Origin of the sequence: Paenibacillus naphthalenovorans (assembly GCF_001465255.1) — a bacterium.
In the GTDB taxonomy this organism is placed as follows: Bacteria; Bacillota; Bacilli; order Paenibacillales; family NBRC-103111; genus Paenibacillus_G; species Paenibacillus_G naphthalenovorans.
In genome coordinates, this window is sequence record NZ_CP013652.1 from 1,035,798 (window position 1) to 1,265,210 (window position 229,413).

Consider the following 229,413-nt stretch of genomic DNA (forward strand, 5'->3'; position numbering starts at 1 on the left):
AGCGGTACAGCCGAGTTGCGGCGGTCGTTCTCGACCACATAATCCTCGATTTTGGAGGAGTTCGCATCAAGCACGCTTTGAATCTCCGCCCAGTCTCCGAAGATGACGCCGGTTTTGCCTGTAATAAACGTTTGAACGTTTTCGCCAAAGGAAATCGACTCGAGGTCGCCTTTCAAGTATACTTTAACCGGGGTCTTTTTCTTGCTCGTTTTAATAAGATTAATAACTTCTTCTGTATTCATTTCAATCGACATAGCTACATTTCCAACTCCTCTATGTATAGTACCGTGAACGATGGGCGATATCCGTCACCAAAGTTCGGGTTGATAGTGAACTACATCTTTTATAGCATAAAATGACCGCTTCCCGCAATCTTTAGGGAATGCTTCGGAACGAAGATTCGCGGTCTATTGACAAGCGATGTCGAACGTGGGATAATTCTTTTTAACTGAATAGCACCTTTAATTTCAGTCCCGTGAGGCTGGCAAGGTGAACGATGAATATGAACGGTCTATCCGGAGCGCGCTGCGGCAGATAAATTCGGGTGAAGTATACCCGCATCCGGAGGCTGAGTTCTGTTCTTGTGCATATACCTTGCCTTATCGGCAAGGTTTTTTTCGTCTCACGACGGATTTCAAAAAGCTCAGGTGGAGGAGGTTGCCCTGCAGATGCAGCAGACCGAGCATGTGCTAATGGATGAGACCGCCATTCGGCGGGCGTTGACGCGGATCGCTCACGAGATTTTGGAAAGAAACAAAGGCTTCGAGAACTGTATGCTCATCGGGATTCGAACGCGCGGAATACACTTGGCTGCCAGAGTGGCTGAGCGAATTCGGGAAATCGAGGGCGTTCCCGTTCCCGTTGGCGAGGTCGACGTGACCAGGTACCGGGATGACCGGAGCAAAGCGGCGGGCGGCGGTGAGGATGCCGCGGCGGCGGAGTCGGTTCCGGATCAACTGGAGATTCGTAATAAAAAGCTGATTTTGTTTGATGATGTACTATATACGGGCCGGACCGTCAGAGCGGCGATGGATGCGCTGATGGATCTGGGCCGGCCGCAAATGATTCAGCTTGCGGTGCTGGTGGACCGCGGACACAGGGAGCTTCCGATTCGGCCGGACTATGTCGGCAAGAACATCCCCACCTCCCGGCTGGAGAACATCGATGTGGAGCTGAAGGAAGTGGATGGAATCGATCAAGTCGTAATTACGGGGCAGAGGGGGCCAAAAGAATGACACTGCAGGTACACACGCATAAGCATCTTCTCGGCACTAAGGGGCTAAGCGCTACGGAGCTCACGTCCATTTTGGACCGGGCGTCCTACTGGGAGGAGTACCCGGTGAAGGTATCGAACCATCTGCAGGGACGCTTTGTAGCCAATATGTTTTTTGAGAACAGCACGAGAACGCGCTTCTCCTTTGAAGTAGCAGAAAAACGGCTTGGAGCCGAAGTGCTGAATTTCACGGCCGCCGTCTCCAGCGTGCAAAAAGGCGAGTCGATATACGATACGGTGCGGACCCTGGAGTCGATGGGGATCGACGCGGGCGTGATCCGGATGAAGCCGAACGGCCTTCTTGCCGAGCTGGCACAGAAAATTAAAGTGCCTCTGATCAATGCCGGCGACGGCAATAACGAGCATCCGACGCAGGCTCTGCTCGACCTGTACACGATGCGCAAACATTTTGGCCACATCAGCGGGCTTCATGTAGCGATTATCGGAGATATTCGGCACAGCCGGGTGGCGCGCTCGAACCTGTGGGCGCTCCGGACGCTCGGGGCCAGAGTAAGCTTCTGCGCTCCTGCAGAAATGCAGGCCGCCGAATTGGCGGAATATGCGCCTTACACCACGATCGACGAAGCGCTGAAGGCCGATGTGGTCATGATGCTCAGAGTACAGCTGGAGCGACATGAAGGCTCTCTGTTCCGATCGGCTGAAGAATACCGCGCCGCTTACGGGCTGACTGTGGAGCGGGCGGCCAAGCTGGCGCCGCATGCGATCATCATGCACCCCGCTCCGGTGAATCGGAACGTAGAAATCGACGACGAACTGGTCGAATGCGATAAATCGAAAATCTTCACGCAAATGAGCCACGGCGTACCGATTCGGATGGCTGTGATCGAGCGGGCTTTAAGTTGAAAATACACGATGCGGAGGTACCGATGGGAATCTGGATTCTGAACGCTGCAGTACTGAATGGCGGCAATGAACTGGCGGCAAAGCATGTTCTTGTGGAAGGAAATCAAATTGAGCGCATCATAGAAGCAGGTACGGCGCCTGACACCTCAGGGCATACGGTCATCGACGCGCAAGGCAAGTTTCTCGCGCCCGGGCTGATCGACATGCACGTGCATTTGCGTGAACCGGGCTTTGAGTATAAAGAAACGATTGCGACAGGAACGCGTTCGGCGGCGCGGGGCGGTTTTACGACCATTGCCTGCATGCCGAATACGCGGCCGGTGACCGACACGGTGGAAACGCTGAAATACGTGCTGAACAAGGCTGAAACCGAAGGGGTTGTGCGCGTACTGCCTTATGCCTGCATCACGAAAAATGAGCTGGGCCGTGAGCTGACGGATTTCGAAGCGCTGAAAGCGGCTGGCGCGATCGGCTTCACCGACGACGGGGTCGGGGTACAAAGCGCTCAGATGATGAAGGACGCCATGGCCAAAGCGGCTTCGATCGGAATGCCGATCATCGCGCATTGCGAGGACAACACCCTGGTGGAGGGAGCGGCCGTAAGCGAGGGAGCGTTCGCTCGCAAGCACGGGCTGAAGGGCATTCCGAACGAATCGGAAGCCATTCATGTGGGCCGCGATATTCTTCTGGCCGAAGCGACAGGGGTTCATTACCACGTATGCCATGTGAGCACGGAGCAATCCGTTCGCTTGATCCGTCAAGCCAAGCAGATCGGCATCAAAGTAACGGCGGAGGTTTGTCCGCACCATCTGCTGCTCTCCGACGAAGACATTCCGGACAGCATGGACGCCAATTGGAAGATGAATCCTCCGCTGCGTACGCCTCGTGACGTGCGGGCTTGTATCGAGGGCCTCGTGGACGGTACGATCGATATCGTGGTAACCGACCACGCTCCGCACAGCGAAGAAGAAAAGGCGCGCGGGCTGCAGCTGGCGCCGTTCGGTATCGTCGGCTTTGAAACAGCCTTTCCGCTTCTTTATACGAAGTTCGTAGCGACAGGCGAATGGACGCTGCAGTTCCTGGTGGACAAGATGACCAGGCTTCCGGCGGAAGTGTTCGGACTGCCTTGGGGCATATTGGAGGCCGGCCGGACGGCGGACCTGACGCTGATCGATTTGGAGACGGAGAAGGAAGTGAACCCTGCGGAATTTGAATCCAAGGGCCGCAACACCCCGTTTACCGGCTGGAAGCTTAAGGGCTGGCCGGCGATGACCATGGTGGAAGGCAAAGTGGTTTGGTCGGAGTAAGGTTTATGGGTTTACAAGTACTTACGAACACAGCAGAATGAAGGAGTTGACCAGACATGCAGGCTAGATTGTTGTTGGAAGACGGTACGCTGTTTACCGGTAAAGCATTCGGAAGCACCGGCGACTCGGTAGGCGAGGTCGTTTTTAATACAGGGATTACAGGATATCAAGAGGTTCTTTCCGATCCGTCCTATTGCGGACAGATCGTGACGATGACCTATCCGCTGATCGGCAACTACGGCATTACGCGGGACGATTTCGAATCGATTCGCCCGTATGTTCATGGATTTGTCGTCCGTGAGCATGAAGCAGTGCCGAGCAACTGGAGAGCGGAATATACGATCGACAGCCTGCTTAAGGAATACGGCATTCCCGGAATCAGCGGCATCGATACGCGGATGCTGACCCGCCGTATCCGTCATCATGGCGCAATGAAGGGCATTTTGACGACATCCAACAAGCGTGTGGAAGAGCTGCTGGAGCAGTTGAAAGTCGCACCGTTGATGACCGATCAGGTATCCCGCGTATCCACCAAAAGCGTGTACAGCGCACCGGGGACGAAAGAACGTATCGTGCTTGTAGACTTCGGTTCGAAGAGCGGCATTCTGCGCGACCTGACCAAGCGCGGCTGCGATGTGGTCGTGGTGCCGCAGGACACGACAGCCGATCAAATCCGCCGCCTCGCGCCGGACGGCATTATGCTGTCCAACGGCCCCGGAAATCCGAAGGATGTACCGCATGCCGTCCAGATGATTTCCGAGCTGATCGGACAGTTTCCGATTTTCGGCATCTGTCTGGGTCATCAGCTCATCGCGCTGGCCAGCGGAGCCGACACCGAAAAGCTCAAGTTCGGGCATCGCGGCGGGAACCATCCGGTTAAGGATTTGAAGTCCGGCCGGTGCTACATTACTTCACAAAACCATGGATATACGGTAAAGGAAGATTCCATCAGCGGTACGGACCTGGAAGTGACGCATATCAACAACAACGACCGTACGATCGAAGGCCTGCGTCATAAAAAGCATCCGGTCTTCTCCGTGCAGTATCATCCGGAGGCGGCTCCCGGACCGTTTGACTCCAGCTATCTGTTCGACGATTTTCTGGACATGATCCGTGAACATAAGAAGAACCATCCGCCGGTACCGCGCCAGGCGCAAATTGCAGCGGCTTATCAGGCGGGCGGCGCCAAATCCGCTTCCGCATCGAAAGGAGAACTGCACTATGCCGAGAAATAATGACCTCAAGAAAATACTTGTGATCGGCTCCGGGCCGATCGTGATCGGACAAGCGGCCGAGTTCGACTATGCCGGTACGCAGGCTTGTCAGGCGCTGAAAGAAGAGGGTTATGAAGTTGTCCTTATCAACAGTAACCCGGCCACCATCATGACCGACACCAACATGGCCGACAAAGTATATATCGAACCCATTACGCTTGATTTTGTCACTCAAATCATTCGTCAGGAGCGGCCGGACGGCCTGCTGCCGACGCTGGGCGGCCAAACGGGCCTCAACATGGCTGTGGAGCTGGCGCGCGCAGGCGTGCTGGAGCGCGAGAACGTAAAGCTGCTCGGAACGCAGCTGACGGCCATCGAGAAGGCCGAGGACCGCGACTTGTTCCGTGATCTGATGCGCGAGCTGGAACAGCCGGTGCCGGACAGCACGATTGTTACGACCGTGGAGGAAGCCGTTGATTTCGCGAACGATATCGGCTATCCGATCATCGTACGTCCGGCCTACACGCTAGGCGGTACGGGCGGCGGAATTTGCGCGAACGAGGAGGAACTCGTCGAGACGGTATCCTCCGGCATTCGCTACAGCCCGATCGGCCAATGTCTGATTGAGAAAAGCATCGCGGGCATGAAAGAAGTGGAGTATGAAGTCATGCGTGATGCGAACGACAACTGTATTGTCGTCTGCAACATGGAGAACTTCGACCCGGTAGGCGTACATACCGGCGACAGCATCGTCGTGGCGCCGAGCCAAACGCTCTCCGACCGCGAGTACCAAATGCTCCGCTCGGCATCGCTCAAAATCATCCGCGCCCTGAATATCGAAGGCGGATGCAACGTACAGTTTGCGCTTGACCCGCACAGCTATCAATACTATGTGATCGAAGTCAATCCCCGGGTTAGCCGCTCGTCCGCGCTTGCGTCCAAAGCGACCGGCTATCCGATTGCCAAAATGGCGGCCAAAATTGCCGTGGGCTACACGCTGGACGAAATCGTGAACCCGGTAACGGGACAAACCTATGCTTGCTTTGAGCCGACGCTCGACTATATCGTATCCAAAATCCCCCGCTGGCCGTTCGATAAGTTCACGTCGGCCAACCGGAAGCTCGGTACGCAGATGAAAGCTACGGGTGAGGTTATGGCGATTGGCCGGACGTTCGAAGAATCGATTCATAAAGCGATCCGTTCCCTGGAAATCGGCGTACACCGCCTTTATTTGAAGGACACCGACAAGCTGGATAAAGAGGTGCTGGATCAGCGCCTGGCGAAGCCCGACGATGAGCGTATCTTCCTGATCGCGGAGGCGCTGCGCCGCGGCTACACCGTACAGCAGCTGCATGATCTTACGAAGGTGGACTGGTGGTTCCTGCACAAGCTGGAAGGCTTGATCCAATTCGAAGCCGAGCTGCTGCAGCCTGAGCTTTCGGAAGAGCTGCTGCGCGAAGCGAAGCGCAAAGGCTTTACGGACCGCGCGATCGCGGAGATCAGAAGCCAGGCGGACCAAGGACTGAATCTGACGAAGGAAGCGGACGTTCGCGCTTACCGTCTCGGCCTGAATATCAAGCCGGTATACAAAATGGTGGATACGTGCGCGGCCGAGTTCGAAGCGACGACACCTTACTACTACTCGACCTACGAAACGGAAGACGAAGTGAAAGAGACGACGAAGCAAAAGGTCGTCGTTCTGGGCTCCGGTCCGATCCGGATCGGCCAAGGCATCGAGTTCGACTACTCGACCGTGCATGCCGTATGGGCGATCCAGAAAGCAGGCTATGAAGCGGTCATCATTAACAACAATCCCGAAACCGTATCGACGGACTTTAATACCTCCGACCGTCTGTATTTCGAGCCGTTGTTCTTTGAAGACGTGATGAACGTGATCGAGCGCGAGCAGCCGATCGGCGTGATCGTTCAGTTCGGCGGTCAAACCGCGATTAACCTGGCGGCTCCGCTGGCCAAAGCCGGCGTGCGCATTCTGGGTACCGATCTGGAAAGCATCGATGCGGCGGAAGACCGCAAAAAGTTCGAGGCGCTTCTGCGCTCGCTGGAGATCGCGCAGCCTCCCGGCGGTACGGTAACCTCCGTCGACCAGGCGGTGGGCATGGCATCGAAATTCGGTTATCCGGTGCTCGTGCGCCCGTCCTATGTGCTTGGCGGCCGTGCGATGGAAATCGTGTACTCCGACGAAGAGCTGCTGAGCTATATGGAATATGCGGTTAAAATCAATCCGGAGCATCCGGTTCTGATCGACCGGTACATGCTCGGCAAAGAAGTGGAAGTCGACGCGATCTGCGACAAAGAAACCGTACTGATTCCAGGCATCATGGAGCATGTCGAAAGAGCGGGCGTTCACTCGGGCGACTCGATTGCGGTATATCCTCCGCAGACGGTTTCCGAAGAGCTGAAGCAAAAAATTATCGAGATCACCACCAAGATTGCCAGAGGCTTAAACGTTGTCGGGCTTGTCAATATTCAGTTCGTCATCTATCAAGGCGAAGTCTATGTGATCGAGGTTAACCCGCGTTCCTCGAGGACGGTGCCGTTCTTGAGCAAAGTAACGAATATTCCGATGGCCAACGTGGCGACTCGCGTCATCATGGGCGAGAAGCTGGCCGATATGGGCTATCAAACCGGATTGTGGCCGGAGGATGATTATGTATCGGTGAAGGTACCGGTGTTCTCCTTTGCCAAACTGCGCCGCGTAGACACGACGCTAGGACCGGAGATGAAATCGACCGGTGAAGTGATGGGCCGTGACAAAACGTTCGCCAAAGCCCTGTATAAAGGCTTGATCGGCTCCGGCATGAAGGTTCCGCCGACCGGCGCGATTATTGCGACGATCGCCGATAAGGATAAAGAAGAAGCAACGGCCATCCTCCGCTCCTTCGAACGGCTCGGCTATCGGATTGTGGCTACGGGCGGAACCGCGAAGGCGCTTGAGGCCGCCGGGCTGAAGGTGACCCGTGTGAACAAGCTGAGCGAAGGCTCGCCGAACATTCTGGATCTGATTCGTAACGGGGAAGCGCACTTTGTGGTCAACACGCTGACCAAAGGCAAAACGCCGGAGCGCGACGGATTCCGTATCCGCCGCGAGGCGGTAGAGAACGGCGTGGTGTGTATGACGTCGCTTGATACGGTAAGCGCGCTGCTGCATGTGCTGGAGTCCATCTACTTCCAATCCACGGCTATGCCGGTGTCTCAAGCCTGACACCATCCGGAATTAGCACAGTGTCCCGCTGACTGCGGGGATGCTGTGCTAATCCCTTGATTGGGCTAAAAAACAGCTTCATTCTTGAACAGGAGGCGGGGAACATGGCGTTTGACAAGAATAAGGCAGAGCGAATCATGGTTGCGCTCGATTATGCCCATGCCCAACAGGCGGAAGCGCTGGTGAGCTCGCTTGCCGGCATTCCTTGCTATATGAAGGTGGGCATGCAGCTATTTTACAGCGCAGGCCCTTCCTTTGTCCAAAAGCTCAAGGATCAAGGCTACCATGTGTTTTTGGACCTCAAGATGCACGATATTCCAAATACGGTCAAGGGCGGCGCGGAAAGCATTACGAGGCTCGGTGTGGACATGTTCAACGTGCATGCGGCAGGCGGCAGGACCATGATGGAAGCGGCGTTGGAAGGGGTAGACAAAGGGCTTCAAGCGGGCAACAGACCCGCAGTAATCGCGGTGACTCAATTGACGAGCACAAGCCTTGCGGTGATGAATGAGGAGATCGGTATCGCAGGTACGGTGGAGGATGCCGTCCTGCGTTATGCCAAGCTGGCCCGGACGGCCGGCTTGAACGGAGTCGTGGCTTCCCCGTTGGAAGTGGTTCGGATCAAAGAGACATGCGGACCCGATTTTATGACCGTTACGCCCGGAATCCGTCCTGCAGGCGCGGATATCGGAGATCAGTCTCGTGTGATGACGCCTGCAGAGGCCTTTGCACAAGGAACGGATTTCATCGTTATCGGTCGCCCGATCACAGCGTCGCCGGACCCCAGAGGAGCGCTGGAAGCGATTCTGGCCTCCGTATAGGGAGAAGTCCGACCATATAAAGAACAAATGGAGAGGAATGATCTAAGCGTGCAACCCATTCGTACAAACCATGAGCTGGCAGAACGTATTGCTTCGGACCTGCTTGCGATCGGAGCCGTAGCGCTCCGTCCGAATCAGCCGTTCACCTGGACATCGGGACTGAAATCTCCGATCTATTGCGACAACCGCCTGACGATTTCTTACCCTGAAATTCGTGAGCGGATTGCAGAAGGATTCGTTTCGCTGATCCGCGACAACTTCCCGGATGTGGAAGTCATTGCAGGAGCGGCGACCGGAGGAATTCCTCACGCCGCTTGGGTGGCCCAGAAGCTGAATCTGCCGATGGTTTATGTCCGCGATAAGGCCAAGGGGCATGGCAAGGAAAATCTGATCGAAGGCTCCATTAAGCCGGGTCAAAAAACAGTCGTCATTGAGGATTTGATTTCCACGGGCGGCAGCTCGCTGAAAGTGGCGCTGGCCATGAACGACGCCGGGGCACAGGCGCTTGGCGTGCTTGGCATTTTCTCCTACCAATTCGACAAGGCAAAAGAAGCCTTCGAAGGTGCCGGCATTCCTTTTGAAACACTGACGAATTATACGACGCTGCTGGACGTTGCGCTGAAGGCGGGCAGCATCCGGGAGCAGGACCTGCAGGCGCTTAAAGCATGGCGGAGCAATCCTGCGGAATACGGGAAATAAGCATAAAACTCCAGGTGACCCAGCTGTTTTAAGCCCTTATTAGTGTAGTGGACATTGAAAAATACCTGGGCAGCGAGCTGACGTCGGTATATAACCGGCGTCAGCTTGTTTAGTATGTGCGCAGCATGGGCGTCATCTTTACGGTGTCAGGTATGGGGGGTTACCTCCAGGACAACAATCGATTTCTCACCCATGCCATGCAGAACAGCAGCCAGGGAACGATCACGAACATAGTCAAAACAGAAAGGGTTACGGACGTGGCTATCGCATGCGTCAATTCCTGAAAATTGGGTGCTACCCACATGCTCAACAAAACTAACAGAAAGCCTAACGGGAACACAAGCGGTCGATAATCGGACAGGTTCATCCATTGGGAGGTGACAAGAACGGCCACATAAAAAAATACACAGATTTTCACAAACGCGCCCAACACCCAAATGGCCATGTACAGCGATTCCAAATGGGTGAGAAACTCGGCCAGGTCAATGTACCTCGCAAGGATCAGAAAGGGATAAGTAAAACTGCCTGTTAAATCCCCCAGAAGGAGCAGGGTCGACAGATTGGACACAACCAGTGTCAGTATGATTATTAAAAAGGTAATCGAGATGCTTGTTTTCGCCTTTCTTTGATCAGCTACATAAGGAAGAAAAAACGATACAGTGATCAATTCGGCAAACCAGGTTTGCAGGACGAAAGCCCCCTCGATCGAAGGCCTGATCCCTTCTCCCATGATCGGAAGCATGTTTGAAAAACGCAGATCAGGAATGATCGGAACAATGATGAGTAAAAAAAAGGCGATAAAAACGGGAAGCAAGAGCTCGGAAAACCTTCCCACAATTTCCACGCCTCCGCGTACGGTTATGGCACATACCAGAACCATGCTGCCCGACACCACGATGAGCGGGGTGTTGAGCAGAAATGCGCCGACCACGAATTCGCCGTATTCCCGTACGATAATTCCGTTGAGATACAAATAAAAGAACGAGAACATGATCCCTATGATTTTTCCGAGCAACCGGGTGACGATGCGTTCGCTTGCTTGGCTAATATTTAGGCCGGGATACATGTTATGGAGCCGCAGCGCGACATAAACGGCAATCAACCCGCTAAAAGCCCATATCGGGGAAATCCACAGATCCTGTTTCGCAAATATGTACGTAATCGTGGGGGCGGTGAGAATCGCGGTAGGGGTGGTGGCCAAATACATCATCATTCCCAATTGTAAGGGGGAAATTCTCGTTTTTTCGGGCATCCTTCTCATTCGCTCCTTTCCATAGTCCATTTCTCTACAACGTTTACCAGCGGTTTGTACATGGCGTCAATGCATTGTGTGGGCCCTGGCGTTTCCGGATAGAAAACGAGCAAACAAGCCAGAATTCCTCCCAAAACGGTTAGTGCGGCAAAGGCGGTTTTTTCTTTTTTCATTTGCCTTTTCATCCTTGGCCATTCATACAGGGTCATACAAACCAAAACCGCTGCGATTCCCAAGACCTTCACCCATTCCATTTTTTCTCACTCCTGTTTCGACTTGAAAATGTTTTTGCCTGTCATTCCCGGTCTGTATATTTTAGGCTCCGTCTCCAGCATGACTTTCAGATTTGGGTAGATGTCGTCCCAGCGATTCTTGTTTCGATTCCATTCTTTTGGATAATTGCGGTAAAAAGCATCGGCAAAACCGAATATGTCGGCTTTCATTTCTTTCTGCGCTTGTGTCAGGGCCATGTGCACACGATGCTCAATACCGGTCGCCAATTCGGTTTCCAGCTCTTTGATATACTTTGGATCGGCAAGATCCAGGCCCGTTGTATTTTCAATGATGTCGTCCTGGGTGTCAATTCGGACGGTGATGCTCCAGTCGTCCCCATGAATATGCGGAATCAATTCCGTATGGCTCCTCAGCAGTTGGAAGGAAACATAGCCTTTGGCGTTTTTCGGGGAAATGGTCGTGGTAGCCCTTTTTATTTCGTTTCTCAGCCACAAGATCCCCCGGGTTGTGCTGTCGTTCATACGCCCGACCATTTTCCCGTTTTTTAATATGCCCGTTCCATTCAGAAACGGGAACGCCTCCTGCATTCCTTGTTTCGGTTTGATTTCCACCAATGGAATGACGGCCGCCCTGGCTCTGCCGGCCATCATTTGCATCAGATCTTTCATCGTGATATTCAGTCCGATTCGCGACTCGGCCATTGACCGCAGCCCTTTGGCAATTGAGCGTTCAATAGGGGGGTCAAGCTGCAGCACATCTTTCGCCGACCCTTTGCTGATGAATACTTGTATGCGTTCCCTCGGAGAGGGGTGACGCGTAAAAAATTCCATCGGTTCGGCAAGTCCTTCTTTCGCCAATCTTTCCCCAATAATGAGCACCTCGGCCTGCCCCCAAAACACTTTGCGGGTGAGCACTTGCTGCAATTGGGCAACCGAAGCCGCCATGGTCAGTCCTTTCACCGATCGTACGATCGACAGTCCGGTCCCCCCGCTATCGGCGGAGAACCCTCCCATCTGTTGAGAAGATGAAGGTGACGTAAGATATATTTTGACAGACAGCTCCAATTGGCGATCTTCCGTCCAATCCAAACCGACAGCTGTAATGATCGCCAAATTGTTCACTTCCGTACGGTCCCAACAGCCGGAAAGCCATAGTGCATGAATAGAAAGGAAAAAGAGGACAAAAACGCTTTTTCGTTTTGTTGTACGCATGAAAATCCCCTTCCGATTATCCCTCTTCATCCCCTTTGGCTGGATTTGGCCGTTGCCCGGGGGGCTGCCGATATTCGTTCCATTCTCCGGTCAAGTGCTGGCGCGTGTTCATCATCCAACGCGGAGCCCGCCAAAGGACATCTTTTAAATCGCGACCTTTCAACGGAGCCAGAGGCGACAAATAAGGCACCCCAAAAGAACGAAGAGTGAGAAGATGATTCAAAATGACAATCACCCCCAGGATCACACCAAGGACTCCCAGGAACCCTGCAAGGAACATCATGGGGAAACGAAGCAGCCTGACGGCAATTCCAACGGTGAACCGGGGAGCCATAAATGAAGCGATCCCCGTGATGGCCACAACCATCACCATCGGAGCGGAGACGATTCCGGCTGCAATAGCCGCTTGACCGATGACAAGCGCCCCGACAATGCTGACGGCTGTACCGATCTGCTTGGGGAGTCTGGCGCCGGCCTCCCGCAGCGCTTCAAACATGGATTCCATCAGCAAGGCCTCCGCAATAGCGGGAAACGGTACTTGTTCACGCGATTTCACCATGGTTAACAGAAGGGAGGGCGGAATCATTTCCTGGTGAAACGTAATGACGGCGACGTAAATGGATGGCCCCAGCAAAGAGATGGAAAAAAACAAATAACGCAGCCAACGGATCGCCGTACCCACAACGTATCGCTCATAATAATCTTCAGGTGATTGCAGCATGGATAAAAACGTCACCGGAGCGACCAGCACACTGGGGGTTCCGTCGACCAAGACGGCGACATGCCCTTCCAGCAAGTAGGCGCTTGCCACATCAGGCCGTTCCGTCGAAAGAAGCTGAGGGAAAGGGGAATAAGGATTGTCTTCAATAAATTCCTCGATATACACGCTTGCCAACATGCCGTCGATCTCAATCCGCCGTAACCGGCTCATCATTTCCTCGACTAATGCGGGAGCTGCAATTCCCTCGATATAGGCAATGGCGATCGGCGTTACGGAATAGGTTCCGATGTTCATCGCTTTGATTTTCAAATTCGGACTTCTTACTTTCCGCCGCAGCAAAGTCGTATTGGTCCTTAGCGATTCGATGAATCCTTCTCTTGGTCCCCGTAAAACCGACTCGGCCGTAGGCTCTTCAATTGAACGTTTATCCCACTTGGACAATCCGACCGACAATCCTTGGCCTTCCCGATCCATGAGCAGGACGGGATTCCCGCCGGATATTTCTTCAATGGCATCAGCGACGGTTTTCACAGGTTTGATGGATGAGACGGCAATTTTCTTTCGAATGTTCGAAAGGGTATGCTCCAGAGGGAATTCCTGCTGGAGCGGCGCGAGTACATGCTGATCGACCTCTTCGACATGAGTAAGACCTTCGATGTAAATAAGCACGGCTTTGGTTTGATCGCCAATGAAAAAGTCGTGAAAAATGACGTCGGAACAATTCGCATAAATGCTCTGAAGCAGTTGAAGGTTTTCGTCCAGATGTTCGGAAAATCCGGTTTGGGTTTTCGGATCTTTGTCTTGCAATCCGGCATTTGCAGACTGTTGCCGATCAGAACGCAGCAGACGATTCAAGAACGTTTTTTTTTACCCATAACAATCCCCTCTCGTGGAAAATTCAGTCTGGTGGTCAGTGGATAAAACCGCCAAGAGCGAAATACCACTGTTCTCATTCTTGTTTTTCCTAGTATGGTTCGTTCATGATCCAAATATGCAAATACTTGGAATTAACGCACATTTTTTTACCCGCGTTTATTATCGCTGTAGAGATTTTGGATTCCGGATCAAGCTTAAACTTATGACCTTTGATCGTCATAAAAATACACCCCTAGAAAGAATCGGAATAACCCGAAGGGGGGGTTCCAATGTCTATTCTAAGGGGTGCATTTCAGTGTTGATTAATTGGAGTTTTTTGCGGTATCCGTTATTTTTTGAGCAGAGCAAGGCGGTAAGCATATTCGAACAGGAATTCGAATGCTTCGAGATGCCGCTTCGCTTCGAAGGCGTTCGCTCCCCAGGCATAAATTCCGTGCTTACGCAGCAGGATACCGGGAATACGGGGGACAATCGCTCCTTTTACAAGCTTGGCAATGCTCGGAATGTCGGCGTAGTTGGGCAGAATCGGAATTTCGATTTGCGCTTCCTCTTCCCAAATGTTGAACGCCTTGATCAGTTCTACGCCGTCTACAGGTACGCTGCCGTGCTCTCCGTACAGCTCGGACACCAGGTTATTGAATACCGTATGTACATGAAAAATGGCGCCGCACCCGGTCGCACGGTAAATTTCACAGTGGATCAGCGTCTCCGCAGACGGCTTCAACCCGGTCGCTTCCATCGGCTTGCCGTTCTGGTCCACCAGCAAGTAATCGGAGGGGGTATGGACGGACTTGTCTTTTCCGCTGGAGGTGATTGCAAAAGCGAACTGATCCGGGGAGAACTCACCCGTGCGAATGGACAAATTGCCGCTTGTGCCCGGAAACCATCCCCGCTCGGCAAAAATCGTTTTGACTTCGCGAAGCTCGGCAAACGCCTGCTGCTTTTCTTCTAAACGAATGGCGTCGAAACTCAACGTGTTCTCATCTCCTCAAGCTGCTTAATGACATCGAAAAAATTTTCAAAGGGGTAATAATTCAAGTTCAGCTCCTTGCAGAGCTGCACCAAATGCGCGCGGGCAAAGACGATGTCCGCGAGCTTGGCCCCTTCAAAATCGGTGACGCTGTCTCCGATCAAAATGCGCTCGTATGACTCGGCAGGATATTGACGGATGATGGTCGTCTTGCACATGCCGCAGTCGTTTGCGCAATGCTCGTCGCAGGCATGCGGCCATTCGATCCGAATATGCGATCCGCTGAAGTCGCTGCCGTTGCAGTAAATGTTCTCCTGCGGGATCGGGAACTGCGACAGAACGGGGTAGACAAAAAAGTCGATTCCGCCGCTGGTCACCAGAAAATGCACGTCCTCGCGGCTGCAGTATTCAAGCAGCTCCCGAAATCCGGCGCGGATCGTTACGTTGCCTATGGCATAATCTACAACTTCCTGATGCATCGAAGTGGGGAGCAGGGCGAACATGCGCCCGACGCCTTCGCGAATCGATATCTTTTTGTGAATCACCTGATCCACGAGCGCGTCCCAGCCCGGAGGCTGAAAATGCTTCATGATCGCTACAATGTTGTCGTTCACCGTGATGGTTCCGTCGAAATCGCAAAAAATAATCCGATTTTTGCTCATTCCTTGATCCCCCAGGCGTCGATCGCCGCTTGCAGCTCCGCGTGCCCGTCAGCCGCATATTCGCGAAGCGGTCTGCCAGCCAGGCAGCCGGCGATGGCTTGACGGAAGGCGCGGCCTCCCGCCGCGGCGCCCATCGGATGCCCATGGACTCCGCCTCCGGCATTGACGACGACTTGATCGCCGAAATCCTTGAGGATCAGAGGCACGAGTCCGGGGTGAATGCCCGCAGACGGAACAGGAAAGCTCTGCGCCAGCGGGGCTTGTCCGTTTGCGGACAAGGCATATGCCGATGCGTCTGTGGTCAGCAGCGCTTCTTTGATCGCCATATTCTCTTCCCGCGGCATCACGACCGAGCCGTAAGGGGAGGGGAACAAGACGAGATCCGCTCCTGCCAGCCGCATCAGCTTGCCGAGCAGAACGCTGGCTGCGATCCCGTGATATGGAGACGGGTAGAACGCTCCTGCCATAGCCGGGTGGGCCATAATCGGCACGCGGATATCCGGATGCCGGCTTAACTCGGCCAAGGCATCGAAGCCGTAAGCCAGTACGTTGAAGAGCAGCGCATTCGCCCCGGCATCGATGGCTTTACGGGCCTGCTCAATCAAACCGAAGGTCGGGCCTGTCAGATTGACGGCATACAGCAGCTTTTGCCCGGTTGCTTTCTGTGCTTCCGCCGCGGCCTGCATGCAGGCCTCCACACGCCGCTCGATCGGGGTTAGCGGGTTCTCGAACAGGATTTCGTCGTCCTTAATCAAATCGACGCCGCCTAAGGCCTGCTGCAGGAACTGCTCGCGCAGGGCCGGAAGATCGTGGCCGATGACCGATTTGAAAATGCTCATTAACAGCGGCCGGTCGTGAATACCGAGCAGGTCGCGGACGCCCTGAATACCGTATCTCGGCCCGGGAAAGGCGGATAAGAAAGCTTCGGAGAACGAGAGATCGATCAGCTTGATGCGGCCGTCCATCGACAGCTTGCCGAATACCGTGACGAGCAGGGCAGGGATGTCGCGGCTGAAATTGATATCGGGATAAGCGATTTGAATATCGGCGTATCTTTCGGATGCGGACTCTCCGGCCGCAGGCTCATGAACCTCCACGCGAACTACGCGGCCCAAATGCTTTTCCATTTCGGCCTTGCGCGCTTGCGGCAGGTCTGTCCAGCTTCCGACGGTTAATCCGACGGCGATGCCAGCCGCTTTCTTATGAAAATCGGCTTTTTCGTCGTAGCAGCGATAGGTCGCTACGCAATATGCGCCATGGGTTTCCACATTCATTGCATGACACCTACTTTACTTGGTTTGGGAAGTGACGGAGGCGCTGATCGCCGCACCCAGCTCACCGGCGCGTTCGGCGGCGCGGAGCACGGCCTTCGCGACCGCTTCCGGGAATCCGTGACGATCAAGCGTCTCCAGCGCGGCCTGAGTCGTCCCGTTAGGCGAAGTGACCTTCCGGCGCAAATCGGCAGGATCTTCCCCGGTGGCCTGTACCATACTGGCAGCGCCAAGGACCGTTTGAACGACAAGCCGCCGCGCTTCTTCAGGTTCAAGCCCTCCCTGAACGCCGCCCTGGATCATGGCTTCCATCATATAATAAATGTAAGCCGGTCCGCTCCCGGAAACACCGGTAATTGTGTCAAGCAGCGGCTCTTCCACAGTGGATACGATGCCGGCCGATTCAAACATTTGGACGGCAAGCTGACGGCCTGCCGGCGTGACATTCGGGGAAAAGCTCATTCCGGTCACCCCGAGGCCGATGGTGCTCGACGTATTCGGCATGGTTCTGACGATAGAGTAATCCGCTGCGTCGAGCAGTGTTTGCATGGTATCGATCGTCAGGCCGGCGATGACGGATACAAGCAGCTGCTCGGGCCTTATCAGATGCTTGATCTTGGACAGACCCTCAAGGGCATCTTTCGGTTTAAAGGCCAGAACGACGATATGCCCCGTTCGGATGGCGTCGTCTTTTTCCAATTCGTTGACGGAACTGCGGATGCCGTAACGCTCGCGGAGCTCTTCGAGCCGGGCGCGGTTAGAGCGGTTGATGACAAAAATATTTTCACCGTGCACGCCGCCTTTGGTGATCAGTCCGCGAATGATCGCTTCGGCCATCGAGCCGGCGCCGATAAACGTGAATTTCATATGAGACAAGGATGAGGTCATCTGGGTTACTCCTTTACTGCGTGGAAAAAAGAGAGGCCAAAGGCATGCTCTTATCCACGGATTTGTCCGTTTCCGACAATGCGGAATTTGCTTGAGGTCAAGGCCGGCAAGCCCATTGGACCACGGGCATGCAGCTTCTGCGTGCTGATGCCGATCTCTGCGCCGAAGCCGAATTCAAAGCCATCGGTGAATCGGGTGGAGGCATTATGATAGACGGCGGCCGCATCCACTTCCGTGAGGAAGCGTTCCGCGTTGGCGGCATTCTCGGTGACGATACACTCCGAGTGCATCGTGCCGTGGCGGCGGATATGCTCCAGCGCTTCGTCAAGGCTGTCGACAACCCTCACATTGAGGATGTAATCATTATATTCGGTATCCCAGTCTTTATCGGAAGCGGCCGCGATGGACGGCACAAGCTTCCGTGCGGCCTCGTTGCCGCGCAGTTCCACCCGATGCTGTGTAAACTGTTCTCCAATGATTCCAAGATGACGCTCGGCGAATTTGCGGTGCACCAGCAGCGTCTCCATCGCGTTGCAAACCGAAGGACGCTGAACCTTGGCATTAATGGCGATCTGAAGAGCCATATCCGGCTGCGCGCTTTCGTCAATGAAGGTGTGACAGATGCCGGCTCCGGTTTCGATGACCGGTACAGTGGCGTTTTTCACTACATTTTGAATCAGCGAGGCCCCGCCCCGTGGAATCAGCACATCGAGCAGACCGTTGAGCTTCAGCATTTCGTCGACGGAAGAACGGCTTGGATCCATGATCAGCTGCAGCGCATCCGTAGGGACATCCGTTTGGGCCAGCGCGGCGTGAAGAACCTCCACTATACGTTTGTTAGAGTAAAGGGCGGATGAGCCGCCGCGCAGCACAACCGCGTTACCGGTTTTCAGGCACAAGCCCGCGGCGTCGACCGTAACGTTAGGACGGGCTTCATAGATCATCCCGATGACGCCGATCGGCACCCGCACCTTGCGGATCTTCAAGCCGTTCGGACGTTCGAACTCCTCCAGCGTATCGCCAATCGGGTCGGGCAGCGCCACGACCTGCCGCAAGCCTTCGGCCATGGCTTCGATGCGCTGGACGTTCAGCGCCAGCCTGTCGAGAAGGGACGTGGTGATACCGCTCTCCCTTCCGCGATGCAAATCTTCCGCATTGGCGGCAATGATCGAATCGGCTTCCTGCACCAGGGCATCCGCCATGCGCAGCAAGGCGTTGTTTTTTTGCTCCGTTGTCAACAGATTCAGCTTCGGCGCGGCTTGCTTTGCAAGCCTGGCCTTCTCGACCACTTCGCTGGGAGCTAAAGTTTGATCCATGTTCGTCACGATGACCATCTCCTTTAGGATACGATTGATGAATGAACGGCACCGTTCATTTGACCGCTGTAGAGAGCGTAATCCATTCGTCCCGGTGAATGACTTCGATCCGGGAAACGTCAATTCTTTTTTGGACTTCTTCGGTGCTGAGACCCCGGACGGCTTGAAGCTGCCATGCGGCATAGTTCACGACACCGCGGCCGATCGTCCGGAGCGTAGGTCCGGCCACTTCAATGACGTCGCCGGGATGAAAGTCGCCTATAACTTCCTTGACGCCTGCCGGGAGCAGGCTTTTGCCGCGCGTTACCAGGGCAATCTCCGCGCCTTCGTCCACGATAACCTTGCCGTGCGGCTGAGAGTGAAAACCGAGCCACTGCTTTTTCATCGGGAGATTGTGCGCGCTCGTATCAAAGTAAGTGCCCTTACCCGTTCCTTCAACGACAAGCAGCATATCGCCCGGGTCTGCGACGCGCCCGACGAATACGGGTACGCCGCCGCGCATCGCAATCCGGGCCGCCTCGACCTTGGAGCGCATGCCGCCGGTTCCGACCATGGAGCCGGAGTCGCCGGCGATGCTGTACACTTCCTCGTCAATCTCAGATACGCGGTCGATCCGTTTGGCCCCGGCGTTCTTGCGCGGGTCTGCCGTATACAGTCCGTCGGTATCGGTGATGATCACCAGCCTGCGGGCACGGACGAGATTGGCTACCAGCGCGGACAGGGTGTCGTTGTCGCCGAATTTGAGCTCGTCGACGGAGACGGTATCATTCTCGTTGATAATTGGCAGGATGCCGTGCCGCAACAATTCCTCTATCGTCATCTGAGCGTTATGGATTCGTTTACGGCTTACAAAATCGGAGCGGGTCAGCAGGATTTGTCCGACACGGATCTCATGCTGCCCGAAAGCCGCTTGGTAGGCCTGCATAAGCAGCGCCTGGCCGACGGAAGCGGAAGCCTGCTTCTCGTGCAGCAGCTTGGGACGTACGGTATAGCCCATTTCCCGAAAGCCTGCCGCCACTGCGCCTGAAGTAACAAGCAGCACAGCATACCCTTGTCTGCGGAGCTGAGCAAGCTCCGCGGCAAAAAAACGGATTTTGGCTTGGTTCAAACCGCCTTCATCGGAGGTGAGCGAGCTGCTGCCGATTTTGACTACAATCGTTTGCTGCATCTGGATCACTCTTTTCCTTACTTTGTCTTATCAATACAAAAAGGCCCCGTCCTGCTAAGGACGAAAGCCTCTACTTCCGCGGTACCACCTTACTTGATGAAAAATCATCCGTCTCCGTCCCCGGTAACGGCAGGGAGTGCCGTCCAACTCTTCGTTGGCAGTTCAGGGGCGGGTTCGGAAGGCTCCACGGTAAATTCTCGCAGCCATCGGAATTTACTCTCTGGACGTGCAGGGGGCTTCCTACTAGTCCCGTCATAACGTTTGCTTTTCATTTAAGAATAACATGCGTGGTAAGGTTTGTAAAGGCGGGAAGCGCGGCCGCCCGGCCGCCGGCCGGATTATCCGAACAAACCGAGCGCTTGGATGCGTGCTATCGCTTCCTTGAGTCTGGCCTCCGTGCTGAGCAGGCCAAGACGGACATAGCCTTCCCCGTGTTCTCCAAAGCCGACGCCCGGTGCGACGACGATCTTCGCTTTGTCCAGCAGCATGTCGGCCAGCGATTCGGAAGAATACCCTTTGGGAACGGGCAGCCACGTAAAGAAAGATCCTTGCGAACGGTTTGCTTTCCAGCCGATGCTGTCGAGCGCTCCGAACAGGGCGTCTCTGCGGCTCTGGTAGACCGAGACAAGCTCCTTTACGCAATCCTGAGGGCCGGTCAGCGCCACGGACGCCGCTTCCTGGATGCCGCCGAACAGACTGCAGTAATAATGGTCCTGGATCAAATTGATCATCCGGACGACCTCGGCATTGCCCAGACAGAAGCCGACGCGCCAGCCGGCCATGTTGTACGTTTTGGAGAGCGTGTAGAATTCGATGCCTACTTCTTTGGCCCCCGGAGTCTGCAGGAAGCTGATCGGCTGCTGTCCGTCGAAGCCGATGGCGCCGTATGCAAAGTCGCTGGCCACTACAATGCCGTTCCTGGCGGCGAAATCGACGGTTTCCTTATAAAAGGAAGCGGGAGCGGTTACGCCCGTCGGATTATTCGGGTAGTTGATAAACATCAGTTTCGCTTTGTTGATCTCATCGGAAGACAGCGCACTGTAGTCCGGAAGAAAAGCGTTCGCTTCGCGCAGCGGCATGAAGGCCATACGGGCTCCGGACAGCGCGACGCCGGACCAGTAATCGGGATATCCGGGATCGGGAACAAGACATACGTCTCCGGGGTTCAGCAGGCACTGCGCGATCTCGACAAGCCCGGTTTTGCCGCCGAACAAAATCGCCACTTCCTTTTCCGGGTCGAGCTCGACGCCGTAATCCTCCCTGTACCGCTTGGCTACGGCTTCTTTTAAAAACAAATAGCCGTTAAAGGGGGGATAGCGGTGGTACAGCGGATTTTCCGCAGCTTCCTGCAATGCTTTCACAATATGAGGAGGGGTTGGACGGTCAGGATTACCCTGTCCCAAATTAATAACGTCATGGCCCGCAGCGGTTTGTTCGTTCGCTTTGCGCACGAGCTTGGCGAAAAACTGTGTGGGCAGGTCAACAAGACGCTGCGCAGGTTGAATCGGAAAAGCGCTGACGGCGCTTTGGGCTGCATTATTCATTCGAAAGGTCACTCCAATGGGTTCAAAAATGGTTCGCAAACGCAAAATGATCCTGCGCTTCATATAGATGAAAGGCGGATAAAACTAATGTAACATGAAAAAACCTGCAGGTACAGAAGGTTTGCAAAACCATGAAGGAAAAGGACGAAAAATGATATAAAAAATGATATAACCGGTCGGCTGACGGCATGTTTCTGCGATCTTCCCGTTCAGGATACACGAAACGTTGGCAGGAATGCGGCGAACAGCAGGAAACATGATCGGAGAAGAGAGGGGAATCGTCTTTTTTAGTAAATATCATTCACTAATTAAAGTAAGGTCAAAACAACGGATTGACTTTGCTGCGGAGCCTGTGCCGGATATAAATATGTGCTGAATTCATGGCGGACGGAATCATGGTTCGCGGAAAAACATACTATGGTATCGATTAAAAAGTATTGATTTTTTTTCCTTTTGATAATAAAATCAGTTTAGTGAACGGAATTTACCAAAAAGAGGAGGTGAAATCAAATGGAGACTGCAAAAAGCTCCTACGGCAACGTAGCTCATGCTTTAGACATCCTGCTGGCTTTTAAAGATAAAAGCGAGCTTTCTTTGGTTGAAATGTCGGAGCTTTTAAAAATCCGAAAAAGCTACTTGTTAAAAATATTGGATGGCTTAAAGGAGAAGCAATTTATTACCCAGGATTCCAGTACAGGAAATTACCAGCTGGGCTTGGCCTGCCTTGAATTGGGATATGCCTTTGAAAAGCGGTTGGATATTCGCAAGGTGACCCATCCTTCATTGGTAGAATTGGCTAAAGTTACGAATGAACTCGTTCACTTAGGTGTACTGGATGCCAATGTTGTCGTGTTGCTGGATCGGGTCGTTTCGAATGATTCATCCTTACGGTTGCAGTTTCACTTGTCATTAACGTCGCCGCCGTATTCCACGGCACTCGGAAAAGTCTTGCTGGCTTTCAGCGATGAAGCAAAGGTGGAGCATTATTTATCGACGACCAAACTGGAGCCGTATACTTCGCACACCACGGTGGATCCCAATATTTTCCGGCTGGAGCTGGCGCAAATCCGGAAGCTGGGCTACTATCTTTCGTATGAAACTTTCGAAAACGGGATTTCGTGTCTATCCGCCCCGGTGTTTTCCAGAAATGGCTCGATAGCGGCGGCGATCAGCATCTGTGCGCCAACCATTCGAATCATGTCCAAAGAAAAAGAATTGGTAAAGCATTTGCTTGAAACGACTTCCAAGGTATCAGCCAAATTGGGATACGCTCCAATGGAAGTGACAAGCTGACACGACGGCGCTTTGGACAAAAAAAGAGGGATCTTTTCATAATAAATGGCAAGCGACCAAACTCCCATTTGAAAAGATGCACCTCCATCATTAAGTTTATCACACCAACGGAAAAAATTGAATGGCAGCATGTTTTTTAACGTGTGTTCAGCGGTGCAGCATGCCTGTTTTTCGAGTTACTGAAAGCGTTATATTATAAAGGCGGATAGAACTTTGTTAGAAAAAATCACTTGCTAAAGCGGGGGATACAATGGCTCAAGTTCAAATTGCAGCTCCACCGGAGATAAATAAGAAAAAAGCAAACAGAGCATTGTTGGCAAGTATGGTTGGAAGCTCCATCGAGTGGTTTGATTTTTTTCTTTACGGTTCCATGGCTGCATTGGTATTTAATAAACTGTATTTTCCCAGCGATGATCCCATAGTAGGCTTACTGCTGGCCTATATGTCGTTCGGGCTCTCGTTTTTCATTCGTCCCTTAGGAGGTATTGTATTTAGTCATATCGGCGATAAAATCGGTAGAAAAAAGACGCTGATGTTAACTTTAATGCTGATGGGCGGAGCAACCGTACTGATCGGTTTATTGCCGGATTATAATGCTATCGGGATTTGGGCTCCTATCCTGCTCGTCTTTTTGAGATTGTGCCAGGGCCTTGGGATCGGCGGGGAGTGGGGCGGTTCCGTACTGTTGGCCGTAGAATATTCATCCAAAAAGAACCGAGGGTTCTTCGGGAGTATCCCGCAGCTGGGCGTACCCGTCGGAATGCTTCTGGGAACTGTTGCCATCTCGCTGTTAAGCAATCTGCCGGAGGAACAATTTCTCTCATGGGGCTGGAGGCTGCCTTTTATCCTTAGCGCTGTATTGATTATTGTAGGTCTTTGGATTCGTAAAGGCATCGAAGAGACGCCGGTTTTCCAGGAAGCAAAAGAGAGCGGCGATATCGCCAAGATGCCGCTGGTGGATACGTTCCGGTATCACTGGAAATCCGTGTTCATTACTGCCGGCGCCAAATTTGTTGAAACCTCGCCCTATTATATTTTTGCTACTTTTGTAATCGCTTACGCTACGGGGTATCTGGGGTATCAAACGTCTACTGTTCTTAATGCCGTAGCCATTGCCAATCTGGTAACCATATTCATGATCCCTTTGATGGGGAAACTTTCGGATAAAGTCGGCAGAAAGCCGCTTTACATTGGCGGAACCATCGCGATGCTGCTGTTTGCCTTCCCGTATTTTTATTTGCTATCGCTGCAGTCTGCCATATGGTTGACCGTAGCGACGATTATCGCGATCGGCATTATATGGGCTCCGCTGGAGGCTGTGATGGGAACGATGTTCTCCGAGATTTTCAGCACGAATATACGTTATACGGGCATTTCTGTCGGGAATCAGTTGGGTGCCGCAGTGTTCGGAGGTACAACGCCGATGGTTGCGCTTGCACTGCTTAATGCTTTCAATGATTCCTGGGTACCGGTAGCTTTATACATTGTCGCCGCCTGTATCATTTCTCTTATTTCGCTTTTTGCCATACGCGAAGGGAAAAATTTGGACTTATAAGCACCACCGGATTCGATTTACCTAAATATATAAAAAAATAATCGGATTGAAATCAAAAAGGAGTGGATGATCTTGTCTTCCGTTTTTTTACCGGTCAGAATTGAATTTGGAATAGGCAGCAGTACGCGTATAGGTAGTGAATTCGATTCACTAAAGTGCAAACGAGTCATGATTGTTACGGATAAAGGAGTCATTCAGTCCGGTTTGCTGGAGAACATGACTCAAAGCTTGGCCGACAGCCATATACAGTTTGCGATATATGACAGGGTACTGCCCGATCCCAATATAGCGTGTGTGGAGCAGGCAAAGGAATTTTATTTTTCTGAACAATGCGACGGCATTTTGGCTGTGGGTGGTGGAAGCTCCATTGATACCGCCAAAGCGGCCGGAGTCCTGGTTACCAATTCGGAACCCATCATGAGCTATACGGGAATAGACCAGATTAAAAATCAGCTTCCGCCGTTGATTACTGTACCGACAACATGCGGGACGGGGTCGGAAGTAACGAATGTAACGGTAGTCACAGATGAGAATCATTTCAAGAAGCCCATTATATCATCCTACATCATCCCGAAAGTGGCTATATTAGATCCGAATTTGCTGCTTAGTCTTCCTCCTCATCTGGTTGCTTCTACCGGTATGGATGCATTGACTCATGCCATCGAAGCTTTAACGAATAACATTCAAAATTGGTATGGGGATTCCTGCGCTTTGGAGGCGATCCGTCTGATCGGCAAATCCTTGAGGCCTGCGGCGGCCAACGGAAACATTACCGATCTTGGCCGGATGCTGTATGCCAGCACATTGGCAGGCATCGCCTTTACCGTATCGCGTTTAGGCCTGGTTCACGCCATGTCGCACCCTGTCAGCGGTTTTGCGGGGATTCCGCATGGTGTAGCCAATGCCGTTTTATTGCCCTATGTGATGTCCTTTAATTTGGTCGGTAATCCGCATGCGTATGCGCTGGCGGCCAACGCCTTGGGGATCTCGCCGCAGGAAAATGAAATGGCGGCCGCCGTGGAGGGAGTAAAGGAGGTTATCAAATTAAACCATCAGCTTGGCATTCCCAAATCGTTTAAAGCACTTGGAGTGAATGAAGAACTGATCCCCGGCATGATCGAGGACACCTTCAAAAGCGGAAATGTCGCTATCAATCCAAGAAGGGTAAGCATAAGCGATGTAGAGCAAATCTATAAAAAATCGTTTTCCGGGGACAGCCCGCTGGGATTTATCGAGTGAGAGATAATTTAGAGGAGGAGAAACTATGCGTTATTTAAACTACATTAACGGGCAATGGAAAGAACCGGTTTCAGGAGATTACAAATTGAACTTGAGTCCGCATAATCAGGAGGTTTTGGGAGAATTCCCGTCAAGTTCGGCGGAAGATGTGCAGGAGGCGGCGGCCGCGGCAAAGAAGGCATTTTCTTCATGGAAGAAGCTTTCATTTCAACAGCGGGCATCCTATTTGATCAAAGCAGCAGCCATTTTGAACGAAAAAGTCGAGGAAGTAGGCCGTGACCTCTCGCTGGAAGAAGGAAAAACATTGGCAGAGGGCATTGGCGAGACACGGCGTGCGATCAGTATTCTGGAATATTATGCGGCGGAAGCCCGGCAGCCGATCGGTGAAGTGATCCCTTCCGTCAATGCGGAAACCTTCTTGTATACGACACGTGTTCCGGTAGGGCCTGTCGGATTGATAACCCCTTGGAATTTTCCGATTGCGATTCCGATGTGGAAGATGGCGCCGGCCCTCATTTACGGGAATACCGTGGTGATTAAACCGGCGGACATTACTCCGAAATGCGTTTACCATATCATCAGTGCACTTGATGAAGCGGGACTGCCCGCAGGCGTCGTCAATTGCGTATTTGGCAGAGGATCCGTCATTGGTACGGCTTTGGTTGAGAATCCGCATATCAAAGCGATTTCGTTTACAGGCTCCAACCAAGTCGGCCATCAGATTCAGAATCAAGCCGTAGCTTCGGGCAAGAAGGTCCAATTGGAGATGGGGGGCAAAAATCCGCTTGTGGTGCTGGCCGATGCCGACTTGGAGAAAGCGGTGGACATCGCGATTAGCGGGGCATTTAGATCCACCGGACAAAAATGTACGGCAACAAGCCGCGTTATTGTGGAGGAAGGCATATATGAAGTCTTCCGCGACCGGCTGGTCGAACGTACGAAGCAGTTGAAAGTGGGCAATCCGTTGGATGCGGACACCTTCATCGGCCCTGCCGTATCCCAATCGCAGCTTGACGGCGTATTGGAGCTGATCGAAGCGGGGAAGGCGGAAGCGACATTGCTCTGCGGAGGCGAACGGCCAACGGACCCGTCGCTTGCAAACGGATTTTATGTGCTGCCGACCGTATTCGAAAATGTATCGAGAGATGCGCGAATTGCGCGCGAAGAAATATTCGGTCCAGTGATCGCGCTGTTTAAGGCGAAAAATTACGATGAAGCGATCGAGCTCGCCAACGATACGGAATTTGGCTTGAGTGCGGCGATCTGCACCAACAACCTGACGCTGGCGGAGCGATTTGTCGAAGACATCGAAGCGGGGATTGTGCATGTCAATTCGGAAACGGCGGGCGCGGAGCCGCAGGTTCCGTTCGGCGGCTGCAAGAATTCAAGCACAGGTTCGCGGGAACAGGGCAAGACGGCGATTGAATTCTATACGCAGGTGAAGACCGTTTATAAGGACCGGTTGTAATACGTCCCCGAAATCATTTCATTGTTTATTAAAACTTAATGAATAAGGAAGGATGAACCGCATGATTACCGCCAATGCAAAATCAAAAAAGTCGTTAAAGCATGGGATTATTGATTGCGATTTTCACCAAACCTTAAAAAGTTATGACGACTTAAAGCCTTATCTTCCCAGGGTATGGTGGCCCCGGTTGAGCGCTCCCGAGGCTTCGCTGCCCATAACAATTTTTAAACCCATTCCATTGTCCCGCAGGGATGCGTCGCCGGGCAACGGATTGCCTGCCGGTTCAGACCCGGAATATGCCATATCCGATGCGCTTGACCGCTACAATATCAGCAAAGCGATTCTTACGGGCAGCCTGCTTACGATCTCCGCTCACAATAACCCGGATTACGCGGCGGCTGTGGCCTCGGCATTCAATGACTATACGCTCGACACATGGATTCCGACGGACGATCGTTGGCTGGCCTCGATCCTTGTAGCTACCCAGGATCCGCTCCTGGCGGCAAAGGAAATCGACCGTCTCGGTTCGCATCCGAAAGTCGTTCAAGTGATTATGGCCGTCTCGTCAAGAGAACCTTACGGGCAGCGCCGTTATTATCCAATATATGAAGCGGCTGTGCGCAACAATCTGGTCGTTGCGTTCCACGGCGGCGGCGAAGGAGACGGGATCAATCCTCCCATTTCGGCAGCGGGTTATCCGACAACGAATTTTGAACGCCATAATATTTTGGCGATCCATCATATGTCGCAGATCAACAGTATTGTTTGCGAGGGTGTATTTGAAACCTTCCCAACCCTGAAAATCGCCTTCATTGAGGGAGGCTTGGCATGGGTGCCGCATCTGATGTGGAGAATGGACAAAAATTTCAGGGCCATGCGCAGCGAAGTTCCGTGGCTGAAAAAGAAACCAAGCGAATATATCATTGAACATTGCCGCTTTACAACACAGCCTATCGAGGAGCCGAGCAATCAGGAGCTCATCCAAATGCTCAGCATGATGCGGGCGGAGAAAACCGTCATGTTTGCAACCGATTACCCACATTGGGACAATGACACTCCAACCTTCGTCCTCCAAAAACTGCCGGAGGAGCTGCGCCGCCGTATAGCCTTTGAGAACGCTGCCGAACTGTATGGGCTGACGGACAGCTATTCCGTAGAGGAAGAAGGTGGCCTGACAGGATGAAGCACGTTGCAGCGGAAGTCGGAGAGATCGCAGTCGGAACATGCAAGATCATCAGCATTGAAGGGCGAAGCATCGGGATTTATTACGATGGCGAGCGTTATCATGCCATTCGCAATGTGTGCCCGCATGAACAGGCGGAGCTGTGCAAAGGCCATTTTTCGGGAACCACGTTGACTTCCAAACCGCATGAATACATTTACGGTATGGAAGGAGAAATTCTGGTTTGTCCTTGGCATGGATGGGAATTCAATGTAAAGACAGGAGCGTCGCTCGTCGATCCGGACAGGTACAGGGTAAAGGTATACGATGTTTCCGTTGAAGAGGACAGAATTGTGGTGCACGTTTAAATTGCCGGACAAATAACTTGGGCCGGACCAATAAATTTGGGCCGGCCAGATTAACCTAAGGAGTGAGATCATTATGGCAGTAAATGAAGTGAAACCTGCAGAGCCTAAAATCAAAATGAAGCGCAGCATTATTGATGTCGACATTCATAATTATACCCCACTTGATGTGATCAAGCAGTATTTGCCCCGGGCTTACCGTGATCAAATCGATTTGTGGGGGTGGCGGCTCCCGGGCTCTTTATATCTGAACGGGGGAATTAAAGTGGGCCAGATGGCCGACTCTGTTCCTCCTGGCGGAGGCTTTCCCGGAAGCGACCTGAATTTCATGAGAGAACAGCTGTTGGATCCGTATCAAATCGAGTATGGGATATTAACCGGCAGCGATTACTCGTGTCAGGCTTCGCCCGATCTCGATTACGCCGCTGCGATCAGCACCGCGATTAATGAATACACATTGGAGCATTGGCTTGCAAAGGACAGCAGGCTGAAAGGGTCCGTATTTATTCCTAAGCAGGATCCGCTGCAGTCCGCAAAAGAAATTCGCCGTGTCGGTTCTCATCCGGATATGGTTCAAGTCATTGTGTCCAGCGGGGCTGAAAAACCGTACGGGCACAGATACTACCATCCGATTTACGAAGCCTGCGTCGAGCATAATCTTCCTTTTACGATTCATGTCCTGATGGAAGGGGTCGGCATTAACGGGCCGAATACCGGCGCCGGTTACGTCAGCTATTACCCCGAGTATCGGGCCAGCAGACCGATGGTGATGGCGGCGCACCTGGCGAGCTTTATCTATGAAGGCGTTTTCGAAAAATTTCCGACCTTAAAGGTCGTTCTTCAGGAGGCAGGCGTGTTTTGGCTTGCGCCGTATTTATGGAAGCTGGACGAGGATTGGAAAGCGCTGCGCTTCCAAACGCCATGGGTGAAGAAAAAACCGAGCGAATATTTCCGCAGCAATGTGCGAGTGTCCTCGCAGCCGCTTGAGCCGACGCCGAATCCGGAGACGTTTACCCAAATGATGAACGCCGTTTATGCCGACGAGGTCTTAATGTTCTGCACGGATTACCCGCACTGGGATTTTGACTCGCCTGTGAGAGCGTTTCCCAAGTTGGAAGATTCATTATGGGAGAAAATTTTTTATCAGAATGCAGCTGATCTATATGGTCTGCCGGCAAGAGGAGCTCGAAAGGAAGGTGCAAAGTGATGTCTGTTTTTCTGGTTGGCAAGGCATCGGAAATTCCTGAAGGAAAGAAAAAGATCGTTGAAGCGAATGGCCGAAGCATCGGTGTTTATAACATCGCGGGGCAATTTTATGCCATCCGCAACACTTGCCCGCATCAGGGAGCGGCTCTTTGCGCCGGCCTTACGGCAGCATATATTACCTCTACGGGTCCTGGCCACTTTGAATACGAACGTGACGGCGAGATTGTAAGATGCCCATGGCACCAATGGGAATTCGACATTAAAACGGGCTGCATGATCGTGGATCCTAAGATGAGAACGAAGAGCTATGAAGTAACCGTCGAGCGCTACGATGTATCCATTGAAGACAATGAGGTATACATCCATCTGTAACAGCGATGACCATAAAGCCGGCTCGACTTTGACTAAATGCGCGAAGTGAATTTAAATCATAGACTGCCCGTGATCGATCGGGATCACGGGTAGTCTAAATGGGGGAAATATTCATGCAGCAAAAGCAAGAATCAAAAAAAACATCGACCAAGGCACTTGTTGCGAGTTTGATCGGAAGCTCGATCGAGTGGTACGATTATTTTCTCTATGGAACGCTTGCAGCACTTGTATTCAATAAAATATTTTTCCCTACGATCGATCCTGTCGTGGGTTTGATGCTCGCTTACACCTCGTTTGCCCTTCCGTTCTTTATTCGCCCGCTGGGCGGCGTCATCTTCAGCCATATAGGGGATAAAATCGGACGAAAAAAAACGCTTGTTCTCACATTAGGATTGATGGGAGGCGCCACGGTTTTAATCGGTTTGCTTCCTTCGTATGAAACGATTGGCGTATGGGCTCCGATTTTGCTTATTACCTTAAGGCTTATACAGGGGCTTGGCATCGGAGGAGAATGGGGCGGCGCCTTGCTGCTCGCGGTCGAGTATGCGCCTAAAGGAAAAAGGGGTTTCTTTGGAAGCGTGCCGCAAATGGGGGTTACCATCGGCCTGCTTCTCGGTACAATATCGATTACGCTGATGACTGCCCTGCCTGAAAACCAATTTTTGGCATGGGGCTGGCGTGTGCCGTTTATTTTAAGCGCCGTGCTCGTTCTGCTCGGGTTATGGATCCGGAAGGGGATCGATGAAACACCCGCGTTTAAGGAAGCCAAAGAAAGCGGAAACATAGCCAAGGTTCCGATTGTCGACACGTTCCGTTACCATTGGAAATCCGTGCTCATTGCCGTGGGTCTCAAAGCCGGAGAAACGGCTCCGTTTTATATTTTCTCGACGTTCATTATTTCCTACGCCACGGGGCATCTGGGATTCACAGCTACACCGGTGCTGAATGCAGTGACCATCGGAACGTTAATTACAACCATCGCGATTCCTTTTATGGGGGCTTTTTCCGATAAAGTGGGACGAAAACCCTTGTTCATCTGGGGAATCGTTGCCATTGTTTTGTATGCGTTCCCATATTTCTATATTCTTTCGCTGGGCTCGACGCTGTGGTTAACGATTGCGACCATCATCGGATTAGGCATCTTGTGGGCTCCGGTTACGGCTGTGCTGGGGACGCTTTTTTCCGAAATTTTCAGTACGAACGTTCGGTACACGGGCGTAACCGTCGGCTATCAATTAGGGGCTGCATTGGCTGGAGGCACCGCTCCTCTGATTGCTACGGCGCTGATGAACGGTTTTAACAATTCCTGGGTGCCCGTTGCGGTCTACATGATGGTGATCGGATTACTGTCTCTTTTTGCGATATTCAACACGCGAGAAACGAAAGATCTCGCTTTTGAGAGCAACGAAATTGAAAGTACAGAACAAGAGTTTATTCTGATCGCGCAGGGTGAAGTGCAGAAGAGTTAGCGGACTTGCTGCAGGCGACAGGTTAACCTGTCGATACTCATCATCACCGCGCCGAACTGCAAGGATCATACGGGGCTGCATAGGAAAAAGGTTCAACCGGTCAGGTCTGATCTGACCGGTTGTTTGCATTCTCCTTGTTCATGACATCGCGGAACGTCTCCATGAAAGCAGTGACGGCTTTCGATAAATATCTGCCTTTGCGGTAAGCGATCACCAGAGTCCGCGTGGGCCGGATCGTCAGCGGCAGGTAAGCCGGCGCGAACTCGCTATGTCGTCCCCGGGACACCATAAGCGGCACGAAAGCAATACCCATCCCTGCGGCTGCAAGGGATTGAACGGTTTCGATATTGCTGCTCTCGAACACGATGTTGGGAGTAAATCCGGCCTGCTGACACAAATCGAGCGTAATTTGGCGGAAGCCCTGTCCTTTTTTCAGCGTAATGAAAGGTTCGTTCCTCAGTTCGGCGATATCAACCGCTTTGGCCTGTCCATCGGCGCTGTATTGGGCTAACGGATGCGTCTTCGGAACGGTCAGCACAATTTCCTCTTCGATCACGGCTTCATAGTCGAGCGTTTCATCGATAAGCGGCAGCGACAGGAGGCTAATATCGGCCTGCCCGCTTGCGGTCAGCTGCTCCAGATTGGTCGTCGTCTCCTCCACAAGGACGATATCGATCTCCGGATAGCGCGCCTGGAACGCCGGCAGCACCAAGGGCAGCACATGGGCGCCCGTAATGGGCAGGCTGCCGACGACCAGCCTGCCTTTGCGCATTTGGGAGATGTCCTCCATCTCTTTTTTGAGTTGCTCGACCATGTCGAGTATTTTTTGTGCCTTCTCGACAAACAGGGTTCCGGCATAAGTGGCTTCCACGGAGTTCGTGGTTCTCTGAAACAAAAGGACGCCGATTTCTTTCTCCAGTTTGGACAGCTGTTGGCTGAGCGAGGGCTGGGCGATATGCAGCTTTTCGGCGGCCCTGGAAAAGTTTTTGTCTATGGCGATTTGCAGTGCGTATTGCAGTTGTCGAAGCTCCATCATCACCGCTCCTTTACGATTGCTTATAATCAAAAACTATCAATCTTATAGATATTATATCTTGGATCAATGAAGATGGAAATGGTACGATATTACGCATAGGATGCATCATATTATATTGAGGTGGAACCGATGGCAAAAACAATTATCGAAAAAATTTGGGATAACCATGTCATTCATTCGGAACCGGGCAAACCAAGCATTATTTACATCGATCTTCATTTGGTTCACGAAGTGACTTCCCCGCAAGCGTTCGAAGGTCTTCGCATGGCCGGCCGCAAAGTGCGCCGTCCGGATCTGACGTTCGCGACAATGGATCACAACGTCCCGACGAAAGACCGTTTCAACATTACCGATCCGATCTCCAAGCAGCAGATCGACACGCTTGCCAAGAACTGTGCTGATTTCGGCGTGAAGCTGTTTGACCTGAACCACATCGATCAAGGCGTTGTACACGTTATGGGTCCTGAAGTGGGACTGACGCATCCGGGCAAAACGATCGTGTGCGGCGACAGCCATACGTCCACGCACGGTGCGTTCGGCGCGCTGGCATTCGGAATCGGAACCAGCGAAGTGGAGCACGTGCTCGCAACGCAATGCTTGCAGCAGGCAAAACCCAAGACGCTGGAAGTGCGCATCAACGGCAAGCTGAGACCGGGCGTCACGGCGAAGGACTTGATTCTCGGCGTTATCGCCAAATACGGCACGGACTTCGCTACCGGCTATGTCATTGAGTACACGGGCGAAGCGATCCGCGGCTTGTCCATGGAAGAACGTATGACGGTCTGCAACATGTCCATCGAAGCCGGAGCAAGAGCCGGTTTGATCGCTCCGGACGAAACGACGTTCGAATACCTGCGCGGCCGCGACTATGTACCGAAAGGCGAAGCGTTCGATCAAGCGGTTGCCCGGTGGAAGCAGCTGGTTACGGACGAGGGAGCTGTTTACGATCGCGTAGTGGAATTCGACGCGGACAGCCTGATTCCTCAAGTCACCTGGGGTACAAGCCCGGGCATGGGTACGGATATTACGGCCAGCGTGCCGAACCCTGCTGATTTTCCAACGGAAAATGAGCGTAAAGCCGCCGAGAAAGCGCTGGAATACATGGCGCTCACACCGGGAACACCGATGACGGAGATCGCTATCGATTATGTGTTTATCGGCTCCTGTACGAACGGCCGGATCGAGGACCTGCGTGCGGCTGCGGAAGTGGCTCAGGGCTACAAGGTGGCTCCGAACGTTACCGCCATCGTAGTGCCGGGTTCAGGCCGCGTGAAAGCACAGGCGGAAAAAGAAGGACTCGACAAAATCTTTACCGAAGCCGGTTTTGAGTGGCGTGATGCGGGCTGCAGCATGTGTCTGGCGATGAACCCTGACGTGCTTCAACCGGGTCAGCGCTGCGCATCGACCTCCAACCGGAACTTCGAAGGCCGTCAAGGCCGCGGCGGACGTACGCACCTCGTATCTCCGGCAATGGCGGCAGCGGCTGCAATCAAAGGACATTTCACGGATGTGCGCGATTGGAAATTTAAAGTGAAGCAAGAAGCTTAAAATCAATCATTCTCATGTGAGGAGTTAACGACATGGAAGCTTTTAAACAGCATACAGGCCTGGTCGGTCCGGTGGACCGCGTGAATGTGGATACCGACGCTATTATTCCCAAGCAATTTCTGAAGCGCATCGAGCGCTCCGGCTTCGGTCAATTTTTATTCTATGAGTGGCGCTTTGACGAGCAGGGCGCCGTCATTCCGGAATTCAGTCTGAACCTGCCCCGCTATCAGGGCGCTTCGATACTGCTTTCCCGCGCCAACTTCGGCTGCGGCTCTTCCCGTGAGCATGCGCCATGGGCGATTCAGGACTATGGTTTTAAAGTCATCATCGCACCGTCGTTTGCCGACATTTTCTACAATAACTGCTTTAAGAACGGCATTCTGCCGATCAAGCTGAGCGAAGAGCAGGTCGAGGAACTGTTCCAGCGTACGGCAGCGAATGAAGGCTACAAATTGAGCGTTGATCTGGAGAACAAAACGATTAAGGACGGCCAAGGTCTCTCCATCAGCTTCGATCTGGATGAGCATCGCCGCCAATTCCTGCTGCAGGGGCTCGATGATATCGGCCTGACGCTGCAGCATGAAGACAAGATTGCAGCCTATGAAGCGGCTCACCAAGCCTTATAAGCCATTTTTGCAAATGAAAAAGCTGTTGAGAGAATATGCTCAGCAGCTTTTTTGCTGTCCATTTTGTTGTTTGCCGAATGATTTCTTATTGAAGAAAATAACATTAGGGAGATCAGGAAACGAATGAAGATTTTTTACTAAAGGTAAAACAGGGTGGGAATTTACAATCTTATTGATAGGTAATGCCATTTTTCTTTGGTCAAGAGTTTTCTATCAAAGAAAAATGCGATGACAAATACGCGATCGTGTTGATTGGGCACGATAGATGATGAGCCGCCTTATCCGTAGGCGGTTTTCTATTGGTCAAGAATCAACAATAGCAGGAGCATGTTTTTTATTTCCATCTTCCAATGTATATAATAGCATTTGTAGTGTACATAAAGGGGTGAGGGCCATGATTTTCAACAAAATCGGGATCGTCGGCGCGGGCACGATGGGGCAGGGCATTGCCGAAATGCTCGCCGGCAAAGGGCTTGATGTGGTGCTGATCGACCGCACGCCGGAAAAGCTGCTGCAAGCGATGGAGCAAATCGAAATGAGTTTGGATAAGCAGCTGGAAAAATGGGCGATCACCGCCGCGGAAAAGAAGATGATATTATCGAAGATACAAAAAGAAACGTATGTGCACCGAATGATGGAGTGCGATTTGGTCATCGAGTCGATCAATGAGGATTTGGAGCTCAAGAAGCAGCTTTTCCGGCAGCTTGACGATGTGTGTCCTCCAAACATCATTCTGGCCAGCAACACGTCTACGTTAAGTCTGACGGAGCTGGCGGCGGAAACCAAAGCACCCGAGCGGGTGATCGGCCTTCATTTTCTATATCCGGCATCGAAAATCCAGTTGGTGGAAATTATAAGAGCGCTGAAAACGAGTGATGACACCTTCGTCCGCACGAAGCAGTTTGTGGAAGAGACGATTCAAAAACGCGGGATTCAAGTATATGAATCTCCGGGCTTTGTGACGACGAGGCTATTCTGCGTGCTGATCAACGAGGCGATGCATGTGCTTTCCGAGCGGGTGGCCTCTGCAGAGGATATTGATACGGCTATGCGGATCGGATATGATTTCCATTACGGTCCGCTGGAGATGGCTGACCGGTTCGGTCTGGATTCGGTGCTTGCCTCTATGGAACGCATGTTTCGGGAATTCGGGGATGTGAAATACCGGCCGTCTGTACTGCTGAAGCAAATGGTGCGGGCCGGGCAGCTCGGAACGAAAACGGGACAAGGTTTTTTCCGCTACGATAAGGACGGTGACCGGCTATGATCATTCTAGTCGTTAATGCAGGCAGCTCGTCGCTGAAGTTTCAATTATATCAAATGAAGGATGAAACCGTGCTCGCTAAGGGCAAAGTGGAACGCATAGGGATGGAATCGGCGATTTTACACTTTGAACCTGCAGGAAAACAGGAAATCCGGGAAGTGCGGGAAATATTGGAGCATACGACAGCCTTTCGCAAAGTGATGGATATTCTTGTTCATCCGGTTCATGGCATCCTCCAGTCCGTGGATCAAATTGAAGCGGTCGGGCACAGGGTTGTGCATGGGGGGGAGTCGTTTTCCGGCTCCGTTTTGGTGGACGAGGAAGTCAAACGCGAAATCAAACGCCTGTTCGACTTGGCTCCGCTGCATAACCCGGCGCATATACTGGGGATCCAGGCCGTGGAAGCGAATATGCCCGATATCCCGCAGGCCGTTGTCTTCGATACGGCGTTTCATCAGACGATGCCGCCGACCTCTTATTTGTACCCGATTCCGATGGTGCTCTATAAAAAACACAAAATCCGCCGTTACGGCTTTCACGGCATGTCCCACGCCTATGTGAGCGAACGGGCCGCGGCTTTTCTGGGCCGTCCGCTGAAGGAATTGAAGCTCGTTACCTGTCATATCGGCAACGGCGCCAGCTGCGCAGCCATCTTGGGCGGCCGCTCGATGGATACGAGCATGGGGATGACGCCGCTGGAGGGGCTGATGATGGGTACCCGCAGCGGTGACATCGATCCGGCGATCGTGCCGGTTACGATGAGCAAAGAAGATCTGACGCTGGCGGAAGTGAGTTCGATGTTGAACCGGCACAGCGGGCTCATGGCGATCTCGGGCATCGGAAGCGACATGAGGGAGATCGAGCAGGCGATAAAAACGGGAGACCGCAATGCGTCGCTGGCGTTCGAAATGTACGAATACCGGCTGCGCAAATATATCGGCGCTTATGCCGCCGCAATGAATGGGTTGGATGCCGTTGTGTTTACTGCTGGTGTGGGAGAGAATTCTGCGATGCTCCGGGCTGCGGTTTGCCGGAATTTGAGTTTCCTCGGGATCGAGCTGGATGAGCAAGCGAACGAACGCAAGGAGTCCGGGGAACGGGAAATCACGGCGCCGGAGTCCAAGGTAAAGGCGCTGGTCATTCCCACCAATGAAGAACTCGTCATCGCCAGGGATACATACCGTTTGATTTTACACCGCAATGATGTAGAATAATGAGATAAGGCGAATACCGAACGTCTGTTCATTGATAAATGCTACATAACGAAACACGGGGGAGGATGGTTTCATGAGCCGCAATTTATGTATGATCCGGGACGTGGATCAGCATGTGAACGAAACCGTTACGATCGGATGCTGGCTGCACAATAGCCGATCCAGTGGGAAAATCCGTTTTTTGCAGCTGCGCGACGGTTCCGGTTTTATTCAAGGCGTGGTTGTAAAAAACGAAGTGGATGAGCAGGTATGGGAGGATACGGGCAAGCTTGCGCAGGAGAGCTCCTTGTACATCACGGGCGTAGTGCGTGAAGATGCCCGCAGCAAGGGCGGCTACGAGCTGACGGTTACGGGAGTGGAGATCATTCAGCTCACAAGCGATTATCCGATTACACCCAAGGAGCACGGGGTCGATTTTCTGATGGATCACCGCCACCTGTGGATCCGTTCTCCGCGGCAGCGCGCGATTCTGGTGATTCGGGCGCAAATCATCCGGGCGGTGCAGCAGTTTTTCGATGAGCGGGGCTTTCATCTGGTCGACCCGCCGATCCTGACGCCTTCTTCGGCGGAAGGGACGACGAGCTTGTTCCATACCAAATATTTCGATGAGGATGCATTCCTGACCCAGAGCGGCCAGCTCTACATGGAGGCTGCGGCCATGGCGCTCGGCAGGGTTTATTCGTTCGGGCCAACGTTTAGGGCGGAGAAGTCCAAGACGCGCCGTCATTTGATCGAGTTCTGGATGATCGAGCCGGAGATGGCCTTCTTCACGCATGAGGAAAACCTTGAAATACAGGAGCAATTTGTCGCCTACATTGTGAAGTCGGTGCTGGAGCACTGTCGCAGGGAGCTTGAGGTGCTGGGGAGGGACGTATCCAGGCTGGAGGGCATCGAGGCTCCTTTTCCGCGCATTACATACGACGAGGCGGTTAAATTTCTGCAGGAGAACGGCCATGAAATCCAATGGGGGGAAGACTTCGGCGCTCCCCACGAAACGGCGATAGCCCAACAATATCATAAGCCGGTGTTTATTACTCATTATCCGACGGACATTAAGGCGTTCTACATGAAGCCGGATCCTGCACGGCCTGAAGTGGTGCTGTGCGCAGATTTGATCGCGCCGGAAGGATATGGGGAAATTATCGGCGGCAGCCAGCGGATCGACGATCCGGAGCTGCTGGAGCAAAGGTTTCAGCAGCACGAGCTGTCGAAGGAAGCGTATCAGTGGTATCTCGACCTGCGCAAGTACGGATCGGTGCCGCATTCCGGCTTCGGTCTGGGGCTGGAGCGCACAGTGGCCTGGATATGCGGTCTCGACCACGTTCGCGAGACGATTCCGTTCCCGCGGCTGCTGTACCGTTTATACCCGTAATATCCGAAAGGAAGGGCTTGCATGAGAAGGAGCGAACAAGATACGAAGGAGCTGCCGTCCGTGCTGCTCGCGGGCTGGCAGGAGGGGAACGTGAATGTTCCTTATTGGCTGCTCCGGTATTACACGCAGCTTCGGCTGCAGGAGCAGGATGTCATGCTGATTCTTCACGTTATGGCTTTCAAGCAAAAGGAAAACAAGGATTTTCCGACGTTCGAGGAGATCCAGTCGCGCATGTCGATCCCGCAGGAGAAGGTCATTGCCGTCCTGCAAAAGCTGCTGAAGGAAGGGCTGCTGAGGATTGACGAGGAGACGGATCCGTTATCTGCGGTTCACAGCGAGAAATATAATTGGCAGCCGCTGATGGAGCGGCTGGCGGAGTGCCGCCTGGAAGAGCTGCTGGAGGAACGCGCGGCCTTGCGCAGGCAAGCGGGTGCAGACGCATCCGGAAAAAAGGATATCTTTACCATCTTCGAAAAAGAGTTCGGGCGTCCGCTTACCCCGATGGAGCTGGAGTCGATCTCGGGTTGGATGGATAAAGACGGATATCCCGAGGAGCTTATTCTTGCCGGGCTGAAGGAAGCGGTATTCGCAGGAAAGGTGCATTTTCGTTATATCGACCGGATTCTTCTGGAATGGCAGCGAAACCGGATCAAAACCGTAGAACAGGCGAAGGAGCATTCCCAGAAATTCCGTGCACGTTAACCAAGAGACAGCAGGGGTTGTCCCGGGCTGTTCATGAAATCCCTCAAAGGGAAGGACCAAGAGTGTCCTCCTCTTTGAGGGATTTTTTTTTGTATTGCAGCGGAGGGATGAAGATCACCTATTTCTAAAGAGGAATCGGAGGAAGAGGTCGTATTATGGAAAAAAATTTTAAAAAATAATGATCTTTTTGTAACCTTTCTTTGAACATCTACGTCTAAATGGATGGTAGTTACACTTTCTGGCAGATTATAGACAAATTCATAACCGGAAGGAGGGCCCATATGATTCGATGGCTGCGCAGACGACATCAAGACGGGATGCACAGGAAGCCGCTTCCTGAAGTTCCACCGGCACCGCAGGACTTACGCGGGGCGCAAGCGCAGGCGGAAGCGGAGAGCGCCTCTTCGGCACAGGCCCTGATGGACGATCCTTCGGAGCATGAACCGGTTATCGATACGAGCAAACCGCTCCTCACCGTAACCGGTGTGGAACGTTCTTTTTCAGTGGGAGGACATGAACTGCATGTGTTGAAGGGAATTGACATGGAGCTGTTTCCCACACAGCTTGTCATGCTGAAGGGAAGATCCGGCTCGGGCAAAACCACGCTTTTGAATTTGATCGGGGGGCTGGATCTGCCTAACCGGGGGGAGATCCGGTTCAAGGAGCATTGGATTCATCAATGCAGCGACGATCGGCGGACGTACATAAGAAAAACTGAAATTGGATTCATTTTCCAGTCGTTTGCATTAATGCCTCTGTTATCGGCTTGGGAGAATGTAGAGCTGTCGCTGCGGATGGCCGGTCGGCCAAGATCCGAATGGAAGGCGCGCGTGGCTCACTGTTTGGAACTTGTAGGTCTGGGCAAACGGATGCATCACCGGCCGTTCGAGCTCTCCGGGGGAGAGCAGCAGCGCGTAGCCATTGCCAAAGCGATAGCTCATAAACCCAGTCTGCTGCTGGCTGACGAGCCGACTGCAGAGCTGGATTCGCAAATGGGAGCTCAGGTCATGACCGTTTTTCGGGACATCATCCGAACGGAACGCATGACGATCTGCATGACAACGCATGATCCGACAATAATGGAGGTTGCCGACCGTGTATTCGAAATGGTGGATGGGAAGTTTATCAATAGTTAAAAAAGGGGGAAAGCCTTTCCTGCTCGTATGCATGGCGGCATCGTTGGCCGTTTCTTCGGGCTGCTCGCTTTTGCCAAAAGAAGAGGAGGAAGAAATCGTACCCATCGTCAAGCCGCCCCAGCTTTCCAAAAAACCGGAGTATGTGGTGAAGACGGATACGTTGGAAACGAAGGTGCGCGGCTCCGGGAAGCTGATGGCCACGGTGGAAGAAGACTTGTATTTTACCGATGAGAACAGCCGCCGCATCAAAAATGTTGCCGTAAAGGCCGGAGACCAGGTGACACAAGGCCAATTGATCGCCGAACTGGATGTCACGGAGCTTGAAAGCCAGCTGAAGCAGAAACGGCTTCAGACGCGCAAAGACGAGCTGACCATGATTGAGATGCTGCGCAAGGCCGACGAGATGAGCGCCGAACAGTTGGAGCAGGCGAAGATCGATTTTGAGCTGAAGCGCGAAGAGCTGATTGAACTGGAGAAAACCATTGCGGGCGCAAAGCTTACGGCCCCGTTCTCCGGTACGATCGTATCGGTTTATCTGAAGAAAGGGGATACGGCTAAAGCTTATGATGCGGTAGCAACCATCGCCGACTTGTCCCAGCTGACGGTAGCGGCCACGCTCAGCGGGGAAGACTTGAAGAAAGTGGCGGTCGGCATGGAGGCCATTGTAGATATTAACTCGGCCGGTCAGCACAAAGGAAAAGTACTGCAGCTTCCGAATCCGAAAGCCGATGACGGCAGCGGGGGCGGCGGCTTTCCCGGCGACGGTCAGGGCAGGCAGCCTGATTCGATCGAAAACTATATGATCATCCAATTGGATCCGTTCCCGGAAAACCTGAATCGGGGCACACCGCTCAGCGTATCGGTCATTACGCAGCGCAAGGAGAATGCGGTTGTCATTCCGCTTGCCGCCCTTCGCTCGTATGCCGGCCGAAACTACGTACAGGTTGTGGATGACCAGGGCAGTAAAAGGGAAGTCGATGTGGAAATCGGCCAGCAGACGTCGACCGATGTGGAGATTGTGAAAGGTCTTACGCCCGGGCAGAAAGTAGTGGGACGCTGATGGCAATGCTTCGTTTTTTATTCCGCAAAATGTGGAATACGCGCTGGCTTACGCTCAGCACCTTAGCCGGCCTCATTATGGCTGTTGCGTTTACCACGAGCATTCCCATGTATTCGGACGGTTCGCTCAAGCGGGTCGTCGCTGCAACGCTGAAAGAGAAAAGCCAAGGAATGTCCGCCGGTTCGGTCTTGATCCGCTATCAAGCCTCCGGCAATGACCGGGCGGATCTGTCTGCATTTGCCGATGTCGATGCCTATATCAAAGAAGAACTGCCGCAAGAAATCGGTTTCCCGGCGGACGCGTACGTTCGCAGTTTGTCCATACGCGGTTCGCAGCTTACCCCTGACGATCCGTCAAAAGTGGATCCGAGCAAGAGAAGGCAGATGACCCTGATGGCACAGAGCGGACTCAAGGAAGAGGTCGAGCTGACGCAGGGGAATTGGTTCTCGGAACAGCCGCAAGACGGCGTTATCGAAGTCGTTATCCATGAGGAAGCCATGTTCCGGGGGGACATGCGCGTCGGCGATGTATTTCATTATCCGATTTCCGGGGGACTCGGCATCGCCCCGCTGAAAGTAAAGATCGTGGGCATATTCAAGCCGAAGAATGATGCTGATCCGTATTGGTTTCAAGGAATAGAAGGGCTCATCACGACCTTTTTTATGAGCGAAACCGGGTTTAACGACGAGCTCTTGACGAAGAAAAAAATTCCGCTCAACCTGGCGAACTGGTATTACGCTTTTGATTTGCAGGAAATCAAAACGAGCCAGCTCTCTTCGCTGCAGCGCAAGCTGGAGCGGCTCGACATTACGCTGTACCAGAAGCTGAAGGATACCCGGGTGGACGTATCGTTTATCCCTCTGCTGCAGGAATTTAAAGTACAAAGCCTGCAGCTGCAGATCCTGCTGTTCACTTTAGCCGCTCCCATGATTGCGATGGTATTCTATTACATCGTAATGAATGCCAGACAGTCTCTTGACCGGCAGCGAACCGTCATTGCGGTCATTCGAAGCCGGGGCGGGAGCACGAGACAAATTATATGGATCTATCTGCTGGAGGGGCTGCTGCTCGGAGGAGCAGCTATCATCATCGGTCCCATGCTCGGGTGGTTTATGGCCAAAAGCATAGGTTCATCCAGCGGTTTTCTTACCTTTGTGGACCGGGAGGCCGTTCCGGTCGGCCTATCTGAAGAAGCGCTGCTCTACGGGTTAGCCGCCGTGGTCATTGCTTTGATGGCCAGCGTGATTCCGGCCGTCATTTATGCCAGAGCCTCGATTGTCAGCCATAAACAACAATTGGCGCGCTCTGACAAAAAGCCGTTCTGGCAAAAATGGTTCCTTGATGTGCTGCTGCTGTGTCTGGTCGGATATGGGTATTACTTGTTCGGCCAGCGCCAGGAATTGTTCGCACAGACAGGGATGACGACGGATCAGCTGCAGGTGCATCCGCTGCTGTTTTTCATTCCGGCATTATCGATTATCGGGCTTGGGCTGTTTTTTCTGCGTATCTTTCCGTGGCTGCTCCGTTTCTGCAATTGGCTCGGCAAGCGGGTTCTGCCCGTTCCGATGTACTTAACGCTGACGCAGCTGTCCCGTTCGTCAACGGCCTATTATCCCCTGATGCTTCTGCTGATCCTGACACTGGGTCTTGGGGTGTACAACGCTTCGGCGGCGAGGACGATCGATCTGAACTCGACGGACCGGATTTTGTATGCCTACGGGACAGATGTGGTGATGAAAGCGGATTGGCAGGCTGTCGCCGAAACGCCGCCTCAAGCCCCGAATCCGGGAAACGGTCAAGGTCAAGGCCAGGGCAATCCCGGAGGCAGCGCGGGAGGTAACCCGCAAAGCCCCGGGGGTTCGAATCCGGGTCAAGGCCCGGGCAGTCCCGGACAACCGGGCGGTCCCGGAGGCGGCACGGGAGGACCTCCGCCGACAATGCGCTATATCGAACCGCCGTTTGAGGTGTTCCGCCAGCTGGAAGGCGTGGAGCATGCGGCACGTGTCCTGCTGGCAAAAAGCAACGTTGTCGTTTCCGGCAAATCGCTCGGCCAGGGCATGCTGATGGGAATCGATAACGTCGATTTTGCGGAGGTGGCCTGGTTCCGTAAAGATTTGTTTTCTGTGCATCCCAACCATTACTTGAATCTGCTCGGACAATACGAGCAAGCGGTCATTATTCCGACAACGTTTGCCGAGAAGCATCAGATCAAGCCGGGCGATTTAATGAATATTACGATATCCGGCCAACCGGTGGAATTCGTCGTCGTTGCCGCCGTCCCTTACTGGCCGAGTCAATATCCGGAGCAGACGCCGTTTATGATCGCCAATCTGGAGTACATTTATGATCAGGCTCCGGTAACGCCTTATGAGGTTTGGCTGAAGATGAAAGACGGAGCCAAGGTCACGCCGTTGATCGAAGCGCTCAGGGAAAAGAAAGTCGACATCGCCAGCGTCAAGGACGTCCGCAACGAGCTGATCTCTCAAAAAAGGCATCCGGCCCGCGGAGGGGTATTCGGTATTTTGAGCCTTGGCTTCCTCGTCTCGGTGCTCGTTTCACTGATTGGCTACATCTTGTACTGGTTTTTCAATTTGTCCAGCCGGGTGGTCCAGTTCGGCGTATTGCGGGCGATGGGATTATCGAAACGTCAATTGACAGGCATGCTGCTGCTTGAGCAGACGTTTACCGCAGGCTTGGCGATTGTTCTGGGCTTAAGCATCGGTAAATTGACGAGCTACCTGTTCCTGCCTTTCCTCCAGACGGCAGAGAATGTCAAAATGCAGGTGCCTCCGTTTCGTGTGGTATTCGATGCCAGAGATACCGATCAGCTCTATGTCGTCGTAGCCGTCATGATGCTGACCGGTGCGGGCCTGCTGTTCCTTCATATCAGGCGCTTGCGTGTCCATCAGGCCGTGAAGCTGGGAGAGGAGAAATGATGTAGTGATTCATTGCGAAGGTCTCGTCAAAATATATAAGAGCGACGAAATTGAAGTCGTTGCGCTGCAGGGGCTTAATATTTCGGTAGACCAAGGCGAAATGATGGCGATTATCGGCAACAGCGGGAGCGGCAAATCTACGCTTCTGAACATCCTGGGCGGCCTTGACCGTCCTTCAGCCGGGCAAGTTCGCGTGGGAGAATGGAACCTGCTCAAAATTACGGATGAAGAGCTGGTCCAATATAAGCGCAATACCGTTGGATTCATCTGGCAGAACAATGCCCGTAATCTGGTGCCGTATTTGACGGCGCTTGAGAATGTGGAGATGCCGATGATGCTGAGCGGGAAATATGACCGGCATTACGCTGCACAGCTTCTGGAATGGGTCGGTCTCAAGGATAGGTTGAACAACAAGCTGCAGCAGCTCTCCGGAGGCGAGCAGCAGCGCGTGGCGATCGCCATAGCGCTGGCTAACCGGCCGTCCCTGCTCCTTGCCGACGAGCCGACGGGCTCCGTCGATACGAAGACGTCGGATATGATCATGGACATCTTCCGCCGCTTCAATACGGAGATGGGCGTTACCATTGTGCTCGTAACGCATGATATGGCGCTGGCCGGCAAGGTGGACCGCGTGGTTGCGATCCGTGACGGAATGACGAGCACCGAGTTCATCAAGCGGAATCCGAACCTGGATCAAGCTGCCGCAGGCGGCGGGACGATTCACGATGTTCACGAGGAATACGTGGTGCTGGACCGGGCCGGACGGCTGCAAATACCGAGAGCGTATTTGCAGGCGCTGGGAATCGAAAGCAAGGCGTCCATGGAATTTGACGGGGAGAAGATTATCATCAAAACGCCCAAAACATTGGATGAGACCGCTGTAAAGCTGCATTAAAGTACATTTAAAACCATAAAATCGGAGGGTTTTCAAAAATGAACAAATGGATCAAAAGAACGGCGGCGCTGTCGGTCAGCGTCGGTATGATGACACCTGTACTTGCAGCTTGTACGAGTCCGAACACATCGGACAACACGGAGCGCACACTGCGCATCGCCACGACGATGGGCTATAGCGCGAACGATGAATATTTTCGCCAGCGGTTTACCGAGCTTTATGAATTTGCCAATCCGAATGTGAAGATTGAAATCATCTCGGCCATGGACGACCGCTACATGTATGGCCGACCGGACCCCAACGAAAAGCCCCAGGATCCGCTAGAGAAGCTGAAGGAATTGATGCAGGGCGACAATCCGCCGGATATCGTCATGACCCAGTATGAGCAGCTGCCTGACTTGATCAGCAATAACTTGCTGACGCAGCTTGATCCTTTGATTACAAAGGACAAATTCGATATCAGCGATATCGTCCCGGCGGTGATCGAGGGCATCAAAAAGGTCGGTGAAGGTAAAATCTATGCGTTGGCGCCGACATTCAATTCTTCTGCCGTCATCTATAACAAAAGGTTGTTCGACGAAGCGGGAGTGCAGTATCCGACGGATAAAATGACCTGGGAGCAAACGTTTGATTTGGCCCGCCGGTTGGCCAAGGGAGAAGGGGAGAACCGGAAGTACGGATTCTCATTTTCGACTTACAATATGGGCGGGGACATGTCGTATGCGACACAGCTTTACACGGCGCCTTTACGGCTGAGAATGTTTGACGACAATGGTGAGAAAATGACGGTCGATTCGGACCAATGGGAGAACGCATGGAAAACGATGCTGCAAATCCACACGGAAAAGCTTGTTCCCGGTCCGCTGGATATGTCCAAAATGAACGGGAGCATAGGTCCGAATGAAAACTATAATCCGTTCCAGCATGACGATTTCCTTTCGGGACGCGTAGCGATGGCGATCATTAACTATGGCGAGCTTGACCGCATCATCGATGTGATGAAGAATGCGGATCGGATTCAAGGCTTTTCTCCGTTCGAATGGGATGTCGTCACGCTGCCCGTTCACCCGGAAGCGCCGGATACAGGCGGATTTATCGGGATGGATGGTATTATGTCGATCAACGCCAAAGCGCAGGATCCCGAGGAAGCATGGAAGTTTCTGAAGTTTATTAACGGTGAGGATTGGGCACGGTTGAAGGCCGGCAGCTCGCATAATATCGTTTCCCGGCAAAAATATATCAAGACAAAGGACGGGTTGGACTACAATCAACAAGCATTCACTTCATTAATGCCGGTACCGTTCGAAGACACAAAGCTTTATCTCAAAAATCCGAGATTGTATGAGGTGCAGAGCATAGGCTATCAGAAGCTTCAACAAGTGATGGAAGGCAAGCTTCAGGTCCGTGAAGCATTGAAGCAGTGGCAGACCGAAGGGGACGCCATGATTCAAAAACTCAAAGAGAATCCGAACGGCGAACCGGGTATGCCAGAACCAAGAACATTGGGTTAAACCCGCTTGACTAACGAAAGGAAATGGAACAAGGAGGTTAGCAGAAGATGAACCGGAAATCCAAGCGAACGAAATCATGCATACTTCTTCTGGCAGCCGCACTTATGCTCAGCTCCGCCGTTCCCGCCTTTGCGGCGGACGGCGGTACGCCTCCTCCCGGCAGCGACGCCGTGATCTCCATTGGAAGCGCACCGGTGCTGGGCAAGGTTGACATCGGGGGCGGCAATTTTTTTGAGTTGAAGAATGTGACTATGCTGCCCGAGCAAGGCGGCAATACGGTAACGTTTACCGTTACGGTCAACAACGTAGGGTCCAGCGACCTGTTGTTTATCGATTATTGGGTCCGGCTGAAGACGAAGACCGGCAATCAAATCTCGGTTCGTGTACTGCCGCAGGATAAAGACAAAAACCGGATCACACCAAAGTCCAGCCAGGACATCAGCTTCTATGCCAGCGTCAATGAAACGACCGGGCTAAAAGACCTTATTTTCGAATTCATCAAATGGGATTTCTCACAGACCAACTTCGAACGCAAAATCGGCGAAGTGGCCGTTCCGGCAAACTACAGCATCGTAACGGCAGCAGGCGGGGCTCATACGATCCAGATTGCCGGCAATCCGGTCAAGACATCCATCAAGAAAGTGCTGCTGAGCAAAAACGAAAAAAACTATACGCCCACGATTGTGATGAATATGGAAAACATTGGCGCCCGAAGCGCGGTGGTTCCCGGGTATCAGTATTTGCTTCGCACAAGCGAAGGATATATGTATCCTTTGGAGGCCAAAGGAATCAAGGATCTCACGATTAATCCGCAGGTGGACAAGGAGATTGAACTGTCCGGCTCCGTACCTGTTTCCGTGAAGCCGGAGAACTGGCAGCTGGTGATCATTCAGCATGCGGCCGATGTGAAGCTGAACCTGCCGATTGCGTATTTTGCGCTGCCTCCGGTATCGGAGGCGGACAGTGTAGACACGGGCAAAGAATATCACTTTTCGAACAAAAAGGGAACCTATACGGCCCGGCTGAATACCGTGCAGCGTTTGCCTTGGGAGGATCAGGACATTTTGACCGCCGGATTCACGCTCTCCAACAACGGTCCGGAATCGCTGCCGATCCCGGACATGGCGGGATACTTTATGCTCGACGGCGCGGTGAAGGTGGAGGCGAAGCTGATCAGGACGGATAAAGTGATAGGTTTGGCTCCGGGCGCATCGGCGCAGTTCCAGTTTATCGGCAAAATTCCGTATACCTACGAATTCGGTGAGGTGAAGCTGATACTTCAGGAAAAGACCGCTGCCGATGATGCCCAAAACGGAGGAGCGGCGCAGACGGACGATTTGCTGGAATTCGTACATCGTGCGGAGCTGATGAACGTAACGTATAACAACATAGGCGAAGCTCATCATGTGACAAGCGTGGGAAGAAGCGCAAGCTATAAGGTTCGGGAAATCAGAACGTACATCGGAGATACGGCGAATACCTTTGCGGTGATGCTTGAAGTGAAAAATCTGGAGAAGCGTTTCACGGATATCGCCCAGTTGGTCGCCCATATCAAAACGGTGGACGGAACCGTATATCCCGCAGCCGTGACGGAGATCAAGAGCAAGGTCAATCCGGGAGGCACGGCGCTTTTGATGCTGTCCAGCAACGTTCCCAAAACGTTCCCGATCACCGGAACGCATGTGATGATCGGTGATGCGGTCACAGAGGATCAGCTTACGGAAATCGGCAAAAAGCCGGATGCCTACGTGAATGCGGCGGCCTTCTGGCTCCCTCAGGAAAATCAGACGGTTCAGGATCATTTCAAAGACATCGATCTGGCTCCTTATAAGCTGTCGCTCAGCAATATCAAGCCGCAAATCGATCAGACGGGGCTGAAGCTGAAGTTCGATTATGAGATGTCCAAGGATTTGCTGCTCGTCTCGAACATGGAAGGCCGAAAGTTAATCATTGAGATCAAAGACGACGAGGATAAACTCAATTTCACCAAGGAGTTTGCTTTTGAAGAAGCGGCTGAAGGAGATTCCTCGAGCGGAGCGGCAGACAGGCTGCAGCTCGGTAAGCATTTGAATGTAGAGATAACGAAGCAGGACAGCGAAATCATATATCAGGTTCAATTTCTGAAGGGTTACAAACTCAATATCTACGATTCCTTTAAGGGTCAGAAGAAGCTGCTCGCCTCGAAGCAGGTCCTATGGTTTGAAACGATAAAATAGATCTTCCTATATATCTGTATTAAAAAGCTTTAAGCCGTCCCTGACACAGCCGATCATTGCAATGCGGGGACGGTTTTATATGAAGACACAGGGTGATTATGAACGTTTGGTTAATTTTGCTTTGAAAGCATTGACAGGTTTTGCAGGATATCTTATGTTTATCATGTTTATATCGTTAACAACATTCTTAACGATAATTACATAGATAACCGAGGAGATTATCATGAATTCTAAGCCACAAAGCTTTGCTGAACTAAAGCAGGCCGCAAGCAATCATCTGTCTCTTTCCTTTGAGACGGACGGTTTCAGTCCCTTGGTCGGAAGAATTTTCGCGCTGCTGCTTTTCGCTGCTGAGCCTTTGAGTCTGCAGGAAATGGCCGATGAGCTCGGAGTGACGAAGGCAGCTGTCAGCGTCCAGGTCCGCGCTTTGGAGAAGCACTGTATGTGCCAGAAAATACCTACCGGCAACGACCGCAAGGATTACTATTACATCGCTGAAGATTTTAGTACGATCACGCTGCGCACGATGCGGCATAAAGTGGAGTCCATCACAAAGCAGGTGGATGAGTCACTTTCGATTTTATCCCAAATCGATAATGTGACGGAGGAAGAGCAAGCTTCTTTTCAAGTAACCAAACGCCGTTTTATTGAGAGCGCGGCGATGTATCGGCTGGTCATGTCGCGGCTCGAAGGCATTGAGGAAGAATGGGTTCGGATAAGGGAGCAGCTATAATGTGAAATAACAGGTGTATTATTGAAGGGGATACAGAAAAAAACTCGTCTAAGTAGTCAGCAATCGTAATGGAGGAGTAGAGAGATGAATCATTTATCGAGTTTTTCCATGAAGAACGTCGCAGCCGTCATCATCATTTGCGCGATGTTGTTCGTCGGGGGCGGATATGCCGCTGTAACCATTAATCAGGAAACAATGCCGGATATCTCGCTGCCCATGGTTTTTGTCAGCACGACGTATGTCGCACCTCCCAGAGACGTGATGGAGGATGTGACCAAGCCTTTGGAGAAGGCGATCGTCGGTTTGGAAGGACTCAAAAAAATTACTTCGACCTCCGCTGACAATTTTTCGACCATTCAAGTCGAGCTGGAAAACGGGCGGGATCCTGATGAAGCCAAGCGGGATATCGAAGGCATGCTTTCCAATGTCAGCCTTCCACAAGGCGCTTCCGAACCCAAGGTGGCCAAATTCGGCTTTAGCTCGATCCCGGTCTACTTTCTGGCGATGAGCGGTCAAAACGGGGTAAATCAGTCTGATCTCGATCGGATTTACAACGATATCATCGATCCCACCTTGAGCACACTTGACGGGATCGACCGGCTGGACGCCGTGGGGAATCAGGAAGCTACCCTGAATATGAAATTGAATATGAATGCGCTCATTAACTACGGCTTGACCCCGGCTCAGGTATCGCAAAGCATCCGTGCCGCCCTTACGACAAGCCCCGCTGGTTCCGTTGATATTAACGGCAATACGCAAATGGTGCGCGTCCGAAGCGATTTGAACTCCATCTATGCTCTTGAAAATATGAAAATCAATACGACGGACGGCAATACGGTACTGCTGAAGGACATTGCTAAAGTCGAAGCCATTTCCGAGTCGACATTCTTGTCCAGATTGAACGGCGAGCCTTCGATCGGCTTGACGCTCTATAAAGCGAAAGACGCGAATACCGTTGAATTTGTCAGCAAAGTCGAAGGTCTGATCGCCAATTGGGAGAAGGAATTTCCTAATGTGAAATTCACCCCGATCATGAACCAGGCCAACGAAGTCAAAAAGTCGATCAACGGCATGTTGGAGAAAGCGGTTCTGGGTGCTCTGTTTGCCTCGCTCATGATCCTGCTGTTTTTAAAAAATATTCGTATGACGATCATTGTTTTGGTCTCTATCCCATTATCCATTTTAATTACGCTGCTTGTTATGGTGCCTTTGGATATTACCTTGAACATCATGACCCTGGGTGGGCTGACTATAGCCATAGGCCGGGTAGTGGACGACAGCATCGTCGTTATCGAGAATATTTACAGTGAACTGGTAAAGACGCATGAACGCAACGAATCGGTCATCAAGCATGCGACATCCCAGGTGGCTTCCGCCATCACCTCGTCGACTTTGGCGACAGCCGGCGTTTTTGTTCCGGTTGCTTTTGTAGGCGGGATCGTAGGTGAAGTGTTCAGACCGTTTGCCATTACAATAGCGGTGGCGCTTCTGTCTTCGCTGGTTGTCGCTTTGACCGTCATTCCCATGCTGGCCAAACTGCTGGTACTGAACCACCAGAAGCTTAAACACCATGAGGAACCGAACAACGGAAAGTTTATGACCCGATATAAAAAGGTTCTTTCCTGGACCCTTGATAATCCAAAGAAAACCGTTTTTGCTTCCTTTCTTTTGTTTATCCTGACCATTGGCGGAACGGTTCCATTCATGGGATATGAGTTTATACCGGAAAGCAGTACGGCAAAAGAAGTGCAGTTTTCCATGGAGATGCCGCGCGGGACGTCCTTTGAAACGATGGATTTAAAGGCTAAGGAAGTGGAGAATATGCTTCTGGCCGCCAAGGATCCGAACAATGAGCCGGCCTTTACCTATGTGAACACCATGGTCGGTTTTGACTACGGGGAGGAAAGGATCGCTTATAAAACCTCGATTATGGCCAAAGCATCCGAAGCTTCCGATACGAAACAGCTTTTGGAAGAAATGAAGGTCAAGATTGCAGAGATGATGCCGCAAGGCTCCGAGGTTACCGGTAATTTGACGGAATCGGGCGGCGCACAAACAGGATCGGATTTTATTTACATGCTGAAAGGCGACGATCTGGATCAACTGATGATCGGAGCCGAATTAGTCAAAGAAAAAATGCGCGAATTTCCGGAGCTGACGGAGATCGAGGACAGCTTAAGCGATAAAAAAACGGAGCTGGAGATCAGGGTCGATCAAAACAAAGCGCGTTTGTACGACTTGTCTTCCGGGCAAATTCTGGAGAATATCCGAAGCTGGCTGTCCAAAGACAGTATCGGTGACCTCAGATTCGACAACACCGTATTTAATACGAAGATCATGCTCGATGACGATTTCAAAGACTCGGTGGATAAAATTGGCCAACTCCAGATTAAGACGCCGAGAGGTTCTACGGTCTATTTGAATGAAGTGGCTCAAGTCCGTCAAATCGATTCACCGGCCAACATTACCCGTGAAAATCAGGAACAATATGTAAGAATCACGGCTTCGATCGAAAGCAAGGACAAAGGCGGCGTCAGCAATAAAGTGAGTGCGGCGCTGCGAACCATTGAGCTTCCCAACGGCGTACGGACCGAAGTTCAGGGGGTTAGCGACGACATCCAAAAAACGATTAGTGATATGGTTGTTGCCATGGCCGCGGCCATCGGCATCGTTTATCTGATCATGGTTATCGCCTTTGGGAACGCAAGCGCGCCATTCGTTATCCTGTTCTCGCTTCCGCTTGCCGCTATTGGCGGATTTATAGCGCTTTTGCTAACCGGAGAAACGATCAATATCACATCTTTGATCGGATTTCTTATGCTGATCGGGGTGGTGGTTACGAATGCCATCGTATTGGTCGACCGCGTTCAGCAAAATGTAGAGGCGGGGCATTCCATTCGCGATTCATTGATAGAAGGAGGAGTAAGCCGTTTTCGCCCGATTATTATGACTGCCGGAGCTACGATAACCGCCATGCTGCCTATGGCCTTTGGAGCAGCTGAGGGAGGGCTTATTTCCAAAGGGTTGTCCGTTGTCGTGATTGGAGGTCTGACGACTTCTACCATCCTGACTCTGGTTGTGGTGCCTGTCATGTATGAGTTGGTGGATGGAGCCAAGCAGCGAGTAAGCAGATTGTTCAGGCGGAACAAGAAACAGGCTGTCGCTATGAAGACAGAATCCGTCGCACCTTAATTCAACCTGCGATCGGTATCGATAGATAAAGGAAAAGGAGAATCGGCACAAATGAATCGGACATGGAATCATACAGTCAAACATAGCACCAAAATAGCGGGGGCTGTTGTCATCAGCGCGGCTCTCCTTACGGGTTGTTCTTCTCAGCCCCCGGCGGATGCTACGGCGAATACGGCGGAAGCCCAATTGAAGACCGTAAGGGCGGCGCCCATCGAGAAGAGAAAAATCAGTGAGCCTATGGAACAAGTGGCCGACGTCATCTCTTCCATACAGATGGATATTGTCACCAAAGCGGGCGGCGACGTAAAGGAAATTCTGAAAAAACGCGGCGACATGGTGAATAAAGGCGAGGTGATTTTCCGGCTTGATCCTACGGATGTATTAATTCAAAAGGAAAAGACACAAATCGCTTTGGCCACGGCTCAACAGCAAATCGCCAAAGCTCGTCAAGATTTGGCGGATTCCAAGCTGGACCTGCAAAACGGAATCAAGAAGCTTGAACAGTCCATCAAAGATATGGAAAAAGATTATAACAAGATGCGCAACGATTATGATATGGGGCTTGTGACCAAATTCCAGCTGGAGCAAATGGAGTCGCAGCTTAACAACCTGCGCCTTGATCTGGAGAGCAGTCAGAATAAGCTGAAAACACTTGAAAGCACGAATTCGTTGGCTCAGCTCGAACAGGCTGTCCAAACATCGAACTTATCCATCCGCGAGATCGACCGCACCCTCGAGAATATGGAAGTGAAGGCCACCGTCAGCGGTGTACTGACGGATCTTCCTATCGAGGTCGGTATGTACTTGAATGGAGGGTTCCGTGCGGCCCAGGTACAGCAGCTTGACCCGATCAAAATCAAGGCGGAGCTGACGGAAGAAATGGCTAAGCTGGTAAGGGGCAAGACAGAGCTTACCTTCTATATACCGGGCACGTTGGATCATACGAAAGCCAAGGTGAGCTACTTAGCCGACGTGATGAGCTCTCAATCGAAGTCGTTTACACTGGAATTGGAGGTTCCCAATGGCGACCGTAAGCTGAAACCGGGGATGAAGGCACAAATTCTGCTTACGGAGGAAAGCGAACAGATGGTTGTCACCGTACCTTCGCTCAGTGTTGTGCGTGAAGGCGGAGAAACCTTTGTGTTTATTCTCGTTGGCGACCAGGTGGAGAAGCGGAAGGTGTCGCTTGGACGAGTAAACGATACATTCCAGGAAGTCCTCTCCGGCGTCAGTGAGGGTGAACAACTGATCGTATCTGGACAAAACCAATTAAAGGACAAAGAAAAAGTACAGTTGGCTAAATAACCGACATCAGACTTGACAGGAGGAAACCCAAGTGAAACACAAGCTGAAGAAAACCGTAGCATCTGTTGTAATTACCGCCTCGATGATAAGCACCGGTTACTCCGCTTTAGCGGCCGAGGCTTCAGAACCCGCCGTCAGCGCACAGACGGCCGTTACATACAAATTGACCCAGGTCTTGGATGTCGAGGTCAAAAGCGTATTGAACGAACGCGTACAGGAAGGGACGCGTCTGGGTGTCGTCATCCGGATGAAGAACAACGGCAATGCCGTAACGAGAGTTCCGGAATACGAGCTTCGCGTGAAGACAAGCGAAGGCATTGAATATACGCTGCAGCCTAGCGCCTCCAATGCCAAAGCGATTCAACCGAAAGCCAATACCGAGCTGAGCTACATGACGGTTATCGACCGGACCGACAGCGTCAGCTTAACCGAGGTCAACTGGACGGATGTAGACGTGTATGTCTATCCAAAGAAGGAGACGCTGATCGCAGCCGCTCCGATTCAAGGAGAAACGTGGAAAGGAAGCGATACGCCGATTACGGATCCCGCGGCCGTCAAAAAATGGTCGGACTCCTTCGTGATTCCGTCGGTGATCTCTCCGATTCAATATACACCGGTAGGCATCAACAAAGAATCGACCAAGGAGGGTACATTCTACGTCGTACAGCTTTTGGCTTACAATCCGGCGGACAAAAGAGAGATCGTCCCTGATTTTGTTATCGACGGTAAAACGGACGGCAAGATTTACTCCGGCAGCCGGGTAGAGCAGGGGATCGTTGCCTTGGAAGCGAAAGAAAAAAAATATATCCATTACTCCATTCCCGTTGATCAGGATGCCGTACTCACCAGCTTAAACCTTCTGACTCCCGAGTCGTTTGCCCAGGGCGGGGCAGGGGGACCGGGAGAGAAGGTGACCTACAACGTGGGACGCCTGAACATTCTGCTTCCGAACCAAGGAAACATCAATAACCATGAGGCTTACACGCTCGGTGCGCCGATGAAATTTGACAGCCTGAGCACCTTGATTCACCCGGATATGGAAGTATCCGTCGTTGAACTGAACATGCATGAGAATAAAGAGGAAGGCTCCAAGAACGTCACGGCCAAATTTAAGCTGACGAACAAGAGCGACCGTCCGATCGCCGTACCGAATTTCCAATCCGAAATCATGAGCGCGGACGGATACCAGTACAGCGGCAGCAAGCAGAGCATCAGCACGCCTTCGGTCCTGCCGAATTCGTCGATTACGGTCAGCTTCCAGTATACGGTGCCATTCTCCGAGACGGGCAAAGGACTGGCGCTCCGAGTATTGGACGCCAAGACGGCAGCTCCGTATAAAACAACCATCGCAACTTATAATGTGACGCTTCAACCCGAAAACGAGCAAAACCAATTTAGTGTTTATCCGTTCGATGTGAAGGTAAGCAGCTGGAATATCAGCGCGCTGTATAACTCGACGACGCTTACGCATTCCTACAAAGCCAAATTTTTCTTTGATATCGAGCGTCAGCAGCAGGTTCAGATCGATCCGAGCTTCTCTCATTTGCAGTTTGAGCTTTATGATAATTTAGACCGTTTACTCGGAACGGCAACCGCTCCTTTCATCGGTTCGAACCGGATTGTAAACGGAGAAAACAACTTTACCTTCAGCGGCAATTCCGAGCAGTTTGGTTACCCGTTATCCGTTCGCATCTATGAAGTGTTTACCACAGAGACAGGTGCAGAAGGTAAACGTCTGCTTGGCGTATTCAAGCAATAATCCGACTTTATATTTCATTTCCGGCGAAAGGCGGCCTTCTACAGGCCGCCTTTCGTCTTGCTGTGTACGCCCAGCATGGGCGTCATCTCTACGGTGAAAGTCCGAAATGGGGGCTGGCAGCGCCTACCATTAGCCAAGGGCAAGAGTGTCCGCCGCGAGGCGAAATCTGAAGGAAGCCGGAGGCTTGTCCCAGGCTTCTTTTTCCCGCAGGGTAAGATGCGGTTTAAGCAACGGAAAATGGGGATCGTACCTTCTGCGGTAAAGGTCCGCGAATTCACGGATTTCGGTTGACGGAAAGACGGCAATGCCATAGAACATATCAATCCCACCTTTGCTTACATTATAATGGCTTCCGGTCCATCTATCCAAAAGAAAAATGGAAAATAACAGAAATAGCAGTTCGTCCACACCAGCATTCAAACGTTTACATAATATGATACGGACATCCTATTGGAGAAAAGGAGGCTATTGCCATGAGACGTCAGGTACACAGCAAGGAAGTCAAAGCCGCGGTATATCAGAAGCTGGAAGAACGCGGAGTCACTATTGAAGACATCGCTCTGATCGTCAGGGAAATCCAGCTGTCTTATGATCCCGGCTTAACGCTGCAGACGTGTATAGAGTCCGTTCATGCGGTTTTGCAAAAGCGGGAGCTGCAGCATGCCGTCTTGGTGGGCATTGAGCTGGACGTACTGGCGGAGAAAGGGCTGCTGAGCGAGCCGCTTCTATCCATTATTTTATCCGACGACGGACTGTTCGGCTGTGATGAAACGCTTGCGATTGGCTCGGTGTTCGGCTACGGGAGCATCGCTTTCACCACCTTCGGGCACCTGGATAAGCATAAAGTCGGAATCATCCGGAATCTCGATATCAAAGCGGGCTTTGGCGTTCATACCTTTCTCGACGATCTTGTGGCCAGCATAGCCGCATCCGCTTCCAGCAGGATCGCTCATCATAAGCGTGATGACGATGAACGGGAAATGGTTGTTCATGACCCTGGCACCGATTCGGAAGAGCAGGTCAGCTAACTACATGTCTTGCATCGCGCCTCGTTATACTTGTTATATTTTGGAGAGACTTCCTTAAAATAAGGCAACTTATTTTGGTTAAGCTATTAACAGAACTTTATTTTTCATCTACATCAAGCGGAGTGAGGACAATGAACTGGATTTATTGGGTGAAATTGTACGACAGTAAATTTCAGGCCGGCTGCTTGGCCAAGCGGATGGAAGAAGACTGGTGGATTTACGGTTATGAATGTCCTACGGAGGTAGAGGTGTTTCGATCCAAAAAAGGGCGTTTTGGCGTAAGGTATATGGTATAATTTTATGCTTGACTTCAACGATTTATTTGGTGTATATTTAATTTTGTCGCTGTCGTAAGCGAAACAATAGCGCGGGGTGGAGCAGCCCGGTAGCTCGTCGGGCTCATAACCCGAAGGCCGCAGGTTCAAATCCTGCCCCCGCAACCAAATACACCAGGGCCCTTAGCTCAGTTGGTTAGAGCGGTCGGCTCATAACCGATTGGTCGGGGGTTCGAGTCCCTCAGGGCCCACCAAATATGATCTTGCCGGAGTGGCGGAATTGGCAGACGCACAGGACTTAAAATCCTGCGGTAGGTGACTACCGTACCGGTTCGAGTCCGGTCTTCGGCAGTTCTTACAACGATTTTTATAAAGGGTTTTGCTTGGCAATCGCCAAAGCAAAACCCTTTATTCGTAATTTTTTACTATAGGCGAGTGTTTTTTCATTCCCTCGTTCATATACTTATATAATCACATGAAAGAGGAGGGGTTCCATGCCTTCGATTATTTTGGCACCCATTAAAGTGACCGGTAACGCTGGCGAGCTGGTATTTGGCGATGTCCTGCAAATTACGCCTAAAAGCACATCCAAAGCGAACGCAGGGGCTGGAGGCAGCAATACTGGTGATTTCAGCGCTACGTTTACGCTGATCAGTTTCACGAATACGATCGATCCCGATGTAGCCGATTCGAATAATGCGGGAAACAATTAGGCCGCATATCGTGCCGGCGATGCAGCGTTAGTCCGATGCGCATCTCTCCGTACTGAACGAAAACGGACGGGATGCGCTGATTTGTATTTTACGTAAACCGGATATCGATTTCCTGGTAAGGGTTCTCCGCGCTTTGCTTTCGTATGTGGAGCTGCAGAATGCCGTTTCGATAGACCGCTTTACAGCTTTCGGGAACCACCAGACTGGCCAATCGGATGGTCTGCGTTTTGTTGTCCGGCAGCCCCTCCAGGCGAACTTGGTTCAGGTTCAGCTTAACCCTCAGCTTGCGTGCTTGCGCTTTATCCGGGACATGGACTTTCACAATAACATTGTTGTGAGTATCAAAAATCTCGGTATGAAAATGATGCTTGAGTGAAGGGGAATCCATATTCGGCATCGCTTGCTTCATGACGTTCTTTACATAATTTTCAACCCATGCCATAGGTTCACTCTCCTTCCCCGGGTTCATGGGTCCTGTAAAAGGCAGCTTCCCGCCAAAAAATTGCTCGAAATTTTTCCAATTTATATCGAAGAAATTGTTGTTATTTTTGTTTTCGTCCATGATCATCCACTCTCCTTACTGCTTCAGTATATGAATGTGAAACGCAAAGGATAACCTTGATAACGAAGCAAAACACATACTTTCTGGGATCAGAACATATAATGAATCAAATCCATAACGGGTAAGGTGTTGCTGCCATGCCGGCCATCGTGGGTGCAATTAAGATTGTGAGTGTAGGTACAGGCTCCGTAGTGCACATCGGCGACGCGATCCAATTGGCTCCCAAGACGATAGCCAAAACCTTTGCAGGGGCAGGTTCTTTTAATACCGGCGAAAATGTAAGAACCTACAATGTAGTCAGTTCGACCAATACTTATGATAATGACGTATTCGATTCCAACATTTCCTCGGCGGATAAGGCAGGTGTCGTCTAATTCTATGCAGCTGACCATTCATCAGAATATCGTCATACACCAGCTCAGAATCGGCGCGGTGACGAATTCGTCCGTAGTTCAGATCGGAACAGCCGGAACGATTCGCGCCTTGGCGAATTTGTATAATACGGGAGGGTTTACCGGACCTGCTCCTGAATTGGGAGGGACGTTTGCGGTTCCGTCCGCCGTACCTTTTGTGCCTCTTCCTGCACCTTCCCGTTAACGGAGGAATATTCGATGAATTCATCCTACCCTGAGTCTTACTTTCATCAGTTAAACGAGTATTTGAGGTGGCAAACCGAACGCATCCGGAATTTGGAGGGACGTATCGAACTCATTGAACGAGAACTGGATTCGCTAAAGGGGCAGCGAGGGGTGACTATCGAAAGGATTGAATACAAATTCGACCAATTAAAAGTGGAAACATTGGAAGGCACATTAAATGTAGGCTTGTCCCCGACAGGCTTAGGGGCTCAATCATTGGATGACGCCACGGCAGGAGGGCAGGCCATCGGAACCAATACAGCCCGATCGGAATCCTTTGCCCGCATTCAGAAACAGGTCTATGATTATTTGCGGCGATCCTGCCCTGAGGAGCTGGCCGACCTTGAAGCCATGTATGGGGTGGAGTTCGGTCAGGACTTTTCGGATTTTGTCATCGGAGATTTAAAAGGGCAAGCCGCACAGAGGATCGAGTATTATTTGGATTCGATGGTAGACCCGAAGCAGGCGGTGCTTACGATGGAGCAGGAGCAGATCATTACGGATAAAGTCATTGGAGATATCCGTTTGGCGATGAAGCAGTATGTAATGAAAATGAATCAAGAGGGGGGCGCTGCGAATGATTCTAAAGGTGGAAAATAAGGCGCTTAACGTCGGGAATGTGAAGGTGACCGCTGTTGCCAGTTCGTCCGTTTTTCTCATAGGCGATACGCAGGTCATCTATTTGTCCAGTGTGTTCGATACCCCGCCGGAGTCGCTGATTATCGGGCCTCTCGAACCGCTGCCTCTGGAGGAATGAGCATGGCGCTCCCGGTCAGGACCTCGGTGGTAAACCGGGTCATGATTTATAATATCGGTTATGCTTCCGCCTTGAATGCAGGGGATCTGGGAGACTTCTCGCCGGTAACTCTCGCTTTAGCGGTTCATCGGGAGATTCCTGCGTATCACGGGAAGGAAGGCAATCTCAAAGCGTACCCGATTTTCTCGGCGCCTCTCCCGGTACCGAGACAAGCGCGTGAAGTTCATATGTCCACACATCAGGTTTCAGGTGCTATACATGTCAATAATGTGGAGGTGCTGGCCATTTCCACATCCTCTTTAGTCCAGATTGGATCGATTATATCGATCCGCTCGGAATCCCGAATCAAGCATATCCGGCAGCTGCTCCGCGGCTTACGGCCAAAGTAGACATTTGAGACCCGGGAACGGGTCTTTGTTTTTTGTTTTTGTAATGTTTCAGAACAAGCGGGAAGATGAAACTACCAAACAGCATATGGCCGCGGACTCATAAATGGCGTGAACAGCATCGCCGGTACTCCAGCCTAATGTTGATTTATGATATAATAGATGGGAATAGGATGAATGAAGAGAGGAGCGGAATAACTTGGCAGGCAGAAAGGTAGAACATGTCGGTGTCATGGTAAAGGATATCGATACTTCGGTTCGATTCTATAAAGAAGTGGTCGGATTAGAGTTGAAAGATAAGCTGGATCATTCGAATGGAGTGATCAAGCTTGCTTTCCTCGGCTTCGGACAGGCTGGCGAAACGGAGCTGGAACTGATTCAAGGCTATAACGACGGGCTTCCGCAGGAGGGCAAGGTGCATCACCTTGCATTCACGGTCGATGACATTGAAGAAGAGTGGGCCCGGATTAGCCGGATGGACGTTGAGCTCATCGATCAAGAAATTACGACACTGCCTAACGGTTCAAGATATTTCTTCTTCTACGGACCGGATGGAGAATGGATCGAATTCTTTCAATCCACCCGCTCGAGTTGATGCATGAAGAACGACAACGCTGCCGTTCAAGAGAGAATAAATTGCTTTTTGTGTAAATACTTTTATGTGACATGGGACCCGGGCTTTCCCAGAGGCTGCCGATTCTACGGATTCAAGACGAACGACCTGCCTTCGGCATTGGTAAAGCGATCCTCAGGAAAGCCGTGCATGGCGTTTGAGAAAAAAACTAAAAGCTAGGTGAACAACGTTATGCTGTTCAGCAAGAGTCAAAAAAAACTGATACTGGAGATTCTGCTTAAAGAAAGGCGCCGGTTATTTTCCAAACACAAGGGTGAACTCCTCGATCAAACGATCGATGATTTATCTCAGATGGTACGCAACGAAAATATCAACATAACCGAACCGAAAGATAGCTCCATCGATTGGAGTTCAAGGAATGGGAAACGGAAATAGCAGGTTTCATGTCCATAAGGCATCCCGTAAGGGGCGCCTTATTTTGTAAACCAACGGATGACCATCATGCCGAGCGATAAGACGACACTGATCACAATACACGTAACTATCGGAAAATAAAATTTTACATTCTCTTTCTCCACGACAATGTCGCCCGGAAGCCGGCCAAGATTCAAAAATTTTCCGCCTACGGACCACAGGAGTCCGACGACGATCATAACCACTCCGCCCCAGATCAACAGCTTGGGAATCGAATCCATACTTGCCGCTCCTTATTTTGTAATCAGCTTTAACTGCACCGCTTGTTCTTCTGTTAAAATGAACTCTTCATTAGGCAAAAAATCCTCATCCTTGTCTCTGCCGAAAAGCTTGAGCAGTTCAATCCATACTCCCTTTTCCATCGCCTCGGATGCAGAAATCACAATTTTCATAGAAATTGCCTCCTGTAAGGGTTATATGCTTTATTTTACACGAAAAGGGTTGTTGAAAACACCACTTTTTTGGATGCGGAACCTTCGTCGGATGTCTCCCGTCTACTCTATTAGGAACGTACTGGCGCTTGAAAAGAAGAGGAAAACGATATGAAAAGACAGATGTATAAAATGTTCATATATCTATTGCCCTTGCTATGGTTAGGGATGTCCTATGTAAAGCCATCCTTGGCCTGTGCATGTGCCGGGGAGGATCCGCAGCCAACCCTTTCCGACTGGCTGTATGTATCGGCAGGCGTTGTATGCTTTGCCGGGCTGGTGATCTTGACTATCGTACTAACCGTACGGGTATGGATGAATCACAATACAAAAGACGGGAAAGCTCCCGTCAACGAATGAGTGCTTGCCTGGCTTAGGCTGTCACTGATTTTTGCAATTCCTCCGGTTCGGGGACAGCCTTGCATATTCCGGCGCTGTACATAGTAGAATTAATGTAATGAAAGCCGGTCTTAAAAATTATTTCATTCTTTGTTGACAAGGGAGGATGCACCTTATTACATGCAATGCAATAGTACATAAATGATCTCCTTTCGCGTCGATGTGACAATTATAGACATATTATATGCCCAAAATTGTGATTTAAGACACATTTTTTTTATAGATTTTTCTAAATTTTTTTCATATTTAAATGGAACGATAGAAAGGCGAGCGGAAGAAAAAAAGTGCTGTCTAAAAAGTGTTGACTTTTACTCATGAGATTGGTATTATATACGCAGAAATAATATTTGATGTTATGACTTGTTAGCTCAGCTGGGAGAGCACCATCTTGACAGGGTGGGGGTCAGTGGTTCGAGCCCACTACAGGTCATACAGAAAAAGTCCTTGTATTTCAAGGGCTTTTTATTTTGTGATAATTTATAATGTGGTTTCATAGAGGAGCTACTTGGATAATTGGTTAAATAACCCGAATCCAGAGCTACGGCTTCGACTTTAAAGCCGAAACGCTTTACCTGTCGGTCCAATCGTTCAACGTAAGCAGTGCATGTACATCCGTAATGATGTTGTAGTTCATATCGACGGTACGATGGTCTAAATAATAAAATCCTTCGGGCTTTCCTTCTCTAACCATATAGCCACTTTCGGGATCTGTCTTGCTCACTTTAATTTCCTTATGCTCGATCACTTCCTCTCTTGGTTTTAGAGCTTTTTCCATGATTCTTGCGATCCTCCTCCACCGCGTCGTTGAGTTCCTCTATGTAATCCTTCGTGTTTTGCAGCACCTGTTGTTTCGTGAACTTGTGTTTGTTGGCGTTGGCTTTAATATGCGTGGAGTCTGAGATGAGAACCCTACCTCCGACCATTCGATGTTGAACGGCTTGAAGGACGATTTCATCGAACACCTCTTGGAAGATCGCTGTATCCTTGAACCGTTTGCGTCGGTTCCAACTAATGGTTGTGTGGTCTGGAACGCGATCTGTTGTAACCGTCAAGACCTTTTGAACAATTTTCGCTAATTAGTTTTGAACACTACCAAGAAACCAACGATACGCTTGGTTTGAATATCTTGTTCTAAGCGCCGCTCCGAACGATTGCCGTAAAAGTAGCCGAGAAAGATCATCTTAAAGAGGATCACAGGAACAATGGCCGGTCTCCCGTTATCTTCGCAGTACAGAGGCTTTACTTTTTCTCTAATGAATTCAAAGCTGATGTATTTGTCGATCTTGCGAAGCATGTGATCTTGAGGAACGAGATCTTCGATAGATACAAATTCATAGGATTTTGTTTACCGTTATTAGAACGAAGCATGCTCTTCACCGTCTAGTTCATGTGTTACCTATATTAAATTTTTTTAGTATAAAGAAAGCTATCGAGACTTTCTCGACAGCCTGAAAATGAGGAATCAAGTTTTTTTGCTTTTTATGTACTTTTCATAAGACGTCCAAATGGCAATTGGTGCCGAAAAGAACATTTCCCGAATGCGTCCGCAGTTTCCTTCTGCATGTACGGTGTAATGTGAGCATACCAGTCCAACATCTTCACGCTTGACCATCCATACGCTCAGCTATCCGTTTATGGTTTTCTCTCATCTTTAGCGACATAACAACATGTCTACCCTCACGCTTGTTGATGAAGAAATTCGGTAATAAATTGATAATAATTTGATCATAATTAGATAACAAATTGATATAAAATTTTCAACTCGGTGTTAAAATGGATTGAGAATCTCTAGATGTAATATGACAAGGGGGATTTTCAATTGGCTCGGAGCAGCGTTATGACTAAGATAAAAGAGTGGTTTGTAGAATGGTTTATAGGTAAGAAACCTGACACCGACAAGGAAAACATGATAATTTGTAAAGCTTGCGGCGGTACTGGCGCATTAGACGTTTTTATTAATTGCGATGAATGTGAAGGAAAGGGTTATACCTTGATGACACGGCAACAGTGATGGATTTCACCATTGGGAGATTTATAGGGATATTATTAAGACTCAACCCCGAGCCGATCCGGGGTATTTTTTATGCCCGGAAAAAGGGCGAAGAGTGGTCTTCTGCAAAGATTCGTACAAACGGTGTCTAGTCTATAACCATGAAAGGAAAAAATTAGTGGAAAATCGACGCGGATTCCTATAAAATTTACTTTATATAGATAATCATAGGTTGAGGCGGTGGGAGTATGCCAGCTATCGGAAGTATTTACCCTAAAAAAGAAAATATCTTTAGCAGTAAAAAATCCCTAAAATCATTGCCAGTGTTGATTGTCAGGCTAATGAAGGGATTTTTATTTAGGAAAAAAACGGAACAATGCGGTGAATTTCTGCGTGTAGCGGGGAAAGTAAAAGTATCGGCAAGGAAAAATTCTAAGCTGATTTTAGGTGATAATGTACTGCTATACCATAATGTAGGTTTTTACCTAGATACCGACCACGCCGTTATTTCAATTGGGGACCGTACTTATATTAATCGCAGAACAGAAATTATGTGTAAGGACAATGTTACAATAGGTAGCGATTGTGCGATTTCGTGGGATGTTACTATAATGGACACGGATTATCATTCAATTGAAGGGAATAGTGATACAGCGTCTGTAACTATTGGAAATAAGGTTTGGATTGGATGTAAAGCAACCATCTTAAAGGGAGTAACTATTGGTGACGGGGCGGTTATTGCAGCCGGAGCACTGGTTACAAGAGATGTTCCTCCAAATTCCGTTGTAGCTGGAGTTCCTGCGAAAGTAGTCAAAAGCAATATACACTGGTTGTAAGACTACTTAATGATCCACACGAAACCCGTGTGCAATCTTTAACTAATAAAGTCCATAGGCTTACTAATAAGAACACCTGCTCGGAGTTAACGGGCGAGTGTTCTTATTTTTTTCGGAGGTGCAGCGGTGGTTGCAAGATCATACCTCTTACGTCGGATGCAAACCAAAGTTTCACTTGCACACATCCGACTAGGGCGTGCGTATTGCCCGTATGAGGTTAATGTTCAATAAGTCCTGCCGAATTTTGTAAATATTCATATGAAAATATACCCATTTTTGTGAAAAGTGTGATATGATTGATTCGTAAGTAGGATACAAAATGTACCATATATAAAATAAAACAGATACATAATGTACCAGGGAGTGAATCGTTTTGTTGGTGCCTAATAAAACCTTAACGCTAGTCGCATTCTTATTCGTCACGGTGGTATGTCTTATCCCGGACAGCAAAGCAACCGTGTTCTATCAAGTATCTACTCCGATTGGAACGTTCTCGCCGGATAAGGTATTGGTGTTATGTGCGATGTATCTTTCGTTCATTTGTTTGATGATCTCTCGGGCAAAAACAATGGCGTTGTCTAAATTCCCGGTGTTGATCATGTCGGCTTACCTTTTCTGTATCTTATTTTCGTCCTATCTATCCGTCGTGATGGGGGAAGGATATTTCCGAATCAATTCCCTCGTGTTTATGCTAATCATGAATTTTGGTGTGTTTTTTGCAGTGTATTTGCTCACCACAAATTATGAGTCTTTTAAGAACAAAATGATAAAAATTGTCATTTTTCTGAGTACGTTCAATGCCATCTTGGCAATTTCGCAGTTTATCACCCGGCAACCGTTGTTGATCGAAGAATATCTATTGCGTGAAAGGGGCTTTTTTGCTGCGGGAGACCGAGTCACCCGTTCGTTTGGCTTTCAAGGGGAACCATTGGCACTTGGAACGGTCTGCATGGTTGGGCTCATTATGGCGCTCGGGATGATTGTTGAGCTACGGCGGAGTGGGAAGGGGGCAAAATGGTATATTATCAGTGCCCTCATCCTCTCTTTTGGGCTATTGACCAGTTTCTCGCGCGGAAACATTTTCGCCACGACCATTGTGCTCGTACTATTTTTGATAGCTTACAAGATTAAAATTAGCTTTAAACTGATATTTAGATTTGGCCTCTTGTGTGTTGCGATATTCGCCGTACTGTATCAAACCGGGATATGGCAATCTTTCGTTACCCGTATCGCTCGAACGGATGATGAGTCTTATAGCCATCGTTTCAGTGTGATTTCTAATATTTGGGACGCTTTTCACGAATTCGGTGCCATCATGCTCTTTGGTCTATCCCCTGGTGCGGGTGTAAGTATTCGTCATATTACAGGAGTGCTCGACAATAATTTCATCAAAATATTGTATGAGTCCGGCATGATTGGGTTCGTTCTTTTTCTATCAGTCATTCTGATTTTGTTATTCAAAACAAAAGCAACACTGTTAAAACTCTGTTTGGTGGCCTTATTGTTGAACATGAACACCTACGAATTGACCGCGTACAGCAGTATTGGAACGCTGTTTTTTATAATACTCGCTCTGCTTTCTGCTGATTATGTACCAAGGATGAAACGAAGTCGTTCCTCCTCCGTGCCAAAGATAGCGAGTAAGGATATGCACTCAAGCCATTCGGCATAGCAAGGACTACAGAGGATTTCAAATCGTTCTTCACCTAAGCCAAGTACAACATGTCAACCCTCTAACGCATGGTTAACCATGCTCCGATCTACCCCGTCATCTGCCGTAAACCCTGGGATTTTATATGAATGATAAGAGGACGGCCATCTTATAGGTCTTTTAAATATGACAAAAGTCCTTAAATTATCCGATTAATCGACATGAAAAGAAAAATATGGTACTATAGAATCAATGATTAATGAGATTGAAGGTGGAACGATGGGACTATTTATTTGGGATGTTATAGGGATCATCTTGTTTATTGGTGTCATCGGATTATGTATCAAACAGCTCACCATGACAAAATAGGGAGCTTATGCAGAAAGGCATGAGAAACATTTAAGCTGCTTTAAGGGCAGAGACAAATCGATGGATAAAAGATCAATTTCGAATTTTGATCATAACTCGGCGAATAGGGTAAAAAAAGTTCAACCGCTCAATCATCATTTCGTTGAGGCGGTTGAACTTTTTTCATTTAAATCTCAATTTCTCCGGTTGTCCGTAACAAAGAAAGGGTGAGTTCGTCACCTTCCTGCTCCAAATCTATTTTGCTGATGTTATCGTGTGTCTTCGTAATGAGGTCCGGATGTCCATCTGTCTCTTTGTCCGTTTTATCATTCGCAAGATTTTGCGCTCCTTTGAGGACATCCGGACTGGGTCTTGTCCACGGAGTGACGTATGGTTTGCCTGACTTGGATACACGCGGGTGAAAAGCGTTTGGGTCGACACCGGGAATGTCATTACAGACCCCTTCAAGATGTTATAAGGCTGACCAACAATAACGGGAACAGGAGGGAAAAAGATGAAAAGAAAACGGATGCAGCGATGGGGTGTCCTTGTGCTGGCTGCAGTACTTCTTGTGATCGCGGCGTGCGGAAGCAGCGGTACGCCGGGTGCGCAGCCTGCCGGCGCTTCTTCCAACGATGCGGTGCCGCTTGTAGTCAAGATTACTTCCTGTACGAGCCATGATCCGATTACTTACAGCATGGAGCAATTTAAACAAAAACATGAAGCGAAAATGGATGGCCGATTCAAGGTGGAGGTTTATCCATCCTGCCAGCTGGGCAGCAGTGATCAGATGGTGCAGCAAGTGATCGCGGGCAACGTGCACATTTTTGTTACGCCTACCGCATTTTTATCCGGCATAGAGCCGTTAATGACGGTGATCGACCTGCCTTATCTCTTTCCTGATGTTCGAGCGGCAACGGAATATTTGAATGCGGAAGGGAAGCGGGCTTTGGAAGACAAATTAAATGCAAAGGGAATTTCGGCTCCCCCTGAATTCCATAAAGAGCTCGTTGAGGCGTCGGAACAGGTTTATACCAAATTATACGCCAGAGTTCCGGACTCCAAAGAATGGATTGATCACATTAAAGAACATTTTGCCAAATAAGAATGGAAAAGAAGGACCGCCTGCCTGGGAACATGAGGAGGTGGTTCTTCCGCTTGTAGGTTGTAAAATATACCAGACGGGCGGTCTTGTCCGCCAAGCTCCGGTTAAGCAGGTTGGCAAGGAATGTGGTACAATGGAAGCCGGCAAGTTAAGCTTGCGGGCCTTTGCTGTTTCATGCCGTCATTTTTCATGCATAAATTATTTTCCTTGGTAAACACTTACCGGAAAAACATTGAAAAAAAGGCGGTTATGGCGATGGTATCCAAGAAAGCGCGACAGGTTGTTTACATACTTTTTATTGTGACAATATTTATTACGGGAGGTTGTACGAACAGGCAAACCGAGCATATCGGACTTCAAGAGCCTACGCCAACCGGCCATACGGCTACCATGTATGTAGCCAACGTATCGACCTTGTCCAATGTCCCGGTATACAGGGAAAGCGGCGGGCTGGTCTGGGTGCCGCTGGAGGAAACGGCGAAATCGATGAATTATGATCTGCATTACGCCAACGGTTGTTTCGCCATGGGCGGCACGGATGCGGCTTATTCCGTCAACATGAACCAAACCCGGGCCATGGCAGGTGATATGCCCGTCGAACTGCCGCAGGCCCCCAAATATATTGATCATAAACCGCATCTAACTACACAGGCGTTGTCCGCGCTGTTCGGAGTCCCGGTGAACTGGAACGGGGAACGGTCGCAGGTTATTTTCTCCCCGATCGATGATCGACGGCTGTCCGACCGGCAAAACACATTCCCATTGGAGCAATCTGAAACGGAAACCCTACGAGCAGCAGGAATCTCGGTGAACAAAAATGACTTGATCCGCTTTGCCGAAGGGTTGGTAGGAACGCCCTATCAATTTGCTGCCGGACCTTACGAAAGTACACATACATTCGATTGCTCTTCCTTCGTCCAGTATGTGTACGGCCACTTCGGAATCAAGCTTCCCAGGTCTTCACGTGCTCAGGCGGAGGTTGGTCAAAGCGTATCCGTAAATCAGCTGCAGCCCGGGGATCTCCTGTTCTTTTATACCCCTGGCCGGTTTGCCAGCAACCAAACGGTAGGTCATGTGGGAATCTATGCGGGTAACGGACAAATCATTCATACCTACGGCGATCCGGGGGTTACGTTAACGGAATTTGATACATACTGGAGAAATCGTTTTTTGTTTGCCAAGCGTGTTGTTTAACTAGATTAGCTTGGGAACGGTTGAAGGGGGACAAGATGAAGATCTGGATGAAGGTGAAGTTAGCCGACACCATCAAATCCTATTCTAAGCATCCGGATTATGATTACAAATGCAGCATAGATGTTTTGGCGTGGGATTCCATGATCGAGGAAGGCCGCAGCGAGCATGAGAATCCAGGCAGACCCGATGAGCGCGGGGAAGTTGTATCGGTCATTATAGGCATTGTCAAGGGGGAACATGCGGAGATCAGGGTGCAGTATGAGCAGGAGGATTATGAGGCGCATAAAACCAATTTACTTATACAAAGAGCGGTGAAGGAAGGCATGAAGCTGATCAAAGAAAAGCTGGATGCTTATTTAGGATATGAGCCGTTAAATCGATGAAATATGGCGGGGCCGCGGCGGCAAAAAAAAATGCGCATAAAGATTTTCGGTTTGGACATCATACTATTAACGGTGACAAGAGAGGTGTGGTTCCGTTGGGCGATCTAACGAGCAATACCGTGGAAGTTGTTGTTGAATCGAGATAGAAGCGGAGGTGTGTGCCAAAGACACGTTACTGTAGTACACGTACTGCAAGATGTGAATGAGGTGTAAAACCCGAGCTAATGGAAAGATTCAAGGCAAATACCAAACACTCACCGTTGAAAAGGACTCCGAAAGGGGTCCTTTTTCTATTTTGTGCTGCCTTAAGGTCTCCTTCTTTTTCCTGCTTATTCAATGAATTTTCCATGATAAAATGGATTCGGGTGATGCATATGCTGATTAGTCCTATGCTCCTTGAGTCTCAAGACAATCCTTTCTCAGACCCGGCTTTTATATTCGAACCGAAAATGGATGGGCACCGGCTAATCTTGATCAAGAAGGGTGATGAAACACGGCTGTTTACAAGAGAGCAGACGGAATGTACACGCCAGTATCCCGAACTTCATGATGTTCCTGTGGAAGGTGACGTTATTCTTGACGGCGAGGTCTGCTGTATTGATCCGGATACGGGAGCTTCGGATTTCGAGCTTGTCATGGAACGTTTGCAGTTAACAAAGCGGGAGAAAATCCACTTTTTTGCCAAGCAGCGTCCGGTGCATTATGTGGTCTGGGATATCCTTCAACATAAAGGCCGCGACTTGCGCAATCTTTCATTAATGAAAAGAAGGTCTATCCTTGAATCCGTTATGGTGACAAATGAGCGTTTTCACATCATACTTCAAGTAAATGAAAGAGGCGAGGAGCTTTACAATCTGTTGGTTGAACAATCCATGCAGGGGATGGTTGCCAAGAAAAAAGACAGTCCGTACGTTTCCAGGCGCTCTCATGACTGGCTAAAGATCATGAATTACAAGTACGAGGATGTGTGGATTACAGGGTATCGAAAAGAGGGCATTGGCTGGTTGGCAGAGGTGGAAGATCATGGGCGGAAGCGGCCGGTCGGGATGATTGAATCCGATATATCCCCGCTGCAGAAGAAGGAGTTTTATGATGTCACTCAACAGCTGATTACAGGTGAGGACAATCAATTTGTATATATTCAACCTTTGATCAAGGCCAAAGTAAAATTTTACCATTGGACTCGCCACGGTTTTTTAAGGAAGCCTTCCTTGGTTGAATTAAAATTTTAATGTTCTTTTCATCTGTTTTAAAGATTACTTTCATGATCACCGGCCATAATGAATAACGTACCCCATCTTTTTATATACATTTTTTGAATCCCCGCTTCGCAGCCATCGACGATGCGGGGAATTTTTTGTATGAAGGGAAAATTCATTCACACGCTATACCGTCGCCATCCCTGTCCAAACCGCTGCGGTAGCCGGGGTCTCCGCGGTGAAGAGGAGCTTTGCCCGCAGCCTGGACTTCAGCGCATTTGCCGTAGTAGACCTCCTCATTCCGGGATGGCTGGGGCTCGGACGAGATCTGTGCCTTGTTGTCATCGTACCCATGATCCGAGGCATAGTCTTCGATGCTCCAGATCCCGAGCCTGGCCTTCTGGGCTTTCTTCTGGATTTCCCTGAAGCGGTCCACATATTTGACATCCGGAGGAAAAACCGAGACTCTGGCTAATCCTTTTTCAAGGAGCACCTCATTGAACATTTGATCGTCTACATATACGTAGGCCAGAATGCGTCCGTACCGGTCCCGCTGGGAAACATCGCGTTCCAGCTTGACCTCCTTGCCTTCCAGCGTTTTTTTGGCGAGTGCGGAGGCTTCGGGCCCGAACGGCTGCACGGGCTTGTTCGGATGGACGGTTTCGGGCGTATCTACCAGAATCATTCGGACCGTTTCTTCTTTACCCTCCAATTCAACTTTGATCGTATCGCCGTCGACGACCCCGGTCACTTTGGCGGTGGAGAATATCTTGTTCTCTGCTGGCGAGGCGGGAGTTGAGGCGGCTTGTAAATTGCCGCACCCTGAAATTATAATCGCAGCTGCTAATACCATGGCTGAAATTCCGGACCATTTTTTCAATTCAAGCTCCTCCTTAAAAACAAAAAACGAAATAGGCAAAGCCCCTCAGGTACTACCTCAAGGGGCTTTACCGCGTTTACGGTCATGTTAAAATTACCACGAATAACCATACAGGTCAATAAACTGATCAAAGACAGTCACCTATCAGTTCCTTTTACAATATTCTAAGGTTATAAACAGTGAAGAGGTGAACCTGATGGCTGTTGTTAAAGCTAGGGATCAAGATATTGCGCTCCTTGCAAGATTACTTCGTGCCGAAGCGGAAGGGGAGGGCGAGCAGGGCATGCTGCTGGTCGGCAACGTAGGGATTAACCGCATCCGCGCGAATTGTTCCGATTTTATCGGGATCCGCACCATTCCGCAAATGATATATCAACCTCACGCTTTTGAAGCCGTACTTCACGGGTATTTTTATCAAAATGCCAGGGAGCGGGAAAAACGTTTGGCCCGAAGATCGGTGAACGGGGAACGGCATTGGCCGGCAAAGTTCAGCTTGTGGTATTTCAGACCGCCCGGAGACTGTCCTCCGACATGGTATAATCAGCCTTTTGCAGGACGCTACAAGAATCATTGCTTCTATGAACCGACAGCAGAAGAATGTGAAAATGTATACAATACGTATTAAATCGATCGATAAGCTTATGTGGATTTGGAGCCGGCGTGCTTCTTTTATGGGGGACAAAGCTCTCCAGCAACTTATTGCTGGAGAGCAATAATCAAATTGGCAGAGTTATCTTTTGCGTCTCTTTGCGTTGGCGATGGCTGCCCCTGCTCCATAAGGTCCGCAAGGAACGTGAGATGATATTGGTCCCACATTTCTTTCAATATAAGTGTGAACATGTTTAAAGACGGGGACACAGTGATGACGATTGATCACTTCAATAGGATGAATGACCTGAACAAGCTGCGGATGGTAAAAATCTCTAAAGATTTGAGTGGGTCTTTGGACAATGGGATCTGCTGGCGGGCAGCATTTACCTGGATGAGTCAATTGATATCCCTCCTTATCTGTTTGCAAACAGTATACGTAACATAGGGGGATATCGATTGTTCGTTCGCCTTGATTTTATGTTTTTTTTTGGGAAACAAGTATAGGTGCTGGTCTATTTTCCCCAAGTTTCATGATAAATGAGGTCCTTGAGGGATTTTCGTTTTTCCCAGTTTGCGGATTCCAAAATAGGCATGGACGGATATTGATCGGTATATCCAATCGAAATCAATGCGATCGGATCGATATGAGGCGGAATGTTCAGGATGTCGCGGACATCATTCTTTTTATAAAAGCTGACCCACCCCATGGCCAAACCTTCGGCACAAGCGGCCAGCCACATATTTTGAATAGCACAGGCTGTAGACATGATATCGGTTTCGGGAATCGAATTGCGTCCCAATACGTGTGATCCGCCGCGTGTGGGATCGCACGTAATGCAGATCGTGACAGGAGCCTCCTTGATTCCTTCGATTTTGAGACTCAGAAAGTGGTCCTGCCGATTCTCCTCGTAATGGATGGCTAATGCGCGTCTTTCTTTATCCGCCGCCCAAGCCAACCGCTCTTTAACCTCTTTGGAGGTTACCACAATAAAATTCCAAGGCTGCATGAATCCTACCGAAGGACCATGATGCGCTGCATCCAGTAGCCTCATGATGATTTCATCGGGTACCGGATCGGAAAGAAATGTGCGAATATCCCTTCGGGTATAGATAATCTTGTATAAAGCTTCTTTTTCGAATTCAGTAAACATCTCGCTCACCCCGTTCTGGAGGAATCGTTTTTTTCTCGCTGTTTTATCATATTAGCAAGAAAACGTCTTCATTGTAAATCGGCAGATGGGTCGTGTTCTTTTGCCGGAATACCATGTGTTTCCGACAAGGCTTATGCTATAATGACAACAGAAGACAAGCTTTTAGAAAGAGGGATTTCATGAGAAATGTACCTGGGATGATGCAGCTGCCTTTCGGGGTTCCGCAAGAGCAGGGAGCGGGCATTGGAACATTGGATTGGGGCGAGCAAGAGTGGGGAACTCACCGTTATCATGTGCGGAGATTAATCCGTGAGTCCGTTCAGCTGCTTGCGAAGCCGGAGAAGGCGGCAGTGCTTGGAGCGGGTAATCACGGCGATGTGGATCTCCCGGGTCTGGCCGTTCATTTTCAGCAGGTGACTGTGCTGGATACGGAAGACAATATGCTGGAAGAATGGCTCAAAGAGACGGGAGGGCTTGCGCTAAGCCGTCTGAAATCGCTCACCAGAGTCGATTATACTTGCTTGGATCACATCTCGTTTTACGAAAAATTTGAGGAAATGCTCATGAATGGGGCTTCCGGTACGGAAATTGCGGACTACCTTCGGGATTGTGTATTCGAGGTACGGCGTTACGAGGCACTGCCTCATTTAAATAACACCTTCTCACTTGTCGTATCCTCCGGCGTTCATACCCAGTTGTTTTATATAGACGCGCTAACACAGCTTTACAGCCATTTGGAACGCTACGCGGAGCAGGACATTCGTCAAATCATTGAGGCGCTCGGTTACTTGCGCAACAGCTTGATATCCGATTATAACCGGCTGCTTCTCTCCCTGGTGAAACCGGATGGAAGAGTGGCGGTGTGGACAGATATGATTTTGCTGGATGAGGACAAGAAGTGGATTGCCGAGGAGTTAAGCCAGCCTCGGGGGGATCGGGAGCGGGCAAGGTTCCTGTTCGAGGCGTTTGGAAAATACGGGATGGAAACAGCCGTTATCGGATTGAAGGACCTTTATGACCGGATGCGTCCCGAGCAGCTGCTGTTTCGAAGCTGGGTATGGCATACGGAAACCGGAAAAACGTATATCGTTGCCGGAATGTCAGGCCATCCCCGTTCATAAGCGCTTAAATTCGAGAAGCTCCTCTTCCGTACAAAAGCTGCATCCGGGGAGAACCGTTTTGTTTCGCAGCTTGACGGCCATTTGGTTCAGTACGCCGGTCAGGGCAGCGATATCCGCTTCATTCCATGAGAATTGAATGCTGTATTCATCATGCTCTTCTTCCGATCTCATGCTGCGAACGATGGTGCCGACCGGTTTGAATTCTTTGTGCATGACGGTAAATTTCAGCTCGACGAGAAGGTTGTCGTCATCCGGCAGCGGAGTTGCGGTGCGGAAGCGGGCCCCGCCTGCGCTCAGGTCCAGCAGCGCGGCTTTGACGATTCTGTATTCAGGCATGAGGTCCTTGTAATCTATCATTTTTAATTCGGCGCACAGCGGATGCTGAAACGGTAAACGAAAAAAATGCCGCCTGTTCGCGTTGCTCATTTAACTACGCCCTTTACATAAATATATGCATACCTTATTCTCCCTTACTATACCGTAAGGGGTTTGTCCGAGGCAACAAGCACCGGCAGCCAAAAAACCGCTTTTCAATAAAGCCGCAATATTTTATAAAGGGAATATGGAGCGCCAATATCGAATACATAAGGACATTGGCGCTAAACTAAATCGATTAAGGGGTTCAGACACACTATGAAAAAGCTGTATAGCCAAATGACGCCCGAGGAACTCCAAACGGAGATGAAACTGCTTCAAGAAGAGATGCAGCGGGCTGAATTTCCGAGCCAGCGTTCGGTGTTGGAGCGCAAGTATTATGCGGCCAAGGCATATACGCTGAATCCGGCCGATTTCCCGCCCGGATTATATAAAGTAGACGGCGAACAACTGCCGTTCGAGGTACATTATGTGAATGGGATTATGGCCTGGGGAACATTGGGGCAAGAACCCGACGCCAGCTTCCCGATTTCCATGCTGACCCGTTTTTCCTGAAATGCCGTTTACTTCTGGAACGATGAGGAAAAATCACCCTCACGGGTATGGAAACCAGCTGACGGCTGGATGTTCGGTTGGTTCGGCTGCACCATAGTGACTGGAAGCGCCGGTTGGATGGAGGCGGGGTTCAAGCTCATACGAAAATTTTTGTCCGGTTTGGCTGAATCTGCCGTTCAGCAGCTTCCGCGGCTGTAGCCGTTGGAAGGGTGATGGTGAATTTGGTTCCCATATTCGGTACGCTTTCCACTTCGATCGTTCCCTCGTGATCCTGTACGATCTTGTGGCAGATCGACAGCCCAAGTCCGGTTCCGGACTCTTTGGTTGTGTAAAAGGGGATGAAAATCTGATCAAGCTCCGACTCGGGGATGCCTTTGCCCGTATCGGTTACCTCAATGACGGCGTTATTGTTCTGCAGATAAAGATGAATATATACCGTACCTTGCTCAGGCATAGCCTCGAGGGCGTTTTTGACCAAGTTCAGCAGCAGCTGCAGCATCTTGTCCTGATCCATAAACATGCAAACTCCGTGGCCTTCATCCTTAAAGCCGATTTGATGGCCCAAACGGGTGATTTCCGAATCAAGCAATGAAATGACGCGGCTAATGCAGCTTTCAATCGTTTGGATTTTATAATGGGTGACATGCGGCTTGGAGAATTGCAAAAATTCGGCGGTCAGCATGCTCATCCGGTTAATTTCATCCATAATCAGGTCGTACCAAGGCTCGATATTGTAATTCCCCGCTCTGGACAGCTGCAAAAATCCTTTGACCGTCGTCAGCGGATTGCGTATTTCGTGCGCCATGCCAGAAGCCAGCTCGCCAACTACGCGAAGCTTCTCGGAACGCAGCATGTGCTCCTCCCGCTTCAGCCAGCTTTCCCGCTTCATCATATACAAATTATGTTCGGCTACAAGAATCAGATCGTCTTTGTTCAGTCCGTCTTCAGGATAACTGGCGATACCGAAATTGATTTCGATGCCCGTGAGCTTGGGAAATTCGGAAGCGAGCAGTTGGGTGATCGTATGTATCGTTTTCTTCGGGTCGCTTGCCGTAACCACGATGGCGAATTCATCGCCGCCGTAACGGGCAATCAGGGAAGCGTCAGGGAACATAATACGGAGCAGTTCGGCCGCTTGCTTCAATATTTTGTTGACGCCCTGAAAGCCGTTCGTCGTATTCAGTGACTTTAAATTTTTGCAATCAATCAGAACCAGAATGCTGCTTTCTTTCTGTTCCACAAAAATTCCCATCTGCCGGTGAAATTCCTGAAAGTTGTATAGACCCGTTAGTAAATCGTGGGTGCTCAGGTGCTTTTTTTCATTTGTCAACAACTGCTTCTGCTGCTCGATGGCATACATATATTTCCGGAACAGATAAGCCATGAGTATGCAGCTTGCCGCGGTGAAGACGATGTCGGTTACTGTATATATCGTTACCGTGCTGTAGGTCAGTACGGCAAGGGAATAGGCTGTCATCATCCCTAAATTATAGGATAGCGCCAATGTAAGAGAAGGCGTCTTGTAAAAAATGATGCCCATATGCAGCAAATACAGCGGCAAGATCCAATGGGTTGCGCTGAAGATATGGAGCACAATCAGCAGTACCAGTTGAACGGCATGAGGTACGGGAATGATTTTGCGGGCCGCATGGGACAGCATATAAATGAAAGTTATGCCAATGAGTAAAAGAGGGCTTTCAGTTTGCTGGAAATATAGGGAGGAAGCGCAGATAAAACCAGCATAAATGACGAAGACTGTGCTACCGTTCATAATGAAACTCCAACTCCCGACTAAATCAATTGATAATATATGGATTCTGTATTTGTAAAGTAATTCCTGCCGGGTCACTATCTTTTTTTAAGCGCTTCATTTTACTTGGTTCGTCATCGTTTGATTTTTTGGGGAGATAAATCAAAAATAAGCCGGACGGAAAACCGTGCCGGCTTATTACGGGTTAGCATCAGAACCCGGGAAGGTTATCGAGATTATTGGACGGATCGCCGTCCGCATTGGAGCGCAGATGTTCATCCCCGTCCCGTCCGCGGAACACGTTGACATTCTCCAGCTGGCCGTCTTTGGCAAGCTGTTGAGCCTCCAGGTAATCCACCACTTCGCCGTTAGACAGCTTCAGGTCTACAATATCGCCGTCGCCGTTCTTGCGTACGGCAACGACGTGCCGCTTGTTTTGACTCATCGTTGATCGCCTCCTTGTTCATAGCATGCTCAGGAAGGAGGCAAATGATGCCTGCCGTTATCCGAGCACCTCGGCAATCCGGCTGTAGGCCCAATCCAGATCGGATTTGGCGATGGTGAGCGGGGGAGCCAGGCGAATGACGTTTTCATGCGTCTCCTTGCATAATAAACCTTTGTTTTTCAACTGCTCGCAATAAGCTCTGGCCGGTACGGCCAGCTCCACACCGATGAACAAACCGCGCCCGCGGATGTCGCGGATCAGCGGATTGGTCAGCTGGCGGAGAAGGCCGAGAAAGTAGTCTCCGAGCTCCAGGGAGCGTTCGGCCAGCTTCTCGTCCTGCACGACCTGTATGGCGGCTGTCGCCACGGCGCAGGCGAGCGGGTTGCCTCCGAAGGTCGAGCCGTGCGACCCCGGCTCGAACACCTCCAGCACCTCGCGGTCTGCCGCTACGGCGGAGATGGGCAGGACGCCTCCTCCCAGCGCCTTGCCGAGGATGTAGGCATCCGGCTCCACGGATTCCGCATCGCAGGCGAAGCGGTACCCCGTTCGTCCAAAGCCGGTCTGAATTTCGTCGGCGATAAGCAGTACGCGCCGCTGCTTGCAAATGGCTGCGGCCTGCTGCAGGTAGCCGGCAGGAGGGAGCACGATGCCGCCCTCCCCCTGAATCGGCTCGACAAGGAAGGCGGCCGTTCGCGGGGTGATGGCGCGTTCCAAGGCCCCCGCATCGCCGTAGGGGATGACGACAAACCCGGGGGTGAAGGGCCCGAAGCAGCGTTTGTACTCCGGATTCGAGGAGAAAGAGGTAACGGTTACCGTTCTGCCGTGAAAGTTGCCTTCGCAAACGATGATTTCCGCCTGGTCCTCGGGGACGTTTTTACGAAAGTAAGCCCAGCGGCGGGCTGCCTTGATCGCCGTTTCCACCGCCTCGGCCCCGGTGTTCATCGGCAGGATCATCGGCTTGCCGGTATAATCGGACAAGCGCTCATAGAACCCGCCCTGCCGCTCGTTGTGAAACGCGCGCGAGGTCAGGGTAACGGAGTCCGCCTGATCCTTCAGCGCGCGGATGATACGGGGATGGCGGTGCCCCTGATTGAGCGCCGAGTAGCCGCTCAGCATATCGAGGTATTTCCTGCCCTCCGGGTCATAAACCCATACCCCCTCCGCTTTGGAAATGACCACGGGAAGCGGCTGATAATTCCGCGCCCCGAACCGGTTCGTGCGGCGAATGATATCTTCCGATGTCGGTTTCATGGTGTTCCCTCCTATAAAATACGCTGCCCCAGCAGAGAAGAAATCAGCTCTGCGGCCAGCCTTGCCGTTTGGTTATCGCGTTCCAGCGCCGGATTGACCTCTACCATCTCCGCCGATAGCACGCTTCCGGCTTCGTACAGCAGCTCCAGCGCCAAATGCGCTTCGCGGTAGCTGATTCCGCCTTTGACCGGTGTTCCCGTTCCCGGAGCCTCCAGCGGATCGAGGCTGTCGATATCGAAGCTGACGTGCAGGCCGTCCGTACCCGCGGTTGCTATACGCACCGCTTCCTCCGTGACCCTGGCGATTCCCATCAGGTCGATCTCATGCATGGTGAAGCAGGTAACGCCTTCAGCGCGAATCAGCTCCTTTTCTCCGGGATCCAGCTGCCTGGCCCCGATAATGACCGTATGCTGCGGCCGGATTTTGGGAAGAAAGCCGCCGATCCGCGTCAGCCGATGATGTCCTATGCCAAGCGATGCCGCAAGGGACATGCCGTGAATGTTGCCGGAAGGACTGGTGTCCGGCGTATTCAAATCCGCATGTGCGTCAAACCAGATGACGCCGATGCTTCTATAATGCTGCGCAAGTCCAGCCAGCGTGCCGATGGCGATGCTGTGGTCCCCGCCCAGCACCAGCGGGAAGCGTCCGCGTTCCAGCACGTCCTTTATTTGTACAGCGAGCGCTTCATTCACCTTTACCGCTTCATTCAGGTGCCTGGGCTCCGCCTGCGGCACGAAGACGCCGCTCTCCTTGGCGGTTGACGGGGCAGGGACCGGATCCGGAAGCTCGCAGGAATAGCCCAGCTGCCGCAGCTTCCGTTCCAGGCCGGCCTGAAGGATCGCATCCGGACCTCTCCTTACGCCTTTGCGCCCGGCACCCAAGTCGAACGGCACCCGCAGGATGGATAATTCCGGTTTGCCTCTCATAAATGGATACCTCCTATCCGTTCTGGCGTGGTGCTGACGGGCGGTCCCGCCAATTTTTCAATACAAACCACAGATTGGCCGGGCGTTCCGCCATGCGCCGGACGAAATACGGGTACCACATCCGTCCGTAAGGTACGTAACAGCGCACCTTGTAGCCCTCCCGGGCAAGCTGCTCCTGCAGCGGCACACGCACGCCGTACAGCATCTGGAATTCATACCTGCTTGCCGGTATCCCGTTTCTCCTCGCGTAGGTTTTCGTCCAGGCGATGATTTGTTCGTCGTGGGTCGCAACGGCAGTGTAGACGCCGGCATCCAAACGGACCCGAATCAGCCGCTTCATGTTGGCATTTACGTCGTCCATGCTCCGGTAAGTGAGATGCCCCAGTTCACGATAGGCGCCCTTGACCAGCCGCAGATTGACCTTCGCCTTGGTTAACTGCCTGACGTCCAGCCTGCTCCGGTATAAGTAGGCTTGTATAACGGTGCCGACGCGGGTTAAGCCTTCGGCATGAAGGCGGTGCACCATGGCTATAGTATCGTCGGTATATGGTGAATTTTCCATGTCGATGCGTACGAAGTTTGTGAGCTGTTGTGCTTTTTCAACGATATCCCGGATATGGGCGTAGCAGGCCGCCGGGTCTAAAGCCAATCCCATCTGGGTCGGCTTCAAAGAGACGTTTGAATCCAATGCGTCGTGGTGAATCCTCTCAAGCAGCGTGATATACTCTCTTTTAAACCGGTCCGCCTCCGCTAAATCGCGAATGCTCTCGCCAAGCAGGTCCAAGGTGGCGGAGATTCCCTTGGCATTCAAACGCCGAATTTGCAGCAGCGCCTCATCGGCTGTTTCTCCTGCGACGAACCGGCTTGCCCCGAGCTTCATCCCGTACCGGTGAGCCATCTTCCCGACGACCCGGTTTCCGGCGAGCGCAAGCAGAGCAGAACGGAACAGTCTGGTACCGATATCCAAACATGAACACCCTCTTTCCGATTTGCTTCTTGTACGCGGCGCGGCGGCATATATTATGTAGCAGAAGGGCAGCAGCGTTGGGCGTTGGATCTGTGAAGCTGGCGCCGCCGGCTCCGTGCTAATCCATTTTATTCGGCAAGCTCCCGAAATGAGACTTGAAATGAAGATGAGCTTTTCCGTAACATGGTAATTCTGAAGAGGAGGGATGATCATGGTAGAGCCTTTTTGCAACGAACCGTTCACGGATTTTAGCCAATCCGGGAACAGAGAGGCATTCGCAGCAGCGCTGAAGAAGGTACAAGCGCAGCTCGGCCAAGAATACGGGCTGCTGATCGGCGGTGAGAAGCTGATGACGGCCCGGAAGGCCGTTTCCGTCAATCCTGCCGATCCGACGCAGGTGATCGGAACGGTGAGCCAGGCGGACACCGCGTTGGCAGATCGGGCGATCCGTGCGGCAGCGCGCGCGTTTACGTTCTGGAAATCGGTGCCTCCGGCGGGGCGGGCGCGTCTTTTATACAAAATCGCCGCGATCCTGCGCCGCCGTAAAGCCGAGTTTTCCGCCTGGATGGTGGTGGAAGCGGGGAAAAGCTGGGCGGAGGCGGATGCCGATACCGCAGAAGCGATCGATTTTCTGGAGTTTTACGGCAGGGAAACGGAACGTTTGGCGCAGCGGCAGCCGCTTACGCGAATACCGGGCGAGGACAACGAGCTTACCTATATTCCGCTGGGTGTCGGCGTAATCATACCTCCATGGAATTTTCCGTTAGCCATTATGGCGGGATTGACATCGGCAGCCGTGGCTGCCGGCAATACGGTGGTGCTGAAACCGGCCAGCGCGACACCGGTTGTGGCTGCCAAGTTTATGGAGCTGCTTCAATTGGCCGGCCTGCCGGATGGAGTGGTCAACTTCCTGCCGGGTTCCGGACAGGAGGTGGGCGATTACTTGGTGGAGCATCCGCTGACCCGCTTTATCAGCTTTACGGGATCCCGCGAGGTAGGGCTGCGGATCAACGAGCTGGCGGCCAAAACCGCACCCGGCCAGCGCTGGATCAAGCGCGTAGTCGCCGAAATGGGCGGCAAGGATGCGATTATCGTCGACAGCGACAGTGACCTGGAGCTGGCGGCGGAGGCCATTACAGCGTCCGCCTTCGGGTTTGCCGGGCAAAAGTGCTCTGCCTGCTCCCGCGCCATCGTACATGAGAGCGTATATGACGATGTGCTTCGCAGGGTGGCAGAACGCGTAAGCCGTCTGCGTGTGGGTGATCCGTCCGATCCTGAGATTGACGTGGGGCCGGTGATCGACGCCAAGGCTCACCTTAAAATTCTCGAATATCTGGAAATTGGAAGCACGGAAGGCAGGGTAGTTTGCGGAGGCGGAGCGGGAGATGCCAAGGGATATTATATCGAGCCGACAGTAATTGCCGATGTCGACGTCAAGGCGCGGATCGCGCAAGAGGAAATTTTCGGACCGGTGGTTGCGTTTATCAAAGCGGCCTCGTTTGACCAGGCGCTCGAACTGGCCAATGATTCGGAGTACGGGCTGACCGGAGCCGTTATTTCAAGAAATAGGGCTCATTTGGAGAAGGCCCGTACTGAGTTTCATGTCGGCAATCTGTATTTCAACCGCAAATGCACGGGAGCGCTGGTGGGAGTTCATCCGTTCGGCGGCTTCAACATGTCGGGAACGGATTCGAAAGCGGGGGGACGCGATTATCTGCTTCAGTTTACCCAAGCCAAGGTCGTCTCCGAACGCTTCTGACGGGAGGGGATCTGCGACAAAACCTGACCCCGGGGGTCAGGTTTTGGAATGCACCCGTTAAGTAAGCTGCGTCCATGGCGCGGTGCAAAGAATATGCTTACGACGGTAATGGATACGTTTTGAACTGTTCTATGAAGGTCATGCGGCCCGTTTTGCCGATAAATTCAGACATGTTGTCTCCGTAGTGCATAAGCAGCACTTTTTCCTGCACTTCCTCGGGCAGAGTAAGCAGCTCGTCAAGGCAAGCGTGTACGGTACCGGGACAGAACAATTGACAGTCATGCAGAATGACTTCGCAGCCTTGTTCATGCAATCCGGTCAGCAGCGTCTTGCTAAACCTCATGTCTGCGCTGTAAAACACCTTGCCGTTGAGCAGAAAGGAGTAGCTCGCTTTACCGGGGATATGATCGGTAGGCAGCAGCTCCACGGTCAGTTTCGGATGGATGGAAGTCGGCGTTCGTTCCGCCAAAGCAGCGACTTCGAAATAATCGTTCAAGCCGACAAGGCCCTCCGCCTTGTTCTCAAGTCCTCCCCGAAGCGTATGCTCCCACAAGACGGCTTCCAGCGGAGCCGGGACGAGCAGCTTGATTTTACGTTTGAATACATACCTGTACTGAAAAGCAAGTTCTTCGAGCCCGCCTACATGATCCGCATGAATATGTGAGATGAGCACCGCATCGATCCGGTCGAGCGGAATGCCGAGCTCGTACAATGCTCTGGGAGCGGTAATTCCGCAGTCGATTAATAACGTGAAGCCGTCGGCATGAATCAATGCGTTGTTGTTGTAAAAGTTTTTGGCAAATGCGCTTCCCGTACCGATCATTTGAATTTGCAGGCTCATTCGCGATCCTCCACTCGCCTATGGCATACCAGCCGAATATTATTTAATCTACCATGTTTTTTATGAAGGATTCAAGAACATTTTGACAGGTTTTGGATCAGGAAAGAATGGGGGGATAAGGATTGAAAAACGAACATATGTTCTATATAATGAGGTAAAGATCATGAAATTTCGGGTGGGCGAATATGCGGAATAGTGCGATAGAGCTGTGGATTCATCAATATATAGTGACTTTGCATCTGCTTAAAGCGCTGGAGCTGGACCGCAAATACGCCGGAGCGATGAAGCTGTCCCGGATTTGGAACGGATTGTTCGAACGGCTGTCCATTCGGGTGGAGAGGGAGCACGTCGGCATAAAACAGCGGCTGCGCAAGAGCGGATGCCGCATCGTGCTTGAAGAAATCACGCCGGAGCGGAATTATCACGTCATGTACGTGTATCAGGGCTACGAATTTCACTGCTCGATCATGCCGGCCGTGCTCAGGGGCAAGTGTGAAGAGAAGCTGCAGGAACTGCTGGAAGCAAAGGAGTAAGCCCCGCGGACAGCACGGGGAAGACCGGGGAATTTCCCGGGCAAGCGCACGAAACGTCACAGCTCGTCAAAAAGACGGGACATCATTCGACATTCATGTTCGCGCCCTTATTGGCATATTTTGTATAATTAATCAGTGAATACCTTTATAAATAACTAGATATAGATTTTTTTTCAAAAAAAGTTTGGGCTTTTCCCACAAACACCGCAACTCTTGCGAACCATCGGAGTATAAGATAACATACCAAGAACACGATGGAGGTTGCTTGAAATGAAGGTGCCGCGATTGCTGACGTTGATGCTGTCGCTTTCCCTCTTCGGGACGACAGGGGTCTACGCCAGTTCCATGTGGGGCGAGTTTGAAGGTTATGTGAAAGCCAAAGTGCTGATTAACAATGCGGAAAGACCGTTCAAGGACGGCGAGACACCCGCTTTTTTGATTAAAGGAAGCACCGTGCTTCCCGTTCGTGCCCTGTCCGAATCTCTGCAAGCTCTGGTCAAATGGGATGACGCCTCGAAGACCGTATCCATTTACAAGCCGAATGTACACATGTTTGTAGCGAAGAAAGTCAATGACGATTATTCCATTAATCAGCCGTTTGGCGGAGTCAAAAAGGGAGACCGGCTGGACTTTGCGGTATTTGCTCAAGTGGACAGCCTGACCATACCGATCCACTCCTTTAAGATTTCCATCATATCGCCTAGCGGCGAGGAAGTGGCGGTTCATGAGAAGGTCGTCGGCGGTCAAAGGGAAAGCTTCTGGTATCCGTGGCCGTTTAACGTATCGTTTAATGAAGCCGGCAAATATGTAGTGAAATTTTCCATTAAAGATAGCGAAACGGGCAGTTATACCGTAGTCTCGGAGAAACTGATCGTTTCCGGAGAGTAGAACCGAATGAGGATGGCGCTAAACGCCGTCCTTTTTGCTTTTTTAGGGGCTGTTGCGAAGCCTGTTTTGGCGGGCCGGATTTTTGTGGGGAGCCCCGGGCTGTACACGGTAAAGAAATCCGATGATGAGGTTTTCCTTTCATTGACTTGGGACCATGGGCGTGATACGATACGAGGGAACAATATTACTTATAATGACGAAACGAGGTTTTCCCATGAGCGAACATATTCATGACGCTTCCTGCGACCATGATCATGAGGATGATATTTTTATAGTAACCGATGAAAATGGCGTTGAACACGAGATGGTTATGGTATACACCTTTGAAGCAAACGATCGGGCCTATGCAGTGCTTCTTGACCGGAATGATGTAGAGGCTGACGGTGTTATTTTCCGCATTGAAGAAGAAAACGATGAAGCCTTCCTGGCCAGCATTGAGGACGAGGAAGAGTGGGATCGCGTTGTTCAGATTTACAACGAGATCGTGGAAGAACAGCAAGAGCAGTCATAACATCCAAAGCAAAGAACCCTTCTTGAAGGCAAGAAGGGTTCTTTGCTTGAACACGGACATGCAAGAAAAAAGCAGCCTGTCTGTTACCTGCATCATCATAAGTACGTCATTTGCCGGGAAAGATCATGCCCTATTTCCGCGGATTGAAGTACATGACGCGCCCGTTGAATAAATGAAGCTCGGCTTTCCACAGCTTGGCCAAATATTTGCAAAACTCATTGCCCTTTGCTTTATCCCCATGTGTACAGTCATCCGGCAGGACGACCTGAACATAATGGCGCTCTGTACCGGCCTGTGTTTCGGAACCGACACCCATGACGATATATTTGTAGAGGGGGTTTTTTCCTTTTAAATAAAACCATTGGCCCTCCGCCTCGGGCTTCGTTTCCAGCGTATACGGAAACCCTGCATCATCGTACTCCCATTCGAGCTGACGGCCTGTAAGGGCCAGCTGATCCCGGTAATGCATCAGCTGATTCTTCAGTTCATCCAGCGTTAACGAGGAAACGGCGGACCCTTCGACGAACTTAATATAAGCGCTTTGCGCCATGATGAATGCACCTGCCTACATAATGGACTGGAAAGGTTTTCTTGTGTCAAGCACCATGACCATCATAGCATTAAGAAAAACCAAATACAATACTGCTTAAGGCTTTTGCGGACAGCTGAGCAGACAGCAGGAAAAGGGGATACCTATGAACCAAAGCGGATTGTTCAGCGATTATTTGCTGGTTACGGATATGGACGGGACGCTGCTGAACAGCGAAAAGGACATTAGCCCGGAGAATCTAGCCGCAATCGAGCGGTTTACGCAGCACGGCGGACGGTTTACCCTGGCAACGGGGCGCATAGCGTCTTCCGTCAGGCGCTATGTCAACCGGTTGCCGGTCAACGCTCCGGTCATTCTTAGCAACGGTGCCGTCATCTATGATTACGAAGGTGAGAAATCGCTGTGGGTGAGGACGCTGCCTGCATCCTGCAGAAATGTGCTGAAGCGGGTCTTGGAACGGTTTCCGGAGCTGGGCGTTGAAATATACGCCAGGGACGGCCATGCGCCCTATATTTTGCAGGACAACGATACCACGGAGCGCCACCGGCGGATTGAGGGGTTTGCCCTGCAGACGATTCGGTTAACTGATGCACTGTCTGAGCCTTGGATCAAAATACTGTTCGCCTGGGAACCGGCATGGCTGGATGAAGTCGCTGCGGCCGTGAACGAGCTTACAGGGGATGCGGAGGTTGTCTGGGTCCGGTCGGACGATAAATACCTGGAGATGCTGCCGCAGGGGGCGACCAAGGGTCATGCGCTGGAGCAGCTCAGTAGGCAAGTCGGTGTTCCGATGGAGCGCTGTGTGGCGATGGGGGATCATCTGAACGATCTGGAGATGATCCGGCGGGCCGGCATCGGCATCGCCGTTGCCAACGCTCATCCGAAGCTGCTGCAGTCTGCCGTCCATTCCTGCAAGCATCATAACGAGCATGCGGTAGCCGACGTCATTGCCTGGCTGGAGGAGCGGATAAAGCAAAGAGGATGGTAAAACAGAGCAAGGCCAGCCCCAATACGGGGCGGCCATGCGGTACGTGGTTAAAAAATCGCCGGTGTTTCCACGATAACTTTGATATTTTCGATGCTGCGGTCCTCGGGTCCTTTCACAGGCAGACCGACTTCGATATGCTCCGTAATATAGTCGATCAGATCCTGGGAGATGACTTCTCCCGGCAGGAGAATCGGAATGCCCGGCGGGTACACGTAAATGAATTCCGCGATGATGCGGTCCGCCGATTCCTTGAACGGGATAATTTCGGTATCCCCGTAGAAAGCGTCGCGCGGAGACAAGCTCAGCTGCGGTATTTTCGGTATTTTGATCACCAGCTCATTCGCTTGGCGGATCGAGTAGTTCTCTTGAGAGAGTCTGCGCAGCGCGGTGAGAAGAATGTCGATGTTCTCGCGCGTATCCCCGGGGGTGACCAGGCACAAAATGTTATACATATCGCTAAGCTCGACTTCAATATTGTACTGCTCCCGGAGCCAATTTTCCGCATCGTACCCGGTAATGCCCAGATGACGCACATGGATGCTGATCTTCGTCGGGTCGTAATCGTACGTCGCTTCCTTGCCCAGAATCTCTTCTCCAAAGCAGTAAAGCCCCGGTATGCGGTTGATTTCCTCCCGAGCGTAGGAAGCCAGCTCGAGGGCCCGGTCGGCCAGCTCTTTGCCGTTCAAAGCCAAGTAGCGCCTTGCGCAGTCGAGAGAACCCAGCAAAATGTACGAGGTGGAAGTGGTCGTCAGCATACTGATAATCGTCTTGGCGCGCATGATGTTGACCCGGCCTTCACGGATATTAAGCACGGAGCTTTGCGTCATCGAGCCGCCTAGCTTGTGGACGCTCGTCGCGGCCATGTCCGCGCCTGCCTGCATAGCCGACATCGGCAGCCTGTTGCTAAAATGGATCAACACGCCATGGGCCTCGTCCACCAGCACCGGAATGTTATAGCTGTGAACGACGTCCACGATTTCTTTCAGATTGGCGCACACCCCGTAATATGTCGGATTGATGATCAGCACCGCTTTGGCATCGGGATGAATTTCAAGCGCGCGCCGTACCGACTTGGTCGTTACGCCGTGATCGATCCCCAAGGATTCGTCGCGCACCGGCTTCAGGAACACAGGCTTCGCCCCGGCGAAAATAATCGCTGCCAGCACCGATTTGTGCACGTTGCGCGGCACAATGATTTTGTCTCCTTCCGAGCAAACGGTCAAGATCATCGTCATGATGGCGCCGCTTGTTCCCTGGACGGAGAAAAAGGTGTGATCGGCTCCGAACGCTTCCGCAGCGAGCTTCTGCGACTCTTCAATGACGCCGGTGGGCTGATGCAAATCGTCGAGTGGAGCTATATTAATCAGGTCGATGGACAACGCGTTATCGCCGATAAACTCCCGGAATTCCGGGTCCATCCCGACCCCTTTCTTATGTCCTGGAATATGAAACTGCACCGGATTACGGCCGGCATGCTCCTTCAATGCGGTAAACAAGGGAGTTTTCGTTTGATCCACAGCTTATCCCTTCCCTTCTTGATCGAATTATCATAAACAAAGCGAAAAATAAACAAACAAAATGAGTATAGCAAAATGCGACAAGGATGCAAGCGGTTTTTACGAGCAATTCGGAATTTATCTCGACAAAATCTTCGGGACCTTGATAGTTTGATAATTTTGCAGGTAATTTAACCGGGGGGTTTGTCTATTTTGTTAATCTTGCCCGGGTTCGTTTCCATCGACAAATAAGATGTGGTACGATAAAGAAAGAAAACTAATGCAATCGGGAGGAACCCATTACCACATGAACAAACAGCTCGCCATCATCATGGTGCTGCTGATGACGATTTTTATCGGCTTCGGTATCATCATTCCTGTACTTCCCGACGCCGTGACGGGATCGGGAGCGGAGAATTTTCATTTGGGTATGCTGCTTTCGGTTTACTCATTGGCGTCTTTCCTGATGTCCCCGGTATGGGGAGGGCTGTCCGACCGGGTCGGCCGGCGTCCGCTCATCATGATCGGCGCACTCGGATTCAGTATCAGCTTCTTGCTTTTTGGACTTGCATTGGAAAGCCTTTGGCTTATGTACGTTTCCCGCATATTGGGAGGATTGTTTTCCGGAGCGGCCACCGCTTGCGCCGTCGCTTACGTTGCCGATGTCACATCGGACGAGGACCGGACCAAAGGCATGGGTCTTGTAGGCATGTCGATCGGTTTGGGCTTTATTTTCGGACCTGCGCTCGGAGGCATACTTAGTCAATGGGGGATTCAAGTACCGTTCTTCGCTGCCGCCGCGCTGGCTTTGGGCACCTTCGTGTTCGCCTACTTCAAGCTGCCGGAATCGTTGACGGAGGAAAAGCGCAGCAAACCGCAGGAAGCCAGGGCTTCCCGTTGGAGCGCGTTTGTAGGATCGCTCAAATATTTGTATATCCTATCGTTTTTCGTATCATTCTCGCTCGCGGGACTGGAAGCGACGTTGCTTTTGTTCCAGAGAGATCAGATCGGCGCGACGCCGGCACAGCTGGGGATTATGTTTGCGGTCAGCGGCATTGTCGGAGCCTTGATTCAAGGCGGTGTCGTACGGCGTCTCATCAAAAAAGGACAGGAGGCCCGTGTGGTCGGAATCGGCCTTGTGCTTTCGGCGCTAGGTTTCGTACTCATTTTATTCTCGTCGAACCTGCTTACGGCTTCGATCTATTTGAGCGTCTTTGCCGCGGGGAACGCCCTGATCCGCCCGTGCGTCACTTCGCTCATTACACAGAAGACCCCGGTCGGGCAGGGCGTAGCGTCCGGCTTAAGCTCGTCGATGGACAGCCTGGGACGCATCTCGGGCCCGCTGTTGGGAGCGGGAATCTATGATTACAGCAGCACTTTGCCGTTCCTTACCGGAGCTCTGCTGTCTGTAGGGGCGCTCTATTTGCTGTACCGCTTCATCGTGTTGGACCGAAACGGCACCCGGGCATCCGCCCAACCGCTTTAACCGACCCAATAAGCCGCCGCATCGAATGTTTCGCAGCGGCGGCTTATTTTTTTCGCGTACGGAGTAGTGAAGAGGATAAGATGCAAATCAGCCATGAAATACATAAAAAGACGGGGAGAACACCGTCAGATTGTTGGCAAAGCCCCGATTTTTTCGGGGCCTTTGTTTATATATCCTCAATATTTTCCAGACCTGCAACGCAAGGCGTTGAAATGAAGCTTAAAAGCAGAAGATCGCCTATGATCCCGCCCTCTTGGCCAGGATATTGGCGATCTTCTTTATGTTCTGGCATGTAGCGGTTAGCAGCGCTTGTTGCTGCACTTTTTGGCGTCCTCGGAAACGGCAGTAGCGAAGCCCGTGGAGCTCTTTGGCGTCCGCAAAGCTTCGCTCAATCGTTTGATATCTGAGCCGGTATAGATACCGCCCGGACTTGCTTTTTCCGTTTGCACGTACCCATTCCTTACTTTCATGCCACACATGCCTGGTTATCACTTTTGTTTTGTTTCGGGAACGGGTGCATTGCTTGAGCACAGGACACTGCGCGCAATGCTTCGGGTCCGATTGGTATTGCCGATATCCTTCACGGTCTGTTGTGCTGTATTTAAGCTCGTGTTTCTGAGGACAGATGTATACGTTCTTTTCCGCATCGTATTTAAATCGCCATTCGGCTATTAAACCTTTCACCGTGTGAACGCCCTTTGGCCTATGACAGCGTATTTGTTTTTCTCCTGCAGTCTCTTGCAGATATGCGATGTAAAATACCCGGCATCCAGTGCAACAGCTTCCAGTGACTTTTCAAATCCGAATTTCTTTACAACGTGTTCAAGACGGTCAATGTAGGGAACAGAATCATGGACACTACCAGATAAGTAAAGTAGTTTTTAACTGCGCAGGGACGGCCCTGTTTTCTTAACTTCTCGTTTCCATACAGAAAAAAAGGCCATACTTGCTCTCTTACTCGACCTTTTTGGTTCATCGCCGCCCACTTTAATAAATTATGGGCAAGGGAAAGCCACCCGACCTCCAGGCTCACTTTGGGCAAGCGGCGAAGCAGGAAACGCCGGAAGTTCCGGTTGTTTTTCATTTGTCCGAACACACTCTCCGGTTCGATCATGCGTCGAACCGACAACGCATAGCCTTCCTCACTTCGCAGCTTTTCCTGCGTGCTCTCATAACGAAAGTCCAGCGTTTGTCCGCCTGGACATGTCCACGTATCGGTTTCCTCGTCGTAGTGCCAGTTGTCGATTTTGCTGATGTCCGTTTGCCACTTTTTCGATTTCTCTTTGTGGTAGGTGCTGTATTTGATAATGGCCTGGACTTCTTCTTGCTCCAAATAGGCGTAGTTTTCTTCTCCGCCATACCCTGCATCGGCAATGACGGTTCCCGGCAGTTTGCCTAAAGCCGCTTTCACTTTCTCCAGATGCGGTTTCAAGCAGCGTGTATCCGTTGGACGCTGATGCAGGCTGTAACTGACAATAAATTGGTTCTCCGTTCCGATCTGTACGTTGTATCCGGGCTTCAATTGCCCATTTCGCATGTGATCTTCCTTCATTCGCATGAACGTTGCGTCCGGATCGGTTTTGCTGCAGCTGTTCCGCTCTCCCAGCACTTCCTGATGTCGTTCATACTTTTGTAGCCGGGGGGCAGCAGGTCCTTCCGCAGCATCCGTACCGCTTTTTTTAGCGGCTTGTCTTTAGGCTTGTGCTGCAGCTTGGCCTTGTGCTTTACCACTGCCTTTCCCCATACAAACGTATACTTATTGGCATTGGCCTCGATCTTGGTTCCGTCAACGAAATAGTGCTCCAGCCTGACGTACTTCTCCTCGACAAGAAAACCCAAAATGGCCGTAAAAACCGTTTCAAGGAAGTCTTTCATCCGCTCGGAGCGTCACTTCCATTTTACCAAGGTTTGGCTTCTTTTTGTTTTACAAAAATGAAAAAGGGGTACCCCCGTCACCTCGGTGACTTATGGGACACCCCCGACGGGGAGAACCCCGTCTTTTTATGATGGATTACACGTTATTCTGTCTTTTTGTCGCCGACAGCATGCTTGCGGTCAACCATTTTCTCGATCCACGGCGTCATCTCGTCCTTGATTTTGCCGATCAGCTGCTCCTTGGTTATGCCCTTGCTCTGAGCGATCTCCGCCAACGATTTGCCGGCTTTAAGCTGCGCCTTTAACTCGTCCTCGGAAATGCCGAGAATGCCGGCCAGCTTGTCCTTGGCAGGCAATATCATATGATGCTTGCCGCCGTGCATTCGAAACTTTCCTTCGCCATTCAGCTTATGGTTCACCATAAATTTCAGGTGTTCTCCCATTTTTTGTTTCAGCTTCTCCGCTTTTTCCGCGGTTAGCTTGCCGGAAGCAAGGGCCTCATCGATTTTTTTCGTCCGTTCGGCCTGAAGCTTGGCGATCAGGTCGGCTTCGCTGATCTTTTTCTCCGCTGCAAGCTGCGCCAGCGTCTTGTCCTTCAGCGACTGCTTCAGCGTCTCCTTGTCCATACCGAGAATGGCCGCGGCTTCCTCAAAGATCGGCATCGATTTACTATGTATGCCGCGTGCTTGACCGCCTTTGTTAGCACATTTTTTATCTTCCGCCGGTTTGTCGGTACTGCCCTGCGATTGGACGGCCGCATCGGGAGTCTCCGCCCGAACGGATTGCTTTGTGCCATAGAGCGCTCCCCCGCAGAGTACCAAGGCAAGCGTCAGGGAGGAGACGATCATTTTTTTGGCGTAAGTCTGCTTCATAGCTACATACCCTCCTTAAGTAGGTTTCGGTTTTCACCAGCTATAGGATATGCAAACAAGGTTAACCTTAGTTTAAAGCAAGCTTAGGCGGAAATTAATTTTGAATGCCTAGGGATAAATGATATAAGGGCAGCAGTTGATCAAAGGTTTCGTTGGCGAGCGCTGTGAACTTCTCCCCGTCTTGCAAAACAGGGTCGTTCTTCATGATATTGCGCCCGATCAGCAGCTCTGCCTTTTTCACGTCGCGAAACCGTTCAAGCCCTTGCTTCCATTGGGCCTCGTCCAGATCGGACAGCTTCAGCGCATCTTTTTTCATGTGATCGAACGAAAGCAGCATATCCGCCGGCAAACGCCGTTTGATATCGGAGGCCTGCTTCAGAAACTTCCCGGCAATCTCCCCTTTGTTCGGAAGCTCGTATATGAATGCAAGCCAGATGAAAACCCGGTCGTCGAACAGGCCGATCTGAAAATGCGGATGCTGCTTATAGCCGCGTTTATTATTGGCTACAGCCATCCATGTGTCTACCGGCGGATTCACTTTCCTGCGGGCATGCTTTGCAATATGAAGGAACATCTCCAGTCCCGAACGGACGGAAAGAGATGGTAACAGATCATCGCCGAGCGCTTGAAATTTGGGCTGGATGCGGGTTTGAATAGCTTTCATTCTTTCTTCCAGCCCGTCAATCGTAAACGTATCGAAATCCTCCTGGTGAAACCCCTTGAACGTGGTCATGCCGTTTCCCTCCATGCTTCCTTTTTCTCCAAACAATATATCATAATCGAGGGCAGAAGGCCACGAAACGACAGCAGGAATCGACGGTTATCGCCATTTGTATGAAGCAATGGATGGTATAATGCAACGAGGATGTATTGTAAATATTTCAAAATACATGAAAGCATAGAAGTGGGCGAGGACTTATGGGGCTTTTTATTGTGATTGTTTTAGTCATTGGTTTTGCAGGTATGATTAGTAACCAATATTCCATGTTGAGAAGAATGGAACGGATGGAAGAGGTTCTACGCGAGATAAACGATAAGTTGAAAAAATAGAGTTTTCTTAACCTTTCCCCTCAGTTCAATAAATTGCTCCGTCGTTCAAACACATTTGTGAGCAGAAATGATTTACAAGAAAGGGGAATTTGCAGTTTAATGAAGAAGAAGACCTTAGCATATGAACTTGGGAGGAAAAGATCATGAACATTGACTTGACAGGGAAAATCGCTTTGGTTACAGGTTCTAATGTGGGGATTGGCCGCGCTATTGCCATTGCATTAGCCGAAAGCGGTGCGAAGGTAGGTGTCAATTGCTTGCGCAGCGTGGACCAGGGAGAAGAAACGGTGGCAGCCATACGCGCCGCCGGAGGAGAAGCGGTGCTGGTTCAGGCGGATGTGACCGATCTGGCGCAAATCGACCGCTTAGTAAGCGAGGTCGAACGGGCGTTTGGAGGATCGATTGACATATTGGTGAATAACGCAGGCCACTTGGTGCAGCGCGTGGACAATGCCGGGATGACCGAAGAGATTTACGAGAAAATCATGAACGTAAATCTGAAAAGTACAGTATTCATGTGTAAACGGGTTCTTGCCGGCATGAAAGCGAAGGGAGCGGGACGGATCATCAACATGACATCCATTGCCGCGCATAACGGCGGCGGACCGGGGGCAAGCCTGTATGCGGCCAGCAAAGCAGCGATCATGGCCTATTCCAAAGGCTTGGCAAAAGAAGTGGCTTTCAGCGGAATTACGGTCAATAATGTATCTCCCGGGTTTATCGGAAATACGAGGTTTCATGATACCTTTACCACGGATGAAGCGCGTAAGGCTACAGTGGCCGGAATTCCGCTAAAGCGTGAAGGGACGCCTGAGGATGTCGCCGGCGCCGTACTGTATCTCGTTTCGGACTTGGCTTCCTATGTGACGGGAGAGACGATCGAAATCAACGGCGGGCTGCTTATGAGATGATGTAATGTGAGGCAGGTCCCTTTGCCGCCGAGCGCGGAATGAAGCGAAAGCGTATTCACATATGGCGCAAAAAAATAACGGAGCCGCGCAGCTCCGTTTTTCATTTTATTTTACTTGCCCTGCTTTACTTCATCCAATAAAGAGAGGTCGAGGAATTGGCTCAAGTCGAGCTCTTCTTTCTTAACATCCTTAATGTAGCCGGCATTGATGGAGACGGATGCCATTTCTTCAATCGCTTCCTTGCTCACATCTGTCGTCAGGTTCAGGTGGGAGAGCGCCGCCTTGATCAGGTTTACGTCCATCCCTTTGCCGCTGAGCTCCTTCAACCGGTTATTGATCAGCTCATACGATTTGTCGGGATTGTTCTTTATAAATTCAATCGCTTCAGCGTTGGCCTTGACCGCTTGCTTCGCCATTTCCCGGTTTTCTTTCAGGAATTTATCGCTCGCGACGAGAATGGTGAGCGGATAGTTCCCGTTGTTCGGTGGAATTTGGTCCCAAGGCACAATGACCTTGCCGATGCCTTCCTGTTCCATTTGCGTTCCCCACGGCTCAGGAATCAGCGTAGCTTCAATTTCCTTTTGGCGCATGGCGATGAGCGTGTCTGCCGGAGCCCGGGCGATAATTTGCACGCCGGATGTATCCGTCGTTACTTTCAAGCCGTTCTGCTCGAGCAAAAGACGCAGCGAAATTTCGTTCGTACTGCCCTTGGTCGGAATGGCCACAGTCTTGCCGACCAAATCCTTCACGCTGTTGATACCGGAATCTTTACCTGCTACAAGTACTGCGCCTCCGTTGTTGGAACCGGAGATGACGCGGAAATTTTTACTTTTGATATACTGGTTTGTTGCAGGACCCGGGCCTACGAAGCCGAGATCGATTTGATCCGTTGCCAATGCGGTGGAGAAGTCGGAACCGTTGTCGAAAGCCTGAACCTCGATTTTGACGTTATCTCCCCAGTACTTTTGGAACAACCCCTGCTCCAGGGCGATATAGCCTGGGGCATGCGTCACGTTCTTGAAAATGCCGAGACGAACCGTCTTGGCCGCGGCAGCGTCGTTTCCGGCATTATTCGGCGCTTCTGTTTTACCGCCGCATGCCGTTAGTGCCAGCACGCCGGACAGCGCTAATGCGAGTAGTGCGGATTTTTTTTTCATTTGTAAACCCTCTCCTTTTTGGTTGTGTGACCGGATCGATAAGATCCTTATTTTTTGGTGCTGATCAGGCCATAACGGACCAGCAGCTTATCCTCCAGACGCTTGAAGCAGAAATGGTCGGATATCGTACCCAGCACAGCGATGATAATGACGATGCAAAGCATCAGCGCCGTATCCGCCAGATTGCGTCCGTCCTGAAGCAGTTGGCCAAGCCCCACGCCTTTGGCGATCAATTCGCCGGCAACCAGCGCCCGCCAGGCAAACGCCCAGGCAACGCGCACACCAGTCATCATATGGGGGAAAGCGGCGGGGACCATCACCTGATAGAACATCCGCAATCCATTCCCGGTGCCCATCGTTTGCGCTGCCTTAATATAAAGGGTCGGAATGTTCTTGATCCCGGTCCGGCTCGCCATGGCCATGGTCCAGGTCGCCCCGAGCGTGGTGATAAAGATTACGGCAAAATCGCTCATGCCAAACCAGATAATAGCAAACGGGAGCCAGGCGATGCTCGGAATCGTCTGCAGCGCAACGACCAGAAAGCCGATCGTATCGTCAATAAGACGATAGCGCGCGAACATAAAGCCGAGCACCGTGCCGACCACGATCGCCAGAATAAAGGCCATCAGAAGTCTCTTCAAACTTTGATAGGTAGCCTCCAGCAGCTGTCCGTGAACCAGCCCGTCATAGAATGCCTGGAAGGTCTGAAGCACGGAAGGGAACTTCCAGCCCCAGTCGAAAATTCTATATCCCGCTTCCCATGCTATCAGCAGAAGAATCAGAAAGAGGCTTCTTCTTAATGCTGTACTCATCGCCCATCTCCTCCTTTACCACTTTTTCAAGTTCATCGGCCAACGCTTCCATAACGCTGGCTTCTACGTGGTGCAAGACGGAATCGGAGTAATCCCGGGGACGAGCCGCCCTCACGGCGAACTCTTTCTTAATCGTGCCCGGTCGGGTCGACATGACGAGCACACGGTCCGAGAGGACAACCGCTTCCCGGATATTATGCGTAATAAACAGAATGGTCTTGCGCGTGCGCATCCAGATTTCTTCTAATTCTTTATGCAAAATCAGTCGGGTCTGCTCGTCCAGCGCCGCGAAAGGCTCGTCCATCAATAAAATTTCAGGGTCCATAGCCAGCGCGCGGGCTATGGCCGCCCGCTGCTTCATACCTCCGGAGAGCTCATGGGGATAACGGTCGGCAAACTTGCTGAGGTGTACCGCTTTAATCTGCTCCATAGCCAAAGCTTCGCGTTCTTTTTTTCCTATGCCTTTTTGTTTTAAACCGAAGGCTACGTTATCGAGAACCGTCAGCCATGGAAACAGCGCATGTTCCTGAAACACAACGACGCGGTCGGGCCCCGGCGTACTGCACGGTTTTCCATTCACGGTAATCGTCCCTTGCTCGGCTTGCTCCAGTCCGGCAACGAGATTCAACAAGGTCGATTTGCCGCAGCCGGAAGGTCCGAGCAGCGAAACGAATTCGCCTTTGTTGATCGTGAGCGATACATTGTCTATGGCCGTAAAGGTGCCTCCCGTGCGCTGATGAAACGTTTTGCTGACGTTTTTGATTTCAATCAACGTGGTCACTCTCCTTGATATGCGAACAATCATACCAACTAATTTTATAGGAATTAAAAGTCTTGTCAACACCATTTTTTGCAGGATTTCGACAGAAATATGTCGTATTGTATATAAGTATGTCCATTATTTTCCTTATGAATAGAAAGGTTTGAATGACGATGAATCGGATTAAACGCGTTTTTTGGATGGCAGCTTTAATGGGGAGCACTTTTACCGCAGGGGTATATGCAGAGGATGTGCTGCAGAAGGTAGAGGCTTATTTGCGTCCGGATTTCCGGTTGGTGCTGGACGGCAAGCCTGTTCAATTGTCGGGCCCGCCGCTGATTTATGAAGACAAAAGCTATTTGCCTTTAGCTGAACTGGGACGCCTGATGGGGGCCAACGTCTTGTGGAGGGGCGAGACCAAAACGATTTATATTAACAGCCGGATCAACCCGGAGCAGAAGGTGGAGGAGCGGAATCCGAACTATGAATCCATCGAGCTCTATAATCCGTATTCCATCACACTGAAATATCTCGGGGCGGAATACCCGATGCTGATTACATACAACAACAGTTCGACCAACTATGCCCCGTATTACCGGGAGTCGGACGTCAAGCGAATGGGTATAGACACCAACGGTCTGAATAAGGCCAAGGAGCGCTTGACAGGCGCATTATTCATCAGTGAGAGCGAATTGAATAAAAGGCTGCGTGAGACCCCTGAACAGGTGTATTCCGCCGACTACGAATCGTATGTCATCAATGGGGAGCTTCATCCCGAGAAGCTGAAAATGCTGCGGAGCCATGTTAAAAACACCCTTGTCGCGAATTACGACAACATATATATGTATAGAAAGCCGATCATTATCGATAAAGTAACAGGCGAAGAGGATATGTACGATTATTACTATCTGGAAACGGTACGCGCGCAGGATGGCTACGTTTTCGAACGCTATTGGAAAGACCGGCTTAAGGTGAATAAAAACTCCGATTGGCTGAATACGAGCTATACAGTGAATATTTACTCGAAGACGGATCTGGAGGACGAAGCGATCAAGCGGGAGAATCCTTAAGTTTCCCGAGACTCCCGATGAAGCGTTACCGCTTGCCGTCTATACAACCCGGTATATAGAGTTGTACCGCAACAGGATAAATTCAACACGTTCTCGCTCAGGAAACAGCTCCTGGGCGATGTTTTGTTTTACAAGCCTTCCGCTGTTTATCGGCCTCAGTTTCTCCTTCCTCTTGTTTCCCTGTGCCAGGCCTTTCAAAAAATTAGGTTCGAATTTCGTAAAAAAAGACAATAATCCAAGTTGCTAAAACATATGATTCATAATAAGATAGAACTAAGAAACAGAAAAATCAGAAAATTCTATCAAAGATATTGCAGGTTGGATCCGCTACTCGTCGTTATCATAGACAATGTCTGACCCAGCAATGTTCAACGCAACCGATGAAACTTTGTTCTTGCTATTCTACCTGAGGAGGGATTGCCGTGAGTAAAAGTCATGAAGTGGAATATTGCAACCTTGAGTTACGATTTGATCGTCGGCTAATCCGTAACTTCATCAAAACACTTATACAAGAAGGTTATTCCTTGTATTGGAATGAAAGTGATCAGCAATTTATCGTTTCCATCCGGACCGGCCGCAAGCTGGTAAAATTAAAATTCCAAAGGATAGGAGAAAGGTACAAGATTGTTGGCAACTACTCCTTTAAGGATGAGAAGCTCGCGGAGCTCATGGAGAAAATGATCGGGGATACACGAGGTCATGCTGTCGTCAAACGCTTTAAAGACCGGCAAATCCTGATCGAAAACATCATGTTCGGCCAAATCATTCGGATGGTGGAAATCTCGGGGGTGGAGCATAAAGTGTTATTCCAAAAAGAACCTGTCGTAACGGTGGAGGAAATGATGCAGGCGTTCCGTTCCAGACGTCCGGATGAACGTATCCCGGTGTTGAGGCTGGAGCTTGATTACGAACTGGCCGTTCTGCACGAAGCGCTGCAGACCGGAGACCGCGAAACCGCCGATGCATGTAAAGAAAGGTTGAAGGAGCTAAGGCATGAAATGCTACTGCTTGAAATGTGAATACGAAATGTGAAACGGCCTGTGTATCCGCACGGGCCGTTTCGTATGTCAGCCTGAATGAAGAATGCAGCGGAAAGGAACGGTAAAAAGAGGTCCGCGAGACGAAAGAAAGATGAATAAAAAGAGCATTGTTAACGTGTGCAATTCTGTGTTATGATTACAGCAAAGAGGTGGTTGGATTATGAGCAGCGTTACGATCAAGGATATCGCCAAGCTGGCCGGCGTATCGCACACAACCGTTTCCCGGGCGCTGAACGACAGTCCGCTGATTAATCCGGAAACGAAGGAACGGATCAAAGCGATTGCCGGAAGCCTGCAGTACACGCCCAATTACAGCGCCCGCAGTTTGGTGCTGGATCGTTCCTACAACCTGGGGCTGTTTTTTTCGACTCTGCGTACGGGTACTTCCGCAGGATTTTTGTACGAGGCGATCAAAGGCGTGAATGACGTCATTAAAGATGAATATAATTTGATCGTTCGCGGGATCGACGACTACAAAAGCTTTCATCAGGTGAACCGGAAAAGCTTCGACGGCATTATCGTGATGAGCCAAAGCGCAAGCGACCAGCCGTTCATTGAATATGCCGCGGAGAAAGGCATTCCGCTTATCGTATTGAACCGTGAAATCGAGGACGTCCAGGTCATGAATGTTGTGCCGGACGATCAAAGCGGAGCCTTTCGGATGACGGAGTATTTAATTCAACAGGGGCACCGCAGAATTGCCATTATTGAAGGCAAGGAAGGCTTCAAATCGACTCAATCCCGCCGCGACGGTTATCTTGAAGCGCTAAGGAAATATCATGTGGCGTTTTCAGAAGCTATGTCGGCGCAGGGAAATTATGATCTGGAAAGCGGCTATGCCGCGATGAACCGGCTGCTGGATCTGCCGGAGCGTCCCACAGCCGTATTTTGCTGCAATGACGATATGGCTCTCGGGGCCGTGAAAGCCATAACCGAACGCGGGCTCAAGGTGCCGGACGACCTTTCGGTCGTCGGTTTCGACGATCAACTGTTCTCCGCTTTCATGACGCCGGCTTTGACGACGATCAGAAGACCGATCGAAGAGATGAGCCGGGCGGGGGCGGCAAAATTGCTTGCGTTTATTGAAAGCAAGCAATTGGAGCATGAGACCGTCTACTTTCACACGGAGCTCGTCATCCGGGACTCTGTCAAAACCATCGCAGGAGGCTGACAAGAGCAATGAGCATATTAAGAGAACTGCTTCAAGATATCCCGATTCCGCAAGTAGTCAAGATCCGGCAAAAATTCAATGGAGACAAGCTGGAGAATCCGGTCGAAGAGTTGGTTAAAGAGCTTGGGAAGCCCGGGGCGATCGACCGAATCAAGCCGGGGCAGCAGGTCGCCGTCGCTGTGGGCAGCCGGGGCGTGGCTAATATCGCCGCGTTGACCAAAACGACGATAGATGCGATTAAACAGGCGGGAGCGCACCCGTTTATCGTTCCGTGCATGGGAAGCCACGGAGGAGCAACGGCTGAGGGGCAGAGGGAGGTGCTCCATCACCTTGGCATAACCGAGGAAGCGATGGGCGCGCCGATCCGTTCCTCCATGGAAGTGGTGAAGATCGATCAGCTTCCCAACGGTCTGCCGGTGTATGTGGACAAGTATGCTTCGGAAGCGGACGCGATTATCGTTATTAACCGTGTGAAACCGCACACCGCCTTCCGCGGGCCGATCGAAAGCGGAATTATGAAAATGATTTCCATCGGCCTCGGCAAACAGAAGGGGGCGGAAGCGTGCCATCAGCTCGGATTTAAATATATGGCGGAGAATGTGCCTGCCATGGCGCGCATTATGCTGGACAAACTGCCGATCGTATTCGGAATTGCGCTGGTTGAGAACGCCTATGACCAAACGTGTATCGTCGAGGTTCTGCCCGCGGAGCAAATTGAGGAGCGCGAGATCGAACTATTGAAGATCGCCAAAGCACGGCTGCCTAAAATTTTATTCGATCAAATCGATGTGCTGGTCATTGATTATATCGGAAAAAATATTAGCGGAGACGGCATGGACCCGAACGTGACCGGCCGCTATCCAACGCCTTATGCGCATGGCGGACCGGACGTATCCAAGATGGTTGTCCTCGATACGACGCCGGAGACCAAAGGCAATGCAAACGGGGTGGGAACGGCCGATTTTACAACCCAGCGCCTGGTGGATAAAATGGATCTGGCTGCCACGTATGCCAATGGCCTGACGTCTACCGTTTGTGCGCCGACCAAAATTGCGACGACGCTCGAAAACGATTTTTACGCCATCAAAGCCGCAATAAAAACATGCAACATTCTGGATTATACCAAATGCCGCTTGGTACGGATTCAAGACACGCTGCACCTCGGTGAAATCGAGATTTCCGTGAATTTGCTGGAAGAAGCAAGGCTTCATCCGGACATTGAGATTTTAACCGAACCATACGACTTGCCATTCAACAAGGAAGGGAACTTGATTTAAATGATTGGTTCGTCAGTACAAAAGCCTTATATCATTTCAGCGGATATCGGCACCACGAGCACCAAAACGCTTGTGATCGACCGGAGTGGCAGAGTGCTTGCTTCTCATTCCGTGGAATATCCTTTGTTTACGCCTGCGCCTGATATGGCCGAGCAGGATCCGGATGAAATCTTCCAAGCGGTGCTGACCGCTGTTCGTACGGTGGTACGCAAAGCCGCCGTTTTGCCGGGGCAGGTGCTGTGTGTATCGTTCAGCTCGGCGATGCACAGTCTGATGGCGGTGGATAAGGAACTGCGGCCGCTGACACGCTGCATCACTTGGGCGGATAACCGCAGTGCAGCTTACGTGAAGGTGCTGAAAGAAGAGTTAAATGGACTTGATATTTACCGGAATACGGGAACGCCGATTCATCCGATGTCCCCGCTGCTTAAGCTGATGTGGTTCCGCGACCATCGGCCCGACCTGTTCGATCAGGCCTACAAATTTATCGGAATTAAAGAATACGTATTTGCCAGGCTGTTCGGTAAGCTGGTCATCGATTATTCCATAGCCAGCGCCACGGGGTTGTTCAATCTGCGCAGGCTGGAATGGGACGAAGGAGCGCTCGCGGCCTGCGGCGTTCGACGCGAACAGCTGTCTGACCCGGTACCCACGACCTGCGTCCTGCAGGGCATGAACGCGAATGCTGCCGCTTCGATGGGGCTCGCGGAAGATACTCCATTTGTAGTGGGGGCTTCCGACGGCGTTCTGGCGAACCTCGGCGTAGGAGCCCTGGACCAGGGAGTGTATGCCGTGACTATAGGGACAAGCGGCGCTGTGAGAGGCGTCGTGCGCGAGCCGGTGACAGATCCGCAAGGCCGGTTGTTCTGCTATGCCTTAAAGGAGGATTTCTGGGTCGTCGGAGGGGCGATCAACAACGGTGGCATCATGTTCCGCTGGGTGCGAGACCAGTTAGCCACGGCGGAAGCGGAAGAAGGCCGGCGCCGCGGAATGGATCCGTATGATTACTTAACGGCGCTGGCGCGCGAAGTATCTGCGGGCTCGGACGGATTGATCTTTCTTCCGCTGCTGTCCGGAGAACGCGCGCCTTATTGGAACGCGAATGCTCGCGGCGTCTTTTTCGGATTATCCTTGTATCATCAGAAGAAACACATGATTCGCGCCGTGCTCGAAGGCGTCATGTACCGGATCCATTCGGTCGTGAAGGCTCTTGAGGAGCTGGGCGGTCCGACCAGGGAAGTGCGCGCCTCGGGAGGGTTTGCAAGATCGCCTTTCTGGCTGCAGATGATGGCCGATGTGCTTGGCACGGACGTCGCCGTACCGAATACCATTGAGAGTTCCGGTCTCGGGGCGGCCCAGTTAGGCATGCTGGCGCTTGGAGAGATCGCAGACTTCTCCAGCGTGCATGATTGGATGCATGTGGAACAGTCGCTTCAGGCCAGTGAGCGGAACCACGAAATATATCGACAGTTGACAAAAATTTATAATCGTGTGTACCATCAGTTGAAGGACGAGTTTGATGCCATCGCCGCTTTCCAATTGACGCACACGCAATCCTAAGGGGGCTTTTCGACCATGAGCATGAATTTATTCGATCTTACGGGAAAAACAGCCGTCATCATCGGCGGCAACAGTACTTTGGGCGGCGCCATGGCAGTCGGCTTGGGCGGACACGGCGCGGATGTGGCGATTGTAGGACGCAACATGGAGAAATCCGAAGAGGTGGCCAAGCGTGTGGAGGAGGCGGGAGGTAAAGCGCGATGCTTCTCTGCCGACGCGACCAACGCAGACGATCTGAGGCGGGTATTGTCGGAGGTTCTGGCTTGGACGGGCCGCTGCGACGTGCTGATGAACTGTCCCGGAATGAACAGCCCGACGCCGTTCTTTGAGCTGCAGATGGACGAATGGGATGCGATCATGGATGTAAATCTGAAAAGCGTGGTGTTGGCTTGTCAAATTTTTGGGAAGCATATGGTTGATAAAGGCGAGGGAGGCAGCATCATCAATATTTCCTCCGTTTCCTCCGAGCCTCCGCTCTCCCGCGTATTCACTTATTCCGCTTCCAAAGCGGCGGTCAACAACGTGACGCAGTTTTTGGCGCGCGAATTTGCGCCGGCGCGAGTGCGCGTGAACGCTATTATTCCAGGCTTCTTCCCGGCTGAGCAGAACCGTAAAATCCTGTCGCCCGACCGGGTTGATGCGATCATGAGGCACACGCCGATGAACCGGTTCGGCGAAGCGGAGGAGCTTCAGGGGGCTGCCGTGTATTTGGCCTCGGAGAAGGCGTCCGGCTTTGTTACGGGAGCCCTTCTTCGGGTGGACGGGGGCTTCGGGGCGATGACGATCTAGAGAGAGCTGCTTTTCTTTTTGAAATCGTCAGCAATTCACTAAGGATAAGGAAGGAAGAGAGAGACTTATGTCGAAACAACAGGTTGGCGTAATCGGACTTGCTGTCATGGGCAAGAATTTGGCTTTGAATATCGAAAGCAGAGGATTCAGCGTTTCCGTATACAACCGTTCCCGCGAAAAAACCGATGCGCTGTTGTCCGAATCGCCGGGCAAGCGATTGGTCGGTACATACAGCATTGAGGAATTTGTCGCTTCGCTTGAGAAACCGCGTAAAATCTTGATCATGGTCCAAGCCGGAAAGGCGACCGACGATACGATTAATCAGTTGATTCCCCATCTTGAGCAGGGGGATATTATCATCGACGGCGGCAACGCGTTCTTCCCGGACACGCAGCGCCGTAATAAAGAATTGCAGGCGCACGGCCTCCGTTTTATCGGTACCGGCGTATCGGGTGGCGAAGAAGGCGCTTTGAAAGGACCGGCGATTATGCCAGGAGGACAGAAGGATGCCTACGAGTTGGTGGCTCCGATTCTGACAGCCATTTCCGCTAAAGTAAACGGCGACCCTTGCTGCACATACATTGGTCCGGACGGCGCTGGCCACTACGTCAAAATGGTGCATAACGGAATTGAGTATGGAGATATGCAGTTGATTTGCGAAGCTTATCAGCTGCTGAAGGACGTCCTGGGCGTTAATACTCGGGAGCTTCATGAAATATTCGCCGACTGGAACAAAGGCGAATTGGACAGCTATCTGATTGAGATTACGGCGGATATTTTCACCAAATATGATCAGGAAACGGGCAAACCGATGGTTGATGTCATTCTCGACTCGGCCGGCCAAAAGGGAACAGGCAAATGGACCAGCCAAAGCGCACTTGATCTCGGCGTGCCGCTTTCCATCATCACCGAGTCGGTATTTTCCCGCTTCCTTTCCGCCATGAAAGAAGAACGGGTGGCCGCAAGCAAGGTGCTTAACGGTCCGAAGCTGGCAGTATTCGAAGGCGACCGCAAGGAATTTATCGAAGCCGTGCGCAAAGCGCTGTATGCGAGCAAAATTTGCTCCTACGCACAGGGCTTCGCTCAAATGAGAGCCGCAAGCGAAGAATACGGATGGGATCTGCAATACGGCAACATCGCCATGATTTTCCGCGGCGGCTGCATTATCCGCGCCCGATTCCTGCAAAACATCAAGGATGCGTATGACCGCAATCCGGAACTTAAAAACCTTCTGCTTGACGAGTACTTCAAGGGGATCGTGGAAAACTATCAGGAAGCATGGAGAACCGTGGTGGCGACCGCCATTAGCCGCGGCATTCCGGTGCCAGCCTTCGCTTCCGCGCTGGCCTATTACGACAGCTATCGGACGGAGCGTCTGCCTGCTAATCTGCTGCAAGCGCAGCGGGACTATTTTGGAGCTCATACGTTCAAGCGCGTGGACAAAGAAGGAACCTTCCATTACCAATGGATGGAAAACTAAGCCTTCTCATCATTTAGAGCGGCCTGCCTGAGCGAACGGGTTCTGGCCGGATGCAATCCGTAAGAGGCCTCGGCCAGCCAAAGCTTCAGCCGGTCGGCATCCTGATCGAATCCGTTGCGCCGTTGAATCAGCATCAGGGCGATTTCAGCAAAATAGCGAAAGTTTTGAAGCAGTCGTGGCTGGGAAAGATCTTTTAAATTCGGATCTTCCTCGGCCACCTTTTTTTTAATGAATTCGAGCATCCAGACAATGTCTTCCTTGCAAAGGGGCGTGGAAGAATCTAAGATTTGCTGGAGCTTCAGATCTGTTGCCAAGGGTGCGGGAACCTTCGGGTTCGAGAGGGCATCGGGTACCATAATAAAGGATCTCCTTTCGCAGCTATACAGCATTATCAGCTTGACTGTTTAAGCTGGGATTTATTCACATCCATCATATGTGTTCACTAAACTTTCTATTCACGTTGGGACAAGCTGTGATATGATAGGGTAAGTTTAAAGACTTTAGCCAGAGGTGCAGCATGGAAATGAACCGCAATATTGTACTGGTCGGTTTGATGGGATCGGGCAAATCGACAGTAGGACAAGCGCTGTCCGCCAAGTTGGGCTGGACCTATGTCGACACGGATTCAGAGATCGTAAGAAGCCAAGGCATGAGCATCAGCGACATGTTTGCCAAGTTGGGAGAAGAGGCGTTTCGGAAGGCGGAAAGCGAAATCATAGGGAATGTGCTGAAGCGAAGCGAGCAGGTTGTCTCTACGGGCGGCGGAGCGGTACTGCTTGAACTGAACCGCCTTGCCATGAAAGAGAACGGGTTTGTCGTTGCTCTCTTTGCCTCGGTAGAGACTATTATCGAGCGCGTTAAAGGGGATCAAAGCCGCCCGCTTCTTCAAGGTCATCTGGAGGAACGGGTAAAACACATTGCGAAAAGCAGGGAACATGCTTACGACTTTGCGGATTTGAAGGTGGATACGGATGGCTTACCGGTAGACCGCATCGTCGAGATCATATGCAGCAGAATAGGAAACGCTTAGAGCGTTTCCCATTCCAGCATCCCGCCGGTCATGTTTTTGAGTCCTTTGAAGCCTTGCGCTTCCAGGTATTCATAGGCTCTGCCGCTTCGGTTGCCGCTGCGGCAGACGAGAATCGTTTCTCCATCCTGCGGAATTTCCGCAAGCCGTTCGGGAATTTGCATGAGGGGAATCGACTTCGCGCCCGGAATCATCCCGAGAGCGATTTCTTCCGGTTCGCGGACATCAAGAATAAAAAGCTTCTCGCCGCTCTCGATTCGCTGTTTGACTTCTGCTGGAGTGATCGTCTGCATGGAATAGTCCTCCTTATGGGGATAGCCTTATGGCGAATGAATTCATCATAACGATTTCATCATAATGAAAAAATAGAAGCTGTGTCAAACCTATTCATGCCGCACACCAGGAGGGATATAGAGATGACAGCAGTATACATAGGTCTGGCGGGTGTGGCCGGAGCCTTGGCCCGCTACGGGATGTCTCTTGCTTTAAACCATGGGAACTCACATTTCCCTTGGGGGACCCTGCTGTGCAATCTTGCCGGTTGTTTGCTGCTGGGCCGATTCGCTTATTCTGTGAGACTGGGCCGGTATCCCCGGATCAGAGCTGCCGTGACGACGGGATTTATCGGATCGTTCACGACGTTTTCCGCCCTAAGCTGGGAGTTTTTTGAATTGCTTGGGCACGGACAGTATGCAAGCACCGCGGTTTACTTTTTGATCAGCTTATGGGGCGGGCTGTTGTGCGTTCATCTTGGCCGACGTTCCCATGTCCTGTTTGCGAAAAGGGGTTCTGCCGAGTGATGTCGAATACATTGCTGTATATGGTTTTGGTGGCCGCTGGAGGCTTCGGGGGAGCGATCAGCCGATATTGGATGAGCGGGAGGATCGCCAAGCGGTTTCCCGGCCCGATTCCTTACGGTACGCTTTCAGTTAATGTCCTGGGAGCCTTTTTGCTCGGCTGGCTATGGGGCCATGGGGCGGATACCCGGATGATGGCTCTGCTCGGAAGCGGATTTCTCGGGGCTTTCACCACATTTTCCACTTTCAAGCTGGAGTCTTGGGACCTGATGGCGCAAGGCCGCAAGCGTTCCGCCTGGATATATATGGGACTCACTTATACGGCGGGGATAGCCTTTGTTTATTTAGGATACATCATATAAGGAGAGATACTTACGATGAGAGCAATTGTTAAACCAACGCCGCGCCTGGAAGGAACGATCAATGCGCTGTCTTCCAAAAATTACACGACTCGCTATTTGCTGATCGGCGCACTGGCGGATGGAACGAGCACCGTGTACTACCCGGCTCACAGCGAGGACAGCGATGCGATGCGCCGATGCATCCGTGATCTGGGAGCGGTGATTGAAGAGGACGATGAGAAAATGACGATTCGCGGCTTCGGCCGCAATCCTAAACATGTGAAAGAGCTGAACGTTGGCAATGCGGGGGCTGTGCTGCGATTTTTGATGTCCGTGGCCGCTTTTTGCCCCGAAGTGACCTTTGTGAATACCTATCCGGACTCACTCGGAAAAAGACCTCATGACGACTTGATCGACGCTCTGCAGCAAATGGGTGTCCAGGTGGAGCATCGGGACGGCAAGCTTCCGATTACGATCCGCGGCGGGCAGCCGCGCGGCGGCAAGATCACGGTTTCCGGCAACGTCAGCTCGCAATTTTTAAGCTCGCTTTTGTTCATGACGCCGCTTTTGGAGGAAGACAGTGAAATTACGGTGCTTCATGACTTGAAATCCAAGGTCATTGTAGGGCAGACACTCGAAGTGATTGCGCAAGCGGGCATCCGGATCGAAGCTTCCGACGATCTGATGCATTACAAAGTTCCCGGAAGACAGCAATATCTGCCGCAAAAGTATGTAGTACAAGGCGATTATCCGGGATCGGCTGCGATACTGGCTGCAGCCAGCGTTACAAATTCGGATGTCTCGGTACTTCGCCTTTCCGAGGACAGCAAGCAGGGAGAGCGAGCCGTGGTGGACGTGCTGCGGGCGATGGGCGTGAACTTGACTCACGAGAACGATGTCGTTCGCGTACGCGGCAGCCAAAAGCTGAAGGCCGGTGAGTTTGACGGCGATCATTTTACCGATGCCGTTCTGGCCATGGTGGCGGCATCCCTGTTTGCCGAAGGCACTTCCCGTTTTTACAATGTCGAGAATCTTCGCTATAAGGAATGCGACCGTATTACCGACTTTGTAACCGAGCTGCGCAAGGCGGGCGCGGATGTGGAAGAAAGACAAAGCGAAATCATTGTCCACGGTCGTCCGCAAGGCATTGCCGGCGGCGTGGAAATCAACGCGCATTACGATCACCGCGTCATTATGGCGCTGACGGTTGCAGGATTGCGTTCGGATAAGGGCCTTGTCATTAACGATGCGCATCATGTAGCCAAGTCGTACCCGCAATATTTTGAACATCTCCTCTCTCTGGGTGCGAACATCGAGCTCGTACAGGAATAAAAAAGCCAGGATGAATAATCCGTTTGCGGCCAGGCGGTGTTTACATGATGACCATCTTGTGGAAAGGTATTCAAGTTACGTTAGGTCTCTTTCTGATTGCGGGACTGCTGTTCGCCAGCGGCGTTTTTGCCGTCCTGTTATACGGCAAAATCACCGGACAGGCATGGTTGAATGAACCCGTTTTAAGCGGACCCGTTGTCCATGCGGACCAATCGGCGCAGGGAACTCCGACCCCTAACGGGAATAACGCCGATGCTGCAGTAGAGAAGCCGGCAGAACCCAGACCCAAAAGCGTCGTGCTGGACGCGCCCGTTGTCCGCCAGCTTCCGGAGCTCCCTTCCGGCTGCGAGGTCACAAGCCTGACGATGCTGCTTCAGTATTACGGCGTGAACAAATCGAAGATGGAGCTTGCCAAAGAGATGAAGCGGGATGCAACTCCGATCCGTTACAACAAGGACGGCTCTATCGCTTATTGGGGCAACCCGAACCTGGGTTTTGTCGGAGAGGTGACGGGCGCGGGCAAAGGCTTCAGCATTTATCATACGGCATTGTTCGACCTGCTGAAGGCGTATGTGCCCACGGCTGTCGATATGACGCGGGAGCCGTTCTCTAAGCTTGAAGATCAATTGATTCAAGGCATTCCCTCTGTGGTGTGGACGACCATCGATTATAAAGTGCCGAGCAAATGGGTCGTATGGGATACGCCGATCGGACCGTTTCAATCCACCTTCATGGTGCATGCCGTATTGCTTGTGGGCTTTGACGAGGAGTATGTGTATGTGAATGATCCCCTGTCGGGAAAAGGCAAGCACAAGATTGAAAAAACACAATTTTTGGCAACCTGGGAAGCGATGGGGAGCCAGGCGCTCAGCTATACAAAATAATATGTGATAAGGAGTGAGCAGGATGCCGTTTCAAAATCCGTCTCGCGAGGCCATTAAAGAAATATTGGTGAATGCAAAGAATATTGCTGTGGTTGGCTTGTCCGACAAGCCCGACAGGGAGTCTTATATGGTGTCGGAGGCCATGCAAAAGAAGGGCTACCGCATCATTCCGGTCAATCCGATGGTCAACGGTACGATTCTGGGTGAAGCTTGCTACAAATCGCTGGCGGATATCCCGGAACCGGTCGATATCGTCAACGTCTTCCGGAGAAGCGAACAAACGGTTCCGGTGGCTGAGGAAGCGGTACGTATCGGAGCTAAGGTGTTGTGGCTGCAGTTGGGCATTTACAATGAAGAAGCGGCAGATATTGCCAAAGCCGGGGGGCTTGAAGTGATTATGGACCGCTGCATCAAGGTAGAGGATTCCATTTTGCTGCCTGGAGGGAAGTAAGTTGTTTCGGGAAAACCTGCAAAATCGTTTAGCTGTTTATTTGGTTATGGGGCTTGACGCTTATGAGGGAAGAACCGCCCTTGAAACGGCGAAGGCTGCTTTGGAAGGCGGCATTACGATGCTGCAGCTCAGAGAGAAGAAAGCGCCGTTATCCCGGGTTCTGAAGGAGGCCCGGCCGATCCGGGAATTATGCCGGGAGTTCGGCGTTCCCTTTATTGTTAATGATAGGGTAGACGTTGCCTTACTGCTTGAAGCCGACGGCGTTCATGTAGGCCAGGACGATCTTCCCGGCTCGGAGGCGCGCAGGCTGATGGGCAAGGACGCCATCGTCGGGATCTCCGCAGGGACGATGGAAGAAGTGGAATGGGCAGTGCAGAACGGGGCGGATTATCTGGGTGTCGGGGCCATCTACTCCACACTGACCAAAGGCGATGCAGGCGAGCCGATCGGCACCCGGCTTCTCGGCCAAATCAAGCAGCGCTGGAGCCGCATTCCCATGGTTGGCATAGGGGGAATCGGACACGGACAAGCCGCCCCCGTTGTAGCAGCCGGTGCGGACGGCGTAGCCGTCGTATCCGCCATTGTTCATAGCCGGGATCCGCGTCTTGCCGCCGAACGGCTGAAGCTGGAAGTGCTTGGCGCACGCTGACGATTGAAAAAAAGATCCGGCAAGGTTATAAAAAAAATCCTCCTTGAAGAAAATAAGAAAGGCTTTCGGAATAGAACGGACGAATGTGCGCCGGAACCGGAAGACTTCTTAATCTCATTCAAGGAGGATTTTCATGTATAATCAACAGGGCTTCCAAAACAATGTTCAAAATCAGGCAGGAGCTCATTACGGTTCCCAGTACCGCGGGTATGAAACCAAATACCAACCGGTGGGCTATGTTCAATCCCAGTATAACCAATCCTTGAACCAAGGAACGAACAATCAGTGGAATTCGTCTTTCGGTTCTAATCAAAACGCCGGATCTTACCACACCGCCAACTACCGCGGGAATCAAGCGGGTCATGATGCTTACCTGCGTTCGGATTCCAGCCAGCCGTCCCAAAGCCAATACAGCGGGTTTGCCAGTCAATCGAGCCAATTCGGCAGCCAGTACAACGCGGGAATAAGCCAACAATTCGGCGTTTCCAACCAACAACAATACGGACAATACCAGAACCCGCAGTCTTATCATACGGCGAACTACCGCGGGAATCAAGCGGGTCATGATGCTTACCTGCGTTCGGATTCCAGCCAGCCGTCCCAAAGCCAATACAGCGGGTTTGCCGGTCAATCGAGCCAATTCGGCAGCCAGTACAACGCGGGAATAAGCCAACAATTCGGCGTTTCCAACCAACAACAACAATACGGACAATATCAAAACCCGCAGTCTTATCACACGGCGAACTACCGTGGAGACCAACAAGGCCATGACGCCTATTTGCGCTCGGACTCCACACAGCCGTCTCAAAGTCAATTCGGGGTGAATGTCAGCAGCATCAACAGATATCAAGTCTGATTTATCGGGATTGGTTAAAAGGGACGGATATTCATTTCCGTCTCTTTTTTTCTTGCGGAGGCTTCATTTCATTGTTTGACAAAAAAGTGTCCAAGCCTTACGATCTTAATATGAAAGGGGGAGCGGCTTGCTTTGAATTGGATGGGAAACCTGCAGCAGCTTGGCCGATCTTTGATGCTGCCCACGATAACGCTTCCCGTTGCAGCCATTTTGCTGCGTCTCGGTTCGCTGCCTTGGGAACAAATGCAATTGCCCCAAATCGGGGAAATTTTAACGATGGCCGGGACGACGATCTTTACTTATTTGCCGCTGATTTTTGCCGTGGGCGTTGCGCTCGGCCTGACGGAGAGCGCGGGCATAGCGGGAATGTCGGCCTTAATTGGGCATTATATGTTCAGTGAATCGCTGAAGCATTTTTTGGGCGAATCGTTCCAGCTTGGAGTTCCGGGCGGGATTCTGATCGGTTTGCTGGCGGCGGTAATTTATCATCGGGTGAAGCATATTCAGCTTCCCGAATATATACAATTTTTCGGTGGCCCGCGGATGGTGCCGCTGCTTATGGGTCTGGCCATTTTTATTCTGATCGTGGTCATGATTCATATAGGTCCTGCTTTGGAATCGGGCATGCAAGCGCTGACGAATGTCATCTTGGGGCTGGGCGGATTCGGGACCTTCTTGTATGGAATCATTCACAGGCTGTTGGTGCCTTCAGGTCTTCATCACGTGTTTAATAATTTTTTCTGGTTCCAGCTAGGGGCTTACGACGCTAACGGTCAGCCGGTGTTCGGAGACCTGCCCCGTTTTTTTGCCGGCGATCCCGAAGCAGGGTTCTATATGGCCGGGTTATATCCGATCATGATGTTTGCGCTCCCGGCCATTGCGCTGGCCATTATCCATGAAGCGCGCGAAGACTTGAAGCCGAAAGTTCGCGCCACATTTTTAACCGCGGCGTTTGCCTGTTTTTTAACCGGTGTGACGGAGCCGATCGAGTTCGCCTTTTTATTCGTGGCGCCGTATCTTTTTATTGTGCATGCCATTCTCTCCGGTTTTGCGATGTGGATTGCATTTGCTCTGGACATCCACCACGGGTTCTCCTACGCGGCAGGCGCGATCGACTTTTTAATCAACCTGCACCTGGCGAAAAACGGCTGGCTCCTCATCCCGATCGGTCTGGCATACGGAATGGTCTATTACGTCTTGTTTCGTTGGGCGATACGCCGATTCCGCATCCCTACACCCGGCCGCGAGGAAGGCTCGCAGCTGGAAGAGTGGGCAGGGGATATTCCTTATCGTTCCCCGCTGATTCTGCAGGCCCTGGGGGGAAAGAACAACATCAAGAACATTGAAGCCTGCATTACCCGCCTTCGTCTGACTCTCGTCAACGATCGTCTGATGGACACCGCGGCGCTTAAGCATCTGGGCGCAGCCGGAGTCATCCGGTTGGGCGGGGGGAACGTGCAGGTGGTTTTCGGCACCTATTCCGAGCTGATCCGTGAGGAAATCAATAAGGCGCTGCGCAGGGACATTAAGCAAGTCCTGTTCAACTCGCCCATGCAGGGCCGCATGATTCCGCTGGAAGAAGTGCCGGACAAAATTTTTGCCGGGAAGATCGTCGGCAACGGGGTAGCTTTTCTCCCTGAAAAGGGGGAACTCGTAGCTCCTGTGGGCGGTAAGATCATCCATGTATATCCGTCGCTTCATGCGATTGGTATCGAAACGGAACATGGTCTTCAGGTACTGCTGCATATCGGTATCGACACGTCTCATCTTCAGGGGAAATATTTCACCTGCTTCGTTAAAGAAGGAGACCAGGTGGAGCCTGGTCAGCTGCTGGTTCGGTTCAATTTGAACAGGGTGAAAAAGAACAGTAAATCGCTGGCGACGCCAATGCTGATCACCAACGTCGATAAGGTCAAGTCATGGAGCTTTGCGCCTTATAAAACGGTGAAAAAAGGCCAGGCGTCCGTTATGTCGGTCGTACTCAAGGATGCCGTCACAGAGGGAGGGAACGCTTTTGATTGAGGGAATCGGAGCATCATCCGGTATTGCTATGGGCAAAGCTTTTGTCATCCCGACATGGGAATGGGACTTTCCCGATAAGCTGATCGATGTTGCGGATTTGGCTTATGAATTCGAACGGTTATATGACGGGATCCATCATTCCAAGGTGGAGATCGAGCAGATCAAGCAAGAGTTCGTCAGTGTACTGGGCGAAGAGCAGACGCAAATTTTCGACGCTCACCTGGCGATCCTTGAAGACCCGATCTTTATGAGCGAAGTGCAAGGGATCATGCAGCGCCAGTATAAGGCTGCGGAGGTAGCGGTCAAGGAAGCGATCGATAAATTTGTCAACATGTTCGATCTGCTGGACGATCATTACATGAAGGAGCGGGCGCTGGATATTAAGGATGTCGGCAACCGACTGCTCAAGCATTTGCTCGGAGCGCTCGAAGAGACGCTCCCTCCTAAGGATCAGCCGTATATTCTGGTAGCTAAAGAATTAATTCCTTCCCAAATGGTTCATCTTGACGTCAATCAAACGATGGGGATTGTTACGATGATGGGGGGCAAGACCTCGCACGTGGCCATCATGGCCCGCGCCATGAGCGTGCCTTATGTGCTTGGGCTTGAGGGAAAGCTGCAAACGCCGATTCAAAACGGAGATTACCTTATCATCGACGGAGATGAAGGGATCGTTTACGTCAATCCGGAGGAAGAAATTATTCGGCAGTACGAAGCGCGAAGGGAATCTTGGAAGGCGATCCAGGAACAGCTGCAAAAATTGGCGCACCTGCCTTCCCAAACCGAAGACGGCTGGCAGATGAATCTTGCAGCCAACATCAGCTCGGTGAAGGAGCTGGATTTGGTGATCCGCAACGGGGCATCCGGCGTGGGTCTGTTCCGGACGGAATTTTTGTACATGGACCGGAGCACCTTCCCGCAAGAAGAGGAGCAGTTTGTTGTTTACCGTGAGGTCGCCGAGCGGCTTCAAGGGAAGCCGGTCGTGATCCGCACGCTCGACATCGGCGGCGACAAGCATTTGGATTATTTGGCATTGCCCGAAGAGGAGAATCCTTCGCTTGGATACCGCGCGATACGAGTGATGCTGGACCGGACCGATTTGTTCAAGACGCAGCTGCGTGCCATCCTCCGGGCCAGTCATTACGGCAGCGTCAAAATCATGTATCCGATGATCAGCAGCCTAGAAGAGCTGCATCGGGCAAATGAATTGCTGGAAGAAGCCAAGCAGGAGTTGAGGGAAGCTAAAGTGCCCTTCAGCGAGGAGGTTGAGGTAGGCATTATGATTGAGCTGCCGGCATCGGTCATGATCTCCGACCTGCTGGCCCAAGAGGTTGATTTCTTCAGCATCGGTACGAACGATCTGGTACAGTACGTACTGGCTGTAGACCGGATGAATGAACAGGTGGCTCATCTGTACGATCCTTATCATCCTGCGGTGCTGCGTATGCTGAAGATGATCGTAGATAACGCCAAGCGGTTCAAAACGCATGTCAGCGTATGCGGCGAGCTCGCAGGGGATATACGCGCCCTGCCGATCTGGCTGTCGCTTGGAATTAAGGAATTAAGCATGTCGGTCCAAGCCATATTGAAGGTGAAAAACAGCTTGCTGCAAAGCAAATACAGCGATACCGAGGGCATATGGGACGAGTTGTCCAAATGTATGTCCAGCTCCGCTGTCATCGAGGTGCTCGGCCGCTATCTGGAGACTGATTTGGCGGAGGAAACCAAACCTCATTGGCCGGCAAGCGGCTGCTGTTAACCCGCTCGCCGTTGCAAGAGACGATCCATAAATTTGTGGGAGGAAAACGAAGATGGAATTAAAAGGCCGCAAAGTGCTTGCTTTTGTAGACGAGGATTTTGAAGATTTGGAGATGTGGTATCCGGTGATGCGGCTGAAGGAGGCCGGAGCGGAGGTGCACCTCGCCGGTCCCAAAGCCAATACGGTATATCACGGCAAATACGGGGTTCCGCTGACAACCGACCATGCTCTGGATGAAGTTCGTTCCGAGGACTATATTGGCTTGTATATCCCCGGCGGCTGGGCCCCTGACAAATTGCGCCGTTATGCATCCGTGCTTCAGCTCACCAAGGAATTTCATGCTGCCGAGAAGCCGATTGCCCATATTTGTCACGCCGGCTGGGTGTTGGCATCCGCCAAAATTTGTAAGGGCTATACCATGACCTCGACCCCGGGGATTAAGGACGACCTGGAGAACGCCGGAGCCATCTGGGTGGATCAAGAGGTTGTAGTGGACCGGAATATCGTCTCCGGCCGCAGGCCCCCGGATCTTCCCGCATTTACGAAAACGTTCGTCGACGTATTGGCCGGGTATATCCGCAAATAAAGCTTCGGCAAGTTGATAGCAGTTAGGAGCCAAAACGGAATGCATGTATTCATTCGATGGCTGCCTTCCCTGCTGTGGATGGCGGTCATTTTTTATTTGTCTTCCCGGACAGGGGAAGATGTGGGCGGCTGGCTGGACATCGTCCGCCGCTTTGTTCCGATGATGGAAGGCTTTGATTGGGGACATTTTGCGGCCTATTTTATTTTGGCCTGGACATATCTATGGGCATGGCGTCCGAAGCGGTTAAGCCTTGGAGTTAAGCTTGCCGTTATACTGCTTTGTGTTCTGTACGGCGTGACCGATGAATACCACCAATCGTTCGTTCCGGGGCGGACGCCCGATCTCAAGGATATTCGCAATGACGCTATCGGAGCCGCACTAGCCATGCTGCTGCTCTATATTCCTTTTGTCCGGCGCTGGTACGGCCGGCTCTCCGGTGCTAAATATTACTAACCGCCTTTCGGAAGGAAAAGTTGAACCAAGGTAGAATATCTGAACCTATGGAGAAAGGGTTGGCTGTCGTCATAAAGGAGTGGTATCGTTGCAGAAGCAGTGCAAATGCGGTGAATACATGGGTATCCGCCTCCGCACCGTGATTTATCAAAACAAAGTTGAAATCGAAAACGTCCCTGTTTTTTCTTGTGAAGCTTGCAGCCGAAGTGAAGTATATCCCGAGGTGAAGCCGGAGCTGACCGGATTAATCGGAACGCTTGGCAGCAAGCCGGAAAAGCAGCAGCTGCAATTCGAGGAGGTCAGCGAAGTCGCCCATCTGATGGTAAAAGTGACGGATAAGAATCGGGCTTCCGATCCGGTGGAAGCCATCATCCAGGAACGCATCAACGAGCTGCTGGATTTGCTGCTTCTTGCCCAGTCGCTTAACGACGGGCCGTGGGTGGATGATATTAGAAAACGCTTGTCTCAAATCGCCAAACATGCCATAACAGTACACGATTTTTGAAAGCCGCTGCCCTGCAGTTGGCTTTTTTTGATGTAATTTGATACTATGAACATAGGATTAAGCCTATATTCGTTGCGAAATCAGGCATTTTGTCGTATGATAAGGCTAAATGACATGATCGCATTATAATTTTTAACATTGGAGAGAATGGCCGTGACTGTGACAATTTATGATGTAGCAAGAGAAGCGGGCGTTTCCATGGCGACCGTTTCCCGAGTAGTCAACAACAATCCCAACGTGAAGCCGCAAACACGGAAGAAAGTTTTTGAAGCCATTGAGCGTTTAGGCTATCGTCCGAATGCGGTGGCCAGAGGCTTGGCCAGCAAGAAGACGACAACCGTCGGCGTGGTCATTCCCGATATTTCCAACTCGATATTCTCCGAGGTCGCAAGAGGCATTGAAGATATCGCCAACATGTATCACTACAATATTATCCTTTGCAATGCGGACAAAAAGAAGGATAAAGAAATACGCGTCATCAACACCCTTCTCGAGAAGCAGGTTGACGGACTTCTCTTTATGGGCGGCGCTATCACGGAAGAGCATATTGAAGCGTTCAAGACCTCTTCGGTTCCGGTCGTGCTTTGCGCGACGGCGGATGAACAGAAGACCATCCCGTCGGTCGATATCGACCATGAGAAGGCCGCTTACGATGCGGTGCAATTGCTGATTCAGAAAGGCCATCGTCAAATCGCCATGATATCCGGAACTCTGCAGGATCCGACGAACGGATATGCGCGTTACCAAGGCTACAAGAAGGCGTTGGAGGAGGCCGGGATTCCGCTGCGTGAGGATTATGTCCGTATCGGTAATTACCGTTACGAATCAGGTCTTGAGGTCACGAAATATTTCATGGAGCTGGACGAGCGTCCTACGGCTATTTTTGCGGCGACGGACGAAATGGCGATCGGCGCGATTCATGCGCTTCAGGACAACGGGCTGAAAGTGCCGGATGATGTATCCGTCATCAGTGTGGATAATATCCGGATGGCGTCCATGGTTCGGCCTCAGCTGACGACGGTAGCTCAACCGATGTATGATATCGGCGCCGTGGCGATGCGTCTTTTGACCAAGCTGATGAACAAGGAAACCAAGGATGCCTCGGAGCTGACGCAGGTTACGTTACCTCACGATATCATTCAAAGAAATTCGGTGGCTTCACGCTAAACGTGAGCCACTTCTTTTTGTAAAGGAGGACTTGGCTTGGCTTATTCAAAAATCGGCGTCATCGGGGCGATGAAGGAAGAGATCGAACTGTTCCATAACCATATGGATCAGGTAAACGAATCGGTAAAGGCGGGCGTGGTGTTCTATGAAGGACAATTTCATGGCCGGCCGATCGTGCTCTGCAAATCGGGTGTGGGCAAAGTAAACGCTGCCGTAACGACGCAAATTTTGATTGATACATACGGGGTGGACTCCATTGTGTTTACCGGAGTGGCCGGGGCGGTAGATCCGGATCTGAACGTGGGGGATATCGTCGTATCGACGGAATGCCTGCAGCACGATATGGACGTAACGGCGCTTGGCTTCCCCCGGGGCACGATACCTTATGAAGAGACATCGTTGTTTGCCGCAGACGACCATTTGCGGAAGCTTGCTGTGGAAGTGAGCGGCGAGTTATTCGGCGGACGGGTGAAAGAAGGGCGTGTGCTTTCCGGAGACCAGTTTATCGCGAGCCGTGAAACGGTGGCGCAGCTGTACACGGAGCTCGGGGGAGCCTGCACGGAGATGGAGGGCGCGGCTGTAGCTCAAGTCTGCACCATGAACGGGGTTCCTTTTGTCGTCATTCGCTCCATGTCCGATAAAGCGGATGGTTCGGCGCATGTGAACTTTGCGGAATTTACCGTCCAGGCTTCAGAGAATTCATACCGTATTGTAGATCAATTACTGAAGCGGCTGCAATAAAAAACTGCCGCAGCGCTTTAAAATAGATAAGGAGAGTCGTTCAATCATGTCATCGGTAACAATGGATCAAATTGTCGCTCTGGCAAAGCACAGAGGGTTTATTTTTCCCGGCTCCGAAATTTACGGAGGCCTCGCGAACACTTGGGATTACGGTCCACTGGGAGTGGAGCTCAAAAACAACATCAAACGCGCATGGTGGAAAAAGTTTATTCAAGAATCGCCTTATAACGTAGGTTTGGATGCGGCTATTTTGATGAATCCTCAGGCTTGGGTCGCTTCGGGCCATGTAGGCAATTTTAACGACCCGATGATCGACTGCAAAAAGTGTAAGGTGCGTCACCGTGCGGACAAGCTGATCGAGAATGCTTTGTCGGAAAAAGGGATCGAGATGATTGTGGACGGATTATCCTTTGCCGATATGGAAAAGCTGATTGCCGAGCACAGCATCGTTTGTCCGGACTGCGGGGCTATGGATTATACAGAAATCCGCCAGTTCAATCTGATGTTCAAAACATTCCAGGGCGTGACGGAATCAAGCGCCAACATCGTGTATCTGCGTCCGGAGACAGCGCAGGGCATCTTCGTCAACTTCAAGAATGTACAGCGTACGATGCGCAAAAAGCTTCCGTTCGGCATCGGCCAAATCGGCAAAAGCTTCCGAAATGAAATTACACCGGGCAATTTTACGTTTCGGACCCGTGAATTCGAACAGATGGAGCTGGAGTTTTTCTGCAAGCCGGGGGAAGATCTGCAATGGTTTGAGTACTGGCGTTCTTTCTGCCGTGACTGGCTCCTGTCTCTAGGCATGGCGGAAACTAGCATTCGTCTGCGGGATCACTCCGAGGATGAGCTGTCCCATTACAGCAATGGTACTACCGACATTGAATATAAATTCCCGTTCGGATGGGGCGAGCTTTGGGGTATCGCTGACCGCACGGATTATGATTTGAAGCAGCATATGGCGCATTCCGGCGAGGATTTCCATTATATCGATCAAGAAACGAACGAGCGCTACATTCCTTACTGTATCGAGCCTTCGCTTGGTGCAGACCGTGTGACGCTGGCCTTCTTGATCAACGCCTACGAAGAACAGAAGCTTGAAGGGGATGACAGCCGTACGGTGCTGCACCTGCATCCGGCACTGGCGCCTTACAAAGCGGCGATTTTCCCGCTGTCCAAGAAGCTTTCGGAAGGGGCGAATAAAGTATTTGCCGACTTATCCAAGCATTTCCTGGTGGATTACGACGAAGCCGGATCGATCGGCAAGCGGTACCGTCGCCATGATGAGATCGGTACCCCGTTCTGTATCACATATGATTTCGACTCCGAGCAGGACGGACAGGTGACCGTTCGCGACCGCGATACGATGGAGCAGACACGGATGCCGATCAGCGAATTGAAAGCATTCCTTGAATCAAAAATCGAATTTTAACAGGCAAAGCCCGCTTGAACCGGTTGTCGCAGGTCAGCGGGCTTTTTCTTTATTCGGCGGATCATCGCCGATCTTCCGTTCAGCACATTTATTTGGGCAAATACAGCATGGCAAGCTCTTTGGTTTGCCTATTTTTTTGTGTAATTTCGTTTCGGCGAGGTATCGGCTCCCAGGTTTCTACAGGATCTAGCCATGTGGAAGGAAGCGCTTCACTGCAGTAGGGCTGCCATTCCTTAAGCCATGAAGACGGCAGAGCCAGCTCCGGGTCCTTCTCCAGCTGCCCGATGATCGCGTGCTCGCTCATTTCAAGCCAAAGCAGGCTCCAGGCCCGCGGAACGACTCGCCAAATCTCATACCCGCCTCCGCCGAGCGCCACCCAACGACCGCCGCAATATTGATGTGCGAGTTGGTGAATGAAGCGCGGCATCGCCCGGTATATTTCCATACTGCAGTGCATGTGTGCCAACGGATCGAAGGCATGCGCGTCGCAGCCGTGCTGTGAAACGATTAAATCAGGCTTGAACTGCTCCGCCACTTTGCCAAGCACTTCGCTGAAGCATTCCATCCACGATTCGTCTTCGGTGTAGGGTTCCAGCGGCACATTGACGGTTGTCCCGAACCCGGAGTCGGCTCCCCGTTCATTCACCGCTCCGGTTCCCGGGAACAAATACTTCCCTGTTTCATGAATGGAGAATGTGCATACGGAAGGGTCCGTATAGAAGCTCCACTGCACGCCGTCACCGTGATGCACGTCCGTATCGATATAGAGTACTCGGCTGCCGTAAGCGCTTTTAGCATGCGCAATGGCAATCGCCGCATCGTTATATACACAAAAGCCCGAGCCTTTGCTGGGCATGGCGTGATGCAGTCCGCCGCCCAAATGCAGCGCATGCACCGTTTCCCCGGTCATGACAGCGTCCACAGCTCGAATCGACCCGCCGACCAAGCCCATGGTAATGTCGTTCATGCCTGGAAAGAAGGGGGTATCCTCCGTAGCCAGCCCGTATTTTTCCGCTTGCTGCAGCCATTTCTGTTCAGGTTCCGGATAACTAAGGGCGGTGACGGCTTGAACATATTCCCTGGAATGCACATGGTAAAGCTGTGCTTCCGCTGCTTTACCGGGGGAAATGACGGATTCGGGGGGCAGAGCCCCCGCTTTTCGCAGCAGGTCCACGGTCAAAATTAATCTTTTTTGATTAAACGGATGGCTGTCATTAAAACGGTATGCGGTTTCATTCTCGTCGTAAATGAACAAGGCTTTGGCATTCATGACTTTTCGCGCCTCCATCAGTACATAAACCGCTGCCGGAACCGAACACGGTCGAATTTCTCGACAGAGGACAACGGTACGTTTTTGCCGATGCGTACCATCAGACAGTTTGCAGGATGAGAGCAAATCTCCGGATCGTCGGTGGCATACCAGACCATATCCACGCTTTTCATCAGCTGCTCCATCATATTGCGATACTGCCAGACCGTGAGCCCGGTAGCTTCCAAATCCCAATGCCAATAATATTCCGTTGTAAATGTGATGACGTTCTCCAATTGCTCACCTTCAAATGCCAGCTTGATCAGCTTTTTGCCCAGTCCGATACCGCGGAAATCGTTAGCGACCTCGATGGCTCCAAGCTCGATCAGATCGTCCATCCCGCCTTCGGACCAACGCTCCAGTTCATCCGGATAATGGAAGGTGACATATCCTATGATTTGATCGGAGATTCGTGCGGCAATGATCCTTCCTTCCGGCAGCTCGGCTATTTCTACCAAGGCTTCCCACTGATCTTTTGGCCGCCGAAACGCATCCAGATCCGGATGAAGGGAGTATGTGCGAAGCCGTTCAGGCGGTATAGGGCCCTCAACGATCATCTCGGTGTTCTGATACGGGATAACCAGGGAATGATATATTTTGATATGTTCCATCTGTGCAGACCGACTCCCTTCCAGAACCTTCACTACGTAGTAGCATAACAAAAAATTGGTCGAATAAAAAGGGTTGTGGTATAATAAAATAGAGCTTCATGAAAGCGTTTTAAATCAATGGGTAAGCTGGATTTTGGGAGGTATGTGTAGTGGACCGCGCGAATATAGAAAGCATTGCACCCGTATCATCATCATCCAATATGAAAAATTATGAAGAAGAGCGTGCCGGCTTCAACTGGGAAGCCGTCGAAAAGACGTTTACCTGGTCGGATACGGGAAAAGTCAATATGGCCCACGAGGCGATTGACCGTCATGCCGATTCGACCCGGAGAGACAAGGTAGCGCTGTATTACAGCGATGACCGAAGAGACGAGAAATACACTTTCCTCGATATGAAGCTGCAGTCCAATCGCTTTGGCAACGTGCTTCGCAAGCTCGGGATAGGGAAGGGCGACCGTGTATTTATTTTCATGCCGCGCACGCCGGAGCTGTATTTTGCACTGCTGGGATCGATCAAAATCGGCGCTGTCGTTGGACCGCTTTTCGAAGCATTCATGGAAACCGCCGTCAAGGATCGTTTGGAGGACAGTGAAGCGGTTGCCATCATCACGACGCCTGCTTTGCTCTCGAGGGTTCCTGCGGCGGAACTGCCGCATTTGAAGCACATCATTCTAGTGGGGCAGGATATCACGCTTGCTGAAGGCCAAGTTGATTTTTATAAAGAGATGGCTTCCGCTTCCGAGGAGCTTGAGCTGGAATGGGTAGACCGCGAAGACGGGCTTCTAATCCATTACACTTCCGGTTCCACGGGTAAGCCGAAAGGCGTATATCACGTTCATAATGCGATGCTGCAGCACTATTACACCGGACGGGTCGTGCTTGACCTTCAGGAGCAGGATGTGTACTGGTGTACGGCCGACCCCGGTTGGGTTACAGGCACTTCCTACGGTATTTTTGCGCCATGGCTTAACGGTGCGACCAATGTCATCCGCGGAGGAAGGTTCAGTCCGCAGGACTGGTACAAGACGATCGAGAAATACAAGGTCACGGTATGGTACAGCGCCCCGACCGCATTCCGCATGCTGATGGGTGCGGGGGACGAGACTGTAAAGCAATTTGATTTGTCCTCACTTCGCCATGTGCTTAGCGTTGGAGAGCCTTTGAACCCGGAGGTCGTGCGTTGGGGGCTGAAGGTATTTGGTCAGCGAATCCACGATACGTGGTGGATGACCGAAACCGGCGGCCACCTGATTTGTAACTATCCGTGCATGGCGATCCGCCCCGGTTCGATGGGCAAGCCGCTGCCCGGTATAGAAGCGGCGATTCTCGACGATGCAGGCAACATACTGCCGCCTTACCGTATGGGCAATCTGGCCGTGAAGACGCCGTGGCCGTCGATGATGCGTAAAATATGGAAAAATCCGGCTAAATACGAGGAGTACTTCCGTATCCCGGGATGGTATATTTCCGGAGACTCCGCGTATATGGATGAGGATGGGTATTTCTGGTTCCAAGGCCGAATCGACGATGTCATCAACACGGCCGGGGAGCGTGTGGGCCCGTTTGAGGTGGAAAGCAAGCTGATCGAGCATCCGGCTGTCGCAGAAGCGGGCGTTATTGGCAAGCCGGATCCGATGCGCGGAGAAATTATTAAGGCGTTCATTGCCCTGAGGGAAGGATATACTCCTTCTGAAGAGTTGAAGGCCGATATTGCACAATTCGTTAAGGTAGGGCTGTCTGCGCACGCTGCTCCTCGTGAGATTGAATTCAAAGATAAGCTGCCGAAAACCCGCAGCGGTAAGATCATGCGCCGCGTGCTTAAAGCATGGGAGCTCAATTTGCCGACAGGCGACCTCTCGACGATTGAAGATTAATAACAAATCAAAGCTGCATAAACAAACCCGGTCTTCGTTGACCGGGTTTGTTTGCTGTAAATCACAACGTATCACTTTTTATATTTTACGGGCGCGGAATGCTTGGATTCCCCCAGATCGTTTGTTGCCGAGACCTTGTAATACCCTTCATACGAGACCGCATAGTAGCGGAATTGTGTTGCCCCGGTCACGGTGCCGATTTTGGAATAGCTTCCGTCTTCTTTGTCGCTGTAGTAAACGGTATATTGATTTACACGGTCTTTGCCGGGGTTGGCTTTCCACTTCATCTCAATCCCGCCGCCGCTGGATCTTACGCTCAGGCCCGATGGAGCGGAGGGGACCTGGTCAGGCTTTTCCGCACTTCCGGAATCAGAGCCCGGCGGCTGATCTTCTTTGCCCGAAGACGATAGGGGCTGCCCCAGCGATCCATCCGTATAAGCCGCTTGGCTTGGCGCGGATTCTTTGCCGGCTACATCTACCGCCGTGATGTAATATCCGAATACGCCTGCGCCAGGCGTGGTGTCCGTAAACTTCGTTTCCTCTCCCGCAATGACCACTTTGCCGTTCACCCGTTGGAACGGTCCGCCGTTGGAAGAACGATAGAGACGATATCCGACGATATCCGCGCTGCCGCTGGCCTGGAACGTAATGACACTTGTATCTCCCGAGCGGGTGGAGACAACAGTTGTCGGCGCTGCAGGGGGTTTCCCGTCATCTGTTCTCGGATCATTCTTTGACGGTGCGTCCATATCATAGTCACTCGGGCGATAGAAGCTTAAACTTCTTTTACGGCTTGCCGGGAGCTTGCTAATGACGCTCTCCAGCTCTGCAAACAGTTCGTTGAGCGGTTTTTCCCTGCGGATCACCATTTTCTCCTGAACGAAATCGGCCGGGGTTTCGGCTTGGGCAATATAATTGATTCCGTTATAAGTAATGATCGGGAGTTTAACGAGCACATTGTCTTCCTCGGTCGGCAGGAATTTCTTGTTAAACAAGTCCGTTACCTGTTTCCCCGCCTCTATAGTCGCTTGACTCGGAAGCTTGCCTGATAGGCTGGATACCGTCATCTGTACGATATTGTCCGGGCGATTGAAATTCTTGGTAGGGAACAGCTCAGGACGCTTATCGATCGCCATGTTCATAGTGAGCGCCCATATATTTTTGGCGCGGTTCGTCCCGCCGGTTTGTTTGCTCAGCTTATGGATCGGCAGCTCGTACCCGGCCCACACGCCTAAGGTAATATCCGGGGTGTACCCCATAAACCACGCATCCGCATCGTCCTGTGTGGAACCCGTTTTCCCGACAATCGGTACTTTTCCATAATGTTTGAATTTCTTCATCAGATCTGTCGCCGTTCCCGAAGTAATCACGGTACGCATCATATCCGTCATGAGATAAGCCGTTTGTTCGGAAAAAGCGGTGGACGGATTCAACTGGTGCTCGTAGATGACCTTGCCATTGGAGTCCGTTATTTTTTGGATCAAGTACGCTTCGTTATAAACTCCGTTGTTGCCGATCGTTGCATAGGCGTTGGTTAATTCTTTTACCGTTACACCGTATTTTAAGCCGCCGATAACACCGGTTTGCGCAACATAATCCGCTTCCGTGATGGATTTAATCCCCATTTTTCCGGCAAATTCCCATGCTTCCTTAATGCCGACAACGTCCAAAAACAGTTTGATCGCCGGAATGTTGTACGATTGGTCGAGAGCTCTTCTGGCAGTAATCAGCCCGCGATATTTGTTGTCCCAGTTTTCCGGGATGTGATAACCCCGGGTACCGTCCTTAAGGATGATCGGAGAGTCATCGATCACTGATGCGGGCTGAAGGCCTTTTTCCATGGCGGGCAAATAGGCGGCGATCGGCTTCATCGTGGACCCCGGCTGGCGGTAAGCTTGAGTGGCGTGATTCAACTGCTCTTTAAAGAAATCCCTGCCTTCCATCATGCCAAGAATCGCACCTGTCCTGCTTTCTATCATGACCGCTCCGATTTGTTCCATTCCTTTGACTTTATCGTCCGGTGAGAAGTTTTTCGGATCCTGAGCGATGTCACGCATCGAGTCGTAAATTTCTTTATCGATCGTTGTGTAAATATGATATCCGCCGCGCTTGAGCTGCGCCTGAATCTCTTTGAGCTCTTCGTTATAGAGCTCCGGATTTTCTTTCTGGTCCAAATCCGGGTGTTCTGCTTTCAGCAGCACTTTCGCGGCTTCCTTCTCCACCTCGATCATCAAATAAGGATAGGTGGAGTAAGCTTTCTTCACCCGTTCAGCGAGCGAGCCTTTCAAATCGAACTGAAGTGCCTCCTGATACTGCTGATCGTTTATTTTTCCTTCCTCCAACATTCGGCGGAGCACCAGCTGCTGGCGCTGCACCGCGCGTTTGAAGGCGGCGCCGTCGAACACCCCGCTGCTGTTGAAGGTGGAATAATTGCTCGGCTGCTGGGGAAGGCCAGCCAGAAATGCCGCTTGGGCAACATTCAGCTGGTTTAAGTCTTCAATGTTGAAAATCCCTTTCGCAGCCGCTTTGATCCCATATAGATTGTAGCCGGAAGAACCGTTGCCGTATGGAATTTTGTTCAAATAAGCGAGCAGAATCTGGTCCTTGGACATAATGCGTTCCATTCGCATCGCAAGCAGTATTTCCTTGGCCTTCCGGCTGTCGGCTTTATCTAATGACAGGTAAACGCGTCTGGCCAGCTGCTGGGTAATGGTGCTGCCACCGGTTTGGACGTCTTCATTCAGCAGCTTTTGGATAACGGCGCGCATCGTCCCTTTAACGTCAACCCCGTTATGTTCATAAAAATGATTATCTTCAATGGCGAATACGGCATCAATCACCAGTTGAGGAATTTCGTTCAAATTGGCCAAACGGCGGTCTTCCTCCGTACGGATTTGACCAACGAGCGTATTATCGCGAAAATAGACGAATCCGGTTTGTGCATCGTCTTGCATCTGGGCGACCATGGCTTCCTTGCTGCGGACGGGATCGTCCTTGACTAAAGCGGATACGTATCCGAACGCGGCCCCTCCCCCGAGAAATCCGGCGATCATTCCAACGATAAACATCCATTTGAAAGTGAGCAGCGTGTATTTACCGATGGACTGCAGAACCTCTTTATAGTTTTGAGGCTTTTGTTCCTTTTCCATAACTACGGTTTCCTCCCGATTGGAAAACATTACTTAAACATTATAGCATATAGAGTCAAGCCGAACAGCGGCATTAGGCTCTCAGGATCACTGTTCATGATGTTTGGCTTATGCCGCAAGCACAAACGGGGCCGTTTGACACCGATAGCAAACGTATGGTATAACTAAGCTTAATTGCATCAGATCCAAATGCGTTGAAGGACATCAGTAGGATAAGGAGACAAGCTTTCAGAGAGCCGGTGGACGGTGGAAACCGGTACTTAACCTTATACCGAATTACAGTCCGGAGCAGCGGAAGGGAACGCCCGATGGCCGTATCATACGGTATCAGGCCGGTAGCTTCCGATCGGGCAACCCCCGTTATCCTGCTGAAGTGAAAGCCAAGACTGGCGTTTATCTGTTTAGCAGCGGAATTCGCACTACAGGTTTCGTCTGTCTCGCTTTAATTAGGGTGGTACCGCGAGCTAAACCTTCTCGTCCCTTGAGGATGAGAAGGTTTTTTTGTATTTTTGATACTTGGGAGGAATGAAGCAAATGACAAAATGGGAACAACTGACTGCGGAACAGCAGAACGAAGTGAACCGCCAATTGGAAACCATCCGGCGCGGTGTGGTCGAAATCGTTCCGGAGGACGAATTAAAGCAAAAAATCATCGACTCGGTTGCTACGGGAAAACCGCTTAAAGTAAAGCTTGGACTGGATCCGTCCGCGCCGGATATTCATGTTGGGCATACGGTTGTGCTGCATAAGCTGCGCCAATTTCAAGAGCTTGGTCATCAGGTGCAGCTCATTATCGGTGACTTTACGGGCCGCATCGGGGATCCGACCGGGAAATCGGAAACGCGGAAGCAGTTGACGGAAGATGACGTGAAGCGCAACGCTTTGACGTACCAGAAGCAAATCTACAAAATTCTCGATCCGCAAAAAACGCAGCTCTTTTATAATTCCGAATGGCTCGGGCCGCTTACGTTTGCTGATGTCGTTCAACTGTCCGCCAAGGTGACCGTGGCGCGGATGCTTGAGCGGGATGACTTCTCCAAGCGCTATGCCGGAGGTTTGCCGATTCATATTCATGAGTTCTTTTATCCGCTCATGCAGGGCTATGACTCGGTTGCTTTGAAAAGCGATATCGAGCTCGGAGGAACCGACCAGAAATTCAATCTGCTGATGGGCCGAACGCTTCAGAAGGAATATGGCTTACCCGCTCAAATTGCGATTATGAATCCGCTGCTTGAAGGCCTTGACGGGGTACAGAAAATGAGCAAAAGCCTCGGCAACTATATCGGTATCGATGAAGAGCCGAACGAAATATACGGAAAGGCGATGTCTGTACCGGATGAATTGATGCTCAAATATTACGAGCTGGCCACGGATATTTCGAACGAGGAGCTGCTGCAGCTGCGTGAGGGTATCGCACAGGGCACGATCCATCCTCGCGACGCCAAAATGCGTCTGGCTCACATGTTCGTCCGCATGTATCACGGAGAGCAGGCGGCAGACGATGCACAGCAGCATTTTGTAACCGTATTTCAGCAGCGGGCGCTGCCGGACGATATTGAAGAGGTAACGCTTCCGCCTGAAGCGCTCGAGGGCGGGAAAATCCGGATCGCCAAGCTGCTTGTGACGCTGGGATTGCAAAGCTCAAACAGCGAAGCAAGACGGAGCGTACAGCAGGGCGCAGTGAAGGTGAACGAACGGAAGATCATTGACCCGAACGAGGAGCTGACGCCCGAAGGCGGCGAAATCGTACAGGTTGGCAAGCGTAAATTCGCCAAAATCAAGCTTGGCTGAAACAACAAAAAACCTTGGTTCTTCCGAAGAAGAGCCAAGGTTTTTTCGTATCGTTAAGATTAACGGCTGTAAAACTCGACGATTTGCTTTTCATCGATCTCTTGAGCAAGCTCGGCACGCTCAGGCAGGCGGACATATTTGCCTTCCATTGCGTTTTCGTCGAACTCAAGGTAAGCCGGCAGGTAGTTGCGGTTAGCCAAAGCTTCTTTAACAACAGACAGGTTGCGGCTTCTTTCGCGAAGGCCGATCACATCGCCAGGCGTTACGAGGTAAGAGGCGATATCTACTTTTTTGCCGTTTACCGTGATGTGACCGTGAGCAACGAGCTGACGGGCACCTGCACGGGAGTTGGACAGACCCAGACGGTAAACCAGATTGTCTAAACGGCTTTCGAGCAGGAACATGAAGTTCTCACCGGCGATACCTTGCATTTTAGTTGCCTTGTCAAACAGGTTGCGGAATTGCTTCTCGTTCAGACCGTACATGTGGCGCAGCTTTTGTTTTTCTTGCAGCTGTAAACCGTATCCGGAGATTTTTTTGCGCTGACCCGGGCCGTGTTGGCCAGGCGGGAAAGGACGTTTCAATTCTTTGCCGGTACCGCTCAAGGAGATGCCGAGACGGCGGCTTAATTTAAATTTAGGACCAGTGTAACGTGACATGGATTAGAGTGCTCCTTTGTTCATAAAGTAAGATAGTTTTGGTTTTAATAACGGGTGAAGCGTGTGCCCGACTTTGTTTCTCATGCCCATGTGGCGTCCGAAGGGAAAAAACCAGCCGCGGTCCCGTCGGCAACAAAATCAACAGAGGGTGACACAAGCTTCCACAATAAGCATACTCGGGTAAAGTCCCGGTGGCATGCCTATTCTCGACAATTAATTTTATAAGATATAACAGGGCTGTGTCAAGCTGCAATCCCGTTCGAGAATCTCTTCTTTTTTTGATACAATGGGAAAAGCTTGAAGTGGGAGGTTACAGCATTGGGGCAATGGAATGTTCAGCACATGTCGGACGTTCTGAATTCGTATGGTGTCGTCGGTCATCTCGGAGGTGCGCTGCTTGCCGTACTGCAGACCGTTTTTCCTTTTGTTCCATTTGTGCTTGTGGCTGGGATGAATGTTCTGTTATTCGGGTTATGGGGCGGGCTGGCCATTAATTATTTGGGTGCCTGCCTCGGCGCGGTCATCGCCTTTTATGCTGCCAGGCACTATGGAAGAAGCTGGGTTCAGAAAAAGCTGGTGAAATACAGAAATATCGAAAAGCTTAACGCGCAGCTGGAACGGCGCGGCATGCTGTTCATTGCCTTAAGCCGCTTGATACCGGTGCTCCCGTCCTTCGCGATCAATTATGGCGCGGCGGTGATGAAAGTAAGGGCGAGAGATTTCATTGCAGGAACCCTTATCGGTAAAGCGCCGATGATATGGCTCGAATCATTGATCGGGCACGATCTTCTGCATTTTGCCAGATATAAGGGGCGGCTCTTGGTCCTTCTGGCGGCGTTCGCCGTGATGATCGTGATCGGCAACCGATTCAAAAATAAGTGGATGAAAAACGAAAATGGAATGTAGACCGTCAAAAAGTCCAACGGTAAGATGTCAAGTCCCTGATTCGTGAGAATTGGAAATTTTCTTGGCTGCAGAGCGCAGGAGTCAGGGAAAATGGCAGCACCAAACTAAACCCAGTCGAAAATCGAGTCAATTACCAGATTTTAACTGGGAATCCGTGAAGGACTTTGGCAAAGGAGGCGCTAATCCTTCGCAGTTGTCACCTTCCTTCGAGGCGTGTAGAGTTGGCCGTTGCGTAGCAGCACATCGACCAGACGCACAAGTTTTCTTGCCGTTAAGACGAGGGCGCGTTTGTGTTGGCGCTTGGGTACTTCGTTGTACTTCTTCCGGTAGTACTCGCCGAATTCCGGATCGCGGTTTTTCACCGAGTTGGCAGCTTCAACCAGGTAGTACCGCAGGAATCGGTTGCCGGAACGAATGCGTTTGGTATCCTCAGCCTCAAACGGGCCGGACTGGTGCCAAGAGAGAGACGAATTTCCCCGAATGGAAATACTATACGAGGAGAGAGGTTTATGCGCGATCCGAGACTGCAGCAGTTAGCCCGCAATATCGTCGGCTATTCTTTGGACGTTCAAGCCGGAGAGAAGGTACTGATCGAAATGGTCGGTTCCGAGCGTGAAATCGTTAAATGTCTGGTAGAGGAAGTTCATGCCAGGGGCGGGTATCCGTATATAGAGCTGGCGGATAACAGCATTCGCGCGGCTGTGCTGCGTTCGGCTACAAAAGAGCAGATGGAACACTGGGCGAATATGGACCTTCAGCGAATGAAGGAGATGGACTGCTATGTCGCCATTCGGTCGGGTGAAAATGTCAGCGAGCTTTCCGATGTGCCGGACGGAAAGATGAAGCTGTACAATCAAATTTATCGTAAAAAAGTTCATTTGGAGCAGAGGGTCAAGCGGACGCGATGGGTGGTGCTGCGCTATCCGAACGCTTCCATGGCTCAATTGGCCGGTATGAGCACCGAGCGGTTCGAAGATTTTTATTTTGATGTATGCAATCTGGATTACGCCAGAATGGCCGATGCGATGGAGCCGCTCCAGGAGCTGATGAATAAAACCGACCGTGTCCGCATTACAGGGCCGGGCGCAACGGACATTACGTTTTCGATTCGCGGAATCGGATCGGTCAAATGCTGCGGCCGCCGGAACATACCGGACGGGGAACTGTATACGGCTCCGGTGCGGGATTCGGTGAACGGTATCATCGCCTACAATACTCTGTCCGTTTATTCCGGAGTAACGTTCGAGAATATCACGTTCCGATTTGAACACGGAAAAATCGTAGAGGCGTCGGCGAACGATACCGCCCGTCTTCTGGAAGTGTTGGATACGGATGAAGGAGCAAGATATATCGGTGAATTCAGTCTGGGCTTTAACCCTTATATTTTACACCCGATGAAGGATACGCTGTTTGACGAGAAGATCGACGGAAGTCTTCATTTTACGCCGGGGCAAGCGTACGAGCAGGCGGATAACGGGAACCGTTCCTCCGTTCACTGGGATTTGGTGCTGATTCAACGGGCCGAGTACGGGGGTGGAGAAATCTATTTTGACGACCGTTTGATCCGCAAGGACGGCCGGTTCGTCATTCCTGAACTAATGGGCTTAAACCCTGAAAATTTAAAATAACCGGGTGTGAAAATGTAGTTGCATGTTATTCTCTTCCCATGTATCATAAGCTAAAACAACGTATTATTTTGGAGGGATTGTTATGCCTAACGCAAACAATGCGGCAATCGTGGAAATTTCTCAAACAGCAAATAAATTCAGATCTTCAATCGTTTTGCAGTATGACAATAAATATATCGATGTGAAGAGCATTCTTGGCTTGTTTACCACATTGCTTGCATCCGGCACTTACGACCTTCACGTCCACGGTCCTGATGCGGAGGAAGCGAAGAAAGCCATGGCCGAGGTGTTTGAGAAGCACGGACTGAAGATCAATAGCATTCAGGACTAACAACAAAGCGATGCGAAACAAGGAGGGGCATTTCCGCACGGCGGAAAATGCCTTTTCTTCCTCTATGACTTGTGTATTCCGCCATTTTCGACTAAAATTGAATTATGAAGCGTGAATGATATCCATTCGCGTCATTTCGGGAGAACCGGGAGGGCGAAACGAATTTGAAAATGGTAAGCCGGGTTTCGCTTCATGGCGTATTACAGGGGGGAAGCTTCATGTCATCGGATGTGCTGCTCAGCTTGTCGCAGAGAGCGCTGAATCTGCTTCAGGAGGATGCGGACAAGATTGAGAAGCTGATTGAAGTGCAAATGGAAAACTTGACTACGCGCAAATGTCCTCTCTATGAAGAGGTATTAGATACGCAGATTTACGGGCTGTCCAGAGAAATCGATTTCGCTATTCGAGCCGAACTCATCAATGAGGCAGCCGGTAAGCATATCCTGATGAAGCTCGAACGCAATTTGGCCGAGCTGTATGAAGCCATGAACCAAAATAAAGAGTAACCTTCGTCCGAAGGTTACTCTTTTTTTATTATGCGGCCTTTACACCAAGTAAAATGCAATCCCGAGGATCAGATAAACCACCAGCAGCAGGACGCCTTCATACCAGGTGGTGCTGCCATCCCTTGAGATCGACGTAGCGATGATGGCGGCCACGCCGATAGCTACAAGCTCATAGACAGTAAATATAATGTTCATAGGGTTGCCAAACCACAGCGATAAAAGGACAAGCACCGGTGCGACGAAGAGCGAGATCTGCAGACTGCTTCCGACGGCAATTTCCACAGCGGCGCCCATTTTATTTTTGCGGGCCATAATAATCGCTGCGCTGTGCTCTGCCGCGTTGCCTACTATGGCAATCAGGAAGGCGCCGACAAACAGGTCGGACAGACCGTACTGATGGCTGAAGGGCTCCAGCGTGCTCACCAGCCATTCGCTCTCGATAGCCACCATCGTGGTGGCAAGCAGTAAAAACAAGACGGATGTTCCCTTGGACCATACCGCTTCTCCGTGTTCCAGAGCCTGGTCTGACAGCTCGGTCTTATGCGTGATCATGGAAAAAAACAGCCACAGCAAATAGGCAACGATCAGAATAACGGAGACGATAATGCTTAAGGTTTGCGTTTCCATTGTCGTCAGGCTTCGAGTGAAAGCGGCGGGGATGAACAAGGCGATGACCGCCAGCAGCATCAGGGAAGCATTGTGACCGGCGAGCTTCACATTAAAGTGCTGTTCCTTGTATTTCAATCCGCCGATCAGAACACTGAGCCCCAGAACAAGCAGCATATTCCCGATGATCGATCCGGTGATGCTTGCTTTAACGGTATTGAATAACCCATCCTTCACTAGAAATATGGCGATGATCAATTCCGCCGCATTGCCGAAAGTGGCGTTCAGGAAACCGCCCAGCCGCTCTCCCGCGTATTGAGCCACGCTTTCGGTCGCCTTGCCGAGAAAGCCGGCGGCAAATATAATGGCGACCGCCGCGATCAAAAACTGCAGCGTGGGATTGAATGCGGGAGATCCAACATAATGCGCCGCCGCACTAAGCGCAAAACTCAAAATTAGACAAATGGCAAAACCGTGGCGTTTCATCATTATCACCTCATGTGGTAAAGTATACCTGAATGGATCAAAACCTATTCTCAAATATCCCGTTATCGGCAAAAGGAGGAGCATTCGAATGGATTTGCGGCTGAAGGGAAAAAAAGCGGTTGTTACCGCTTCCAGCAAAGGATTGGGACGAGCTATAGCCGAGCAGTTGGCAGCGGAAGGCGCCAGCTTGCTGCTGTGCAGCAGGGATGAACAAGCGATCTGTGATGTCGCCGCACAGCTTGCGCAGAAGTATGGCGTGGAAGCCACCGGTTTGGGTATGGATTTGAGCAGCCCTGAACAAATCTCTTGGCTTGTACAGCAAGCCCAGGATCGGTTCGGACAGGTGGACGCACTGGTATGCAACGCAGGCGGCCCGCCGGGCGGCAGTTTTTTGTCGCTGGATGAAGAGGCCTGGCTTCATGCCATCCAGCTGAATCTGATGAGCGTCGTCCGTTTGGTGAAAGGGTTTTATCCATTAATGAAGGAACAGGGGGGACGGATCGTTACGATTGCGTCGTCTTCCGTGAAGATACCGATTCCCGGGCTTGTACTATCCAACACCCTGCGCACGGGACTCATCGGGTTAATGAAGACACTCTCGATTGAATGGGGTCCGGACGGCATCCTCTTGAATACGGTGTGTCCAGGACGAATTATGACCGACCGGCTCATCGAACTGGATTCCTTCAATGCTTCCCGGCAAGGAAAAACGGTGGAAGACATACAGGAGAACATGATCAAGGACATTCCGCTGGGACGCTACGGTGAGCCGGAGGAGCTGGCATCGATGGCTGCCTACTTATTATCGCCGCGCAACAGCTACATGACCGGTTCTGTCTTCTATGTGGACGGAGGCATGGTAAAGGCGATTTAAAGTTGAAAGTCAGTTCATTGGATCCGATCGGATACGGCGCATTTGCTTTCCGTGTGGGAAGTTATTACAATAGAGCTATAATCCTTGAAGGAGTGATCCTCTTGAGCGAAGACATTCAAACAGGTCTTATCCGTATTTCAGATGATGTTGTGGCGACGATTGCAGGACTAGCCGCACTCGAAACTCCAGGGATCGCCGCCATGTCGGGAGGCATTTCGGAAGGATTGGCCAAGCGCTTGAGCGGAAAGAACGTCCAAAAGGGCGTCTCGGTTGAAGTGGGTCAAGTGGAAGCGGCAATCGATTTGAGAGTGATTGTCAACTACGGAAGCCGGATTCATGAAGTTTGCCGTGATTTGCAGGAAAACGTCCGCGAGGCGGTAGAGAATATGACGGGCTTATCCGTTGTAGAGGTCAATGTGAAGGTGGAAGGGGTAGCCTTTCGGGAGGAAGAGACGGCAGCAGTGGAAGATCCGCACAACCGGGTTAAATAACCAAAAGAGAGCCTTTTGTCAGGCTCTCTTTTTCATATCGCGTTCTTTTTCCGGTTTATTATGCTCTCTGGAGATGCTTAGCAGAATTCCGAGGCTCATCAGCGTCATCAGCATGGAAGTGCCGCCATAACTAATCAGCGGCAGCGTTACCCCTGTCATCGGAATCGTGTTGGTTACTCCGCCGATATTGATGAACGCCTGAATCCCTATCATTCCTACGATTCCTACACCCACCAGGGTACCGAAGGTTTCCTTGCATCGGAGAGCTACAATGAGTCCTCTTAGCAAAAAAGCCAGGTACACCAGTAAAAAGAGAGAGGTTCCGATAAATCCAAGCTCTTCCCCGATAATGGAAAAAATAAAATCGTTGTGAGCTTCAGGCAAATAATGCAGCTTCTGTATACTCTGGCCAAAGCCGGCGCCTGTCAGTCCCCCATGACCGAACGCATAAAGCGACTGAATGAGCTGATGCCCGGAGTCAAGCGGATCCGACCAAGGATCCAGAAAGGCGGTAAAGCGGGCGATTCGGTAGCTGTCACCGCCGGTCTTCATAAAATAAATAGCAATGACGACGGACAATGCTCCGGCAGCGGCTCCGACAAGATAAAAAACATGCTTCAGATTGGCTCCGCCCACGATGATGACAAGCAAGGCAGACAGGATAAGTATCATCGTTGAGCCCAAATCCGGCTGCAGCATAATCAGCGCGGCAATGAAACCTACTACGACCAAGGGAGGAACCAGTCCTCGTTTAAAGTCACGGATCCGATCCCCTTTTTTGCTGATAATGGCGGCCAAGTATAGAATAACCGCCAATTTGGCAAATTCCGTTGGTTGAAGCCCAAAGCTGCCGATATATATCCAGCTTTGCGCACCGTTTCTTTCCGGAGCTATGATCGGCACCAACAACAGCAGGAAAACGGTAACGGCTAAAAACGGAACGATCCATTTTTGCAGCTTGCGGTAGTCTATATTCATACAGAAAAACATGGCCACCGTTCCTAGACCGATGGCGAATGCCTGGCGGATTGCCAAATACCAAGGCTCGCTTGACCTGTAAGCCATGCCTGCGCTAAATACGAATGCCAAACCAAAACACACAAGCGAAAACGTCAAAAACAGCAGTAAGAAATCGGGCGTTCCTCGTCTCGGTTTCGGTTTCGGTGAAGTCATAAGCTTTTATTCCCCGATTATTGGGACAGCTTTGCTTTCAACTCCGCTAATTTACCGTTGACCGTTTTCATGATGGCATCGGGTACAGGCGCTTGATAATCCAGGCCATGCGGGAAAGTAGCTTTGCCGATATAGACTTCTTCGATGTAAAGAATGGCATAAGGGGATTCCAGCTTGCCGGATTCAGCCCGAGTATTAATGCGCAGGTAATAATCGCTTTGCGTAGCTTTATCTTCAAGCTTCAGGTCGTAAGTTGCCCGGTTATATTCCCACTGCCAGCGAACGAAACCGAGCTGCTCCATAGACTCGTCCAAATGGGCGAGATCACTTTTTAAGCCTTTTAATCCACTGTTTTCAATAATCACTGCAAGCCCTCCTAAATATGTACAACTCAGCTAATTATCCTTTATTCATGATAGTATGTTTCCCTTACTTGTGCAAGCCTAATGCATATGGCTCCAAAAGCGGTGCTGTAAAGTTTGAATTTCTTGTGACACATGGATGAAACCGCTCTTTAGATTTGATAAAATTAAGATTAATATGCCAATGAAAGGATCGCCATTATATGATGACGCTGCAAAGAGCGGAGGGGGTACTATGATGATAAAAGATACACTGGATACGATAGTTCCCGAGATGATCGCTTGGCGCAGGTATTTGCACCGGCATCCGGAGCTGTCGTTTCAAGAATCGGAAACCGCTGCCTACATTGCAAAACTGCTTCGGGGATGGGGGCTTGAGGTACGGACGGGGGTTGGCGGACACGGTGTGACAGCCAGACTGCAGGGCGGAAAAGCCGGACCGACCGTTGCGCTCAGGGCCGATATCGATGCTCTGCCCATACAAGACGAGAAAGCTTGCGAGTATGCCTCCAGCGTACCCGGTGTCATGCACGCCTGCGGTCATGATGCTCATACGGCCACCTTGCTCGGTGTAGCTAAAACGCTCAGCAGACACAGGGAGCTGCTGCGCGGAAATATTGTCTTTGTGTTCCAGCCTGCGGAGGAAGTGACTCCGGGAGGGGCGCTCGGAATGATCAAGGATGGTGTGCTGGATGGGGTGGACGTCATCTATGGCATTCATTTGTGGACGCCGTTTGAGGTTGGGACCGCGTATTGCAAGGCGGGTCCCATCATGGCGGCAGCCGATGAGTTCACCATTGAAATCAAAGGCAAAGGCGGGCACGGCGGTCTGCCCCACGAAACGGTGGACAGCGTTTTTGTGGCTTCTCAGCTGGTAGTCAATTTACAATCGATTGTCAGCCGCAGTACGGATCCCACTGAGCCATGCGTCGTTTCCGTCGGCTCGATCCACAGCGGAACCAATTTTAACGTCATTGCAGAAACAGCCGTATTGAAGGGAACGGTGCGTACATTCAACGCTTCTTTACGAATGGATGTGAAGGCCCGTCTGGAAAATATCGTCCGACAAACCTGTCTTATGCAGGGAGCCGATTATACGATAGACTACAAGCTGGGATATCCGCCTGTCGTGAATCACGCGGAGGAAGAGCAGCGGTTTTATCGGGCGGCCAAGGCGGCTTTGGGCGAGGCGGGGGCGAAGACTTCGCCGCTGATCATGGCGGGGGAGGACTATGCCTATTATTTGCAGCAGGTGCCGGGATGCTTCATGTTTGTCGGAGCGGGAAATCCGGACCGCGGCATCGTTTACCCGCATCATCATCCCCGGTTCGATATTGACGAAACGGCAATGACCCATGCTGCAAAGCTGTTCATAGCGCTGGTCGAAGATTATATGTCGGAACATTCCCGGTAAGTGACAGTGATCGGGCGAATGGAAAGCAAGGGAAAGGGAAAACCTAATTCTGCAGCAGCTTGGGTACGCCGGGCAGGGCGATGCTTCAGGCTGCCAGTTCCTTTCAGGAGGGATTTCCCTTGAGTTCGAGAACACTTCGCGAGATCATGACTACAGACTGCGCTACAGTCACGTTACAGGATAACGTGTATGAAGCTGCGGTGAAGATGAAGCAGGAAGATACGGGCTTTATTCCTGTCGTTGACGGCAAGAAGCTAATCGGCGTTCTGACCGACCGGGACATCGTTATTCGCGGTTTGGCTGAGAAAAGGGAAGGATCTGCCGCTATTAAAGAAGTGATGAGCGACAAAGTCGTATCCGTAACTCCGGAAACGACAGTGGATGAAGCGGCAAAAATCATGGCTGATGAACAGATTCGCCGTCTGCCTGTTGTCGAGAATGGGAACCTGGTCGGGATCGTATCCATCGGCGACCTCGCAGTCCGCAGCATTTATGAGAACGAAGCAGGCGAGGCGTTGAGCCAAATTTCCGAACAGAACCAGCACGCCTTGCATTAAGCTCTTATCGTTCTTCCGAACTTTTTTATCGGAAGAACGATTTTTTATTTACACAGGTGTACGGAGATGAAGCGGAAGCCTCCGCTTTTCATCTCCGTTTTTTGCCGTCCTTCCTCCGCCATATCTTTTCGGGCGTCTTTCTTCGCTTATAATTTACATGTTTAAATCCGCCGCCAATCCAACATAATAACAGTATCTGTAAAAGTTTGGAGGGATCGGTATGCAATTTCATAAAGATCGGCCGCTCGTCGTACAGAGCGATTTCAGCATTTTGCTGGAATCCCGGCATCCCGCATTCGATGATGTGCGAAAGGGCCTGGCAAGATTTGCCGATCTTGTCAAATCTCCCGAAAACCTGCATACATATCGAATGTCCTCGCTGTCGCTTTGGAATGCGGCGGCAGCGGGAATGACGGCGGAGGAAATCATAACATTTTTGGAGCTGTGGTCCAAATTCGGTATTCCTGCATCCGTAAAGCAGGATATTCGCCGTTTTGTGCAGCGTTACGGCCTGGTTCGAATGGAACGTCTTGGAGAAGACCTGCTTTTAATATCCGACGATGTCGATGTCATTAAAGAGATGGTTTCCTATAAATCGCTTCAATCCTATGGCCTCTGTCAGCTGGATTCGCGGACCTTGCGTTTTTCATCGCTTTACCGGGGACATCTCAAGCAGGAACTGGTCAAAATGGGTTTTCCGGTTGAGGATTTGGCGGGATACAGCCAAGGAGAGCGGCTGCCAATCCGGCTCAGGACGAAAATGAACGGAGGGCGAACCTTTGAACTCCGGGATTATCAGCAATCTGCCGTGGAGTCATTCTACCGTGAGGGCAGCGCGCAGGGAGGAAGCGGTGTTTTGGTACTGCCTTGCGGGGCGGGGAAAACTGTCATCGGCATCGCCGCTATGGGACGGCTAAACTGCGCTACCCTCATATTGACTTCGAACAGTACATCCGTACGTCAATGGAAAAGGGAGATTTTGGAGAAAACCGATGTTACTGAAGAGATGGTGGGAGAATATACCGGGCAGCATAAAGAGGTCAAACCCATTACCATCGCAACGTATCAAATTTTGACCTACCGCAAATCGAAGGATGATCTTTTTGTCCATATGGACTTGTTTAACAAACGGGACTGGGGACTTATCGTGTATGATGAAGTTCACTTGCTGCCTGCGCCGGTATTTCGGGTGACTGCGGATATTCAAGCGACCCGCCGCTTGGGCTTGACAGCTACGTTAATCCGCGAAGACGGCCGGGAAGAAGATGTTTTTTCCCTGGTCGGCCCCAAAAGGTACGAGATGCCCTGGAAGGATCTTGAAACGAAGGGGTGGATCGCCTCGGTGGAATGCATCGAGGTGCGGGTGCCCATGCCTCCGGCAGAAATGGACGTGTATCGTACGGAGGGGGCAAGGCAGAAAATGAAATGCGCAAGCGTCAATTCGGCTAAGCAGGCAGTGGTAGAGGAATTGCTGCGTAAGCATGAAGGCGAGCAAATCTTGATCATTGGCCAGTATCTGGAGCAGCTTCAGGAACTGACCAGGCGAACGGGGGTTCCCTTGATCAGCGGAGAAGTGGCTCACGACAAGCGGGAAAAGCTGTATAACGCCTTCCGGAACGGCGAACTGAAGGTGCTGATCGTTTCCAAAGTAGCCAACTTTGCCGTAGATTTGCCGGACGCCTCCATAGCTATCCAGGTATCGGGGAGCTTTGGTTCCCGCCAAGAGGAGGCTCAGCGGCTCGGACGCATTTTGCGGCCTAAATCAGGGGATAATAAAGCTTACTTTTATACGCTCGTCAGTGAGAACACGAAGGAGCAGGAGTTTGCCATGAACCGGCAGTTATTTCTCATCGAGCAGGGCTACAACTATGTGATCGATCGGGCGGATAGGCAGGAGGAGGCGGTCCTGAAATGAATTATTCGGAAATTTGCGCCCGAATGCCCTGGGAGCTGCGAAGCCGGATACAAGCAGAGACGGTATACGCTCCCTGGCTTGGGCAAGGATACGGTCTGGAGGACATTTGGGCCGATTCGGTTGTGCTGGAAACGATCTTTAATCAGATGGGCCCGGACGAACGGACGGTGCTTGAAGGGATTGTACGGGACATCGGCTCCGAGCTTTTTGACGCGGCTCGGCTGGAGAAATCGGCGAGGGGCTTGTTGTCCGGAGCCGAGATGAAAGCGGGCTTGGCCGGTCTGCTGCGCAAAGGTTTTATTTTCGCTTTTCGAAAAACGTGGGGTGAACTGGTTTACCTGCTTCCGGAAGACAGCTTCGGTCTGTGGCAGCAAATTATGTTTCCTGAGCTTGCCGTTGTTCCGCCGGATGGCACTGCTCTTTCCGGTATCGAACCGATTGAAGCCGTCAAGACCGATATTCGCAGGGGGCTTTTTCAGGCGCTTGTCTTCGCGGCGCAGCAGGAACTGAAGCTGACCCAAAACGGAATCCTGCACAAAAAACAACTGCAAAAATGGCTTGAGCTTATTCCTCTGAACGAAACGCTGTTGCAGGGGACGACGATAAAATATGCGTATGCTGATGCGTATCCGATGAAAGCAGCGATCATGCTCGATATGCTTTTGCGGCTTCAGTTGATCGTGCCGGACGGAGAAACGCTGAAGCTTCAATCCAAAGCGCTCAAAACCTGGCTGAACCGGTCTGTTAACGAACAACATCTCGTGTTGTACAGCATATGGAAGCGGCTGACCCTTCCGGCGGAAGCCTGGCTGCAGCATGCGGTTTCACTTCTTGAAAGGAGCGATCACGGGCATTGGTTTTCTCCGCTTGGGCTTTTGACCGGGCTTGAAAGGCAAGGCCTGATGCCTGTACCGGCTGAATCAGGGCTGGAAGAGCGGCTTGGCCGGCTGCAGCAGAAGTGGCTGGACCCGTTGGCTGCCATGGGCTGGCTTGAAAAAGGCACGGAGGCTCTGGGCGGAAGGGTACATTATCGTTGGTGTGTTAGGCTATTTCAAGCAAGCCGTACTCCGCAGGAGTCTGAGGAACCTGGGCGGTTTATGGTGCAGCCGGACTTCGAGATCATTGTGCCGCCGGACGTGACGGATGAGGTTTGCTGGGAATTGTGCTGTATAGCCGATCCGGTTGCGCACGATCAGGTCAGCGTTTATAAATTGTCCAAAGCCAGTATTCGGCGTGCTTTGGAGAACGGAAGGACGGCTGAAGAGATGGCGGAGTTTCTGGAAGCTCATGCGCTTTACGGAGTTCCCGATCATCTCCTCCCGGCGATAGAAGGATGGGCGAGGCCCTTCGGCAAGTTGACTTTCGTTAACACGCTGTTGCTCCGCTGTGATGATGAAGAGACGGCGTTAACCGTAGCCAAGCTGCCTGGTGCGGCGCCCTATATTCAAGAAGCCGTCGGAACCAAGGATTATATTATTGCTTTGGACGACCTGCAGCCTTTTGCGGCAGTGCTGGAAAAAGCGGGGTATATGCCGGGGATGCCGCTTTTGCTCAACGGTAAGAACGGTTCCGGCCGCGGAAGGTCTTACCCGAAGCTGGCGGATGTAAATCTGCAGGAAGACGAAGCAGATGCCGAGTTCCAGCTGTCGATGGATAGGGGGCTGATTTACTCCAGAAATTCAGCTCATTATTTGCAGCTGGAGTCGCAGCTGCCCGAGCCGGCCGATTTGTATCCCGACTTAAAGGACATTCCCCCGATGTGGCTGAAGGATTATCGGACCTATCACGTTTCTACCCGAAAAGAAATCGTGGAAAAGGCGATCGAGATGAAGACGCTGCTGCAAGTCCGAATGAACGGCACCGATTACCGGGTCGCTCCGCGAAAAGTACAGGATACCCGGGGAACCTGGTGGATGACGGGGGTAGAACAGCGGAAGGACAGGCTCCCTCAAGCATTGGAGGTTCGTTGGCATGCCGGCGAATGGGACGAAATGAAGCTGATTTTGCCAGGAATCAATGATAAATATTAGATCGGCACACCGCTGCCGGATATGATATGATAAATAGGTAGGCCACCATGGTCCAACCTATAGAAAGGCGGTGCTGCATATGGCAGTCATGGAATCCCAGACGATCGATATGTCTGCAATCCTTCTCGGAGCCTATGAATTGGCTGACATGATCAAGCTTTCCGCGGAAACTGCGGATTATTTATATTGGAAGCGGCGTGTAGAGGAGGACGAGGAAGTCGGCAGGCTGACCAAGGAATTTGCCAAACAAAAAGAGCGATTCGCCGAATGCGAACGTTTCGGGCATTACCATCCGAACTATCATGAAGCGCTGGAGCAAGTCAAGAAGGTTCAAGCTCAGCTGGATGCTTTGGAGCCGGTACGCCGTTTTAAGGAAGCGGAGAACCGGCTGGATCAACTGCTTTATGAAATATCGCAGTTGGTAGCGCACTCCGTTTCCGACACGATCAAGGTTCCTTCCAATGACCCGCTGGCCGCAAGCGGCGGCTGCTCTTCAGGCGGCAGCTGCAGCGGCAAGTGCGGTTAAGGCGGCGGAAGAAGCCTTATGACGGTCGTTAATGCCATCTTAAGGCTGCCGAAGCTGAAATGACGGACGGATAGAGCCTACGGTCTCGCCTCGCCGGTTCATGACCTTGGGGTAATGAAATTCGGCAAGCCGTCCGGCTTCCTCCCGGGTCAGGGCTCCAAGCTGCATTAAAGCCTCGGCTGCTGTCGGATAGAGGGCGCGTTCGGCGCCGTCCTCAATCTTGACAGCCAGACCGATCCCGCGATCCGGGACAGCCAGGGCATACACCCCTTCGGCACCCATTTTGCCGATGACGCGGCCTTGCGTTACTTCGGCAAGCCGGGTGTCGAACCGGTTGGTGCCTGCTACATAGTAAGGATGTCGGCCGATGACATGGATGATCTTACGGCACGCCGCGGCGCGCTGGGCTGCAAGCTCGTCAGGGGCGCCCAGACGGGCGTATGCATAGGCGAGTGCAGACAGCGGCACTGCAAATACGGGCACGCCGCAGCCATCGGTGCCGACACCGATATTCTCTGTTGATACGCCGCACATGAATGAGATGATGTGCAGCATTTTTTGTTGGACAGGATGCTCCAAACGGGTATACTGTTTTATAGATACATTCATTGCCTTTGCCAGGACCAGCATGCCGGCATGCTTGCCGGAGCAAGTGTTGTGGAGCTGCGACGGCTGCAGCGCCTTTTGTTTCAGCTCGTCGGCCGAGGGCTTATATAGCGGTTCCTGCCGGCCGCATGCTAGAGCGCTTTCAGTTAGTCCGAGCTTATGCAGAATCGATTGCACCGCCGCGGTGTGTTCCGGTTCCCCGCCGTGGGAAGAGCAGCACAAAGCCGTTTCGGCTTCGGTCAGCCCGAATTGTTCGTCGCCCCGGGCTTCCAGCAGCGGAATGGCCTGAAGCAGCTTGGCGGTTGAACGCATATATCCGTAATGCCGGGGGTTGCCGGCGCAAGCGATCAGCTTGCCTTTGTTGTCCACCACGGCAATATGACCGCGATGCATGCTTTCCGTCAGATTGCCGCGGGTTACCTCACAGAGGTTGTCTTGGTCAAAGGATTGCATTATTGCTTTCATCCTTTCATCATTAGATTAAAGATCCGTACCACCAGTATGGGTTTAAGAAAGAAGGTTATGAGCTATGTTTCCTGAGCGCAGCGGAATCATCGTTTGGTTTAGCGATTTAAAAGCGGCTAGCAAACATTTGGAGAAATACGGCAATGTGCATTACCTCTCCAAAAAGCTGCATTATGCCGCCATGTACGTATATTCCAGCCGTTTGGACGAAACGGTAAAGCAGCTGCAAAAGCTGCCCTTCGTCAAAAAAGTCGAGCGGTCGTACCGCAATGAAATCAAAACCGAGTATAATAATAATATTCCTGATAAAACAAGATTCTACACGTTATAACGGCGGAACTTGCGTCTGCATATGTTATATCATACGCCCGGAGCGGAGCTCTGCCCGGCGTATTTTTTTGTTTTTTCCAAACAGCCCTTTTGTTTTTTGTTATAATAGGCTGAAGGATCGATTTGAACTGGAGGTTCACCTTTCTGATTGCCCAAGATGTTTTCTTTTAAGACTCGTCAGACGTTCTTTTGATCTTCGATTATAAGCTTCTCATATGATGGGTACCAAGTAGGCGGAGGATTCGATATAATGGCGCTAAATTTTCACCAGCTTCATATTTTTTATACGGTTGCGGAGAAGGGCAGTTTTTCTCATGCCGCGCAGGCGCTTCATATGACTCAACCGGCTGTTACGATGCAGGTGCAGTCGCTCGAAGATTATTTTGGAACGAAGCTGTTCATCCGTTCGACCAAGCGGGTCGAGTTGACGGAGGCGGGACGCACGCTGCTGCCGTTTGCTTTGCGAAGCATTGAGCTGATGAAGGAAACGGACATCAGTATGTCCAAGTTCACGCATATGCTGGAAGGCAGACTTCATTTGGGAGCAAGCTTGACGGTAGGGGAATATATTTTGCCCAGACTGCTCGGGCCGTTTAGCGCCGAATATCCGAATATATCGGTTAGTATGAAAGTCAACAACACGAAGCTGATTCTTGAAGAAGTCCTGAACCATCAGTTAACCTTCGGTTTAGTGGAGGCCGAAGTGAAGCATCCCGATGTGCATACGGAAGCGGTGCTCAGCGACGAGCTGAAGCTGATTGTCCCGCAGAATCATCCTTTGGCGGAACGGGAGCGTATTCCGTTGGAAGAGATGCTGAAGTATCCCTTTGTGCTCCGGGAGCAGGGCTCGGGTACGCGAAGGGTGATGGAAGAGGAACTGGCAAAGGCGGGATGCGACGTATCCATGCTCAAAATCGTGATGGAGCTTGGCAGTACGGGAGCGGTCAAATCGGCGGTGGAAGCGGGCCTCGGGATTTCCATCCTGTCCCAATCCTCGGTAAGGCACGAGGCGGCTCTTGGAGTGCTGAAAGTAAAGGATGTCGAAGGCATTCGCTTTACGCGGAGTTTCTATGCGATCTATTTGAGCTCCACACTGCTTCCCATTTCTGCGGTGACGTTCTTGACGTTCTTGAGAGAGCGGGATCTGAGCCAATGGTTATAACAGACCGGACAGACCGGACGGATCCAAAAGCAAGCCGGGTACGGCCCAACGGAAATCTGTGACAACGAAACAGATAAAATAGGCATGTTAAGGGGAGGTATTCATGATGTCTTACGCCGATTTGCATACTCATACGTTGGCATCCGACGGCACCGGCTCTCCGTCCGACAACGTCAGGTTGGCCTCGGAAGCAGGCTTAAGCGCCGTAGCCGTAACGGATCATGATACGGTGGGAGGGCTGGCCGAGGCTCAGGAGGCCGGATTGAAGTATGGCATAGCCGTTATCCCCGGAGTGGAAATCAGTACGGTGCATAACGGGCAGGACATTCATGTGCTCGGGTATTGGATCGATGAAAAGGATTCGCTATTCTTGTCCAGGTTGGCAGACCTGAGACAGGTTCGGGACCGGCGCAATGAAATGATGGTCGCCCGGTTGCAGGAGCTTGGCATCTCCATTACGATGGAAGACGTTCTAAAGTCGGTACAGGCTTCGAAAAAAGAGGGAGATACGATCGGAAGGCCGCATATCGCGGATGCCCTCGTACGTCTCGGAGCGGCAGATTCCATGGCCGACGCTTTCAACCGTTATTTGGCCAAAGGGGCGGCGGCCTATGTCAATCCGCCGCGGATTACGCCGTTTGAGGCCGTTCGCTGGATTATGGAAGCGGGAGGCGCCGCGGTGCTTGCCCATCCGGGGCTATACGGACAGGATGATTTGATCCCGCAGCTTGCGCAGGCCGGAATGATCGGCTTGGAGGCCTACCATTCGGATCATTCGCCGGAACAGGAAGAACATTATGCGGCATTGGCGCAAGAGCATGATTTGCTCATTACAGCGGGGTCCGATTATCATGGCGAACGGGGCGGCGTTGTGTTTCATGCGCCCATCGGGGCTCGCCGAATCGACGCGGATGTGGTGGACCGGTTGTTCGAGCGGAAAGGATTGCGGCCATGAAGATCCGCAAATGATGACCCCGGTTTGGTCGCTGGCCGAAGCCCGGAACTTAGTTTCAAAATATTGTCTTGAGAATCAATGGTTACGCCAAAGAGATCGCTCACTTTAATAATGATTTCAATGCTCGGATAATTTTGACCATTTTCCCATTTGGAAACCGACTGTCGACTTACAAAAAGTTTTTCCGCCAATTCTTCTTGAGACCAGCCTTTTTTCTTTCTCTCGTTTTTTAACTTCTCCGCAAAAATCATTTCGGCAGTCACCTTTCTGCATCATATACATCCATTATTGTTAAACCCCATGTGAAAAGTAAAGATAGCTTTGGTTGCAGCTGCCCAGCAACCCCAAGTTGCATCCTCTATAACAGCCGTTTGCACCGGCGTACGCATGCCGCCATCTTGCGGCATTTGCATTTCTGCCAGTCAGCTTCATCCTGCTGTCCGTTGGCGGCGCTCAAGAAACGGCGAGGAAAATGAAACGCAGGCGTGAATTGGTGTAGAACCGCCTTCGGTGGCGGATTGTCTCTGTTATGCTGAACATCAGCGTAACAGAGATCTGCCGACGATGACCATGGAAATGATTCCCATACCCTTACTCCTGCCAATGTGAGATGTATTATTTGAACACGTACAGTAACTTTAATGAGCTGCAAAGGGACATTGATGCGTACATCTTCTTTTACTAACGAATGGTTACAAGCCAAATTAAACGGCCTCAGTCCGAAGGAATTCAGGACGAAGGCCGCTTAACTGATTTTTATTTTAGTACTGTCTATTTGACAGGGTACAGTTCATCCATCAGGTTGACTTATGGGACAGCCCCTTTTTACTTTACCGTAACCGGCATCTGTTTGATGGCTTCGGCGTCGGGCGTAACGAACAGCGTTTTTTGATGCTCGTAAATGACGAACCCGGGTTTGGCGCCGTTGGGTTTGCGTACATGCCTGATCAGCGTGTAATCGACAGGCACTTGACTCGATTCCCTGGCCTGGCTGTAATAAGCGGCCAGCCGGGCGGCTTCATGCAAAGTGGCTTCGCCGTATTCGGAGCTGCGGATGACGACGTGGGACCCTGGAATGTCTTTGGTGTGCAGCCACGTATCCCCCGAATGGGCGAGACGGTTGGTCAAGTATTCGTTCTGGGTGTTATTTTTGCCGACATAAATAGGTACGCCTTCGCTGGAAGTATAGCAAGAAAGAAGCGGCTTTTGATTCGGCTTTTTTTTGCGTCCCTTCTTGCCGCGGCTGCGAAGGTATCCTTGTTCCTCCAGCTCCTCGCGAATCTCCTCGATATCTGCAAGTCCTGCGCTCGACAGCTGCTGTATCAGATTGTCCAAATAACCGATTTCCTCGTGCGCTTGCGCCATCTGCTCCTCTACGGCGATCAGGCTGTTTTTGCTTTTCGTATATTTTTTGAAGTAGCGCTGCGCGTTTTCCGAGGCGGTCAGTAAAGGATCAAGCTCGATCGTAATTGGGCGCTGCTCCTCATCATAATAATTGATGACCTCGATTTGCCGCTCGCCTTTGGTGACCAGGTGCATCGATGCCGTAAGCAGCTCCCCGAGAATGCGAAACTTATCGGCCTCGCGCGCTTCCTTCAGCGTCTCCTCGAGCTTTTCCAGCTTCTTGACGTTTTTGCTCCGTTCATTGGAAAGGAGCCTGAGCAGGTCGGACGCCTTTTGCTTGACGGCATCCCGTTCGGCCTTGTCCCCATAATAAGCTTCCAGACAAGCGCTGACCGTCTCGTAACGGCGAACCTCTCCGGGAATGTGGGTGAGAGCGGTGACGGAAAAAAAGGTTTTCCCGGTTTGCTCCTGCTCCACAATCACCGGATCGAGCACTCCGCTGCGGACCTGATCCGTCAGCAAGCGCAGGGGCTCCCACAATTTCTCCGCCATATCGGCAGGGGACATAACGGCAGGACCGTCTCCCAAAGCTCGATAAACGAGCTCGCGGGCGCCCAGCGGGCTAAAACCGCTTAGGCGCTGCACCAGCGTCTGCTCCCAGAAGCGGCGTGAGGCCGCCTCCTCAGGCGGGACACCCTCGGCGCTTTCCGCCATCAGTGCAATAAACCGGTCTTTGTTCAAGTCGAACGGCAACGTCTTGTGCTGTTCCGGGGGCGCAATATAGCTGCTGCCGGGCATGACTACGCGGTAGCTGCTGATCGCCGGCGTAACGTGATGAATCCCGTCCAAAATCACGCCGGTGGCCGGGTCCATCAAGATGATGTTGCTGTGGCGGCCCATGATTTCCACAATGAGCGTTTTGACGCTCAGGTCGCCCAGTTCATCGCGCTGGCGGATGCGGAAGTGAAGAATCCGTTCAAGCCCGGGCTGTTCGATCGCTTCGATGATGCCTCCTTCACAGTGCTTGCGCAGGAGCATGCAAAACATGGGCGCTTCCAGCGGATTCATAAAGCTTTGTTCCGTGAGATGGACACGCGGGTAAGTCGGGTTGGCCGACAGAAGCAGCTTCACGGTGCGGCCCGCCGCGCGGATCTGCACAATAATATCGTTATTGGAAGGCATTTGTATTTTATTGATTCGGCCCATGACGCAGCTTTGCAGCTCGCGGGAGAGGCCGTGAACGACGAGACCGTCTAATGACATGTTAAGAACAACTCCAATCGTGCGAGGATGAGTCTGTTTTTGAGTGCTACCCTTTATCATGCCATATTTTCTCTTCGAAGGAAAACGTGATATTTTGTGGCTTGTCTGAATACATTTAGCCTAGACGACCTTTTGGGAGGGAAAGAGCAGATGAGTCAGAAACATTGGTATCAAATGACGGCCGAGGAAACGCTGCAGTCGTCGGGGACGGAGCCCTCAAAAGGGCTGGCTGCGGAAGAAGCGGACAAGCGGCTTGCCGTTTACGGCAAAAATGAGCTGGCGGATGGACAAGGCATATCGGCGCTCACGCTTTTTTTGAACCAGTTTAAAGATTTCATGGTTCTGGTACTCGTTGGAGCTACATTAATATCCGGCTTGCTCGGTGAATATTTGGATGCCATCACGATTATCGCCATCATCATTATGAACGGAATTCTTGGCTTCGTGCAGGAGTTTCGTGCAGAGCGTTCCTTGCGCGCGCTAAAGGAGCTTTCCGCACCCAATGCCAAGGTGATCAGAGACGGAAAGCTGGAGCAGCTTCCGGCCCGCGAGCTGGTTCCGGGCGATATTGTCGTGCTGGAAAGCGGCGACCGCATTCCGGCCGATATCCGTTTTATCGAGGTATACAGCACGTATGCGGAAGAGTCGGCGCTCACGGGGGAGTCCGTTCCGGTAGCCAAGCATATCGGGGCGATTCACGGAGAAGGCGTAACTCTCGGAGATCAGCGCAATCTGGGATTTATGGGAACCCTGCTGACGAGGGGCTCGGCTAAAGGGGTCGTAATTCGTACCGGCATGGCCACGGAAATGGGCAAGATCGCGGATCTCATTCAAAACACGGATGCGATGGAGACGCCGCTGCAGCATCGTCTGGAGCAGCTCGGTAAAATTCTGATCATCGTCGCTCTGGCATTGACGGTGATGGTCGTCGCAGCGGGCATCCTGCACGGGCAGGAACCGTACGGCATGTTTTTGGCCGGCGTCAGCCTGGCGGTTGCAGCGATTCCAGAAGGCCTGCCGGCCATCGTAACGATCGCTCTGGCTCTCGGCGTACAGCGGATGATTCAGCGCAAAGCGATCGTCCGCAAGCTGCCGTCGGTCGAAACGCTGGGCTGCGCATCGGTGATTTGCTCCGATAAAACGGGAACGTTAACCCAGAACAAAATGGCGGTCACCCACTTATGGGTAGGAGGCCACTGGCTGGAGGTCACCGGGGACGGCTACGACCCTCGCGGGGATATTCTGAGGAACGGAGAGCAGGCGGACATTAAAAAAAATCAAATGCTCCGCCGATTGCTTCAGATATCCGTGCTTTGCAACAATGCTTCTCTGCATGAAGAAACAAGTGACAACAAGAAGAAAAAAGCGGATGCCGAACCGTCCCGCGCTTGGCGTATCAAGGGAGACCCGACAGAGGGGGCGCTTGTTGTCCTGGGGGCGAAAGCGGGCATTACGCAGCGTTCTCTGGATGGGCTGTACCGCCGGGTCAACGAGTTGCCTTTCGATTCAGAGAGAAAACGGATGTCTGTTGTCGTGGAGCACCAGGGAGGGCGGATGGTATGTACGAAGGGGGCGCCCGATGTGCTGGTGCAGCAGTGCTCTTATATATTGTGGGATGATAAAATCATCCCGTTTACTCCCACATTAAAGCAGAAGGTACTCTCCGCCAATGAGGACATGGCCAAAAACGCGCTGCGCGTGCTGGGACTCGCTTATCGGGATCTGAAGCCGGCGGATCGGGACCTTCAGGAAACGCAGCTGGAATACCAGCTTGTGTTTGTAGGCTTGACAGGCATGATCGACCCGCCGAGGCGCGAGGTCAGGGAAGCGATCGTCAAATGCCGTCGTGCGGGGATCAAGACCGTCATGATTACGGGCGACCACCAAACCACGGCGGAGGCGATTGCCTTGCAGCTCGGCATTCTTCCGCAGGACGGGCTGGCCATGAATGGCCGCCAGCTTTCGGTGATGACCGACGACGAGCTGGACAAACGGGTGGATGACGTGTATGTGTACGCCCGCGTTTCTCCGGAGCACAAGCTGAGGATCGTCAAGTCGCTTCAGCGCCGGGGCCATACGGTAGCGATGACCGGAGACGGTGTGAACGACGCGCCGGCCATCAAGGCGGCGGATATCGGCATTGCGATGGGCATCAGCGGTACGGATGTATCTAAAGAAGCGTCTGCGCTAGTGCTCAGCGACGATAATTTCGCCACCATCGTATCCGCTATTGAAGAAGGGCGGGGCATTTATGAGAATATCCGCAAATTTATCCGGTACTTGCTTGCTTCCAATGTCGGAGAAATTATGACGATGTTCCTGGCCATGATGTGCGGGCTGCCGCTGCCGCTGGTGCCGATCCAGATTTTATGGGTCAATCTGGTGACCGACGGCCTGCCGGCGATGGCGCTCGGCGTCGATCAGGCGGAGAAGGATCTTATGCAGCAGAAGCCGCGTTCGGCCAAGGAGAACATTTTTGCGCGGCGTCTGGGATGGAAGATTGTCAGCCGCGGAATCCTGATCGGATTGTGTACGCTGGCGGCTTTCTACATCACCTTGAAGCAGGGAGGAGACAGCCCGAATGCGCTGGTCAAAGCACAGACGGTTGCGTTCGTTACGCTCGTTATGGCGCAGCTTATTCATGTGTTCGACTGCCGGAGCTCGCGCTCGATCTTTCACCGCAATCCGCTGCAAAACGTTTGGCTTGTACTGGCGGTCGTTTCTTCGCTGCTGCTGATGCTGCCCGTACTGTACGTGGAGCAGCTTCAGCCGATTTTCAAGACCGTCCCGCTCGGGGGGCTCGATTGGCTGCTCGTCCTCGTATTTGCTGGTATTCCAAGCTTCCTCATGGGCATTGGCAGCGTGCTGAGCGGTTCCTCCAAGCGCAAGCGCATGACATACGGCGGCGGCCCGAAACCGATCGGACCTGCCGCAAGATAATAGAAACGATAAGGACTCCGGCATCTTGAAAGCGGAGTTCTTTTGTTTGCTTTTTTAAACGGATTGGTATAAAATTTTTCGTCAGCGGGTATGCATTCCGGCGAAATTGCGATATAGTATGAGGAAAATGCTCAAACAGGAGTGCAGACGATGGATTTCACGAAAATGCATGGATTGGGAAATGATTTTATCGTGCTGGCCGGACATGACGAACTGCCTCGGGATGCATCTGAGCTGGCGGTTCGTTTATGCGACCGTCATTTCGGCATCGGTGCGGACGGAATGGTCTATTTGCTGCCTTCACAGAAGGCTGACTATAGGATGCGAATCATCAATTCGGACGGCTCGGAGGCGGAGCAGTGCGGCAACGCCATCCGCTGCGCCGCTAAATATATTTATGATCACGGAATGGTGGACAAAGCGGCAACCGGGCTTACCATTGAAACGATCGGTGCAGGGGTGCAGCCCGTGCAGCTTTCGGTTACGGACGGACGAGTGACGGCGGTTCGCGTTGATATGGGCGCGCCTGTTCTGAACGGGCTTGAGGTGCCTACGGTCATCGATGCGGAACGTATCGTCTCATACCCGGTTTCCGTAGACGGACAGGAATTTCGCTTTACCGCCGTGTCGATGGGGAATCCGCACTGCGTGATTTTTACGGAAGACGCGCTCCAGGTTGACCTTTACAAGTGGGGACCCGAACTGGAGAACCATCCGTTATTTCCCCGCCGCATCAACGTTGAGTTCGCTACGGTGCACAGCCGGGATTATGCCGACATGCGCGTGTGGGAACGCGGAGCAGGGCCAACGCTGGCTTGCGGGACAGGAGCATGCGCCACGTTGGTGGCCGGGGTGCTGAACGGACTGATGGACCGCAAGGCGACCGTGTCGTTAAAAGGCGGCGATCTGCTGATCGAGTGGAGTGAGGCGGACAATCATGTCTATATGACCGGACCGGCGGAAACGGTGTTTAAAGGAACGCTTTAACGTATATGATGGGAAGAGGGGGCGCCGCGATGAAAGCGGATTTGAGAGAAGCGCTCCGGCAGCAGCTCATTGTCGGGGACGGGGCTATGGGGACATATTTGTACCAAATGGGCTTTCCTGTCGGCATTTCATATGAGGAATTGAATTTGCTTAAGCCGGACGTCATTATGGATGTCCACCGCAGATATTATGAGGCCGGCGCACGGTTGATCGAGACGAACACCTTCTCGGCTAACCGTGAAAAACTGTCCAAATATGGATTGGAGCAGGAAGTGGAGGCCATCAACCGCGCGGGTGTCGATTTAGCCAGACGGTCGGTCGGCAGCGATGCTTATGTCGTCGGGGCGATCGGTTCGATCCGCGCGGGCAAACGCAAAAATGTGCGTACGGCCAAGGTCAAGGATGATTTGAAGCAGCAAATTGAAGTGCTGGCGGATACGCCGGTGGACGGGCTGTTGCTGGAGTCGTTCTACGATCTGGAGGAGCTGCTGATTGCATTGAAGCTGATCCGAAAGATCAGCAGCCTGCCTGTCATTTGCCAGTTCGCGACAGAAGGTACCGGATCGACCCACGACGGCATTCCGCTGGATGAGGCGTTTCGGCGGCTTCTGGCAGCAGGGGCGGATGTGGTCGGCTTCAACTGCCGCAGCGGTCCGAACGGGCTGATGCGCTCGCTGGAACGCATCGCCGGAATGGAGGCCGCCCCGCCGTTTTCCATATTCCCGAATGCGGGGATAGCCGACTATGTAGACGGACGCTATACGTTTGCGGCGACGCCGTCTTATTTCGGTGAAACGGCGCGGAAGTTTGTCGATCTCGGCGCACGGATTATCGGCGGATGCTGCGGAACGACCCCCGAGCACATCGCTGCGATAGCCTCGTCGCTAAGAGGGTACGTTCCGGATCCGGCAGCGATTCGCAAGCTTACTGAAAACGTCAGGGAGCCTCGACCGGAAAGGATTGCGGAGCCGGTTCAGGTGTCCGATAGGCCGCCGGCCGCACCGCCTGTACAGTCGGAGCCTACGATCGTCGACCTGGTGAAGGAGCGGCCTACGGTAATCGTAGAGCTGGATCCTCCGCGGGATTTGGACATCGAGAAGTTTATGCAGGGGGCGTCCGCGCTTAAGAAAGCCGGAGCTGATGCGCTCACGATGGCGGACAATTCGCTTGCCGTAACGCGAATGAGCAATCTGGCGCTCGGTAGTCTCGTGCAGGAGCGTATAGGCATTCGGCCGCTCATTCATATCGCCTGCCGCGACAGGAACATGATCGGAACGCAGTCGCACATGATGGGACTGCATGCACTGGGCATCGACCACGTGCTTGCGGTAACGGGCGATCCGGCGAAATTCGGAGACCTGCCCGGATCGAGCTCCGTATACGATTTGACTTCGTTCGAAATCATCCGCATGATCAAGCAGCTGAATGAAGGGGTTTCTTTCTCGGGCAAGCCGCTGAAGAAAAAAGCGAACTTCATTGTCGGAGCTGCGTTTAATCCGAACGTCAAATATTTGGATAAAGCGGTGCGGCGGTTGGAACGCAAGATCGAGTCCGGTGCCGATTACATCATGACCCAGCCGGTTTACAATGCCGAGCTGATCGAAAAAATCAGCGAGGCGACCAGGCACCTCAACGTGCCGATCTTCCTGGGCATTATGCCGCTGGCCAGCGGAGGCAATGCGGAATATTTACACAATGAGGTGCCGGGGATTCAACTGTCCGACGAAGTGCGTCAGCGCATGAGCGGTCTCAAAGGCGAGGAAGGACGAGCTATGGGCGTGCAAATCGCCAAGGAACTGCTGGATGTGGCTTTGAGCCATTTTAAAGGCATTTACTTGATGACGCCGTTCCTTGCATATGAGATGACTGTTGAATTGACCAAATACGTGTGGCAGAAAGCGGGAAGACGCGATTTCCACTTGTACCCTCTGGAAAAATGAATTAAAATAGGGTAATGGATGTGAATGCCATGATGACCAGTATGACTGGGTTCGGCCAAGCCGCTCGAAGCCTCGCGGGCTTTCGTTTGCAGATCGACTTGAAATCGGTCAACCATCGTTACTGCGAGGTCGTTGTAAGGATGCCCCGGGAATGGGCCCGTTACGAAGACGCAGTAAAACGTGCGGTGCTTGCACGGGTGAAGCGCGGTCGGGTGGATGCCTTTGTTTCGGTTGAACGGGACGGTAAGGCTCCGCAAACTGTCGAAGTGGACTGGGCATTGGCCATGGGTTACCGGCAAGCGGCCGAGCAGATGCGAGAGAAGCTGTCGCTTTCAGAGGAGCTGTCGCTTCGCGATCTGTTGTCAATACCCGGTATGGTTTCGCTTAAGGACAAGCCGGAGCTGGAGGATGAGGTGCTGGAGCGCGAATTGTTCTCTTGTGCGGATGAGGCTGCCAAGGAACTCGTGACGATGCGCGAGCGTGAAGGCGAGGTACTTCTTGCGGATTTGGAGCAGCGTATTGGGGTCATGGAAAGCTATAGGCTGGAGGCCGTTCAATTAGCTCCGATCATCGTGAAGGAATATGCCGGGAAGCTTAAAAGCCGAATTCAGGAGCTGCTGCAGCATATGCCCTTAGACGAGAACCGGTTGGCGATGGAAGTGGCATTGTTCGCGGACCGTGCTGCGATCGATGAGGAATTGACCCGGCTGAACAGCCATTTCGGCCAGTTCAAGAAGCTGCTCAGGTCCGCCGAACCGGTAGGCCGCAAGCTGGATTTCCTCGTTCAGGAAATAAATCGGGAAGTGAATACGATCGGCTCCAAAGCCAATTATGCGCCGCTTTCCTCCATTGTGGTGGAGATGAAGGCGGAGCTGGAAAAGATGCGGGAGCAGATCCAAAATATCGAATAACATACCTTATTAGTAATATCATTCTTTCTTTTGAAACGGTGTTGGTTGATCAACGACTAAAGAAGAAAACTGTTGCCGTGCGTCGGTTTCCTTCCCGCGAACAACGCCTGATTTCAAAGAAAGAACCAGGGGGAACCTATAGATGGCGATCAAACTTATCAACATCGGTTTCGGGAACATCGTTTCCGCGAATCGAATCATTTCCATTGTAAGTCCTGAATCGGCTCCGATCAAACGGATCATTCAGGAAGCGCGTGACCGCCATATGCTGATTGATGCGACGTATGGCCGCCGTACGCGTGCCGTTATTATTACGGACAGCGACCATGTCATCCTGTCGGCGGTTCAGCCCGAAACGGTAGCGCATCGACTTTCCAATAAGGACGATGATCATGACGAGTAATTTGGGTTACGGCCCTGCAGAAAAAGGAATATTAATCGTGCTTTCAGGACCTTCCGGGGTTGGAAAAGGAACGGTGTGCAAAGAGCTAAGAAGGTGCGCGCCGGACATCGTATACTCCGTGTCGGCAACGACCCGCCCGCCTCGAGCCGGTGAAGTGGACGGAGTGAATTATTTTTTTAAGACGAGGGAACAGTTTCAGCAGCTGATCGACCAAGACCAGATGCTGGAGTGGGCGGAATACGTAGGTAATTATTATGGAACGCCGCGCAAATTTGTGGAAGATACGTTAAACAGCGGCAAAGACATCATTTTGGAAATTGAAGTGCAGGGCGCACTCAAAGTCAAGCAGAAATTTCCGGAGGGCGTCTTTATTTTCCTGCTCCCCCCGTCGCTTAACGAATTGGAGAGCCGCATTGTAGGACGGGGGACGGAATCGGAGGATTCGATCCGCAGCCGATTGTCCGTAGCCTTAGATGAGATTGCTTTGATTGAACATTACGACTATGCGATCATCAATGATCAAGTGGAACTGGCCTGTTCCCGGATTCGCAGTATTCTCACGGCGGAGCACTGCCGTAAAGCGCGCATGGTTTCCAAAATAAAACACTGGATGGCTGAGGTGAAAAAATAAGATGCTGTACCCTTCCATAGATCGGCTTTTGGACAAAGTAGACAGTAAGTACTCTTTGGTGGTCGCCGCCTCCAAACGAGCGCGGATGCTTCGTGACGGAGCGAAGACCGAAGTGCAGAACCAGAAATCGCACAAATACGTAGGTTTGGCTCTTGAGGAAATTTACGAGGGACATATCTCGTATGAGAAGCTGTATAACAAAGAATCCATAAAGTAAAACAACAACCCTCGCGGTTGTTATTTTTTTCGCTATGAAACCAGAAGGGGAGGAAACCGGATGCTGAACGGAAAAACGATCGTGCTCGGCGTAAGCGGCGGGATCGCCGCGTTCAAAGCAGCTGCGCTGTGCAGTAAGCTGACTCAAGCGGGAGCCGAGGTCAGGGTCATCATGACGGAATCCGCGGCCAAATTTGTCGCTCCGCTAACGTTTCAAACATTATCCCGGCATGCCGTTTACATCGATACTTTTGATGAGAAAGATCCGTCGGTCGTGTCCCACATTGATCTTGCCGACCGGGCCGATCTGGTCGTTATCGCTCCAGCGACAGCCAATGTGATCGGCAAGATGGCGTTGGGGCTTGCGGACGACATGCTTTCCACAACGCTGCTTGCGACGACGGCGCCTATTTTTGTTTGCCCTGCAATGAACGTGCATATGCTCGCTCATCCTGCGGTGCAGGCCAACCTGCAAACGCTGGCCGACCGTGGCGTTCGGTTTATCGAACCGGGTACAGGGCAGCTGGCCTGCGGCTATGTCGGCAAAGGCCGCCTGGCCGAGCCGGAAGAGATTCTCGCAGCGATCGAGAGCTTCTTTAACGAGAAAAAGCCGCTCCGCGGCAAGCGTGTGCTGGTTACCGCCGGAGCGACCATGGAACGGATTGATCCGGTTCGCTATCTGACGAACGATTCCTCTGGCAAGATGGGCTATGCCATTGCCGAACAGGCTGCAAGAATGGGGGCCGAAGTCACTTTAGTCACGGGTAAGGCAACCGTTGCCGTCCCGAACGGGGTTAAGGTGATTCGCACGGAATCTACAATAGAGATGATGGATGCGGTGCTCTCCGCGATGGATGAGCAGGACGTGATTATCAAAGCCGCGGCGGTATCCGATTACCGTCCGGCAGAGCAAGCGCCGGAGAAGATCAAGAAGACGGAGTCGGAAATGATGCTGAAGCTGGTCAAAAATCCGGATATCCTGCAGGCGGTCGGCGAACGAAAGAAAGCGTCCCAACTGGTTGTCGGCTTTGCGGCGGAAACGCACAACGTAGAAGCTTTTGCTATAGATAAGCTGAAGCGCAAGCGCTGTGACCTGATTGTCGCCAATGACGTCACGGTACCGGGGGCCGGATTCGGCACCGATACGAATGTGGTGAACGTTTATGATGCGAACGGACTCGTGCTGAGGCTGCCGCTGATGGAGAAGAGGGAAGTGGCCGCCCGGCTGCTGGCCTTTATCGCAGACCGTCTGACGAAGGGGGAAATAACCGAAGAATGTACGCCAAAGTAATTGTCGACGTACCGGCCAAACCGACGAACCGCGCTTTCGATTATGTGGTTCCGGAAGCGATGAAGGACCTCGTCACCGTTGGCAGCCGGGTCGGCGTACCGTTTGGCCCGCGCACGGTACAGGGATTCGTTGTGGAACTGCACGAAGGAACCGAGCTGGATCCGGCCAAGCTGAAGCCGATTGCGCAGATCCTCGATTTGATCCCGCCGCTGACGCCGGAATTGGTCAAGCTGGCCCGCTGGATCAGCCGGACGTATTTGTGCCATGAAATCACGGCGCTGCAAGCCATGATCCCAGGCGCATTAAAAGCAAAATACGAACGCCATGTGAAGGTGGACGAACACGGAGGCCGGCGAGGAGGGCATGAGAATGTCCTGATGCTGCCGGTTCCGAATCAGGAAGAGATCTTAAATTATGTCCGGAAGCAGGAAACGGTCCGGCTGGAAACGCTGTTGGAGAAATTTGCCGGGGACACTTTGCTCGTAAAGCAGCTGCTGGAGGACGGGGTTCTGACGGAGGTTCATATGGTGAAGGACCGGATGTCGGCGAAAAAAGCGCTGACGGTTTTTCCCCCGGAGAACCCGGAACAGCTTGCGGCATGGCAGGAAGAGCTTCCCGCCAGAGCTGCCAAGCAGAAACTGGTGCTGGAGTATCTGCAAAAGCACCCCGAGCCCATCAAGCTGACGGAGCTGCTTTCGAGGCTGCATATTACCGCCGCCGCCGTCAAAGGCTTGGCGGAGCGGGGATGGGTAAGGCTCGAGGAGGTCGAGGTTCAGCGCGATCCGTACGCCTCGCGGACGTTTCGTCCGACCTCGCCGCTGCCGCTTACCCCGGAACAGCAGAAAGTATTTGACTGCATCAAGGACGCGGTTCTTTCCGGCGAGCAGCGGGTGTTTCTGCTGAACGGTGTAACGGGAAGCGGCAAGACGGAAGTGTATCTGCAATCGATTCAAACCTGCCTGGATCAGGGACGGGAGGCGATTGTTCTCGTACCCGAGATTTCGCTTACTCCGCAAATGGTTGAGCGTTTCAAAGGACGCTTCGGCAACCGGGTTGCCGTGCTTCACAGCCGTCTGTCACACGGGGAGCGGTACGATGAGTGGCGCAAAATCGTACGGCGGGAAGTCAGCGTTGTGATCGGGGCCCGTTCGGCCGTATTTGCTCCATTCACGAAAATCGGACTTATTATTATTGATGAAGAACATGAATCGACCTATAAGCAGGAGGAAAGCCCGAAATATCACGCTCGTGACGTCGCCATCGCCAGAGCGTCCGAGCATGGAGCGGCCGTTGTTCTTGGATCCGCTACGCCTTCGTTGGAGAGCATGTACCGGACAGGCCGCGAGGCCGTTCTTTCTGCAACGCCGGACCGTCCGGCGTTCGAACTGCTGACCATGACCTCCCGCGTGGAGGGAAGGCCGCTGCCGCGCGTACATATTGTCGATATGCGGGAAGAGCTGAAAAACGGTAATCGTTCCATGTTCAGCCGCGCCCTGTATAAAGCGATAGAAGAACGGTTACACAAGAAAGAACAAACCGTTTTGCTGCTGAACCGCCGGGGCTACGCGACCTTCGTCATGTGCCGCACCTGCGGCTATGTAGCTAATTGCCCGCACTGCGACATCTCGCTGACGTACCACCAGAGCTCCCGGGCGATCCGATGCCATTATTGCGGCTATGCCGAGCGTGAGCTGACGGCATGTCCGGACTGCGGGAGCGAGCATATCCGTCATTTCGGCACGGGAACGCAGCGTGTGGAGGAGGAGCTTTCCAAGCTGTTCCCGGGGATTCGGGTGATCCGCATGGACGTGGATACAACGACGGAGAAAGGGTCTCATGAAAAATGGCTCACGATATTTAAAAACCGGCAGGCGGATCTGCTGCTCGGTACGCAAATGGTGGCCAAGGGACTCGATTTTCCGCATGTGACGCTTGTTGGCGCGCTGGCTGCCGATTCCGTGCTCAACCTGCCGGACTTTCGGGCGGCGGAACGGACATTTCAGCTGCTGACGCAGGTAGCTGGCAGGGCTGGACGGCATGAGCTTCCTGGCGAAGTGTTCGTGCAAACGTATACTCCGGAGCATTACAGCATTCTCAGTGCAAGCAAACATGACTATCAAGGCTTCATGCTTAAGGAGATGCTGATGCGCAAGCAGCATAATTATCCGCCTTTTCACCGGCTGGTGCTGATTACGCTGTCGCATGAGCAGGTGCAGCTCTTGATTCGCTCGGGTGAAGCGGTTGCCGCCAGGCTGAAGGAACTGGCGAGTCAGATGCAGGCTGAAGGGACGGAGCTGGAGGTGCTTGGACCCGTAGCTTCGCCGATTTCGCGGATCAAGGATAGATATCGGTTCCAATGCATGATAAAATATCGGGGAGAGATGGACATTGCCGGGCTCGTGCAGCAGGCAGTTGCCGTGCTGGACGATGCTGTCAAGCAGAGGAAGCTGACGGTGTCCGTCGACGTCGATCCGCAAATTTTGATGTAAACCGGTCCGGGAAGGCCGGAATATATATAATTACTCAACGTTTTATTATTAGAAGGATGGTGTTGGTTCGTATGGCTATCAAAATGATCGTGAAAGATCCGGATCCGGTGCTGCGGGAAAAAAGCAAGCCTGTTCCGAAAATTACGCCGAATATCCATAAGCTGCTGAAAGATATGGCCGATACCATGTATGACGCTGAAGGCGTTGGGCTGGCGGCACCGCAAATTGGAATTCTCAAGCGGGTCATTGTGATGGATGTCGGAGATGAGCACGGATTGATCGAACTGATCAACCCTGAGATCATCGAACGGGAAGGCGAGCAGTTCGGACCGGAAGGCTGCCTCAGCATTCCAGGCTTTACGGGCGACGTTAAACGCGCGCAGCGGGTGAAGGTGAAGGGCCTGAACCGGGATGGCGAGGAAATTGTCATTGAAGGGACGGATCTCCTGGCGCGCTGCATTCAGCATGAAGTCGACCATTTGAACGGTGTGCTTTATACCGATTTGGCTGAAAAAGTCTATAAGAACGAGCCGCAGGATCGTGGTGAGGCATGAGAGTGATTTTCATGGGTACGCCGGAGTTTGCCGTACCTTCTTTGCAAACCTTGCTTGAGTATGACGGTGTGGAGGTTGTGGCGGTGGTCACGCAGCCGGATCGTCCGGTCGGTCGCAAGCGCATACTGACTCCCACCCCGGTCAAGGCGGAAGCGGAGAAGCACGGCATTCCCGTGCTTCAGCCGGAAAGGCTGCGCAGCCCTGAATCGGTCGATGCCCTTTCAGCGCTTCAGCCGGAATTGATCGTGACGGCCGCCTACGGACAAATTTTGCCGAAGTCGGTGCTGGATTTGCCGCGGCTCGGCTGTATCAACATTCATGCCTCGCTGCTTCCCAAATATCGCGGCGGGGCGCCGATTCATTATGCGGTCATGAACGGGGATCCCGTTACGGGCGTTACGATCATGTACATGGCGGAAGGGCTGGATACCGGGGACATGATCAGCCGGATCGAAGTGCCGATCGGAGATCAGGACACTACGGGAACGATGTTCGAAAAATTAAGCATAGCCGGCGCCAAGCTGTTGAAGGAGACGCTGCCGGATCTGCTCTCCGGGCGGGTTCGGGCGGTGCCGCAGAACGATGAAGAAGCGGTGTATTCTCCGAATATCAGCCGGGAGCAGGAGCGGATCGATTGGACCAAGCCGGCCTTGCAGATCTGGAATCTGGTGCGGGCGCTTCATCCGCGGCCGGGTGCGTTCACGCTGTGGAACGGCGATGTGCTCAAAATATGGACATGCGCCAAGCCGGACGCCGCAGAATCCGTCCCGGGCAGTACGCTTCCGGGGACCGTACTGGAAGCGGGCGAGCGGGGAATTGCGGTAGCCACCGGACAAGGTGTGCTTCGCATCACGGAGCTGCAGCCCGCAGGTAAAAAAGCAATGGATGCGGCCGCTTTCGCACGCGGCGGGCAGCTGACCCCGGGCACGGTGCTGGGCATATAGGAAACGGGGGCTTAGAATCGAAGTGAGCGAACGAAACAACGACAATACCGGCACCGGCAAGCCGGGCTTGGCCAAAAGTAAAGCGCCGGCGCACCGGCCGTCAAAGCGCCAGCCGGGCAAAGGCGGGCCGCGTGGAGGGGTTAAGGGCTCGGCCCGCGAAGCGGCGCTTGATGTGCTTCTTCGCATCGAACGGGACCGCTCCTACAGCAACCTTCTGCTGAACCGGACATTGCAGCAATATCAACTGGACAGGCCGGATGCGGGGTTGGCCACGGAAATCGTTTATGGCACGATTCAGCGGCAGGGGACGATCGATTATTTCCTTGAAAAGTTCGTAAAAGGCGGACTCGCCAAGCTTCAGCCCTGGGTGAGAAGCCTGCTGCGGCTGAGCTTTTACCAGCTCTATTATTTGGACCGGATTCCGGAGCATGCGGTCGTGAACGAAGCGGTGCAATTGGCGAAGCGGAGAGGACATCAAGGCATCTCCGGCATGGTGAACGGCGTACTGCGTAATGTGCTCCGCCGCAAAGCTGAGCTAGTTCTTCCCGACGGGCTCCCTGACGACCAGCGGATTGCCTTGGCCACCTCGCATCCGGAATGGATGGTGCGCAGATGGATCCGGCAGTTCGGCAAGGAGGCCGCGGAGCGGATCTGCGAGGCGAACAATCGCCCCCCGCGCGTAAGCATCCGCGTGAACCGGCTTCGGCTCGCCCCGGCGGAGCTGGCCGAGCGGCTTCGTCAAGGAGGGCTCGAAGCGGAGCCCTCGGACGTGGCCCCCGCCGGCGTCGTTGTGCGCGGCGGCGGCAACATGGCCTTGACGCGGGAATACGCGGAAGGCCTGTTTACCATCCAGGACGAGAGCTCGATGCTCGTCGCGGAGTGGGTTGACCCGCAGCCGGGCGAGCGGGTGCTGGATTGCTGCGCCGCACCCGGCGGGAAGACGACGCATCTGGCGGAGAAAATGCAGGACCGCGGAGAAATCATTGCCTGCGACGTACATGAGCACAAGGAGCAGCTGATCCGCGAACAGGCAGAGAGGCTCGGGCTCAGGTCCATCCGCACGGTAAGGGCTGATGCGCGAAGACTTGCCGGGCAATTTCCGGCCGGAAGCTTCGACCGCATTCTGCTCGACGCCCCCTGCTCGGGCTTGGGCGTGATCCGCCGCAAGCCGGATATGAAGTGGAGCAGGCAGGAAAGCGAGCTGGAGAGCGTTTGCGAGGTTCAGCAGGAACTGCTGGAATCGATACATTCCTTGCTCAAGCCGGGCGGAGTGTTGGTGTACAGCACCTGTACGGTGGAAAAAGCGGAGAACGAGGACATGGTCCGTGCTTTCCTGGAGCGGCATCCGGAGTTTGAGCCGGACGCACCTCCGTCAGGGCAAACCGGCCGGCTTTCCTTTCCGGCCGGCCAGGCATTCGTGCAAATCATGCCGTATGACTTCGGATCGGACGGGTTTTTTATAGCCAGACTCCGCAAACGAGCATAAAAATGCAAAGTGTGGTAAACTAAATGTGGCTTTTTCGGGCAAATTTGCCCTTAAGGCTTTCACTATAGAATAAACGGGTTGTGATGGATATCGTGAATCTTGAGGAAACCAGGGCTCAGGAAATAAAGCCGTATGTATACGATTATACTCTTGAGGATTGGCAGGAGTGGGTCAAGACGATCGGCGAAGCAGGCTTCAGGGCCGGTCAAATCTTTGACTGGCTGTATGTGAAAAGAGTATCAAGCTTTGAAGAAATGACGAACCTTCCGAAGTCGCTGCGGGAAAAGCTCCGGCAGCAGTTTGATTTTGTCACGCTGACCGAGGTGGCCAATTATAAGTCGCAGGACGGGACCGTCAAATTTTTGTTTGAGCTTACCGACAAGAATGCGATTGAAACCGTGATAATGAAGCATAACTACGGAAACAGCGTATGTGTGACGACACAGGTTGGCTGCCGGATCGGCTGTACGTTTTGCGCTTCGACGCTGGGCGGCTTAAAGCGGAATTTATCCCCCGGTGAAATCATCGCACAGGTGGTCAAGGCGCAGCAGCTGCTTGATGCAACACAAGAGCGGGTCAGCAGCATTGTGATCATGGGGATCGGGGAACCGTTCGAAAACTACGATGCGATGATGAAGTTTCTTAAAGTCATGATTCATCCCAAAGGCCTGAATATCGGCCAGCGGCATATTACGGTATCCACAAGCGGAATTGTGCCCAATATTTACCGGTTTGCTGATGAAGATACGCAAATCAATCTTGCGATCTCTATTCATGCTCCCAATGATGCGCTTCGGTCCAAGCTGATGCCTGTGAACCGCCGTTATCCGTTTGCGGATTTGATAGAGGCGTGCAAGTATTACGTGGCCAAAACCGGCAGGCGCATTACGTTCGAATACGCGCTGATGGGCGGGGTCAATGACCGGCCCGAGCATGCGGAGGAGCTCGCTAAAGTACTGAAGACGTTCCCTATGGCACACGTCAATCTGATCCCGGTCAATTTTGTCTCGGAACGGAATTATGTGCGTACGCCGCGGAATGACATTTTTACATTCCAACGCATTCTGGAGAAAAACAAAATCAATGCCACAATTCGCCGGGAGCAGGGCAGCGACATTGCTGCGGCCTGCGGACAACTGCGTGCGAAGCATATGGAGTCGGGTGCGAGGTGAGACGAACGATGCTGAGATTGGCTTATCAATCCGATATTGGCCGTGTACGGTTGGTAAACGAGGACCGCGCAATTGTGCAAGAGGACTTGAACGGCTGGACTCTTGCCATTGTGGCAGACGGGATGGGCGGCCATCAAGCCGGGGATATCGCAAGCACGATGGCGGTTGAACTGATCCAGGAAGGGCTGCAGTCCGTGGACCCTAACATTTCGGGGGAAGAACGCCAGCGACAGCTGCGCACGGTGATTGAGATTGCCAATGAAAAGATTTTTGAATTCGCTTCTCAAAGGGAGAATTATCATGGGATGGGAACGACGGTTGTCACGGTCTTGGCCAAGGACGACCGCGCGGTTGTAGCACATATCGGCGACAGCCGGGCTTACCGGATCCGCGGAAATCACATCGAACAGCTCACCGAGGATCACTCGCTTGTCAACGAGCTGGTCCGCAGCGGCCAAATCAGCCGGGAGGATGCATACCATCATCCGCGCCGCAACGTTCTGACCAGAGCGCTCGGTACGGAGCCGACCATTGAGGTCGATGTACAGGAAATTATGTGGCAGCAGGGCGATCTGCTCCTTCTGTGCAGCGACGGGTTGAGCAGCTTGGTCGAGAAGGATAGGCTGCTGCAAACCGTCACGGGGGAAGGGGAGCTGGAGAGCAAGGTTCAGCAGTTGATACAGGAAGCGCTGGATGCCGGCGGCGACGACAATATCACGGTGGTGTTGCTCGCCAACGTTGCGGATCCGGCAAGCGACAATGTTGGGGAAGCGGGGTGAGGACATCATGATCGGTAGGCAGTTGGGAGGACGTTACGAGATTCTGGGGCGCGTCGGCGGCGGCGGAATGGCCATTGTTTACAAAGGACTAGATATCTTATTGCATCGGCATGTCGCTGTAAAAATACTGCGTCAGCAGTATGTGCACGACGAAGAATTCATCCAGAGATTTCGCCGTGAAGCGCAGGCCGCGGCCTCATTATCACACCCCAACGTGGTCAGCATTTATGACGTAGGCCAAGAGGAAGACGTGCATTACATCGTCATGGAATACATCGAAGGCACGACGCTGAATGAGCTGATCAAAGAAAAAGCCCCCTTGCAGGTAGAGGAAGCCGTTCATATCGCGAGTCAGATTTGTGATGCGCTGGATCATGCGCACCATCATCAAATCATTCACCGCGACATCAAACCTCATAACATTCTGATCGGCAGGAACGGCCGTGTAAAAGTGACCGACTTCGGGATTGCCCGCGCCGTTACCTCCTCCACCATCACACAAACCGGCTCTGTTGTCGGTTCGGTGCATTATTTTTCACCCGAGCATGCCAAAGGCACACCGACAGGGGAGCAGTCCGATCTTTATTCCTTGGGCATCGTCATGTATCAAATGCTGACGGGGCGTCTGCCGTTTCTTGGAGAGAGTCCGATCAGTGTGGCGTTGAAGCACCTGCAGGAGGACGTAGAGGAGCCGCGCAAGGTGAATCCTCTCATTCCGCAAAGCGTGGAGAACATTATTTTACGGGCCATGCGCAAAAGCACTTCGGAACGTTACCGTTCGGCCAAGGATATGATGAATGATTTGGAATCATGCCTGCTTCCGCATCGCCGGGGAGAGCCTAAGGCGAGCTTCCTGGACGAGGATGAGCTGGATGAAGAGCGGACCTTGGTCATTCCGGCCCTGCGCCCCGGTCAATATGAAGCCGTCAGGGATGAAGAAGAGGCCGACGAGGAAGAGGAGCTTACGGTAAAGGAAAAAAAGAAGAAAAGCTGGGGAAAGCCGTTCGCTTGGTTTATCATCCTGACGGCGATGCTCGGCATCATGTGGTATTCGGTAGGCTATGTCAAGGAAATGATCGCGGTTCCCTCCGAGGTGGATGTGCCTGACGTCGTCAATATGACGCTGGATCAGGCGAAGCAGGAGCTTGCGAGCAGACAGCTTGAAGCGCTGGTGGAGTATCTGGAATCGTCGGATGTTCCAAAAGATGTGGTGATCAGGCAGAATCCCTCAGGCATGAAGGTCAGGCCCGGATACAAGGTTACGCTGTATGTCAGTGAGGGGCCGGCCAAGCAAAAGATGCCGGAGGTCGTTAAATTGAAGCTGAGCGATGCCAAAGAGCGGCTTACGAAGTGGGGGATTAAACCGGAAAATATCTCTGTCGATCCGCAGTTTATGGACGAGGAGCCGGATACGGTGGTAACCCAGACTCCGGGGCCGGGTGAGGAATTTACCGATCCGTCGGCCGTGATGGTCAAGCTGATCGTAAGCAAAGGCCCGGAGACGTTCAAGATGCCGAATCTGATCGGAAAGACGGAAAACGAAGCGCGGAATATGGTCATGGTCAACAATTTGAAGCTGTCCAACGAAAACGTCAGCTATGAGGCGAGCTATAAGCAAACCAAAGGCCGGGTCATCGAGCAGTTTCCGTATCAACCGGGCGATGAGGTATCGCCGGGAGCGGAGATCAAGCTGATTGTCAGCTCCGGTTTTCCCGAGGAGGCCGGACCTATGTCGGTGCCTGTGACGATCAAGCCGACGAGCGAAGGAAAACCTTCCACGGTCAAAATCATATTAAACGACGCCCAATACGACAACTTTGAATACCAAACGCTGAACAACGTGGTCAAGACGGAAACGCTTGATGTTAAGCTGGTCGTTTCTCCCCAAAAGAACGCGGTCATCCAAGTGAAAGTGGACAACATTATTGCCGAGGTGATCTCCGTCACTTATCAGGATTATTTGGCGCAAAAGAACGGCGCCATACCGGGAACAGGCGCTGTGAAGGATGCCCCGGCGAGTGCGCCTGGATCGATGGGGACCGATAATGACGGTAACGGGGCGGCCGGAGGAAGCTCAAGTACAGGGGGACGACAATCATAATGCCAACGGGATTTATCGTTAAGGCGTTAAGCGGGTATTATTATGTGCTGCCGGAAGATTCGCAAAGCGCGGAATCGATTCAATGCCGGGCGCGGGGGATCTTTAAGAAGCGGGGGATTTCTCCTCTCGTAGGAGACCGCGTGATCTACCAACTGACGGAGAACGGGGAGGGAACGGTGGATGAAATTTTGCCTCGCACCTCCGAGCTCGTTCGTCCGCCGGTCGCTAACGTAGACCTCGTTGTTTTGGTATTCTCTGTCGATGAGCCCGCGCTCAACCTCCCTCTGCTGGACAAGTTTCTGGTGCACACGGAAAGCGCCGGGCTCGATGCGCTCATCTGCTTGACCAAGCATGACTTGCTTGCCGATTCCCGGGAACACGGCGGTCCATTGGAGCTGGAATCGGTGATCAAGCTGTACGAATCGATCGGATACACGATTTTGGTCACAAGCGCGAAGGAAGGAGTCGGCGTAGATAAGGTTATGGATCAGCTTTCCGGCCGGATCAGCGTGTTCGCCGGACAGTCCGGGGTAGGCAAGTCATCGTTGCTCAATGCCATGGTTCCCGGTCTGCAGCTGGAGACGAATCAAATCAGCATGAAGCTCGGCCGCGGGAAGCATACGACCCGGCATGTCGAGTTGATTCGCCTGCAAAACGGAGGGATTGTGGCGGATACGCCCGGTTTCAGTCAACTGGATTTTCTGCAGGTGGATGCCGAGGGGCTTGGCGGCTGCTTCCGCGAATTCGCGCCCTTTGCCGCAGAATGCCGTTTTCGCGGATGTCTTCATCTCCATGAGCCGGGCTGCAAGGTTCAGGAGGCCGCAGATGCCGGGCTTATCGCGGCTACGCGATACGAAAATTACTTGCAGTTCCTAGGGGAAATTCGGGATAAAAAAAGGAGGTACTGACATGCTGCGGATTGCTCCTTCCATTCTATCCGCTGACTTTTCTATGCTTGGCCAAGAGATTGCCGATGTGGAACGCGGAGGAGCGGATTGGATCCATGTGGATGTCATGGATGGGCATTTTGTTCCGAACATTACGCTTGGTCCGCTGGTAGTGGAAGCCATCCGTCCGAAGACGAGGCTGCCGCTCGACGTGCATCTGATGATCGAAGAACCGGACCGCTACATTCCTGCGTTCGCCAAGGCGGGTGCAGACCTGATCTCGGTACATACGGAAGCCTGCGTCCATCTTCACCGGACGCTTCATTTGATCAAGGAGCAGGGGGTCAAGGCCGGGGTCGTGTTGAATCCGGCTACCCCGCTTTCCGCCTTGGAGCACGTCATGGACGACAAGCTTGATCTGGTCCTTGTGATGACGGTCAATCCGGGGTTCGGCGGACAGCATTTCATCACCGGCATGCTGCCTAAGATTGCAAAGCTGCGGGAAATGCTCAATGACCGGGGGCTTCAAGACGTGGATATCGAGGTGGATGGCGGCATTAATGAGGAAACGGCTAAGCTTGCTGTCGAAGCCGGAGCTAATGTGCTGGTGGCCGGCAGCGCGGTGTTCAATCGGCCTGATCGTGCGGACGCGATTCGCGCGATTCGCGGGCAGGCCTGACGGGTAAGGGAGCTTAAAGCTGAAAATAGACCCTCGGTATGGGAATGGCTTTCGTATTTAATTGAGTTCTTATTTTATTTTATCTATTCGGTATTTCATGCGGTCTGTCTGTCTATCGTACAGCAGCCCGCATAAGCAAAAACAGCATATTTTGCCCGGGCGGGGCATAACATGGTTACAAAAGTAGGGCTTACTTTTGTAGCCTTTTTGTTTTATCGGAAAAATGGGTTGTCAGGCACGTTTTGGCGGAAGCAGTAATATACTGGTTTTGCGAGGCTGAGTTGCCGGGAGGAGGGTACTGAATGAAATTTTATACGATTAAGCTTCCGAAGTTTTTGGGTGGTTTTGTGAAGGCAGTACTTAATACTTTTAGTAAAAACTGAAGGTATGAGAGCTCGTACTTATGAGTTTGCTGTTTGCCGCGCACAGCAAACCAGGGATAAACGGCTGCGCCGTCCTTTTGGGGACGTAAGCGTTTGTCAGGGTGATTCAGAAACAAGTATAGAGCACGCCGGAGTCAATGCTCTGAAGCGCTAAAAAAGCACCTGCATCAGGTGCTTTTTGTCTGCTGGGCAGATTACACGCGAGTAACTTTTCCGGATTTCAACGCCTTTGTGCTTACCCAAACGCGCTTAGGCTTGCCGTCGACCAGAATGCGGACTTTTTGAACGTTGACGCCCCAAGTGCGTCGGGTTTTGTTGTTCGCATGGGATACATGGTTGCCGGTACCCGGTCCTTTACCAGTAATAAAACATTTACGGGACATAGTTACACCTCCTTAAAGCATGTACGCTTCAAAAACATACTTGAATATCATATCACAGCCGAATAAATGCCGTCAACGAATGCGTGCGGTTTTTCTTCCGCTATGGCTAGGGAGGTTTGTTTATTTCTTGTGATGATTATAGTACAATGTAACATAGTCCATCCGAATCTGGATTAAAGGAGCTGTTAGAGAGATGGCTGTCGAACTTAACACACAATATGGCAAAATATACGTAACCGATGAAGTGATTGCTGTGCTCGCAGGCTCAGCTGCTTTGGATTGCTATGGACTCGTGGGAATGGCTTCGCGCAATCAATTAAAAGACGGAATCGCAGAACTGCTGCGTCGGGATAATTTGAGCCGGGGTGTGGAGGTTCATCGTGATGAGCAGGGCGTGCTGACCATTGATTTATATATCGTCGTCAGCTACGGCACGAAAATTTCGGTCGTAGCCCACAATGTTCAGACCAAAGTGAAATACATGCTGAACGAAGTGGCAGGACTGCAAGTGGACTATGTTAATATTTTTGTTCAAGGCGTGCGGATCGCGCAATAAGACTGACAGACAGCAGTTGTCGCCGATATAATGAGACGCCGACAGGGTGATAGCGGGGAAGGAGATTGGTCTTTTTGAGTAAGCGCTTAATTCAAATTAACGGACAAGACTTTATCCGGATGGTGGAGGCCGGGGCCAATGCATTGAAATCGAACGTAGACCGGGTCAATGCATTAAACGTTTTTCCGGTGCCGGATGGTGACACGGGAACGAATATGAACCTGACGCTGACGTCCGGTGTGGAGGAACTGCGCCGCAGGCCTTCGGATCATATCGGCAAAGCGGGTGAAGCATTGGCCAAAGGGCTGCTGATGGGTGCGCGCGGTAATTCAGGCGTCATCTTATCGCAGTTGTTCCGCGGCTTTGCGAAGGCGGTGTCGGATTTGGAATCGGTCAATGCTAAGCAGTTTGCCGCGGCGTTCCAAAGCGGTGTTGACATGGCTTATAAAGCGGTGGTCAAACCGGTGGAAGGAACGATACTGACCGTAGCCAAGGAATCGGCCAAGCAAGCCGTGAAAACAGCGGAGCGGCAGTCGGATATCCATATCGTCATGGAGGAGCTGCTTAAGAAATCGCGGGAAGCACTCGCGAAGACGCAGGACATGCTCCCCGTGCTGAAGCAGGTCGGTGTAGTCGATTCCGGCGCCCAAGGCCTTGTTCTCATCTATGAGGGGTTCATGTCCGCATTGGTGTCCGAGATAACGGAAGAGCCCGCGGATATGCCCTATACCGCTTTCGGGGCTGTTCAGCCGCTGGATGAGGTGTTGGAACAGAATGCCCTTACCATCTCCAAACCGCTCGAACATGTGCATGGGGAACTGCACAGCGCTCAGGCGAAGCTGGCGACCGAGGATATCGAATTTGGATACTGTACGGAATTCATGGTGAGGTTGAACGCTGACAAGGTTGCAAGCCGGACCTTCGACGAGCATCGTTTCCGCGAAGAGTTGTCCGCGTTCGGCGACTCTCTGCTCGTTGTGGCCGACGACGATCTCGTGAAGGTGCACATTCATGCGGAATATCCGGGCAGCGTTATGAATCTGGCGCAAAACTACGGAGACCTAAGCCGCATCAAGATTGAGAATATGCGTGACCAGCATACGCATATTTTAATGGAGGAAGCCGGGCAGCGGAACGCAGCGCAATCGGGGATGGCCGTACATTTGTCTGCGGATTCTGAAGATGCCGCTGCCCGGAAGGAAGCCGTACAAGAGCTTAAACGCTACGGATTTGTGGCGGTTTCTGCAGGAGAAGGCATTTCCGGCATCTTTACGAGTCTCGGGGTCGATCGGGTACTGCACGGCGGACAAACGATGAATCCGAGTACGGAGGACATCGTGCGTGCGGTAGCCGGGGTCGATGCCCAGACGGTTTTTGTTCTGCCAAACAACTCCAACATTATTCTCGCAGCGCAGCAAGCGGTAGAACTCGTGGAAGACAAGCAGGTGATCGTGATCCCGAGCAAATCCATTCCTCAAGGGATCGCAGCCGTCATCGCCTTCCAGGAGAATGCGGCTCCGGAGGAGAATGCCGAGGAGATGCAGCAGGCGCTGCAGCATGTACAGGCGGGACAAGTGACCTATGCCGTTCGCGATACACAGATGGATGGGATGGACATCAAGCAAGGGGATTACATCGGCATACACAATGGCCGTATTGTCTCCTCCGAGCCGGATATCTTGGCCTCCTGCCGGAAGCTGATCGACAGTCTTGTCGGAGGCGGTGCCGAAATCGTCACGCTGTATGCGGGGGCGGAAGCCCGGCCGGAACAGACGGAGCAGCTGGCAGATTATATCGAACAAACGTATGCGGATGTGGAAGTGGAAGTCCACGAGGGCGGCCAGCCTCTCTACTACTACATCATTTCTGCGGAATAAAAAAGGTTTAGATAAGGAAGGGGGCAGCTTTTTTGAGTCAAGTTCGAATTGTAACGGACAGTACGGCAGACATACCGGCCGACCTTCGGGAGAAGCTTGGCATCGCTATGGTGCCGTTAAAGGTGTTGTTCGGTCAAGAAGTGCTTCGGGATGCTGTAGATATCGGACCGGAGCAGTTTTATGGCAGGTTGACCGAGTCCAACGATATGCCGACCACCTCCCAGCCGTCTCCTGTGGAATTTCAACAGCTGTATCAAAAGCTGGCGGAGGAGAGCGGCGGTCCAATTATTTCGATTCATTTGTCATCCAGGATGAGCGGGACTTACCAGTCTGCGGTACTGGCCAAATCCATGGTCGAAGGCGATGCGGATATTGAAGTGGTGGACAGCCGTTCAGCTTCTTACGGCATTGGAATGCTTGTCGTAGCAGCTGCCGAGGCGGCGAGGCAGGGAAAGAGCAAGGAAGAAATATTAGAGCTGATTGCAAAGATGCGTCAAACGCAGCGGCTGTATTTCCTGGTCGACACGCTGGAATATTTGCAGAGGGGCGGCCGTATCGGCAAAGCGGCGGCGTTATTCGGATCGCTGCTGAACATTAAGCCCATTTTGTCTATTAACGCAGAAGGGGAAGTGTATTCCGTAGATAAAATACGCGGGCAGAAAAAGGCTATGAACCGGATCGTCGAGCTGCTTCAGCAGGACTTGGGCGGCCAGCCGATTCACTTGATCCTCGCGTATACGACCGGACGGGATACGGCGGAAGAGCTGAAGTCGCTCATTGCGCAGCATTTTACTATAGAGAGCGTGCATTACACACACATTGGCCCCGTGATCGGCACCCATGTCGGGCCTGGAACCGTAGCGGCATTTGCGCTCCCTGTCTGATATGACCATTGATTTATATTCGCTTCCGGTCACGAAGGTGTCCGGCGTCAAAGGCAAGAAGCCTGAGGAGTTGCTCGCGCTTGGGATTACGAGCGTCGGGGAGCTCCTCGATTATTATCCTTTCCGCTACGAGGATTACACGCTTCGGGATTTGACGCAGGTGAAGGATGGCGACAAAATTACGGTGCAGGCAAAGATAGCAGGGGTTCCTCAGGTCCAAATGTATGGCCGGATGAAATCCCGTATGAGCTGTAAAATCGTGGTCGACGGATTGTTCATTACGGCCGTTTGGTTTAACCGGCATTATTTGAAGGACAAGCTGAGCGCGGGCAGCGAAATAATATTGACAGGCAAATGGGTTCAAAAAAGGATGAGCCTGACGGTAACGGAAGCGGAATTTCCGGGTCGGGGGACTTCGCAGATCGGCACGCTGCAGCCTGTTTATTCGGTGGGCGGATCGATCACGCAGAAGTGGTTCCGGCAAACGATGAAACAAGCGCTGCTGCAATTCGGTGAGATGATTCCGGAGGTGCTTCCTGCCGAGCTGCTTCGCAAATACGATCTTCTTCCGAGGAAGCAGGCTGTTTCCCTGCTGCATTTGCCCGGATCGATGGAGCAGGGCCAGCGGGCCAGACGCCGCATGGTGTATGAAGAGCTGTTCTTGTTTCAGCTTAAGATGCAGGCTTACCGCGCGCTTCATCATCAACGGGCCGACGGGGTTGCGCATCCTGTCGATTTGCCGGGGGTGCGCAGCTTTGTACGCAGCCTGCCGTTTGCATTGACGGAATCGCAAAAAAACGTGTTGGCTGAAATTCTTCATGACCTGCAGCAAAACTATGCGATGAACCGGCTGCTGCAGGGAGATGTCGGGGCCGGTAAAACCGTGGTGGCGGCGGCCTCCTTGTTTGCCGTTGTAAAAGCAGGCTACCAGGGGGCGCTTATGGCTCCGACGGAAATTTTGGCGGAACAGCACAAACGATCGCTTGATCGCTTGTTCGAGCCCTACGGCATTCAAACCGCCCTGCTCACCGGTAGCCTGACGGGCAAGCAGCGTCGTGAGGTGCTTGCCTCCTTGCAAATGGGGCTCACCGATATCATAGTCGGTACCCATGCGCTCATTCAGGAGGACGTGTTCTTCCGGAACCTGGGGCTTGTGGTGACGGATGAACAGCACCGCTTCGGCGTTCAGCAGCGGAGTATTTTGCGCCGCAAGGGTTTAAATCCCGATGTGCTGACGATGACGGCGACCCCGATTCCGCGGACGTTGGCCATCACCGCTTTCGGGGATATGGATGTATCTACACTCAGGGAGCTGCCGAAGGGGCGTAAGCCGGTCAAGACGTACGCGGTAGGACACGACATGCTGGAGCGGGTGCTCGGTTTCATTCGCCGCGAGGTGGCTGCCGGCAGGCAGGCCTATGTCATTTGCCCGTTGATTGAAGAATCCGAGAAGCTCGACGTGCAAAACGCCATCGATGTGCATGCCCAGCTGCAGTACGCTTTTCCCGAATACAAAGTCGGTTTGCTTCACGGCCGGATGACGCCCGGCGAGAAGGATGAGGTCATGCGCGAATTCAGCGCCGGGCGGGTGCAGGTACTTGTATCCACGACCGTTATTGAGGTTGGCGTCGATGTGCCGAATGCCACTCTGATGGTGGTATACGATGCCGACCGGTTCGGGCTGTCACAGCTTCATCAGCTTCGGGGCCGGGTCGGGCGCGGCGAGCACCAATCTTATTGTGTGCTCATCGCCGATCCGAAGAATGAGGTCGGAAAAGAGCGGATGAAGGTGATGACTCAGACAAACGACGGGTTTGAAATCGCGCGGCGGGATTTGGAGCTGCGCGGTCCCGGTGATTTCTTCGGCACCAAACAAAGCGGTGTTCCAGATTTCCGGGTCGCGGATATGGTGACTGACTTTGAAATCATGGAGCAGGCGCGTGATGACGCTGCCGAGATGGTGCGACGACCCGACTTTTGGACCGGGGCCGGTTATGCGTCGCTTCGTGAATATTTGCAGCGCGAGCGCATTTTCGATAATGACCTGATGGACTGATATTCCTCATAAAAAAGTCCCGGCAGAGCATAAACCTGCCGGGATGCTTTTTTCACGGATAAAGGCTAGCCCTTGCCCTTCCATGGAAGAGAAAGCCACTTTTTTCTTCGTCTATGCCGCTTGGACCTAGGAATAAAAGTACTGGTATTAGGTTCAACAGATGTGAATGATTCCCTAAGGTTTTTGGAATTATGGGATAGCAATAAAGAAAGCTCTTCCTTTGTAACTCCTCCGTTGTCCATTTCTATCCGCCCTTATTCGATAATATTCGACAAGTTCTATATTACCGTATTTGCTTGGAGATGAAAACCTGTTTAAATGGTTAGCCGACTGTCATCGATGTCCTGGTATTAAAATATGCGGCCTTCCAAGGTGGTTCGGGGTCACAGCTGCGGCGGGGTGGAACAATAAATAGGTACACATGGCCAAGCCCTCCGTCATAGACTTACTGTGTGTGGTATAGAAGTCCACTCTACTTACGTGAAAGCGGAGGTGCAGCTCAATGAGCTATACAAAGTTCGGTTTTGATCCCGCGCAGGTGGAGCGGATCAAGCTGAAAATGAAAAACCCGGAAACCAAAGAACGTGTCAAAATGATTTTGAAGGGCGTAAACAAGTACGATTTGCAGGACCGGGTGAAGGTGCGCCGCTTTGTCGCGACGTTGACCAAGGTGCTCGGCGAGAAGGTAACGGAGCAGCAGACGGAGCATCTGGTCAATTTTGTGATCTCCCAAAAAATCGATCCGAATAATACGTTTCACTTGATTAAGCTGTGGAGCATGTTCCGCTGAAGCGGAACGTGTTTTTTTTTGCAGGGTTCAAGTGAAGGATGCATTGTCAAGCGGCGCAGCAAAAGTTATAATTTTGAATAGATTGCTAGTTTTTGTCATAGGGGGAGAGAGAATGTCACACTCGGAAAAGCCGGAGCAAGGCAGTAGAGGGTTGACGCGCCGTCAGCTGTTGGCCACGGTCGGTTCGGCCACGGCGATGATGCTGGCATCAGGAGCAGGTACGGGCTGGGGTACGGCGTCGGCTGCTGCACTGCCTGGCGCTGTCCAGCAGGAGTCGCCGATTTGGCATAATGTGAAGGATTACGGGGCAGGCAATCTCGGACGAACCAATGTGGACGATGCACCCGCCATCCAATCCGCCATGAATGCGGCTGTGAGGACAGGGGGCATCGTTTATTTTCCTCCGGGTACCTATTATTTGAATTCGAGCCTTGTGCTTTACTCTAATGTTAAGCTGCTTGGAGCATCCAGCCAGAGGTCGGTGCTCAAGTCGCTTCAGTCTCATTTGATCCTGATGGTTGGCAACGGTGTGAAGCATGCCGAAGTGGAAAGTCTTGGATTCGAGGGGACCGGAAATCTGTATCAGGAAGTATTCGCAGATCCGGAACGGGCGGTTCACCTCAAGGATTGCGAGCATGTTCGGATACGGGATTGCTCGTTCTCCAAGATTACAAACGGCATACGGATCACGGATTGCCGGCATGTTGCAGTGAGCGGCTGCTTGTTCAATTCCTTGCTTTCAGCGGGTAATGATAATGAGGGATACGGTATCGTGGCCGAATCCGGAGAAGGGCTTCGGATTACGGATAACCGGTTTGTGCAGCTGCCCAGACCCTGCATCTATTTGTCGGCAGGATGCTCCTATTCGACCGTATCCGGCAATACGGCGGAGAAATGCAAAGACGCCTTTGTGGTCGTGTCCTCGAAGATCAAGCCCTGCTCGCATAACCGGATTGAAGGAAACACGGCTTCCGGCGCCGGATTGGCCAAGGACGAGACGAGCTGTTCTCGCGGCATCCTGCTGCGCAGCTACAGCACGGACAATCTGATTCAGCACAATGTCATTTCCCGGGCGGCGTTTACGGGCATTATGCTTGAAGGAGAAGGAACGGCGGAGCTGGAGCGTCCGGCGGGCAATCTCATTTCCGGCAATAAGGTCGACGGCGCGCCGGAAGGCATTGCCCTGCTGAACAGCGATGGCAATGCCGTGACAGGCAACGACGTCCGGCGTGTGAAAACCGGCATCCTGCTGAATACCAAGGGCGAAGGGAGCGGGGCCCGGTGCCGCAGCAACCTGGTATCAGGCAATACGCTGTTTAGCTGCTCCTCGGCAGCCATCCGGCTCGGCAGCGCCCGCTGTGAAAGCAACACGGTATACGGCAATTCCGGTACAGGGAATGGCGAAGCCCTTGCGGATCAAGGGACGGATACGGCAAAAAGCGGCTTCTGACGGATACCGTCCGATGCCGGATTAGTGCAGTGATGCCGGCTGTTATATGCCTTCCCGCGCCCGGATCCCCTTCTTTTATGGAAGCGCAAGAAAATATGAAGCGAGGGAATTTCTCCTGCTGCGTAAGAGAGAGTCTGCTCACAGCAGTTCGGCGCCGATCAAGTCGGCTAGCCTTACCCATGTGGAGCCTTCACTGCAGCGTACCTTGATCCGCTGCAGATGCAGATCGGCCTGCAGAATCGTACAGTCGATCGACTTGCGCTCCCCGTTATCATACAGTGTAAGGCGCAGCGCCGCGTCTTCATGGAGCGCGATGCCGAGCGTCTGTCCAAGCTCCTCCAAGCGCTGCTCGTCGAGCGTCGGCTTCTCTTGTCTGCCGAGCTCGCGGCGGTGCCGGAGCAATTGCTCCTTATGCTCGGGCAGCATCATGCGTGAGGACTCCCATAGGATGTTTTTGCCGGGTGTCAATTTGTTGTCTTTCATTTATAATGTCCTCCGATTTTCAATGATCTCTCCACGGCTTGGCCGGCCGCAGTCAGCGAAGAAGCCCGTACAATGGCCGAGCTCCCGTACCGATCCTTTATCAAGTCAGTTGCTTTCTCTAAAGACCTGATTTTTTCTTGATCCTCGAATAAAGTAAGCTGATAATTTTGATCATTCGTCAACTGGCTTAAGGTGACGCCGAGGCGGCGTACTGGCATATGGTCCCAAAAGCGATAAAAAAGCTTCTTCACGGCTTTGAATACCGTATTCGTATGATTCGTAGGGTCCGGCATCTTCATCTGGCGGGAAAATCCGGTCGGTGCTTCGTAGGGGCTGCACATGCAGCTCACCGTCACTACGGAACCCATATATCCTTTACGCCGGCAGTCGCGGCAGACCTCCTCCGTGAGCTCGAGAAGGATCGTGTCCACCTCGGTCGTTTTCGTGTAGTCTCTGGGTAAAGTCATCATGTGTCCGATGGACTTGGGCGGAGTATCAAAGGTTTTGGGAGTAACCACACTTTCATCCAGGCCGTTCGCCGTCCGCCACATCACCTCGGCATGGATATCCGACTGCTTGCCGAAATAGGCACGGAATCGAGCTTTGAGGCGCGGAAGCGGCGTTCTCGCGATATCGCCTATGGTATGCATGCCAAAGCGGGTAAAATGAGCCGTCATACGGGAGCCGACTCCGAACATCTTATTTACGGGCTGAGGCCACAGTAAATCTTCCACTTGTGAAGCGGGTAGGGTAAACACGCCGCTCTCATTCTTTTTGGCCCATATATCGGTTGCGATTTTAGCCAGTATTTTGTTGGAACTGATTCCGATCCTCACCCATACCCCGGTTTGCCTCAGGACCTTCTGTTGAATCGACCGGGCAATCGTTACAGGATCCCCGAAAATGGACAAGCTTGCCGAAACGTCCAGAAATTGCTCGTCGATGCTGAATACTTCAACAAGATCGGTATACTCTTCATAGATTTGTGTAATCATCAGCGAAACATCGATATAATGCTGCATGCGGGGACGTACCACAACCAGATCCGGGCACTTGTTCAATGCTTCGCCAAGCCGTTCGGCGGTGGTTACTCCATAGCTTTTGGCTATAGGACAAGCGGCCAGAATGATTCCGGACCGGCGTGCGGGATCTCCCGCCACAGCAACGGGTTTATTTTTGTATTCCGGGTGATCCGCTTTTTCTACGCTGGCATAAAACGACTGACAGTCCGCCAGCATGATGGTGCGCGCGCTCTTGTTAGAAGTTGAAACGGAAGTCAGCATATGATGTTCACCCTCACTTACAGAACGTATGTTCTTAACATACACAGGATAGCGAACAAATATTCGTATTTCAATAGGAGAGCCTCAGGTAATTTTTTCCGAGACCCGATATTGGGGGGAGAAGGCTGGACATAAGCGGCGCCTATGGAAGATAATGGTTATAAGAGATAAACGTCCCGGATAGGCTTGGGCGTTCGTTTGTTTCCGTTTATGAACTTCTGCGTGCCGTTATTTGGCCTGAGGGTCTATGGTTGGATGGGTCATAACCTGTGAGGAGGATGAGAAACGATGAGCAGTGTTCGAAATCTGCTTCATGCCGTTGAGAGCATGGAAATGATCGATTTAACCCATGTGCTGGAGGAGGATATGCCGGTTTATCCGACGCACTCGCGCTATTTTCATACCAAGTGGGATTCGTTCGAGACAGGAAGTCCGGCGCTTGTGTGCCAACTGCTCATCAATGAACATTGCGGTACGCATGTAGATGCTACGGGACACTTCTTGAAGGAAGGGGAGCCTGCACACCGGTATATGGCGGAAACACCCCTGGAGCATTGTATGGGAAGGGCGTTGACCCTCGATTTCTCCAGCTATGAAGCTTCGGATCTGGTGTCCAGGCAAGAGGTGCTCTCGTGGGAAAGGGAACATTTTTCCATTGAAGAAGGGGATATCGTATTATTCCGGTTTGGCTGGGACCGGTATTGGACGCCGCGATCCGCCGGCCGAACCTACACGGCCAGTTGGCCCGGTCTGAGCGAGGAAGCTGCCGCCTATCTGGCATCCAAAAAAATAAAGGCTGTGGGATGCGATACGCTGGCCGTTGACAGTTCGCATTCAGACGGCTATCCGGCACATTATCAGCTTCTCGGGAATGGCATTACCATTTTTGAAAACCTGAAAGGATTGGAGCGGATTGCCGGAGAATCCTTCTTTATCGGTTTTCCGCTCAAGATTAAAGGCGGTTCCGGCTCACCGGTTCGGGCGGTTGCTTGGATCCCGAAGAATGAGGCCAGGAGGTTATCTGTTCATCATGCTGAACATCAATAAAATACATCACGCCGCTATCATTTGCTCCGACTATGCGAAATCCAAAGCTTTTTACACGGAGGTGCTCGGTCTTCCGGTAATCCGCGAAACGTACCGGGCGGAACGAAATTCCTATAAGCTGGACCTGCTGGTAGGGAAGGATCATCAGATCGAACTGTTCTCCTTTCCGGGCGCTCCGCCAAGACCCAGCTACCCGGAAGCGCAGGGGTTGAGGCATCTGGCTTTTGAGGTGGACGATATCGAAGAGGCGGTCCAAAAGCTGCAAAATCAAGGCGTTGCAGTCGAGCCCGTCCGCATCGACGAAACAACGGGAAAGCGGTTCACTTTCTTTTCCGACCCCGATGCGCTTCCGCTCGAGCTGTATGAGAAATAACGAACGCTTGCTTGATCATGACGCACTCGCGCAAAGCCTCGAAGCGCAAAAAGGGGCCGTCCCATAAGTAGTTTTTAACTACGCAGGGACGGCCCTGTTTTCTTAACTTCTCGTTTCCATACAGAAAAAAAGGTCGAGTAAAGGGCTATACTTGCACTCTTACTCGACCTTTTTGGTTCATCGTCGCCCACTTTAATAAATTATGGGCAAGGGAAAGCCACCCGACCTCCAGTTGCCATTTCTTCGATTTCTCTTTGTGGTAGGTGCTGTATTTGACAATGGCCTGAACTTCTTCTTGCTCCAAATAGGCGTAGTTTTCTTCTCCGCCATACCCTGCATCGGCAATGACTGTATCCGGCAGTTTGCCTAGAGCCGCTTTCACTTTCTCCAGATGCGGTTTCAAGCAGCGTGTATCCGTTGGACGCTGATGCAGACTGTAACCGACAATAAATTGGTTTTCCGTTCCGATCAGTACGTTGTATCCGGGCTTCAATTACCCATTTCGCATGTGATCCTCCTTCATTCGCATGAACGTTGCGTCCAGATCGGTTTTGCTGCAGCTGTTCCGTTATCCCAAGATCGCTTGATTCTGTTCATACTTCTGCAGTCGGGGCAGCAAGTCCTTCCGCAGAACCCGTACCGCTTTTTTCAATGGCTTGTCTTTGGGTTTGTTTTGCAATTGCTCCTCCAACTGCTGAACCGCCTTCTCCAGCTTTTCGCTTGTGAGGCTGGCGGCTTCGCCGAGCTCTGGCAGATCCCGGCCTTGCTCTTCCTGTTCTTCCTGTTGCCCTGCCGCTTCGATGCTCGCAAACAGTGTCTTCACTTTTTCCTGCAGCTTGGCCTTGTGCTTTACCACTGCCTTTCCCCATACAAACGTATACTTGTTGGCATTGGCTTCGATCTTGGTTCCGTCAACGAAATAGTGCTCCAGCTTGACGTACTTTTCCTCGACAAGAAAACCTAAAATGGCTGTAAAAACCGTTTCGAGGACATCTTTCATCCGCTCGGAGCGGAAGCGGTTAATGGTGTGGAAATCCGGCCGCTGTCTGGCCGCAAGCCACATGAACATGATAATTTCGCGGACGGCTTTGGCGATCTGACGTGAGAAATAGATCCGCTGGGTGTAGGCGCACACCTTTTGTTTTACAAAAATGAAAAAGGGGTACCCCGTCACCTCGGTGACTTATGGGACACCCCCTTGCACTATTTGTTTTGTTTTTTCAAATTTTCCATTTGTTTGAACAGCACTTCCAATTCTTTCTGCAGCACTTCCATATCCTTAAACATTTGGATCATGTCTTTATCTTCCGTAAGCACCTTGATAGCATGCTCAACCATCTTGTTCATCGCGATCCGTCCTTTCGGTATTTGCAATCAGTGTACGGCTGAAAGGAAGAATTCGTGTCCGCGCTTGTACAAGATAAGTGAAATGACGCACCCTTTATTTTTTATTGGAATCTTCATCATCGCCATCGAAGGCATGTTGTATATTATCCATTGTCTGTTCAACGAAATCATTCAGTAAATCGGTTGCGGCCACATCCTGCTGATCGGGTGGTGTATTGATGCCAGCAGCGGTATTGGATGTATCGTTGAGATAATCCTTTTCATTGTCCATTGTATTCATCGTCCTTCCGGGGATTTTTATCCTTTGTATGGTATACAGAACCGTTTCTTTTTATGTAAATCTTTCACGGCAAAAAAACGCCTCTCCATAAAAATGAGATATGACAACAAGCAGAGCGCTGATTCCGTTTGCAATTTCGTTTATTGTTTCATCCGGGGGTTTATGATGAAAACCGCTCGATATCACACATATAGAACCTTACTGGCCAATGCCCGTAGACTAACAAAAGGCATGCTTGATTTAAGGCTTATCATAACGGCCCGTCTAGCGACAGAGGCCCTGGGTTAACGCTCAATCATTTCGGATGACTAAATATACGATAAGGCCCATCACTGGAAAAAACAGTAGGCCAAACAGCACGATAATCGCATATTCCTGGCTTTTGCCCCTGCTCAAAGCATCCCGATAAGCCCAAATGCTTAAAACGATATGTAATACAGAAAGCACAAGGCCAAATACGAAAACAAAAATGATCATACCGCTAAACATAAAGCCTGGTTCCACAACCATTCTCTCACCTCGAATTGTATTCTATTCCTGATTATAACGAAAATTTGGAAGTTTCAATATAAAAAAATCCGCTCTTTTGAGCCGGGTGTATCGGCTGGTATGATTACGGTGCTGCAGAGCAGCAATGCAACCGGCTGGCTCATGAGCCTCGAAAAGTACCAGAATAAGGTGGGGCATGATGCCCCACCAGTGAAAGGAGTAGAATCCATCCGCCCTTCAGATTATAGTTAAATCAGTCAGTAATAGCGGTGACTTCTACTCTTCTTGTTTTTTGAGCAGAGTTGGAATGTTCATCCCTCTGCGTTCGATCTCCTTCTCAAGCATTTTTATAAAGTCCCTGTCTAAATCAAGTTCAATGGCTAGCTTGTACGCATGGATTAGTGCAACGTCAGATATCCTTCGCACTCAAATGTCTCCTTTGATAGCGAATGGATCCTATCCCTTCACCGTGTACAGAATATCCGGAAATGGAATCAATAGAAATATCAAATTCGTTTACCTATATAACCCGTACACCATAGTTCAAAATGCCGATCCGGCGAATGAATACAAAAAGTAATATTAATGGAAGAAAGAGGATTTTGGGTATATGGTTATCATCGAGGCTTGATCGAGGGGGATCATAATAATTCAGGGCCCCGTCTCGCGACGAGGCCCCTTCATGGGAGAGGAGAAACCGGACGAAGAGCTTATGGGGAACGTAAGTCTTCTCCGCGGTTGTCTACGACATTTTCGGATGTCGATGATATAAGGATGACCCGATCGGAACCAAGATATACATCGGCCGGAAAAATTTTTTTAGATTTTTTGTGCAAAAGAATTTGTTTATGGTACGATAGCATTACTACGCAGGTAAAGGAAGGCTGTAAGATGAGAGTCATATCGGGCAGTGCCAAAGGGCGGCCGCTCAAAGCGGTGCCGGGTATGGGGACGAGGCCCACAACGGATAAGGTGAAAGAAGCGGTGTTCAGCATGATCGGACCTTATTTCGACGGCGGACAAGTGCTGGATTTGTTCGCCGGGACAGGCGGGCTCAGTATTGAAGCGCTCAGCCGCGGAATGGACCGGGCCGTGCTGACGGATATGGACAGGAAAGCGATCGACACGATCCGTCACAATCTTCAGAGCACCGGCTTTTCGGACCGGGCTGAGATTTACCGCAATGACGCCTTTCGCGCCATCAAAGCGCTTTCAAAACGGGAGGCGCGGTTTGATCTGGTTTTTGTGGATCCGCCATACAAGTTAAAGATCATCGGGGAGCTGCTGGAGCAATTGCAGCAGAGCGGCTTGCTGGCCGGTGAAGCTCGCGTCGTCGTCGAGCATGATGCGCAGGACCGGCATGAGGAATCCTATGGAATGTTGGAACAGGTACGCCGGGCGGAATACGGGGATACGGCGATAACGATTTATCAAAACCGTACAAGGGTATAGAAACATCAAAGGGCAATGTTATAGGGGGCTGACCATACAAATGGACGTAAAAGAGCAGGGAACCAATCAAAGACTCCAAGTGGCGGTTTATCCAGGAAGTTTTGATCCTGTGACGAACGGGCATCTGGACATTATTCGCCGGGCTGCCAAGGTGTTCGATAAGCTGGTGGTGGCGGTGCTGAACAATACGAGCAAAAATCCGCTGTTTACGCTGGAGGAGCGAATGGAACTGCTGCGCAGGGTGACGGCCGATCTGCCGAATGTAGAAATCGACGGGTTTCGCGATTTGCTTATCAATTATATGCAGAAAAAAAACGCGAATCTTATCGTCAGAGGACTGCGCGCGGTTTCGGATTTCGAATATGAGATGCAGCTGGCGTCGACAAATCGAAAGCTGAAAGATGATATTGAGACGTTCTTTATGACGTCCACGCCCAAATACTCGTACTTAAGCTCCAGTATCGTCAAAGAGGTTGCCCGGTTCCACGGGCCGGTGGTCGATTTGGTGCCTCCCGAGGTAGAAAAGGCGCTGAAGGGCAAATATGGAACCGGGGTAAAGGCTTAGGCCGCGTAGAAAAAACGCCTTGTTCCTTAATACTCCTGCATCGCCGGGCTACCGCAGATTCCTTTACAGCGGACCGTTCCTTTGGCGTCCCCGGTAAAAGAGAAAGGCTGCGAACACCGAAAGCACTAGAAGGATCAAGATGACGGTTCCGAACTGGAGCATCATCGGGCTAATGAACGGCCAGAGACTGTCGCGTCCGGCATCCCAATCGGAGCCGTAGATACCATAGTTGGCGAGAACGGGCTGTTCTTGGCTCATCCAGCTCATTAGCGGCTTCCAGGAGACCAGCGTCAGCACAAAGGCGATGCTTCCATGGTGGATGCGCGACCGTACAAAATGCAAATACCGCAGATCCGTCGAGACGGTCAGGCTTTTGACTTGTGCATGGGTGGACAGGCCGCCCCAAGCCAGCAGCATGCTGAGAAGCGCATAAAAGAACGAACTTTGGGATGCACCGGCCGCCTGCGCCATCGCGTAAGCGCCCAGGTGCGGTTCGAATAAACCGGTCAATAGTGCGGAGATCAGCGAAAGCGCGTCGCCTGGATTTGCTCCGAGCAGGGAAACGGCGGAAGCCAGCGCCTCCGGCAGGCCGGTAAGGGACAGGGCATGGACCAGTATGGAGAACATCATGATGTACCCGCCAATAATGAAAAGCTGCTGCACACCGGAAGAGACGGCATCACCCAGCAGCTTGCCGAACGTCCGGCCGTCGCGGACCCTCGCTTCATAAAACGCTTGAAAGCTGTGAGAGATCCAGCCTTTTCCGGCGTGTTTTTTCACGGGAGCGTACCTTCCGGAACCGAACCGGTGAAAGACGGCCATGAGCAGGGCCGCGGCATAATGGATAATGGCGAGCGCGAGTCCGGCGGCAGGGCTGCCGAGGAAACCGACGCCGACGACGCCGATCATAAATACGGAACTGGACATATGGGAAACGGCCAACAGCCGTTCGCCTTCTTCCCGTGTAAGCAGCCCGTCCTTGCGAAGTGCGCTTACCCCTGCGGCTCCGGCGGGCATGCCTGCCGTGAAGCCGAGGGAGATTACCCAGCCTCCGGCGCCGGGGAGCCGAAGGAGTGCGCGCAGCAAAGGCTCCATCAATGCGCCGAGGCCGTGCAGGACTCCCATCCCGCGCAGCAGCTCGGTAATGATCAGGAACGGCAGCAGCGCCGGGAACACAAGCTTCCACCAGAGGCTCAAGCCTTGAAGGGAGGCTTGAAAGGCTTGGTCGGGGAACAAGATGATGCTGATCACCAAAGCAAGCGCCGCAGCGCCTAAGTACAACGTAGTCAAGCGTGGGGAGAGAAGGGCCTGCAACGCTTTCATCCGAATCACTCCAGCTTTTTAAATCAGATTGGTACATGTTTACGCTTTGTCCGCATGGATTAGACCATGCCGACGCACCATACAGAGAGATGGTTATCATAAGGAACGGGTGGGGAAACGCTCTATGGGAGAGGCTCGACATATGAAACGGGCGTCACGCATCGTTTTTTCGGTTTTCACTGCCATAGCTTTGTTGTATCTCATTTATTTCATGCCGCTGCCGCTGTATATTTTCAAACCCGGCACGGCCGATGTTATACAGCCTATGGTTCAAGTGGAGCAGGCTGCGTCCGAAGAAGAGAAAGGGCAGTTTATGCTGACGACGGTCGCGGTAAGCGATGCAACGGTGTACGGGTACCTGATGTCGTTTATAAGCCCTTATCAGGAGCTGCGTTTAAAGGAGGACCTGCTGCGCAAGGGAGAGTCCGAATCGGAATATACCCAGCGGCAAGCGGTCGTCATGATGACATCGCAAGCGGATGCGATTCAGGCTGTCTATAACAAGTTGAACATTCCATATCGGATCAGCCATGACGGGGTCGTCGTCGAGCATATTTATCCCGATTATCCGGCTCATGAGATCCTTCGGGCCGGGGATTATATCGTCAAGGTGGATGATAAGCTCATTACAACGGCGGATGAATTAAGGGCGTCGTTAGCGAATAAAAAAGCAGGGGATACGGCGGCCATAAGCTATAAGCGGGGAAACGTCATCCGGACGGGCAACATCGCTTTGGCGGTTCTGCCAAGCGAGGACGCCACTGCTCCGGCAGGTGCCCATAGGCAAAGAGCCGGATTGGGCATCGTTCCTGCAGAGGTTCACAGCGTTAAGGCGGAAGACGAAAGCAAACAAGTGTCGATTAAGGCTGGGAACATCGGCGGCCCCTCCGCCGGGCTGATGTTTGCGCTTGAGATTTATAACCGTTTTGTACCGGAAGATATTACGAAAGGGTACAAAATCGCAGGCACCGGTGAAATTGACCCGGAAGGCAATGTTGGGGTGATCGGGGGCATTCAACATAAGGTTGTCGCAGCCGACCGGGCGGGAGCCGACATTTTCTTCAGCCCCAAGGATTACCGTACGCCGGACGGTCGAACGATCCCCAACTATACGGATGCAAAGAAGCGGGCTGAAGAAATCGGTACGGACATGACCGTCGTTCCCGTAGGAACGTTGGATGAGGCTTTGCAGTACTTGGCCGGTTTGCCGGTCAAGCCAAGCAGTTAGACCGGATACGAATGGGCGCTTCGTAATAATCTCTGAACCAATCGTCCGGTGTCGGCGACGCATAGCCCAAGGCATAGACGGATGTTGCGCGGATATCCAGCTCCAGGAGCGGCGAGGCTGCTGTGGTCACTTTGGTGACGATAGGCACCTTCGCCGTTTTTTTCATCCGTTTGAGCAGCTCCTGTCCTTTCGGGCTGAAGCCCAGCACCCGCAAATACGGAACGCCCTGCCGCAGCGTTTCGGGGGATAGGTCCTGCTTGCTATGGTTCAGCAGGATACGCAACAGGGTCCGCTGCAGCTTGGTTCGCGTGTACCGCTTCGTTTTGAGCTTGTCGATCAGCGTCTCCACCAAAGCTTGTGCTGCGTCCCCGTCGGTATCCGGACGAAGGTCCGCCAGCGCCTTGCGGATACGGTGCTCAAGCCCCTCGGTCACCTCATGAAAGGACGTAAGCTGCTCCGGGCTGTGATGCATCAGCTGCAGCAGCAGCGGCTTCGCAAAGCGCTCCCAATCGACCGGTCCGCGGCCGGCCTTCCATTCGCGGGTCATGATCTCCAGTGTTGCGGCGGGCACGAAAGGTCGGATGCCCGTAAGCGACCGGTCCGTCATCAGGATCCGTCGGATGGCCGTAGCGCTGGCAATCCGGTTATCGGTGATATTCGCCTGGTTAAATTCCGCTTTCGTTCTTGTGATCGCGAACGGTTCAATCCGGCTTTGAAGACGGCGCAGCGCGATCACATAATGAAGCCCGAGCGTATTGTTCGGCTTTGCCAATTCTTCTTCCTTGGCCCCGGGCAGAAGATGAGATACCGCTTTGCTGTAGGCCGCCGGATACGGCATGCCTTTTTTCAGCTCGAGCTGCAGCAACCGTGCCAGCTCTTCGGGCTCCTGGTGCAGCTTGTCCGCCGCCGCCTTCAACCAATCGATGCTGCCGCTCTCGCAGCCGAAGCACAGGCTGTCTACGATCCCGGTAGCGTCCAAAGCGGACACCGCTCCGTAAGCAAACCATTCCGCAGGCTGGGCGGAGAAGGCGACAGGCAGCTCCAGCACGAGGTCGGCGCCCATGCGCAGCGCCATCTCGGCGCGCGCCCATTTATTGACGACGGCCGGCTCGCCCCGTTGAAGGAAATGACCGCTCATGATACAAATCGCACTGTCCGCTCCCGTAACCTTTTTCGATTGTTGGTAATGATAGTAGTGACCGTTATGCAGCGGATTATATTCGACAATTAAACCGACCGTTCGCATAGGGAATGTCCTCCGTTCATGCTGTACAGTGCATTTTCACAACATAGACACATGATTATTCACTATAGCACGAACTGAAAATGTTGACAAAATGTAACGGTTGTCGATATAATAATCTTTGTTTGTTTGGGGTGATCTCGTGTTTATACATTTAAAGGATTTGGCTGCAAAAGGCACGATCCGGCTGGAAGGCACCGAGGATTTGACCGGGTTTCTTCCGAAATCGGGAAGCTTGCTGGATTATGGTCCCCTGCACGTCCGACTGGAGGCGCAGGATCAAGCCGGTGCTGCGGAAGTTTCCGGAGAGCTGGAAATCGATGTGGAACAAGCCTGTTCCCGATGCCTTGCTCCGGTAGCTCAACATTTGACGATTCCGTTTCACGAAACGTTCGTCAAAAGCGAAGAAAAGCTGCTGGATGCATCCGATGACGAAGAAGAGAACGAGGAAGACGTGCTTTACGTCTCAGAGGATCGAATAGAGCTGAAGCCTTATCTGGTCGAGAGCGTGATGCTTGCCGTGCCGTTCATTCCGCTGTGCAGTGAAGATTGCAAGGGGCTGTGTCCCGTTTGCGGAACCAACAGAAACGAACAGGCTTGCGGCTGCCACCAGGACAAGGTGGACCCGCGTCTGGCCGGACTGGCGGATTTCTTTAAAGATCAATCGTAGGCGGGCGGCAATGAATTCGTTGAAGGAGGTGGGAATATGGCAGTACCTCAAAGGAGAACATCCAAAACGCGCCGTGACAAGCGCCGTACTCACTTTAAATTAGAAGTTCCGGGCATGATTAAATGTGACAATTGCGGAGAGTTGAAAATGGCTCACCGTGTATGCAAAGTTTGCGGTCATTACAAAAAAAGAGAGATCGTGAACCAGTAATCGCATACGGTTCGAGAAAATAGTGCTTCCCTCTGGGGTGAGGCGCTATTTTTTTTGCCGGCCAACTTCCATTTTAAACAGGAATCCTTTATACTTTTCTTTATGACTTGGTCATAAGATGAAGTGTTCAGTGGGAGGAGTGAAAAGAAAAGCTCCTGCTTACACGCCAATAGTTTGATGTAAAAGGGTTTGAATGAGAAGTTTTTCGTACATATGTGAACAAAGGTGGTGCTCGTCATCGAACGCATACCGAAACGACAGCGCCAGCAGCAGTTGGCCAAAGCGATAGAAGAGAACCCTTTTATTACGGATGAAGAATTAACACGATTGTTCCAGGTAAGTATACAAACCATCCGGCTGGATCGGCTGGAACTCGGTATCCCCGAGCTGCGCGAGCGGATGAAGATGATGGCCGAGCAGTCTTATGACCAAGTGCGGTCTCTTCCCCTTCACGAAGTCATTGGGGATGTGATCGATCTTCAGCTTGACAAAAGCGGGATTTCCATCTTTGAAATCAAAGAGGAGCATGTGTTCTCCCGTACGAAAATCGCACGGGGTCATCATATTTTCTCCCAGGCGAATTCGCTTGCCGTAGCGCTGATCAACGATCAGGTCGCCCTCACGGCGGCGGCGGACATCCGCTTTGTGCGGCAGGTCCGTTTGGGGGAAAAGTGCATCGCGAAGGCGTATGTCCGTTCCATTTCCAAAGGAAAAGCGAAGGTGGAGGTATTTACCTACGTCGGAGACGAGGTAGTGTTTCAAGGAAATTTCATTATTTATCATTCGAAAAAAGACCGCTCCGAAGGAGGTGGAGCTCATGCGGATCGCGATTGATGCGATGGGCGGAGACCACGCGCCGCAAGCGGCGGTAGAAGGGGCTGTCTCTGCGGCTAGAGAGTGGGCGGATATTACCGTCATTCTGGTGGGGGACACCGACCGGCTCCAGCCGCTTCTTCAAGGAAACAAGCCGGCCAATCTCGAGCTTCGGCATGCCTCCGAAACGATTGAAGCCGATGACGAGCCCGTCAAGGCGGTTCGGCGCAAAAAAGACGCTTCCATGGTGGTTGCGGGCCGGATGGTGAAGGAGAAGGAAGCCGATGCGATGATTTCGGCGGGCAATACAGGTGCGCTCATGACGACGGGGCTGCTTGTGGTCGGCCGGATTCCGGGCATCGAGAGGCCGGCTTTGGCTCCGATGCTGCCGACGACGGACGGGGAAGGCATACTGGCGCTTGATTTGGGAGCCAACATGGATGCCACTGCAAATCAATTGGTGCAGTACGCTATCATGGGTAGCCTGTATCGAAGCAAGGTGCACGGTCTTCATGAGCCGCGTGTCGGTCTTCTTAACGTAGGTACGGAAGCCATGAAGGGCAATGAAGTGGCCAAAGCGGCCTTCCCGCTGCTGGAACAAGCGCCGATACGGTTTGTCGGCAACGTGGAGTCCAGGGATGTGCTGCGGAAGCCCTGTGACGTTGTCGTGTGCGACGGCTTTGCGGGCAACATCATGCTGAAGTCGATGGAAGGTACGGCATCCGTTATTTTCTCGGCGTTGAAAGAGGAGTTTACGCGTACCTGGTACACCAAGCTTGCCGCTGCGATCGTGAAAAAGGGGCTGGGCCAATTCCGCAAAAAGCTGGATTACACGGAACACGGCGCCGCTCCGCTGCTCGGCATCGACGGCTTGGTGCTGAAAAGCCATGGTTCTTCCAATGCCCTGGCGTTCAAAAATGCGGTGCGGCAAGCCCGGCTGGCCTTGAAGAACGATTTGGTCGGAAGTATATCGACAGAAATCCGTAATGGAAGCGAGTTGTAAACCAATGAACTTATTGCCTGTTGGTATTATAGGGACGGGAAAATATGTGCCCGAGCGGGTGCTGACGAATCAAGATCTGGAAAAAATGGTGGACACAAACGACGAGTGGATCGTTACCCGTACCGGGATTCGTGAACGCCGGATGGCTTCTCCCGAGCAAGCCTCGTCCGATTTGGCTTATGAGGCCGCTTTGCAGGCGCTAAAAAATGCGGGAATTACGGCGGAACAGCTCGATCTGATCGTTGTGGCGACGGTTACGCCGGATATGGCCTTCCCTTCGACGGCCTGCATTTTGCAGGAAAAGCTGGGGGCGAAGAAAGCGGCGGCTTTCGACTTGTCCGCAGCCTGCACCGGATTTATTTACGGTCTGGCCAATGCGTCAAATTTTATTGCGACCGGAACGTATAAATATGCGCTTGTGGTCGGAGCGGAATGCCTGTCCAGGATCACGGATTACACCGACCGGAACACCTGCATTTTGTTCGGCGACGGGGCGGGTGCCGCAGTCCTTGGCGTCGTGCCGGAAGGCCGCGGTTTCCAATCGTTCGAGCTTGGCGCCGACGGCACCGGGGGACAGCTCCTGAAAGTTCCGGCCGGGGGCTCCCGTTATCCCGCCTCTCCGCAAAGCCTGGAAGGCAAGCAGCATTTTATTTTTATGGCCGGATCGGAAGTGTTCAAATTTGCCGTGCGCGTCATGGGCAGTGCCGCGGAAGAGGCGCTTCGCAAAGCGGGAATGGATAAATCCGAAATCGATCTGCTCGTGCCCCATCAGGCGAATATCCGCATTATCCAATCGGCGTTGAACCGACTGGAGCTAAGTCAAGAGAAATGCATGATCAATCTGGACAAGTACGGCAACGTCTCGGCGGCTTCGATCCCGATCGCCCTTGCGGAAGCGGTGGAAGCGGGCAAAGTGGAGGAAGGCAGCCGTCTGCTGCTCGTCGGCTTCGGCGGCGGCCTGACCTGGGGAGCTTCCGTACTGGTATGGTAATAAAATACCTGCAGACCAAGCGGGATAGAAAGGAGCTGTCTTGACATGGGGAAAATCGCATTCGTGTTCCCGGGGCAAGGGGCCCAGGCCGTAGGCATGGGCAAAGATATCTATGAAGCCGAAGCGGCGGCACGGTCGATCTTTGATTCGGCCGACAAGGCGCTGGGTTTCAGCTTGACGAAACTGATCTTTGAGGGACCCGAGAATGAGCTGAAATTGACTTATAATACGCAGCCGGCGCTGCTGGCGACGAGCATGGCTTACCTGGAGCTTTTCCGCTCCCGTCACGGCTTGCAGCCGGATTATTTGGCAGGACACAGTTTGGGCGAATACAGCGCCCTTGTGGCGGCCGGTGTGCTCGGTTTCGAGGACGCGGTTCGCACCGTCCGGGCGCGCGGCGAGTTTATGGACGCAGCCGTACCTGCCGGGCAGGGAGCGATGGCTGCCGTGCTCGGAGCGGAGCGCGAGGCTTTGCAAACCCTCTGTGCCGAGATCAGCGGCAGCGGAGCGGTGGTGGAGCTTGCCAATCTGAATTGTCCGGGACAGATCGTCATTTCCGGCAGCAAGGAAGGCGTGCAGGCGATTGTTGAACGCGGCAAGGAGGCGGGAGCCAAGCGCGTTATTCCGCTCGAGGTAAGCGGACCGTTCCATTCCTCTCTGATGAAGCCGGCCTCGGAACGTTTATCCGGCGTTTTGTCCGGCTTGAAGATGAACCGGGCGAGCATCCCGGTCGTAGCCAACGTAACGGCCAAGCCGGCGGGAGAACCCGACGAGATCCGGCAGCTGCTGGTCGATCAGGTTCATTCGTCCGTGCTTTGGGAGGATAGTGTATCGTGGCTGATCCGGCAGGGTGTGGATACGTTTGTGGAAATCGGAAGCGGAACCGTGCTGGCCGGACTGCTCAAGAAAATCGACCGCAGCGTAAAAGTGTATTCCGTGAACAGTCTGGAAGCGATCGAGAAGTTCCGGCTGGAATCTAACGTATAACCTGTATGGGAGGGATGGAAGGATATGCTTACGGGTAAAGTAGCGCTGGTGACCGGTGCTTCACGCGGCATAGGCCGGGCGATCGCTTTGTCGCTTGCGGAGGCCGGCGTGGATGTAGCTGTCAACTATGCAGGAAGCGAAGCGGCTGCGGCGGAAACGGTGCAGCAAATCGAAGCGATGGGACGCAAAGCGATCAAGGTAAAGGCGAATGTAGGTGCGGTTCAAGAGGTTGAGGATATGTTTAAACAGATCCTGGAAACGTTCGGCCGGATCGATATCCTGGTCAACAACGCGGGCATTACGCGAGACAATTTGATCATGCGTATGAAAGAGGAAGAATTCGATCAGGTGATCGAAACGAATCTTAAGGGCGTGTTTAACTGCCTCAAGGCGGCAAGCCGTCCGATGATGAAGCAGCGTTCCGGACGGATCATCAATATTTCGTCTGTGGTCGGAGCGCTTGGCAATGCCGGTCAAACCAACTATGTAGCAGCCAAGGCAGGGGTTATCGGCATGACGAAAGCAGCGGCCAAAGAGCTTGCCTCCCGCGGAATTACAGTAAACTGCGTGGCTCCCGGATTTATCGAAACCGATATGACCGACAAGCTGTCGGGCGAGATGAGAGATCAACTGCTTCAGCAAATCCCTCTTGCCCGGCTGGGTCAGCCGGAGGATATCGCCAAGGCGGTTCGTTTCCTGGCTTCCGAGGATTCCTCGTACATGACCGGTCAAACGATTCACGTCGACGGCGGCATGTATATGTAACCCTTCCCGGGGCAACTACTAGACAGTGCGACCTGTGAAATTTCGGGTGGGTTGAACCCGGTTGAAGGCGGGAAAAGGCGTGAAATTGTTTTTTTTCGTGTCCCCAATGCTGACTATGGCAATTTGTCCATAAGTTAAGTATAATACCAAAGAGGAGGTGAACCGGATGTCCGATGTATTGGATCGTGTAAAACGTATCGTCGTTGACCGTCTTGGTGTGGATGAGGCGGAAGTGACGCTTGAAGCATCTTTTAAAGATGATTTGGGTGCCGATTCTCTCGATGTCGTAGAATTGGTTATGGAATTGGAAGATGAGTTTGATATGGAAATCTCTGATGAGGATGCAGAGAAAATTACTACTGTAGGTCAAGTAGTTGAGTACATAAAATCTCATACTTAATCATTCTAAGTCCCGTTTCTTTATGTGACGGGACTTATCTCCATTCCGAACCCCGGGAAGCTTCTCTTTACGCTTTTTTATAAAGAAATAAATAACGAAAGTTATTTTAAAATAGAGGTGGGTTAAAGTGAAACAAAGAGTCGTAATTACGGGTCTCGGCGTGATGTCCTCGCTCGGGCGCGATCTTGAAACGTTTTGGGCAAGCCTGCTCGCCGGCAAGTCCGGAATAAGCCAGATTGAGTCCTTCGATGCATCCGAATATCCTACTCGAATTGCTGCGGAAATCAAAGACTTTAATCCTGAGGAATACTTCGACAAGAAGGAAGCCCGTCGAATGGACCGATTTGTGCAGTTTGCCGTGGCGGCCACTCTGATGGCATTGAAAGACTCGGGACTGAATATTAAGGAAGATACCAATCCCGAACGTGTAGGCGTTTATGTAGGATCGGGCATCGGCGGTCTGTCCACTTGGGAGGAGCAGCATAAAATCCTGCTTGAAAAAGGACCGAAACGCGTGAGTCCTTTCTTCATTCCGATGATGATCGCGAATATGGCTTCGGGTCAAATCTCCATGATTACGGGAGCCAAAGGGCCCAACAGCACGGCAGTCACCGCCTGTGCCACAGGTACGCACTCCATTGGCGACGCATTCAAGAAGATTCAGTACGGCGATGCGGATGTCATGATTTGCGGAGGTGCGGAAGCTACGATCAGCCCGACCGGGGTCGCCGGCTTTTGCGCGCTGCGCGCGATGTCCACACGCAATGACGAGCCGGAGAAGGCGAGCCGCCCTTTTGATATCGGACGCGACGGCTTCGTTATGGGCGAAGGCGCAGGCATCCTCATTCTTGAATCGCTTGAGCATGCTTTGAAGCGCGGCGCCCGGATTTACGGCGAGGTTATCGGTTACGGCATGAGCGGCGACGCTTACCATATGACAGATCCCGATCCGAACGGCGCAGCCCGCTGCATGGCAGCAGCGGTGAAAGACGCAGGCATTTCGTTTGAAGCGATCGATTACATTAATGCGCACGGCACCTCGACACCGGTCGGCGATAAATCTGAAACCACTGCGATCAAGACAGCTTTTGGCGATCACGCTTATAAGCTGGCTGTCAGCTCCACCAAGTCGATGACAGGCCATCTTCTTGGCGCTGCGGGCGGAGTGGAGGCGCTGATCTGCGCGCTTGCATTGAAGCACGGAACGATCCCGCCGACGATCAATCTGGACGATCAGGATCCGGAATGCGATTTGGATTATGTTCCGAATGTGGCGCGTCAAGCGGATCTTCATGTCGTGATGTCCAACTCGTTCGGCTTTGGAGGCCATAACGCCACCGTCATTCTCAAGAAATTCGAAGCATAAAATGTTCTCGTGGTTGTCTATACTAAAATATTGTTTCGTGGAACCACGGTTCCACGAAGCCATCCGCCCACACGAAGGTGATAAGATATGCATCGCAACCTGAAGCAGCTCCAGTCGGAATTGCGCTTGCCCTTTAATAATCCTGATCTTCTTCGACAGGCATTTACGCATTCCTCTTATGTGAACGAACACCGCGTAGGTCATTACAAGGATAACGAACGGTTGGAGTTTTTAGGGGATGCTGTCCTGGAACTGACGGTATCGGAGTACTTGTTTGAGAAGTATCCTGACCGTCCGGAAGGAGAACTGACCAAATTAAGAGCTTCGATCGTCTGCGAGCCCTCGCTTGTCGGCTTTGCCGAACAGCTCGATTTCGGATCTTATGTGCTGCTCGGCAAAGGAGAAGAGCTGACCGGAGGAAGAACCCGTCCGGCCCTGCTCGCAGATGTGTTCGAATCGTTTATCGGCGCCTTGTATTTGGATCAGGGGTTGGAAACGGTAAGGACGTTTTTGCAAAAGCATATGTTTCCTCATCTGCCTCAGCAGGGGCGTTTGCTTACGGCTGATTTTAAAACGTTTTTGCAGGAGCATACGCAGCAGCGTAATCTGGGTCCGCTGGAATATAAGATCGTAGACGAACGGGGTCCGGCGCATGAGCGGGAATTTGTTGCGGAGGTTTATCTTCACGATCAACTGCTGGGTCAAGGGACCGGGCGTTCCAAAAAGGAAGCGGAGCAGCAAGCGGCGGCAGAAGCATTAGACACACTGCAGGTAAAGGTTCAGAAGCCATAACGGAAATGGGAGTGGAAGTGGCGGCCGGTGTAACAGGTCGTCGCTTTTTTTATGCGTTAAAGGCAACTGTATCTACTAAGTCTAGGGAATATGTTACAATAGCCGTAAGAGGTGAGCGAATTGTTTTTGAAACGTATCGAGCTTTCGGGCTTTAAATCGTTTGCGGACCGCACCGAACTGGAGTTTGTTCAGGGGATTACCGCGGTGGTCGGACCCAACGGCAGCGGGAAAAGCAATATTTCCGACGGCATTCGCTGGGTGCTGGGGGAGCAGAGCGCCAGGTCGCTGCGCGGAGGCAAGATGGAAGACATCATTTTTGCCGGCAGCGACGCCCGCAAAGCGGTTAACTACGGGGAAGTGTCGCTGACGCTGGATAATACCAGCCAATCGCTGCCGCTCGATTATAATGAAGTGACGGTGACCCGCAGAGTTCACCGAAGCGGCGAGAGCGAATACCTCATCAATAAGCAGCCTTGCCGGCTGAAAGATATTACCGAGCTGTTCATGGATACGGGGATCGGGAAAGAAGCCTACTCGATCATTGGCCAAGGGCGAATCGAGGAAATTTTGAGCACGAAGTCGGAGGATCGCCGGGGGATATTTGAGGAAGCTTCGGGGATTGTGAAATATAAATCGCGCAAGAAAGAAACGGAAAAAAAGTTGCAGGAAACCGAACAAAATCTGCTGCGGATACACGATCTCGTGACGGAGCTGGAGGACCAATTGGAACCGCTGCGAATTCAATCGGAGAAGGCTGTTCGATTCAAAGAATTGAAAGAGCAGCTGAAATCGAGCGAAATCGCAATGTATGTATACCAGATTGAGCAGATCCACGCAACATGGTCTGAAACCAATGCCAAGCTCGAAGAGCTGCGTCAGGCCCAGCTGGAGTTGTCGGGCTTTGTAAGCGTGCACGATGCCCAGCTTGAAACCGACCGTCTGGAAATGAGAAAGCTGGAGGAGAATATCGAGCAGCTTCAGCAGCAGCTGCTGAAGCTCAGCGAGGACTTCGAGAAGTGCGAAGGTCACGGAGAAGTATTAAAGGAGCGGAAAAAGAACTACGCCGCCAACCGGAATCAGCTTGAGCTGACCATAAGGCAGCAAGAACAGCGTCTTCTCGAAAAAGAAGCGGAAATTACTGCGCTGCGGGACAAGCTTGGGGAGATTGCCAGCCGTCTGTCCGAAACGGAGGCGCTCCTGAAGGCGGAGGAAGACCGTCTGCTGGGCGTTGCTGGCGGAACCAGCAGCGCCGAGGAGGACAGGCTCAAAAGCGAGCTGCTGGAGGTGTTGAACGCTTCGGCCAACGCGCGCAACGAGGCGAGGTATGCCGAGCAGCAGCTTGAGGCACTGACCCGCCGGATGGACCGGCTGGGCGACGAGCATAGGAAGTGGGCCGAACAGCAGGAGAGCATTGCCGAGCGCAAGGCGAAGCTGGAGCACAGATTGCAGCAGGTCGTCGATGGAATTGCCGAAGTGCGCAACCGGTATTTAGATTTGAGCCAAGGTCTGAAAGAAAAGCAGACGTTGTTGGAAGAGGCTCTGGCGACCGTGCGCAAATGGGAGCAAAAGCTGGACGCCATGGTGTCCCGGCGCGATACGATGCGTGAGATGGCAAACGATTACGACGGCTTTATGCACGGCGTTAAAGAGGTGCTGAAAGCAAAGAAACGCGGTGATTTGCGCGGTATTCACGGCGCTGTCGCCGAGCTGGTGAAGGTGCCTGCACATGTGGAGCTTGCCATGGAGACGGCGCTGGGCGGCGCGCTTCAGCATATCGTCGTGGATAACGAGGCGAACGGGCGGGAGGCGATTGCTTTTCTGAAGCGCCGGCAGCTTGGCCGTGCTACATTCCTGCCTCTGGATGTCATCCGGGGACGGTCGATTCCGGACAGCGAGCAGCGACAGGTGCAGGGAATGGAAGGGTTTGTCGGGATTGCCGTCGATCTGGTGCAGTTCGACGAGTCTTATCGCCAAATTGCCTCAAGCTTGCTGGGCAATGTTATTATCGCGCAGACGCTGGAAATGGCTAACCGGATTGCGGCCAGGGTGCAATACCGCTATCGCGTTGTCACGCTGGAGGGCGATGTGGTCAATCCCGGAGGGTCGATGTCTGGAGGAAGCCAGCAAAAGAAAACGGCCAGCTTGCTTAGCCGGCAGCGTCAGATTGAGGAAATGGACAAAGAAATCGCTCAATCCGAATCCCAGCTTCGCAGTCTGCGTGCAAAAGCGGAACAGATGCGGCGCGAGATCGGGGAAGCGTCGAAAGAATTGGACGAGCTGCGGGCGCTTGGCGAAAACCGGCGGATTGAAGAGCAGCAGATCCGGGCATCGCTGGAACCGCTGGAAAATGAGGCAAAGCAGGTCGCTCAGCAGCTTGAGCTCTATGGAGCAGACGGGCAGTCGCTTGCGGAAGAGCGGGCTGAGCTGGAGAAGCGCCGGATCAGCGCGCTTGAGGCTTTAGAGCGCCTGCAAGGCGAAGAGACGGCCCTGCAGGGAGCGATTCGCGAGGCGGAAATCCGCCGTAAAGCGAGCGAAATGGCCAAGGAGGAGCTGCAAACCCAGCTGACCGATCTGAAGGTAACCGCAGCCTCCCAGTCGCAGGAAAAGCAGTCGCTGCAGGAGCAGGATCGCCGCTTGCGGGCAGAGTTCGACGCGCTGAAGGCAGAGTTGGAGGCCAATCGGGAGCTGCAGCGGCAGCAGGAGTCGGATATGGCGAACCACGAGCAGGAAAGCGTGCTGCAAATCGAGCAGCTCAACGATTTGAAGCTGAGGAAGCAGCAGTGCGCCGAGCAGTTGGATATGAAGCGCGCTAAACGCTCGGAATGGATCGCGAAGCTGGAAGCGGAAGAAAGCAAAACAAAGGATCAGCGGACGAAGCTTCGCCAAGTGGAGGAACAGCTGCACCAGACGGAAGTGCGCGTAAACCGCTTGGACGTGGAACTGGAGAATCTGCTCAAGAAGTTGTGGGATGACTACGAGCTTAGCTACGAGCTGGCGAAGGTGCGCTATCCCGTTCCTGAGGATGTGCTGGGTACGCAGAACAAAGTCCGCGAGCTCAAACGCGAAATCGCTATTCTCGGCGAGGTGAACCTCGGCGCGATCGATGAATATCAGCGCGTCAATGAGCGTTATCAATTTTTATCCGAGCAAAAGAATGACCTTGTGGAGGCGAAGACCGCGCTGTATGCTGTGATCCGCGAGATGGACGAGGAGATGGGAAGACGGTTCCGCTCGACCTTCGATGCGATTCGTTCACACTTTGTTGTTGTCTTTGCAAAGCTGTTCGGCGGCGGCCGGGCGGATCTCATCCTGTCCGAACCGGATCGTCTGCTTGACACGGGCATTGAGATTGTGGCGCAGCCTCCGGGCAAAAAGCTGCAAAATCTCCAGCTGCTTTCCGGCGGCGAACGGGCGCTTACAGCCATCGCGCTGTTGTTCTCGATCATTCGCGTCAAGCCGGTGCCGTTCTGCGTGCTCGATGAAGTGGAAGCGGCGCTGGATGAGGCCAATGTAGCCCGCTTTGCCGAGTACTTGCGCGAATTCTCGCAGCAAACGCAGTTTATCGTCGTGACGCACCGCAAAGGGACGATGGAGGAAGCGGATGTCCTGTACGGCGTAACGATGGAGGAAGGCGGCGTATCCAAGCTCGTCTCCGTTCGCTTGGAGGAAGACGAGGCGATCATGGAGGCCGGTTGACCGGCGGCGGCTGTGCCGCAATACATTCGGGCTCACGTATAGTTATATTGATCATAAAGGCAGGTGCTCAGCAGTGAGCTTTTTCAAACGTCTGAAGGAAACGATCTCGACCAAGACCGAATCGGTAACCAATAAGTTTAAAGAAGGCTTGGCGAAAACAAGAGATGTGTTCGTCGAGCGGGTGGAGGACTTGTTCTCGCGCCGCAAAAAAATCGACGAGGATTTTTATGAGGAGCTTGAGGAAATTTTAATCGGCGCCGATGTTGGCGTGAATACGGTTTTGAAGCTGATCGACGACCTCCGAAGCGAAGTTCGCAAACGCAAAATCGAAAATCCGGGCGAGCTCCAGCCGATTTTGTCTGAAATGCTGATTGCGCTGCTCAAGGCCAGCGAGCAGGCGGAGCTCAAGATGGCGGAGAACGGACTGACGGTCATCTTGTTCGTCGGCGTGAACGGGGTAGGCAAAACGACCACGATCGGCAAAATGGCGCATAGGTTGAAGTCGCAGGGCAAAAAGGTGCTGCTTGCGGCTGGCGATACCTTCCGGGCAGGCGCGATTGAGCAGCTGGAGGAATGGGGACGCCGCGTCGGTGTGGACGTCATCAAACAGCAGGCCGGCTCCGATCCGGCGGCTGTGATGTACGATGCGCTGCAGGCGGCCAAATCGCGGGGGGTTGACGTGCTGCTGTGCGATACGGCCGGGCGGCTGCAGAACAAAGTGAACCTGATGGAGGAGCTAAACAAAATTTATCGCGTCATTCGCCGCGAAGTGCCGGAAGCGCCGCATGAGGTGCTGCTCGTACTGGATGCGACGACGGGACAGAATGCGATGACCCAGGCCAAGCTGTTCGACGAGAAATCGGGGCTGACCGGCCTTGTTTTAACGAAGCTGGACGGAACGGCCAAAGGTGGCATCGTCGTGGCCATCCGTCAAGAACTGAAGCTGCCGGTCAAATTCGTCGGTCTTGGGGAAAAGATGGACGATCTGCAGCCCTTCGATTCGGATCAGTTTGTACATGCCCTGTTCAGCAAATGGATTGCGGAATCGGATAAGGACCAGGAGCAGGCGGAGAGCTGACGCTAGGCTTACCGGTAAGGCAAAGGCTCTCTGGATCCCGTTCTGACAGGCATTTATGCTGACAAGGAGAAAATCTTGACAACGATCTGCGAATTCAGTATGATAGGTGGTGTTGCTTGCTGTAAAGTGTTTTACCTTAACGGAGGTGAGGCACGAATGACGGAGGAAACCGTCCTTTCGAAGACGACCCGGATCAATTTGCTGTTCGATTTCTACGAACGGCTGCTGACGGAGAAGCAGCAGATTTTTTTGAAGCATTATTTTCATGACGATTATTCGCTTGGGGAGATTGCGGCCGAATTCGGCATCAGCCGCCAAGCGGTATACGAACATATTAAACGGGCCGAATCCGTGCTGGAGGATTATGAATCGAAGCTGCAACTGCTCGCCAAACATGAAGAGCGGCGGAAGCTCCTTCAGCAGCTTGAGCTTGTAGTCCGGGACTTGCCCGCAGCAAAACAAGCGGAAGTCAGGGCTATAACGGAACACCTGTATGAACTTGACTAATATTCCCTTCGCAAGGTGGTGAAGCCCTTATGGCATTCGAAGGATTATCCAGCCGACTGCAAAGCGTATTCAGCAAGCTTAGAGGAAAAGGAAAACTTACGGAGGACGATGTCAACGAGGCGCTGCGCGAGGTGCGCCTTGCTCTGCTGGAAGCGGACGTGAACTTCAAGGTCGTCAAAGAATTTGTCGCGAAGGTGAAGGAACGGGCGATCGGGCAGGAAGTGATGCAAAGCTTCACGCCGGGCATGGTCGTAGTCGACATCGTAAACAAGGAGCTCACCGCCTTGATGGGCGGCACACAGAGCAAGCTGGTTCGTGCAAGCAAGCCGCCGACGGTCATTATGATGGCGGGTCTGCAGGGGGCGGGAAAAACGACGACCTCCGGCAAGCTGGCCAAGCTGCTGCTGCAGCAAAATCACAGACCGCTGCTTGCGGCGGCGGATATTTACCGTCCGGCAGCGATCAAGCAGCTGCAGGTGCTTGGGGAGCAGCTCAAAATCCCGGTATTCTCGCTCGGCGATAAAGTAAGTCCGGTGGAGATCGCCAAGCAGGCGCTACAGCATGCGAAGGATCATAACAACGATTATTTGATCATCGATACTGCGGGTCGCTTGCATATTGACGAAAGCTTGATGGACGAGTTGAAGCAAATCGCGGAAGCGGTGAATCCAAACGAAATTTTGCTTGTCGTCGACGCGATGACCGGACAGGACGCCGTCAATGTAGCGGAAAGCTTCCATAAACAGCTTGAGCTTACCGGTGTTGTTCTGACAAAGCTGGACGGCGATACGCGTGGCGGGGCTGCGCTGTCGGTTAAAGCGGTCACAGGCTGCCCGATTAAGTTCGCTGCGATGGGCGAAAAGATGGATGCGCTGGAGCCGTTCCATCCGGAACGGATGGCTTCAAGGATTCTCGGCATGGGCGATATGCTGACCTTGATCGAGAAAGCGCAGGCGACCATTGACGCCGATAAAGCCAAGGAGATGGAGCGCAAGCTGCGCACGGCCGAGTTTACGTTCGATGATTTTCTTGATCAGATGGAGCAGGTCAAAAAGCTCGGTCCGCTTGATCAGCTGCTCGACATGCTGCCCGGCGCAGGCAAGATGAAGGGGATGAAGGACCTCAAGGTGGACGACAAGCAAATGTCGCGGGTCGCTGCAATCGTCAAATCGATGACGAAGGAAGAAAGGCAAAACCCGGATCTGCTGAATCCGAGCCGGCGCAAGCGTCTGGCGGCGGGCAGCGGCAATTCCATCCAGGACGTCAACCGTTTCATCAAGCAGTTTGAAGACATGCGCAAAATGATGAAGCAATTCTCCGGCATGATGGGCCCCAAAGGGGCCAAGCAGTTGAAGCAGCTCAAGAAGCTCGGCCGCGGGATGAAGTTCCCGTTCTAAAGATTTTTGATTCTATTGGGGAGGTGATATGCATGGCAACTCGCATTCGTCTGAAGCGTATGGGTGCTCACAAGGCTCCTTTTTACCGCGTAGTGGTTTCGGATTCCCGTTCTCCGCGCGACGGTCGCTTTATCGAAGAGATTGGCACATACAATCCGGTGGCTCAACCGGCCATTGTCAATATTGACGAGGAAAAAGCACTGAAATGGCTTCAAACTGGTGCTCAAGCTTCCGATACTGTTCGCAGCTTGTTCAGCAAAGCCGGAATTATGACTAAGTTTCACGAATCCAAACTGCAGAAGAAGTAATCTGTAAGATTCGGAGGGTACGATGAAGGATCTTATTACCGTTATCGCTAAGGCGTTGGTGGATCATCCCGAAGAAGTACGCGTGAATACGGTGGAAGATGAACGCACCATTACGTTCGAGCTGTCCGTTCACCCGGACGATGTCGGGAAAGTGATCGGCAAGCAGGGACGTATTGCCAAAGCGCTTCGCACCGTAGTCACATCTGCTGCAGTGAAGGAACCCAAACGGGTTTCGGTTGAAATCGTATCGTAATGGAAAAGATGAGGGTTAGGAGCTGCTCCTAACTCTTTTCTTCTATATAAAGCAGGCTCCGGAGGTAACGATGAGCGAAAAGTTATACACGGTCGGCAAAATTGTAAATACGCACGGCATTCGCGGCGAGCTCAAGATCGTGCCGCAGACCGATTTTTTGGAAGAGAGGTTTGCCAAGGGCAGCAAGCTCGTGTTTTTTAATCCTGAGAACGGTGACACCCTTCCCGTTATCGTTGAATCGTCGCGGGATCACAAAAATATGATCATTGTCCGGTTCCAGGGCTACAACAATATCAATGAAGTGGAGAAGTACAAAGGGTGGCTGCTGAAGGTCGAAGAACAGTACTTGTCCGAGCTGGGGAATGATGAATTTTATTACCATGAAATCATCGGCTGCCGCGTCTTTACCGAAGAGGGGGAGGAGCTTGGGACCATCAGCGAAATATTATCCCCCGGCGCCAACGATGTGTGGGTGGTGGAGCGCTCTGCAGGCAAACCGCTGCTGCTTCCTTACATCGATGAGGTCGTTTTGAAAGTGGACGTGGAGCAAAAAAGAGTGACGGTGCATCTGATGGAAGGTCTGTTGGAGCTATGAAAATCGACGTACTGACCCTATTCCCGGAGATGTTTGAGGGCGTGTTTTCCTCCAGCATATTAGGGAAGGCACAAGAGAAAGGGCTGTTGCAGCTCGGCACGGTGAATTTCCGGGATTATGCAAACAACAAGCATAACACCGTCGATGATTACCCCTATGGCGGGGGCGGCGGCATGGTGCTCAAGCCCGAACCGATTTTCACAGCGGTGGAGGAGTTGACCTCCGTCCTGGAGCAGCGTCCCCGGATCATTCTGATGTGTCCCCAGGGCGAACCCTTTACGCAAAGGAAAGCGGAAGAGCTTTCACGCGAGAAGCATCTCATTTTTATTTGCGGTCATTATGAAGGCTACGACGAACGGATCCGGGAGCATCTGGTGACGGACGAGCTCTCCATAGGCGATTACGTGCTTACCGGGGGCGAGCTTCCTGCTATGGTGGTCATCGACAGTGTGGCACGCCTGATTCCGGGTGTCCTTGGCAACGAAACGTCGGCTGTTACCGATTCGTTCAGTACGGGACTTCTCGAATATCCGCACTATACGCGTCCGGCCAAATTCCGTGACTGGGAGGTACCGGACATCCTGATATCCGGACATCACGGCAACATTAAGGATTGGCGGCGAAAACAATCGCTGCTGCGAACGTGGAAAAAGCGACCGGATCTGCTGGAGCATGCAGTGCTGACGGAAGAAGAGCGACGCTGGCTGGAGGAACAAAAGGCGAAAGAAGCTGTCCGGCAGCGCTCTGAAGGTCATGAGTGACTCTCTGATCAAGCGTATGGTTGCGAACAAAAATTTTCCTAATATTTGCATTTTTAATAGAAATATGATAAGATCTAACCAACAAAAGAAACGTGCGGAAGAACCGCCTTATGTCATGCTAGTTTTGCATGCATAAGGCGGTTTTTGCGTTTAGGGTTGGCTCATTCCATTCCGGAACCCGTACGTTGACAGGATACAGAAAGGAGGGGCATGCGTGTTCCGCACAAAATGGAGAAGAAAAGTGTTCCACTGGCTGAAGGAGCTGCGAATTCCGATAAGGAGGCACACATGTCAAAGATCATAGTAGCGGTGCTCATGGCCGTTCTGCTCTCGGGAGCCGCGCTCTATGTTCTTGGAGCACAGATTGTTCCGGCCGCGGGTTCGGCGGGAAACCAGACGAAAGCACAAATCCATGACGCATTTCAATGAGGAGAGAGTGGACCTATGGGGAAATTAGAGATTGCCTGCCTTATTGCCGTACGGCTTGAAGGGGCGGCCATGTTTTTATCGGGGGCCCGGACGGAGCCGTCGCAACCGAAGGGCATCCAATCTGAATGCCGGCATCACAGCGGCTGCGGCTCGATAAGACGATGAGCAAGCTGATCATTACTTGCTTGAGTGTCGTTCTGATCTTTGGTATTTGCGTCTATATTTTTCGTCCGGCAGGCGGACAAGGGATGGGAGAGCAAATAAAAGACGGCCATAGGAGGATCACAGAGAATGTCCGCGGTTTTGATTACATCACCGACTGACAGGAGGGCATGATGGCAAGACGGGTTTCTATCTTGCGGGACGAGGAAGGGATGGCCAATGTCCTTGTTACCTTATTCATTATACCGGTCATGCTGTTCTTATGCTTTGCGGTTGTCCCTTTTTTTGTTTATGTGATGAAAGCAAACCATTTGAATACAATCGCCAATCATGGATTAAAAGAAGCCGAAGCGGTAGGGTATGTAAGCCCGCTTATAGAAGCGAACATGAACGCCAGATTAGCGGCGCTGGGGATGGGCCCGGTGGTGGTGGACAGTACCGCTTACCCGACTTATGAAGGAAGCACCAGAACGAAGGTATATCGGGATGCGGCGGACCCTACGATTACTTTGGTGCTAAAATATCCGGCTCCCGGTTTATCCAGAATGCTGGGTGCATTGGGAGGTGGAAGCGGAGGTACGGCGGCGCATGACGGATTTTACTATTTGGTTTTATACGGCAAAAGCGAAGCTTATGAATAAGTCTGCAGTATCATTTTGCTATTGCGGGAAATCCTATTCTTGAGTTTCTATGTTATTTATGCTATGATACATATCGTTGTGGCATTTTTGCTTGAATACGGTGGTCCTCTGCTCGTGACAACGAAAGAATCATACATCTGAAGAGGCGGCAAGAACACCTGTGTGGAAGGAGGGAGTCATCTATGAATTTGATCCAAGAGATTACGAAGGAACAGCTTCGCACCGACATTCCGAATTTTCGTCCTGGCGACACGCTGAAAGTGTACGTTAAGGTTATCGAGGGTTCGCGCGAACGGATTCAGCTGTTCGAAGGCGTGGTTATTAAGCGCCGCGGAGGCGGTGTCAGCGAAACCTTCACAGTAAGAAAAATTTCTTACGGTGTCGGCGTTGAGAGAACGTTCCCGATTAACACTCCAAAGATCGATAAGATTGAAGTGGCTCGCCGTGGTAAAGTCCGTCGCGCGAAGCTCTACTATCTTCGCGGTCTGCGCGGTAAAGCAGCTAGAATTCAGGAAATTCGATAAGAAACAGGAGGGGCTTGCGAACCAAGCTCCTTTTCGTTTTCTCTCACATTGGCGAAAGGACAGGAGAGCATATGGAGCAGGATCAGACAGTAGAAAAAGCGAATCCGATCAAAAACGAAGTTTGGGAATGGATCAAAGCGCTGCTGATTGCAGCCGCTCTCGTGTTTTTTATACGCTGGCTCATTTTCGCCCCGTTCATTGTGGAAGGGCCTTCGATGGAACCGAACTTTCATACTGGGGAGCGCCTCATCGTCAATAAGTTAACTTACAGGTTCGGTAACCCGGAACGCGGGGAAGTCCTTGTATTCCATGCAACCAAAGACAAGGATTACATAAAGCGCGTCATTGCATTGCCGGGCGAGAAAGTTCGGGTGGAAGGCGATCAGGTATATGTTAACGGACAATTGCTGGATGAGCCGTACCTGAAGCAGGCTTTGGATGAAGCGGCGAAACAAGGGATACCCTATAACACAAGAAATTATCCGGAGCAAACCGTACCGGAAGGAAGTATATTCGTCATGGGGGACAACCGGTCCAACAGCTCGGATAGCCGGGACAGTACTGTAGGCTTTGTTAAATACGAACAGATTGTCGGACGCGCCGATTTGATTTTCTGGCCGTTCGATAAAATAAGTCTGGTTCATTTCTAGAGCGTAACATAGATGAAAGGTGTAAAGTTGAGGTGACCTGCCAATGACAATCCAATGGTTTCCGGGTCACATGACGCGGGCGCGGCGGCAAATTCAGGATAAGCTGAAGCTGATCGATCTGGCGATCGAGCTGCTGGATGCGCGTATTCCTTTGTCCAGCCGCAACCCGATGATCGATGAGATTTTGCTGCAAAAGCCCCGTTTGGTGCTGCTGAATAAAAGCGATCTGGCCGATCCGGATGTGACGAAGCGGTGGATCGATTATTTTGCGGAGCGGGGACTTCGGGCGCTTCCGATCGATTCTGTTCAGGGCAACCCGGTGAAAGAGATCATGCAGCGAAGCAAAGAGCTTTTGGCAAGCAAAATTGAAGCGCAGCAGCGTAAAGGAATCAACCCGCGTGCGATTCGCGCTTTAATCGTAGGCATTCCCAACGTCGGAAAATCGACATTGATCAACCGTATGGCAGGCCGTAAAATAGCGGCTACTGGTGACAAGCCGGGGATAACGAAAGGCCAGCAGTGGATTAAAGTGGGAACGGAGATGGAACTGCTGGATACGCCGGGCATTTTGTGGCCCAAGTTTGAAGATCAGACGGTCGGCTTACGGTTAGCAGCCACCGGAGCGATTAGAGAGGAAATTTTGCATCCGGAAGAGATAGCGTTTTTTGCCGTGCGTTATTTGGCCGGGCACTATGGGGAAGCCTTGAAGGACCGGTTTGGTTTGGACGAACTGCCGGAGAATCCCGAAGATTCGGATGCGATCGTCGATTTGATGGAAGCGATCGGCCGCAAACGCGGTGCATTAATGAGCGGCGGAAGGGTAGACCTGGAGAAAGCGTCGCTTACCCTATTGCGCGAGCTTCGTGCCGGTAAGCTGGGAAGAATCAGTATGGAAACGCCGGATGAAATGACGGCAAATGCGGAATAAGGAAGAAGCGGAACCGCCGTCCGGGGTTATCCGCTTCTTTTTCATCATGATCATTGCTTCTCATGCGAAAAGGCCGGCTGTTCATGAAAATGCGTACTTTTATGGTATGATGGCTGCAGAAAAATATGAGTTTGGAAGAGAGGTGTAAGAAGGTGGGAAGAGAGGTCCGGTTTGGTGATGCAGAGTTTGTTCTAAAGCTTACGGGGCTCACCTGTATCTTTGCATTAAAACGGCAAGTCGTTATCCCCTATCCAAAGATCAAAAGGGTTGTTGTGGATTACTTTGATGCCCCTATGTGGATGCTCCGGATGCCCGGAACTTCGATCGCGCCGCTTCATATTTATGAGGGGAGCTTTAAATACGCCAACGAATGGTATTTTCTTTCTTATGAAAAAAGGGAGCCTCTTGTCATACTCGAATTGGAGGGACACGAAAAATATACCTATGTCATCTTCCAAATCGATCATCCCTCAGAGGTTGCCTCGGCACTGCGCAAAAGGATCAGAGATTGATGCTGTGCGCATGTAGATTTTTTCTCCCATGTGCATTCTCCACAAAATGCGATTTGCCGGACAAATCCTTTTTTCTTCACTCTCGTTATGTCCTGGCAGGAGTCCTGCCCAGAAAAAAATACTGCCCCCCCCCCTCCCCGGAAACCGTTTATTAATTGTTCCGCCATTCCGGCAGTGATGCCGGGAATCAATCTAATCGTTCCCCACCGTCCTGAAAAGGGGTTACGCTTTGAGCGGCCCTTTTTACATAGTCTAATATTTGAGTTCAAAGAAACAGGTGGCGAGGTCAATATATTCGAGTTGGGATAAGCCCGATGTCGGGTTATTTCAAGGAAGGTGATGCAAATGTCAGGTAAGAGAGCGTTATCAAGTTCACAGCGCTTGGCAATTGAGCACATCACACAGTACGCCAGAGCCCGAAAATGCGATGCTCAAAAGTCAATTAAGGAAGTTCTTCAGATGTCAAATATCCCTTGGAATACATTTGAGGAGGCCGCCGCCAAACTGCTGGCGAACGCGAGGGTTGCGCTGCATTTTCATCCCGACCGGCCAATGGCGGACATGAAAAGTGTAGCTCAGGCATTGCTTGAGCAGGGAATCTATAAGAGTCAGTTCGAAACTCAAATTTCCAATGGCAGCGTATCGGCCTATCCAGGCGGCGCACGGGATCTTTGGGAGAAAAAGATGTTTGGCGGCGCTTATCAGTCGGCTGGCATGACCAAGAGTCAGCGCCCGAAGTACGGGGCCTTAAATGTAATGCTGCATCCGGATGGACCGGCTCCACGGTTCGGGTCATGCTACTTCCTTCTCTCACCCAAGGTCTCCTGTCGCTGCACGTACACTTATTTGGATTCTCATCAGGATCCGAAGGAAAAGGGAACCTATGATGAGTTTGACGACATTTTGGCAGCGATGTTGAAAGATGCTTTTTTTCGGAATGATGCAATTGGCGAGAACGATCTGACACCGCGGAAATGGATCGATCATCTCTTGTATCATCTTGAATGCCCATTAAAGGATCCTTCAAATTGTGAGCCCAAACGAAACCTTAACCACTATATCGAGGCCCAGGTTCATGGTGATATTGTTTTAAAAGATGACGTAGAAGCGCTTGTTGCCGATCCTTCGTTCAAAGGCACATACATAGGAGAAATTTTAGAGCAAATAGGCTTGATGTATTCCATCGAACTTTATTGGCATATGGGATTTGTCATGCACGCGGAAGAAATACCCATGGATTTTAGGGGGCCGGCCATGCCTTCCCTGGCCAGGCGGATAGCACGGAATGATCATATCGACGCCAGTGTGATCGGGGCGGTCGTCAACGATTTGAAACGTAATCCGGCACAATGGAGTGACAGAGGGAACTATGAAGAGGTGCTTCAGGAATTAAAATACATGTGGCATATTTTAGTTCGATTTGGTAAACCGTTTGCGCGTGAATGAAGGACTTATTGTTTGAGATGGCGGAAATCCCGGAATTTTATTCCTTATATCTGCCAGCTTGTGTGGAGGCGACGTTGGGATACCACCCTGACATCCCCTTTTTCAGGGCCATTGGACATGCCTGGTTTGGGGATAGGCAAGATTCACCGGGTGAGGTATAATGTTACATCATGGCAGAATGTACAACAATTGCAGGTGAAACGGATGCTGGAATACGAACGTGAATTATGGGAGCAAGGGAAGCTTTATATTGCAGGGGTGGATGAAGTCGGGCGCGGCTGTTTATTCGGTGATGTGGTAGCTGCCGCGGTTATTTTGCCGCAAGGGCTTGTGCTTGAGGACGTGAACGATTCCAAGCAAATCAGCGAAAAAAAACGGGAGGCACTGTATGAGATCATCATGGAGAAGGCTCTCGCCGTTGGCGTCGGTATTGTCGATGTAGCCACGATCGAAAGAATTAATATTAAGCAGGCGGCACGGCTGGCCATGAAAGAAGCTGTGGAAAAGCTGAATTTGACTCCCGATATGCTGTTGGTGGATGCGGAAAAAGTCGATGTGCCCATAGAGCAGCTTGCGATCATTCACGGAGACGCACGGAGTCAATCGATCGCAGCGGCTTCGATTATCGCAAAAGTGACGCGGGATCGGATGTGCTTCCAATGGGATGTGGAATATCCGGAGTACGGGATCGCTATACATAAAGGTTATGCAACCAAAAAGCACCGGGAGGCCATTCAGGAGTACGGACCTTCACCGATGCATCGAAAGACGTTTCTTAAAAAGATCGTTTATGAGCAGCAGCTGTTGTTTTAGTGAAAGGACGGGAGTGTTTTTCCGATATAAACAATAACCGGAAAAAGAAGCCGGCGGGGAGCGTGCGGACGAACCCAAGCCGGCTTTGCGTTTGAAAGGGGCGGCATCGATGAATATTAGCGGTATGATCCGCGGCTTGATCGGAGAGACGCAATTGTCCGAGCCCAAGTCGCTTGAGCTCAAGGCAGGACAAGTCGTCAAGGGGAAGGTGGTACAGCTCCTGTCCGATAAGGAGGCTTTGGTTCAAATTAACGGTGTACAGGTCCGGGCGCAGCTGGAGGCGCCTTTAAAGCAGGGTGAGGTCACCATGCTTCAAGTTCAGCCTGAATCCTCGGGCGGACAAGTGATGCTAAAGCCCCTGCAATCGTCCACGGTACAGATTGCAGATGTGTCGTTAGGGGATGTATTAAAAGGAATAGGACTTCAAGATACCCCGGCGAACCGGCAGTTGGTCCAAATGCTGCACCAAGCGGGGGTACAGCTGACCAGGGATCATGTCTATGCATTCGTGCAGCTGCGGTCGGGCATGCCGGCGCAGACACCGCCGGAAGACTGGGTACCGGCGGCTGTGATCGCTTTTCAAAAGGGGCTGCCGCTGACGTCGGAGTCAGTGGCTTCCTTACGCCAGGCCGTGCAAGGCCCCCCTTTCCATAAAGCGTTGGAAAACATAAGCCTGCTGGCTCAGCAAGAGCTGGATGGCCGGACGGAGTATTCTCCACAGACCCGTGCGCTGCTGGAAGGCGTGCGCCAATTAGTTCAGCAGCTGCGCGAGACGGCCGGACAGCTGCTCGGCCGGGCCGCTGACGGAGGCGAAGCGGTGCAGGGCGCAAGCAGCAGCGGCGCAGCGGGCGCAGGGGCGCAGCAGGCGGCGGCAGCGCAGGGTGCAAGCGGCAGCGGCGCAGCGGGCGCAGGGGCGCAGCAGGCGGCAGTGCAGGGCGCAAGCAGCAGCGGCGCAGCGGGCGCAGGAGCGCAGCAGGCGGCGGCAGCGCAGGGCGCAAGCGGCAGCGGCGCAGCGGGCGCAGGGGCGCAGCAGGCGGCGGCAGTGCAGGGCGCAAGCAGCAGCGGCGCAGCGGGCGCAGAGGCGCAGCAGGCGGCGGCAGCGCAGGGCGCAAGCGGCAGCGGCGCAGCGGGCGCAGGGGCGCAGCAGGCGGTGGCAGCGCAGGGCGCAAGCGGCAGCGGCGCAGCGGGCGCAGGAGCGCAGCAGGCGGCAGCGCAGGGCGCAAGCGGCAGCGGCGCAGCGGGCGCAGGGGCGCAGCAGGCGGCGGCAGCGCAAGGCGCAAGCGACAGCGGCGCAGCGGGCGCAGGAGCGCAGCAGGCGGCAGCGCAGGGCGCAAGCGACAGCGGCGCAGCGGGCGCAGGAGCGCAGCAGGCGGCAGCAGCGCAGGGCGCAAGCAGCAGCGGCGCAGCGGGCGCAGGGGCGCAGCAGGCGGCAGCAGCGCAGGGCGCAAGCAGCAGCGGCGCAGCGGGCGCAGGGGCGCAGCAGGCGGCAGCGCAGGGCGCAAGCGGCAGCGGCGCAGCGGGCGCAGGAGCGCAGCAGGCGGTGGCAGAACAACCTCCAGCCGCGATGGCGCAGGCACAGACATTGTCGGAGCAACAGGAAGACGGGCCGCTGCTGGGGAGACTGATGAAGGCGCTCGGGATGAATCATGAGCATCAGGCGATAAAGCATCTTGAGCAGAATTTGCAGGAGCAGAGATTGCATGCAGGCTCATTGTCCGCGGGCTCGCCGGGGGAGGCGGCCGAAGCGGCCGATTCGTTGAAAAGCGTGCTGATGCAGCTTTCGCAAGCGATGGATGCGCCCCAAGACTTAAAGGATGCTGCTCGGCAGGCGGTTCAGCAAATTACGGGGCAGCAGCTGCTGCTGAGTCAAGATCGGGGCGCCATGTTTTCGCATGTGACGTTGTTTGTTCCGTTGATTCATGCCAACGGAGAGCAGACAGCGGCCATTCACATTCAGTCCCGGAAAGGGAGAAACGGCAGCCTGGACGAGAGCAACTGCCGGCTTGTTTTTGACTTACGGATGAAGGCTTTGGGGGATACCCTGGTCGATGTCCAGGTCGTTAACCGCATCGTCAGTTTACATGTCCATAATGATTTGCCGTTTACTCGGGAGCTTTTGGATGCTCATAAAGACGACATAGCCCAGGGTCTGCATTCGATCGGTTATCAGTTTATTTCCATGAAATGCAGTCCTTATCCCTCCAAGGCGACGGAAAATATCGAATTCTCCGAATCATCGGGCCCGGCGTCGGTGTTAAGGGAAGGCAGCCTGGAGTCCATCTATGCACAACGACGTTATAAAGGTGTGGATATCCGCGTATGACCCAGAAGACACAGGGAATCAAGAAGGCGGTAGCCTTAAAATATGCACCCGATATCTCGGCGGCTCCCAAGCTTATTGCTAAGGGGAAGGGCAGACTTGCCGAGTCCATCATGGAAAAGGCCAGGGAGAACGGTGTACCGATCCAAGAGGATCCATCTCTTGTTGAGGTATTGTCTAAACTGGATTTGGATCAGGAAATTCCGCCGGAGCTTTACAAGCTTGTAGCTGAGGTGCTGACCTTCATTTACCGTTCTGACCAGAAAGCCAAACAATGGAGGGGGGAAGGCGGTTGACGCAATCGCGGCTGAAACGCAAAGAGCTTGGAGCCGTCGGTGAAGCGGCGGCAGAACAGCGGCTGAAGGAGCAGGGGTTTCGGCTGCTTGCACGCAATTGGCGGTGCAGAACCGGGGAGATCGATATCATAGCCATGGACGGCGAAATCTTGGTATTTGTCGAAGTGCGCACCCGCAGTGGAAGAGGCGCATTCGGAACCCCCCTGGAATCGGTGAATGCCCGGAAGCAAAGGCAAATTATTGAGACGTCGCAGGTTTACATGCATCAGCAGCGGCAGCAGGTCCGGCAGGTCCGCTATGATGTTCTGGCCGTGCAGACGGACCCGACGGGAGTTGTACTGCATATCGAACAAATCCGCAACGCTTTTTAACCCAAGAGCGTGAGCGGATTTATTTTTTTGTCCAAAGCCCGGTATTGCAGCGCCTCGGCGGCATGCTCGGGTAAAACGTCGTCCTTCCCTTCCAAGTCGGCGATCGTACGGGCAATTTTTAAAATCCGGTCATGTGCCCGTACGCTTAACCCCAATACCTCAAAAGAACGCTCCAGCAGCTTTGTCGTCGCCTGGTCGATCCGGACATGCTCCCGCAGCATTTTTCCGCTTAGCTCGCTATTAAACAGGACTCCGGAGCCATGGTATCTGCGAAGCTGAATTTGATGCGCGTGTTCTACAATAGTGCGCATTTCGGTCGATGTCATCTGTTTTTGTTCGGGAGCGAGATGCTTATACTCGATACGAGGAACCTCGACATGAAGGTCGATACGATCGAGCAGCGGACCGGAGATTTTGGAGCGGTAATGTGCTACCTTCACAGGACTGCAAATACAGCCTTGCTGCTCGGTTCCGGCTCCCCAAAAACCGCATGGACACGGATTCATAGAAGCCGCAAGTAAAACATGCGCAGGGAACTTGTATACGGCCCGGGCACGACCGATGGTAACCCACCGGTCTTCCAACGGCTGGCGCAGCACTTCCAATGCAGCTCTGGAAAACTCGGGAAGCTCATCAAGAAAAAGTACGCCGCGATGCGCCAAGCTCACTTCCCCCGGCTTGGGAATGCCTCCGCCTCCGATTAATCCGGCGGCGGAAATCGTATGATGGGGCATGCGAAAAGGCCGTTCGCGGACTAGCTGTCTCCGGTCCGCAAATTTTCCGGAAGCGCTGTAAATTCGGGTCACATCGAGCGACTCCTGTTCATTCATCTCCGGCATGATCGAAGGGAGGCGCTTGGCCAACATGGTTTTGCCTGTGCCCGGCGGACCGATCAGGAGCACATTGTGCATTCCGGCGGCGCATATCATCAAAGCCCGTTTGGCATGCTGCTGCCCGTATACATCGGCATAATCCTCTTGAGCGGTTAAAGGCTTTGAATGCAATGCTTGAGATGAACGATCAATGGATTGAATTGCATTCGCCGTATGCACCGGATGGCTGTTCCCGTTGTCCCTTGGATCGGCGACGAGCTCGCTTAAATGCCGGATTCCTACGATCTCACAGCCTTCAAACCACCGGGCTTCTTCCGAATTGTCCTCCGGCAAAACGACACGAGTGATGCCGTGCTCTTTGGCCGACGCGATCATGGACAATACGCCGGGAATCGCCCTGACCGAACCATCCAGGGCAAGTTCGCCGATCAGCAGCGTCTTCATAATGCGCTCCTGCCGGAGTTGTCCGCTGGTGGAAAGAATTCCTGCGGCTATCGCCAAATCGAACGCGGACCCTTCTTTGCGTATATCCGCAGGCGCCAAATTGACCGTGATACGCTGCAGCGGAAAGGTGAATCCGCAGTTTTTAATGGCGGCGCGCACCCGTTCCATCGACTCTTTAATTGCGCTGTCGGGCAGCCCGACGATAGTCATTTGGGGCAAACCGTTGCTCAAATCAACCTCGACATCCACCAATTTGCCATCAATGCCGTGCAAGCATGCGCTGATTACTTTTCCATACATAAATAAAAACACCTTTCCCATCATTTTCATGGCCAAAGGTGCTTCCTTATCCGCTCATGTCTATAGGATTATTGTAGTTCATTTGCCGTTATTAGGCAACCCGGCATAATCTTTCCTTGATTCGGGGTTACACAGCGGATCCCTTGGCCATAATGATACCAGAGGTGATGAAAAATGGAACAAAAACCTTATTTTTGTCCAAATTGCCGTTCCAACCGTGTAAAATTCAGCGTGATTTCAAGCTACTCTCAACGATTTTTGAAGGATGCGATCACCGGTTCCGTACAGGAAGTAAGCGACCCGGAGCAGTTGGAGGAAAGCGAACCGACGATTCAATGCCAGGTATGCAGTTTTACAGGAAATGAGATGCGTTTCATCAAACAAGCGGAGCGTGAGCCCAGAACGGCTACACAGATAAACCCGAACTATTAACAAATTCAATTGAACGCGGCGCATGCTTCCCGTTACGGGAGGTAATGCGCTTTTGTTTTAAATAGGCAAAGCGTTCATAACAGATCCTTGACCTTGGCCGCTAAAGATGTGAGTATTTTGTTGAATCATGTCATAAGGCGAACGTCGGAAATAACTGATACTATCGTGTCTTATAAAAAAGATAAATCGCGTCATTAACAAAAATAATAAGGAAACTGGTCGAAAAAAGTGATACAATAATAAAGGTTTGTCAATCCGGACATGCTAGGGTTTGGCAGACGGATGTTTGTAGCGGTTGGCTTTTACCGGAAAAGGCAAAGGCTAATACCATATAGGAAGTCATTCATGATAGGAGGATTTTGCTAAATGAATATCCATGAGTATCAAGGCAAAGAAGTGCTGAAGCAGTATGGGGTTGCCGTACCGGAAGGGAAAGTTGCTTTTACGGTGGACGAGGCCGTTGAAGCGGCAAAATCGTTGGGTACGTCCGTAGTAGTGGTGAAGGCGCAAATTCATGCCGGCGGCCGCGGTAAGGCAGGCGGGGTTAAGGTAGCCAAAAACCTCGATGAAGTCCGTACATATGCTAGTGAAATTTTAGGTAAAGTTCTCGTTACGCATCAAACAGGACCTGAAGGTAAAGAAGTTAAGCGTTTGTTGATCGAGCAGGGCTGCGACATTAAGAAAGAATATTATGTCGGCGTTGTGGTTGACCGCGGTACAGGCCGTGTCGTCATGATGGCTTCCGAAGAAGGCGGCACCGAGATTGAAGAAGTAGCTGCCCGCACTCCTGAGAAAATTTTCAAGGAAGTAATCGACCCGGCTATCGGTTTGCAAGCGTTTCAAGCGCGCAAGCTGGCTTATGCCATCAATATTCCGAACGAGCTTGTCAATAAAGCCGTGAAGTTTATGATCGCGCTCTATAACGCATTTGTAGATAAGGATTGCTCCATTGCCGAGATCAATCCGCTCGTTGTTACGGGCGACGGTAATGTAATGGCGCTCGACGCGAAGCTGAACTTTGATTCCAACGCGCTGTACCGCCACAAAGATATTGTGGAGCTTCGCGATTTGGAAGAAGAAGACGAGAAGGAAATCGAAGCCTCCAAGTACGATTTGAGCTACATCGCGCTTGACGGCAACATCGGCTGCATGGTTAACGGCGCAGGTCTGGCTATGGCTACCATGGATATCATCAAATATTACGGTGGAGAACCGGCCAACTTCCTCGATGTAGGGGGCGGTGCAACGACGGAGAAAGTAACGGAAGCCTTCAAAATCATTCTTTCCGACCCAAGTGTAAAAGGAATCTTCGTTAACATTTTCGGCGGAATCATGAAATGCGACGTCATTGCCAACGGTGTCGTCGAAGCCGCCAAGCAAGTAAGTCTTGACAAGCCGCTTGTTGTGCGTCTGGAAGGTACGAACGTAGACCTCGGCAAAAAGATTTTGAATGAATCCGGACTGAACATCGTAGCTGCCGACTCGATGGCGGACGGCGCCCAGAAGATCGTTGCTCTCGTGAAATAATTGCGGGTTTCCATTTGACTTTTTTCTTCAATAATATTAAGGGATGTGAACATAGATCATGAGTATTTTGGTCGATAAAAATACAAAAGTCATTACACAAGGGATTACCGGTTCCGTAGGGATGTTCCATACAAAGGGCGGACTTGATTACGGCACACAAATGGTAGGCGGCGTCACTCCAGGCAAAGGCGGCACAAACGTCGACATCGCGCTGGAAAACGGTACAACCGTCTCGATTCCTGTATTCAACACGGTAGCTGAGGCAAAAGCGGCAACAGGTGCAACCGCGTCCGTTATTTACGTTCCGCCGGCTTTCGCGGCAGATGCGATCATGGAAGCCGTTGATGCTGAGCTGGACCTGGTCATCTGCATTACAGAAGGCATTCCTGTTCTCGACATGGTTAAGGTAAAGCGTTATATGGAAGGCAAGAAGTCCCGTTTGATCGGACCAAACTGCCCTGGCGTCATTACTCCGGGCGAATGCAAAATCGGTATTATGCCCGGCTATATCCACACTCCTGGTCATGTCGGCGTCGTTTCCCGAAGCGGAACACTGACTTACGAAGCCGTTCATCAACTGTCTACACGCGGCATCGGTCAATCGTCGGCCGTTGGTATCGGCGGAGACCCCGTGAAGGGCTCGGAGTTTATCGATATCCTCAAGCTGTTCAATGAAGATCCGGACACCTATGCGGTGATCATGATCGGTGAAATCGGCGGCTCCGCAGAAGAAGAAGCGGCCGAGTGGATTGCAGCCAACATGAAAAAACCGGTGGTCGGCTTCATCGGCGGACAAACGGCGCCTCCTGGAAAACGTATGGGCCATGCCGGCGCGATCATCTCCGGCGGTAAAGGCACGGCAGCAGAGAAAGTCGCAACGCTGGAACGCTGCGGCATTAAAGTAGCTCCGACCCCTTCCGAGATGGGTTCCACCCTGGTCAGTGTTTTGGAAGAAAAAGGCCTGCTTGAGAAATGCATCACTAAAAAGTAAGCCATTCATAAAGTCGTATTGAGATAGGCAAGAAGCCTTTCATATCCGTGTATTCAGCGGATTTGAGAGGCTTTTTTGCATCTGAGCGAAGGAGTGTATATACTATATGAACAACCGCCTCGTGCTGTTTGCGCTGCATCAAATGCAGGGTATAGGCTGGAAAACCGTCGCTGGCCTTGTGCGGCAGTTTCCTGAACTGAGTGATATCATGATGCTGAAATATGTGGATTGGCTGGAGCTGGGTCTTACTCCGGTCCGCTCCGAACAGGTGATAAAAGGGATGCGGGAGCTTGAATCCGGACAAATGGACAGGAAGCTCAAGCTTTACGAAGACCGGCAGATTGGATGGACTTGTCTGTGGGATGCAGATTATCCCGGGCTGCTGAGGGAAACGGCTGCACCGCCATGGATCCTGTATTACCGCGGCCGTCTTGAATTGGCTCATCGACCGTGTATTGCCATGGTCGGAACGCGTAATCCTACAGCTTATGGTAAAGTCACGGCACAGCGGCTATCCGCATCGCTCTCGTCGGCGGGTTTGTGTGTGGTCAGCGGATTAGCCCGTGGAATAGACAGTGCGGCCCATGAAGGAGCCCTGAGGGAGGCGGGCGGCACGATCGGGGTGCTAGGATGCGGCATGGAACAGGTGTATCCGCCTGAAAACAAGCTGCTTTATCGAAGAATATCAGAGGACGGCCTGCTTCTGTCGGAATATCCGCTTGGCACCAAGCCCCGCCCGGGACTGTTTCCGCAGCGCAATCGGATCATCGCAGGATTAAGTCTTGGCGTGGTCGTCGTCGAAGCGGCGCTGAACAGCGGTTCGCTGATCACAGCGGACTTGGCGTTGGAAGCCTCTCGCGACGTGTTCGCTGTTCCAGGGCCGATTACTTCTCCCAAAAGTCAGGGGACCCTCCATTGGCTGAAGCTTGGAGCCAAGCTGGTTACCGGTCCTGAAGATATATTGGAGGAGTACAGAGTCCGGATATCCTTTGACCAAAAAACAAACATTAAACCTATGGTGGATACGGGATCGGTTTTGCCTGCGGATGAGCAGCGGATTTACGATTTGCTCAGCTTAAAACCGATGAATATTGAAGAATTATTGGCGCAAAGTCAATATAAATTTGGACATTTGCATTCAGTTCTGATAAATTTACTAATGATGCAGCGAATCGTCGAGCTTCCAGGTTCAGTCTACACAGTACCTTGATGATCATACATATTTCATTTGTCGAAGGGGGAAGGACACCTATGGCCGATTCGTTAGTCATTGTGGAGTCACCCGCAAAAGCCAAAACGATCAGCAAATATTTAGGAAGTAAATATATTGTTAAGGCCTCCATGGGTCATATTCGCGATCTGCCTAAAAGTCAGATCGGGGTTGAAGTCAAAAAAAACTTTGAGCCGAAGTATATTACGATCCGGGGCAAGGGATCTGTTCTCAAAGAGTTGAAGGATGCCAGAAAAAAAGTCAAAAAAGTATATCTGGCAGCGGACCCTGACCGTGAAGGGGAAGCCATCGCCTGGCATTTGGCGCATTATTTGGAACTGTCCGACCAGGAGGATTGCCGTGTCGTTTTTAACGAGATCACGAAACAAGCGGTAAAGGATGCTTTCAAGACGCCGCGCAAAATCAATAAGGATTTGGTTAACGCCCAGCAGGCGCGGCGCATTCTGGACCGGCTTGTCGGCTACAAAATCAGTCCGCTCTTATGGAAAAAGGTAAAGAAAGGACTGTCCGCCGGTCGGGTACAGTCGGTTGCCGTGAAGCTGATCTACGACCGTGAAAATGAGATTAAAGCGTTCGTTCCGGAGGAATATTGGTCGATAACCGCCAAGCTCGCTGCCGGAAAAGCGGAGTTTGAGGCGAAATTTTTCAGCAGCGGCGAGAAAAAGGAATTGAAGACCGAGGCCGAAGTCAACGAAATCCTCGCCGCATTAAACAAATCCGAGTTTGTTGTAAGCGAGGTCAGGGAGAAGGAGCGCCAGCGCAATCCTTCCCCTCCGTTCATTACCAGTTCGCTACAGCAGGAAGCCGCCCGGAAATTGAACTTCCGCGCCGCGAAGACGATGTCCGTAGCTCAGCAATTATATGAAGGAATCGATTTGGGCAGCGAAGGAACGGTCGGTTTGATCACCTATATGCGTACGGATTCTACCCGGATTTCACCAGTGGCGCAGGAAGAAGCCAGGGAATACATCCTGCAAAAATATGGGGAAGCCTACTATCCTGAAACGCCGCGCAGTTACTTGAAAAAGAATGCCAACGCGCAGGATGCCCATGAAGCGATCCGACCAAGCTCCGTCCTGCGTGAACCGGATCAGATTAAGGAGTATCTAAGCCGTGATCAACTCCGGCTGTATAAGCTGATATGGGAACGGTTTGTGGCGAGCCAAATGGCTTCCGCCGTGATGGACACGATGACGGTCGATCTGACTGCAGGTCCGGTCGTATTCCGCGCCGTTGGCTCTAAAATCAAATTTCCAGGCTTTATGAAGGTATATGTCGAGGGAAGTGACGATGCCGCAGCGGATAGCGGGGACGAAGAAAAATTGCTGCCGCCGCTTAAACAAGGAGATCATGTGATTAAAAAGCAGATCGACCCGAAGCAGCATTTTACACAGCCTCCTCCCCGTTATACCGAGGCGCGTTTGGTCAAGGCACTGGAGGAAATGGGCATCGGCAGACCCAGTACGTATGCGCCGACACTGGAGACGATTCAAAAGCGCGGCTACGTTGCCATCGAGGACAAAAAATTCGTGCCTACGGAGCTCGGTGAGCTCGTGATTCAGCAAATGATTGAATTTTTCCCTGAAATTTTGGACGTGGAATTTACGGCTCAAATGGAGGAGGATCTCGATCATATCGAGGAAGGCAAGGAAGATTGGGTTCAGGTGCTCAGCGAATTTTACGAGTCGTTTGAGAAGCGGTTGGAAGTAGCGGAGGAAGAGATGGAGAAGGTGGAAATCCAGGACGAGGTTTCTGATGATATTTGCGAGAAATGCGGTAATCATTTTGTTTACAAAATGGGACGCTTTGGCAAATTTCTGGCTTGCTCCGGTTTTCCTGATTGCCGCAACACCAAGCCGATCGTTAAAAATACCGGCGTGACTTGTCCCGGTTGTCATAAAGGTCAGATTATTGAACGCAGGAGCAAAAAAGGCCGGATATTTTATGGCTGCGACCGTTATCCCGATTGTGAATTTGTTTCCTGGGATAAGCCGGTGGACCGCCCTTGTCCAAAGTGCGGAAGCATGCTGGTGGAGAAGCGTAACAAATCAGGCACCTTTATTCAATGCGTCGCCTGTGACTATAGAGAAGAAGCGAAGGAAGAGCAGGATCGCGATTAATCCTGCTCTTATATCGGCTTTGTGCAGAAAGCCACGAGGAGGAACACAGCAGTGACTGAAGTACCGAAAGTGACCGTGATCGGCGCCGGGCTTGCAGGCAGCGAGGCCGCATGGCAAATTGCAAGCCACGGCGTTCCGGTCGTGTTATACGAAATGCGTCCGGTAAAAAAAACACCGGCTCACATCTCCGATCAATTCGCTGAACTGGTTTGCAGCAATTCGCTGCGCGCGAACGGCCTGACGAATGCCGTCGGGGTATTAAAGGAAGAAATGCGGATATTGAACTCCCTGATTCTGCGTGCTGCCGACAAGCATGCTGTGCCTGCGGGAGGAGCGTTAGCGGTTGACCGGGAAGGCTTTTCCGGAGAAGTGACCGCAATACTGCGCAACCATCCGCTGATCGAAGTCCGTAACGAAGAGCTGGAATCGCTGCCGGAAGGCATCGTGGTCGTCGCGACCGGTCCGCTGACGTCGCCTGCTTTGTCGAAGCATTTGCAGGAGCTTACGGGAGAAGAGTATCTGTATTTTTACGATGCGGCCGCGCCGATTGTGGAAAAAGATTCCATCGATATGAGCAAGGTGTATCTTGCTTCCCGTTACGATAAGGGCGAGGCGGCCTACTTAAACTGTCCGATGACCGAAGAAGAATTTAACCGTTTCTACGAAGCTCTGATCACGGCAGAGAGTGCACCGGTCAAGGAATTTGAAAAGGAAATTTATTTCGAAGGCTGCATGCCGATCGAGGTGATGGCAAAGCGGGGGCGGCAAACCGTGCTGTTCGGACCGATGAAGCCCGTTGGACTGGTGAATCCGCACACGGGTGAGCTGCCCTTTGCCGTCGTCCAGCTGAGGCAGGATAACGCGGCCGGGACGCTTTACAACCTGGTAGGCTTCCAAACCCATTTGAAATGGGGCGAGCAAAAGCGGGTGTTCTCGCTCATCCCGGGTTTGGAAAATGCGGAATTTGTGCGGTATGGAGTCATGCATAGAAATACGTTTATTAATTCTCCAAGCCTGCTTCATCCGACATACCAATTCAAAAGGCGCGATAATTTATTTTTTGCCGGTCAAATGACGGGCGTGGAAGGGTATGTAGAATCCGCGGCGTCCGGTCTGATCGCAGGGTTGAATGCGGCCAGGTACGCAAAAGGGCTGGAGTGCCTTGTGCCACCGCCGGATACGGCTCTGGGAAGTATGGCACAGTACATTACGACCGCCGACTTTAAGCATTTTCAACCGATGAATGCCAATTTCGGCTTATTTCCTCCGCTAGAGGAGAAAATCAAAAACAAGAAGCTCAAAAATGAGAAAATCGCCTTAAGAGCAATTGAGAAAATTCAGAATTTTTCACAAAACATATACAATTCGACTTGTAAATAAAACATGTACTATGGTACGATATACCCGTCTATATTGCTCTGTCTAAGTGTATACACCGGAATTACCATCAAACTAAGCTTGAAACAGCTTAGTTTTCGTCATGATTGGAGGAGAATTGGCGATTATGGAGCAAACGTTTCACGCTACGACGATCTTTGCTATCAGACATCAGGGCAAGGGAGCCATTGCCGGTGACGGTCAAGTGACGTTCGGTAATAGTATGGTGATGAAGAATCATGCCAAAAAGGTTCGAAGGCTTTATCGCGGAGGAGTCATCGCCGGCTTTGCAGGTTCTGTCGCCGATGCGATCACACTGTTTGAAAAGTTTGAGGCGAAGCTGGAGGAGCATCATGGGAATCTTCAGCGTTCCGCCGTGGAACTGGCCAAGGATTGGCGCTCGGATCGGGTGCTCCGCCGTTTGGAAGCCATGATGGTCGTGATGGACCGCACCGGCTTGCTGCTCATTTCCGGCAATGGAGAAATCATTGAGCCCGACGATGGTATTCTGGCAATCGGATCCGGCGGCAGCTTTGCTCTTGCAGCGGGGAGGGCACTTCACCGCTATGCGCCGCAGATGAGCGCTAAGGAGATTGCTCATGCGTCACTAACGATGGCCGCAGAAATTTGCGTATTTACGAACCATAACATCATTGTAGAAGAGATCGAATGATTCCAAGGAGGTTATGACACTTGAAATCGAACGCTTTGACCCCCAAAGAAATCGTAGCCGAACTGGATAAGTATATCGTCGGGCAAAAGCAGGCGAAAAAATCAGTTGCCGTCGCTCTTCGCAACCGGTATCGCAGAAGTCTGCTCGACGAGTCGATTCGTGATGAAATTGTGCCGAAAAACATCCTCATGATTGGACCTACCGGTGTAGGGAAGACGGAAATTGCCCGCAGGCTGGCTAAGCTCGTTGGGGCGCCTTTTATTAAAGTGGAAGCGACGAAATTCACCGAAGTAGGATACGTGGGCCGGGATGTGGAATCGATGGTCCGGGATTTGGTGGAAACATCGATTCGAATGGTAAAAGCGGAAAAAGCGGATAAGCTCAAGGATCGTGCCGAGCAAATGGTCGTCGACCGGCTGGCTTCCATTTTGGTGCCCAGTCCTTCCAAGCAGCGCAGTCAACGGAATCCGCTGGAGATGATCTTCGGTCAGCAGAATGCCGCGCAGCCGGAACAGGAGCAGGAAACCGACGCTTCCGTTCTTTCACGCAGACAGCAGGTCAAGGAGCAGCTGCTTAGAGGCGAGCTTGAAAATCAGGTGATTGAAATTGAAGTGGAGGACAATACCCCCTCCATGTTTGACATGCTGGCGGGGCAGGGTAATGAACAGGCCGGCATGAATATGCAAGAGCTGTTCGGAAGCCTGATGCCCAAACGAACCAAGAAGCGGAAGCTGCCTGTGAAAGAAGCGCGCAAGGTGCTGCTGCAGGAAGAAGCGCATAAGCTGCTCGATATGGATGAAGTCATACAGGAAGCGGTAAAACGCGCAGAGCAGGCCGGCATCATATTTATTGACGAAATTGACAAGATTTGCAGTTCCAGCAGAGGGAGCGGACCCGATGTATCCCGGGAAGGGGTGCAGCGCGACATTCTTCCGATCGTGGAAGGTTCCACGGTGATGACAAAATACGGTTCTGTCAAAACGGATTATATTTTGTTTGTAGCGGCAGGCGCGTTTCACATTGCCAAACCTTCGGATTTGATTCCCGAGCTGCAGGGGCGCTTTCCGATTAGGGTTGAGCTTAACAGCTTGACGCAGCAAGATTTTGTGTTGATTCTGAAGGAGCCTCAGAATGCGCTGACAAAACAATACACAGCTCTGCTTGAAACCGAAGGGATTCAAGTGGAGTTTTCCGATGAGGCCATTCATGAGATCGCCCGAATCGCTGCAGACGTGAATCAAAGCACGGATAATATCGGGGCTCGCCGGCTGCATACGATTTTGGAGAAGCTGTTGGAGGATTTGTCCTTTGAAGCGCCAGAAATAACCCTTGAGAGAATCGTCATCTCTCCCGAGTATGTGAGGGAAAAACTGTCTGGTATCGTACAAAACAGAGACCTCAGCCAATATATTTTGTAATCGCTCAAGTTGGAGGCAAGATCATGACATTGTTAATGAAGACCAGAAGGCTAAACAAGCTGCTGCAGAAGGAGGCTGGGAATCCGGTAAGCTTCATGGATATGGCCGCGGTGCTCAGTGACCTGCTGAATGCCGATATTTATGTGGTTAGCCGGAAGGGTAAGGTGCTTGGCAGCGCGTACTTATCTTCAGCCCAGGATATCCTGGTAAACAGCTCTGTCCTGCAGGAAAACAGGTTTCCGCCGGAGTACAACCAACTGCTTTTGAAAGTGGACGAAACCTCTTCCAATCTGGCCGCCGGCAGTCCTTTCGACGTATTTGGCGACCATTCCGCGGACGCGTCATTCTATATTACGATTGTTCCGATCATTGGCGGAGGAGATCGACTGGGAACGCTTATTCTAACCAAGAGAGACGGCGAGTTTATCGACGACGACCTCATTTTGGCGGAGTACGGGTCCACTGTGGTTGCCATGGAAATTTTGAGAGAAAAAGCGGAACAAATTGAGATCGAGGCGCGTTCAAAGGCGGTAGTTCAAGTGGCGGTCGGCTCTTTGTCATTTAGCGAGATGGAGGCGGTTGAGCACATTTTTGAGCAGCTGGAGGGGATGGAAGGTCTTCTCGTTGCCAGTAAAATTGCAGATCGTGTCGGAATTACCCGTTCGGTCATTGTGAACGCGCTCCGCAAACTGGAAAGCGCGGGAGTGATTGAAACTCGTTCGCTCGGCATGAAGGGTACCTACATCCGGGTGTTGAACGATCAACTGCTAAGCACGATTCAAAGTGCAGAATCCTGACACATTTATGTCTTTTTTGTAAATATTTAAGAAATGGTGGCCCTATATGAAAATATAGGGCTTTTTTCTCATTGTAATCATTTCCAAAATTCTTCAATATAAATATAGTCCTACACAAGTGCAAATTATCCCAGCACTGCTATATTTTTTTGAAGAAAATGTCGAACAAAGGAGGATTTGTTCTAGCCTTGTTGAATAATTAGAAAATCAGATCATTGCGGGAAAGTGGGAAATTGTCCATGAATATCTTGAGTAAACCCTCGTTCCGACTGCTGGAACAATCTCTCAATGCAGCTACACTTCGACAGAAAGTGATAGCGGATAATGTCGCAAATGTTGACACGCCCTATTTTAAACGATCGGAAGTCCGGTTTGAGGAGTTTCTACAGCAGGAGTTGAATGGCGGCGAATTGCAGGGCTATCGAACGGATCCTAGGCATTTTTACATAGGTCGTTCTTCAGATCCTCGGCCGCAGATTGTTCGTGATAACCAATCGATGATCAATAACAATTTGAACAATGTGGATATTGATTATGAAATGGCGCTTATGGCCAAAAATCAGCTTCGGTACAATACGATGGTGCAGCAGGTGAGCAGCGAGATTAATAAGGTCAGGACGGTTATAGGGAGGATGTAACGGATGAAGCTGACCAACGGATTTGATATTAGCGCTTCCGCTCTGACGGCGCAGCGTTTTCGCATGGATGTCATTTCGTCCAATATTGCCAACAGCGATTCGACAAGAGCAAGGATGGTCAACGGCAAATGGGTTCCTTACCAACGCAAGCTCGTTACGATAGAACCGAAGCAGTCTAACTTTGCGGAGTCGCTTCAGAATGCTATGGCCGGTCAAGCAGGCGGAGCAGGAGAAGGAGTACGCGTTACCAGAATCATTGAAGATACTTCTCCCTTTAAGCAGGTCTACAATCCGACACATCCGGATGCCGACGAGAACGGTTTTGTCATGCTGCCGAATGTTGACGTGCTTAAAGAAATGGTCGATATGATTTCCGCCACCCGTTCATACGAAGCGAATGTAACGGCTCTGAACGCTACTAAAGCCATGGTCGGAAAAGCGTTGGAAATCGGAAGATAAATACATAAAAGGGGCTAGTTAAAATGATTGACTTCGTTAATGTACAGCCGCAGAAAATCACGGAAAGCATTCAGCCCAAGAACATAAGCGCTGCAGAAGTATCTGATCAGTTTGGAAAGTTTTTAAATGAGGCGATGGCTAATTTAAACGACCAACAAGCTGCGGTCGACAAACTGAACGAAGGGTTCGTTAAAGGGGAAATTTCCGACGTCCACCAATTGATGATCGCTTCACAGAAAGCTTCCTTGGGATTGGAATTGACAGTACAAGTGAGGAACAAGGT

General features: G+C 51.9%; 225 protein-coding genes, 4 tRNA genes, 6 pseudogenes and 1 other annotated feature (2 of these 236 running past the window's edge). Of the genes and pseudogenes, 174 read left to right on the top strand and 61 right to left on the bottom strand.

Annotation, left to right across the window (positions count from 1 at the left end; translation table 11 throughout):
• Nucleotides 1-254 carry the beginning of a 2,3,4,5-tetrahydropyridine-2,6-dicarboxylate N-acetyltransferase gene (gene dapD, locus IJ22_RS04950; protein ID WP_062407693.1) on the bottom strand. Its footprint begins 460 nt before the window's first position, so 254 of the gene's 714 nt are visible here — the first part of the coding sequence; it begins with the start codon at nt 252-254; the stop codon falls past the left edge of the window.
• Between the two features lie 414 nt (nt 255-668).
• On the opposite strand from dapD, the gene pyrR reads away from it, so the two are divergent.
• The 7 genes from pyrR (at nt 669) to pyrE (ending at nt 9,401) form a co-directional block, all read left to right on the top strand.
• Nucleotides 669-1,235: a bifunctional pyr operon transcriptional regulator/uracil phosphoribosyltransferase PyrR gene (pyrR, locus tag IJ22_RS04955; protein WP_054818103.1), complete on the top strand. Its 567-nt coding sequence runs from the start codon at nt 669-671 to the stop codon at nt 1,233-1,235.
• Nucleotides 1,232-2,137 (top strand): aspartate carbamoyltransferase catalytic subunit, encoded by a 906-nt coding sequence (locus tag IJ22_RS04960; RefSeq protein ID WP_062407695.1) that lies wholly within the window; start codon nt 1,232-1,234, stop codon nt 2,135-2,137. Before pyrR ends, IJ22_RS04960 begins: the two co-directional genes overlap by 4 nt.
• Before the next feature lie 23 nt (nt 2,138-2,160).
• The gene (locus IJ22_RS04965) at nt 2,161-3,444 is read left to right on the top strand and encodes a dihydroorotase (protein WP_062407697.1); all 1,284 of its coding nucleotides are present in this window, start codon (nt 2,161-2,163) and stop codon (nt 3,442-3,444) included.
• Between the two features lie 56 nt (nt 3,445-3,500).
• Nucleotides 3,501-4,679, top strand: a complete 1,179-nt coding sequence (locus IJ22_RS04970) for a carbamoyl phosphate synthase small subunit (protein WP_062407699.1) — start codon at nt 3,501-3,503, stop codon at nt 4,677-4,679.
• A complete protein-coding gene (carB, locus tag IJ22_RS04975; protein ID WP_062407700.1) occupies nt 4,666-7,881 on the top strand; it encodes a carbamoyl-phosphate synthase large subunit in 3,216 nt (1,071 codons plus the stop codon). The genes IJ22_RS04970 and carB overlap by 14 nt, the downstream gene beginning before the upstream one ends.
• Before the next feature lie 104 nt (nt 7,882-7,985).
• Nucleotides 7,986-8,702: an orotidine-5'-phosphate decarboxylase gene (gene pyrF / locus IJ22_RS04980; RefSeq protein WP_054818084.1), complete on the top strand. Its 717-nt coding sequence runs from the start codon at nt 7,986-7,988 to the stop codon at nt 8,700-8,702.
• 57 nt (nt 8,703-8,759) lie between these two features.
• A complete protein-coding gene (gene pyrE / locus IJ22_RS04985; RefSeq protein ID WP_269465279.1) occupies nt 8,760-9,401 on the top strand; it encodes an orotate phosphoribosyltransferase in 642 nt (213 codons plus the stop codon).
• Between the two features lie 160 nt (nt 9,402-9,561).
• On the opposite strand, the gene IJ22_RS04990 is transcribed toward pyrE, so the two are convergent.
• The 11 genes from IJ22_RS04990 to IJ22_RS05040 all read right to left on the bottom strand — a co-directional run bounded on the left by IJ22_RS04990 (nt 9,562) and on the right by IJ22_RS05040 (nt 21,514).
• Nucleotides 9,562-10,653 (bottom strand): GerAB/ArcD/ProY family transporter, encoded by a 1,092-nt coding sequence (locus tag IJ22_RS04990; RefSeq protein ID WP_062407702.1) that lies wholly within the window; start codon nt 10,651-10,653, stop codon nt 9,562-9,564.
• 5 nt (nt 10,654-10,658) lie between these two features.
• Nucleotides 10,659-10,907 (bottom strand): hypothetical protein, encoded by a 249-nt coding sequence (locus tag IJ22_RS04995; RefSeq protein ID WP_054818085.1) that lies wholly within the window; start codon nt 10,905-10,907, stop codon nt 10,659-10,661.
• A 6-nt stretch (nt 10,908-10,913) separates the two neighbouring features.
• Nucleotides 10,914-12,098, bottom strand: a complete 1,185-nt coding sequence (locus IJ22_RS05000) for a Ger(x)C family spore germination protein (protein ID WP_062407703.1) — start codon at nt 12,096-12,098, stop codon at nt 10,914-10,916.
• Nucleotides 12,099-12,114: 16 nt separating this feature from the next.
• Nucleotides 12,115-13,665 (bottom strand): spore germination protein, encoded by a 1,551-nt coding sequence (locus IJ22_RS05005; RefSeq protein WP_375162523.1) that lies wholly within the window; start codon nt 13,663-13,665, stop codon nt 12,115-12,117.
• 358 nt (nt 13,666-14,023) lie between these two features.
• Nucleotides 14,024-14,668, bottom strand: a complete 645-nt coding sequence (gene mtnB, locus IJ22_RS05010) for a methylthioribulose 1-phosphate dehydratase (protein WP_062407704.1) — start codon at nt 14,666-14,668, stop codon at nt 14,024-14,026.
• The gene (locus IJ22_RS05015; protein ID WP_062407705.1) at nt 14,665-15,327 is read right to left on the bottom strand and encodes a 2-hydroxy-3-keto-5-methylthiopentenyl-1-phosphate phosphatase; all 663 of its coding nucleotides are present in this window, start codon (nt 15,325-15,327) and stop codon (nt 14,665-14,667) included. Before IJ22_RS05015 ends, mtnB begins: the two co-directional genes overlap by 4 nt.
• Entirely contained in the window at nt 15,324-16,601 is a 1,278-nt protein-coding gene (locus IJ22_RS05020; RefSeq protein WP_062407706.1) for a 2,3-diketo-5-methylthiopentyl-1-phosphate enolase, read from the bottom strand. Before IJ22_RS05020 ends, IJ22_RS05015 begins: the two co-directional genes overlap by 4 nt.
• A gap of 15 nt (nt 16,602-16,616) precedes the next feature.
• Nucleotides 16,617-17,486: a pyrroline-5-carboxylate reductase gene (gene proC, locus IJ22_RS05025; protein ID WP_062407707.1), complete on the bottom strand. Its 870-nt coding sequence runs from the start codon at nt 17,484-17,486 to the stop codon at nt 16,617-16,619.
• Nucleotides 17,487-17,536: 50 nt separating this feature from the next.
• Nucleotides 17,537-18,802, bottom strand: a complete 1,266-nt coding sequence (locus tag IJ22_RS05030) for a glutamate-5-semialdehyde dehydrogenase (RefSeq protein WP_201023619.1) — start codon at nt 18,800-18,802, stop codon at nt 17,537-17,539.
• A 55-nt stretch (nt 18,803-18,857) separates the two neighbouring features.
• Nucleotides 18,858-19,970 carry a glutamate 5-kinase gene (proB, locus tag IJ22_RS05035; protein ID WP_062407712.1) on the bottom strand — a complete coding sequence of 371 codons (1,113 nt, stop codon included), beginning with the start codon at nt 19,968-19,970 and terminating at the stop codon, nt 18,858-18,860.
• Nucleotides 19,971-20,308: 338 nt separating this feature from the next.
• Entirely contained in the window at nt 20,309-21,514 is a 1,206-nt protein-coding gene (locus IJ22_RS05040) for a pyridoxal phosphate-dependent aminotransferase (protein WP_054818086.1), read from the bottom strand.
• 510 nt (nt 21,515-22,024) lie between these two features.
• Between IJ22_RS05040 and IJ22_RS05045 the strand changes: the two genes are divergently transcribed.
• The 9 genes from IJ22_RS05045 (at nt 22,025) to IJ22_RS05085 (ending at nt 31,643) form a co-directional block, all read left to right on the top strand.
• Nucleotides 22,025-22,807 (top strand): IclR family transcriptional regulator, encoded by a 783-nt coding sequence (locus IJ22_RS05045; RefSeq protein ID WP_054818089.1) that lies wholly within the window; start codon nt 22,025-22,027, stop codon nt 22,805-22,807.
• Between the two features lie 250 nt (nt 22,808-23,057).
• Nucleotides 23,058-24,362, top strand: coding sequence for an MFS transporter (locus tag IJ22_RS05050; protein ID WP_171005930.1), 1,305 nt, complete (start codon nt 23,058-23,060; stop codon nt 24,360-24,362).
• Nucleotides 24,363-24,434: 72 nt separating this feature from the next.
• On the top strand, nt 24,435-25,601 hold the full coding sequence (locus tag IJ22_RS05055; protein ID WP_160327345.1) for an iron-containing alcohol dehydrogenase: 1,167 nt from the start codon (nt 24,435-24,437) through the stop codon (nt 25,599-25,601).
• Between the two features lie 25 nt (nt 25,602-25,626).
• Nucleotides 25,627-27,069 (top strand): aldehyde dehydrogenase family protein, encoded by a 1,443-nt coding sequence (locus IJ22_RS05060; RefSeq protein WP_062407717.1) that lies wholly within the window; start codon nt 25,627-25,629, stop codon nt 27,067-27,069.
• A gap of 61 nt (nt 27,070-27,130) precedes the next feature.
• The gene (locus tag IJ22_RS05065) at nt 27,131-28,252 is read left to right on the top strand and encodes an amidohydrolase family protein (protein ID WP_062407719.1); all 1,122 of its coding nucleotides are present in this window, start codon (nt 27,131-27,133) and stop codon (nt 28,250-28,252) included.
• Entirely contained in the window at nt 28,249-28,599 is a 351-nt protein-coding gene (locus IJ22_RS05070) for a Rieske (2Fe-2S) protein (RefSeq protein WP_054818094.1), read from the top strand. The genes IJ22_RS05065 and IJ22_RS05070 overlap by 4 nt, the downstream gene beginning before the upstream one ends.
• A 73-nt stretch (nt 28,600-28,672) precedes the next feature.
• On the top strand, nt 28,673-29,803 hold the full coding sequence (locus IJ22_RS05075) for an amidohydrolase family protein (protein WP_062407721.1): 1,131 nt from the start codon (nt 28,673-28,675) through the stop codon (nt 29,801-29,803).
• Nucleotides 29,803-30,174 carry a Rieske (2Fe-2S) protein gene (locus tag IJ22_RS05080; RefSeq protein WP_054818095.1) on the top strand — a complete coding sequence of 124 codons (372 nt, stop codon included), beginning with the start codon at nt 29,803-29,805 and terminating at the stop codon, nt 30,172-30,174. The genes IJ22_RS05075 and IJ22_RS05080 overlap by 1 nt, the downstream gene beginning before the upstream one ends.
• A 113-nt stretch (nt 30,175-30,287) precedes the next feature.
• Nucleotides 30,288-31,643 (top strand): MFS transporter, encoded by a 1,356-nt coding sequence (locus IJ22_RS05085; protein WP_062407723.1) that lies wholly within the window; start codon nt 30,288-30,290, stop codon nt 31,641-31,643.
• Between the two features lie 100 nt (nt 31,644-31,743).
• Here IJ22_RS05085 and IJ22_RS05090 read toward each other — a convergent pair whose 3' ends face one another.
• Nucleotides 31,744-32,676 carry a LysR family transcriptional regulator gene (locus IJ22_RS05090; protein WP_062407725.1) on the bottom strand — a complete coding sequence of 311 codons (933 nt, stop codon included), beginning with the start codon at nt 32,674-32,676 and terminating at the stop codon, nt 31,744-31,746.
• 132 nt (nt 32,677-32,808) lie between these two features.
• Here IJ22_RS05090 and leuC point away from each other — a divergent pair, with 132 nt between their 5' ends.
• From leuC to IJ22_RS05170, 16 genes are all read left to right on the top strand, one after another.
• Entirely contained in the window at nt 32,809-34,227 is a 1,419-nt protein-coding gene (gene leuC, locus IJ22_RS05095; protein ID WP_062407726.1) for a 3-isopropylmalate dehydratase large subunit, read from the top strand.
• A 32-nt stretch (nt 34,228-34,259) separates the two neighbouring features.
• Nucleotides 34,260-34,853 carry a 3-isopropylmalate dehydratase small subunit gene (gene leuD / locus IJ22_RS05100; RefSeq protein ID WP_062407728.1) on the top strand — a complete coding sequence of 198 codons (594 nt, stop codon included), beginning with the start codon at nt 34,260-34,262 and terminating at the stop codon, nt 34,851-34,853.
• Between the two features lie 394 nt (nt 34,854-35,247).
• A complete protein-coding gene (locus IJ22_RS05105) occupies nt 35,248-36,120 on the top strand; it encodes a 3-hydroxyacyl-CoA dehydrogenase family protein (RefSeq protein ID WP_054818096.1) in 873 nt (290 codons plus the stop codon).
• A complete protein-coding gene (locus tag IJ22_RS05110) occupies nt 36,117-37,331 on the top strand; it encodes an acetate/propionate family kinase (RefSeq protein ID WP_062407730.1) in 1,215 nt (404 codons plus the stop codon). Before IJ22_RS05105 ends, IJ22_RS05110 begins: the two co-directional genes overlap by 4 nt.
• Nucleotides 37,332-37,404: 73 nt before the next feature.
• Nucleotides 37,405-38,703, top strand: coding sequence for an asparagine--tRNA ligase (asnS, locus tag IJ22_RS05115; RefSeq protein WP_062407731.1), 1,299 nt, complete (start codon nt 37,405-37,407; stop codon nt 38,701-38,703).
• 21 nt (nt 38,704-38,724) lie between these two features.
• Nucleotides 38,725-39,405, top strand: a complete 681-nt coding sequence (locus IJ22_RS05120) for a DnaD domain-containing protein (protein ID WP_062407733.1) — start codon at nt 38,725-38,727, stop codon at nt 39,403-39,405.
• A gap of 281 nt (nt 39,406-39,686) precedes the next feature.
• Complete coding sequence (locus IJ22_RS05125) at nt 39,687-40,541, top strand: ABC transporter ATP-binding protein (RefSeq protein ID WP_082660688.1); 855 nt, start codon at nt 39,687-39,689, stop codon at nt 40,539-40,541.
• Nucleotides 40,501-41,601: an efflux RND transporter periplasmic adaptor subunit gene (locus IJ22_RS05130; protein ID WP_373864976.1), complete on the top strand. Its 1,101-nt coding sequence runs from the start codon at nt 40,501-40,503 to the stop codon at nt 41,599-41,601. The genes IJ22_RS05125 and IJ22_RS05130 overlap by 41 nt, the downstream gene beginning before the upstream one ends.
• On the top strand, nt 41,601-44,537 hold the full coding sequence (locus IJ22_RS05135; protein ID WP_062407737.1) for an ABC transporter permease: 2,937 nt from the start codon (nt 41,601-41,603) through the stop codon (nt 44,535-44,537). Before IJ22_RS05130 ends, IJ22_RS05135 begins: the two co-directional genes overlap by 1 nt.
• Before the next feature lie 4 nt (nt 44,538-44,541).
• Nucleotides 44,542-45,432, top strand: a complete 891-nt coding sequence (locus IJ22_RS05140; protein WP_062407739.1) for an ABC transporter ATP-binding protein — start codon at nt 44,542-44,544, stop codon at nt 45,430-45,432.
• 38 nt (nt 45,433-45,470) lie between these two features.
• Complete coding sequence (locus IJ22_RS05145; protein WP_062407741.1) at nt 45,471-46,943, top strand: ABC transporter substrate-binding protein; 1,473 nt, start codon at nt 45,471-45,473, stop codon at nt 46,941-46,943.
• Between the two features lie 47 nt (nt 46,944-46,990).
• On the top strand, nt 46,991-49,159 hold the full coding sequence (locus IJ22_RS05150; protein WP_062407743.1) for a hypothetical protein: 2,169 nt from the start codon (nt 46,991-46,993) through the stop codon (nt 49,157-49,159).
• A gap of 223 nt (nt 49,160-49,382) precedes the next feature.
• Nucleotides 49,383-49,892 (top strand): GbsR/MarR family transcriptional regulator, encoded by a 510-nt coding sequence (locus IJ22_RS05155; protein WP_054819954.1) that lies wholly within the window; start codon nt 49,383-49,385, stop codon nt 49,890-49,892.
• Nucleotides 49,893-49,976: 84 nt separating this feature from the next.
• Nucleotides 49,977-53,084 (top strand): efflux RND transporter permease subunit, encoded by a 3,108-nt coding sequence (locus IJ22_RS05160; RefSeq protein WP_062407745.1) that lies wholly within the window; start codon nt 49,977-49,979, stop codon nt 53,082-53,084.
• A gap of 51 nt (nt 53,085-53,135) precedes the next feature.
• Entirely contained in the window at nt 53,136-54,389 is a 1,254-nt protein-coding gene (locus IJ22_RS05165) for an efflux RND transporter periplasmic adaptor subunit (protein WP_062407747.1), read from the top strand.
• Nucleotides 54,390-54,420: 31 nt separating this feature from the next.
• Complete coding sequence (locus tag IJ22_RS05170; RefSeq protein WP_145862498.1) at nt 54,421-56,148, top strand: hypothetical protein; 1,728 nt, start codon at nt 54,421-54,423, stop codon at nt 56,146-56,148.
• A 129-nt stretch (nt 56,149-56,277) separates the two neighbouring features.
• On the opposite strand, the gene IJ22_RS25965 is transcribed toward IJ22_RS05170, so the two are convergent.
• The gene (locus IJ22_RS25965; protein WP_145862499.1) at nt 56,278-56,466 is read right to left on the bottom strand and encodes a hypothetical protein; all 189 of its coding nucleotides are present in this window, start codon (nt 56,464-56,466) and stop codon (nt 56,278-56,280) included.
• A gap of 155 nt (nt 56,467-56,621) precedes the next feature.
• Between IJ22_RS25965 and IJ22_RS05180 the strand changes: the two genes are divergently transcribed.
• From IJ22_RS05180 to IJ22_RS05200, 6 genes are all read left to right on the top strand, one after another.
• On the top strand, nt 56,622-57,176 hold the full coding sequence (locus tag IJ22_RS05180) for a phosphatidylglycerophosphatase A (protein WP_062407750.1): 555 nt from the start codon (nt 56,622-56,624) through the stop codon (nt 57,174-57,176).
• A gap of 131 nt (nt 57,177-57,307) precedes the next feature.
• Nucleotides 57,308-57,472, top strand: coding sequence for a hypothetical protein (locus IJ22_RS26505; protein ID WP_201023594.1), 165 nt, complete (start codon nt 57,308-57,310; stop codon nt 57,470-57,472).
• A 70-nt stretch (nt 57,473-57,542) separates the two neighbouring features.
• A tRNA-Met gene (locus IJ22_RS05185) sits at nt 57,543-57,619 on the top strand.
• 9 nt (nt 57,620-57,628) lie between these two features.
• Nucleotides 57,629-57,705: transfer RNA gene (locus IJ22_RS05190), tRNA-Ile, on the top strand.
• An 11-nt stretch (nt 57,706-57,716) separates the two neighbouring features.
• A tRNA-Leu gene (locus tag IJ22_RS05195) sits at nt 57,717-57,802 on the top strand.
• A gap of 143 nt (nt 57,803-57,945) precedes the next feature.
• The gene (locus IJ22_RS05200; protein ID WP_062407752.1) at nt 57,946-58,164 is read left to right on the top strand and encodes a spore germination protein; all 219 of its coding nucleotides are present in this window, start codon (nt 57,946-57,948) and stop codon (nt 58,162-58,164) included.
• Between the two features lie 88 nt (nt 58,165-58,252).
• Here IJ22_RS05200 and IJ22_RS05205 read toward each other — a convergent pair whose 3' ends face one another.
• The gene (locus IJ22_RS05205) at nt 58,253-58,726 is read right to left on the bottom strand and encodes an Hsp20/alpha crystallin family protein (RefSeq protein WP_062407754.1); all 474 of its coding nucleotides are present in this window, start codon (nt 58,724-58,726) and stop codon (nt 58,253-58,255) included.
• 137 nt (nt 58,727-58,863) lie between these two features.
• On the opposite strand from IJ22_RS05205, the gene IJ22_RS05210 reads away from it, so the two are divergent.
• The 6 genes from IJ22_RS05210 to IJ22_RS05235 all read left to right on the top strand — a co-directional run bounded on the left by IJ22_RS05210 (nt 58,864) and on the right by IJ22_RS05235 (nt 61,102).
• The gene (locus tag IJ22_RS05210; RefSeq protein WP_054820064.1) at nt 58,864-59,100 is read left to right on the top strand and encodes a spore germination protein; all 237 of its coding nucleotides are present in this window, start codon (nt 58,864-58,866) and stop codon (nt 59,098-59,100) included.
• Nucleotides 59,101-59,104: 4 nt separating this feature from the next.
• Nucleotides 59,105-59,323, top strand: coding sequence for a spore germination protein GerPB (locus tag IJ22_RS05215; protein ID WP_062407756.1), 219 nt, complete (start codon nt 59,105-59,107; stop codon nt 59,321-59,323).
• A gap of 14 nt (nt 59,324-59,337) precedes the next feature.
• A complete protein-coding gene (gene gerPC / locus IJ22_RS05220) occupies nt 59,338-59,964 on the top strand; it encodes a spore germination protein GerPC (RefSeq protein ID WP_062407758.1) in 627 nt (208 codons plus the stop codon).
• Complete coding sequence (locus tag IJ22_RS05225; RefSeq protein WP_054820062.1) at nt 59,942-60,121, top strand: hypothetical protein; 180 nt, start codon at nt 59,942-59,944, stop codon at nt 60,119-60,121. Before gerPC ends, IJ22_RS05225 begins: the two co-directional genes overlap by 23 nt.
• Before the next feature lie 2 nt (nt 60,122-60,123).
• On the top strand, nt 60,124-60,510 hold the full coding sequence (locus tag IJ22_RS05230; RefSeq protein WP_054820061.1) for a spore germination protein GerPE: 387 nt from the start codon (nt 60,124-60,126) through the stop codon (nt 60,508-60,510).
• A gap of 196 nt (nt 60,511-60,706) precedes the next feature.
• Complete coding sequence (locus tag IJ22_RS05235) at nt 60,707-61,102, top strand: VOC family protein (RefSeq protein WP_054820060.1); 396 nt, start codon at nt 60,707-60,709, stop codon at nt 61,100-61,102.
• 452 nt (nt 61,103-61,554) lie between these two features.
• On the opposite strand, the gene IJ22_RS05245 is transcribed toward IJ22_RS05235, so the two are convergent.
• On the bottom strand, nt 61,555-61,776 hold the full coding sequence (locus IJ22_RS05245; protein WP_054820058.1) for a DUF2905 domain-containing protein: 222 nt from the start codon (nt 61,774-61,776) through the stop codon (nt 61,555-61,557).
• 12 nt (nt 61,777-61,788) lie between these two features.
• Nucleotides 61,789-61,947, bottom strand: coding sequence for a hypothetical protein (locus IJ22_RS26510; RefSeq protein ID WP_171006050.1), 159 nt, complete (start codon nt 61,945-61,947; stop codon nt 61,789-61,791).
• Between the two features lie 150 nt (nt 61,948-62,097).
• On the opposite strand from IJ22_RS26510, the gene IJ22_RS05250 reads away from it, so the two are divergent.
• Nucleotides 62,098-62,346 (top strand): hypothetical protein, encoded by a 249-nt coding sequence (locus tag IJ22_RS05250; RefSeq protein WP_054820057.1) that lies wholly within the window; start codon nt 62,098-62,100, stop codon nt 62,344-62,346.
• A gap of 13 nt (nt 62,347-62,359) precedes the next feature.
• Here the strand turns inward: IJ22_RS05250 and IJ22_RS27140 are convergent, their stop codons facing one another.
• A complete protein-coding gene (locus IJ22_RS27140) occupies nt 62,360-62,524 on the bottom strand; it encodes a DUF3973 domain-containing protein (RefSeq protein WP_137671281.1) in 165 nt (54 codons plus the stop codon).
• A 218-nt stretch (nt 62,525-62,742) separates the two neighbouring features.
• Between IJ22_RS27140 and IJ22_RS05255 the strand changes: the two genes are divergently transcribed.
• Nucleotides 62,743-62,815: transfer RNA gene (locus IJ22_RS05255), tRNA-Val, on the top strand.
• Between the two features lie 82 nt (nt 62,816-62,897).
• Here the strand turns inward: IJ22_RS05255 and IJ22_RS25620 are convergent.
• Nucleotides 62,898-63,706 (bottom strand): annotated as a pseudogene (locus IJ22_RS25620) (transposase); the annotation flags it as partial.
• A gap of 516 nt (nt 63,707-64,222) precedes the next feature.
• Here IJ22_RS25620 and IJ22_RS26245 point away from each other — a divergent pair.
• The 7 genes from IJ22_RS26245 (at nt 64,223) to IJ22_RS05300 (ending at nt 71,124) form a co-directional block, all read left to right on the top strand.
• Nucleotides 64,223-64,396: a hypothetical protein gene (locus IJ22_RS26245; RefSeq protein ID WP_160327346.1), complete on the top strand. Its 174-nt coding sequence runs from the start codon at nt 64,223-64,225 to the stop codon at nt 64,394-64,396.
• A 227-nt stretch (nt 64,397-64,623) separates the two neighbouring features.
• A complete protein-coding gene (locus IJ22_RS05275; protein ID WP_235594257.1) occupies nt 64,624-65,211 on the top strand; it encodes an acyltransferase in 588 nt (195 codons plus the stop codon).
• A gap of 379 nt (nt 65,212-65,590) precedes the next feature.
• Nucleotides 65,591-66,883, top strand: a complete 1,293-nt coding sequence (locus tag IJ22_RS05280; RefSeq protein ID WP_335338489.1) for an O-antigen ligase family protein — start codon at nt 65,591-65,593, stop codon at nt 66,881-66,883.
• A gap of 841 nt (nt 66,884-67,724) precedes the next feature.
• Nucleotides 67,725-68,315 carry a TRAP transporter substrate-binding protein DctP gene (gene dctP / locus IJ22_RS05285; RefSeq protein ID WP_054820049.1) on the top strand — a complete coding sequence of 197 codons (591 nt, stop codon included), beginning with the start codon at nt 67,725-67,727 and terminating at the stop codon, nt 68,313-68,315.
• Between the two features lie 255 nt (nt 68,316-68,570).
• Nucleotides 68,571-69,509, top strand: a complete 939-nt coding sequence (locus tag IJ22_RS05290; protein WP_160327347.1) for a C40 family peptidase — start codon at nt 68,571-68,573, stop codon at nt 69,507-69,509.
• Between the two features lie 35 nt (nt 69,510-69,544).
• Nucleotides 69,545-69,892, top strand: a complete 348-nt coding sequence (locus IJ22_RS05295; RefSeq protein ID WP_054820047.1) for a hypothetical protein — start codon at nt 69,545-69,547, stop codon at nt 69,890-69,892.
• A 374-nt stretch (nt 69,893-70,266) separates the two neighbouring features.
• The gene (locus IJ22_RS05300; protein ID WP_062410867.1) at nt 70,267-71,124 is read left to right on the top strand and encodes an ATP-dependent DNA ligase; all 858 of its coding nucleotides are present in this window, start codon (nt 70,267-70,269) and stop codon (nt 71,122-71,124) included.
• Nucleotides 71,125-71,266: 142 nt separating this feature from the next.
• On the opposite strand, the gene IJ22_RS05305 is transcribed toward IJ22_RS05300, so the two are convergent.
• Nucleotides 71,267-71,971, bottom strand: coding sequence for a thermonuclease family protein (locus IJ22_RS05305; protein WP_062407766.1), 705 nt, complete (start codon nt 71,969-71,971; stop codon nt 71,267-71,269).
• 196 nt (nt 71,972-72,167) lie between these two features.
• Between IJ22_RS05305 and IJ22_RS05310 the strand changes: the two genes are divergently transcribed.
• Nucleotides 72,168-72,596 carry a cell wall hydrolase gene (locus tag IJ22_RS05310; RefSeq protein ID WP_054818020.1) on the top strand — a complete coding sequence of 143 codons (429 nt, stop codon included), beginning with the start codon at nt 72,168-72,170 and terminating at the stop codon, nt 72,594-72,596.
• A 478-nt stretch (nt 72,597-73,074) separates the two neighbouring features.
• Here the strand turns inward: IJ22_RS05310 and bluB are convergent, their stop codons facing one another.
• Nucleotides 73,075-73,713 (bottom strand): 5,6-dimethylbenzimidazole synthase, encoded by a 639-nt coding sequence (gene bluB, locus IJ22_RS05315; RefSeq protein WP_062407767.1) that lies wholly within the window; start codon nt 73,711-73,713, stop codon nt 73,075-73,077.
• Nucleotides 73,714-73,892: 179 nt separating this feature from the next.
• On the opposite strand from bluB, the gene IJ22_RS05320 reads away from it, so the two are divergent.
• A complete protein-coding gene (locus tag IJ22_RS05320; protein ID WP_235594258.1) occupies nt 73,893-74,834 on the top strand; it encodes a hypothetical protein in 942 nt (313 codons plus the stop codon).
• Here IJ22_RS05320 and IJ22_RS05325 read toward each other — a convergent pair.
• Nucleotides 74,829-75,260, bottom strand: a complete 432-nt coding sequence (locus IJ22_RS05325) for a PilZ domain-containing protein (RefSeq protein ID WP_054818021.1) — start codon at nt 75,258-75,260, stop codon at nt 74,829-74,831. The genes IJ22_RS05320 and IJ22_RS05325 overlap by 6 nt on opposite strands.
• Nucleotides 75,261-75,467: 207 nt before the next feature.
• Here IJ22_RS05325 and IJ22_RS05330 point away from each other — a divergent pair, with 207 nt between their 5' ends.
• The gene (locus IJ22_RS05330; RefSeq protein WP_062407769.1) at nt 75,468-75,764 is read left to right on the top strand and encodes a YfhH family protein; all 297 of its coding nucleotides are present in this window, start codon (nt 75,468-75,470) and stop codon (nt 75,762-75,764) included.
• Nucleotides 75,765-75,900: 136 nt separating this feature from the next.
• Here the strand turns inward: IJ22_RS05330 and IJ22_RS05335 are convergent, their stop codons facing one another.
• The 5 genes from IJ22_RS05335 to IJ22_RS05355 all read right to left on the bottom strand — a co-directional run bounded on the left by IJ22_RS05335 (nt 75,901) and on the right by IJ22_RS05355 (nt 81,103).
• The gene (locus IJ22_RS05335; protein ID WP_062407771.1) at nt 75,901-77,535 is read right to left on the bottom strand and encodes an ATP-binding protein; all 1,635 of its coding nucleotides are present in this window, start codon (nt 77,533-77,535) and stop codon (nt 75,901-75,903) included.
• A 190-nt stretch (nt 77,536-77,725) separates the two neighbouring features.
• A complete protein-coding gene (locus tag IJ22_RS05340; RefSeq protein WP_054818024.1) occupies nt 77,726-77,959 on the bottom strand; it encodes a DUF3892 domain-containing protein in 234 nt (77 codons plus the stop codon).
• A 57-nt stretch (nt 77,960-78,016) separates the two neighbouring features.
• The gene (locus tag IJ22_RS05345) at nt 78,017-79,210 is read right to left on the bottom strand and encodes an ornithine--oxo-acid transaminase (protein ID WP_062407773.1); all 1,194 of its coding nucleotides are present in this window, start codon (nt 79,208-79,210) and stop codon (nt 78,017-78,019) included.
• Between the two features lie 11 nt (nt 79,211-79,221).
• Nucleotides 79,222-80,136, bottom strand: coding sequence for an arginase (rocF, locus tag IJ22_RS05350; protein WP_062407775.1), 915 nt, complete (start codon nt 80,134-80,136; stop codon nt 79,222-79,224).
• 13 nt (nt 80,137-80,149) lie between these two features.
• Nucleotides 80,150-81,103 carry a proline dehydrogenase family protein gene (locus IJ22_RS05355; RefSeq protein ID WP_062410868.1) on the bottom strand — a complete coding sequence of 318 codons (954 nt, stop codon included), beginning with the start codon at nt 81,101-81,103 and terminating at the stop codon, nt 80,150-80,152.
• A 211-nt stretch (nt 81,104-81,314) separates the two neighbouring features.
• On the opposite strand from IJ22_RS05355, the gene pruA reads away from it, so the two are divergent.
• Nucleotides 81,315-82,862, top strand: coding sequence for an L-glutamate gamma-semialdehyde dehydrogenase (gene pruA / locus IJ22_RS05360; RefSeq protein ID WP_054818025.1), 1,548 nt, complete (start codon nt 81,315-81,317; stop codon nt 82,860-82,862).
• A 97-nt stretch (nt 82,863-82,959) separates the two neighbouring features.
• Here the strand turns inward: pruA and IJ22_RS05365 are convergent, their stop codons facing one another.
• Complete coding sequence (locus IJ22_RS05365) at nt 82,960-83,703, bottom strand: MBL fold metallo-hydrolase (protein ID WP_054818026.1); 744 nt, start codon at nt 83,701-83,703, stop codon at nt 82,960-82,962.
• Between the two features lie 185 nt (nt 83,704-83,888).
• On the opposite strand from IJ22_RS05365, the gene IJ22_RS05370 reads away from it, so the two are divergent.
• From IJ22_RS05370 to IJ22_RS05385, 3 genes are all read left to right on the top strand, one after another.
• Nucleotides 83,889-84,236, top strand: coding sequence for a YhjD family protein (locus IJ22_RS05370; RefSeq protein ID WP_054818027.1), 348 nt, complete (start codon nt 83,889-83,891; stop codon nt 84,234-84,236).
• 270 nt (nt 84,237-84,506) lie between these two features.
• Complete coding sequence (locus IJ22_RS05375; RefSeq protein WP_062407777.1) at nt 84,507-85,124, top strand: stalk domain-containing protein; 618 nt, start codon at nt 84,507-84,509, stop codon at nt 85,122-85,124.
• Between the two features lie 214 nt (nt 85,125-85,338).
• Complete coding sequence (locus IJ22_RS05385; protein ID WP_054818028.1) at nt 85,339-85,635, top strand: DUF1292 domain-containing protein; 297 nt, start codon at nt 85,339-85,341, stop codon at nt 85,633-85,635.
• Between the two features lie 130 nt (nt 85,636-85,765).
• On the opposite strand, the gene IJ22_RS05390 is transcribed toward IJ22_RS05385, so the two are convergent.
• Nucleotides 85,766-86,185, bottom strand: coding sequence for a DUF1885 family protein (locus tag IJ22_RS05390; protein ID WP_054818029.1), 420 nt, complete (start codon nt 86,183-86,185; stop codon nt 85,766-85,768).
• 145 nt (nt 86,186-86,330) lie between these two features.
• On the opposite strand from IJ22_RS05390, the gene IJ22_RS05395 reads away from it, so the two are divergent.
• Nucleotides 86,331-87,173 (top strand): Cof-type HAD-IIB family hydrolase, encoded by an 843-nt coding sequence (locus IJ22_RS05395; protein WP_062407781.1) that lies wholly within the window; start codon nt 86,331-86,333, stop codon nt 87,171-87,173.
• Nucleotides 87,174-87,220: 47 nt separating this feature from the next.
• Here the strand turns inward: IJ22_RS05395 and IJ22_RS05400 are convergent, their stop codons facing one another.
• Entirely contained in the window at nt 87,221-88,690 is a 1,470-nt protein-coding gene (locus IJ22_RS05400) for an aminotransferase class I/II-fold pyridoxal phosphate-dependent enzyme (protein WP_062407783.1), read from the bottom strand.
• Between the two features lie 286 nt (nt 88,691-88,976).
• Here IJ22_RS05400 and IJ22_RS05405 point away from each other — a divergent pair, with 286 nt between their 5' ends.
• Nucleotides 88,977-90,155, top strand: a complete 1,179-nt coding sequence (locus IJ22_RS05405) for an MFS transporter (protein WP_062407785.1) — start codon at nt 88,977-88,979, stop codon at nt 90,153-90,155.
• Between the two features lie 237 nt (nt 90,156-90,392).
• Here IJ22_RS05405 and IJ22_RS05410 read toward each other — a convergent pair.
• From IJ22_RS05410 to IJ22_RS05430, 4 genes and pseudogenes are all read right to left on the bottom strand, one after another.
• Nucleotides 90,393-91,018 (bottom strand): annotated as a pseudogene (locus tag IJ22_RS05410) (transposase); the annotation flags it as partial.
• Nucleotides 90,967-92,042, bottom strand: a pseudogene (locus IJ22_RS26670) (transposase); the annotation flags it as partial. The pseudogenes IJ22_RS26670 and IJ22_RS05410, both read right to left, overlap by 52 nt.
• A gap of 131 nt (nt 92,043-92,173) precedes the next feature.
• On the bottom strand, nt 92,174-92,902 hold the full coding sequence (locus IJ22_RS05425) for a hypothetical protein (protein WP_062407793.1): 729 nt from the start codon (nt 92,900-92,902) through the stop codon (nt 92,174-92,176).
• A 94-nt stretch (nt 92,903-92,996) separates the two neighbouring features.
• Nucleotides 92,997-93,635, bottom strand: a complete 639-nt coding sequence (locus IJ22_RS05430) for a DUF1054 domain-containing protein (protein ID WP_082660979.1) — start codon at nt 93,633-93,635, stop codon at nt 92,997-92,999.
• Between the two features lie 460 nt (nt 93,636-94,095).
• Between IJ22_RS05430 and IJ22_RS05435 the strand changes: the two genes are divergently transcribed.
• Nucleotides 94,096-94,863, top strand: coding sequence for an SDR family NAD(P)-dependent oxidoreductase (locus tag IJ22_RS05435; RefSeq protein ID WP_062407797.1), 768 nt, complete (start codon nt 94,096-94,098; stop codon nt 94,861-94,863).
• A 110-nt stretch (nt 94,864-94,973) separates the two neighbouring features.
• On the opposite strand, the gene IJ22_RS05440 is transcribed toward IJ22_RS05435, so the two are convergent.
• Genes IJ22_RS05440 through IJ22_RS05450 form a run of 3 tightly spaced genes read right to left on the bottom strand, consistent with a single transcriptional unit; the run spans nt 94,974 to nt 97,604 of the window.
• On the bottom strand, nt 94,974-96,020 hold the full coding sequence (locus IJ22_RS05440) for an ABC transporter substrate-binding protein (protein ID WP_054818059.1): 1,047 nt from the start codon (nt 96,018-96,020) through the stop codon (nt 94,974-94,976).
• Between the two features lie 47 nt (nt 96,021-96,067).
• Entirely contained in the window at nt 96,068-96,832 is a 765-nt protein-coding gene (locus IJ22_RS05445) for an ABC transporter permease (protein WP_235594260.1), read from the bottom strand.
• Nucleotides 96,765-97,604, bottom strand: a complete 840-nt coding sequence (locus IJ22_RS05450; RefSeq protein WP_062407799.1) for an ABC transporter ATP-binding protein — start codon at nt 97,602-97,604, stop codon at nt 96,765-96,767. The genes IJ22_RS05445 and IJ22_RS05450 overlap by 68 nt, the downstream gene beginning before the upstream one ends.
• Nucleotides 97,605-97,765: 161 nt before the next feature.
• Between IJ22_RS05450 and IJ22_RS05455 the strand changes: the two genes are divergently transcribed.
• The 7 genes from IJ22_RS05455 (at nt 97,766) to gndA (ending at nt 105,979) form a co-directional block, all read left to right on the top strand.
• Nucleotides 97,766-98,662: a stalk domain-containing protein gene (locus tag IJ22_RS05455; protein WP_062410870.1), complete on the top strand. Its 897-nt coding sequence runs from the start codon at nt 97,766-97,768 to the stop codon at nt 98,660-98,662.
• 422 nt (nt 98,663-99,084) lie between these two features.
• Nucleotides 99,085-99,681, top strand: a complete 597-nt coding sequence (locus tag IJ22_RS05460; RefSeq protein ID WP_062407801.1) for a hypothetical protein — start codon at nt 99,085-99,087, stop codon at nt 99,679-99,681.
• A gap of 181 nt (nt 99,682-99,862) precedes the next feature.
• Nucleotides 99,863-100,873: a LacI family DNA-binding transcriptional regulator gene (locus IJ22_RS05465; protein WP_054818032.1), complete on the top strand. Its 1,011-nt coding sequence runs from the start codon at nt 99,863-99,865 to the stop codon at nt 100,871-100,873.
• An 8-nt stretch (nt 100,874-100,881) separates the two neighbouring features.
• Entirely contained in the window at nt 100,882-102,150 is a 1,269-nt protein-coding gene (locus IJ22_RS05470; protein WP_062407803.1) for a nickel pincer cofactor-dependent isomerase, group 22, read from the top strand.
• Nucleotides 102,151-103,710, top strand: a complete 1,560-nt coding sequence (gntK, locus tag IJ22_RS05475) for a gluconokinase (protein WP_062407805.1) — start codon at nt 102,151-102,153, stop codon at nt 103,708-103,710.
• A gap of 21 nt (nt 103,711-103,731) precedes the next feature.
• Nucleotides 103,732-104,499, top strand: coding sequence for an SDR family oxidoreductase (locus IJ22_RS05480; protein ID WP_171005874.1), 768 nt, complete (start codon nt 103,732-103,734; stop codon nt 104,497-104,499).
• A gap of 67 nt (nt 104,500-104,566) precedes the next feature.
• Nucleotides 104,567-105,979: an NADP-dependent phosphogluconate dehydrogenase gene (gene gndA, locus IJ22_RS05485; RefSeq protein WP_062407809.1), complete on the top strand. Its 1,413-nt coding sequence runs from the start codon at nt 104,567-104,569 to the stop codon at nt 105,977-105,979.
• Here gndA and IJ22_RS05490 read toward each other — a convergent pair.
• On the bottom strand, nt 105,976-106,335 hold the full coding sequence (locus tag IJ22_RS05490) for a hypothetical protein (RefSeq protein ID WP_062407812.1): 360 nt from the start codon (nt 106,333-106,335) through the stop codon (nt 105,976-105,978). The two genes, gndA and IJ22_RS05490, sit on opposite strands and share 4 nt — an antisense overlap.
• 167 nt (nt 106,336-106,502) lie before the next feature.
• On the opposite strand from IJ22_RS05490, the gene IJ22_RS05495 reads away from it, so the two are divergent.
• The gene (locus IJ22_RS05495) at nt 106,503-107,009 is read left to right on the top strand and encodes a shikimate kinase (protein WP_062410871.1); all 507 of its coding nucleotides are present in this window, start codon (nt 106,503-106,505) and stop codon (nt 107,007-107,009) included.
• Here the strand turns inward: IJ22_RS05495 and IJ22_RS05500 are convergent.
• On the bottom strand, nt 107,006-107,299 hold the full coding sequence (locus tag IJ22_RS05500) for a rhodanese-like domain-containing protein (protein ID WP_054818034.1): 294 nt from the start codon (nt 107,297-107,299) through the stop codon (nt 107,006-107,008). The two genes, IJ22_RS05495 and IJ22_RS05500, sit on opposite strands and share 4 nt — an antisense overlap.
• A 123-nt stretch (nt 107,300-107,422) precedes the next feature.
• On the opposite strand from IJ22_RS05500, the gene IJ22_RS05505 reads away from it, so the two are divergent.
• The 15 genes from IJ22_RS05505 to IJ22_RS05575 all read left to right on the top strand — a co-directional run bounded on the left by IJ22_RS05505 (nt 107,423) and on the right by IJ22_RS05575 (nt 120,981).
• Entirely contained in the window at nt 107,423-107,806 is a 384-nt protein-coding gene (locus IJ22_RS05505; RefSeq protein ID WP_062407814.1) for a FluC/FEX family fluoride channel, read from the top strand.
• On the top strand, nt 107,806-108,165 hold the full coding sequence (crcB, locus tag IJ22_RS05510) for a fluoride efflux transporter CrcB (RefSeq protein ID WP_074728190.1): 360 nt from the start codon (nt 107,806-107,808) through the stop codon (nt 108,163-108,165). The genes IJ22_RS05505 and crcB overlap by 1 nt, the downstream gene beginning before the upstream one ends.
• A gap of 15 nt (nt 108,166-108,180) precedes the next feature.
• Entirely contained in the window at nt 108,181-109,476 is a 1,296-nt protein-coding gene (gene aroA, locus IJ22_RS05515) for a 3-phosphoshikimate 1-carboxyvinyltransferase (RefSeq protein ID WP_062407816.1), read from the top strand.
• Between the two features lie 47 nt (nt 109,477-109,523).
• Nucleotides 109,524-110,360 (top strand): C39 family peptidase, encoded by an 837-nt coding sequence (locus IJ22_RS05520; RefSeq protein ID WP_082660980.1) that lies wholly within the window; start codon nt 109,524-109,526, stop codon nt 110,358-110,360.
• A gap of 22 nt (nt 110,361-110,382) precedes the next feature.
• Nucleotides 110,383-110,811, top strand: coding sequence for a CoA-binding protein (locus tag IJ22_RS05525; RefSeq protein ID WP_062407818.1), 429 nt, complete (start codon nt 110,383-110,385; stop codon nt 110,809-110,811).
• 1 nt (nt 110,812) lies between these two features.
• On the top strand, nt 110,813-111,460 hold the full coding sequence (thiE, locus tag IJ22_RS05530) for a thiamine phosphate synthase (RefSeq protein ID WP_054818037.1): 648 nt from the start codon (nt 110,813-110,815) through the stop codon (nt 111,458-111,460).
• 133 nt (nt 111,461-111,593) lie between these two features.
• Complete coding sequence (locus IJ22_RS05535; RefSeq protein WP_062407820.1) at nt 111,594-112,316, top strand: hypothetical protein; 723 nt, start codon at nt 111,594-111,596, stop codon at nt 112,314-112,316.
• A 132-nt stretch (nt 112,317-112,448) separates the two neighbouring features.
• Nucleotides 112,449-114,338 carry a glucose PTS transporter subunit IIA gene (locus IJ22_RS05540; RefSeq protein WP_062407822.1) on the top strand — a complete coding sequence of 630 codons (1,890 nt, stop codon included), beginning with the start codon at nt 112,449-112,451 and terminating at the stop codon, nt 114,336-114,338.
• Nucleotides 114,331-116,097: a phosphoenolpyruvate--protein phosphotransferase gene (ptsP, locus tag IJ22_RS05545; protein WP_062407823.1), complete on the top strand. Its 1,767-nt coding sequence runs from the start codon at nt 114,331-114,333 to the stop codon at nt 116,095-116,097. The genes IJ22_RS05540 and ptsP overlap by 8 nt, the downstream gene beginning before the upstream one ends.
• Nucleotides 116,098-116,149: 52 nt before the next feature.
• Nucleotides 116,150-116,683: a type 1 glutamine amidotransferase domain-containing protein gene (locus IJ22_RS05550; protein ID WP_062407825.1), complete on the top strand. Its 534-nt coding sequence runs from the start codon at nt 116,150-116,152 to the stop codon at nt 116,681-116,683.
• Nucleotides 116,684-116,722: 39 nt separating this feature from the next.
• Complete coding sequence (locus tag IJ22_RS05555; protein WP_062407827.1) at nt 116,723-117,136, top strand: VanZ family protein; 414 nt, start codon at nt 116,723-116,725, stop codon at nt 117,134-117,136.
• A gap of 88 nt (nt 117,137-117,224) precedes the next feature.
• Nucleotides 117,225-117,641, top strand: coding sequence for a hypothetical protein (locus tag IJ22_RS05560; RefSeq protein ID WP_054818040.1), 417 nt, complete (start codon nt 117,225-117,227; stop codon nt 117,639-117,641).
• 147 nt (nt 117,642-117,788) lie between these two features.
• On the top strand, nt 117,789-118,808 hold the full coding sequence (gene ccpA, locus IJ22_RS05565; RefSeq protein ID WP_074728182.1) for a catabolite control protein A: 1,020 nt from the start codon (nt 117,789-117,791) through the stop codon (nt 118,806-118,808).
• Between the two features lie 36 nt (nt 118,809-118,844).
• Nucleotides 118,845-119,549 (top strand): 5'-methylthioadenosine/adenosylhomocysteine nucleosidase, encoded by a 705-nt coding sequence (locus IJ22_RS05570; protein WP_054818041.1) that lies wholly within the window; start codon nt 118,845-118,847, stop codon nt 119,547-119,549.
• 46 nt (nt 119,550-119,595) lie between these two features.
• Entirely contained in the window at nt 119,596-120,981 is a 1,386-nt protein-coding gene (locus IJ22_RS05575) for a glycine--tRNA ligase (protein ID WP_054818042.1), read from the top strand.
• 88 nt (nt 120,982-121,069) lie between these two features.
• Here the strand turns inward: IJ22_RS05575 and IJ22_RS05580 are convergent, their stop codons facing one another.
• Nucleotides 121,070-122,251: an acetoin utilization protein AcuC gene (locus IJ22_RS05580; protein ID WP_074728177.1), complete on the bottom strand. Its 1,182-nt coding sequence runs from the start codon at nt 122,249-122,251 to the stop codon at nt 121,070-121,072.
• 17 nt (nt 122,252-122,268) lie between these two features.
• Entirely contained in the window at nt 122,269-122,901 is a 633-nt protein-coding gene (locus IJ22_RS05585; protein ID WP_054818043.1) for a GNAT family N-acetyltransferase, read from the bottom strand.
• Nucleotides 122,902-123,050: 149 nt separating this feature from the next.
• Between IJ22_RS05585 and acsA the strand changes: the two genes are divergently transcribed.
• The gene (gene acsA, locus IJ22_RS05590) at nt 123,051-124,775 is read left to right on the top strand and encodes an acetate--CoA ligase (RefSeq protein WP_062407832.1); all 1,725 of its coding nucleotides are present in this window, start codon (nt 123,051-123,053) and stop codon (nt 124,773-124,775) included.
• Nucleotides 124,776-124,846: 71 nt separating this feature from the next.
• On the opposite strand, the gene IJ22_RS05595 is transcribed toward acsA, so the two are convergent.
• The gene (locus tag IJ22_RS05595) at nt 124,847-127,924 is read right to left on the bottom strand and encodes a transglycosylase domain-containing protein (RefSeq protein ID WP_062407834.1); all 3,078 of its coding nucleotides are present in this window, start codon (nt 127,922-127,924) and stop codon (nt 124,847-124,849) included.
• A gap of 185 nt (nt 127,925-128,109) precedes the next feature.
• Nucleotides 128,110-128,409, top strand: a binding site (T-box leader).
• A 49-nt stretch (nt 128,410-128,458) separates the two neighbouring features.
• Here IJ22_RS05595 and tyrS point away from each other — a divergent pair.
• Nucleotides 128,459-129,715: a tyrosine--tRNA ligase gene (gene tyrS / locus IJ22_RS05600; RefSeq protein WP_054818044.1), complete on the top strand. Its 1,257-nt coding sequence runs from the start codon at nt 128,459-128,461 to the stop codon at nt 129,713-129,715.
• A gap of 59 nt (nt 129,716-129,774) precedes the next feature.
• Here the strand turns inward: tyrS and rpsD are convergent, their stop codons facing one another.
• Nucleotides 129,775-130,374 carry a 30S ribosomal protein S4 gene (gene rpsD, locus IJ22_RS05605; RefSeq protein ID WP_054818045.1) on the bottom strand — a complete coding sequence of 200 codons (600 nt, stop codon included), beginning with the start codon at nt 130,372-130,374 and terminating at the stop codon, nt 129,775-129,777.
• Nucleotides 130,375-130,692: 318 nt separating this feature from the next.
• On the opposite strand from rpsD, the gene IJ22_RS05610 reads away from it, so the two are divergent.
• Entirely contained in the window at nt 130,693-131,280 is a 588-nt protein-coding gene (locus IJ22_RS05610) for a TVP38/TMEM64 family protein (RefSeq protein ID WP_054818046.1), read from the top strand.
• 179 nt (nt 131,281-131,459) lie between these two features.
• Here the strand turns inward: IJ22_RS05610 and IJ22_RS25635 are convergent.
• Nucleotides 131,460-131,750: pseudogene (locus IJ22_RS25635) on the bottom strand (transposase); the annotation flags it as partial.
• A 39-nt stretch (nt 131,751-131,789) separates the two neighbouring features.
• Here IJ22_RS25635 and IJ22_RS05615 point away from each other — a divergent pair.
• The 3 genes from IJ22_RS05615 (at nt 131,790) to IJ22_RS05625 (ending at nt 133,745) form a co-directional block, all read left to right on the top strand.
• Complete coding sequence (locus IJ22_RS05615; RefSeq protein WP_062407835.1) at nt 131,790-132,908, top strand: aminopeptidase; 1,119 nt, start codon at nt 131,790-131,792, stop codon at nt 132,906-132,908.
• 82 nt (nt 132,909-132,990) lie between these two features.
• On the top strand, nt 132,991-133,239 hold the full coding sequence (locus IJ22_RS05620) for an HPr family phosphocarrier protein (RefSeq protein ID WP_054818047.1): 249 nt from the start codon (nt 132,991-132,993) through the stop codon (nt 133,237-133,239).
• A gap of 218 nt (nt 133,240-133,457) precedes the next feature.
• Nucleotides 133,458-133,745 carry an Fpa/YlaN family protein gene (locus IJ22_RS05625; protein ID WP_054818061.1) on the top strand — a complete coding sequence of 96 codons (288 nt, stop codon included), beginning with the start codon at nt 133,458-133,460 and terminating at the stop codon, nt 133,743-133,745.
• 39 nt (nt 133,746-133,784) lie between these two features.
• Here the strand turns inward: IJ22_RS05625 and cax are convergent, their stop codons facing one another.
• Nucleotides 133,785-134,837 carry a calcium/proton exchanger gene (cax, locus tag IJ22_RS05630; RefSeq protein ID WP_171005875.1) on the bottom strand — a complete coding sequence of 351 codons (1,053 nt, stop codon included), beginning with the start codon at nt 134,835-134,837 and terminating at the stop codon, nt 133,785-133,787.
• An 88-nt stretch (nt 134,838-134,925) separates the two neighbouring features.
• Here cax and IJ22_RS05635 point away from each other — a divergent pair, with 88 nt between their 5' ends.
• Nucleotides 134,926-135,711 (top strand): SDR family oxidoreductase, encoded by a 786-nt coding sequence (locus IJ22_RS05635; protein WP_062407839.1) that lies wholly within the window; start codon nt 134,926-134,928, stop codon nt 135,709-135,711.
• A 101-nt stretch (nt 135,712-135,812) separates the two neighbouring features.
• Complete coding sequence (locus IJ22_RS05640) at nt 135,813-136,202, top strand: Asp23/Gls24 family envelope stress response protein (protein ID WP_054818062.1); 390 nt, start codon at nt 135,813-135,815, stop codon at nt 136,200-136,202.
• 18 nt (nt 136,203-136,220) lie between these two features.
• Here the strand turns inward: IJ22_RS05640 and ftsW are convergent, their stop codons facing one another.
• Nucleotides 136,221-137,375, bottom strand: a complete 1,155-nt coding sequence (ftsW, locus tag IJ22_RS05645) for a putative lipid II flippase FtsW (RefSeq protein ID WP_062407841.1) — start codon at nt 137,373-137,375, stop codon at nt 136,221-136,223.
• 17 nt (nt 137,376-137,392) lie between these two features.
• A complete protein-coding gene (locus tag IJ22_RS05650) occupies nt 137,393-137,740 on the bottom strand; it encodes a YugN family protein (protein WP_062407843.1) in 348 nt (115 codons plus the stop codon).
• 232 nt (nt 137,741-137,972) lie between these two features.
• On the opposite strand from IJ22_RS05650, the gene IJ22_RS05655 reads away from it, so the two are divergent.
• The 5 genes from IJ22_RS05655 (at nt 137,973) to IJ22_RS05675 (ending at nt 144,179) form a co-directional block, all read left to right on the top strand.
• Entirely contained in the window at nt 137,973-139,151 is a 1,179-nt protein-coding gene (locus tag IJ22_RS05655; RefSeq protein ID WP_054818050.1) for a M20 metallopeptidase family protein, read from the top strand.
• An 80-nt stretch (nt 139,152-139,231) separates the two neighbouring features.
• On the top strand, nt 139,232-139,708 hold the full coding sequence (locus tag IJ22_RS05660) for a CBS domain-containing protein (RefSeq protein ID WP_054818063.1): 477 nt from the start codon (nt 139,232-139,234) through the stop codon (nt 139,706-139,708).
• A 220-nt stretch (nt 139,709-139,928) separates the two neighbouring features.
• The gene (locus IJ22_RS05665) at nt 139,929-141,623 is read left to right on the top strand and encodes a DNA repair helicase XPB (RefSeq protein WP_062407847.1); all 1,695 of its coding nucleotides are present in this window, start codon (nt 139,929-139,931) and stop codon (nt 141,621-141,623) included.
• Nucleotides 141,620-143,653, top strand: a complete 2,034-nt coding sequence (locus IJ22_RS05670; protein ID WP_062407849.1) for a helicase-associated domain-containing protein — start codon at nt 141,620-141,622, stop codon at nt 143,651-143,653. Before IJ22_RS05665 ends, IJ22_RS05670 begins: the two co-directional genes overlap by 4 nt.
• A 79-nt stretch (nt 143,654-143,732) precedes the next feature.
• Complete coding sequence (locus IJ22_RS05675) at nt 143,733-144,179, top strand: YlbF/YmcA family competence regulator (RefSeq protein WP_054818054.1); 447 nt, start codon at nt 143,733-143,735, stop codon at nt 144,177-144,179.
• A gap of 39 nt (nt 144,180-144,218) precedes the next feature.
• Here IJ22_RS05675 and IJ22_RS05680 read toward each other — a convergent pair whose 3' ends face one another.
• On the bottom strand, nt 144,219-145,238 hold the full coding sequence (locus tag IJ22_RS05680) for an asparaginase (protein ID WP_062407852.1): 1,020 nt from the start codon (nt 145,236-145,238) through the stop codon (nt 144,219-144,221).
• 76 nt (nt 145,239-145,314) lie between these two features.
• Between IJ22_RS05680 and IJ22_RS05685 the strand changes: the two genes are divergently transcribed.
• From IJ22_RS05685 to IJ22_RS05695, 3 genes are all read left to right on the top strand, one after another.
• Nucleotides 145,315-145,581 carry a YlbG family protein gene (locus IJ22_RS05685; RefSeq protein WP_062407854.1) on the top strand — a complete coding sequence of 89 codons (267 nt, stop codon included), beginning with the start codon at nt 145,315-145,317 and terminating at the stop codon, nt 145,579-145,581.
• Between the two features lie 249 nt (nt 145,582-145,830).
• Nucleotides 145,831-146,742 (top strand): selenium metabolism-associated LysR family transcriptional regulator, encoded by a 912-nt coding sequence (locus tag IJ22_RS05690; RefSeq protein WP_062407856.1) that lies wholly within the window; start codon nt 145,831-145,833, stop codon nt 146,740-146,742.
• A gap of 106 nt (nt 146,743-146,848) precedes the next feature.
• A complete protein-coding gene (locus IJ22_RS05695) occupies nt 146,849-147,697 on the top strand; it encodes a PHP domain-containing protein (RefSeq protein WP_082660695.1) in 849 nt (282 codons plus the stop codon).
• A gap of 74 nt (nt 147,698-147,771) precedes the next feature.
• On the opposite strand, the pseudogene IJ22_RS25640 reads toward IJ22_RS05695, so the two are convergent.
• Together IJ22_RS25640 and IJ22_RS05700 are read right to left on the bottom strand one after the other, a co-directional pair.
• Nucleotides 147,772-147,948 (bottom strand): annotated as a pseudogene (locus IJ22_RS25640) (helix-turn-helix domain-containing protein); the annotation flags it as partial.
• 574 nt (nt 147,949-148,522) lie between these two features.
• Nucleotides 148,523-150,304, bottom strand: coding sequence for an Rqc2 family fibronectin-binding protein (locus IJ22_RS05700; protein WP_062407860.1), 1,782 nt, complete (start codon nt 150,302-150,304; stop codon nt 148,523-148,525).
• A 150-nt stretch (nt 150,305-150,454) separates the two neighbouring features.
• On the opposite strand from IJ22_RS05700, the gene IJ22_RS05705 reads away from it, so the two are divergent.
• The 18 genes from IJ22_RS05705 (at nt 150,455) to spoVM (ending at nt 171,097) form a co-directional block, all read left to right on the top strand.
• The gene (locus tag IJ22_RS05705; RefSeq protein WP_062407862.1) at nt 150,455-153,244 is read left to right on the top strand and encodes a calcium-translocating P-type ATPase, SERCA-type; all 2,790 of its coding nucleotides are present in this window, start codon (nt 150,455-150,457) and stop codon (nt 153,242-153,244) included.
• A gap of 150 nt (nt 153,245-153,394) precedes the next feature.
• Nucleotides 153,395-154,231, top strand: coding sequence for a diaminopimelate epimerase (gene dapF / locus IJ22_RS05710; protein WP_171005855.1), 837 nt, complete (start codon nt 153,395-153,397; stop codon nt 154,229-154,231).
• A gap of 29 nt (nt 154,232-154,260) precedes the next feature.
• Nucleotides 154,261-156,171: a bifunctional homocysteine S-methyltransferase/methylenetetrahydrofolate reductase gene (locus IJ22_RS05715; protein ID WP_062407865.1), complete on the top strand. Its 1,911-nt coding sequence runs from the start codon at nt 154,261-154,263 to the stop codon at nt 156,169-156,171.
• 29 nt (nt 156,172-156,200) lie between these two features.
• On the top strand, nt 156,201-157,082 hold the full coding sequence (locus tag IJ22_RS05720) for a YicC/YloC family endoribonuclease (protein ID WP_054818055.1): 882 nt from the start codon (nt 156,201-156,203) through the stop codon (nt 157,080-157,082).
• A 142-nt stretch (nt 157,083-157,224) separates the two neighbouring features.
• Nucleotides 157,225-157,485: an extracellular matrix/biofilm regulator RemA gene (gene remA / locus IJ22_RS05725; RefSeq protein ID WP_009672664.1), complete on the top strand. Its 261-nt coding sequence runs from the start codon at nt 157,225-157,227 to the stop codon at nt 157,483-157,485.
• On the top strand, nt 157,475-158,116 hold the full coding sequence (gmk, locus tag IJ22_RS05730) for a guanylate kinase (RefSeq protein ID WP_062407867.1): 642 nt from the start codon (nt 157,475-157,477) through the stop codon (nt 158,114-158,116). The genes remA and gmk overlap by 11 nt, the downstream gene beginning before the upstream one ends.
• A gap of 1 nt (nt 158,117) precedes the next feature.
• A complete protein-coding gene (gene rpoZ, locus IJ22_RS05735; protein ID WP_054818057.1) occupies nt 158,118-158,333 on the top strand; it encodes a DNA-directed RNA polymerase subunit omega in 216 nt (71 codons plus the stop codon).
• A gap of 60 nt (nt 158,334-158,393) precedes the next feature.
• Nucleotides 158,394-159,623 (top strand): bifunctional phosphopantothenoylcysteine decarboxylase/phosphopantothenate--cysteine ligase CoaBC, encoded by a 1,230-nt coding sequence (coaBC, locus tag IJ22_RS05740; protein ID WP_062407870.1) that lies wholly within the window; start codon nt 158,394-158,396, stop codon nt 159,621-159,623.
• A complete protein-coding gene (gene priA, locus IJ22_RS05745) occupies nt 159,608-162,112 on the top strand; it encodes a primosomal protein N' (protein ID WP_062407872.1) in 2,505 nt (834 codons plus the stop codon). Before coaBC ends, priA begins: the two co-directional genes overlap by 16 nt.
• Before the next feature lie 71 nt (nt 162,113-162,183).
• Nucleotides 162,184-162,666, top strand: a complete 483-nt coding sequence (def, locus tag IJ22_RS05750; protein ID WP_062407874.1) for a peptide deformylase — start codon at nt 162,184-162,186, stop codon at nt 162,664-162,666.
• The gene (fmt, locus tag IJ22_RS05755; protein ID WP_062407876.1) at nt 162,663-163,610 is read left to right on the top strand and encodes a methionyl-tRNA formyltransferase; all 948 of its coding nucleotides are present in this window, start codon (nt 162,663-162,665) and stop codon (nt 163,608-163,610) included. Before def ends, fmt begins: the two co-directional genes overlap by 4 nt.
• Nucleotides 163,611-163,632: 22 nt before the next feature.
• Complete coding sequence (rsmB, locus tag IJ22_RS05760) at nt 163,633-165,096, top strand: 16S rRNA (cytosine(967)-C(5))-methyltransferase RsmB (protein WP_082660697.1); 1,464 nt, start codon at nt 163,633-163,635, stop codon at nt 165,094-165,096.
• Between the two features lie 83 nt (nt 165,097-165,179).
• Nucleotides 165,180-166,268, top strand: a complete 1,089-nt coding sequence (gene rlmN / locus IJ22_RS05765; RefSeq protein ID WP_054818936.1) for a dual-specificity RNA methyltransferase RlmN — start codon at nt 165,180-165,182, stop codon at nt 166,266-166,268.
• An 8-nt stretch (nt 166,269-166,276) separates the two neighbouring features.
• Nucleotides 166,277-167,047 (top strand): Stp1/IreP family PP2C-type Ser/Thr phosphatase, encoded by a 771-nt coding sequence (locus tag IJ22_RS05770; RefSeq protein ID WP_062407878.1) that lies wholly within the window; start codon nt 166,277-166,279, stop codon nt 167,045-167,047.
• Nucleotides 167,048-167,054: 7 nt separating this feature from the next.
• The gene (gene pknB, locus IJ22_RS05775) at nt 167,055-169,148 is read left to right on the top strand and encodes a Stk1 family PASTA domain-containing Ser/Thr kinase (RefSeq protein WP_082660699.1); all 2,094 of its coding nucleotides are present in this window, start codon (nt 167,055-167,057) and stop codon (nt 169,146-169,148) included.
• Nucleotides 169,148-170,056, top strand: a complete 909-nt coding sequence (gene rsgA / locus IJ22_RS05780; protein WP_062407880.1) for a ribosome small subunit-dependent GTPase A — start codon at nt 169,148-169,150, stop codon at nt 170,054-170,056. The genes pknB and rsgA overlap by 1 nt, the downstream gene beginning before the upstream one ends.
• Nucleotide 170,057: 1 nt before the next feature.
• On the top strand, nt 170,058-170,714 hold the full coding sequence (rpe, locus tag IJ22_RS05785; protein ID WP_054818940.1) for a ribulose-phosphate 3-epimerase: 657 nt from the start codon (nt 170,058-170,060) through the stop codon (nt 170,712-170,714).
• Nucleotides 170,715-171,016: 302 nt separating this feature from the next.
• Nucleotides 171,017-171,097 carry a stage V sporulation protein SpoVM gene (gene spoVM / locus IJ22_RS05790; protein ID WP_014652194.1) on the top strand — a complete coding sequence of 27 codons (81 nt, stop codon included), beginning with the start codon at nt 171,017-171,019 and terminating at the stop codon, nt 171,095-171,097.
• A gap of 194 nt (nt 171,098-171,291) precedes the next feature.
• On the opposite strand, the gene rpmB is transcribed toward spoVM, so the two are convergent.
• Nucleotides 171,292-171,480 (bottom strand): 50S ribosomal protein L28, encoded by a 189-nt coding sequence (gene rpmB / locus IJ22_RS05795; RefSeq protein WP_054818941.1) that lies wholly within the window; start codon nt 171,478-171,480, stop codon nt 171,292-171,294.
• A gap of 193 nt (nt 171,481-171,673) precedes the next feature.
• On the opposite strand from rpmB, the gene IJ22_RS05800 reads away from it, so the two are divergent.
• The 6 genes from IJ22_RS05800 (at nt 171,674) to IJ22_RS05825 (ending at nt 179,093) form a co-directional block, all read left to right on the top strand.
• Nucleotides 171,674-172,036 (top strand): Asp23/Gls24 family envelope stress response protein, encoded by a 363-nt coding sequence (locus IJ22_RS05800; RefSeq protein WP_054818942.1) that lies wholly within the window; start codon nt 171,674-171,676, stop codon nt 172,034-172,036.
• Between the two features lie 74 nt (nt 172,037-172,110).
• The gene (locus IJ22_RS05805) at nt 172,111-173,913 is read left to right on the top strand and encodes a DAK2 domain-containing protein (protein WP_062407882.1); all 1,803 of its coding nucleotides are present in this window, start codon (nt 172,111-172,113) and stop codon (nt 173,911-173,913) included.
• Nucleotides 173,914-173,945: 32 nt separating this feature from the next.
• Complete coding sequence (locus IJ22_RS05810) at nt 173,946-174,797, top strand: DegV family protein (protein WP_054818943.1); 852 nt, start codon at nt 173,946-173,948, stop codon at nt 174,795-174,797.
• Between the two features lies 1 nt (nt 174,798).
• The gene (gene recG / locus IJ22_RS05815; protein WP_062407884.1) at nt 174,799-176,853 is read left to right on the top strand and encodes an ATP-dependent DNA helicase RecG; all 2,055 of its coding nucleotides are present in this window, start codon (nt 174,799-174,801) and stop codon (nt 176,851-176,853) included.
• Between the two features lie 502 nt (nt 176,854-177,355).
• Nucleotides 177,356-177,643: a stage VI sporulation protein F gene (locus tag IJ22_RS05820; protein WP_054818944.1), complete on the top strand. Its 288-nt coding sequence runs from the start codon at nt 177,356-177,358 to the stop codon at nt 177,641-177,643.
• Nucleotides 177,644-177,755: 112 nt separating this feature from the next.
• Nucleotides 177,756-179,093, top strand: coding sequence for a right-handed parallel beta-helix repeat-containing protein (locus tag IJ22_RS05825; protein WP_062407886.1), 1,338 nt, complete (start codon nt 177,756-177,758; stop codon nt 179,091-179,093).
• 138 nt (nt 179,094-179,231) lie between these two features.
• Here IJ22_RS05825 and IJ22_RS05830 read toward each other — a convergent pair whose 3' ends face one another.
• Together IJ22_RS05830 and IJ22_RS05835 are read right to left on the bottom strand one after the other, a co-directional pair.
• Complete coding sequence (locus tag IJ22_RS05830; RefSeq protein WP_062407888.1) at nt 179,232-179,576, bottom strand: YolD-like family protein; 345 nt, start codon at nt 179,574-179,576, stop codon at nt 179,232-179,234.
• A complete protein-coding gene (locus IJ22_RS05835; RefSeq protein WP_062407890.1) occupies nt 179,573-180,859 on the bottom strand; it encodes a DNA polymerase IV in 1,287 nt (428 codons plus the stop codon). Before IJ22_RS05835 ends, IJ22_RS05830 begins: the two co-directional genes overlap by 4 nt.
• Nucleotides 180,860-181,147: 288 nt before the next feature.
• On the opposite strand from IJ22_RS05835, the gene IJ22_RS05840 reads away from it, so the two are divergent.
• Together IJ22_RS05840 and gloA2 are read left to right on the top strand one after the other, a co-directional pair.
• Nucleotides 181,148-181,906 (top strand): cyclase family protein, encoded by a 759-nt coding sequence (locus tag IJ22_RS05840; protein ID WP_062407892.1) that lies wholly within the window; start codon nt 181,148-181,150, stop codon nt 181,904-181,906.
• Nucleotides 181,893-182,279, top strand: coding sequence for an SMU1112c/YaeR family gloxylase I-like metalloprotein (gloA2, locus tag IJ22_RS05845; protein ID WP_201023621.1), 387 nt, complete (start codon nt 181,893-181,895; stop codon nt 182,277-182,279). Before IJ22_RS05840 ends, gloA2 begins: the two co-directional genes overlap by 14 nt.
• Before the next feature lie 220 nt (nt 182,280-182,499).
• On the opposite strand, the pseudogene IJ22_RS27265 reads toward gloA2, so the two are convergent.
• The 5 genes and pseudogenes from IJ22_RS27265 to sda all read right to left on the bottom strand — a co-directional run.
• Nucleotides 182,500-183,453 (bottom strand): annotated as a pseudogene (locus IJ22_RS27265) (transposase); the annotation flags it as partial.
• Nucleotides 183,454-183,482: 29 nt separating this feature from the next.
• Nucleotides 183,483-183,626: a hypothetical protein gene (locus tag IJ22_RS26250; RefSeq protein WP_160327348.1), complete on the bottom strand. Its 144-nt coding sequence runs from the start codon at nt 183,624-183,626 to the stop codon at nt 183,483-183,485.
• Nucleotides 183,627-183,720: 94 nt separating this feature from the next.
• On the bottom strand, nt 183,721-183,897 hold the full coding sequence (locus IJ22_RS05855; RefSeq protein WP_235594263.1) for a hypothetical protein: 177 nt from the start codon (nt 183,895-183,897) through the stop codon (nt 183,721-183,723).
• A gap of 300 nt (nt 183,898-184,197) precedes the next feature.
• Nucleotides 184,198-184,383, bottom strand: coding sequence for a PLDc N-terminal domain-containing protein (locus IJ22_RS05860; RefSeq protein ID WP_418007113.1), 186 nt, complete (start codon nt 184,381-184,383; stop codon nt 184,198-184,200).
• Nucleotides 184,384-184,671: 288 nt separating this feature from the next.
• Nucleotides 184,672-184,821: a sporulation histidine kinase inhibitor Sda gene (gene sda, locus IJ22_RS26985; RefSeq protein ID WP_082660703.1), complete on the bottom strand. Its 150-nt coding sequence runs from the start codon at nt 184,819-184,821 to the stop codon at nt 184,672-184,674.
• Nucleotides 184,822-185,286: 465 nt separating this feature from the next.
• Here sda and rsmD point away from each other — a divergent pair, with 465 nt between their 5' ends.
• Entirely contained in the window at nt 185,287-185,847 is a 561-nt protein-coding gene (gene rsmD, locus IJ22_RS05865) for a 16S rRNA (guanine(966)-N(2))-methyltransferase RsmD (RefSeq protein ID WP_062407896.1), read from the top strand.
• Between the two features lie 40 nt (nt 185,848-185,887).
• Nucleotides 185,888-186,412, top strand: a complete 525-nt coding sequence (coaD, locus tag IJ22_RS05870; RefSeq protein WP_054818951.1) for a pantetheine-phosphate adenylyltransferase — start codon at nt 185,888-185,890, stop codon at nt 186,410-186,412.
• 63 nt (nt 186,413-186,475) lie between these two features.
• On the opposite strand, the gene IJ22_RS05875 is transcribed toward coaD, so the two are convergent.
• On the bottom strand, nt 186,476-187,735 hold the full coding sequence (locus IJ22_RS05875) for a nucleoside recognition domain-containing protein (protein WP_062407898.1): 1,260 nt from the start codon (nt 187,733-187,735) through the stop codon (nt 186,476-186,478).
• A 142-nt stretch (nt 187,736-187,877) separates the two neighbouring features.
• Between IJ22_RS05875 and IJ22_RS05880 the strand changes: the two genes are divergently transcribed.
• Nucleotides 187,878-188,963 (top strand): SepM family pheromone-processing serine protease, encoded by a 1,086-nt coding sequence (locus tag IJ22_RS05880; protein WP_235594264.1) that lies wholly within the window; start codon nt 187,878-187,880, stop codon nt 188,961-188,963.
• Here IJ22_RS05880 and IJ22_RS05885 read toward each other — a convergent pair.
• Nucleotides 188,947-190,209: a nucleotidyltransferase gene (locus IJ22_RS05885; protein ID WP_062407902.1), complete on the bottom strand. Its 1,263-nt coding sequence runs from the start codon at nt 190,207-190,209 to the stop codon at nt 188,947-188,949. The genes IJ22_RS05880 and IJ22_RS05885 overlap by 17 nt on opposite strands.
• A 139-nt stretch (nt 190,210-190,348) precedes the next feature.
• Between IJ22_RS05885 and IJ22_RS05890 the strand changes: the two genes are divergently transcribed.
• From IJ22_RS05890 to IJ22_RS06030, 31 genes are all read left to right on the top strand, one after another.
• Nucleotides 190,349-190,876, top strand: coding sequence for a YceD family protein (locus IJ22_RS05890; RefSeq protein WP_054818952.1), 528 nt, complete (start codon nt 190,349-190,351; stop codon nt 190,874-190,876).
• 36 nt (nt 190,877-190,912) lie between these two features.
• The gene (gene rpmF, locus IJ22_RS05895; protein WP_062407904.1) at nt 190,913-191,086 is read left to right on the top strand and encodes a 50S ribosomal protein L32; all 174 of its coding nucleotides are present in this window, start codon (nt 190,913-190,915) and stop codon (nt 191,084-191,086) included.
• A gap of 225 nt (nt 191,087-191,311) precedes the next feature.
• Nucleotides 191,312-191,920, top strand: coding sequence for a transcription factor FapR (gene fapR, locus IJ22_RS05900; protein WP_062407907.1), 609 nt, complete (start codon nt 191,312-191,314; stop codon nt 191,918-191,920).
• Nucleotides 191,904-192,902 carry a phosphate acyltransferase PlsX gene (gene plsX / locus IJ22_RS05905; protein WP_062407908.1) on the top strand — a complete coding sequence of 333 codons (999 nt, stop codon included), beginning with the start codon at nt 191,904-191,906 and terminating at the stop codon, nt 192,900-192,902. Before fapR ends, plsX begins: the two co-directional genes overlap by 17 nt.
• 4 nt (nt 192,903-192,906) lie before the next feature.
• Nucleotides 192,907-193,893, top strand: a complete 987-nt coding sequence (locus tag IJ22_RS05910) for a beta-ketoacyl-ACP synthase III (RefSeq protein ID WP_054818953.1) — start codon at nt 192,907-192,909, stop codon at nt 193,891-193,893.
• Nucleotides 193,894-193,938: 45 nt separating this feature from the next.
• Nucleotides 193,939-194,880: an ACP S-malonyltransferase gene (fabD, locus tag IJ22_RS05915; protein ID WP_054818954.1), complete on the top strand. Its 942-nt coding sequence runs from the start codon at nt 193,939-193,941 to the stop codon at nt 194,878-194,880.
• A 24-nt stretch (nt 194,881-194,904) separates the two neighbouring features.
• Nucleotides 194,905-195,645 carry a 3-oxoacyl-[acyl-carrier-protein] reductase gene (gene fabG / locus IJ22_RS05920; RefSeq protein ID WP_062407910.1) on the top strand — a complete coding sequence of 247 codons (741 nt, stop codon included), beginning with the start codon at nt 194,905-194,907 and terminating at the stop codon, nt 195,643-195,645.
• Nucleotides 195,646-195,811: 166 nt separating this feature from the next.
• Complete coding sequence (gene acpP / locus IJ22_RS05925; protein ID WP_010501107.1) at nt 195,812-196,045, top strand: acyl carrier protein; 234 nt, start codon at nt 195,812-195,814, stop codon at nt 196,043-196,045.
• Nucleotides 196,046-196,172: 127 nt separating this feature from the next.
• On the top strand, nt 196,173-197,411 hold the full coding sequence (gene fabF / locus IJ22_RS05930; RefSeq protein WP_062407911.1) for a beta-ketoacyl-ACP synthase II: 1,239 nt from the start codon (nt 196,173-196,175) through the stop codon (nt 197,409-197,411).
• Nucleotides 197,412-197,498: 87 nt separating this feature from the next.
• Nucleotides 197,499-198,203, top strand: coding sequence for a ribonuclease III (gene rnc, locus IJ22_RS05935; RefSeq protein WP_054818956.1), 705 nt, complete (start codon nt 197,499-197,501; stop codon nt 198,201-198,203).
• A gap of 120 nt (nt 198,204-198,323) precedes the next feature.
• Nucleotides 198,324-201,899, top strand: coding sequence for a chromosome segregation protein SMC (gene smc / locus IJ22_RS05940; RefSeq protein ID WP_062407913.1), 3,576 nt, complete (start codon nt 198,324-198,326; stop codon nt 201,897-201,899).
• Between the two features lie 73 nt (nt 201,900-201,972).
• Nucleotides 201,973-202,977 carry a signal recognition particle-docking protein FtsY gene (gene ftsY, locus IJ22_RS05945; protein WP_062407914.1) on the top strand — a complete coding sequence of 335 codons (1,005 nt, stop codon included), beginning with the start codon at nt 201,973-201,975 and terminating at the stop codon, nt 202,975-202,977.
• Nucleotides 202,978-203,133: 156 nt separating this feature from the next.
• Entirely contained in the window at nt 203,134-203,484 is a 351-nt protein-coding gene (locus tag IJ22_RS05950) for a putative DNA-binding protein (RefSeq protein ID WP_062407917.1), read from the top strand.
• 29 nt (nt 203,485-203,513) lie between these two features.
• A complete protein-coding gene (ffh, locus tag IJ22_RS05955; RefSeq protein ID WP_054818957.1) occupies nt 203,514-204,881 on the top strand; it encodes a signal recognition particle protein in 1,368 nt (455 codons plus the stop codon).
• A 32-nt stretch (nt 204,882-204,913) separates the two neighbouring features.
• Entirely contained in the window at nt 204,914-205,189 is a 276-nt protein-coding gene (rpsP, locus tag IJ22_RS05960) for a 30S ribosomal protein S16 (RefSeq protein ID WP_054818958.1), read from the top strand.
• Nucleotides 205,190-205,211: 22 nt separating this feature from the next.
• Entirely contained in the window at nt 205,212-205,442 is a 231-nt protein-coding gene (locus IJ22_RS05965; protein ID WP_062407918.1) for a KH domain-containing protein, read from the top strand.
• A 70-nt stretch (nt 205,443-205,512) separates the two neighbouring features.
• Complete coding sequence (rimM, locus tag IJ22_RS05970) at nt 205,513-206,037, top strand: ribosome maturation factor RimM (protein WP_054818959.1); 525 nt, start codon at nt 205,513-205,515, stop codon at nt 206,035-206,037.
• The gene (gene trmD / locus IJ22_RS05975; protein WP_054818960.1) at nt 206,034-206,798 is read left to right on the top strand and encodes a tRNA (guanosine(37)-N1)-methyltransferase TrmD; all 765 of its coding nucleotides are present in this window, start codon (nt 206,034-206,036) and stop codon (nt 206,796-206,798) included. Before rimM ends, trmD begins: the two co-directional genes overlap by 4 nt.
• Before the next feature lie 288 nt (nt 206,799-207,086).
• Nucleotides 207,087-207,227 carry a hypothetical protein gene (locus tag IJ22_RS26515; protein ID WP_171005856.1) on the top strand — a complete coding sequence of 47 codons (141 nt, stop codon included), beginning with the start codon at nt 207,087-207,089 and terminating at the stop codon, nt 207,225-207,227.
• Nucleotides 207,228-207,242: 15 nt separating this feature from the next.
• Nucleotides 207,243-207,392, top strand: a complete 150-nt coding sequence (locus IJ22_RS26255) for a hypothetical protein (RefSeq protein ID WP_160327349.1) — start codon at nt 207,243-207,245, stop codon at nt 207,390-207,392.
• Nucleotides 207,353-207,550, top strand: coding sequence for a hypothetical protein (locus IJ22_RS25650; protein ID WP_054818962.1), 198 nt, complete (start codon nt 207,353-207,355; stop codon nt 207,548-207,550). Before IJ22_RS26255 ends, IJ22_RS25650 begins: the two co-directional genes overlap by 40 nt.
• A 9-nt stretch (nt 207,551-207,559) precedes the next feature.
• Complete coding sequence (locus IJ22_RS05985) at nt 207,560-208,030, top strand: hypothetical protein (RefSeq protein ID WP_171005858.1); 471 nt, start codon at nt 207,560-207,562, stop codon at nt 208,028-208,030.
• A 182-nt stretch (nt 208,031-208,212) separates the two neighbouring features.
• Nucleotides 208,213-208,554 carry a 50S ribosomal protein L19 gene (gene rplS / locus IJ22_RS05990; RefSeq protein WP_054818963.1) on the top strand — a complete coding sequence of 114 codons (342 nt, stop codon included), beginning with the start codon at nt 208,213-208,215 and terminating at the stop codon, nt 208,552-208,554.
• A 71-nt stretch (nt 208,555-208,625) separates the two neighbouring features.
• On the top strand, nt 208,626-209,204 hold the full coding sequence (gene lepB / locus IJ22_RS05995) for a signal peptidase I (protein ID WP_062407920.1): 579 nt from the start codon (nt 208,626-208,628) through the stop codon (nt 209,202-209,204).
• Nucleotides 209,205-209,247: 43 nt separating this feature from the next.
• Nucleotides 209,248-210,132 carry a ribosome biogenesis GTPase YlqF gene (gene ylqF, locus IJ22_RS06000; RefSeq protein WP_062407922.1) on the top strand — a complete coding sequence of 295 codons (885 nt, stop codon included), beginning with the start codon at nt 209,248-209,250 and terminating at the stop codon, nt 210,130-210,132.
• 152 nt (nt 210,133-210,284) lie between these two features.
• Nucleotides 210,285-210,644, top strand: a complete 360-nt coding sequence (locus tag IJ22_RS06005) for a hypothetical protein (RefSeq protein WP_062407924.1) — start codon at nt 210,285-210,287, stop codon at nt 210,642-210,644.
• 345 nt (nt 210,645-210,989) lie between these two features.
• Complete coding sequence (locus tag IJ22_RS06010; RefSeq protein ID WP_235594265.1) at nt 210,990-212,090, top strand: DUF3626 domain-containing protein; 1,101 nt, start codon at nt 210,990-210,992, stop codon at nt 212,088-212,090.
• A 117-nt stretch (nt 212,091-212,207) separates the two neighbouring features.
• Nucleotides 212,208-212,903, top strand: coding sequence for a ribonuclease HII (locus IJ22_RS06015; protein ID WP_082660982.1), 696 nt, complete (start codon nt 212,208-212,210; stop codon nt 212,901-212,903).
• A gap of 109 nt (nt 212,904-213,012) precedes the next feature.
• Complete coding sequence (locus IJ22_RS06020) at nt 213,013-215,226, top strand: hypothetical protein (protein WP_062407930.1); 2,214 nt, start codon at nt 213,013-213,015, stop codon at nt 215,224-215,226.
• Entirely contained in the window at nt 215,223-215,519 is a 297-nt protein-coding gene (locus IJ22_RS06025) for an EscU/YscU/HrcU family type III secretion system export apparatus switch protein (RefSeq protein ID WP_054820183.1), read from the top strand. Before IJ22_RS06020 ends, IJ22_RS06025 begins: the two co-directional genes overlap by 4 nt.
• A complete protein-coding gene (locus tag IJ22_RS06030; protein ID WP_235594267.1) occupies nt 215,516-215,890 on the top strand; it encodes a YraN family protein in 375 nt (124 codons plus the stop codon). The genes IJ22_RS06025 and IJ22_RS06030 overlap by 4 nt, the downstream gene beginning before the upstream one ends.
• Here IJ22_RS06030 and IJ22_RS06035 read toward each other — a convergent pair.
• Nucleotides 215,887-217,467 (bottom strand): YifB family Mg chelatase-like AAA ATPase, encoded by a 1,581-nt coding sequence (locus IJ22_RS06035; RefSeq protein WP_062410876.1) that lies wholly within the window; start codon nt 217,465-217,467, stop codon nt 215,887-215,889. The genes IJ22_RS06030 and IJ22_RS06035 overlap by 4 nt on opposite strands.
• A gap of 174 nt (nt 217,468-217,641) precedes the next feature.
• On the opposite strand from IJ22_RS06035, the gene IJ22_RS06040 reads away from it, so the two are divergent.
• From IJ22_RS06040 to fliE, 12 genes are all read left to right on the top strand, one after another.
• Nucleotides 217,642-217,899, top strand: a complete 258-nt coding sequence (locus IJ22_RS06040; RefSeq protein WP_054820182.1) for a hypothetical protein — start codon at nt 217,642-217,644, stop codon at nt 217,897-217,899.
• 366 nt (nt 217,900-218,265) lie between these two features.
• Nucleotides 218,266-219,426, top strand: coding sequence for an ADP-forming succinate--CoA ligase subunit beta (gene sucC / locus IJ22_RS06045; protein WP_062407934.1), 1,161 nt, complete (start codon nt 218,266-218,268; stop codon nt 219,424-219,426).
• 58 nt (nt 219,427-219,484) lie between these two features.
• Entirely contained in the window at nt 219,485-220,417 is a 933-nt protein-coding gene (gene sucD / locus IJ22_RS06050; RefSeq protein WP_062407936.1) for a succinate--CoA ligase subunit alpha, read from the top strand.
• Between the two features lie 106 nt (nt 220,418-220,523).
• Nucleotides 220,524-221,627, top strand: coding sequence for a DNA-processing protein DprA (gene dprA / locus IJ22_RS06055; RefSeq protein ID WP_062407938.1), 1,104 nt, complete (start codon nt 220,524-220,526; stop codon nt 221,625-221,627).
• Between the two features lie 41 nt (nt 221,628-221,668).
• Complete coding sequence (gene topA / locus IJ22_RS06060) at nt 221,669-223,768, top strand: type I DNA topoisomerase (protein WP_062407940.1); 2,100 nt, start codon at nt 221,669-221,671, stop codon at nt 223,766-223,768.
• A 51-nt stretch (nt 223,769-223,819) separates the two neighbouring features.
• Nucleotides 223,820-225,148: an FADH(2)-oxidizing methylenetetrahydrofolate--tRNA-(uracil(54)-C(5))-methyltransferase TrmFO gene (gene trmFO, locus IJ22_RS06065; RefSeq protein ID WP_062407942.1), complete on the top strand. Its 1,329-nt coding sequence runs from the start codon at nt 223,820-223,822 to the stop codon at nt 225,146-225,148.
• A 124-nt stretch (nt 225,149-225,272) separates the two neighbouring features.
• On the top strand, nt 225,273-225,818 hold the full coding sequence (gene hslV / locus IJ22_RS06070; RefSeq protein WP_062407945.1) for an ATP-dependent protease subunit HslV: 546 nt from the start codon (nt 225,273-225,275) through the stop codon (nt 225,816-225,818).
• Between the two features lie 20 nt (nt 225,819-225,838).
• Complete coding sequence (gene hslU, locus IJ22_RS06075; RefSeq protein ID WP_054818878.1) at nt 225,839-227,236, top strand: ATP-dependent protease ATPase subunit HslU; 1,398 nt, start codon at nt 225,839-225,841, stop codon at nt 227,234-227,236.
• 23 nt (nt 227,237-227,259) lie between these two features.
• Entirely contained in the window at nt 227,260-228,033 is a 774-nt protein-coding gene (gene codY / locus IJ22_RS06080) for a GTP-sensing pleiotropic transcriptional regulator CodY (protein WP_062407947.1), read from the top strand.
• Between the two features lie 239 nt (nt 228,034-228,272).
• A complete protein-coding gene (flgB, locus tag IJ22_RS06085; protein WP_062407949.1) occupies nt 228,273-228,671 on the top strand; it encodes a flagellar basal body rod protein FlgB in 399 nt (132 codons plus the stop codon).
• Between the two features lie 3 nt (nt 228,672-228,674).
• Entirely contained in the window at nt 228,675-229,130 is a 456-nt protein-coding gene (gene flgC, locus IJ22_RS06090; RefSeq protein ID WP_054818880.1) for a flagellar basal body rod protein FlgC, read from the top strand.
• A gap of 23 nt (nt 229,131-229,153) precedes the next feature.
• On the top strand, nt 229,154-229,413 hold the 5' portion of the coding sequence (gene fliE / locus IJ22_RS06095) for a flagellar hook-basal body complex protein FliE (RefSeq protein WP_062407951.1). The gene runs 40 nt beyond the window's last position; 260 of the gene's 300 nt are visible here — the first part of the coding sequence; its start codon is at nt 229,154-229,156; the stop codon falls past the right edge of the window.

Excerpts from the sequence above, each read along its gene's own strand:
- pyrR (WP_054818103.1), top strand. The coding sequence starts at position 669 with ATGCAGCAGACCGAGCATGTGCTAATGGATGAGACCGCCATTCGGCGG.
- IJ22_RS04960 (WP_062407695.1), top strand. The coding sequence starts at position 1,232 with ATGACACTGCAGGTACACACGCATAAGCATCTTCTCGGCACTAAGGGG.
- IJ22_RS04965 (WP_062407697.1), top strand. The coding sequence starts at position 2,161 with ATGGGAATCTGGATTCTGAACGCTGCAGTACTGAATGGCGGCAATGAA.
- IJ22_RS04970 (WP_062407699.1), top strand. The coding sequence starts at position 3,501 with ATGCAGGCTAGATTGTTGTTGGAAGACGGTACGCTGTTTACCGGTAAA.
- carB (WP_062407700.1), top strand. The coding sequence starts at position 4,666 with ATGCCGAGAAATAATGACCTCAAGAAAATACTTGTGATCGGCTCCGGG.
- pyrF (WP_054818084.1), top strand. The coding sequence starts at position 7,986 with ATGGCGTTTGACAAGAATAAGGCAGAGCGAATCATGGTTGCGCTCGAT.
- IJ22_RS04990 (WP_062407702.1), bottom strand. The coding sequence starts at position 10,653 with ATGCCCGAAAAAACGAGAATTTCCCCCTTACAATTGGGAATGATGATG.
- IJ22_RS04995 (WP_054818085.1), bottom strand. The coding sequence starts at position 10,907 with ATGGAATGGGTGAAGGTCTTGGGAATCGCAGCGGTTTTGGTTTGTATG.
- IJ22_RS05000 (WP_062407703.1), bottom strand. The coding sequence starts at position 12,098 with ATGCGTACAACAAAACGAAAAAGCGTTTTTGTCCTCTTTTTCCTTTCT.
- IJ22_RS05015 (WP_062407705.1), bottom strand. The coding sequence starts at position 15,327 with ATGAGCAAAAATCGGATTATTTTTTGCGATTTCGACGGAACCATCACG.
- IJ22_RS05020 (WP_062407706.1), bottom strand. The coding sequence starts at position 16,601 with ATGAATGTGGAAACCCATGGCGCATATTGCGTAGCGACCTATCGCTGC.
- proC (WP_062407707.1), bottom strand. The coding sequence starts at position 17,486 with ATGACCTCATCCTTGTCTCATATGAAATTCACGTTTATCGGCGCCGGC.
- IJ22_RS05030 (WP_201023619.1), bottom strand. The coding sequence starts at position 18,802 with ATGGATCAAACTTTAGCTCCCAGCGAAGTGGTCGAGAAGGCCAGGCTT.
- proB (WP_062407712.1), bottom strand. The coding sequence starts at position 19,970 with ATGCAGCAAACGATTGTAGTCAAAATCGGCAGCAGCTCGCTCACCTCC.
- IJ22_RS05040 (WP_054818086.1), bottom strand. The coding sequence starts at position 21,514 with ATGAATAATGCAGCCCAAAGCGCCGTCAGCGCTTTTCCGATTCAACCT.
- IJ22_RS05045 (WP_054818089.1), top strand. The coding sequence starts at position 22,025 with ATGGAGACTGCAAAAAGCTCCTACGGCAACGTAGCTCATGCTTTAGAC.
- IJ22_RS05050 (WP_171005930.1), top strand. The coding sequence starts at position 23,058 with ATGGCTCAAGTTCAAATTGCAGCTCCACCGGAGATAAATAAGAAAAAA.
- IJ22_RS05060 (WP_062407717.1), top strand. The coding sequence starts at position 25,627 with ATGCGTTATTTAAACTACATTAACGGGCAATGGAAAGAACCGGTTTCA.
- IJ22_RS05065 (WP_062407719.1), top strand. The coding sequence starts at position 27,131 with ATGATTACCGCCAATGCAAAATCAAAAAAGTCGTTAAAGCATGGGATT.
- IJ22_RS05070 (WP_054818094.1), top strand. The coding sequence starts at position 28,249 with ATGAAGCACGTTGCAGCGGAAGTCGGAGAGATCGCAGTCGGAACATGC.
- IJ22_RS05075 (WP_062407721.1), top strand. The coding sequence starts at position 28,673 with ATGGCAGTAAATGAAGTGAAACCTGCAGAGCCTAAAATCAAAATGAAG.
- IJ22_RS05080 (WP_054818095.1), top strand. The coding sequence starts at position 29,803 with ATGTCTGTTTTTCTGGTTGGCAAGGCATCGGAAATTCCTGAAGGAAAG.
- IJ22_RS05085 (WP_062407723.1), top strand. The coding sequence starts at position 30,288 with ATGCAGCAAAAGCAAGAATCAAAAAAAACATCGACCAAGGCACTTGTT.
- IJ22_RS05090 (WP_062407725.1), bottom strand. The coding sequence starts at position 32,676 with ATGGAGCTTCGACAACTGCAATACGCACTGCAAATCGCCATAGACAAA.
- leuC (WP_062407726.1), top strand. The coding sequence starts at position 32,809 with ATGGCAAAAACAATTATCGAAAAAATTTGGGATAACCATGTCATTCAT.
- leuD (WP_062407728.1), top strand. The coding sequence starts at position 34,260 with ATGGAAGCTTTTAAACAGCATACAGGCCTGGTCGGTCCGGTGGACCGC.
- IJ22_RS05105 (WP_054818096.1), top strand. The coding sequence starts at position 35,248 with ATGATTTTCAACAAAATCGGGATCGTCGGCGCGGGCACGATGGGGCAG.
- IJ22_RS05110 (WP_062407730.1), top strand. The coding sequence starts at position 36,117 with ATGATCATTCTAGTCGTTAATGCAGGCAGCTCGTCGCTGAAGTTTCAA.
- asnS (WP_062407731.1), top strand. The coding sequence starts at position 37,405 with ATGAGCCGCAATTTATGTATGATCCGGGACGTGGATCAGCATGTGAAC.
- IJ22_RS05120 (WP_062407733.1), top strand. The coding sequence starts at position 38,725 with ATGAGAAGGAGCGAACAAGATACGAAGGAGCTGCCGTCCGTGCTGCTC.
- IJ22_RS05125 (WP_082660688.1), top strand. The coding sequence starts at position 39,687 with ATGATTCGATGGCTGCGCAGACGACATCAAGACGGGATGCACAGGAAG.
- IJ22_RS05135 (WP_062407737.1), top strand. The coding sequence starts at position 41,601 with ATGGCAATGCTTCGTTTTTTATTCCGCAAAATGTGGAATACGCGCTGG.
- IJ22_RS05145 (WP_062407741.1), top strand. The coding sequence starts at position 45,471 with ATGAACAAATGGATCAAAAGAACGGCGGCGCTGTCGGTCAGCGTCGGT.
- IJ22_RS05150 (WP_062407743.1), top strand. The coding sequence starts at position 46,991 with ATGAACCGGAAATCCAAGCGAACGAAATCATGCATACTTCTTCTGGCA.
- IJ22_RS05155 (WP_054819954.1), top strand. The coding sequence starts at position 49,383 with ATGAATTCTAAGCCACAAAGCTTTGCTGAACTAAAGCAGGCCGCAAGC.
- IJ22_RS05160 (WP_062407745.1), top strand. The coding sequence starts at position 49,977 with ATGAATCATTTATCGAGTTTTTCCATGAAGAACGTCGCAGCCGTCATC.
- IJ22_RS05165 (WP_062407747.1), top strand. The coding sequence starts at position 53,136 with ATGAATCGGACATGGAATCATACAGTCAAACATAGCACCAAAATAGCG.
- IJ22_RS25965 (WP_145862499.1), bottom strand. The coding sequence starts at position 56,466 with ATGTTCTATGGCATTGCCGTCTTTCCGTCAACCGAAATCCGTGAATTC.
- IJ22_RS05180 (WP_062407750.1), top strand. The coding sequence starts at position 56,622 with ATGAGACGTCAGGTACACAGCAAGGAAGTCAAAGCCGCGGTATATCAG.
- IJ22_RS26505 (WP_201023594.1), top strand. The coding sequence starts at position 57,308 with ATGAACTGGATTTATTGGGTGAAATTGTACGACAGTAAATTTCAGGCC.
- IJ22_RS05200 (WP_062407752.1), top strand. The coding sequence starts at position 57,946 with ATGCCTTCGATTATTTTGGCACCCATTAAAGTGACCGGTAACGCTGGC.
- IJ22_RS05205 (WP_062407754.1), bottom strand. The coding sequence starts at position 58,726 with ATGGACGAAAACAAAAATAACAACAATTTCTTCGATATAAATTGGAAA.
- IJ22_RS05210 (WP_054820064.1), top strand. The coding sequence starts at position 58,864 with ATGCCGGCCATCGTGGGTGCAATTAAGATTGTGAGTGTAGGTACAGGC.
- IJ22_RS05215 (WP_062407756.1), top strand. The coding sequence starts at position 59,105 with ATGCAGCTGACCATTCATCAGAATATCGTCATACACCAGCTCAGAATC.
- gerPC (WP_062407758.1), top strand. The coding sequence starts at position 59,338 with ATGAATTCATCCTACCCTGAGTCTTACTTTCATCAGTTAAACGAGTAT.
- IJ22_RS05225 (WP_054820062.1), top strand. The coding sequence starts at position 59,942 with ATGATTCTAAAGGTGGAAAATAAGGCGCTTAACGTCGGGAATGTGAAG.
- IJ22_RS05230 (WP_054820061.1), top strand. The coding sequence starts at position 60,124 with ATGGCGCTCCCGGTCAGGACCTCGGTGGTAAACCGGGTCATGATTTAT.
- IJ22_RS05245 (WP_054820058.1), bottom strand. The coding sequence starts at position 61,776 with ATGGATTCGATTCCCAAGCTGTTGATCTGGGGCGGAGTGGTTATGATC.
- IJ22_RS26510 (WP_171006050.1), bottom strand. The coding sequence starts at position 61,947 with ATGAAAATTGTGATTTCTGCATCCGAGGCGATGGAAAAGGGAGTATGG.
- IJ22_RS05250 (WP_054820057.1), top strand. The coding sequence starts at position 62,098 with ATGAAAAGACAGATGTATAAAATGTTCATATATCTATTGCCCTTGCTA.
- IJ22_RS27140 (WP_137671281.1), bottom strand. The coding sequence starts at position 62,524 with ATGTACTATTGCATTGCATGTAATAAGGTGCATCCTCCCTTGTCAACA.
- IJ22_RS26245 (WP_160327346.1), top strand. The coding sequence starts at position 64,223 with ATGACTAAGATAAAAGAGTGGTTTGTAGAATGGTTTATAGGTAAGAAA.
- IJ22_RS05275 (WP_235594257.1), top strand. The coding sequence starts at position 64,624 with ATGCCAGCTATCGGAAGTATTTACCCTAAAAAAGAAAATATCTTTAGC.
- dctP (WP_054820049.1), top strand. The coding sequence starts at position 67,725 with ATGAAAAGAAAACGGATGCAGCGATGGGGTGTCCTTGTGCTGGCTGCA.
- IJ22_RS05290 (WP_160327347.1), top strand. The coding sequence starts at position 68,571 with ATGGTATCCAAGAAAGCGCGACAGGTTGTTTACATACTTTTTATTGTG.
- IJ22_RS05295 (WP_054820047.1), top strand. The coding sequence starts at position 69,545 with ATGAAGATCTGGATGAAGGTGAAGTTAGCCGACACCATCAAATCCTAT.
- IJ22_RS05300 (WP_062410867.1), top strand. The coding sequence starts at position 70,267 with ATGCTGATTAGTCCTATGCTCCTTGAGTCTCAAGACAATCCTTTCTCA.
- IJ22_RS05310 (WP_054818020.1), top strand. The coding sequence starts at position 72,168 with ATGGCTGTTGTTAAAGCTAGGGATCAAGATATTGCGCTCCTTGCAAGA.
- bluB (WP_062407767.1), bottom strand. The coding sequence starts at position 73,713 with ATGTTTACTGAATTCGAAAAAGAAGCTTTATACAAGATTATCTATACC.
- IJ22_RS05320 (WP_235594258.1), top strand. The coding sequence starts at position 73,893 with ATGAGAAATGTACCTGGGATGATGCAGCTGCCTTTCGGGGTTCCGCAA.
- IJ22_RS05325 (WP_054818021.1), bottom strand. The coding sequence starts at position 75,260 with ATGAGCAACGCGAACAGGCGGCATTTTTTTCGTTTACCGTTTCAGCAT.
- IJ22_RS05330 (WP_062407769.1), top strand. The coding sequence starts at position 75,468 with ATGAAAAAGCTGTATAGCCAAATGACGCCCGAGGAACTCCAAACGGAG.
- IJ22_RS05335 (WP_062407771.1), bottom strand. The coding sequence starts at position 77,535 with ATGAACGGTAGCACAGTCTTCGTCATTTATGCTGGTTTTATCTGCGCT.
- IJ22_RS05340 (WP_054818024.1), bottom strand. The coding sequence starts at position 77,959 with ATGAGTCAAAACAAGCGGCACGTCGTTGCCGTACGCAAGAACGGCGAC.
- IJ22_RS05345 (WP_062407773.1), bottom strand. The coding sequence starts at position 79,210 with ATGAAACCGACATCGGAAGATATCATTCGCCGCACGAACCGGTTCGGG.
- rocF (WP_062407775.1), bottom strand. The coding sequence starts at position 80,136 with ATGAGAGGCAAACCGGAATTATCCATCCTGCGGGTGCCGTTCGACTTG.
- pruA (WP_054818025.1), top strand. The coding sequence starts at position 81,315 with ATGGTAGAGCCTTTTTGCAACGAACCGTTCACGGATTTTAGCCAATCC.
- IJ22_RS05365 (WP_054818026.1), bottom strand. The coding sequence starts at position 83,703 with ATGAGCCTGCAAATTCAAATGATCGGTACGGGAAGCGCATTTGCCAAA.
- IJ22_RS05370 (WP_054818027.1), top strand. The coding sequence starts at position 83,889 with ATGCGGAATAGTGCGATAGAGCTGTGGATTCATCAATATATAGTGACT.
- IJ22_RS05375 (WP_062407777.1), top strand. The coding sequence starts at position 84,507 with ATGAAGGTGCCGCGATTGCTGACGTTGATGCTGTCGCTTTCCCTCTTC.
- IJ22_RS05385 (WP_054818028.1), top strand. The coding sequence starts at position 85,339 with ATGAGCGAACATATTCATGACGCTTCCTGCGACCATGATCATGAGGAT.
- IJ22_RS05390 (WP_054818029.1), bottom strand. The coding sequence starts at position 86,185 with ATGGCGCAAAGCGCTTATATTAAGTTCGTCGAAGGGTCCGCCGTTTCC.
- IJ22_RS05395 (WP_062407781.1), top strand. The coding sequence starts at position 86,331 with ATGAACCAAAGCGGATTGTTCAGCGATTATTTGCTGGTTACGGATATG.
- IJ22_RS05405 (WP_062407785.1), top strand. The coding sequence starts at position 88,977 with ATGAACAAACAGCTCGCCATCATCATGGTGCTGCTGATGACGATTTTT.
- IJ22_RS05425 (WP_062407793.1), bottom strand. The coding sequence starts at position 92,902 with ATGAAGCAGACTTACGCCAAAAAAATGATCGTCTCCTCCCTGACGCTT.
- IJ22_RS05430 (WP_082660979.1), bottom strand. The coding sequence starts at position 93,635 with ATGACCACGTTCAAGGGGTTTCACCAGGAGGATTTCGATACGTTTACG.
- IJ22_RS05435 (WP_062407797.1), top strand. The coding sequence starts at position 94,096 with ATGAACATTGACTTGACAGGGAAAATCGCTTTGGTTACAGGTTCTAAT.
- IJ22_RS05440 (WP_054818059.1), bottom strand. The coding sequence starts at position 96,020 with ATGAAAAAAAAATCCGCACTACTCGCATTAGCGCTGTCCGGCGTGCTG.
- IJ22_RS05445 (WP_235594260.1), bottom strand. The coding sequence starts at position 96,832 with ATGAGTACAGCATTAAGAAGAAGCCTCTTTCTGATTCTTCTGCTGATA.
- IJ22_RS05455 (WP_062410870.1), top strand. The coding sequence starts at position 97,766 with ATGAATCGGATTAAACGCGTTTTTTGGATGGCAGCTTTAATGGGGAGC.
- IJ22_RS05465 (WP_054818032.1), top strand. The coding sequence starts at position 99,863 with ATGAGCAGCGTTACGATCAAGGATATCGCCAAGCTGGCCGGCGTATCG.
- IJ22_RS05470 (WP_062407803.1), top strand. The coding sequence starts at position 100,882 with ATGAGCATATTAAGAGAACTGCTTCAAGATATCCCGATTCCGCAAGTA.
- gntK (WP_062407805.1), top strand. The coding sequence starts at position 102,151 with ATGATTGGTTCGTCAGTACAAAAGCCTTATATCATTTCAGCGGATATC.
- IJ22_RS05480 (WP_171005874.1), top strand. The coding sequence starts at position 103,732 with ATGAATTTATTCGATCTTACGGGAAAAACAGCCGTCATCATCGGCGGC.
- gndA (WP_062407809.1), top strand. The coding sequence starts at position 104,567 with ATGTCGAAACAACAGGTTGGCGTAATCGGACTTGCTGTCATGGGCAAG.
- IJ22_RS05490 (WP_062407812.1), bottom strand. The coding sequence starts at position 106,335 with ATGGTACCCGATGCCCTCTCGAACCCGAAGGTTCCCGCACCCTTGGCA.
- IJ22_RS05495 (WP_062410871.1), top strand. The coding sequence starts at position 106,503 with ATGAACCGCAATATTGTACTGGTCGGTTTGATGGGATCGGGCAAATCG.
- IJ22_RS05500 (WP_054818034.1), bottom strand. The coding sequence starts at position 107,299 with ATGCAGACGATCACTCCAGCAGAAGTCAAACAGCGAATCGAGAGCGGC.
- IJ22_RS05505 (WP_062407814.1), top strand. The coding sequence starts at position 107,423 with ATGACAGCAGTATACATAGGTCTGGCGGGTGTGGCCGGAGCCTTGGCC.
- crcB (WP_074728190.1), top strand. The coding sequence starts at position 107,806 with ATGTCGAATACATTGCTGTATATGGTTTTGGTGGCCGCTGGAGGCTTC.
- aroA (WP_062407816.1), top strand. The coding sequence starts at position 108,181 with ATGAGAGCAATTGTTAAACCAACGCCGCGCCTGGAAGGAACGATCAAT.
- IJ22_RS05520 (WP_082660980.1), top strand. The coding sequence starts at position 109,524 with ATGACCATCTTGTGGAAAGGTATTCAAGTTACGTTAGGTCTCTTTCTG.
- IJ22_RS05525 (WP_062407818.1), top strand. The coding sequence starts at position 110,383 with ATGCCGTTTCAAAATCCGTCTCGCGAGGCCATTAAAGAAATATTGGTG.
- IJ22_RS05535 (WP_062407820.1), top strand. The coding sequence starts at position 111,594 with ATGTATAATCAACAGGGCTTCCAAAACAATGTTCAAAATCAGGCAGGA.
- IJ22_RS05550 (WP_062407825.1), top strand. The coding sequence starts at position 116,150 with ATGGAATTAAAAGGCCGCAAAGTGCTTGCTTTTGTAGACGAGGATTTT.
- IJ22_RS05555 (WP_062407827.1), top strand. The coding sequence starts at position 116,723 with ATGCATGTATTCATTCGATGGCTGCCTTCCCTGCTGTGGATGGCGGTC.
- ccpA (WP_074728182.1), top strand. The coding sequence starts at position 117,789 with ATGGCCGTGACTGTGACAATTTATGATGTAGCAAGAGAAGCGGGCGTT.
- IJ22_RS05575 (WP_054818042.1), top strand. The coding sequence starts at position 119,596 with ATGTCATCGGTAACAATGGATCAAATTGTCGCTCTGGCAAAGCACAGA.
- IJ22_RS05580 (WP_074728177.1), bottom strand. The coding sequence starts at position 122,251 with ATGAATGCCAAAGCCTTGTTCATTTACGACGAGAATGAAACCGCATAC.
- IJ22_RS05585 (WP_054818043.1), bottom strand. The coding sequence starts at position 122,901 with ATGGAACATATCAAAATATATCATTCCCTGGTTATCCCGTATCAGAAC.
- IJ22_RS05595 (WP_062407834.1), bottom strand. The coding sequence starts at position 127,924 with ATGGAAAAGGAACAAAAGCCTCAAAACTATAAAGAGGTTCTGCAGTCC.
- tyrS (WP_054818044.1), top strand. The coding sequence starts at position 128,459 with ATGACAAAATGGGAACAACTGACTGCGGAACAGCAGAACGAAGTGAAC.
- rpsD (WP_054818045.1), bottom strand. The coding sequence starts at position 130,374 with ATGTCACGTTACACTGGTCCTAAATTTAAATTAAGCCGCCGTCTCGGC.
- IJ22_RS05615 (WP_062407835.1), top strand. The coding sequence starts at position 131,790 with ATGCGCGATCCGAGACTGCAGCAGTTAGCCCGCAATATCGTCGGCTAT.
- IJ22_RS05620 (WP_054818047.1), top strand. The coding sequence starts at position 132,991 with ATGCCTAACGCAAACAATGCGGCAATCGTGGAAATTTCTCAAACAGCA.
- IJ22_RS05625 (WP_054818061.1), top strand. The coding sequence starts at position 133,458 with ATGTCATCGGATGTGCTGCTCAGCTTGTCGCAGAGAGCGCTGAATCTG.
- cax (WP_171005875.1), bottom strand. The coding sequence starts at position 134,837 with ATGAAACGCCACGGTTTTGCCATTTGTCTAATTTTGAGTTTTGCGCTT.
- IJ22_RS05635 (WP_062407839.1), top strand. The coding sequence starts at position 134,926 with ATGGATTTGCGGCTGAAGGGAAAAAAAGCGGTTGTTACCGCTTCCAGC.
- ftsW (WP_062407841.1), bottom strand. The coding sequence starts at position 137,375 with ATGACTTCACCGAAACCGAAACCGAGACGAGGAACGCCCGATTTCTTA.
- IJ22_RS05655 (WP_054818050.1), top strand. The coding sequence starts at position 137,973 with ATGATGATAAAAGATACACTGGATACGATAGTTCCCGAGATGATCGCT.
- IJ22_RS05660 (WP_054818063.1), top strand. The coding sequence starts at position 139,232 with ATGCTTCAGGCTGCCAGTTCCTTTCAGGAGGGATTTCCCTTGAGTTCG.
- IJ22_RS05665 (WP_062407847.1), top strand. The coding sequence starts at position 139,929 with ATGCAATTTCATAAAGATCGGCCGCTCGTCGTACAGAGCGATTTCAGC.
- IJ22_RS05670 (WP_062407849.1), top strand. The coding sequence starts at position 141,620 with ATGAATTATTCGGAAATTTGCGCCCGAATGCCCTGGGAGCTGCGAAGC.
- IJ22_RS05675 (WP_054818054.1), top strand. The coding sequence starts at position 143,733 with ATGGCAGTCATGGAATCCCAGACGATCGATATGTCTGCAATCCTTCTC.
- IJ22_RS05680 (WP_062407852.1), bottom strand. The coding sequence starts at position 145,238 with ATGCAATCCTTTGACCAAGACAACCTCTGTGAGGTAACCCGCGGCAAT.
- IJ22_RS05685 (WP_062407854.1), top strand. The coding sequence starts at position 145,315 with ATGTTTCCTGAGCGCAGCGGAATCATCGTTTGGTTTAGCGATTTAAAA.
- IJ22_RS05690 (WP_062407856.1), top strand. The coding sequence starts at position 145,831 with ATGGCGCTAAATTTTCACCAGCTTCATATTTTTTATACGGTTGCGGAG.
- IJ22_RS05695 (WP_082660695.1), top strand. The coding sequence starts at position 146,849 with ATGTCTTACGCCGATTTGCATACTCATACGTTGGCATCCGACGGCACC.
- IJ22_RS05700 (WP_062407860.1), bottom strand. The coding sequence starts at position 150,304 with ATGTCATTAGACGGTCTCGTCGTTCACGGCCTCTCCCGCGAGCTGCAA.
- IJ22_RS05705 (WP_062407862.1), top strand. The coding sequence starts at position 150,455 with ATGAGTCAGAAACATTGGTATCAAATGACGGCCGAGGAAACGCTGCAG.
- dapF (WP_171005855.1), top strand. The coding sequence starts at position 153,395 with ATGGATTTCACGAAAATGCATGGATTGGGAAATGATTTTATCGTGCTG.
- IJ22_RS05715 (WP_062407865.1), top strand. The coding sequence starts at position 154,261 with ATGAAAGCGGATTTGAGAGAAGCGCTCCGGCAGCAGCTCATTGTCGGG.
- IJ22_RS05720 (WP_054818055.1), top strand. The coding sequence starts at position 156,201 with ATGATGACCAGTATGACTGGGTTCGGCCAAGCCGCTCGAAGCCTCGCG.
- remA (WP_009672664.1), top strand. The coding sequence starts at position 157,225 with ATGGCGATCAAACTTATCAACATCGGTTTCGGGAACATCGTTTCCGCG.
- gmk (WP_062407867.1), top strand. The coding sequence starts at position 157,475 with ATGACGAGTAATTTGGGTTACGGCCCTGCAGAAAAAGGAATATTAATC.
- rpoZ (WP_054818057.1), top strand. The coding sequence starts at position 158,118 with ATGCTGTACCCTTCCATAGATCGGCTTTTGGACAAAGTAGACAGTAAG.
- coaBC (WP_062407870.1), top strand. The coding sequence starts at position 158,394 with ATGCTGAACGGAAAAACGATCGTGCTCGGCGTAAGCGGCGGGATCGCC.
- priA (WP_062407872.1), top strand. The coding sequence starts at position 159,608 with ATGTACGCCAAAGTAATTGTCGACGTACCGGCCAAACCGACGAACCGC.
- def (WP_062407874.1), top strand. The coding sequence starts at position 162,184 with ATGGCTATCAAAATGATCGTGAAAGATCCGGATCCGGTGCTGCGGGAA.
- fmt (WP_062407876.1), top strand. The coding sequence starts at position 162,663 with ATGAGAGTGATTTTCATGGGTACGCCGGAGTTTGCCGTACCTTCTTTG.
- rlmN (WP_054818936.1), top strand. The coding sequence starts at position 165,180 with ATGGATATCGTGAATCTTGAGGAAACCAGGGCTCAGGAAATAAAGCCG.
- IJ22_RS05770 (WP_062407878.1), top strand. The coding sequence starts at position 166,277 with ATGCTGAGATTGGCTTATCAATCCGATATTGGCCGTGTACGGTTGGTA.
- pknB (WP_082660699.1), top strand. The coding sequence starts at position 167,055 with ATGATCGGTAGGCAGTTGGGAGGACGTTACGAGATTCTGGGGCGCGTC.
- rsgA (WP_062407880.1), top strand. The coding sequence starts at position 169,148 with ATGCCAACGGGATTTATCGTTAAGGCGTTAAGCGGGTATTATTATGTG.
- rpe (WP_054818940.1), top strand. The coding sequence starts at position 170,058 with ATGCTGCGGATTGCTCCTTCCATTCTATCCGCTGACTTTTCTATGCTT.
- spoVM (WP_014652194.1), top strand. The coding sequence starts at position 171,017 with ATGAAATTTTATACGATTAAGCTTCCGAAGTTTTTGGGTGGTTTTGTG.
- rpmB (WP_054818941.1), bottom strand. The coding sequence starts at position 171,480 with ATGTCCCGTAAATGTTTTATTACTGGTAAAGGACCGGGTACCGGCAAC.
- IJ22_RS05800 (WP_054818942.1), top strand. The coding sequence starts at position 171,674 with ATGGCTGTCGAACTTAACACACAATATGGCAAAATATACGTAACCGAT.
- recG (WP_062407884.1), top strand. The coding sequence starts at position 174,799 with ATGACCATTGATTTATATTCGCTTCCGGTCACGAAGGTGTCCGGCGTC.
- IJ22_RS05820 (WP_054818944.1), top strand. The coding sequence starts at position 177,356 with ATGAGCTATACAAAGTTCGGTTTTGATCCCGCGCAGGTGGAGCGGATC.
- IJ22_RS05825 (WP_062407886.1), top strand. The coding sequence starts at position 177,756 with ATGTCACACTCGGAAAAGCCGGAGCAAGGCAGTAGAGGGTTGACGCGC.
- IJ22_RS05830 (WP_062407888.1), bottom strand. The coding sequence starts at position 179,576 with ATGAAAGACAACAAATTGACACCCGGCAAAAACATCCTATGGGAGTCC.
- IJ22_RS05835 (WP_062407890.1), bottom strand. The coding sequence starts at position 180,859 with ATGCTGACTTCCGTTTCAACTTCTAACAAGAGCGCGCGCACCATCATG.
- IJ22_RS05840 (WP_062407892.1), top strand. The coding sequence starts at position 181,148 with ATGAGCAGTGTTCGAAATCTGCTTCATGCCGTTGAGAGCATGGAAATG.
- IJ22_RS26250 (WP_160327348.1), bottom strand. The coding sequence starts at position 183,626 with ATGAACAAGATGGTTGAGCATGCTATCAAGGTGCTTACGGAAGATAAA.
- IJ22_RS05855 (WP_235594263.1), bottom strand. The coding sequence starts at position 183,897 with ATGGACAATGAAAAGGATTATCTCAACGATACATCCAATACCGCTGCT.
- IJ22_RS05860 (WP_418007113.1), bottom strand. The coding sequence starts at position 184,383 with ATGATCATTTTTGTTTTCGTATTTGGCCTTGTGCTTTCTGTATTACAT.
- rsmD (WP_062407896.1), top strand. The coding sequence starts at position 185,287 with ATGAGAGTCATATCGGGCAGTGCCAAAGGGCGGCCGCTCAAAGCGGTG.
- coaD (WP_054818951.1), top strand. The coding sequence starts at position 185,888 with ATGGACGTAAAAGAGCAGGGAACCAATCAAAGACTCCAAGTGGCGGTT.
- IJ22_RS05875 (WP_062407898.1), bottom strand. The coding sequence starts at position 187,735 with ATGAAAGCGTTGCAGGCCCTTCTCTCCCCACGCTTGACTACGTTGTAC.
- IJ22_RS05880 (WP_235594264.1), top strand. The coding sequence starts at position 187,878 with ATGAAACGGGCGTCACGCATCGTTTTTTCGGTTTTCACTGCCATAGCT.
- IJ22_RS05885 (WP_062407902.1), bottom strand. The coding sequence starts at position 190,209 with ATGCGAACGGTCGGTTTAATTGTCGAATATAATCCGCTGCATAACGGT.
- rpmF (WP_062407904.1), top strand. The coding sequence starts at position 190,913 with ATGGCAGTACCTCAAAGGAGAACATCCAAAACGCGCCGTGACAAGCGC.
- plsX (WP_062407908.1), top strand. The coding sequence starts at position 191,904 with ATGCGGATCGCGATTGATGCGATGGGCGGAGACCACGCGCCGCAAGCG.
- IJ22_RS05910 (WP_054818953.1), top strand. The coding sequence starts at position 192,907 with ATGAACTTATTGCCTGTTGGTATTATAGGGACGGGAAAATATGTGCCC.
- fabD (WP_054818954.1), top strand. The coding sequence starts at position 193,939 with ATGGGGAAAATCGCATTCGTGTTCCCGGGGCAAGGGGCCCAGGCCGTA.
- fabG (WP_062407910.1), top strand. The coding sequence starts at position 194,905 with ATGCTTACGGGTAAAGTAGCGCTGGTGACCGGTGCTTCACGCGGCATA.
- acpP (WP_010501107.1), top strand. The coding sequence starts at position 195,812 with ATGTCCGATGTATTGGATCGTGTAAAACGTATCGTCGTTGACCGTCTT.
- rnc (WP_054818956.1), top strand. The coding sequence starts at position 197,499 with ATGCATCGCAACCTGAAGCAGCTCCAGTCGGAATTGCGCTTGCCCTTT.
- IJ22_RS05950 (WP_062407917.1), top strand. The coding sequence starts at position 203,134 with ATGACGGAGGAAACCGTCCTTTCGAAGACGACCCGGATCAATTTGCTG.
- ffh (WP_054818957.1), top strand. The coding sequence starts at position 203,514 with ATGGCATTCGAAGGATTATCCAGCCGACTGCAAAGCGTATTCAGCAAG.
- rpsP (WP_054818958.1), top strand. The coding sequence starts at position 204,914 with ATGGCAACTCGCATTCGTCTGAAGCGTATGGGTGCTCACAAGGCTCCT.
- IJ22_RS05965 (WP_062407918.1), top strand. The coding sequence starts at position 205,212 with ATGAAGGATCTTATTACCGTTATCGCTAAGGCGTTGGTGGATCATCCC.
- rimM (WP_054818959.1), top strand. The coding sequence starts at position 205,513 with ATGAGCGAAAAGTTATACACGGTCGGCAAAATTGTAAATACGCACGGC.
- trmD (WP_054818960.1), top strand. The coding sequence starts at position 206,034 with ATGAAAATCGACGTACTGACCCTATTCCCGGAGATGTTTGAGGGCGTG.
- IJ22_RS26515 (WP_171005856.1), top strand. The coding sequence starts at position 207,087 with ATGTCAAAGATCATAGTAGCGGTGCTCATGGCCGTTCTGCTCTCGGGA.
- IJ22_RS26255 (WP_160327349.1), top strand. The coding sequence starts at position 207,243 with ATGGGGAAATTAGAGATTGCCTGCCTTATTGCCGTACGGCTTGAAGGG.
- IJ22_RS25650 (WP_054818962.1), top strand. The coding sequence starts at position 207,353 with ATGCCGGCATCACAGCGGCTGCGGCTCGATAAGACGATGAGCAAGCTG.
- IJ22_RS05985 (WP_171005858.1), top strand. The coding sequence starts at position 207,560 with ATGATGGCAAGACGGGTTTCTATCTTGCGGGACGAGGAAGGGATGGCC.
- rplS (WP_054818963.1), top strand. The coding sequence starts at position 208,213 with ATGAATTTGATCCAAGAGATTACGAAGGAACAGCTTCGCACCGACATT.
- lepB (WP_062407920.1), top strand. The coding sequence starts at position 208,626 with ATGGAGCAGGATCAGACAGTAGAAAAAGCGAATCCGATCAAAAACGAA.
- ylqF (WP_062407922.1), top strand. The coding sequence starts at position 209,248 with ATGACAATCCAATGGTTTCCGGGTCACATGACGCGGGCGCGGCGGCAA.
- IJ22_RS06010 (WP_235594265.1), top strand. The coding sequence starts at position 210,990 with ATGTCAGGTAAGAGAGCGTTATCAAGTTCACAGCGCTTGGCAATTGAG.
- IJ22_RS06015 (WP_082660982.1), top strand. The coding sequence starts at position 212,208 with ATGCCTGGTTTGGGGATAGGCAAGATTCACCGGGTGAGGTATAATGTT.
- IJ22_RS06020 (WP_062407930.1), top strand. The coding sequence starts at position 213,013 with ATGAATATTAGCGGTATGATCCGCGGCTTGATCGGAGAGACGCAATTG.
- IJ22_RS06025 (WP_054820183.1), top strand. The coding sequence starts at position 215,223 with ATGACCCAGAAGACACAGGGAATCAAGAAGGCGGTAGCCTTAAAATAT.
- IJ22_RS06035 (WP_062410876.1), bottom strand. The coding sequence starts at position 217,467 with ATGTATGGAAAAGTAATCAGCGCATGCTTGCACGGCATTGATGGCAAA.
- IJ22_RS06040 (WP_054820182.1), top strand. The coding sequence starts at position 217,642 with ATGGAACAAAAACCTTATTTTTGTCCAAATTGCCGTTCCAACCGTGTA.
- sucC (WP_062407934.1), top strand. The coding sequence starts at position 218,266 with ATGAATATCCATGAGTATCAAGGCAAAGAAGTGCTGAAGCAGTATGGG.
- sucD (WP_062407936.1), top strand. The coding sequence starts at position 219,485 with ATGAGTATTTTGGTCGATAAAAATACAAAAGTCATTACACAAGGGATT.
- dprA (WP_062407938.1), top strand. The coding sequence starts at position 220,524 with ATGAACAACCGCCTCGTGCTGTTTGCGCTGCATCAAATGCAGGGTATA.
- topA (WP_062407940.1), top strand. The coding sequence starts at position 221,669 with ATGGCCGATTCGTTAGTCATTGTGGAGTCACCCGCAAAAGCCAAAACG.
- hslV (WP_062407945.1), top strand. The coding sequence starts at position 225,273 with ATGGAGCAAACGTTTCACGCTACGACGATCTTTGCTATCAGACATCAG.
- codY (WP_062407947.1), top strand. The coding sequence starts at position 227,260 with ATGACATTGTTAATGAAGACCAGAAGGCTAAACAAGCTGCTGCAGAAG.
- flgB (WP_062407949.1), top strand. The coding sequence starts at position 228,273 with ATGAATATCTTGAGTAAACCCTCGTTCCGACTGCTGGAACAATCTCTC.
- flgC (WP_054818880.1), top strand. The coding sequence starts at position 228,675 with ATGAAGCTGACCAACGGATTTGATATTAGCGCTTCCGCTCTGACGGCG.